This is a genomic window from Xanthomonas sp. NCPPB 3959 (assembly GCF_056675575.1).
This window is the reverse complement of sequence record NZ_JBWWVR010000010.1, coordinates 1-222,001: the sequence shown is the minus strand read 5'-3', so window position 1 is coordinate 222,001 and position 222,001 is coordinate 1. Positions and strand designations below refer to the sequence as shown.

167 protein-coding genes, 1 other RNA gene and 6 pseudogenes are annotated in these 222,001 nt (G+C 65.0%); 76 read left to right on the top strand and 98 right to left on the bottom strand.

All coding sequences use genetic code 11. The features are described 5' to 3' along the window. Positions 1 to 286 precede the first annotated feature (286 nt). Positions 287 to 1,462, top strand: a complete 1,176-nt coding sequence (locus AC1KVG_RS13770) for a benzoate/H(+) symporter BenE family transporter (protein ID WP_481094761.1) — start codon at positions 287 to 289, stop codon at positions 1,460 to 1,462. A 139-nt stretch (positions 1,463 to 1,601) separates the two neighbouring features. On the opposite strand, the gene bphP is transcribed toward AC1KVG_RS13770, so the two are convergent. The 6 genes from bphP to AC1KVG_RS13740 form a co-directional block, all read right to left on the bottom strand. After that, positions 1,602 to 3,506: a bacteriophytochrome BphP gene (bphP, locus tag AC1KVG_RS13765; protein WP_481094760.1), complete on the bottom strand. Its 1,905-nt coding sequence runs from the start codon at positions 3,504 to 3,506 to the stop codon at positions 1,602 to 1,604. After that, positions 3,503 to 4,096: a biliverdin-producing heme oxygenase gene (locus AC1KVG_RS13760; protein WP_481094759.1), complete on the bottom strand. Its 594-nt coding sequence runs from the start codon at positions 4,094 to 4,096 to the stop codon at positions 3,503 to 3,505. Before AC1KVG_RS13760 ends, bphP begins: the two co-directional genes overlap by 4 nt. 99 nt (positions 4,097 to 4,195) lie before the next feature. Then, a complete protein-coding gene (locus AC1KVG_RS13755; RefSeq protein WP_481094758.1) occupies positions 4,196 to 5,467 on the bottom strand; it encodes a TCR/Tet family MFS transporter in 1,272 nt (423 codons plus the stop codon). Positions 5,468 to 5,838: 371 nt separating this feature from the next. Continuing rightward, on the bottom strand, positions 5,839 to 8,001 hold the full coding sequence (locus AC1KVG_RS13750; protein WP_481094757.1) for a lytic murein transglycosylase: 2,163 nt from the start codon (positions 7,999 to 8,001) through the stop codon (positions 5,839 to 5,841). A gap of 312 nt (positions 8,002 to 8,313) precedes the next feature. After that, positions 8,314 to 8,520 carry a hypothetical protein gene (locus tag AC1KVG_RS13745; RefSeq protein ID WP_039518438.1) on the bottom strand — a complete coding sequence of 69 codons (207 nt, stop codon included), beginning with the start codon at positions 8,518 to 8,520 and terminating at the stop codon, positions 8,314 to 8,316. A gap of 264 nt (positions 8,521 to 8,784) precedes the next feature. Beyond that, positions 8,785 to 9,657: a LysR family transcriptional regulator gene (locus tag AC1KVG_RS13740; RefSeq protein ID WP_102585275.1), complete on the bottom strand. Its 873-nt coding sequence runs from the start codon at positions 9,655 to 9,657 to the stop codon at positions 8,785 to 8,787. Between the two features lie 96 nt (positions 9,658 to 9,753). On the opposite strand from AC1KVG_RS13740, the gene AC1KVG_RS13735 reads away from it, so the two are divergent. Next, positions 9,754 to 10,512 carry an SDR family NAD(P)-dependent oxidoreductase gene (locus AC1KVG_RS13735; protein WP_176340326.1) on the top strand — a complete coding sequence of 253 codons (759 nt, stop codon included), beginning with the start codon at positions 9,754 to 9,756 and terminating at the stop codon, positions 10,510 to 10,512. Positions 10,513 to 10,683: 171 nt separating this feature from the next. Here AC1KVG_RS13735 and AC1KVG_RS13730 read toward each other — a convergent pair whose 3' ends face one another. Further along, entirely contained in the window at positions 10,684 to 11,073 is a 390-nt protein-coding gene (locus tag AC1KVG_RS13730; protein ID WP_481094756.1) for a YchJ family protein, read from the bottom strand. A 112-nt stretch (positions 11,074 to 11,185) separates the two neighbouring features. On the opposite strand from AC1KVG_RS13730, the gene AC1KVG_RS13725 reads away from it, so the two are divergent. Then, entirely contained in the window at positions 11,186 to 11,974 is a 789-nt protein-coding gene (locus AC1KVG_RS13725; protein ID WP_481094755.1) for a sulfite exporter TauE/SafE family protein, read from the top strand. A 252-nt stretch (positions 11,975 to 12,226) separates the two neighbouring features. Here AC1KVG_RS13725 and AC1KVG_RS13720 read toward each other — a convergent pair whose 3' ends face one another. The 5 genes and pseudogenes from AC1KVG_RS13720 to folE all read right to left on the bottom strand — a co-directional run bounded on the left by AC1KVG_RS13720 (position 12,227) and on the right by folE (position 21,404). Then, positions 12,227 to 14,287: a TonB-dependent siderophore receptor gene (locus AC1KVG_RS13720; RefSeq protein ID WP_481094754.1), complete on the bottom strand. Its 2,061-nt coding sequence runs from the start codon at positions 14,285 to 14,287 to the stop codon at positions 12,227 to 12,229. A gap of 798 nt (positions 14,288 to 15,085) precedes the next feature. Beyond that, positions 15,086 to 18,485, bottom strand: a pseudogene (locus tag AC1KVG_RS13715) (ATP-binding protein); the annotation flags it as partial. Between the two features lie 139 nt (positions 18,486 to 18,624). Then, complete coding sequence (locus AC1KVG_RS13710) at positions 18,625 to 19,326, bottom strand: DUF4194 domain-containing protein (protein WP_481094753.1); 702 nt, start codon at positions 19,324 to 19,326, stop codon at positions 18,625 to 18,627. Next, entirely contained in the window at positions 19,313 to 20,782 is a 1,470-nt protein-coding gene (locus AC1KVG_RS13705) for a DUF3375 domain-containing protein (protein ID WP_481094752.1), read from the bottom strand. The genes AC1KVG_RS13710 and AC1KVG_RS13705 overlap by 14 nt, the downstream gene beginning before the upstream one ends. A 19-nt stretch (positions 20,783 to 20,801) precedes the next feature. Beyond that, the gene (folE, locus tag AC1KVG_RS13700; protein ID WP_043889569.1) at positions 20,802 to 21,404 is read right to left on the bottom strand and encodes a GTP cyclohydrolase I FolE; all 603 of its coding nucleotides are present in this window, start codon (positions 21,402 to 21,404) and stop codon (positions 20,802 to 20,804) included. Positions 21,405 to 21,534: 130 nt separating this feature from the next. Between folE and AC1KVG_RS13695 the strand changes: the two genes are divergently transcribed. From AC1KVG_RS13695 to AC1KVG_RS13675, 5 genes are all read left to right on the top strand, one after another. Continuing rightward, on the top strand, positions 21,535 to 21,990 hold the full coding sequence (locus AC1KVG_RS13695) for a MarR family winged helix-turn-helix transcriptional regulator (RefSeq protein WP_481094751.1): 456 nt from the start codon (positions 21,535 to 21,537) through the stop codon (positions 21,988 to 21,990). Between the two features lie 94 nt (positions 21,991 to 22,084). After that, positions 22,085 to 22,294 carry a DUF1656 domain-containing protein gene (locus AC1KVG_RS13690; RefSeq protein ID WP_005996740.1) on the top strand — a complete coding sequence of 70 codons (210 nt, stop codon included), beginning with the start codon at positions 22,085 to 22,087 and terminating at the stop codon, positions 22,292 to 22,294. After that, positions 22,291 to 23,214 (top strand): efflux RND transporter periplasmic adaptor subunit, encoded by a 924-nt coding sequence (locus AC1KVG_RS13685; protein WP_481094750.1) that lies wholly within the window; start codon positions 22,291 to 22,293, stop codon positions 23,212 to 23,214. The genes AC1KVG_RS13690 and AC1KVG_RS13685 overlap by 4 nt, the downstream gene beginning before the upstream one ends. Further along, positions 23,211 to 24,671, top strand: a complete 1,461-nt coding sequence (locus AC1KVG_RS13680; protein WP_481094749.1) for an efflux transporter outer membrane subunit — start codon at positions 23,211 to 23,213, stop codon at positions 24,669 to 24,671. The genes AC1KVG_RS13685 and AC1KVG_RS13680 overlap by 4 nt, the downstream gene beginning before the upstream one ends. Next, positions 24,668 to 27,088, top strand: coding sequence for an FUSC family protein (locus tag AC1KVG_RS13675; RefSeq protein WP_481094748.1), 2,421 nt, complete (start codon positions 24,668 to 24,670; stop codon positions 27,086 to 27,088). Before AC1KVG_RS13680 ends, AC1KVG_RS13675 begins: the two co-directional genes overlap by 4 nt. A gap of 190 nt (positions 27,089 to 27,278) precedes the next feature. Here AC1KVG_RS13675 and AC1KVG_RS13670 read toward each other — a convergent pair whose 3' ends face one another. Both AC1KVG_RS13670 and AC1KVG_RS13665 read right to left on the bottom strand, forming a co-directional pair. Next, positions 27,279 to 28,640 (bottom strand): MFS transporter, encoded by a 1,362-nt coding sequence (locus tag AC1KVG_RS13670; RefSeq protein ID WP_104551084.1) that lies wholly within the window; start codon positions 28,638 to 28,640, stop codon positions 27,279 to 27,281. A 253-nt stretch (positions 28,641 to 28,893) separates the two neighbouring features. Next, on the bottom strand, positions 28,894 to 29,787 hold the full coding sequence (locus AC1KVG_RS13665) for a LysR family transcriptional regulator (RefSeq protein WP_481094747.1): 894 nt from the start codon (positions 29,785 to 29,787) through the stop codon (positions 28,894 to 28,896). Between the two features lie 100 nt (positions 29,788 to 29,887). Here AC1KVG_RS13665 and AC1KVG_RS13660 point away from each other — a divergent pair, with 100 nt between their 5' ends. Continuing rightward, positions 29,888 to 30,727, top strand: coding sequence for an SDR family oxidoreductase (locus tag AC1KVG_RS13660; RefSeq protein WP_481094746.1), 840 nt, complete (start codon positions 29,888 to 29,890; stop codon positions 30,725 to 30,727). Between the two features lie 149 nt (positions 30,728 to 30,876). Continuing rightward, complete coding sequence (locus AC1KVG_RS13655) at positions 30,877 to 32,142, top strand: phospholipase D-like domain-containing protein (RefSeq protein WP_268213358.1); 1,266 nt, start codon at positions 30,877 to 30,879, stop codon at positions 32,140 to 32,142. 66 nt (positions 32,143 to 32,208) lie between these two features. Here AC1KVG_RS13655 and AC1KVG_RS13650 read toward each other — a convergent pair whose 3' ends face one another. Beyond that, positions 32,209 to 32,715, bottom strand: coding sequence for a CcdC protein domain-containing protein (locus AC1KVG_RS13650; RefSeq protein WP_268213359.1), 507 nt, complete (start codon positions 32,713 to 32,715; stop codon positions 32,209 to 32,211). 278 nt (positions 32,716 to 32,993) lie between these two features. Here AC1KVG_RS13650 and AC1KVG_RS13645 point away from each other — a divergent pair, with 278 nt between their 5' ends. Next, positions 32,994 to 33,200, top strand: coding sequence for a hypothetical protein (locus AC1KVG_RS13645; RefSeq protein ID WP_268213361.1), 207 nt, complete (start codon positions 32,994 to 32,996; stop codon positions 33,198 to 33,200). Continuing rightward, positions 33,187 to 34,299, top strand: a complete 1,113-nt coding sequence (locus tag AC1KVG_RS13640; RefSeq protein WP_481094745.1) for a type II toxin-antitoxin system RelE/ParE family toxin — start codon at positions 33,187 to 33,189, stop codon at positions 34,297 to 34,299. Before AC1KVG_RS13645 ends, AC1KVG_RS13640 begins: the two co-directional genes overlap by 14 nt. 177 nt (positions 34,300 to 34,476) lie before the next feature. Here the strand turns inward: AC1KVG_RS13640 and AC1KVG_RS13635 are convergent, their stop codons facing one another. After that, positions 34,477 to 35,037, bottom strand: a complete 561-nt coding sequence (locus AC1KVG_RS13635; protein ID WP_481094744.1) for a hypothetical protein — start codon at positions 35,035 to 35,037, stop codon at positions 34,477 to 34,479. Between the two features lie 390 nt (positions 35,038 to 35,427). On the opposite strand from AC1KVG_RS13635, the gene AC1KVG_RS13630 reads away from it, so the two are divergent. Then, positions 35,428 to 35,865, top strand: coding sequence for a DUF6393 family protein (locus tag AC1KVG_RS13630; RefSeq protein ID WP_481094743.1), 438 nt, complete (start codon positions 35,428 to 35,430; stop codon positions 35,863 to 35,865). A 427-nt stretch (positions 35,866 to 36,292) separates the two neighbouring features. Continuing rightward, on the top strand, positions 36,293 to 37,915 hold the full coding sequence (locus tag AC1KVG_RS13625) for an alpha/beta hydrolase (RefSeq protein ID WP_481094742.1): 1,623 nt from the start codon (positions 36,293 to 36,295) through the stop codon (positions 37,913 to 37,915). 82 nt (positions 37,916 to 37,997) lie between these two features. Here the strand turns inward: AC1KVG_RS13625 and AC1KVG_RS13620 are convergent, their stop codons facing one another. Further along, positions 37,998 to 38,399 (bottom strand): antitoxin Xre/MbcA/ParS toxin-binding domain-containing protein, encoded by a 402-nt coding sequence (locus tag AC1KVG_RS13620; protein ID WP_074058698.1) that lies wholly within the window; start codon positions 38,397 to 38,399, stop codon positions 37,998 to 38,000. A 303-nt stretch (positions 38,400 to 38,702) separates the two neighbouring features. On the opposite strand from AC1KVG_RS13620, the gene AC1KVG_RS13615 reads away from it, so the two are divergent. Both AC1KVG_RS13615 and AC1KVG_RS13610 read left to right on the top strand, forming a co-directional pair. Then, positions 38,703 to 39,158 (top strand): hypothetical protein, encoded by a 456-nt coding sequence (locus AC1KVG_RS13615; RefSeq protein ID WP_481094741.1) that lies wholly within the window; start codon positions 38,703 to 38,705, stop codon positions 39,156 to 39,158. Positions 39,159 to 39,363: 205 nt separating this feature from the next. Further along, on the top strand, positions 39,364 to 40,146 hold the full coding sequence (locus AC1KVG_RS13610; RefSeq protein ID WP_481094769.1) for a hypothetical protein: 783 nt from the start codon (positions 39,364 to 39,366) through the stop codon (positions 40,144 to 40,146). A gap of 32 nt (positions 40,147 to 40,178) precedes the next feature. On the opposite strand, the gene AC1KVG_RS13605 is transcribed toward AC1KVG_RS13610, so the two are convergent. The 3 genes from AC1KVG_RS13605 to AC1KVG_RS13595 form a co-directional block, all read right to left on the bottom strand. Then, positions 40,179 to 40,853 carry a DUF2306 domain-containing protein gene (locus tag AC1KVG_RS13605; protein WP_481094768.1) on the bottom strand — a complete coding sequence of 225 codons (675 nt, stop codon included), beginning with the start codon at positions 40,851 to 40,853 and terminating at the stop codon, positions 40,179 to 40,181. A gap of 115 nt (positions 40,854 to 40,968) precedes the next feature. Next, positions 40,969 to 41,298 (bottom strand): hypothetical protein, encoded by a 330-nt coding sequence (locus AC1KVG_RS13600; RefSeq protein WP_481094740.1) that lies wholly within the window; start codon positions 41,296 to 41,298, stop codon positions 40,969 to 40,971. 118 nt (positions 41,299 to 41,416) lie between these two features. Next, positions 41,417 to 42,313 (bottom strand): RluA family pseudouridine synthase, encoded by an 897-nt coding sequence (locus AC1KVG_RS13595; RefSeq protein WP_481094739.1) that lies wholly within the window; start codon positions 42,311 to 42,313, stop codon positions 41,417 to 41,419. 175 nt (positions 42,314 to 42,488) lie between these two features. Here AC1KVG_RS13595 and AC1KVG_RS13590 point away from each other — a divergent pair, with 175 nt between their 5' ends. The 4 genes and pseudogenes from AC1KVG_RS13590 (at position 42,489) to AC1KVG_RS13575 (ending at position 45,874) form a co-directional block, all read left to right on the top strand. Beyond that, the gene (locus AC1KVG_RS13590) at positions 42,489 to 43,880 is read left to right on the top strand and encodes an alpha/beta hydrolase (RefSeq protein ID WP_481094738.1); all 1,392 of its coding nucleotides are present in this window, start codon (positions 42,489 to 42,491) and stop codon (positions 43,878 to 43,880) included. A gap of 42 nt (positions 43,881 to 43,922) precedes the next feature. After that, positions 43,923 to 44,387 (top strand): annotated as a pseudogene (locus AC1KVG_RS13585) (transposase); the annotation flags it as partial. A 195-nt stretch (positions 44,388 to 44,582) separates the two neighbouring features. After that, a complete protein-coding gene (locus AC1KVG_RS13580) occupies positions 44,583 to 45,359 on the top strand; it encodes a hypothetical protein (RefSeq protein ID WP_481094737.1) in 777 nt (258 codons plus the stop codon). A gap of 182 nt (positions 45,360 to 45,541) precedes the next feature. Continuing rightward, the gene (locus AC1KVG_RS13575; protein WP_481094736.1) at positions 45,542 to 45,874 is read left to right on the top strand and encodes a hypothetical protein; all 333 of its coding nucleotides are present in this window, start codon (positions 45,542 to 45,544) and stop codon (positions 45,872 to 45,874) included. 114 nt (positions 45,875 to 45,988) lie between these two features. Here the strand turns inward: AC1KVG_RS13575 and AC1KVG_RS13570 are convergent, their stop codons facing one another. Together AC1KVG_RS13570 and AC1KVG_RS13565 are read right to left on the bottom strand one after the other, a co-directional pair. Beyond that, entirely contained in the window at positions 45,989 to 47,143 is a 1,155-nt protein-coding gene (locus AC1KVG_RS13570; protein WP_481094735.1) for an XVIPCD domain-containing protein, read from the bottom strand. Between the two features lie 36 nt (positions 47,144 to 47,179). Continuing rightward, positions 47,180 to 47,587, bottom strand: coding sequence for a hypothetical protein (locus AC1KVG_RS13565; protein ID WP_249046443.1), 408 nt, complete (start codon positions 47,585 to 47,587; stop codon positions 47,180 to 47,182). 557 nt (positions 47,588 to 48,144) lie between these two features. Between AC1KVG_RS13565 and AC1KVG_RS13560 the strand changes: the two genes are divergently transcribed. After that, the gene (locus tag AC1KVG_RS13560; RefSeq protein WP_006449991.1) at positions 48,145 to 48,477 is read left to right on the top strand and encodes a hypothetical protein; all 333 of its coding nucleotides are present in this window, start codon (positions 48,145 to 48,147) and stop codon (positions 48,475 to 48,477) included. A gap of 618 nt (positions 48,478 to 49,095) precedes the next feature. Here AC1KVG_RS13560 and AC1KVG_RS13555 read toward each other — a convergent pair. Next, positions 49,096 to 49,998: an AraC family transcriptional regulator gene (locus tag AC1KVG_RS13555; RefSeq protein ID WP_481094734.1), complete on the bottom strand. Its 903-nt coding sequence runs from the start codon at positions 49,996 to 49,998 to the stop codon at positions 49,096 to 49,098. 135 nt (positions 49,999 to 50,133) lie between these two features. Here AC1KVG_RS13555 and AC1KVG_RS13550 point away from each other — a divergent pair, with 135 nt between their 5' ends. After that, complete coding sequence (locus tag AC1KVG_RS13550; RefSeq protein WP_481094733.1) at positions 50,134 to 50,877, top strand: SDR family NAD(P)-dependent oxidoreductase; 744 nt, start codon at positions 50,134 to 50,136, stop codon at positions 50,875 to 50,877. A gap of 127 nt (positions 50,878 to 51,004) precedes the next feature. Here AC1KVG_RS13550 and AC1KVG_RS13545 read toward each other — a convergent pair whose 3' ends face one another. From AC1KVG_RS13545 to AC1KVG_RS13505, 9 genes and pseudogenes are all read right to left on the bottom strand, one after another. After that, positions 51,005 to 51,295, bottom strand: a complete 291-nt coding sequence (locus tag AC1KVG_RS13545) for a HigA family addiction module antitoxin (protein WP_168959042.1) — start codon at positions 51,293 to 51,295, stop codon at positions 51,005 to 51,007. Between the two features lie 17 nt (positions 51,296 to 51,312). Then, on the bottom strand, positions 51,313 to 51,594 hold the full coding sequence (locus tag AC1KVG_RS13540; protein ID WP_481094732.1) for a type II toxin-antitoxin system RelE/ParE family toxin: 282 nt from the start codon (positions 51,592 to 51,594) through the stop codon (positions 51,313 to 51,315). 213 nt (positions 51,595 to 51,807) lie between these two features. Continuing rightward, positions 51,808 to 52,857 carry a virulence RhuM family protein gene (locus AC1KVG_RS13535; RefSeq protein WP_481094731.1) on the bottom strand — a complete coding sequence of 350 codons (1,050 nt, stop codon included), beginning with the start codon at positions 52,855 to 52,857 and terminating at the stop codon, positions 51,808 to 51,810. Positions 52,858 to 52,995: 138 nt separating this feature from the next. Further along, positions 52,996 to 55,191, bottom strand: coding sequence for an exodeoxyribonuclease V subunit alpha (gene recD / locus AC1KVG_RS13530; RefSeq protein ID WP_481094730.1), 2,196 nt, complete (start codon positions 55,189 to 55,191; stop codon positions 52,996 to 52,998). After that, a pseudogene (locus tag AC1KVG_RS13525) lies at positions 55,188 to 55,361 on the bottom strand (PD-(D/E)XK nuclease family protein); the annotation flags it as partial. The pseudogene AC1KVG_RS13525 and the gene recD, both read right to left, overlap by 4 nt. A gap of 197 nt (positions 55,362 to 55,558) precedes the next feature. After that, positions 55,559 to 59,306: pseudogene (gene recB, locus AC1KVG_RS13520) on the bottom strand (exodeoxyribonuclease V subunit beta); the annotation flags it as partial. Next, positions 59,303 to 62,707, bottom strand: coding sequence for an exodeoxyribonuclease V subunit gamma (gene recC / locus AC1KVG_RS13515; RefSeq protein WP_481094729.1), 3,405 nt, complete (start codon positions 62,705 to 62,707; stop codon positions 59,303 to 59,305). The pseudogene recB and the gene recC, both read right to left, overlap by 4 nt. A 154-nt stretch (positions 62,708 to 62,861) precedes the next feature. Then, entirely contained in the window at positions 62,862 to 66,200 is a 3,339-nt protein-coding gene (locus tag AC1KVG_RS13510) for a putative Ig domain-containing protein (RefSeq protein WP_481094767.1), read from the bottom strand. Between the two features lie 69 nt (positions 66,201 to 66,269). Continuing rightward, a pseudogene (locus AC1KVG_RS13505) lies at positions 66,270 to 68,330 on the bottom strand (Calx-beta domain-containing protein); the annotation flags it as partial. 675 nt (positions 68,331 to 69,005) lie between these two features. Here AC1KVG_RS13505 and AC1KVG_RS13500 point away from each other — a divergent pair. The 4 genes from AC1KVG_RS13500 (at position 69,006) to AC1KVG_RS13485 (ending at position 71,323) form a co-directional block, all read left to right on the top strand. Then, positions 69,006 to 69,551 (top strand): phage tail protein, encoded by a 546-nt coding sequence (locus tag AC1KVG_RS13500; protein WP_481094728.1) that lies wholly within the window; start codon positions 69,006 to 69,008, stop codon positions 69,549 to 69,551. Between the two features lie 73 nt (positions 69,552 to 69,624). Further along, a complete protein-coding gene (locus AC1KVG_RS13495; RefSeq protein ID WP_115041053.1) occupies positions 69,625 to 70,152 on the top strand; it encodes a tail fiber protein in 528 nt (175 codons plus the stop codon). 60 nt (positions 70,153 to 70,212) lie between these two features. After that, positions 70,213 to 70,752 carry a phage tail protein gene (locus AC1KVG_RS13490; RefSeq protein ID WP_481094727.1) on the top strand — a complete coding sequence of 180 codons (540 nt, stop codon included), beginning with the start codon at positions 70,213 to 70,215 and terminating at the stop codon, positions 70,750 to 70,752. A gap of 4 nt (positions 70,753 to 70,756) precedes the next feature. After that, positions 70,757 to 71,323 (top strand): N-acetyltransferase family protein, encoded by a 567-nt coding sequence (locus tag AC1KVG_RS13485; protein WP_481094726.1) that lies wholly within the window; start codon positions 70,757 to 70,759, stop codon positions 71,321 to 71,323. Here AC1KVG_RS13485 and AC1KVG_RS13480 read toward each other — a convergent pair. After that, the gene (locus tag AC1KVG_RS13480) at positions 71,316 to 71,603 is read right to left on the bottom strand and encodes a DUF6916 family protein (RefSeq protein WP_115041099.1); all 288 of its coding nucleotides are present in this window, start codon (positions 71,601 to 71,603) and stop codon (positions 71,316 to 71,318) included. The two genes, AC1KVG_RS13485 and AC1KVG_RS13480, sit on opposite strands and share 8 nt — an antisense overlap. A 235-nt stretch (positions 71,604 to 71,838) precedes the next feature. On the opposite strand from AC1KVG_RS13480, the gene AC1KVG_RS13475 reads away from it, so the two are divergent. The 8 genes from AC1KVG_RS13475 to AC1KVG_RS13440 all read left to right on the top strand — a co-directional run bounded on the left by AC1KVG_RS13475 (position 71,839) and on the right by AC1KVG_RS13440 (position 79,083). Further along, positions 71,839 to 72,633, top strand: a complete 795-nt coding sequence (locus AC1KVG_RS13475) for an ABC transporter ATP-binding protein (RefSeq protein ID WP_333911341.1) — start codon at positions 71,839 to 71,841, stop codon at positions 72,631 to 72,633. Continuing rightward, complete coding sequence (locus AC1KVG_RS13470; protein WP_006451569.1) at positions 72,633 to 73,382, top strand: MlaE family lipid ABC transporter permease subunit; 750 nt, start codon at positions 72,633 to 72,635, stop codon at positions 73,380 to 73,382. The genes AC1KVG_RS13475 and AC1KVG_RS13470 overlap by 1 nt, the downstream gene beginning before the upstream one ends. A gap of 11 nt (positions 73,383 to 73,393) precedes the next feature. Then, positions 73,394 to 73,945 carry an outer membrane lipid asymmetry maintenance protein MlaD gene (gene mlaD / locus AC1KVG_RS13465; protein WP_023905821.1) on the top strand — a complete coding sequence of 184 codons (552 nt, stop codon included), beginning with the start codon at positions 73,394 to 73,396 and terminating at the stop codon, positions 73,943 to 73,945. Next, positions 73,942 to 74,604, top strand: a complete 663-nt coding sequence (locus tag AC1KVG_RS13460) for an MlaC/ttg2D family ABC transporter substrate-binding protein (RefSeq protein WP_255086503.1) — start codon at positions 73,942 to 73,944, stop codon at positions 74,602 to 74,604. Before mlaD ends, AC1KVG_RS13460 begins: the two co-directional genes overlap by 4 nt. Further along, positions 74,594 to 74,887 carry an STAS domain-containing protein gene (locus AC1KVG_RS13455; RefSeq protein ID WP_168959031.1) on the top strand — a complete coding sequence of 98 codons (294 nt, stop codon included), beginning with the start codon at positions 74,594 to 74,596 and terminating at the stop codon, positions 74,885 to 74,887. The genes AC1KVG_RS13460 and AC1KVG_RS13455 overlap by 11 nt, the downstream gene beginning before the upstream one ends. Before the next feature lie 10 nt (positions 74,888 to 74,897). Continuing rightward, positions 74,898 to 75,959, top strand: coding sequence for an MlaA family lipoprotein (locus AC1KVG_RS13450; RefSeq protein WP_481094725.1), 1,062 nt, complete (start codon positions 74,898 to 74,900; stop codon positions 75,957 to 75,959). A 302-nt stretch (positions 75,960 to 76,261) separates the two neighbouring features. Then, the gene (locus AC1KVG_RS13445; protein WP_481094724.1) at positions 76,262 to 77,215 is read left to right on the top strand and encodes an AraC family transcriptional regulator; all 954 of its coding nucleotides are present in this window, start codon (positions 76,262 to 76,264) and stop codon (positions 77,213 to 77,215) included. A 254-nt stretch (positions 77,216 to 77,469) separates the two neighbouring features. Further along, positions 77,470 to 79,083: a GMC family oxidoreductase gene (locus tag AC1KVG_RS13440; RefSeq protein ID WP_481094723.1), complete on the top strand. Its 1,614-nt coding sequence runs from the start codon at positions 77,470 to 77,472 to the stop codon at positions 79,081 to 79,083. 138 nt (positions 79,084 to 79,221) lie between these two features. Here AC1KVG_RS13440 and AC1KVG_RS13435 read toward each other — a convergent pair whose 3' ends face one another. The 4 genes from AC1KVG_RS13435 to AC1KVG_RS13420 form a co-directional block, all read right to left on the bottom strand. Beyond that, positions 79,222 to 79,641: a lysozyme inhibitor LprI family protein gene (locus tag AC1KVG_RS13435; protein WP_481094722.1), complete on the bottom strand. Its 420-nt coding sequence runs from the start codon at positions 79,639 to 79,641 to the stop codon at positions 79,222 to 79,224. A gap of 112 nt (positions 79,642 to 79,753) precedes the next feature. Further along, complete coding sequence (locus AC1KVG_RS13430) at positions 79,754 to 80,302, bottom strand: glutathione peroxidase (protein WP_481094721.1); 549 nt, start codon at positions 80,300 to 80,302, stop codon at positions 79,754 to 79,756. Positions 80,303 to 80,519: 217 nt separating this feature from the next. Next, positions 80,520 to 80,900 (bottom strand): hypothetical protein, encoded by a 381-nt coding sequence (locus AC1KVG_RS13425; RefSeq protein WP_481094720.1) that lies wholly within the window; start codon positions 80,898 to 80,900, stop codon positions 80,520 to 80,522. Between the two features lie 239 nt (positions 80,901 to 81,139). Beyond that, the gene (locus AC1KVG_RS13420) at positions 81,140 to 82,726 is read right to left on the bottom strand and encodes a DNA recombination protein RmuC (protein WP_481094719.1); all 1,587 of its coding nucleotides are present in this window, start codon (positions 82,724 to 82,726) and stop codon (positions 81,140 to 81,142) included. 354 nt (positions 82,727 to 83,080) lie between these two features. Here AC1KVG_RS13420 and AC1KVG_RS13415 point away from each other — a divergent pair, with 354 nt between their 5' ends. Both AC1KVG_RS13415 and AC1KVG_RS13410 read left to right on the top strand, forming a co-directional pair. After that, positions 83,081 to 83,704 (top strand): glutathione S-transferase family protein, encoded by a 624-nt coding sequence (locus AC1KVG_RS13415; RefSeq protein ID WP_481094718.1) that lies wholly within the window; start codon positions 83,081 to 83,083, stop codon positions 83,702 to 83,704. Between the two features lie 334 nt (positions 83,705 to 84,038). Next, a complete protein-coding gene (locus AC1KVG_RS13410; RefSeq protein WP_481094717.1) occupies positions 84,039 to 85,454 on the top strand; it encodes an amino acid permease in 1,416 nt (471 codons plus the stop codon). Positions 85,455 to 85,613: 159 nt separating this feature from the next. Here AC1KVG_RS13410 and AC1KVG_RS13405 read toward each other — a convergent pair whose 3' ends face one another. The 19 genes from AC1KVG_RS13405 to AC1KVG_RS13315 all read right to left on the bottom strand — a co-directional run bounded on the left by AC1KVG_RS13405 (position 85,614) and on the right by AC1KVG_RS13315 (position 112,324). Next, a complete protein-coding gene (locus tag AC1KVG_RS13405) occupies positions 85,614 to 88,091 on the bottom strand; it encodes a GH92 family glycosyl hydrolase (protein WP_481094716.1) in 2,478 nt (825 codons plus the stop codon). Between the two features lie 704 nt (positions 88,092 to 88,795). After that, positions 88,796 to 89,188, bottom strand: a complete 393-nt coding sequence (locus tag AC1KVG_RS13400) for a DUF2628 domain-containing protein (RefSeq protein ID WP_006453040.1) — start codon at positions 89,186 to 89,188, stop codon at positions 88,796 to 88,798. Between the two features lie 137 nt (positions 89,189 to 89,325). Then, the gene (locus AC1KVG_RS13395) at positions 89,326 to 91,074 is read right to left on the bottom strand and encodes a sensor domain-containing diguanylate cyclase (protein WP_481094715.1); all 1,749 of its coding nucleotides are present in this window, start codon (positions 91,072 to 91,074) and stop codon (positions 89,326 to 89,328) included. A gap of 139 nt (positions 91,075 to 91,213) precedes the next feature. Next, a complete protein-coding gene (locus AC1KVG_RS13390) occupies positions 91,214 to 92,404 on the bottom strand; it encodes a sugar diacid recognition domain-containing protein (protein ID WP_481094714.1) in 1,191 nt (396 codons plus the stop codon). A gap of 365 nt (positions 92,405 to 92,769) precedes the next feature. Then, positions 92,770 to 93,939 carry a glycerate kinase gene (locus tag AC1KVG_RS13385; RefSeq protein ID WP_481094713.1) on the bottom strand — a complete coding sequence of 390 codons (1,170 nt, stop codon included), beginning with the start codon at positions 93,937 to 93,939 and terminating at the stop codon, positions 92,770 to 92,772. A 25-nt stretch (positions 93,940 to 93,964) separates the two neighbouring features. Next, entirely contained in the window at positions 93,965 to 95,275 is a 1,311-nt protein-coding gene (locus AC1KVG_RS13380) for an MFS transporter (RefSeq protein WP_481094712.1), read from the bottom strand. Positions 95,276 to 95,746: 471 nt separating this feature from the next. After that, positions 95,747 to 97,003: a dipeptidase gene (locus AC1KVG_RS13375; RefSeq protein ID WP_481094711.1), complete on the bottom strand. Its 1,257-nt coding sequence runs from the start codon at positions 97,001 to 97,003 to the stop codon at positions 95,747 to 95,749. 133 nt (positions 97,004 to 97,136) lie between these two features. Beyond that, positions 97,137 to 97,613 carry a hypothetical protein gene (locus AC1KVG_RS13370; protein WP_023905845.1) on the bottom strand — a complete coding sequence of 159 codons (477 nt, stop codon included), beginning with the start codon at positions 97,611 to 97,613 and terminating at the stop codon, positions 97,137 to 97,139. A gap of 82 nt (positions 97,614 to 97,695) precedes the next feature. Beyond that, positions 97,696 to 99,831, bottom strand: coding sequence for a penicillin acylase family protein (locus AC1KVG_RS13365; RefSeq protein WP_481094710.1), 2,136 nt, complete (start codon positions 99,829 to 99,831; stop codon positions 97,696 to 97,698). 11 nt (positions 99,832 to 99,842) lie between these two features. Continuing rightward, positions 99,843 to 102,590: a TonB-dependent receptor domain-containing protein gene (locus AC1KVG_RS13360; RefSeq protein ID WP_481094709.1), complete on the bottom strand. Its 2,748-nt coding sequence runs from the start codon at positions 102,588 to 102,590 to the stop codon at positions 99,843 to 99,845. Positions 102,591 to 102,747: 157 nt separating this feature from the next. Beyond that, positions 102,748 to 103,749, bottom strand: a complete 1,002-nt coding sequence (locus AC1KVG_RS13355) for a FecR family protein (RefSeq protein WP_481094708.1) — start codon at positions 103,747 to 103,749, stop codon at positions 102,748 to 102,750. A 2-nt stretch (positions 103,750 to 103,751) separates the two neighbouring features. Continuing rightward, a complete protein-coding gene (locus AC1KVG_RS13350; protein WP_481094707.1) occupies positions 103,752 to 104,339 on the bottom strand; it encodes an RNA polymerase sigma factor in 588 nt (195 codons plus the stop codon). 380 nt (positions 104,340 to 104,719) lie between these two features. Continuing rightward, positions 104,720 to 105,691, bottom strand: a complete 972-nt coding sequence (locus AC1KVG_RS13345) for an ABC transporter substrate-binding protein (protein ID WP_481094706.1) — start codon at positions 105,689 to 105,691, stop codon at positions 104,720 to 104,722. A 145-nt stretch (positions 105,692 to 105,836) separates the two neighbouring features. Further along, complete coding sequence (locus tag AC1KVG_RS13340) at positions 105,837 to 107,588, bottom strand: amino acid ABC transporter permease/ATP-binding protein (RefSeq protein WP_481094705.1); 1,752 nt, start codon at positions 107,586 to 107,588, stop codon at positions 105,837 to 105,839. Then, complete coding sequence (locus tag AC1KVG_RS13335; RefSeq protein ID WP_481094766.1) at positions 107,585 to 108,136, bottom strand: GNAT family N-acetyltransferase; 552 nt, start codon at positions 108,134 to 108,136, stop codon at positions 107,585 to 107,587. Before AC1KVG_RS13335 ends, AC1KVG_RS13340 begins: the two co-directional genes overlap by 4 nt. Then, positions 108,127 to 109,344, bottom strand: coding sequence for a M20 aminoacylase family protein (locus AC1KVG_RS13330; protein ID WP_481094704.1), 1,218 nt, complete (start codon positions 109,342 to 109,344; stop codon positions 108,127 to 108,129). Before AC1KVG_RS13330 ends, AC1KVG_RS13335 begins: the two co-directional genes overlap by 10 nt. Positions 109,345 to 109,355: 11 nt before the next feature. Continuing rightward, positions 109,356 to 110,699 (bottom strand): LLM class flavin-dependent oxidoreductase, encoded by a 1,344-nt coding sequence (locus AC1KVG_RS13325; RefSeq protein ID WP_481094703.1) that lies wholly within the window; start codon positions 110,697 to 110,699, stop codon positions 109,356 to 109,358. 76 nt (positions 110,700 to 110,775) lie between these two features. Continuing rightward, entirely contained in the window at positions 110,776 to 111,834 is a 1,059-nt protein-coding gene (locus AC1KVG_RS13320) for an MsnO8 family LLM class oxidoreductase (protein ID WP_481094702.1), read from the bottom strand. Positions 111,835 to 111,946: 112 nt separating this feature from the next. After that, on the bottom strand, positions 111,947 to 112,324 hold the full coding sequence (locus tag AC1KVG_RS13315; protein WP_115041081.1) for a DUF3088 family protein: 378 nt from the start codon (positions 112,322 to 112,324) through the stop codon (positions 111,947 to 111,949). A gap of 372 nt (positions 112,325 to 112,696) precedes the next feature. Between AC1KVG_RS13315 and ftrA the strand changes: the two genes are divergently transcribed. Next, positions 112,697 to 113,686 carry a transcriptional regulator FtrA gene (gene ftrA / locus AC1KVG_RS13310; protein WP_481094701.1) on the top strand — a complete coding sequence of 330 codons (990 nt, stop codon included), beginning with the start codon at positions 112,697 to 112,699 and terminating at the stop codon, positions 113,684 to 113,686. A gap of 115 nt (positions 113,687 to 113,801) precedes the next feature. On the opposite strand, the gene AC1KVG_RS13305 is transcribed toward ftrA, so the two are convergent. After that, positions 113,802 to 114,119: a hypothetical protein gene (locus AC1KVG_RS13305; protein ID WP_115041082.1), complete on the bottom strand. Its 318-nt coding sequence runs from the start codon at positions 114,117 to 114,119 to the stop codon at positions 113,802 to 113,804. Between the two features lie 43 nt (positions 114,120 to 114,162). Beyond that, complete coding sequence (locus tag AC1KVG_RS13300) at positions 114,163 to 115,329, bottom strand: class I SAM-dependent rRNA methyltransferase (RefSeq protein ID WP_104551249.1); 1,167 nt, start codon at positions 115,327 to 115,329, stop codon at positions 114,163 to 114,165. 318 nt (positions 115,330 to 115,647) lie between these two features. Here AC1KVG_RS13300 and AC1KVG_RS13295 point away from each other — a divergent pair, with 318 nt between their 5' ends. Both AC1KVG_RS13295 and AC1KVG_RS13290 read left to right on the top strand, forming a co-directional pair. Further along, positions 115,648 to 116,604, top strand: a complete 957-nt coding sequence (locus AC1KVG_RS13295) for a TerC family protein (protein ID WP_006449013.1) — start codon at positions 115,648 to 115,650, stop codon at positions 116,602 to 116,604. A gap of 337 nt (positions 116,605 to 116,941) precedes the next feature. Next, positions 116,942 to 117,730: a rhomboid family intramembrane serine protease gene (locus tag AC1KVG_RS13290; protein ID WP_481094700.1), complete on the top strand. Its 789-nt coding sequence runs from the start codon at positions 116,942 to 116,944 to the stop codon at positions 117,728 to 117,730. Positions 117,731 to 117,819: 89 nt separating this feature from the next. On the opposite strand, the gene AC1KVG_RS13285 is transcribed toward AC1KVG_RS13290, so the two are convergent. Continuing rightward, positions 117,820 to 118,914: a glycerophosphodiester phosphodiesterase gene (locus AC1KVG_RS13285; protein ID WP_481094699.1), complete on the bottom strand. Its 1,095-nt coding sequence runs from the start codon at positions 118,912 to 118,914 to the stop codon at positions 117,820 to 117,822. A gap of 77 nt (positions 118,915 to 118,991) precedes the next feature. Between AC1KVG_RS13285 and AC1KVG_RS13280 the strand changes: the two genes are divergently transcribed. Then, positions 118,992 to 119,067, top strand: a non-coding RNA gene (locus AC1KVG_RS13280) — sX9 sRNA. A 97-nt stretch (positions 119,068 to 119,164) separates the two neighbouring features. Here AC1KVG_RS13280 and AC1KVG_RS13275 read toward each other — a convergent pair. After that, a complete protein-coding gene (locus AC1KVG_RS13275; protein WP_481094698.1) occupies positions 119,165 to 121,465 on the bottom strand; it encodes a TonB-dependent receptor in 2,301 nt (766 codons plus the stop codon). A 194-nt stretch (positions 121,466 to 121,659) separates the two neighbouring features. Here AC1KVG_RS13275 and AC1KVG_RS13270 point away from each other — a divergent pair, with 194 nt between their 5' ends. Next, positions 121,660 to 122,520 (top strand): acid phosphatase, encoded by an 861-nt coding sequence (locus AC1KVG_RS13270; protein ID WP_481094697.1) that lies wholly within the window; start codon positions 121,660 to 121,662, stop codon positions 122,518 to 122,520. Between the two features lie 169 nt (positions 122,521 to 122,689). Here the strand turns inward: AC1KVG_RS13270 and mnmE are convergent, their stop codons facing one another. The 4 genes from mnmE to rpmH form a co-directional block, all read right to left on the bottom strand. Beyond that, positions 122,690 to 124,039, bottom strand: coding sequence for a tRNA uridine-5-carboxymethylaminomethyl(34) synthesis GTPase MnmE (gene mnmE / locus AC1KVG_RS13265; RefSeq protein WP_481094696.1), 1,350 nt, complete (start codon positions 124,037 to 124,039; stop codon positions 122,690 to 122,692). Between the two features lie 84 nt (positions 124,040 to 124,123). After that, a complete protein-coding gene (gene yidC, locus AC1KVG_RS13260) occupies positions 124,124 to 125,845 on the bottom strand; it encodes a membrane protein insertase YidC (protein ID WP_481094695.1) in 1,722 nt (573 codons plus the stop codon). A 15-nt stretch (positions 125,846 to 125,860) separates the two neighbouring features. Further along, positions 125,861 to 126,307 (bottom strand): ribonuclease P protein component, encoded by a 447-nt coding sequence (rnpA, locus tag AC1KVG_RS13255; protein WP_039512801.1) that lies wholly within the window; start codon positions 126,305 to 126,307, stop codon positions 125,861 to 125,863. Between the two features lie 38 nt (positions 126,308 to 126,345). Beyond that, positions 126,346 to 126,486, bottom strand: coding sequence for a 50S ribosomal protein L34 (gene rpmH, locus AC1KVG_RS13250; protein ID WP_002805908.1), 141 nt, complete (start codon positions 126,484 to 126,486; stop codon positions 126,346 to 126,348). Positions 126,487 to 126,728: 242 nt separating this feature from the next. Between rpmH and dnaA the strand changes: the two genes are divergently transcribed. The 12 genes from dnaA (at position 126,729) to AC1KVG_RS13190 (ending at position 140,126) form a co-directional block, all read left to right on the top strand. Then, positions 126,729 to 128,057, top strand: coding sequence for a chromosomal replication initiator protein DnaA (gene dnaA, locus AC1KVG_RS13245; protein WP_006451790.1), 1,329 nt, complete (start codon positions 126,729 to 126,731; stop codon positions 128,055 to 128,057). 277 nt (positions 128,058 to 128,334) lie between these two features. Then, on the top strand, positions 128,335 to 129,435 hold the full coding sequence (gene dnaN, locus AC1KVG_RS13240; protein ID WP_006451791.1) for a DNA polymerase III subunit beta: 1,101 nt from the start codon (positions 128,335 to 128,337) through the stop codon (positions 129,433 to 129,435). A gap of 725 nt (positions 129,436 to 130,160) precedes the next feature. Further along, complete coding sequence (recF, locus tag AC1KVG_RS13235; RefSeq protein ID WP_481094694.1) at positions 130,161 to 131,267, top strand: DNA replication/repair protein RecF; 1,107 nt, start codon at positions 130,161 to 130,163, stop codon at positions 131,265 to 131,267. A gap of 114 nt (positions 131,268 to 131,381) precedes the next feature. Further along, entirely contained in the window at positions 131,382 to 133,826 is a 2,445-nt protein-coding gene (gene gyrB / locus AC1KVG_RS13230) for a DNA topoisomerase (ATP-hydrolyzing) subunit B (RefSeq protein ID WP_006451793.1), read from the top strand. 69 nt (positions 133,827 to 133,895) lie between these two features. Continuing rightward, a complete protein-coding gene (locus AC1KVG_RS13225) occupies positions 133,896 to 134,732 on the top strand; it encodes a CPBP family intramembrane glutamic endopeptidase (protein ID WP_481094693.1) in 837 nt (278 codons plus the stop codon). A gap of 62 nt (positions 134,733 to 134,794) precedes the next feature. Then, on the top strand, positions 134,795 to 135,601 hold the full coding sequence (locus tag AC1KVG_RS13220) for a M48 family metallopeptidase (protein ID WP_006451795.1): 807 nt from the start codon (positions 134,795 to 134,797) through the stop codon (positions 135,599 to 135,601). A 152-nt stretch (positions 135,602 to 135,753) separates the two neighbouring features. Further along, positions 135,754 to 136,950, top strand: a complete 1,197-nt coding sequence (locus AC1KVG_RS13215; protein ID WP_023901931.1) for a tetratricopeptide repeat protein — start codon at positions 135,754 to 135,756, stop codon at positions 136,948 to 136,950. Between the two features lie 153 nt (positions 136,951 to 137,103). Beyond that, the gene (locus AC1KVG_RS13210; protein ID WP_006451797.1) at positions 137,104 to 137,775 is read left to right on the top strand and encodes an energy transducer TonB; all 672 of its coding nucleotides are present in this window, start codon (positions 137,104 to 137,106) and stop codon (positions 137,773 to 137,775) included. 84 nt (positions 137,776 to 137,859) lie between these two features. Further along, on the top strand, positions 137,860 to 138,624 hold the full coding sequence (gene exbB, locus AC1KVG_RS13205; RefSeq protein ID WP_006451798.1) for a TonB-system energizer ExbB: 765 nt from the start codon (positions 137,860 to 137,862) through the stop codon (positions 138,622 to 138,624). A gap of 45 nt (positions 138,625 to 138,669) precedes the next feature. Then, a complete protein-coding gene (locus tag AC1KVG_RS13200) occupies positions 138,670 to 139,092 on the top strand; it encodes an ExbD/TolR family protein (protein WP_023901932.1) in 423 nt (140 codons plus the stop codon). A 3-nt stretch (positions 139,093 to 139,095) separates the two neighbouring features. Beyond that, complete coding sequence (locus AC1KVG_RS13195; RefSeq protein WP_023901933.1) at positions 139,096 to 139,506, top strand: ExbD/TolR family protein; 411 nt, start codon at positions 139,096 to 139,098, stop codon at positions 139,504 to 139,506. Positions 139,507 to 139,718: 212 nt separating this feature from the next. Next, positions 139,719 to 140,126, top strand: a complete 408-nt coding sequence (locus tag AC1KVG_RS13190) for an ExbD/TolR family protein (protein WP_481094692.1) — start codon at positions 139,719 to 139,721, stop codon at positions 140,124 to 140,126. 229 nt (positions 140,127 to 140,355) lie between these two features. Here the strand turns inward: AC1KVG_RS13190 and AC1KVG_RS13185 are convergent, their stop codons facing one another. The 3 genes from AC1KVG_RS13185 to cls all read right to left on the bottom strand — a co-directional run bounded on the left by AC1KVG_RS13185 (position 140,356) and on the right by cls (position 142,939). Then, on the bottom strand, positions 140,356 to 141,123 hold the full coding sequence (locus tag AC1KVG_RS13185; protein ID WP_481094691.1) for a pyridoxine 5'-phosphate synthase: 768 nt from the start codon (positions 141,121 to 141,123) through the stop codon (positions 140,356 to 140,358). Positions 141,124 to 141,133: 10 nt separating this feature from the next. After that, on the bottom strand, positions 141,134 to 141,403 hold the full coding sequence (locus AC1KVG_RS13180) for a hypothetical protein (protein WP_043888791.1): 270 nt from the start codon (positions 141,401 to 141,403) through the stop codon (positions 141,134 to 141,136). A 75-nt stretch (positions 141,404 to 141,478) separates the two neighbouring features. Then, positions 141,479 to 142,939: a cardiolipin synthase gene (gene cls, locus AC1KVG_RS13175; protein ID WP_481094690.1), complete on the bottom strand. Its 1,461-nt coding sequence runs from the start codon at positions 142,937 to 142,939 to the stop codon at positions 141,479 to 141,481. Positions 142,940 to 143,074: 135 nt separating this feature from the next. On the opposite strand from cls, the gene AC1KVG_RS13170 reads away from it, so the two are divergent. Beyond that, positions 143,075 to 144,169 (top strand): PA0069 family radical SAM protein, encoded by a 1,095-nt coding sequence (locus AC1KVG_RS13170; RefSeq protein ID WP_481094689.1) that lies wholly within the window; start codon positions 143,075 to 143,077, stop codon positions 144,167 to 144,169. 125 nt (positions 144,170 to 144,294) lie between these two features. Here AC1KVG_RS13170 and AC1KVG_RS13165 read toward each other — a convergent pair whose 3' ends face one another. Together AC1KVG_RS13165 and AC1KVG_RS13160 are read right to left on the bottom strand one after the other, a co-directional pair. After that, complete coding sequence (locus tag AC1KVG_RS13165) at positions 144,295 to 144,999, bottom strand: 2OG-Fe(II) oxygenase (protein ID WP_481094688.1); 705 nt, start codon at positions 144,997 to 144,999, stop codon at positions 144,295 to 144,297. Between the two features lie 305 nt (positions 145,000 to 145,304). Then, complete coding sequence (locus AC1KVG_RS13160; protein WP_481094687.1) at positions 145,305 to 146,645, bottom strand: outer membrane protein transport protein; 1,341 nt, start codon at positions 146,643 to 146,645, stop codon at positions 145,305 to 145,307. Positions 146,646 to 146,863: 218 nt separating this feature from the next. Here AC1KVG_RS13160 and AC1KVG_RS13155 point away from each other — a divergent pair, with 218 nt between their 5' ends. The 3 genes from AC1KVG_RS13155 (at position 146,864) to AC1KVG_RS13145 (ending at position 148,974) form a co-directional block, all read left to right on the top strand. Continuing rightward, positions 146,864 to 147,556, top strand: coding sequence for a rhomboid family intramembrane serine protease (locus AC1KVG_RS13155; protein WP_023901941.1), 693 nt, complete (start codon positions 146,864 to 146,866; stop codon positions 147,554 to 147,556). Between the two features lie 111 nt (positions 147,557 to 147,667). Next, entirely contained in the window at positions 147,668 to 147,988 is a 321-nt protein-coding gene (locus tag AC1KVG_RS13150; RefSeq protein WP_006452242.1) for a DUF1820 family protein, read from the top strand. Continuing rightward, positions 147,988 to 148,974 carry a D-2-hydroxyacid dehydrogenase family protein gene (locus AC1KVG_RS13145; protein WP_229011440.1) on the top strand — a complete coding sequence of 329 codons (987 nt, stop codon included), beginning with the start codon at positions 147,988 to 147,990 and terminating at the stop codon, positions 148,972 to 148,974. Before AC1KVG_RS13150 ends, AC1KVG_RS13145 begins: the two co-directional genes overlap by 1 nt. Positions 148,975 to 149,199: 225 nt before the next feature. On the opposite strand, the gene AC1KVG_RS13140 is transcribed toward AC1KVG_RS13145, so the two are convergent. Together AC1KVG_RS13140 and AC1KVG_RS13135 are read right to left on the bottom strand one after the other, a co-directional pair. Then, positions 149,200 to 150,717: a S41 family peptidase gene (locus AC1KVG_RS13140; protein ID WP_481094686.1), complete on the bottom strand. Its 1,518-nt coding sequence runs from the start codon at positions 150,715 to 150,717 to the stop codon at positions 149,200 to 149,202. 327 nt (positions 150,718 to 151,044) lie between these two features. Beyond that, positions 151,045 to 152,352 carry a murein hydrolase activator EnvC family protein gene (locus tag AC1KVG_RS13135; protein WP_255086478.1) on the bottom strand — a complete coding sequence of 436 codons (1,308 nt, stop codon included), beginning with the start codon at positions 152,350 to 152,352 and terminating at the stop codon, positions 151,045 to 151,047. Between the two features lie 97 nt (positions 152,353 to 152,449). Here AC1KVG_RS13135 and AC1KVG_RS13130 point away from each other — a divergent pair, with 97 nt between their 5' ends. Both AC1KVG_RS13130 and AC1KVG_RS13125 read left to right on the top strand, forming a co-directional pair. After that, complete coding sequence (locus AC1KVG_RS13130; protein ID WP_481094685.1) at positions 152,450 to 153,106, top strand: DUF4097 family beta strand repeat-containing protein; 657 nt, start codon at positions 152,450 to 152,452, stop codon at positions 153,104 to 153,106. 58 nt (positions 153,107 to 153,164) lie between these two features. Continuing rightward, positions 153,165 to 154,970 carry a M28 family metallopeptidase gene (locus AC1KVG_RS13125; protein WP_481094684.1) on the top strand — a complete coding sequence of 602 codons (1,806 nt, stop codon included), beginning with the start codon at positions 153,165 to 153,167 and terminating at the stop codon, positions 154,968 to 154,970. 207 nt (positions 154,971 to 155,177) lie between these two features. Here AC1KVG_RS13125 and AC1KVG_RS13120 read toward each other — a convergent pair whose 3' ends face one another. Beyond that, positions 155,178 to 155,627 (bottom strand): PepSY domain-containing protein, encoded by a 450-nt coding sequence (locus AC1KVG_RS13120; RefSeq protein WP_023901948.1) that lies wholly within the window; start codon positions 155,625 to 155,627, stop codon positions 155,178 to 155,180. A gap of 28 nt (positions 155,628 to 155,655) precedes the next feature. Here AC1KVG_RS13120 and AC1KVG_RS13115 point away from each other — a divergent pair, with 28 nt between their 5' ends. Next, entirely contained in the window at positions 155,656 to 155,814 is a 159-nt protein-coding gene (locus tag AC1KVG_RS13115; RefSeq protein ID WP_481094683.1) for a hypothetical protein, read from the top strand. 107 nt (positions 155,815 to 155,921) lie between these two features. Here the strand turns inward: AC1KVG_RS13115 and AC1KVG_RS13110 are convergent, their stop codons facing one another. From AC1KVG_RS13110 to AC1KVG_RS13095, 4 genes are all read right to left on the bottom strand, one after another. Continuing rightward, a complete protein-coding gene (locus AC1KVG_RS13110) occupies positions 155,922 to 156,980 on the bottom strand; it encodes a glycoside hydrolase family 5 protein (RefSeq protein WP_481094682.1) in 1,059 nt (352 codons plus the stop codon). A 701-nt stretch (positions 156,981 to 157,681) separates the two neighbouring features. Beyond that, complete coding sequence (locus AC1KVG_RS13105; RefSeq protein ID WP_481094681.1) at positions 157,682 to 158,743, bottom strand: glycoside hydrolase family 5 protein; 1,062 nt, start codon at positions 158,741 to 158,743, stop codon at positions 157,682 to 157,684. Positions 158,744 to 159,127: 384 nt separating this feature from the next. Then, the gene (locus AC1KVG_RS13100) at positions 159,128 to 160,123 is read right to left on the bottom strand and encodes a glycoside hydrolase family 5 protein (protein WP_481094765.1); all 996 of its coding nucleotides are present in this window, start codon (positions 160,121 to 160,123) and stop codon (positions 159,128 to 159,130) included. A gap of 700 nt (positions 160,124 to 160,823) precedes the next feature. Next, positions 160,824 to 161,897 (bottom strand): glycoside hydrolase family 5 protein, encoded by a 1,074-nt coding sequence (locus AC1KVG_RS13095; protein ID WP_168959261.1) that lies wholly within the window; start codon positions 161,895 to 161,897, stop codon positions 160,824 to 160,826. A 303-nt stretch (positions 161,898 to 162,200) separates the two neighbouring features. On the opposite strand from AC1KVG_RS13095, the gene AC1KVG_RS13090 reads away from it, so the two are divergent. Then, positions 162,201 to 163,256, top strand: coding sequence for an NAD(P)-dependent alcohol dehydrogenase (locus AC1KVG_RS13090; RefSeq protein WP_481094680.1), 1,056 nt, complete (start codon positions 162,201 to 162,203; stop codon positions 163,254 to 163,256). A gap of 167 nt (positions 163,257 to 163,423) precedes the next feature. On the opposite strand, the gene AC1KVG_RS13085 is transcribed toward AC1KVG_RS13090, so the two are convergent. The 4 genes from AC1KVG_RS13085 to AC1KVG_RS13070 form a co-directional block, all read right to left on the bottom strand. Then, complete coding sequence (locus AC1KVG_RS13085; RefSeq protein ID WP_481094679.1) at positions 163,424 to 164,521, bottom strand: acyltransferase family protein; 1,098 nt, start codon at positions 164,519 to 164,521, stop codon at positions 163,424 to 163,426. Positions 164,522 to 165,223: 702 nt separating this feature from the next. Beyond that, positions 165,224 to 166,705 (bottom strand): FAD-dependent oxidoreductase, encoded by a 1,482-nt coding sequence (locus tag AC1KVG_RS13080; protein ID WP_006452227.1) that lies wholly within the window; start codon positions 166,703 to 166,705, stop codon positions 165,224 to 165,226. Positions 166,706 to 166,913: 208 nt separating this feature from the next. Further along, on the bottom strand, positions 166,914 to 171,386 hold the full coding sequence (gene gltB, locus AC1KVG_RS13075; protein ID WP_481094678.1) for a glutamate synthase large subunit: 4,473 nt from the start codon (positions 171,384 to 171,386) through the stop codon (positions 166,914 to 166,916). 202 nt (positions 171,387 to 171,588) lie between these two features. After that, a complete protein-coding gene (locus AC1KVG_RS13070) occupies positions 171,589 to 171,969 on the bottom strand; it encodes an I78 family peptidase inhibitor (protein WP_043888794.1) in 381 nt (126 codons plus the stop codon). 58 nt (positions 171,970 to 172,027) lie between these two features. Between AC1KVG_RS13070 and AC1KVG_RS13065 the strand changes: the two genes are divergently transcribed. Beyond that, positions 172,028 to 173,347 carry a DNA topoisomerase IB gene (locus AC1KVG_RS13065; protein WP_481094764.1) on the top strand — a complete coding sequence of 440 codons (1,320 nt, stop codon included), beginning with the start codon at positions 172,028 to 172,030 and terminating at the stop codon, positions 173,345 to 173,347. A 140-nt stretch (positions 173,348 to 173,487) separates the two neighbouring features. Here AC1KVG_RS13065 and AC1KVG_RS13060 read toward each other — a convergent pair whose 3' ends face one another. The 3 genes from AC1KVG_RS13060 to AC1KVG_RS13050 form a co-directional block, all read right to left on the bottom strand. Next, complete coding sequence (locus AC1KVG_RS13060) at positions 173,488 to 174,411, bottom strand: MlaA family lipoprotein (protein WP_481094677.1); 924 nt, start codon at positions 174,409 to 174,411, stop codon at positions 173,488 to 173,490. A 72-nt stretch (positions 174,412 to 174,483) separates the two neighbouring features. Continuing rightward, positions 174,484 to 174,696, bottom strand: coding sequence for a hypothetical protein (locus AC1KVG_RS13055; protein ID WP_481094676.1), 213 nt, complete (start codon positions 174,694 to 174,696; stop codon positions 174,484 to 174,486). Between the two features lie 545 nt (positions 174,697 to 175,241). Then, positions 175,242 to 175,805 (bottom strand): class I SAM-dependent methyltransferase, encoded by a 564-nt coding sequence (locus tag AC1KVG_RS13050; RefSeq protein WP_481094675.1) that lies wholly within the window; start codon positions 175,803 to 175,805, stop codon positions 175,242 to 175,244. 404 nt (positions 175,806 to 176,209) lie between these two features. On the opposite strand from AC1KVG_RS13050, the gene AC1KVG_RS13045 reads away from it, so the two are divergent. The 4 genes from AC1KVG_RS13045 to AC1KVG_RS13030 all read left to right on the top strand — a co-directional run bounded on the left by AC1KVG_RS13045 (position 176,210) and on the right by AC1KVG_RS13030 (position 183,005). Further along, positions 176,210 to 176,875: a response regulator gene (locus tag AC1KVG_RS13045; protein ID WP_268213490.1), complete on the top strand. Its 666-nt coding sequence runs from the start codon at positions 176,210 to 176,212 to the stop codon at positions 176,873 to 176,875. Continuing rightward, positions 176,872 to 178,284 (top strand): sensor histidine kinase, encoded by a 1,413-nt coding sequence (locus AC1KVG_RS13040; RefSeq protein WP_481094674.1) that lies wholly within the window; start codon positions 176,872 to 176,874, stop codon positions 178,282 to 178,284. Before AC1KVG_RS13045 ends, AC1KVG_RS13040 begins: the two co-directional genes overlap by 4 nt. A gap of 372 nt (positions 178,285 to 178,656) precedes the next feature. After that, positions 178,657 to 179,904, top strand: a complete 1,248-nt coding sequence (locus AC1KVG_RS13035) for an efflux RND transporter periplasmic adaptor subunit (RefSeq protein ID WP_481094673.1) — start codon at positions 178,657 to 178,659, stop codon at positions 179,902 to 179,904. Beyond that, the gene (locus AC1KVG_RS13030; protein ID WP_481094672.1) at positions 179,901 to 183,005 is read left to right on the top strand and encodes an efflux RND transporter permease subunit; all 3,105 of its coding nucleotides are present in this window, start codon (positions 179,901 to 179,903) and stop codon (positions 183,003 to 183,005) included. The genes AC1KVG_RS13035 and AC1KVG_RS13030 overlap by 4 nt, the downstream gene beginning before the upstream one ends. A 272-nt stretch (positions 183,006 to 183,277) precedes the next feature. Here the strand turns inward: AC1KVG_RS13030 and AC1KVG_RS13025 are convergent, their stop codons facing one another. Next, complete coding sequence (locus tag AC1KVG_RS13025) at positions 183,278 to 183,622, bottom strand: hypothetical protein (protein WP_006452222.1); 345 nt, start codon at positions 183,620 to 183,622, stop codon at positions 183,278 to 183,280. A 285-nt stretch (positions 183,623 to 183,907) separates the two neighbouring features. On the opposite strand from AC1KVG_RS13025, the gene AC1KVG_RS13020 reads away from it, so the two are divergent. Then, positions 183,908 to 184,798 (top strand): pirin family protein, encoded by an 891-nt coding sequence (locus AC1KVG_RS13020; protein ID WP_481094671.1) that lies wholly within the window; start codon positions 183,908 to 183,910, stop codon positions 184,796 to 184,798. A gap of 250 nt (positions 184,799 to 185,048) precedes the next feature. Continuing rightward, positions 185,049 to 185,663 carry an FMN-dependent NADH-azoreductase gene (locus AC1KVG_RS13015; protein WP_481094670.1) on the top strand — a complete coding sequence of 205 codons (615 nt, stop codon included), beginning with the start codon at positions 185,049 to 185,051 and terminating at the stop codon, positions 185,661 to 185,663. A 129-nt stretch (positions 185,664 to 185,792) separates the two neighbouring features. Here the strand turns inward: AC1KVG_RS13015 and AC1KVG_RS13010 are convergent, their stop codons facing one another. The 3 genes from AC1KVG_RS13010 to AC1KVG_RS13000 form a co-directional block, all read right to left on the bottom strand. Next, positions 185,793 to 186,740, bottom strand: coding sequence for a LysR family transcriptional regulator (locus AC1KVG_RS13010; protein ID WP_481094669.1), 948 nt, complete (start codon positions 186,738 to 186,740; stop codon positions 185,793 to 185,795). Between the two features lie 465 nt (positions 186,741 to 187,205). After that, positions 187,206 to 187,427: a hypothetical protein gene (locus tag AC1KVG_RS13005; protein WP_006450685.1), complete on the bottom strand. Its 222-nt coding sequence runs from the start codon at positions 187,425 to 187,427 to the stop codon at positions 187,206 to 187,208. Next, positions 187,424 to 196,108 (bottom strand): glycoside hydrolase family 94 protein, encoded by an 8,685-nt coding sequence (locus tag AC1KVG_RS13000; RefSeq protein WP_481094668.1) that lies wholly within the window; start codon positions 196,106 to 196,108, stop codon positions 187,424 to 187,426. Before AC1KVG_RS13000 ends, AC1KVG_RS13005 begins: the two co-directional genes overlap by 4 nt. Positions 196,109 to 196,570: 462 nt before the next feature. On the opposite strand from AC1KVG_RS13000, the gene AC1KVG_RS12995 reads away from it, so the two are divergent. Continuing rightward, on the top strand, positions 196,571 to 198,946 hold the full coding sequence (locus AC1KVG_RS12995) for a penicillin acylase family protein (RefSeq protein ID WP_481094667.1): 2,376 nt from the start codon (positions 196,571 to 196,573) through the stop codon (positions 198,944 to 198,946). Positions 198,947 to 198,960: 14 nt separating this feature from the next. Here the strand turns inward: AC1KVG_RS12995 and AC1KVG_RS12990 are convergent, their stop codons facing one another. Continuing rightward, positions 198,961 to 199,404: an XdhC family protein gene (locus AC1KVG_RS12990; RefSeq protein WP_481094763.1), complete on the bottom strand. Its 444-nt coding sequence runs from the start codon at positions 199,402 to 199,404 to the stop codon at positions 198,961 to 198,963. 30 nt (positions 199,405 to 199,434) lie between these two features. Between AC1KVG_RS12990 and AC1KVG_RS12985 the strand changes: the two are divergent. Further along, positions 199,435 to 199,671, top strand: a pseudogene (locus AC1KVG_RS12985) (integrase core domain-containing protein); the annotation flags it as partial. 193 nt (positions 199,672 to 199,864) lie between these two features. Here the strand turns inward: AC1KVG_RS12985 and AC1KVG_RS12980 are convergent. The 4 genes from AC1KVG_RS12980 to AC1KVG_RS12965 form a co-directional block, all read right to left on the bottom strand. Further along, positions 199,865 to 201,832 carry an AAA family ATPase gene (locus AC1KVG_RS12980; protein ID WP_481094666.1) on the bottom strand — a complete coding sequence of 656 codons (1,968 nt, stop codon included), beginning with the start codon at positions 201,830 to 201,832 and terminating at the stop codon, positions 199,865 to 199,867. Next, the gene (locus AC1KVG_RS12975; protein ID WP_481094665.1) at positions 201,820 to 202,323 is read right to left on the bottom strand and encodes a hypothetical protein; all 504 of its coding nucleotides are present in this window, start codon (positions 202,321 to 202,323) and stop codon (positions 201,820 to 201,822) included. The genes AC1KVG_RS12980 and AC1KVG_RS12975 overlap by 13 nt, the downstream gene beginning before the upstream one ends. Before the next feature lie 10 nt (positions 202,324 to 202,333). After that, positions 202,334 to 203,581 carry a hypothetical protein gene (locus AC1KVG_RS12970; protein WP_481094664.1) on the bottom strand — a complete coding sequence of 416 codons (1,248 nt, stop codon included), beginning with the start codon at positions 203,579 to 203,581 and terminating at the stop codon, positions 202,334 to 202,336. A gap of 123 nt (positions 203,582 to 203,704) precedes the next feature. After that, the gene (locus AC1KVG_RS12965; RefSeq protein ID WP_481094663.1) at positions 203,705 to 204,109 is read right to left on the bottom strand and encodes a hypothetical protein; all 405 of its coding nucleotides are present in this window, start codon (positions 204,107 to 204,109) and stop codon (positions 203,705 to 203,707) included. Positions 204,110 to 204,662: 553 nt separating this feature from the next. Between AC1KVG_RS12965 and AC1KVG_RS12960 the strand changes: the two genes are divergently transcribed. The 3 genes from AC1KVG_RS12960 to AC1KVG_RS12950 all read left to right on the top strand — a co-directional run bounded on the left by AC1KVG_RS12960 (position 204,663) and on the right by AC1KVG_RS12950 (position 208,179). Then, a complete protein-coding gene (locus AC1KVG_RS12960; RefSeq protein WP_104550479.1) occupies positions 204,663 to 205,049 on the top strand; it encodes a BlaI/MecI/CopY family transcriptional regulator in 387 nt (128 codons plus the stop codon). 3 nt (positions 205,050 to 205,052) lie between these two features. After that, the gene (locus AC1KVG_RS12955) at positions 205,053 to 206,786 is read left to right on the top strand and encodes a M56 family metallopeptidase (RefSeq protein WP_481094662.1); all 1,734 of its coding nucleotides are present in this window, start codon (positions 205,053 to 205,055) and stop codon (positions 206,784 to 206,786) included. 886 nt (positions 206,787 to 207,672) lie between these two features. Further along, a complete protein-coding gene (locus tag AC1KVG_RS12950) occupies positions 207,673 to 208,179 on the top strand; it encodes a hypothetical protein (RefSeq protein ID WP_481094762.1) in 507 nt (168 codons plus the stop codon). A gap of 347 nt (positions 208,180 to 208,526) precedes the next feature. Here the strand turns inward: AC1KVG_RS12950 and AC1KVG_RS12945 are convergent, their stop codons facing one another. Both AC1KVG_RS12945 and AC1KVG_RS12940 read right to left on the bottom strand, forming a co-directional pair. Then, positions 208,527 to 209,315, bottom strand: coding sequence for a DUF1868 domain-containing protein (locus AC1KVG_RS12945; RefSeq protein ID WP_481094661.1), 789 nt, complete (start codon positions 209,313 to 209,315; stop codon positions 208,527 to 208,529). 10 nt (positions 209,316 to 209,325) lie between these two features. Continuing rightward, positions 209,326 to 211,989 (bottom strand): TonB-dependent receptor, encoded by a 2,664-nt coding sequence (locus AC1KVG_RS12940; protein ID WP_481094660.1) that lies wholly within the window; start codon positions 211,987 to 211,989, stop codon positions 209,326 to 209,328. Between the two features lie 104 nt (positions 211,990 to 212,093). Here AC1KVG_RS12940 and AC1KVG_RS12935 point away from each other — a divergent pair, with 104 nt between their 5' ends. After that, positions 212,094 to 213,251: an ROK family protein gene (locus AC1KVG_RS12935; protein ID WP_481094659.1), complete on the top strand. Its 1,158-nt coding sequence runs from the start codon at positions 212,094 to 212,096 to the stop codon at positions 213,249 to 213,251. A gap of 132 nt (positions 213,252 to 213,383) precedes the next feature. Then, positions 213,384 to 215,534 carry a type III secretion system effector avirulence protein AvrBs2 gene (gene avrBs2, locus AC1KVG_RS12930; RefSeq protein ID WP_481094658.1) on the top strand — a complete coding sequence of 717 codons (2,151 nt, stop codon included), beginning with the start codon at positions 213,384 to 213,386 and terminating at the stop codon, positions 215,532 to 215,534. Between the two features lie 84 nt (positions 215,535 to 215,618). Here avrBs2 and AC1KVG_RS12925 read toward each other — a convergent pair whose 3' ends face one another. The 4 genes from AC1KVG_RS12925 to AC1KVG_RS12910 form a co-directional block, all read right to left on the bottom strand. Next, positions 215,619 to 217,406, bottom strand: coding sequence for a ribonuclease H-like domain-containing protein (locus tag AC1KVG_RS12925; protein ID WP_481094657.1), 1,788 nt, complete (start codon positions 217,404 to 217,406; stop codon positions 215,619 to 215,621). Further along, the gene (locus AC1KVG_RS12920) at positions 217,403 to 219,898 is read right to left on the bottom strand and encodes a DEAD/DEAH box helicase (protein ID WP_481094656.1); all 2,496 of its coding nucleotides are present in this window, start codon (positions 219,896 to 219,898) and stop codon (positions 217,403 to 217,405) included. The genes AC1KVG_RS12925 and AC1KVG_RS12920 overlap by 4 nt, the downstream gene beginning before the upstream one ends. A gap of 368 nt (positions 219,899 to 220,266) precedes the next feature. Continuing rightward, positions 220,267 to 220,506 (bottom strand): hypothetical protein, encoded by a 240-nt coding sequence (locus AC1KVG_RS12915; protein WP_481094655.1) that lies wholly within the window; start codon positions 220,504 to 220,506, stop codon positions 220,267 to 220,269. A 96-nt stretch (positions 220,507 to 220,602) separates the two neighbouring features. After that, complete coding sequence (locus AC1KVG_RS12910) at positions 220,603 to 221,079, bottom strand: hypothetical protein (RefSeq protein ID WP_481094654.1); 477 nt, start codon at positions 221,077 to 221,079, stop codon at positions 220,603 to 220,605. Positions 221,080 to 221,665: 586 nt separating this feature from the next. Here AC1KVG_RS12910 and trhA point away from each other — a divergent pair. Next, the coding region (gene trhA / locus AC1KVG_RS12905) for a PAQR family membrane homeostasis protein TrhA (RefSeq protein WP_481094653.1) at positions 221,666 to 222,001 on the top strand (336 nt) is incomplete at its 3' end.

The following is a 222,001-nucleotide window of genomic DNA, read 5'->3' as shown; positions in this document are numbered from 1 at the left end:
TCTGGAGGCTTTCGAACCCGTTCGTTGTTGCGGTGCTTCGAGAAGCGCCGCCGTCCTGAGCGAGGTCGCGCAGTTTATCGAGACTGGGCAGAAGTGCAAGCACTTTTTGACACTGACATGACACGGCCGTCATTGCGCCAATGCGCGAGGCCTGATTCGACGACCACTCACCCTGAAGCGGCGCTGCCCACTCCATGTAGAACAAAGGGCTAGCTATAGGAAAGTGCTTGGGTATCGATCATCGGCATGCTCGGTAAGAATGCATGCACTAGATAGAGAGCTCTCGATGCTTACCTCCCGCAGCCTGCTCCGCGATCTGTCCCTGCCTGCGATTGCTGCAGGCTTTGTCACGGTGCTGGTGGGTTTTGCCAGCTCGGCGGTGATCGTGTTCGAGGCGGCACGCCATCTGGGGGCGGATCAGGCGCAGATCGCCTCGTGGATGTGGGCGCTCGGGATCGGCATGGGGGTGACCTGCATTGGATTGTCGCTGCGCTATCGCGTGCCAGTGGTGACGGCATGGTCCACGCCGGGTGCGGCGATGCTGATCGGCAGTGCGGCCGGTGTGCCGTTGCCTGAGGCGGTCGGTGCGTTTGTGGTGGCTGCAGTGCTTGGAATGGTGGCTGGTTTCTCGGGGTTGTTCGAGCGGGCGATCCGGCGCATTCCGATCTCGCTGGCCTCGGGCATGTTGGCCGGGGTGTTGTTGCGCTTTGGGCTGGATCTGTTCGTGGCGATGCAGAGTCAGGTGCTGCTGGCGCTGGCGATGCTGGCGACCTATCTGGTCGGGCGGCGCTGGTTTGCGCGTTATGCGGTGATTGCGACGTTGCTGGTCGGCATCGCGATTGCGGCCAGTGGCGGGCTATTGCACTGGACGGCGGTGCAGATGAAGTTGGCGCATCCGGTGCTGGTAATGCCGTCACTTTCGTGGGCGGCGCTGTTCGGGCTGGCGATTCCCTTGTTCGTGGTCACCATGGCCTCGCAGAACGTGCCGGGTGTGGCGGTGATCCGGGCCTCCGGCTATGCGGTGCCGATCTCGCCGACGATCGGCTGGATCGGTGCGGTCAATACGCTGCTGGCGCCATTCGGCGGCTTTGCCTTGAACCTGGCGGCGATCACCGCTGCGATCTGCATGGGACGCGAGGCGCATGAGGATCCGGCGCGGCGTTATGTGGCTGCGGTCAGTGCGGGCGTGTTCTATGTGGTGATCGGTTTGTTCGGCGCGACCGTGGCGGCGGTGTTTGCCGCCTTTCCGCGCGAGCTGGTGATGGCGATCGCCGGGATCGCGTTGTTGGGCACGATCGGCAACAGCCTGGCGGCGGCCTTGCGCGAAGACAGCGAGCGCGAGGCGGCGCTGATCACCTTTCTGGTCACGGCGTCCGGGCTGACGCTGGGCGGGATCGGTGCCTCGTTCTGGGGCCTGGTGGCCGGAACGATCACATTGTTGGTGTTGCGGCCGCGGGCCTAGCCGCGGCACACCATCCAGTGGATGGGCGTCTTATCGGATCGACTCACTGAGAAACCTTGCCCGACTGCGCCAAGCGATGCAGGCAACTGGACCGCAGCCAGCATGTTGCGAGCTTGCACTCGGCGCGGCACCGGCTCGCTTATTCGGGATCGCGTAGCTGCAGCAGCCAGTGCGCAGTGACGCCGCTGGGGCTGGGCAGCGGTTCGAGGTGGAATTGGCGGTAGACCGGTGAGCCACCGGGCGCGCGCAGCGGCAAGGTGACGTAGGCGGCGCGGCCTTGCCGCAGCGCCTCTTCGAGCAGTTCCACCTTGGACCGGGCGGCATCGCTGGCCAGCAGGGTCAGGATGTCGCAACCGATCAGGTCGGCCACTTCGGTCTGGATGAGCTCTGCGAACGCCGGGTTGACGAACATCAGCCGGTGCGCGGCCGTGGCTGCGCCACGTTCGATGATGGCCACGCCGTCGCGCAGACGCGACAGCGAGGCTTCGAGCAGGGTGAAATCCTGCTGGAAGCGTTTGCGTTCCATCAGTTCGATCAACACACGCAGGCTGCGGGCCGACTCCAGGTGCAGCGGCGACCAGCGACGCGCGCGGCCACGCACGGTTTCCTGCCAGAGATCGAAGCTCTTGCGTGGCGACAGCCGTGAGTTGGGGATGTCCGCCAGCTTCGCCAGCTGCGGATTGCCGGCCCAGTTGACCGTCTGCACCTGTTCGCGGCGGGTCCACAGCAAGGCGCTGCGCGACTGCGGCATCAGCGGCACGAAAATGAAACCGGCGGCCAGCGGTGCCAGATCGGCCAGCTCGGGAAACACCTCGCCGATCGCCTCCACATGCAGGGCACCGACGGCATCCTCGCGCAGGGCGGCGTGGTGTGCGGATTCGATATGGTCGCGGATGCGCCGCAGCGCGGCGGCATCGGGCGTGGTGCCATGGCGGCTGATCTCCTTGCCATGGAAGATCGCCACGCCGTCGGCATCCACCACGTCCATCAGGTCAGGCGCCATATCGGCGAGCATCTCCACCGTCATCTGAGCAGCGTCGTTAAAGTCGGTGATCAGCTTTTCGCGCACGGTAAGCAACACCGATTCCATGCGCGCACGCTCGACCGCCTGCAAGGCGCCGATGCGACCAGCCAGCGCGCGCGTGACCGCATCGGTGGCATCGCGCATGGCGTGGCTGGTGAAGTGCGGGCTGTAGTGGTGGCAGGCGATCAGCCCCCACAGCACGTCGTTGACCACGAGCGAGGAGACCAGGGTGGCACTCACGCCCATGTTGGCCAGATATTCCAGATGCACCGGCGAGACGCTCCGCAGGCTGACATCGCTCAGATCCACCGGCGTGCCCAGGCGCGGATGCAAGGTGGGCTCGATTGCGGCGGACTGGTAGCCGACATCGGCGATCTGGCGGACGCGGTTGCGCAGGTACAGCGCGCGCGCCTGCGCCGGGATGTCGGTGGACGGGTAACGCTGGCCGAGATAGGCCACCAATTCGGGGTTACGCGCCTCGGCAATGACTTCGCCATTCCACTCTTCGTCGAAGCGATAAATCATGACCCGATCGAAGCCGATCATGTTGCGCAGGCCCTTGACCGCACGCACCGCCGCTTCGTCGATGCCGGGATCACGCTCGATGCTGCGCAACAGCGGCAGCGCCTCGCGCAGGGTGACGTCCATCAGGCGGGCGTCGCGCGGTTCGATTTCGACCAGCCATTGCTCCGGATACAGATGCCAGGCGGCCACCCATGGGTGATCGGTGGGCGCGGCGCGCGTGGGGAAACGCACCTCGGCATGTAATAGGTGTTGCGCCTGGTCGTCGACCACGAACGGCTGCTCGCCGGGCAGTTCAAGCACTTGCGTGTAAGGCATGCCCAACAGTTCGGCCAGCGGCACGCCGAGCAACTCGGCGGCGGTGGTGCTAGCCTGCACGATGCGTCCATCGGCCGGCTCGATCACCAGCAGCACGCCGTAGGGCTGGATCAGGCCGGGAATGTGGATCGGCTCGCGAGCGCAGACATCCATATTCAGGGGTTCGGTTGGCTGGTTCACGGGCGCGGCTCCGCTGCGAGGCAGGTGTGGAAGTGGGCAAACATGGCCTGCGCACCGTCGATGGCGGCGGCGCGTGCGCAAGGCGTGTCGAGACGTTGGTTGAGCACGGTCTGGAAATGGCGCCAGCCGGCCGGATCGTCGTCGGCCAGTTCGAAGTAGCGCAGGGCATCGGCGAGACCGGGCTGCTGTTTGCGCAGGCTGCGCGCGATCATCCGGCCGCCCAGTTGCGAGCCTTCGATGACGTAGAGCATGCCCCAGCGCGCGGCATCGTTGCCGGCGGCGGGCGCTGCGATGGCAGTGCCTGGTTGCTGGCCGAGCGCGCGCAGGTCTTCGCGCAAGGCCGGCACGCGGCGGCGATACTGCCAGCCGGTTCCAGCCAGGGTACTGAGCCAATTGTACAGTTGCGCTTCGAAGCCGGCCAGCAGTGCATGGTGCCGGCGCAGGATCAGCGCATAGGCGTCGCGATCGACGCGTCCCTGCCCCAATGCCTGCATCAGCGGGATCGCTTCGACCAGGCAATGGACGCCCTGGGTGGCATCGCGCAGCACGAACGCGGCCGAGGGCGGAACTGCCAAGGCGTCGGAAGACATAGGGACTCGAGGCGGTGCCGCGGCACGAAGGACACCAGCCTAGCAGCGCCTGCGCAAATCAGATAAAGCGGGCGCGAGTGCAACGTGAATAGGTTGGCATTATCGCGGCGTTGCGTGCGCGATGCCGGGCCCACGCCCTGCCCGCTTCCAGGCCATGACCCAGCCTGCGGCAAGCAGGAGACCGGCCAGCAACCAGGGCGCGCCGGGCAGATGCAACGGGGCGCCGCTGCCGATAAACCAGGCAAACACGTTGGCGAACAACAACGGACCGGCGATGCCGGCCAGACTGATCAGGCTGGTCAACGCGCCCTGCACGCGGCCTTGCGCATCGGCGCCGACCTCGCGGGTGATCAAGGCCTGCGCGGACGGTGCGGCGATCGCCCAGAACGCGCTGATCGGCACGCCGATCAGGAACGCGGTGCCGCTGTCGGCCAGCCCATAGATGACGAAACCGATGACCCCACAGCCCAGGCCCAGCAACAGCGCGCGACGTTCGCCCAGCCAGCGCACCAGCCGGCCGACCAGCAACGCGTTGACGATGATGCTGCACACACCGACGCCGGCCAGCACCCAGCTCACTTCGCGCGGGCCCCAGTGATACTGGTAGCTGGCGAACAGCACGAAGATGCTGGGGTAGACGTAGTGCGCCAGGTTGGCCAGGAACACCACCGAGGCCAGGCCGAAGACCTGCGGGTAGCGACGCAGCAGCTTGAGCGCGCCAAGCGGGTTGGCATGCGACCAATCCAGCCGCGCGGTGCGGCGTTCGGCGGGCAGCGATTCGGGCAGCACGAACCAGCCGTACAACACGTTCAACAGCGCCAGCCCTGCGGCAAACCAGAACGGCCAGCGCAGGCCGATGCTGCCCAGCCAGCCGCCGATCAGCGGACCGGCGACAAAGCCAATGCCGAACGCGGCGCCGAGCATGCCGAACGCGCTGGCGCGTTTGTCGGCAGGGGTGACATCGGCGATATAGGCGTTGGCAGTGGAAAAGCTGGCCGAGCATACGCCGGAGATCACCCGCGCCAGCAGCAGCATCGGCAGGGAATGCGCGACCGCCATCAGGATGAAGTCCAGGCCCAGCCCCAGGCACGAGAGCAGGATCACCGGGCGGCGGCCGTAGCGGTCGGACAAGGCGCCCTGCAGCGGCGAGCAGACGAACTGGATGGCGGCAAACAGGAATCCGAACCAGCCGATCCAGCCGGCCGCCACGGCGTAGTCGCCACCGGTGAATTGGCGCACCAGATCCGGCAGCACCGGAATGATCACGCCGAAAGACAGCACGTCGATCAGCACGGTGATGAAGATGAAGATCAGCGCGGCGCGGCGCCGGCCCGGTGCAGGAGCGGATGCGGAATCGGGAGAGATGGACATCGCGCGGCACGCAGGGGCGAAGCGGCGAGTGTAGCGGTGGAGATGGGCTTACGTACCCTCATCCGCCCTTCGGGCACCTTCTCCCGAGGGGAGAAGGGAAGCGCTTGGCCTGTGCGTCAGAAGAGCCTGGTCTCTGTGTCCAGCGCAAGATCATTGGGATGTCATTTAAGCCCCTCTCCCGCCGGGAGAGGGGTTGGGGTGAGGGTATGGGGCGAAGCCACACGTGCACTCAAACTCCACCAGGCTTCGCGCGTACCCTCATCCGCCCCTTCGGGGCACCTTCTCCCGGTGGGAGAAGGGAGTCATCGCTGCCTCTTTATTTTCTTCGAAAGCAGCGCGGGTTCTGCGCGTGCCTTGGGCGATTCTTGCGGTTACTGGACGCTGATGGTCTGGGTCAGCGTGTGGCTGGCGCCGGGGGCGAGTTCGATCACGTCCGGGCCGGCATTGGCCGCTTCCAGGCAGACGTAGTCGCGCCAGCCGGCGCCCACGTCGGCCATCTTGGCGGCGGCCTCTTCGCCCGGGTTCCAGGCCACCAGCGAACGGCTGCCCTGGGTGGCGATGACGATGCGGCGGCCGAGCACCGGGTCGGTCAGGGTGTAGCGGCCACCGGCGTTGGTGTAGATGCGGTCGCTGCGGCCGGGATCGCGCGGATCGCGCAGGCTCCAGTCGCCTTGCTGACGGTGGGCGGTGGCATAGTTTTCGTACTTGTCGAGGTAGTCCAGCCCGTCCAGGCCTTGCACGCTGACCTTGAGCGCGTCGCCGACACGGAAATAGTTGTGCAATGCCTGGGTGAAACGCACCGGGGCCTGGCTGGTGTTCTCGGTGATCAGGCTTTGTTCGAGCGTGCGGCCGATACGCAGGGTCATGCGCAGACGCAGCGCCAGGTCGTCGAAGCTGGGCGGAGTCAGCGTGAGCACCAGGGTGCCGTCGTCTTCGCGGCGGCTGTCGGTCAGCTGCCACGGCACGGTGCGCACGAAGCCGTGCGCGGGCACATCGCCGGTCTGATCCTGGCGGCCGAAGTACGGCCAGCACACCGGCGCGCCGCCGCGGATCGGGGTGGGCGGCTGCTTGGCGGTGGGCGACAGCCACATCACGTCCTGCCCGCCCTTGGGCACGAACGACAGCAGCTGGCCGCCGAACAGGCTGATGGCCGCGCTGGAGAACGGGGTGTCGATCAACAGCGAGGGGAAACCGTGGAAATCGCCTGTGCGCAGGCCGGTGAGGTCGGACATGGGGGGTGCCTTCTGGACGATGGGGGATTGGACGAATGCGGGATAGGCGGCCGGCAGCTTGAACGCGGTGGCGCGGATGGCGGCGGCGCCAGTGACCGGCGGGGCGGCACGCAGGGCGGTGAGGATGCGCTGGCCGGGGCGGCCGTCGGCCGGTTGCAGGCCCAGGCGGGTCTGCTCGACCTGGATGGCGCGGCGGGTGGCGCTGCCGACCATGCCGTCGGCCTCGCCGATCAGGTGGCCGCGAGCCAGCAGCAATTGCTGCAGTTCGCGCCGTTCGGGGCGGCCCAGGCCGGGATCGTCGGTGGGCCAGGCCGCGACCAGGCCGGGGCCGCCGCGCAGGCGGTCGGCGAGCAACGCGATCGACAGCGCGTAGCTTTCGGCCGCGTTGTAGGCGTAGATCGCGTCGTAGTTGCGGAAGACCAGAAACGCCGGCCCGGTCGGGCCAGCCGGTAGCAGCAGCGCCGCCGGGGTATCGGCGGGCACACCGGTCGGCGCCAACGCCTTGCCATCGGTGCCGAGCAAGCCGGCGGTCTGCCAGGCCTGCAGCGGTTGGCGACGGGTGCGGCCGGCCTTGCTCGCATCGAAGCCGGCAGGCAGGCGCACTTCCATCCCCCAGGGGCGGGCGCGCTCCCAGCCGGCCTTGACCAGATAGTTGGCGGTGGAGGCCAGCGCGTCGGAAATGCTGGCGACCAGATCGCGGCGGCCGTCGCCGTCGCCATCCACCGCGATGCGGGCGTAGGTCGAGGGCATGAACTGGGTCTGCCCGAAGGCACCGGCCCAGGAGCCGGTCAACCCGTCCGGAGATAAGTCGCCTTGCTGCAGCAGGCTGAGCAAGGCGAGGAATTCGCCGCGAAAGAACGGCTGGCGGCGGCCCGCGCACGACAGCGTGGCTAATGAGACCAGCAACGGGCGCTTGCCGGTGACGCGGCCGTAGTCGCTCTCCACGCCCCACACCGCCACGATGGTGGCAGGATCCACGCCGGTCTGTTCGGACAGGCGGGTCAGCAACTCGCGGTGGGTGACCAACATGGCCTGCCCGTCGGTGACACGCTGGCTGTCGACCAGGCTGGCGAGGTAATCCCAGATCGGAGTGGTGAATTCGGGTTGGGCATCGAGCAGCGGCAAGACGCTGGGATCGGGCGCCAGGCCGGCGGTGAAACGCTGGAAGTTGGCGGCCTCCACGCCCCTGGCGGCGGCCTGGGTCTGCAGGCCCGCCAGGCAGCGGTCGAAGGCCGGATCGGCACAGGCGACTAATGGCAGCAGTGCCAGCAGCGTGGGCAGGACGCACCGGATCGGCATCATGGCGTGGTGGCCGGCGTAGAGACGGACGTCATGCGGTGGAGCGCTCCTGCGGCAAGTCGAGCCGCCGAGGATAGCCAACCTGGCTGGTTGCAGGCGTGCAGGTCGTGATGTTGCGACGGCATCGTGCGCTGCGCTGGTCGGTGGCGACACGCAGGGGTGACTGTGCGGTGCGCGCGCTTTTCAGAGGGGTGAGTGCGGCACAGAGGCCATGTGGCGCAAGTCAGAGGGTGATGTTGCGCGCCGATGGAGTGGCATTGGTCCGGCCCGCCTGGCGAAGACGCCGCAGCAACCCAGCGGCGTCGATCGCCGCGCCTAGCTGCCGTCGCCGGTGATGCCGGTCAGCAGCGACAGCGCCGGGCTAGAGGGGCTGGTGTCGGACATACGTCGGGCGCGCGCCCTCCGCGGGGCGTCGTGGCGGGGGCCGAACCAGATCAGTGCCGTGGCCAGGCACGCCGGCAGCACGATCGCGAACACCACGATGGCCACAAGCACCCACTGCCAGAGATTGAAGGTTGCCATCATCGTGTCCGCCCCGCGGCGAGCTCCGCCGAGGCGGCAAGCTTCCGGGATCGGCTGCGAACGTGGCGTCGAGAAAGCACGGCCGTGCCTGCCGTTCGTCGGAACGAACGGGGTGCCGGCTATAGCGTTAGATCACGCGGGCGATGGGAGACAACCCGCGTGATTGCAGCAGCAACGCGGCGCATTGATCGCCCCGCACGCTCGCCGCTCCAGCCAGGCTCCGGCAACGCGCGTTGCCACGGGTCCGTCTGACGCCCGGCGGCTTCAGGCAAACCGCTCCAGCAGGAAATCGACGAAGCTGCGTACCGTGACCGAGCGCCAGCGGGTTTGGGGATAGAGCACGCTTAGTGGACGGTGCAGCTCCCGGTCCTGAAACAGCCGCACCAGCCGGCCCGCTTCCACGTCGGCACGCAACAGGAACGCCGGCTGCAGCACGATGCCCAGGCCCTGCAAGGCCGCCAGATGCAAGGCCGGGCCACTGGTGAGATGCAACTGCGCGCGCGACAGCGGGCCGATTCGCTCGCCGGTGTAGTCCTGCCACTGGCCAAGCGCCTTGGCATCCATCCCCAGGCATTGGTGCCCGGCCAGCTCGGCAAGCCGTTGCGGGGTACCGTTGCGGTGCAGATAGGCCGGCGTCGCGCAGCACCACAGGCGATAAGGCTGCAGCGCGCGCGCCACCAGCGAGGACTCGCCCAGCGCCCCGATGCGGACGGCTACATCAATGCCCTCGTCGACCAGATCCTGCACCCGATCGCTGAGCTGCAGATCCAGGCTCACCTGGGGATGGCGCTGCAGATACTCGCCAAGCACCGGCGTGAGCCCATAGGTTCCGAACGACACCGGTGCGGCGACCCGCAGCGGCCCGGCCGGTTCCAGGCGCTGACCGTCGGCCTGCACCTGTGTATCGGCGACCAGCTCAAGAATCTCCCGGCAACGCCCGTAGTAGGCCTCGCCAAAAGCGGTCAATCGCTGCCGTCGCGTGGTCCGCACCAGCAACTGCAGACCGAGACGTTGCTCCAGGGCGCGCAGGTGGTTGCCAGCCATGGTTGGGGAAATGCCATGCGCTTGCGCCGCCGCGGCGAGGCTGCCGCCGTCCACCACGCGGACGAACACCTGCATGCTGTCCAGCAGATCCATTCAACACTCCTGGTTGCCAACCAATGCAGGATAACGGCGTTTATCGCGGCTCGATAACGGATCAGGCTGGGGCCCTCACTCAGACGGACGTTGTCGATGGATCTGCAATTGCGTGAACACAAGGCACTGGTGACCGGCGCCAGCACCGGCATCGGCGCAGGCATCGCCCGCGTGCTGGCGGCCGAGGGAGTACAGCTGGCAATCACTGCGCGCCGCGCCGACAGGCTGGAACAGCTGGCCAGCGACATCGCGGCACAGGGTCACCCGCGCCCGCTGGTGATCCCCGGCGACATCACCAGCGCGACCGAGATCACGCGCATCGCCCGGGATGCCAGCCAGGCGCTGGGCCGGATCGAGATCCTGGTCAATACCGCCGGTGGCGCACGCCCTTTTACGGTGGAGGCCAGCGATGCGGACTGGGACGAAGCCTTCGCGCTCAACTTCGGCAGTGCCCGGCGCATGACCCAGGCCCTGCTGCCCGGCATGCGCCACCGGCGCTGGGGCAGGATCATCAACTTCAGCGGCAGCATGGAGCCACGCGAGGTCAACGGCGCCGGCGCGGCGAAGGCAGCGCTGCAGTTCTGGGCCAAGGGAATGGCCTCGCAGCTGGCGGCCGAGGGCATCACGGTCAATACCATCGCACCGGGACGCATCAACTCCGAACAGGTGCTGGACAAGCTCCATCCCACGCCGGAAGCGCGCCAGGCCTTCATCACGCGCCATGTGCCGATCGGCTACTTCGGCGAACCCGACGACATCGCTCATCTGGTCGCCTACCTGGCCTCACCACTTGCACGCTATCTGACCGGTGAGGTGATCGCCGTGGACGGCGGCCTGCACGCCTTCGCCCACTAGCACGACCGGCTACCGGCGTTACCCAGGACCGGTGAGGCCAGGCAGGCCGATATCGGCCGTAGCGTCCAAGGCCGCTGGCGCAGCGGCGTGGTGCCGGCACGCCGCTGCCGACGAGCGTTAGACCCTGCCACGTCCCGGTGGTGTCCCGGCAGCGACAGTGCCGGGCCGTGCTCAGCGCGCGTCGAGGTAATACCAGCGGCCGTCTTCGCGCACGAAGCGGCTGTGTTCGGTCATGCGCACCGCGCTGCCGCCGCCGATGCGGTAGCGGGCCAGAAACTCCACTTCGTCGGTGTCGGTGCCGGTCTCGATGGCGCGTTGCACGGTCAGGCCGAGCCAGGTGGTGCGGCCGCCTTCGTCCAGCGACAGCTCGGGTGGGCGCGTGGACGGATGCCAGCTGGCGAGCAGGTATGCCACATCACGGCGGACGTAGGCGCTGTAGCGCGCACGCATGAGGGTTTCGGCGTCGGGTGCGGTGGCGCCGGCGTGGTATTGCCCGCAGCACTGCGCGTAGGTGGCGGCGCGGCCACAGGGACAGGGATCGGTGGGTGTGGAGGTCGGCATCGGGCGATTGTGCGGGATGGGATTGGGGATTGGGGATTGGGGATTGGGGAGCGGTAAGCGGTAAGCGGTAAGCGGTAAGCGGGTTTCTACGCGTTTATGCTGTTGCCCCGTTATGCGGAGCGCCGTCTTGCTGGAACTGATTCCCACCGAATTGCCTTGGCTGCTGTGCATTGCCTTCGTTGCCGGATTGGTGGATGCGGCGGTTGGTGGGGGTGGGTTGATCCAGTTGCCGGGGTTGTTTGCCACGCTGCCGCAGCAGGCGCCGTCGCTGATTTTGGGCACCAACAAGTTCAGCGCGATGTTCGGCACCGGGGCGTCGGCGTGGCGGTATGCGCGCAATGTGCGCTTTCCGTGGCGGCCGGTGCTGTATGCCACTGCGGCGGCGTTTACGTTTTCGTTTCTGGGCGCGACGGCGGTCAGCCTGCTGCCCAAGCAGGCGGTGCGGCCGCTGATTCTGGTGCTGCTGGTCGCGATGTTGATCTACACGCTGATCAAGAAGGATTTCGGTGCGCTGCATCGTCCGCGCGAGATCGGTCGACGCGAGTTGATCACTGCCTTGGCAATGGGCGCGGCAATCGGCTTCTACGATGGGTTCTTCGGCCCGGGCACTGGGAGCTTTTTGATCTTCCTGTTCATCCGCTTTTTCGGGCTGGATTTTCTGCGCGCTTCGGCCGCAGCCAAGGTGGTGAACCTGGCCACCAACCTGGCGGCGTTGTCGTTCTTTTTGCCCAGCGGCCAGGTGATGTTGGCGATCGGCATTCCGATGGCGGTGGCGAACGTGGCCGGTGCGGTCGCCGGCACGCGGATGGCGCTGCGCGGGGGCACGCCGTTGATCCGCAAGTTGTTCCTGGTGCTGGTGATCGTGCTGATCGGCAAGATGGGCTGGGATCTGCTGCGTTGACGACCGCGAGCCAGACCGCACCGCATCGAACAGCCACGCGGCGCGCACCCGCAACCACGCACACCGACCTTCTTGACTGGCCCTTGCTCGCCCACCGTCGCGGGACCTTACGCGGCATGGATGCCGCGTAAGAGCCTACACGGACGTACTTGCGGCGTGTCCCGCGTCGGTGGGCGGGCAAGCGCCCTGCAGCCAAGCTGCAGATCAGCCGGCTGCGCATACCTGGCAGTTCTGTCAGCCACCCTTAGTCGCTTAGAAATCCATACTCAACGTTGCCGACAAGGTGCGCGGTGCGCCCGGATAATTGGTGGTCTGCGTCACCGGTTGCTCGATGTAGAAACGGTTGGCGATATTGCGCAGCATCAACGCCAGTTGATAACGGCCGCCGAAGCGGTATGCCGCCGAGGCATCGAAGCGCGTGTAGCCGGGAATGCGGTAGCTGTTGGCGAGATCGCCTTCGCGCTCGCCCACATGCACCGCGCCTGCGCCCAAGGTCAGGCCATACAGCGGCCCGCTGGCAACGTGATAGGTGCTCCACAAACTGGCACTGACACGCGGCACACCGCGCAGGCGATTGCCCTCCGGAATGACGGTGTCGCGGGTGACCTGTGCGTCCAGATAGCCGGCGCCCAGAATCAGCCGCCAGTTCTGGGTGAGCTCGCCGGTGATATCCATTTCCAGCCCGCGCACGCGCTGCTGGCCGGTGACCAGCACGAAGCCATCGTTGTCCGGATCACTGGTGGCGACGTTGTCCTTGGTGATCTGAAATGCGGCAGCGGTGGCGAGCACGCGGTTGTCGAATAGCGCGCTTTTCAGGCCGATTTCGTACTGGCGGCCGGTCTCCGGTGGTGCGCTGCCGCCGGCAAACAGGGTGGCGCTGCGCGGTCGAAACGACGTCGAGGTGTTGGCGTACAGCGACAGCTGCGGCGCCGCCTTCCACACCACGCCGATGCGGGGCGAGGCACGCCGGCCGTCTTCGCGGGTGCGCGCGCCGTTGTCGATGGTGGTCTGTTTCACATCGTCCCAGCGCACGCCGGCCAGCACATCCCAGCGCTCGCCGATGCTGATCTGATCCTGCACGTACAACGCGGCGTAACGCGCATCGACCTCGATGGCGCGCGCCGGCACATACGTGCCCGGCAAGGCGCCCTGCACCGGATTGGTCACGCTGATGCGGGCCAGCGGCGCGCGGGCTTCATCTGTCTGGCGATGCGCATCGACGTATTCGGCGCCGGCCAGCACTTGATGGCGCAGTGGGCCGGTAGCGAAACGCGCCAGCGCTTCGGTCTGCGACGTCGTTGCGCGTACCTGCTGGTCCTGGCGCACCGCACGGCGCTGCAGAAACGCACGGTCGGCGCTGACGCCGGTGAAGTCGGCCACGTCGCGGCCGCTGTCGCCGTCCTGGTGATTGAGGATCTGGCGCAGCGTCAGCCAGTCATTGGCGTCGACTTCGATGCGCCCGCGTGCGGTGCGCGAGCTGCCGTGATTGCGCGACCACGGCTCGCCAAAACTGCGCTCGGCCGGGCCACGCACCACGCCGTCGATGGCGACCAGACCGCGATCGCCCGGGCTGGTCTGGCGGGTGTATTCCAGATCCAGATCGGCCCGCAGTTGATCGCTCGGCCGCCAGGCCAGCGAGGGCGAGACGAACACGCGATCGCCATCGGCCTGCGCAGCGCGAAAGCTGCCGGTCTGCTGCGCGGCGGCGCTGACGCGGGCAGACACGGTCGGACTCAGCGGGCCGGTGACGCTGGACTGCACGCGGCGCAGGCCGTGTTCGGCCACCTGCACCGAGGCATTGCCGCCGAACACCGCATCCGGGCGCAGCGTGACCAGGTTGATCACCCCGCCAGGTTCGCCGCGCCCGTACAACACTGCGGCCGGGCCCTTGAGCACTTCCACCTGGGCGACGTTGGCCAGATCGCGCACGGTCTCGGTGAAGTTCTGCGCCGGGTTGAGCAGGATGCCGTCGACCGCATACGAGGACGCCTCGAAGCCGCGGATGACGAAGGTTTCCGAGCGATTGCCCTGGGTACCGCCGGGCTGCACGTTGGAGACATTGGCCACCACATCCACCAGCCGGGTGAGTTGCTGTTCGTCGATCACCGAGCGCGGCACCACCTGGATCGCCTGCGGAATGCGCTCCACCGGCGTCTGCGTGCGCGTGGCGCCGGCGGCTTTTTCCGGCCGATACAGGGCGCGCTTTTCGCTGACCACGATGGCGTCGAGCAGGCTGGCCTCCTGGGCGGCGGCCGGCAATGCGGCAAACAGGGACACGAACAACAGGTGGCGAGGCGCAGGCAGTGGGGTCATCGGGATCTTCAGCGGGGGCGATGCGCGCACTGGCGGGCACATCTGGGTCGCTAATGATAACGATTCTTATCTAGGTGTGCCGGCTTGCTGTGTCCCTGACCTGCGCCGCCTGCAACCGCAGCGTGGTGACGCAGGCATCCAGGCGTTGCGCTCAGCGTTTTCCGCGCGGCTTGCCTGCAGATCCGCGCGTGGACGCAGGACGTGCCCTGGCCACTGTGGTTTTGGCTGGCGCGGGCCTGGCAGTGCTGCGCGCCGCGGTGGCCTTGGTTGCTTTGGTTGCGCCACCCAGCGATGTAGTGGCGCGCCTGGTCGCTACCGCCGACTTGGCAGCAGGTGTCTTCGGCGCTGCCGTGGCTTTGGTCGGCTTGGCAGTCGGCTTGGCGGACGCGGTCGTGCGCCTGGATGCCTTCCCGGTATCTGCCTGCGTCTTGGAGGGTTTGGTCGGCGTTGCCGGCTTGCGCGCTGTGCCCGCTGCAGGCGATGCACGCCTGGCTGGTGCAGGCTTGGCGGATGCAGCCTTACCCGCTGCGGTCTTCGCCGATGCCGACTTGCCTGATCCCGCACGTGCGCTGGAAGCGGCGGTTTTCGAGGTCTTCGGCGCGGCTTGAACAGCCGGCGCCGATACCGGCGTGACCTTGCCGGCGCGCTTGCTCGCGCCGGCTGCCACGCCGTCCTGTGCAGGGGCGTCCTGAAGTGCCGCACCCTCAGCGCCAGAGACAGGACCGGTGCTGTCCATACGCGTTTCACCCCGCGTCGAACGGGCTGCATCCTCGCGCTGCGTAACACTCGCAGGCTGCTCCGCAATTGCAGGACCAGCCTCGTCTGCACGCGAGCGCTCGGGCAACTTGAGTCGCTGCGCCTGCTCGTCGTATTCGATCAGCAGCACGCCGGAGTTGTGCCGGCCGCTGATTTCCACAAAGCAGGCGCCGCCGATGAACGGCTCCAGCGTCATCACCGATTTCAATGGTGTGGCCACCACCATCTGGAAACCGAAGTTCTCGAAGATGTTCATCGCCAGCGCGGTGAATTCGTTGTCGGCCTTGTCGAAGGCTTCGTCCAGCACCACCGCGCAGTAACGCGGCAACTCGCCGTCTTCGCCGCCGAGCTGGTAACGCAATGCAGCTGCCAGGCAGGTGGTGGCCAGCTTCTGGCGTTGACCGCCGGATTTGCCGGCGCCGCTGCGGTAGATCTCCACCTGCGCGCGGGTCTGCGCATCCAGTTCAACGCCGATGAATTCCACATGCAGGCGCACGTCCAGCACCTGCTCGCGCCAGCGGCGTGCCTCCGGTTCCTGCGCGCCAAGGCGCGCCACCAGCTCGCGCAAGGTGGAAAACTGCGCCTCGGCCAGTGCGCGGTCTTCGGTCTGTTGATGCGACAGCACCGCACGCAATTGTTGCTGGAATTCCTGCACTTCGCTCAGGCGACGGTCGCTGACCTCGATGGTCAGCAGCGTGCCGCGATTGAACGGCACCTGCTCCAGGCTGGCGTTGACCTCGTCCATGCGCTGCTTGATACCTTTATGGGCCTCGGCGGTGTGGCGTTGCAGGGCCAGCAGATTGTTCTTGCTCTGGGTCTGCAGCAGGTCGAAGAAGCGGTGCTCGTGGCGCGGCAGGCCATCGCTTTCCAGGCGATCCAGCCGCGCGAGGAAATCGTCGGCACTGGCCAGGCTCACGGTGAAATCGCCGCTGTCTTCCGGCCACTGCTGGCAGTACTTGCGGAAGCAATCGAGCAGCTGCGCGCTGAGCCGGCTGTCGCGGCCCTGGCTCTCGGCCAGTTGCTCGGCCAGGCCGCGCTCGACCACACGGAAATGCGCTTCCAGATTGTCCAGCGACAGCGGTGCCAACGCCGCCAGGCGTTCGCGCAGGCCCTGCAGCTGGGTGGGCGTGAGCGCGGCGGTGCCGGCACGGCTGGCGCAGGCGGCGTGCTGCTGTTCGAGCCGGACACGCTCGCGTGCCAGCTGCGCGCGCTCCAGCCGCACTTCCTCGTAGGTGCGCTTGGCCTGGTCGCGCAAGGTGCGCGCGGTCTCGATCGCCTGGCCGAGCGCGCGCAGGCCGCTGTTGCCTTCGCGCAGCTGCTGCAGCTGTTCGTCGATATCGCTCAGGCGCTGCAACTTGGGGCCGACATCGATCTCGTCCCAGTCGCGCTCCACCAGGGTGTGCGCGGCCAGCTGCCGTTCCTGGTCCTGCTCGCGCTGCTTGCGCAGCGCAGCCACGTCGGCATCGCAGCCGGCGATGCGCTGGGCAAGCGTCTGCGCCTCGCGCTCGAACACCTTGAGTTTGTCGCGATTGTCGTGACCCAGCAACCAGCGTTTGCGGTCGTTGACCGCATGGCGGTCGTCTTTTTCATAGCGATCGCCGGGATGCTTGACCTGACCTTCGCGAGTGATGGCGCGGTCGGCATTGCGTAGCGCAGCGGCGTTGTCGACGCATTCGTAATCGAAGCGACGCATCAACTCGTTGCGCAGCCACTCGGTGAAGGCATGCTCGCGCAGCTGCAGCTTGCCCGGCAATGCACGCGCATCCGGCGTGCGCGCATGCAGCGCGTCGTTGCGGCGTACCCGGAAATACACCAGCCGCGTGCCGAGCTGGGTGCGGTTGACCCACTCGCTGACCTGCGCGTAATGCCGGTCGTCCACCAGCAGCGACTGCGCAAAACCGCTCAGCACGCGCTCGATCGCGCCGCGCCAGGCCGCCTGATCCTCGCGCACCTGCACCAGTTCGCCGACAAACGGCAGCGCGGCTTCGGCAATGCCGGTGTCCTCGCACAGACGCGCACGCAAGGCCTGCATCGGTGCCGGCATGCTCGACGGCGCGCGCTTCAACGCATCCAGTTCGGCGCGGATCTCGGCAAATCGCCGCTCATCGTCGCGGCGCGCACCCATGCGCTCGGCGATCGCCTCATCCAGCGCGCTGGCGTCGTGCTTGCCGTTCTCGAGCACGGTCTGGGCGTGCGCGATCTGCTCGGCAAAGCCGCTGGCGCCTGCAGCCAGGGCCGTACCGAGCTGGCGGCAGGCCTGTTCGATCTGCACGCGACGCCGCAGACGCTCGTCGCGCTCGCGCTCGACCCGGGCGCGCTCGCGTTCGAGCTCCTCGATCTGCTCGCCACCGGCGGCGCGTTGTTCGCGTTCCAGCCCGGCGAGTTTCTGTTCGTGATTGTCCAACGACTCACGCCGCTGCCCTTCTTCGCCGGCCAGCCCGCGGTCCTGGCTGTCGAGCTCGTGCAGGCGCGTCTCCAGCAAGGCCAGACGCTGCTGTTCGCGATAGTTGTCCACGCCCAGTTGCAGCTCGCGCAACTCGCCGACGCTGTGGCGCAAGGCCATCAGCGCCGCATGGTGTTCACGTGCCGGGCTGAGCGTTTCCACCTGGCGGCGTGCGGTGACCACCGCATGATGCGCGCCGTCGAGTTCGGCGAAGTCTTCCACCAGCCGGTCGGCCGCTTCGAACGTGCGCGGCTCGTCCAGCATGAAGCCGCGCAGGAACACATTGAGATCGCCCAGATTCTTGGCCGACTGGGTCTTGTGCAACAACCGCAACGCCATCTCGTTGCCGATGCCCAGCACATGCCGGAAGCGCTCTGCGTAGCCGGCGAAGCCGTCGAAATGCGCAACCTCCTCGCCAAGACGCGCCTTGAGCTTGCGCAGATCCAGATCGAAGCCATCCAGCTCGCTGGCCACGTCGAAGCTGCGCGGCGCGACCATGTAATGGCGGCGCACATCGGCCGCGGCATTGCCGCTGCCGGCGATCCAGAACAGGCGAATCAGGCTGACCGTCTCGCCATGCGCGTTGCGGTATTCCAGCACCAGCGCAGACCAGGTGGCACCCTTGCGCAGGTATTGGGTGGCGATTTCGCCCGAGGCGCTGTCCTGCTGATCGGCCCAGGCCCCACGCACATACGACACCAGGCTGCGATCGCGCCCACTGCGCTCGGCCTCGCGTGCGGCGGCATTGAAGTCGACGATGCTGGGCGGGGTCAGCAGTGCCGACATCGCGTCCAGCAAGGTCGACTTGCCCGACCCGGAGCGCCCGACGAACAGGAAGCCCTTCTCCGCGATCGGCACCTCGGTCAAGCCGTTGAACGTGCCCCAGTTGTGCACCTGCAACCGCCGCATGCGGAACTGCTGCGCGCGCTGCTCGGCAAGCGAATCAGTGAACAAGGACGCGCCCGGCTGCGCCGGCGACAGGTTGGACTGGGAATTCATGGCTCACTCACCAAAACGGGATGACAGGTAACGCTGAAGACGAATCACATCACGCATGTTTGAAGCAGGAAGGGGCGTATTGCGATCGGCCGTCCCCTCATCCGCCCTTCGGGCACCTTCTCCAGATGGAAGAAGGAACTTAGTCGAGCGCGACATCTCCCTCGCGCAAGCCGCGATACGCCACCACCAGGGCCTGCACGTCCTCTGCCGAGAACAACAACTTCAGCACCGGCGAGACCTCGTAGCGCTCTTCGCTGCCGCGCAACCGCGACAGCAACTGGTTCTCGCGCATTTTGCCGATCGCCGTCAGCACCCGTCGCGCGAATCCGGCGCGGTCGGTGGACACGTTCTTCTCGTAGACCGACAAGGCCTCCACCAACTGCGCCTCGTCCACCACCGCACGCTCGCCGCGCGTATCGGCTTCGGCCAGTTGCTGACGCAGGAACAGCAGCAGCACCGACTCGATAAAGGTCAGCGGCGCGCTGCGCAGCAAGGTTGGCGATTCCAGCTCGGCGGTGTCGGCCTGACGGGTGAAGGCCACCCCGCCCTCGCGGTCCAGTACCAGCTCCAGGAACAGCTCGCACAACACCTGGCGGATCGGCGCTTCGTTGCGCAACAGCGCAGGCCACAACGCACCGTGGCGTTGCGCGTCGATGCTGGGGCCGGCCAGCAGCTGGCACAGCGCGCGCCGCGCGTCGAACGGCAGCGTGCCGGTGTCGCCGAGAAACAGTTCGCCGCGCGGTTGTGCAAGCGATGTCTCCGTCAGCGGCATGCGGCCGGCATCGGCCGACGCGCCGGTGTCCTCGTCCGCATCCAGGCGGGTGTCCTCAGACCAGTTCATTACGTTTCTCCCGGGTGAACCACACCAAGGGAATGCGTGCGCGGCGCAGGGCGCCGTCGCCGCCTTCCCATTGCACCGTTTCCATCTGTCCGTCGATCACCACGCCGTGGCGCGTGCCCAGCGACAGGTAGCCGATCACGCTGCCCAGCCCCTGCGCGGCCGGGCGCTGCTGCAGCGCATCGCCAATGGTCAGGCGCGGGCGCTGGCCGAGCAGTTCGTGCAGATCGCGGCGCAGGCTGCGCACGTCGATCTCCGATTGCGCGACCAGATCGCCCACGCTGTCGAGCGAGATGTCCGCCGCATCGGCGGCCTGCACGCGGCCATCGACCTGGGTCAGGCGTGGGTCGTGCAGACGCCATTGCGATAGCGAGCGCAGGCGGGCAGCGCTCAATGCCTGCGTGTAGCCGGTGGCGGCGGTGGCATGCAGGCTGTCGCGCAGCTGCAAGGCTTCGCCCTGCGCCTGCTTGAGCAATTGATTGAGCCGGCGCTGTTCCAGATAGCCGCGGCTCTGCACGAAACCGCGCAGGCTGCGCGCGAAGTGCTGCATTACCGTGTGCACTTCGCCGCCGCGCTCCAGCAGCGTGCCGGTCAACCCGCGCAGGAAGGCGCGTTCGCGGCGGTCGAGCTTGCGGGCGAAGCCGCGTGCCAGCAGCGCATCCAGTGCCTGATCGAGCTGGTTGCTTTGCTGGGTGTCGTTGAGCAGGCTCCAGAACGCCTCGAAGGTGCGCCCGGCCTCGCTGTCGGCGATCACGTCCACGCCGTTGAACAGCTGCTCCAGCACATCGCCGCGCGCGCCTTCGTCGTCGATGATGCGCTCGCGGAACTGGCGGTTGAGCTGTTCGAAATCATCGCGCACGCGATGGAAATCCTCGGCCAGCTCATCGGAGAGATGGATCAGGTCGCGGGCACGCTCCAGCGCGCGCTTGCCATCCAGCGCGGCCACGCGCCCGGAGGCCACGCGCTCGATCTCGGCATCGATGCGCGCGCGTTCTTCGCGCAGGGCGGCCAGACGCAGCTCCGGGTCGGCTTCGGTCTGGCCAGCCAATTGCACCAGCTGCTGGATCACCAGCGACAGCCGGCTTTCGGTGGCGCTGCTGCTGCTCTCGCGCAGGCCGACGATGAAGCGGATGGCCTGGGTGGCCGCACGCGACAGTTCGTACTCTTCTTCGGCCGCGCCTTCGGGCAGGCGGCGTTCCAGCCAGCCCTGCGCCAGCCAATGCGCCAGATAGGCCTGCGCGGTACGCGGCAACTCGCGCGAGAGTTCGTCGGCGCGCAACACATCGAGCTGACGCTGCAGGCGCTCATGCAGCACGGCCGAGGGCAGGCGGCGTTCGCCGTCCATCAACACCGTCTGCAGCAGGCCGATCAGCTCCGGCGCGTGGTCGGCGGCGAGCAGTTTCCACACCGGCTGCTCGCGCAATTGGCGATAGCCGGCGATGCGTGCCTGGTGCTTCATGGCGACGGCAAGGGCTGCCTCAACGCTTGCCGCCCACTTCGATGAACTGCAGGAATTCGGCGCGGGTGCGGGCGTCTTCGCGGAAGCTGCCGAGCATCTTGGAGGTCACCATGCTGACGCCGCGCTTGTGGATGCCGCGGGTGGTCATGCACTCGTGCGAGCCTTCCACCACCACGCCGACACCGCGCGGTTGCAGCACGTCCTGGATGCACTGGGCGATCTGCGCGGTCATCTTTTCCTGCACCTGGAAGCGCCGCGCATAGCTTTCCACCACGCGCGCCAGCTTGCTGATGCCCACCACCTTGCCGCGCGGCAGATAGCCCACGTGCACCTTGCCGATGATCGGCGCCATGTGGTGCTCGCAATGGCTTTCGTAGGAGATGTCGCGCAGCACGATCAGCTCGTCGTAGCCGGCCACCTCTTCGAAGGTGCGCTCCAGGTACGCGCGCGGTTCTTCGCGGTAGCCGCTGAACCAGTCGCCATAGGCCTCGGCGACCCGGCGCGGGGTGTCGAGCAGGCCCTCGCGGGCCGGGTCTTCGCCGGCCCAGCGCAACAAGGTGCGCACGGCTTCTTCGGCCTGGGCCTGGGTGACGGAGGAATCGGGCTGGTCGGACTGGCTCATGCGCAGGTGCACCCAAAGGGGGCGAGCATGGTACCCGAGGACAGGCCAGCCACCCCAGCGGCGGTTGCGCCGGCTTGCACGGGTTCAGCAGCTATTGATTCATTATTGAATTGATAGCATCCTATCTATTATGACGAATCCCCCTCTGTCCTCCCGTGCGCAGCTCAGTTCCGGGCTGCTGGTCGCCGCCCGCCAATGGCAGCGGCTAGCCGACCAGGCACTTGGCGAATTTGGCCTGTCCAGCGCCTGCACCGGGCCGTTGCTGATGATCGGTCGCTCCGGCGGCGGCATCCGCCAGGTGACGCTGGCGCAGCAACTGGGCATGGAAGGCCCCTCCCTGGTGCGGCTGCTGGACAAGCTGTGCGCGCAGGCGCTGGTGCGCCGCGAGGCCGACAGCAGCGACCGCCGCGCCAATCAGTTGTGGCTCACCGATGCAGGCCAGGCGCTGGTCGGGCGCATCGAGATCCGCCTGGATGCGCTGCGCGCGGAGGTGTTCGGCACGCTCAGCGAGGCGCAGGTGCAGGTGGTGCTGACCTTGTGGGAGCAGATCGCGCTGGCGCATGCGCGGCTGGGCCAGTCCGACTAAGCGCCATGCGCGGCCCTTGCGGCGCGCGATGACAGTGCAGATGGCCGGCGCACACCACGCCGCCGGGCGCCTTTTTCTCTTCAGGAAGTAAGCGATGTACGGCGAATTCAGTCTCTACGGTGTGTTCGTACCCACCCTGCTGGCGTTGATGACGCTGGCCTACCTGCTCAACAGCGCCATCGGCGCGCTGCTGACCCGCGCCGGTGCGTATCGCCATGTCTGGCACCCGGCGCTGTTCAACCTGGCGCTGTACATCGCGCTGCTGGGCGGCCTGTTTTTCCTTACACGTTGGATGCAATCGTGAAAAAGCTGATCAAGACCGCGGGGCCGGCGCTGCTGACCCTGGCGATGGTGGTGGTGGCCGCGTTGGTGCTGCAGCACCTGTGGCGTTATTACATGGAGGCGCCGTGGACGCGCGATGCGCACGTGGGCGCCGATGTGGTGCAGGTGGCGCCGGATGTGTCCGGGCTGGTGGAATCGGTGGCGGTGGCCGACAACCAGGCGGTCAAGCGCGGCCAGCTGCTGTTTGTGGTGGACCGCGCGCGCTATGCGATCGCGCTGGAACAGGCCCGCGCCTCGCTGGCCGAGCGCCAGGCCACGTTGAGCCAGTTGCGCCGCGAGATCGCGCGCGACCGCAGCCTGCAGGACCTGGTCGCCGCCGAGGATGCCGAGGTGCGCCGCTCGAATGTGCAAAAGGCGCAGGCCGCCGTGGCCACCGCGCAATCGGCGGTGGACCTGGCCCAGCTCAATCTGGACCGCACGCAGGTACGCAGCCCCGCCGATGGCCATGTCAGCGACCGCACCGTGCGGGTGGGCGATTACGTCAGCGCCGGGCGCCCGGTGGTGGCGGTGCTGGACACCGGCTCGTTCCGCGTCGATGGCTATTTCGAAGAGACCCGCCTGCACGGCGTGCATGCCGGCCAGCGCGTGGACGTGCACTTGATGGGCGAGCCGGTCACCCTGCACGGGCATGTGCAGAGCATCGCCGCCGGCATCGAAGATCGCTACCGCAGCGGCAGCGCCGGCGCGTTGCCCAACGTCACTCCGGCGTTCGACTGGGTGCGGCTGGCGCAGCGCATCCCGGTGCGCATCGTGCTGGATCAGGTGCCGGCGCAGGTGCAGCTGATCGCCGGGCGCACCGCGACCGTGACCATCCTGCCGGACGCCGTGCGTGGCACTAGCAGCACAGCGCCTACGCGCGTGCAGGCAAAGGCTGCGCCATGAGCCGCGTTGTATTTCGTCATTTCGGTTTGGCTGCGGCACTGACTGCATTAAGCGCGTGCAGCACGGTCGGCCCGAACTACGCCGTGCCGGACGATTCGGCCTACCAGCGGCCGGCCGCCAACGCCGCGTTTCTCGACACCGGCAACGACCAGGTGCACCCCGGCGCACCGCTGCCGGCACGCTGGTGGGCGCTGTATCAGGACCCGATGCTGGACGAACTGATCGAACAGGCGCTGCGCGACAACGTCGAGTTGAAGGTCGCAGGTGCCAACCTGCGCCGCGCCGCCGCGGTCTACGAACAGGCGCTGGACGCGGGCGGTTTCGATTACGAAGTGGAAGCGGGCGTCAGCCGCGCGCAGGTCTCGGCCGAGGCCTTCCTGCAGGAAGAAAAGCTGCCGGTGTTCAACCTGGCCGACGGCAAGTTCGGGGTGTCGTATCAGTTCGACCTGTTCGGCAAGCTGCAACGCGGCGCCGAGGCCGCGCAGGCCGATACGCAAGTCGCCCAGGCCGCGATCGATCTGGCCCGCGTCAACGTGGCCGCGCAGGTGGCCGGCAGTTATGTGGAGATCTGCCACGCCAATCACGAGCTGCATGTGGCCGAGCATTCGCTGCAATTGCAGCAGCGCAGCCGCGACATTACCCAACGCCTGATCGATGCCGGCCGTGGCACACCGCCCGATCTGGCCCGCGCCACCGCGCAGGTGGCGATGCTGGAAGCGGCGCTGCCGCCGCTGCGCGCGCGCCGCCAGGCGGCCGGTTACCAACTGGCCGCGCTGCTCGGCAAGACGCCCGGCGAGGTGCCGGCCGGTGTGGACCGCTGTGCGGACGCGCCGGCCTTGCAGCAACCCATTCCGATTGGCGATGGCCGTGCGCTGCTGGCGCGTCGCCCGGATGTGCGCCAGGCCGAGCGGCGGCTGGCGGCGGCCACTGCGCGTATCGGCGTGGCCACTGCCGAGCTGTATCCGGATATCCGTCTGGGCGGCTCGATTGGTGCCACCGGCCTGCTGGCCGACTTCGGTGAGCCGGCCACACATGCCTGGTCGTTTGGCCCGCTGATTTCCTGGACGCTGCCGTCCAGCGGTGCGCGAGCCCGCATCCGCGCCACCGAAGCCGGCGCGGACGTGGCGCTGGCGCAGTTCGACAACACCGTGCTGCAGGCGCTGCGCGAGGTGCAGACCACGCTGTCGCGCTACGCGCAGGATCTGGACCGCCTGCATCTGCTGGAACAGGCGCAGCAACAGGCCGAGCTGGCCTCGTCGCAGAACCGGCGCCTGTATCAGGGCGGGCGCACGCCGTATCTGTCCAGCCTGGATGCCGAGCGCACGCTGGCCACCGCCGACATGACGCTGGCCAATGCGCAGGCGCAGGTCTCGCAGGATCAGCTGCAGCTGTTCCTGGCGCTGGGCGGCGGTTGGGAAACCACCGCCGGCCACACCGATACGACGGCCGCACGATGAAGGCGCTGCTGCGCGATCGCCAGGCCTGGCTGTTTTCGGCCAAGACCTTCGCCGCCTCGATCGCGGCGTTGTATGTGGGGCTGGCCGGCAATCTGTCGCGGCCGTATTGGGCAATGGCCACGGTCTACATCGTCTCCCAACCGCTGCTCGGCCCCACCCGCGCCAAGGGCGTGTACCGCGTGCTCGGCACCTTGCTGGCCGGCGTGGCCACCCTGGTGATGTTGCCGAACCTGGTGGAGACGCCATTGTTGCTCAGTGCGGCGATGGCGTTGTGGCTGTCGGCCTGCCTGTTCCTGGCGCTGCTCAATCGCGGCCCGCGCGGCTATGCGTTCCTGCTGGCCGGCTACACCACCGCGTTCATCGGCTTCCCTGCGGTGACATCGCCGGAGGGCATCTTCGACACCGTGGTGGCACGCAGCGAAGAGATCATCCTGGGCACGGTGATGGCGGTGCTGTTCGCGTCGCTGGTGTTTCCCGCCTCGGTGCGACCGATGCTCACCGCGCGCATCGGCAACTGGATGCAGGACGCCGCGCAATGGTGCCGGCAGGTGCTGCAGCGCGGGCCATCACAGGCACCGCGCAATCGCCTGGCGGCAGACCTGGTGCAGTTCGAAGCCTTGATCGCCTTCGTGCGCCACGACGACCCACGCCATGCCGGTGCCGCGCCCACACTGGAACACCTGCGCGCACGCATGCTGCTGTTGCTGCCGGTGCTGTCGTCGATCGCCGACCGCCTGGATGCGGTGCAGCGCGACGGGTCTGCGTTGTCGCCCGATATCGCTGCGCTGCTGGACGACGTCGCTGCCTGGGTGGATCAGGGTGACAAAGCGCGCAACGAAGATGATGTTGCCGCATTACGCGCACGTATCGCCGCGCACCATCCGGTGGTGGATCAGGACATCGAACATTTACTGCTGGCCAGCTTGCTGCTGCGGCTGGAAGAACTGCTCGACCTGTGGCAGGACTGCCGCGCGCTGGAGCAGGCGTTGGTACAGGGCACCGCGACTCCTGTGTTGCGTGCACTGCCGGGTGCGGCGAGACAACCTGCAACGGCGGAATCATTCAACCGGGGTAACACTGCGCAAAGTGATCCCGCTGTGCGTTCTCGCACGCGGCCTTCGTTGCTGCAGATTCTGGGCTGGTCGCGACGCGATGCTGTAACGACTGAATCAACCGAACAGACTCAGGCTGCACAAAGCGAAACCGCCGCGCGTTCGCGCATGCCCTCGTTGCTGCAGCGCCTGGGCTGGTCGCGACGCGATGCTGCAACCGCAGTTCCTCCAGAGCAGGCTGAGGCCGCATTGCTTGGGCACACTGGGCAGCTACGTCAGCGCTCCTCGCTATTGCAGCGACTTACCGGCTCACCGCGCGACACAGCCGATGCACCGGCACCTGCCAGCACCGCACGCCATATCGATTTCGGCATGGCTGCGTTTTCCGCATTGAGCGCGGGCTTTGCATTGATGGCGTACTGCGTGCTGTGGATCGGCATCGGGTGGGAAGGCGGCGGCAACGGCGCGATGATGGCCGCGGTCACAGCCGCGTTCTTCGCCGCACAGGACGACCCTGCGCCGAGCATGCTGTCGTTCCTGACCTGGGCGGTGGTGGCCAGCGTGGTCGCCGGCATCTATCTGTTCGGCATCTTCCCGGCCATCCACGATTTCCCCATGCTGGTGCTGGTGCTGGCGGCGGTGTTCCTGCCGATCGGCGCGTTGCTGCATCGCCCCAAGAGCATGTTGATCGCACTGCCGCTGGTGGTGAATCTCACCGCGTTGCTGAGTTTGCAGAACACCTATAACGCCAACATCCAGAGCTTCGTCAACGCGGCGGTGGCGATGGTGTTGGGCATTGGATTTGCCGTGGTGCTGACGCGGTTGTTTCGCTCGGTGGGTGCGGAATGGAGCGCGCGCCGCCTGGTACGCCAGGGCTGGCGCACGCTGGCCGAGGCTGCGGAAGGCCACGGTGCACAAGACCGGCAACAGTTCGCCTCCCGCATGCTGGACTTGCTTGGCTTGCTCGCACCACGCTTGGCACTGACGCCGGAAGGCAGCGATCTGGCCTCGGTGGACATGCTCAACGAAGTGCGTGTGGGCTTGAACATCCTGCAGCTGCGCAGCGCGCGGCACGGGTTGCCGCAGCCAAGCAGGGAGGCGGTTGACGCGATTCTCGCCGAGGTTGCGGCGCACTACCGGCAGCAGATTGCACACAAGCGGCCATTGCCTGGGCCGGATGCGCTACGCGATCGCCTGGATGCGTCGCTGGCGCGCGTCGGCAAAGTACCGGTGGGTACGCATCGCGATGAAGCGCTGCTGGGTTTGATTGGGCTGCGTTACAGCGTGTTTGCAAAGACAGTACAGCAGCCCAAAGACATCACACAAAAGCCGTCTGCTTTAGCCCCTCTCCCCTCGGGGCGATAAGGCACTGCTTGCGCGCCACTGGCGCGCGTGCCTTGGAGCGCCCGCGCCGCAAGCGCGGGCCGGGGCGCGGAGCGGGGTTGGGGTGAGGGTACGGGGCGAAGCCACTGGCAGTAAATGACACAAGGCTTCGCTCGTACCCTCATCCGCCCCTTCGGGGCACCTTCTCCCGACGGGAGAAGGGCAAAGCACATCAGCGCTTGCGCTGATGCATCGCCGCTTCGTCATCCAGCCAATTGCTGCCCTTGTTGGTCAGGAAGAACATGTACACCACCAACGACACTGCGATCACCGCGGTTGCGTAGATCACGAACTCGCTCACGTGGCCGGTCTTCAACGAGGCCTGGTACAACAACGGCGCAGTGCCACCGAACGCGGAGTTCGCCAGCGCATAGCCCAGGCCAACGCCCAGCGCGCGCACATGGGTCGGGAACAATTCCGCCTTCACCACCGCATTGATCGAGGTGTAGCCGGTCAGGATCACAAAGCCCACCGTCAGGATCGCGAACGCGGTCAACCAGTCGGTCTGCTTGGGCAGCTCCATCACCAGGAACCAGGTGTAGAGCACCCCGCCGATGCCGAAGAACACCAGCAGGCTCTTGCGCCCGACGATGTCGGACAGCCAACCGCCAATGGGCTGCATCAGCATCAACACCGTCAGCGCGACCAGGTTGATGATGGTGCCGGCCATCACGTCGCCACCGGCAAACGCGGTCTGGATCATCTTCGGCCCGGTCACCGAGTAGGTATAGAACGCGATGGTGCCGCCGGCAGTGATCAGGAAGCACAGCAGCAGCGGACGCCACTGATTGACGAACAGCTCGCGCATCGAGCCGGAGGCCTTGGCCTTGCCGGTGCGCGAATCGGCGATGGATTCGGAGCTCAGCGACTCGTCCATGGTCTGGCGCAGCCAGAACACCACCAACGCACCGATGCCGCCCAGGCCGAACGCCACGCGCCAGCCCCACTCGGACACCTGCGGCGCATCGAAGAAATGCAGCATCACCAGCAACGTGGTCTGCGCCAATACATGCCCGCCAACCAGCGTCACGTAATGGAACGACGACAGAAACCCGCGCCGGCCCGGAATCGCTGCCTCGGACATGTAGGTCGCACTGGTGCCGTACTCGCCACCGGTGGCAAAGCCCTGCAGCAGACGCGCCAGCAACAGGATGATCGGCGCGGCGATGCCGATCGTGGACACCGTCGGGGTGATCGCGATGACGAACGAGCACAGCGCCATCATCGACACCGAAATCGTCAACGCCAGGCGCCGGCCATAACGGTCGGCAAAGCGGCCGAAGTACCACGCGCCGATCGGGCGCATCAGGAAGGTCATCGCAAAGATCGCCCACACGAACATCGTGGCGTTCTTGTCTTCCTTGGAGAAGAACTGCGATTCGAAATAGACCGCAAACACCGAGTAGACGTAGACGTCGTACCACTCGACCAGATTGCCGGCCGAGCCCTTGAGCGTGTTGGACACCGAACGGCGAAGGCTACCGGGGGCTGCGCCAGAACCGGCGGCGATCGGGGACGTTGGGGGTGCGCTCATGCAGTCAGAACCTTGTGGGTGGGACACCCGGCAGTATAGGTGCGCGCTTGTGTGACGCATGTAAGCATTTCGGCGCATAGGCAGGCGCCACGCAAGCAGCTAGTGCGTCCGGTTTGCGAGCGGGCGGCAGCCAACGCGGAGCGTGCGCTTGTGTCGTTGCATAACAACGTCCACTAGTTGCGCTTATAGCGCTTCAGCCCGCTTTCGGCGTCGGCGCAGCAAGCGATTTACCGCATTGGATACCGATCGATGACTAGGGCAACACCTGCTTGAGCGTATCGATAAACGCACGCAGGCCCGGTGGAATCTGGCGATGTCCCGGGTAATACAGCACCAGTCCCGGAATGGCCGGGCACCACTGCTCCAGCACGCGCACCAGCGTGCCACGCGCCAGTGCAGCCATCGCCGCATGCTCGGGCACATAGGCGATGCCAAGGCCCGCTTCGGCAGCCTCGCTCATCATCAGAATCTGATCCAGCGTCAGCCGCCCCGGCACATCGATCGCCACCTCCTGACCGCGCCGCTCGAACTCCCAGCGATACAGCCTGCCGCTGGGCATGCGATGCCGGATGCACGCGTGGCGATGCAGATCGTCCGGCGTGTCCGGGCTGCCGGCGCGCTGCAGATATGCAGGTGCGGCCACCGCGATGAAACGCGTCTGCCCGCCGAACGGCACCGCAATCATGTCCTGCGGCACCGACTCGCTCAGGCGAATGCCGGCATCGAAACCGGCCGCCACGATATCCACCAGGCGGCCTTCGCTCACCAGGTCCACCGACAGCGCCGGATAGCGCGCCAGCACCTCCGGCACCACCTGCTGCAACAACAGCCGCACCACCACTTCGGGCGCGTTGATGCGCACCGTGCCGGTGGGCCCGCTGCGGAAGGCATCCAGTTCGCTCAACGCATGTTCGACGTCCTGCAGCGCCGGCACCAGCTTTGCGTACAGGCGCTCGCCCGCTTCGGTCAGCGAGACGCTGCGCGTGGTCCGATGCAGCAGGCGCACGCCAAGGTTGCGTTCCAACGCGCTGATCAGGTGGCTGAGCGAGGACGGCGCCAGCCCCAGTTCGGTGGCTGCACGCCGGAAGCTGCGGTGCACGGCCACACTGGTGAACGCGGCCAGGTCATTGAAGGTGGGCTTGGGCATTAATGGTCAAAACGCATCAACACATTCGAATTCTATGGCATAGACCCATCAATTCCCCGCGCCTAGGGTGGTGTTCCTTCCCCACGCAAAGGCAATGCCCATGTCCAGGACCTGGCTTATCACAGGCGCATCTTCCGGCTTCGGCCGCGGCTTGGTCGAAACACTGCTGGCACGCGGCGAGCGCGTCGCGGCCACGGTGCGGCGCGCGGATGCGCTAGCCGATCTGCAGACACTGCACGGCGAGGCACTGCACGTGTTTCAGCTCGATCTGCGCGACAGCGCAGCAGTGCGCGAGGTCGTGGCCCAGGCCTTCCAGACCCTGGGCAGGATCGACGTATTGATCAGCAACGCCGGCTACGGCACGCTCGGTGCGGCCGAGGCCGCCACCGATGCGCAGGTGCGCGCTGTCATCGACACCAACCTCGTCGGCTCCATCACGCTGATCCAGGCCGCGCTGCCGCACTTGCGTCGTCAAGGTGGCGGGCACGTGGTGCAGGTGTCCTCCGAAGGCGGCCAGATCGCCTATCCCGGTTTCAGCCTGTATCACGCCAGCAAATGGGGCATCGAAGGCTTTGTCGAAGCCGTCGCGCAGGAAGTGGCCGGCTTCGGGATCCACTTCACACTGGCCGAACCCGGCCCGGCACGCACCAACTTCGGTGCTTCGCTGGTCAGAACCGCCATCCCGTCCGACTACGCCGGCACACCGGTCGATGCACTCAGCCGCGCACTGGACGACGGCAGCTGGGTCATCGTCGGCGACCCGGAGCGTATGGTCACGGCGATGATCGCCTGCACCGAACAATCGCCACCGCCGTTTCGCCTGGTCATGGGCGGCAGCGCGTACCACGCCATCCGCGATGCGTTGACCACGCGGCTGGCCGCGCTCGAAAACCAGCGCGACATTGCGTTTTCCACCGATAACCCGTCTGCCGCCGGATGATGGCAACAACGGTCCAGCGGGCGCGTTCTGCAGCATCACCAGCGCCAATCCGCAGCTAGCGCCCACCCTTCACAACCCCCATGCCGCCCGGCTTGCCAGAATGCCGGCCGCTTGGGGCCGTTGATGGCAGGGGAACGGGAGTTGGATGCATGACATGGATCATCGTGGCCGCAGTCGTCACCACCTTGCTGGTGGGGCTGCTGTTGCTCAACTTCGCCACGCCTGAGAAGAAGCTCGAGCACATCCCGAGCCATTGCTACGACGTGTCCGACCCGCAGTTCAAGCGCGAGATGTCGGTGTTGCTGGGCCCGGCGATCCTGCCCGGCAACAAGATCCAGGTGCTGCACAACGGCCACGAGATCTTCCCGGCGATGCTGGCAGCCATCCGCAGCGCGCAGCGCACCATCACCTTCGAAACCTATATCTACTGGTCGGGCGAGATCGGCCGCGAGTTCAGCCAGGCGCTGGCCGAGCGCGCCCGCGCCGGGGTCAAGGTGCGCGTCACCATCGACTGGGGCGGCAGCCTGAAGATGGACGCCGCGCTGGTCGATGACATGACCGACGCCGGGGTGGAGGTGCATCGCTACCGCCCGCTCACCTGGTACAACCTGCACCGCGTCAATAACCGCACCCATCGCAAGCTGCTGGTGATCGATGGCCGTATCGGCTTCACCGGTGGTGTGGGCGTGGCCGACCAGTGGATGGGCGATGCGCAGGACCCGGAGCACTGGCGCGATTCGCATTACCGCATCGAAGGTCCGGTGGTGGCGCAGGTGCAGGCCGCCTTCAACGACAACTGGATCAAGACCACCGGCCGCGTGCTCAATGGCGCCGAGTACTACCCCGAGTTGGCGCCGGCCGGCGACAGCGACGCGCAACTGTTCGTGGCCTCGCCAGCGGGCGGCAGCGAGAGCATGCACCTGATGTATCTGATCGCCATCGCTGCGGCGCGCAGCTCCATCGACTTGGCCGCCGCCTACTTCGTGCCGGATGCGCTGATCACCCGCTCGCTGCTAGAAGCGCGTGCGCGCGGCGTGCGTATCCGCGTGCTGCTGCCCGGCAAACATATCGATGCGGTCTCGGTGCGGCTGGCTTCCAAGGCCAGTTGGGAGCCGCTGCTGCAGGCCGGCATCGCCATCCACGAATTCCTGCCCACCATGCTGCATACCAAGCTGCTGATCATCGACAGCCTGCTGGTCTCGGTGGGCTCGACCAACTTCGACATCCGCTCGTTCCGCCTCAACGACGAGGCCAGCTTGAATGTCTACGACCGTGCGCTAGCTGCGCAGATGACCGAAGTGTTCGAGCGCGATCTGCAACGGGCCGAGCTGTACACGCTGGAACGCTGGCGCAAGCGGCCGCTGCGGCAGAAGCTGGGCGAGAAGTTGGTCATCCCGTTTCGCTCGCAGGTGTAGGCAACGGCCTTCCCCCGCCTGGTAGTGAGCGCACCCGTGGTCAGCTCCCCACACTAGCGCAGGCGGTCATGCCTGCAGCCGCAACTGGCGCAAGCGCCACCACAGCCCGCCAACATGGACCAGCGAATACAGCACCAGCGCCGCGGCAATGCCCAGCGTCAACGGGCTGGCCTGCGAGCCGGCCGCCGCCGCGCCCGCGCTGAAGGCGCCGTCGGCCCAGCGCCAGGCCAGCCGCCCGAGCAGCACCAGCGTGAGCCCGCCGCCGATCCACGGATTGGGCGTGTACCAGCCGCGGCCCTCTACCCATTCGGCATGCGTATAACGCAGCGACAGCGCGCCCAGCCCGATGCCCACCAGCGTTCCCAAGGCGATCCCTGGCCGCACCTGCGGCAAGCCATAGACCGCGTACGCCAGCGCCGCCGTCGCAATGACCAGCACCACGGTACGCACCGCCGTGCTCACCGGCTTCCATTGCTGGCGGCCGAAGCTGCGCCGGATGCGCCGGTAGTAGAGAAAGGCGATGGCCGCCATCGAGAGATACGGGGTCAGCGGTGCGATGGCAGCAGCGGGCATGGCGATTCCTTTCCAGGTGAGATGCAGGTGAGGTGACCGCCGCAGAATGAAACCAGCTGCCAACGCGAACAAGGTGCCAAGTGTCACTTTCTGCGCACAGGCGGGTTGCCCGGGCGGCCGCCGCCGCGCGCGGCAATGGCGACAGACAACCGACCTTTGCGCAGGACCGGCCTGCCTGCCACCGCCGGTGAACGCCCCAGCCGCGCGCCAGCCATTGCCACACGCGAACCAGAGCCGCACGGGTAGACTTGCCGGCAGAGCTCCCCCACCGCAGTGCCATGTCCGCCATCAAGCAAGAAGCCCTCACGCTGATCGACACGCTGCCCGAGACGGCAGGATGGGACGACGTGGTCCGCGTCGTGGACACCGCCAGCTTCGAGGCCGCGGTGCTGGACGGCATTGCCGCAGCGGATCAGGGCGCAGTTGCCGCCCCGGCACAGGTCACGGCACTGTTCGCCAAATGGGGCGTTGATGTTGCGGCGTGACTGGACCGTCCCGGCCGCCAAGCAACTTGCATACGCCCAGGATCACTACCACGCGCTCAACCCGACCGCCGCCGCCGCGATGGCGCGGCAGGTGCTGGAAGCCACCCGCACCCTAGCCGAGCAACCGGGCCGTGGCCGCGCCGGCCGCGTCGCCGGCACCCGCGAATGGGTGGTCAAGCAGACGCCGTACGTGCTGGTCTACCGCGTGCGCGACGACGCGCTGCAGTTGCTGCACGTTCAAGTCGACGCCAAAGACTGGCTGCCGCGCACCGAGCCGAAAGGCGAACGCCTGGACCCGTGGATCGCCTCGCTGATCAGCGCCCTGCTGCACGTGCTGATGCTGCTGATCCTGCTGTCGGCCTCCACACCCACCATGACCCCGCCGCAGGGCTCGGCCAGCGGTGGCCGCACCAAGGTGGATTTTGTCGGCGACACCTCCACGCCCGACCAGCCCGTTCCCTCGCCAGCGCCCACCCCGCCGTCGCCAACGCCGGCGCCGGTACAGCCGCCACCGGCCGCCTCGCCAGTGCAGTCCACCCTGGTCAAGACCGCCAAGAACCCGATCCCGCCCGCAGGCAACACCCGCCGCGGCGGCCTGGTCGAGCAACGCCAGGCACAACCGGTGCAGCGCCCCACCCCGCCGCAACCGCCGGCAGAACCGTCATCGCCGCCGCAGCGCCGCCCCCAGACCTGGACCGGCCGCCCACCCGGCATGCTCGAAGAAGAAGCCGATGCCGCCGAAGACGGCATGTCCAACACGCCCACCATCAGCGAAGGCCGCCGCCGCGACCGCAACAATGCCCAACCCAGCATGGATGTGGGTGGCTACCAGGTGTATTACGAAGTGCGCAGCGAAACCCAGCTGCGCAACTGGCGCGACCAAGGCATGAAGGAAGTGGCCATCATCCTGCCCGGCACCCAGTACCGCATGGTCTGCCCGCTGGAAGTCGCGCTCAAACGCGGCTCGAGCAAATGCCGCCTGCTGCCGCCGGATTCCCCCGAGCTGAAAGACATCGGCGATGCCCGCGAGGTCATCAACATGATGGAGGTCTACAAGCAGGGCGAGCCGGTATGGCGCGGGCCGGGGCCGTATCGGTGAGTGGTGGGTTTCTGTTTGCCAAAGCTGTCGGCCGGCAATACCGCTGCTTATCCACAAAACCACGTGCCGAAGACCGCCGTTTCGGCGCCTTTCGTTAGCGCAAAGTTCTGAGGGCGTCGGACGAACGAGCCGAAGAGGTCCTCAGCTCGTTCGACGACGACTCGGCCGTCGCAACCATTAGCCCCCTTGGTCTTGTCCCAGCTTCGTACTCAGTGCTCCGTTGAACGGCGCCGGATTGCTGGTCACCAGACAGTTGTAGTTTTTATCGCTGTTGAGAACGAGCACAGACGACGTCGGTTTCTTGAAATCAAGGTCGACAGAGAAAAGCACATAGGCACTGGGCAACGCGCTCGGTCGAAACGCGCCAAAGCCATACTCGCCAGACAAGCCCAACGGCGCCAGCGGCACCGTGAGTACCAGCGGCTGTGTCGCCACAGGAGAGGCCAGGGACGACGAGGCACTCATGATTTTGGATTGCACGTCGATCGAATACTTGGTCGTAACTGTCACTCCCAGATATTTGGAACTCGGTGCCGCAACCTGCTTGCGACATGCCGCGATGTCTTCCGGGTTCTGATCCTGCTGGCCAGTCTGCAGCGTGGCAAAGACATGGGTCAGTGTGACCTTGTCCGTCCCGGTGACCGGTGCTGCAACGGCAGCGTCCATGCACAACGCGGCCACGACGAGCGAGAGGCCACTGGCCGCAAGCGCACCGCGATAGCTGGTTTTACGTTTCATTTCGATCATTCCTTGGTGGGTGATGCAAGGTTTCGGCAGCGGCTGTTCGCGCGGCGGCGGCTTGCGCCTTGAATGGATAGTCGCAACGGCACCTGTGCATAACGCCAAGCGGCAGATGATCGATTGCGTTCGATGAGGACATGCGTCTGTGTAGCAGCACCACACCTACGCCACCCAGCTGGCCACGCCGCTGGTGTGTTCATCGTTGAAGACCAACGCCTTGCAAACCCGGCAAATCGTCTCAGCGTCTTCGTTGCGTGATGCAGTTTGGCTTTCGGAAGTGAACACGGCGCTCCGTTGCTCGCAACAGACATCCCTCAAGATAGAACGGTTACCTGGAATAGCTCGCAGACATCTGATCCATATGATCAGCTGCATCAGGAGATCGCCATGCCACGCATCACGCCAAGCCGTTGGGCTGCAACCTTCGCACTCATCGGAATCGCAGTGCTCTCGCTTTTGTCCTGTACCAATGCAGAGATGGCACTCACCGCTTCGACACAGGAAGACATCCTGAAATCAGAAGCAGTGCCCATGCTCGACGAGATTTATGCCTCCCAAAAGCCCTTCCGATTCCAACAGATCGATGTGAGCAGCATCGTCAGCAACTACATACCGCTGGGTACAGCAAAAGCAACGGTGCTGGAGATGGTCGGCAAGTCTCCAACGTCAAAGATCGTTGAAGACACCGCAGGCAAGCTGGTCATCAGGGACAACAAGGGGCAGGCGATGCTGGACCCCGATGCCCGTTCCATCGTGATGACTTTTTCTTTGAATTCCAGCGGCAAAGTGACGCACGTCTACGCTGTCTACATCAAAAACCAGTAAGCCAACGACGCACGTCATGGATGAGAAAATAGACGCACCGATAGCGGCCGTCTTCAACGCATCACACCCCGCTTTCAATGCATCCGTCACGGGACCAAACACACTCTGGCGCAGCAAGCGCGCCTCACCGGGAACAAGCGAAATCGAAAGCCGACATTAGATTGGCTGCCTATCGGGCACTTATCGGGTTGAAACTACCGCTGACTTTAGTTTTTAGTTACTTGGGGCTGGCGTAACTTCACGCTACCGCTCGCGATGCCGGCCGGAGCCGGTGTCGCGTCCGGTTGATGATGTGAGCCCTGGAGCAGTCAGATCGGATACGTTGACCAGACCTCGCGATGGCGGCGCACGTTCGGCCGGGAACTGGCTACAGTCTGCGCAGGGCCGTATGTGCCCGCCTCATCCACCTGCGCTCCAAAGGATCTGCATGTCTCTGCATCGTCTTGCCCCCCGCCTGGGTCTGGCCGTTGGCCTGTTGTGCGCCTGCTGCGCGCACGCCGCCGCACCGGCAGCCCATCGTCTGCTGCGCGTCACGCTGGACGGGGCGAGCGATCAGCCCGTGTCCGGGCGCCTGCTGGTCTTCGCCACCCTGGCCAAGGACGCCCAGGCCGCGGCCCAGGACGGAAAGGACGGCAAAGCCGGCAAGGTGGAAGAGGTGGACGTCAGCCCGTTCCGCCCGACGGCGGTGGCCGTGGCGGCGCAGGAGGTCACCGCGCTCGCGCCCGGTGCCAGCGTCGAGATCGACCTGGACAACATTGCCTTCCCTAGTGCGTTTTCCGCGCTGCCGGCCGGCGCGTATCTGTTCCAGGCCGTGCTGGATCCGGACCACAGTTACAGCTATGGCGGCCGCGATGGCGGTGATCTGTTGAGCGAGGTCACCGCGGTGACGCCGGGCAAGGGCAAGCCGTTGCCCACGCTGAGGCTCAGCAAGCAGGTGCCGGTGTCGGACGACCCCTGGCAGGTGTCGCCCCGGGTGCCACAGGCAATCCGCGACGCCATCCCGGAGGCCAGGCTGCATAGCGCGGATGCCTCGATGGTGAGCCCGTCGCTGAGCGCCTTCTGGGGCCGGCCGATCTCCATCCGCGCCCGCGTGCTCACCCCGCCCGGCTACGACGCCAAGGCCGCCGCCCGCTATCCCACGGTGTATGTCACCCACGGCTTCGGCGGCAACTACAACCGCTTTGCCGGCAGCATCGCGGCGACCTGGAGCGCGATGGCGGCCAAGCAGATGCCGCCGATGATCTGGGTGTTCCTGGACCAGGCCACGCCCACCGGCACCCACGAGTTCGCCGACTCGGTCAACAACGGCCCCTGGGGCACCGCACTGACCGAGGAGCTGATCCCCGCGCTGGAACGCCAGTACAAGATGGACGGCAAGGCCAGCGGCCGGTTCTTGAACGGGCATTCCTCCGGCGGCTGGGCCACGCTGTGGCTGCAGACGCGCTACCCCAAGCTGTTCGGCGGTACCTGGTCCACCTCGCCCGATTCCAGCGACTTCCGCGACTTCACCGGGCCGGATCTGTACGCGCCCAATGCCAACGTCTACCGGCGCCCGGACGGCAGCCAGTTCCCGTTGATCCGCGACCAGGGCAAGGTGGTTGCCGATCTGGAAACCTTCGCCAAGCTCGAGCGCGTACTGGGCCCTTATGGCGGCCAGATGACCTCGTTCGAGTGGGTGTTCTCCCCGCGCGGGCCCGACGGCCGCCCGGTGCCGATGTTCGACCGCGACACCGGCAAGGTGGACCCGGCCGTGGTGGCCTACTGGCGCACCCACTACGACATTTCTGCGCGCGTGGCCGCGCAATGGCCCACGCTCAAGCCGGATCTGGACGGCAAGATCCACCTGATCGTCGGCACCGCCGATACGTTCTACCTGGATGGGGCGGCGCGCAAGTTCCAGGCGGTGCTGGACGGCCTGGGCGCCAAAAGCGACTTCCGCTACCTGGAAGGCCGCACCCACTTCGACCTGTACAAAGAGGGCGAGGACAGCAACGCCCTGATGAAGAAGATTGCCTGGGAGATGTACGCCGTGGCGCGGCCGAAGCGGTAAGCGCGCCCATGCACGGCCGGCACCGTCGATCGGCGGGCCGGCCGTGCACACGCCAAGGCGCAGCGGCCGGCAGTGTCGGTACTCAGGCCGAGCGCTTGGGCAACTCCCACTCCAGCTGCTGCCTGAGCACCAGCAGCAGCACCTGCAGGCGGCCGCCGCGCACCAGGGCGGCGGGCGTCTGCCCGTCCAGCGCGTTCATGGGCTTGCGGAACCAGCCGATCAGCGCCTCGTTGTTGCCGCCGTTCAAGGCCCAGGCGTGGCAGACGATCTCGCCCAGGGCCTCGATGCCGGCGCTGCCCAGCAGCCTGAGGTGCTCCGGCGTGAAGGCGAACAGCGACAGCACCAGCTCGGCGTCGGCGGCCTTGCCGTGATCCACCTCCATCTGCTGGCTGTGCGCGGTGCTGTAGATCGACGCCTGCGCACGGAAATCTTCGGCACGCCGCATGCCGGTGAGCAGTGATGCAATGAGGTCGGCACGTTCCATAAAGCAGTCCAACGATGTGATAGCGCGCACGCTATCTGCCCCGCCCTCGCCGCTCAATCAGGAGTCTCCTGACAGCCGATGTGAGCGTCAGCAGCCGTTACATTCCGCACCGGCCGGCATGTGCGGCGTTGGTGACTTGGCGGCGGCTTCGGCAGCCGGTTGCTGGTGGGACGCGCCTGCCGATGAGCAGCGCCACTGTTCGCAGTGTTTAACGCCCGGATTGCTAGCATCCGGGCGCGTCACTGGCAGCAGCCCGCCCGCAGGGCTGCAGTATTGGAGTGTCACCTCATGAGGAGTTGTCAGATGCCCTGGAAATCCGCTCTCACCGTGCTTGCCCTGTCCACCGCCGCCCTGCCGGCGGTGGCCCAACCCGACCGCCAAGTGGTCGAAGACATGCTCACCCGCTCAGCCAATGTCTGCCCCGGCCATAGCACCGACCGCACCTCGCCCACCGTCAAGGCCGTGCCCGTTGGCGCGCTGCGGGTGATGCTGGAACGCGGCCTGGTCATGTGCCCCGACCGCCGCCTCGATGCCGCAGCGCCCGCAGTGTTCTACGGCCGCCTGGGCGTGTTCGCCTGGAACCCGGAAGTGCCCGCCAGCTCGGCGGTGATCGTCAAGCAGATCGGCAGCATGACTCGCGCCGAGGACTACCCCGTCGAGACCCTGGTGTGGGACGCCAAGGGCACCGCGCTCAAGCAGCAGACCGTGCCGATGTTCGAGCCCCGGCCGGGCGCGGCGGTGTTGTACAAGGTGCGTTGAGGCTGACGCGCGATAGCAGTGCCGATTCGCCCGGCTGCACGCAATGTAGTTGCGTCGCTTGCAGTCCGGGCTCTGCCCATACTCAACTCCAGCATGCTGCGCAGGAGGATGCATGAGACACCCACTGGCCTTGGCCGGGCTTGCATGCATGGCACTGGGCTTCTCCGTTCCGGGCTGCAGCGCAACGCAAACAGGCGCCAACACCATGACCAACGAACAAGGGTGCGTCCGGCAACGTGGCGGTCCGCAAGACCCCGGCACCAGCCCGCCACCGGTCATGGAGGCGTGCCTGGGTCCGTACAAGTTGCAGATTCCCGCCAACTATTTCGACGACCAGATGGGGCCGAACTTCGATGGCAGCTTCGGGCTGTATCTGGAATACCCGGAGTTGAACGCGTTCGCTCCTGGCGAGCGTGCCCACCTGAAGCTGGACGTGGCCACCCGCACCGTCAATATCGGCTATCGCTATCTTGACCGCGTGGACCCCGATGCATTTCTTCGGCGGCAGTACACACCGGACGGCGCAACGCAAGACACGCCAGAGGCGGATATCAACACGCGCATCAAGGGAGAAGAAAAAGACGGGCTCACGCCGTACTACGCCAACGTCGCTGCGTACCGCGAGCACTATCTGGCGCAAGGACTGAAACCATCCAATTCCATCGTGGAGGCAAGCTACTACAAGGATTGGTATGTCAGCCGCGACGCTCAAGGGAACATCGAGACCATCATCAAGTGCACCTCCCGCGAGGTCGAACAGTCCGGCGTGGAGTTCCGTGAGGGCAAGCTTGTCCGCAGCAAAGAGCGGGAACTTCCCACCTGCGCGCACGTGTTCGTCATTCCGGAGATGAAGGTCGCAGTGGAAATCAACTATGTGCGCGTTGCATTGAAGGACTGGAAGAAGATCCAGGACCGCGCGCGCGGCGCACTGAAAGACTTCATGCCGGCGCACGCTGGCGCGTTAGCCATCGACATGAAGGTGCTCTAAGCGCTGCCTGCGCTTCGCACTGGGACCGTTTTTCAGCCGGCGTCGATGCCGAGGCCGGACAGTCGCGCGTCCCGGCGCGCAGCATCGGCGATTGCGCTCCCCACCATGTGGATCAGCAACGGCACCGCCCAGCTGGCCCATAGCAGCGCCGCAATGGCGCCCGGCGAAGGCACCATGCCGGCCCCCACCGCCGCATAGAGCGCGATGCGAAATACCACCGGCGCCAGGGTCACCAGATACGCCCGCACCATCCAGCCTCGGTGCCGGCCAACCCGCCCGCGACGGATGGCCACCAGGCCCACGGACGCCATCACCAGCCAAGCCGCTTCCGTCGCTGCGAAGGCCACGCGGATCGCCATCGGGGCCGGCGAGGTGGCGATCAGCCCGGTGGCGCCAAGCATCGCCACCAACATGCCAACGAAATACGCACGCCCAACCCAACGGTGCACCCATGCGTGCCTGCGCCAGCCTTGCGTGGCGAACTGCAGCGTGCCCAGGGCGATGCAGGCGGCACCGCCACCCAGGTGGCACCACAGCCAGCCGCGCCGGGTCAGGAACATGGCGTATGCCGGCGACTCCAGCGCGGCGTACTTCAGGTACACGTGGCGCACAAACTCGGCCGCGAACGCCGCCAACGCAAGCCACAACAACGCCCACGCCACACGGGCAAACGGCCTGCTACCCGCTACCTCGACACCTTCGCGCATCGGATCGACTCGCATGCCCCGCTCCTTCGGCCAGCCGGCTCTCGGCAGCGGAACGCTAGCATGGGCACGCAGCAGGAGCGTGGGCGCAGATCGTAGGTGCGGCGGGGGGGAAGACTTACGCCTGGCGCTGCATTGCGTGCGACACCGGGGCAACACCGTCACCACCGAGCCGCTGCTCGTAAATCTGGTCGACCACACCGCGTACCGCGCGGGCGGCATTGAAGATGCTCTCGCCCAGAACCGACAGACTGGTGGCGTCCAGCGGCTTGCCGCTGCACACCGCCACCATGTCGCTCTGCGCAGTGATCGTGCGCAGCAGCTTATGGAACTGGTCGATCTGCTGCAGGGTGACGCCGAAGGTGAAGGGCTCTTCGTGCGTTTGCAGCTTGGCCGCTGGCGTGGCGCGTCTCCGAGCGGTAGTCGAAAGGGCTTTCGAAGCAGTCATGGCGTCCGTCCTCGACGTAAGCGGACGGGATGTCCGCAAGGCCAGCGTAATGCGCTCTTTCGGATATCTGAAAACCAGATATTTCGCCCGATTTTTTAGCGAAGCAGAGGCTAGCGCCTCAAGTCGATTTTGTCGGTTCGACCGTCGTGGTAAAGCGCCGAGGCTCACCAGTGATCGGGTCATCGAACGCCAGCGTATGCGCGAATAACTGCAGCGGCCGTTCCGGATCATCAGGCCGCTGATCTTCCAGATCGGGATAGAAGCGGTCATGCAGGATCGGCGCACCCAGCGCGGCCATGTGCACGCGCAACTGGTGCTTGCGCCCAGTGACCGGCTCCAGCCGGTACGTCCACGTGTCCGCACCGCGCGCAACCACATCGATCACCGTCTCGCTGTTCGGCTCACCCACGCTCTCGCGCATGCGGAAGAACGGCTCGCCCGGCTCCAGCCGGCTGCGATGCACATACGGAAACCTCAGCCCCGGCAGCGGCGGTGCCACTGCCAGATAGTGCTTGCGGATGCGTCGCTCGCGGAACAGCGCCTGGTAGATCCCGCGGGTTGCCGGGTTGGCCGAAAACATCACCAGCCCAGCGGTATCGCGATCGATGCGGTGCAGCGGCACCAATGCGGAATTATCGAAGCGGCGCACCAACCGCGTCAGCAGTGTCTCGCGCACATAGACGCCGGCTGGCACAACGGGCAGAAAGTGCGGCTTGCACGCCACCACTACGTGCGCGTCGGCATACACCACCGTTTCCGTCGCCGCGATGACGGGCTCATCCGCAACCTCGCGGAAGTAATAGATCTCCGCACCTAATCGATACGGCGCCGATACCTCCAGCACCTGCTCATTCGCATCCAGCACACGCCCACGCGCGAAGCGGTCACGCCACGTGGCGGCATCCACACTCGGGAAACACGCGCATAGCGCCTCCAGCACCGTCGCCCAGGTTCCCATCGGGAGCTGGAAGTGGCTGGCGGGAATACCATCAAGGATCGGGCGTGTTGAAACCATGGCGACAGCGATACGCGCTCGAACAGATAGGGCTGGATCGTACCTTGCCCGCGTTTGACTGTTGCTCGATCTGTGCAGAGGCATGCGCACCTCATCGGTGAAGAATGACTTTCGGGCGATACGCAGGACACCGCCTTAGGCAATGCTGCTGCTCTTTGCCAAGAGATGGAACTCGATGCGTCGTCCTACGATCTACGCAGCCGTTGCCTGCCTTGCTGCATTCCTTGCGCCGTTTGCCACCGCAGCGCAGACGCCACCGCCTTCATTTACCGCGTGTGCCGACGCTGCGGCACACACACCATTGGCCGGTAGCGAATGCCTGCTCGCCCAGGTGCCGCTGCGTCACGAATCGCCGGATGCCGGCACCATCAACCTGTTCGTCCGCCGTTTGCCGACACCGGACCAGACCAAGCGACGCGGCGAAGTGTGGTTGATCGCGGGCGGGCCGGGCGAAGCAGGTGCCTCGCTGTATCCAATGATCAGCACTTACCGGCGCGCCTTTCCTGGCTATGACCTGATCATTCCGGACCATCGCGGCACCGGGCGCTCCACCCGCCTGTGCCCTGTGCAGGAAGCGCCGCAAAGCGCAAACGGCGTGGGCCTGGCCGGCGCCGAATGGGGTCCGTGCATTGGCGCGCTCTACGCAGATTCTCAACGCACCAAGGCCTTCACCATCACCGAGGCGGCGCAAGATCTTGCCCTGCTGATTCGCCAGCAACGACGCAAGGGCAAGGTGCTGCTGTACGGCGTGTCCTATGGCACGCAGTTGGCACTGCGCACCCTGCAAGTGGCGCCCGTGCCGTTGGACGGCCTGGTGCTGGATGGACTGGTGCCGCCGGAGACTGCCGCGCAGTGGGACTTGAGCCACCGCACCACGGTGGTCGATGCGGTAGGCCGCGCGCTGCTGGATGACGCCCACACCGCGACTTATCGCGGCGTGCTCGATCGCAGCGACAGCGCCGCATGGCGCACCCAAATCCCCGGCAAAGACCTCAGGCGCTTTCTCGGCATGCTGCTCAACTTCCCCACCCTGCGCGACCGGACTCCCGCCATCATCGATGGCCTGGCCCGCGACGATGCCACGTTACTCACCGCCTCCATCGCCGATCTGCAGACCGCGCTAGCAGCCATGGGCCAAGGCGGCGAGAACCAACCCGCATTGCCGCTGGTCATGCTGATCGCCGCCTCCGAAAACAATGCACGGCCAACCCTCACCCACGAAACCGTCGCGGCCGAAGCCAAGGATGCCCTGTTCGTCAGCCCCATCCCCGGCCTGCTGGTGGACGCCGGCCTGCCCACCTACCCGCGCGACGCCTGGTTCGGCCGCAGCCCCACCACCCTGCCGCGCACGCTGATCATCCACGGCACGCTAGACCCCAATACCCCGTACGCAGGCGCGCAGGCGCATGCCGCATTGCTGAAAGCCGCAGGCCCGGTGACCTTCAGCACCGTTGAGCGTGGTGCGCATCTGCTCGCGTTTGCGGCGCCTGCGTGTTTTGCGAGTGCGGTTGCTGATTTTGTGGCGGACCGGAAAGTTGCTGGACGCTGTCGTGAGCCTGGCGAGTGATGATGGGAAAGGGGGGACAAATGACCCTGACCCAATTCTTTGGACGGCTACGCCGAGCGTGAAGCGGCCAAGGCCATGATCGCGGATGCACGCCAGGCCAACCCGGACGGTGCGCTCACGCTGGGCGCGGACAAGGGCTACGACGCAGCCGAGTTCGTCGAGGCGCTGCAGGAGATCCAGGTTGCCCCGCACATCGCGCAGAACACCAGCAATCGTCGCTCAGCGGTTCCTGATGAAGTGGCTGCAAGCGATGGCTACGCGATCTCGCAGACGAAGCGGAAGTTGATCGAACAAGGCTTTGGCTGGGCCAAGCTGATCGGCAACATCCGGCAGGTGATGGTGCGGGGCTTGGAGAAGGTGGGCCAGGTCTTCATGTTGAACATGACCGCCTACAACCTGGTACGCATTCGCACGTTGGGGCAACTGTGCCTGCACGGCGGGAAAGGAGATGAAAAAGGCGGAAGTCATCTCGAATCCGGCGTTGAAGGCCATGAATCAGTGTCCTGATGGACAATTTTTCGCCACTTCTGGCATGCGACGGAAAATTTACGGTGGTGCAGCATCGCTTGGCAGTTGGTATTTCAGCAGCCTGTTAGGCCCCTCCACCTCAATTGGAGGTAAAGTCATCCCATCCTCAGCGAACAGTTCGACATGCCCGCTAGCCTCGCACCCGCAGCCACCGAAACCACTGCAAGGGTTGACGTGCTCGAATTTATTACGTCTATGACCGAGGCGCTTGCATGGCCATTAGTTATAGGCCTTGTGATCTTTGCTTTCCACAAAGAGATCAAAGCATTGCTACCTAAGCTTGCTTCCCTAAAAGCGGGTGGAGTCGAGGCCTCTTTCACTTTCGGCGATCAAGTCAGCTCTCTCCCCCCCTTACCCACGCCTTCTGCGGATGTCCCGGTAAATGAAGTCCCTGCGGCGATACTTGAGGAGCCTAAACATCAAGGTTCAGCACAAGGCGACCCCCAGCTCGAGCAAGTACCGGGAAGCTCGGCACCCAAGATCGATATAAATCAGACCTCCGAATTCTTCGATTACTGTTATCTCCGCATGGAGCAGATGGACAACGATGATGGTGATCGCATCGAGTGGCTCAAGCTTCTACCTGACAGGACCATTAGTGTCCTTCATGAGGCGCGACTGATAGCCCACCACTCCCCCAGAAGCTCGGTAACTTTGGCTTGGCGAGGAGTTGAAATTACAGCGCGAGAATGTGCAAGAAAGTTTGGCCTCATCGTTTCGGAAACTCATTCGGCACGCACAATTATTAACTTGATTAAGAATGAAATAGCAATCGAAGATTCCACTCTAGAACGATATCTAGAATTGAACAAGCTTCGAAACGACGCTGTACACAGCGAGCATTTCTCGGGATCTCGCGATGACGCACTCCAATACATATATCGAGCAGAGGAGCTTGCAATAAACATCACGATTGAATTTCACCTCGGGCATGCTGGTATCAAAGCTTGACAGAGCGCCACGCGACGGTGGACTCGCCTGCATCCGCGTAGAGTTCGGCAGAGAAGTAACAGGGGTCAGGTTGACTTTTTCTATCTCGTCATCGCTTGTTCAAAACCTGGGCAAGCACATCTTGACCTCCCATACATCCCCCACCCGCCATCCTCGCCGCAGCCTCAACTGGAGAACACACGATGATGAAGTGGATGGGCACCGCGCTGGCCGCGGCACTGCTGGTGACCGGCTGCGCCAAGGTGGAGGGCGAGAAGTTCGTCGGCCACTGGGTCAACGTGCAGACGCAGGAAGAAACGATGGACATCGAGCGCAATGGCGAGACCTTCATGTTCCGCAGCACCACGCCGAAGTTCTTCAGCCGCCAGCCCAAGACCGAGAGCTACCCGGCGGTCTACAAGGACGGGGCGTTGCAGGTCAGCAACGATGGCGAGACGGTGAACTTCGCCATCGACGCGGCCAACGGCCACCTCAACACCGGCGGCGAGCAGTACCAGCGCGTGCCGGCCAAGTAAGGCCGCCGCTGTCACCGGCGCCCGCGTGCAGACCATCACTGCCGCACGCGGGCGTTTTGCATTTGTAGCCCTGCCGGTTTGTCAATATCTTTGCAAGCACGTCCGCGAACGCTCTCAACGCGTCATCGTTGGCCCAGGCGGAGTGACTGTCTGTTGCGATTGCTCAAGCGCTTGCTGCTGCTCTCGCACTTGCGATTGAGCTTGATTGATCGATTGCACGCGCTCAAACGATTGGTTTTCAGGTGTTTGCACCGCCTGCATCGTGGCCATGTCGGCACGAAGGTGCGCTGGGTCGCTCTGAATACCTTGAACCAGAAACACTTTTTCTCCGGCCGCAAGCTTGTCTGTTGGGCTATTGAGCAGCACATGGTCCACACGCGTCAGGCCTTCTTCCTTTGCTAGCACGAGCAGGCTGGCCGTCATGCGCTGACTTGATGCATCCCACTCCCGGCCATGTTGGGCATCGAGCTTTTCCACGCCACCTTTGATTTGTTGGTATAGCGCGTGATCTGCGTGATCTTGCTGCGTTGGCAGAGATGGCCTTGCCGACAATGGCGCTTGTGAATCACGGCTCGGCAAGTCCTGTTTCACATCGTTGACGAGGCTATCCGTACCAGACCCTGGCTCCGGCCTACCGTGTTTGCGCTGCAGTGGTGCAACGTGCTTGTCGTAATAGTCGCCGTAATACTGCTCGTACGTCTTACTCGGCCCAACAGAAGGCTGCTCAGTCTTGAATACCTGGGCAATCTGATTCAACGCTGCATCACGTGTGATTTGGCCTGCCATCTGCTGATCAGCAATTGCTTCGTACTGCTTTGGTCTCGTACCGCTACCAGCGATACCGATATCGGGACCTTGATGATTCAGAATCTCACGCCGGACCAACGCATTACTGAGTGTTGCGGCAGCTTCGCCGCGCAGCATGTTGGTGACATACGCATGCTTGGAGGAATAATCGGGTTCCTCGGTAAACCGATGATGTCCGATCTCATGTGAGAGTGATCCAGCAAGTCTTTCACCCTTGCCAATCGCGTTCTGGTCAATAACGATTTGCTTGTCAGGAATTATGTAGGTGCCCCCGCCGGCATTGCCCCACACAACACCTATGCCATCACGCTTGAGCTGAGACAGGCCTGCTTGAAGCGTGGGCGACTGACTGACAAGCGGCGTGAGCGCGGGGTCCGTCAGCGGAGAGGCAGGACGTACACCGGCGGAAGATGCAGCCGCTTGTTGCGGCTGTGGAAATCTTGAGTCTTCATTGGCTTCCATCATGCACTCCTTTGCTCGAGTAACTACGCTCTCAGCTTATAGCTTGTTAATCGAGATATAGCTCAAGTGCGACTGGTCTTGCGTCAGACCGAAAGTGACTTTTGCACCATCAACCTTCATCACCCAATAAGCTCTCGAATCGGGGGCGTCTGGCCGGGGCGGGTAAGGAACAGCGTCCACCCAAGGTGCATCTGCGAAGGCCGGACCAGGCGGAAAGAAATCGATCACTAATTTCCCTTGAGATGGATTGCCTGTTGTATTACTCAACTCAATACGCTGCAATTTTTCACCAGCCAGTGTCCCGCTCTCGCTGACTTGCAGTTCTCTTTCCCCGTCTGACTGGGTCGGTCGGAGTTGCGTGTGAAGCTGAGCACTAATGGCTGCGATGTCCCGGAAGTCAGTGCCGATCAAACGATCCACATCTTGCTTGAGGCGTTCCGTCACGTCTTTGCTCCTGGTTTCAATGGGGGGCTTGGTAGCTGCTACAGCTGAGTGACTGCGTGGAGTGCTAGAAACACATCCCGAATGGAGGGTGCACGCCAGTAGCCCAAGCGGCAACAAGATTGCTCGCGGGAAGGCGGCATGTCCCCAGCCAAATGGCAGACCATGTGATCCCCGAATGCGAAGGGCCATTTCTCTATCCCGCGCTAGAACTGTCGTGGAAATCTAGCACGGCAATATCCACCTGGATAATCAAAGCGCTGCCGCCAACGGCGACAGTATGTCGGGAGGTCCGAACTTTTTATGGTATGCAGACGTTGCACGGTATCGTTTGTATCGGCGGCTCCAACGCCCAACGGCGAAATGATCCTCGCTTGCGCGAATCGCGTTACCGGCCGTCGATGGCGCTTGCACCCGGGCTTCATGGGGTGGAATGCGCCGGATCAGGCTGAGCGTTCGTGCGGGATCAACTCCCTTTTTGATCCGTCACCGATACGCCTTAACCCTTTCTACATCCCCCACCCGCCATCCTCGCCGCAGCCTCAACTGGAGAACGCACGATGATGAAGTGGATGGGCACCGCGCTGGCCGCGGCACTGCTGGTGAGCGGTTGCGCCAAGGTGGAGGGCGAGAAGTTCGTCGGCCACTGGGTCAATGTGCAGACGCAGGAAGAGACGATGGACATCGAGCGCAATGGCGAGACCTTCATGGTCCGCAGCACCACGCCGAAGTTCTTCAGCCGCAAGCCCAAGACCGAGAGCTACCCGGCGGTCTACAAGGACGGGGCGCTGCAGGTCAGCAACGATGGCGAGACGGTGAACTTCGCCATCGACGAGACCAACGGCCACCTCAACACCGGCGGCGAGCAGTACCAGCGCGTGCCGGCCAAGTAAGGCCGCCGCTGTCGCCAGCGCCCGCGTGCCGACCTTCACCGTCGCACGCGGGCGTTTTGCGTTTGTGGCTCTGCCGGCGGCGCCGATCGGCCTGCGCCTGCCCCAAAGAAACGCCAAGCCTGAGGCACCGCCCGTCGCTCCGCCCGCTCTCCCCTGCCATCCAGCGCGCGCAAGCCTTACAGTGCGCAGGCACGCCAGGGTCATGGCGTTGCCCGACCGATCAATCCAGCAACTACGAGGGTGTCATGAGCAAGGGGATGGACCAGAAAAAGAGCCAGAAGAAAGAGCCGGCCAAGACGCTGAAGGAAAAGCGCGCGGCCAAGCAGGAAAAGAAGGCCAAGTAAGCCGCCCGGCCTGCCAGACGGCGAACGGGGTCAGGCGGATGCCTGACCTCGCGTTTTTAGGGCTAACACCAGGCGTTGAGCACGCGCGTTCCGCCTGTTCGTCATGAGCCGCTAGGCCATCGATCTGAGCGACCAATAGCACCAGCGCCTCACGGCACTGGCTGCTTTTTTGCAGGGCAAGGCGATCACACCGGCAGTTTGGTCGCCACGATCCGCATGGATAGGGTTCAACGACGACAGGCTTCCGCTACGGCGATGGCCCAGCTCGGACGCTTCATACCGCCACGCCACGAAACGTCTCCAGGATCCGCGCTGCGTCCTGGGAGGGCGGCAGGCCGAAGGTGCGTGCGTATTCCCGGCTGAACTGCGTTGCGCTTTCGTAGCCCACGTCCAGGGCGGCGGCGGTGACGCTCTTGCCGTGCGCGGTGAGCAACTGGCGCGCCTGCAGCAGCCGCAGTTGCTTTTGGTATTGCAACGGGCTGAGCGCAGTTGCCGCCTTGAAGTTGCGATGAAACGCCGACTCGCTCATGGCCGCCTGGCCGGCAAGCGTGGCGATGCGCAGGGGTTGGGCGTAGTTCGCGCGGATCCAGTGGATCGCCTTGCGCAGCCGTGCCAGCGTGGAATCGGGCGTTGCCACGGCCCGCAACACGCCGCCCTGCGGGCCCTGCAGTGCGCGGTACAGAATCTCGCGCTCGTAGGCAGGCGCCAGTGCCGGGATATCGGCGGGGCATTCCATGAGGCCCAGCAGGCGTACCCAGGCGTCCAGCATTTCCCCGGTCATGCTGGCGACGCAGAACGACAACGCATCGGCGCCTGCCGCGGAGGTGGCGGCCTGCGCGGGTAGATCGTGCAGCAGGGCGGCGATGGTTTCCGGGTCGAGCGTGAGGCTGACCGCAAGATAGGCAGCGCCGTCCGGTGCGGGGTGCACCTTGCCGATGGCGGGAAGGTCGACAGTCATGACGAAGTAGCTCGCCGGGTCGTAATGCAGCGTGCGGTCTCCCACCGTCATCGACTTACCGCCCTGCAGGATCAGGTTGATCATCGGGTCGTAGACCGCTGCCAGCGCGTGTTCCGGCACCTGGCCCTTCACCATCGCCACGCGCGGGATGCCGGTCTCGGTGCGGCGGTTTTGGGCATGCCGGGTGAGCCGCTTGAGCTCGATAAGTGCTGAATTCATTCGTTATCAGACTACGCCGCGGCCCGCCCGACAACCGCAAAAAGCAGGATCAGGCAGGCCCGTGCCGGCTTCGGGCAGGCACCCCGGCGCCCTGCCCTCTAGCCTGAGGACACCTTCAGACAAGAGCGCAACGCCATGAATATTGCAGTCATCACCGGCGGTAGCCGCGGTATCGGTGCCGCCACCGCCCTGGCCAGTGCCCGCCGTGGCATGGGCGTCATCCTGACCTATCACCAGAACCCGCTTGCGGCCGAATCGGTGGTGGCGCGCATTGCGGCCGATGGCGGCAAGGCCATCGCGTTACCGCTGGATGTAGGCGACACACGCAGCTTCGCCGGGTTCGCTTCGGCCGTGCAGGAGACGCTGCACACGGTCTGGCAGCAGGACACCCTGGCCGGGCTGGTGAACAACGCCGGCTACGGGGTGTTCAACCCGATCGAAACCGTCGATGAGGCGCAGTTCGACGGTCTGTTCAACGTGCATCTCAAGGGGCCCTTCTTCCTCACCCAGGCGTTGTTGCCGCTGCTGGGCCGCGGCGCGGCGATCGTCAACCTCACCAGTGCCACCACGCGCGTGGCGTTTGCCGGGGTTGCGCCGTATGCCGCGTTCAAGGGCGGGTTGGAGGTGCTCAGCCGCTACATGGCCAAGGAGTTCGGCGAGCGCGGCATCCGCGTCAATGCGGTCTCGCCGGGGCCCATTCGCACCGAACTCGGCGGCGGTCTGACGCCGGACTTCGAAGCCATGCTGGCGGCGCAGACAGCGCTGGGCCGCGTTGGAGAACCCGAAGAGATTGCCAACGTCATCGCCATGCTGTTGTCCGATGATGCGGCCTGGATCAACGCCCAATCCATTGAGGTTGCGGGTGGGTATCACGTGTAAGCCTTACCCGACCACAGTGCTCTTTTGCCGATAGCACGCGCGACATCCAACTTTCTCAAGATCGCGGCAGGAAGCGTTGCGCAGCAGAAGCACGGCGAGTGCCTGCGGGCTTCGGCTACGGTACGGATCAAGCTGCCAGCCGCTTGATCCGTGACGGCAGGTCGCCCAGCGCGCGGTGCGCCTGTTCCAGCTCATAATCGGCCTGCAGGCCCAGCCAGAAGCGCTCGGTCGTGCCCAGCGCGGCAGCCAGGCGCACGGCGGTGTCGGCAGTGATGCCGCGCTTGCCCAGCACGATCTCGTTGATGCGGCGCGGCGGCACGGCGGTGGCCCGCGCCAGTGCGTTCTGGCTGATGCCCATCGGCTCGAGAAACTCTTCGAGCAGGATTTCGCCGGGGTGGATGTTGGGTAGGACTGTCATGGACAGATGCCTCGTGCTCAGTGGTAATCGACGATTTCGACCTCGGCGACATCGCCCTCCATCCATCGGAAGCAGATGCGCCATTGGTCGTTGATCCGGATGCTGTACTGCCCGCGCCGCTCGCCCTTCAACGCTTCCAGCCGGTTGGCAGGTGGAATACGCAGATCGTCGAGGTGCGCGGCACCGTTGAGCATGCGCAACTTGCGGCGCGCGACCGGCTGGATGTCGGCCGGCAACCGGCGGGAGCGCTCACCCAACCAGATCTTTTCGGCTTCCTTGTCGATAAAGCTCCTGATCATGTGCTGACCATAACGTGATCCGTTATATGACGCAAGCCGTCATAGCTGCGAGATCGCCCCTGCCGCCTTGCCGCTTTGCCGAAGCTCTGGAGCGGCGCAACCTCCATCAAAACAATGCACCCTGCACCGGCTCGCTGGGAGTGGCTCCAGAACCGGCACTGGATGAGGAGCACGGCTTGCCCGACGTCTTGACGCTTCCTGCATCACCTCGATCTAGCGCAAGTCGTCGTCGGTGCCGTCCGCTCCTGCATCAAGCTGCTGCAACACGCGATCGAAATCGCTCACGAACAGCTGGTCCTGCACGATACGGTACTTTTCGAACTCGCTTTCCGCATGCGCTTTGGCGATCTCGGCGGTGACGCGCCCTGCGTCCTGCAACACCTGCCGGTCGGTGGCTTCGATGAAACGATTCAGACGCGTTTCCCAATCCTGCATGGTCATCGGGATCTGCCGCAGCGCCATGTCCTCGGCCAGGTCCAGATAGGCCGATACAAGGCGTTGCAACTGCGCCATCTCGCCGGTGGTCAGGTAGTTCTTGGCAACCGCCACATCGAACTTCTGGATCTTCCCGCGCGGTGCATCGGCCCAGGTGGTCAGGCCCATGTGCTGCTTGCCGGCATCGGCGCGGTGGTAGACGACTTCCGCCGCGGTTTGCCCGTGGATGGCCCAGTGCAGCTTGTTCTGCACCGTGGCGAAGAACCGTTGGGTTGCCTGCGCCGTGGCGTCGTAGTCCAGGGCGGTGGCGTAGATGTCGGTGATCTTCTGGTAGAACTTGCGCTCGGAGAGGCGGATCTCGCGGATGCGCTGCAGCTGCTCTTCGAAGTAGCGCTTGCCGAGCACCGTGCCGTCGTTCTTCAGGCGCTCGTCGTCCATCGCGAAGCCCTTGATCGTGAAGGACTCGATGATGGTGGTGGCCCACTTGCGGAACTGCACCGCGCGCTCGGAATTGACCTTGTAGCCCACGGCGATGATGGCCGCGAGGTTGTAGTGCTTGGTGTCGTAGCTCTTGCCGTCGGTGGCAGTTATTCGAAAATTTCGAATAACTGCATCTGCCTGCAACTCGTTGTCAGCGAACACCTTTTTCAGGTGGTAGTTGATGGTGTGGGTTTCTACATCGTAGAGCTGGGCCAGCATCTTCTGCGTCAGCCAGACGTTTTCGTCGGCATACGCCGCCTGTACGCCGCCCTCGCCTGCGGCGGCCACGAAGGTCAGGTATTCGGCCGCCGACGAGCGGACGAGAGAAATTTCATGCTTTTTCGCCATCGATGCCTCCCATGCTGGCGATACCGCACAACCAGGCGTTCTTCGGCCAAGAGGTTATCCGGGCACGCCCGATGACGGTGATAGGCGAACGTGCCGTTCTGCCGTAAGTGATGTTGCCATTGCGCCGGCTTGCGTCCATCAGAACAACGACCCCTGCACGGGCAACGCAGTGGGTGGTTCTGTTGCTGGCTTGGCGGGTGCCGCCTGCTGCTGCGCACCCAACCGCCACGCCAAACCTGAGATGCGTGCGGCGTGCCGGGCGAGCGCGCTGCGGATGACCGCTTCGCTGCCGGCCAGGTGCAAGGCGCGGCGGGCGCGGGTGATGCCGGTGTAGAGCAGTTCGCGGCTGAGCACGCGAGCGTCGCGGGTGGGCAGTTGCAGCCAGACGGTGTCGAATTCGCTGCCCTGGGCCTTGTGCACGGTCATGGCGAAGGCGCTTTCGTGCGCGGGCAGTGCGGCGGGGTGGAAGCCGCGCACCTGGCCGTCGCCGTCGCCTTCGAACCAGGCGACCAACGGGCCTTGGGCACGGCTGTCGGTGCTTGGGACGTGGCGGTTGGCGGTGGCGCCGGACTGGCCTGGTCCTGAAGACCGGCTTTCGTCGCTGCGCCCTGGAGAGGGACTCGCCTCGCTGCGCAGGCAGATGCCGACGTCGCCGTTGAACAGGCCGTGGCGGTAGCTGTTTTCGGTGATCAGCAGCAGGCGGCCTTGGAACCAGGGCGAGGCGCTGCCGAGGCGGCGGGCGCCGGAGCCGGCGTCGGCCAGCAGTTGTTCGATGCGGGCGTTGAGGCCGCGCGCGCCTTGCGGGCCGGCGCGTACGGCGGTGAGCAGGCGCAGGCGCGCGGCATCGCGCAGGGCGGCGGCCGGGTCTTGCGCGTCGGCCAGCGCGCGCCAGTGCGCGAGCAATGCGTCGCGGCCCAGGGCTAGCGGGTCTTCGCCGTCTTCGTGGAAGTGCACGCCGGCCAGCTCGCCGCTGCGCAGCAGGGCCAGGGCGGTGTCGGCGTCGCCGGCGCGGATGGCGTCGGCCAACGGGGCGAGTGCGAAGTCGTCTGCCTGGCGATAGCCGCGTAGCAGGTGCACGCGGTGGCCGGCGAGGCCGCCGGTGTGGGTGTGGCTGACGGTCTGGGTGCTGGCAGGCGTGCTTCCAGTGGGCGCGCTGCCGAGCAGGGGCTGCAGCGCCTGTGCGTCGTGCGGCTGCAGGGTATCGCCGGGGCCGGCGGCCTGCAGGATGGCGGCGAGCACATCGCCGGCTTCCACCGAGGGCAGCTGGTCGGCGTCGCCGAGCAGGATCAGCTGGGTGCCATCGGCCACGGCTTCGACCAGCTTGCACATCAGCGGCAGGTCGACCATGGAGGCTTCGTCGACCACGATCAGGTCGAACGGCAGCGGGTTGTCGGCGGTGTGGCGGAACTGCGGGGAATCCGGGATGACGCCGAGCAGGCGATGCAGGGTGCTGGCGCCGGTGGGCAGGGCGTCGGCCAGGTCCGGGTCGATGCCGTTGGCGATGGCGCGCGATACGGCGGCGCGCAGGCTCTCGGCCATGCGCTCGGCGGCGCGGCCGGTGGGCGCGGCCAGGGCGATGCGCGGGGCTGGGGTGTTGGCTGCCTGGGCTTGCGCGATGCGCAGCAGCAGCAGGCGGGCGATGGTGGTGGTCTTGCCGGTGCCGGGGCCGCCGGTGACCAGCAGCAGGGTGCGGCGCAGGGCGAGGGCTGCGGCCTGGGCTTGGCGGTCTTGGTGGTGGGATGGCTCGGGCAGGCCCTTACCCTCTTGGTGGACAGATGGCTCGGGCAGGCCCGTACCCTCACCCGCCCTTCGGGCACCCTCTCCCGGGGGGAGAGGGGTTGGGTCCACGGGGTGAGTGGTTGGGGTCGCGTCCGGGAATAGCTGGGCGAACAGCGGTGCCAGCGTGGCTGCGTCGAAGGGCGGCGGTGACTGGGCGGCGATGCGTTGCAGGCCTAACGCCAGGCGGCGTTCGTACTCGCGGTAGCGGCGCAGGTAGAGCAGGCCGTGTTCGAGGACTAGCGGGCAATCGGCGGCGGCGGGGTCTTCAGGATGCGGTTGGTCGACCCAGCGCGAGGCGGCCAGGGTGCGTTGCCAGTCGGTGGGATCTGGGAAGGTGGGTGATGGGCCGTCGCGTGGGTCCAGCAGCATGGCGGCGCGGGTGGGGTCCAGCCCTGCGTGGCCGCTGGTGACGGCCAGAGAGGCGAGTGCGGCGCCGGCCAGCACCTGGGGGTCGGTGTCCGGGGCCAGGCGTTGCAGGCTTTGGGCGAAGGCGAGATCCAGCGTGCGTAGGGCGCCGGCCTGGTTGAGGGCGGTTAGGAGGTTTGGGTGGTTCATGGGGTGGGCGTTCCCATGGTGGACGTACCCTCACCCCAACCCCTCTCCCGAGGGGAGAGGGGCTTTAAGGCGTCACTGGAAAGAGGCTCGGTGGGGTTGCCGGCGAACAGGGCGTCCAGAGCTTCCACCAGGGCTGGGTCGAAGCGCCAGGCGTGGATGCCGGGGACAGGCGTGATGGGTGCAGGCGTGTCGGACATGGCGTCGCTGGCGGGGTCGGAACCGGAGACGGAGCTGGCGCCGTTGACGGAGTCGGAGTCGGAGTCGGAGTCGGAGTCGGAGTCGGAGTCGGGGTTGGAGTTGGAGTTGGAGTTGGAGTTGGAGTTCGAGTTGGAGTCGAAACCGGAACCGAGGATGGAGCTGGAGTCGGCTGCGGGGTTACGGGTGGCATCCAGGCCGCGGCAGAACAGGTAGCGCACGCCGCCGAAGTCGCGGGCGTAATCGTAGGCATCGCCCAGGCGGAAGCGCAGCCAGCGGTGCAGGGCGACGGTGTAGATCAGCGCCTGCAGCTCGTACTCGCTGTGCGCCATGGCGCGGGCCAGGGCGTCGGCGTCGTAGCTGGGCAGGCGGTTGGATTTGTAGTCGAGCACGTACCAGCGGCCGTGCACGGTGTAGGTGAGGTCGATCAGGCCGGTCATCAGGCCTTCCAGCCGCTGGCGCACACCGAAAGCCTGGCGGTCGCTCACCACGCCGAAGCGATGCAGCAATGCGAGCAATGCCTCCACGCGAGTGGGCCGCATGGCGAAGTGGAATTCCATCTCGTTGCGGCGCTGCGGCTCGGGCACGGCGGCCAGGGTGGTGCCTTCGGGCAGGGCGACGGTGAGGGTGTGGCCGATCAGGGCGGTGAGCATGGCCAGGCCGTCGTCCAGTTCGTCCTGGGTGTAACCGCCGCGTTGCAGCGCCTCGAGGATGGCGGCGGCCTGGCCCTCGGGTGCGGGCTGGCCCGGGCGCCAACCCTGCCAGGCGGCGAAGTCGCAGCGCTCGAATACGTCGTGCATCACCACGCCGAAGCGGTTGCCGGCAAAGCGCGGGTCGAAGGCGTCGACCTCGGCGGCCACCGCGATCGCCTCATGGCCGGACGGCTCGTCGCTGCCGCCACTGCCGACCACGGTGGCGCTGGCCATCGGGTCGGTGGCGGCGCCGGCATCGGCGTTGGCCAGCTGGGTGAAGCTGTAGACCCACCACTCCGGGGCGATATGCCGCTGCGGGGTGCGCGCGGGCGGCACCTGCGCTTCGATCGGTGGCGGCAGGCGCGGCAGGTTGGCCGGTGGCGTGGATGTGTCGACCACCACTGCGTCCTCGCCTGCCGCGCCCTGCAGCGCGTCGAGCACGCGCAGCATGCCGGACAACGCCGTGCGCTCGTGCTGGTGGAACGGGCCGCTGGCGATCCACAGCGCGTGCTCGGCGCGGGTCAGGCCGACGTAGAGCAGGCGGGCGTCTTCGGCGCGTTGTTCCTGCTTCCAGGCGGCTTCGGCGGCGCTCCAGGTGGGGTCTTCCTTGTCTGTCTTCCAGTGCAGCTGGCGGCCGAGCTCCGGCGCATGCACCACGCAATGGCGGCCGGCGCCCTTGTCGCTGCGGCCGATGCCGATGTACGGCAGGAACACCAGCGGATATTCCAGGCCCTTGCTCTTGTGCAGGGTGACGATCTGCACGCGGCGCGCGTCCGATTCCAGCCGCAGCTGCTGGGCTTCGTCGTTGTCGTCGGCATTGGCGATGCGGCGCGACAGCCAGTCCACCAGACCGTGCGGGCCGAGCGCGCGGGCGTCGGCCTCCTGCAGCAGTTCGGCCAGCTGCAGGTAGTTGGTGAGGCGGCGTTCGCCATCGACCAGGGCGAGCAGGCGTTGCCCGTGCGCGGCGCCCAGGTCGCCGATCAGGGCGAGCGGGCCACCGCGTTGCCAGCGCTCGCGCCAGTCCAGCGCCTGCTGCTGCCAGCGGCGATGCCGCTCGCCATCGTGTGCGAGCGCGGCGATGGCGGCGGCGTCCGCGCCGATCAGCACGGTGGCCAGCGCGGCGCGCAGGCGGCTGTCGTCGCCAGGGTCGAGCAAGGCCTGCAACAGGGCCAGCAGCTCCAGCGCTTCGTCGGTAGCGAACAGGCTCTGCTTGCCGGCCGCCACGGCGGGGATGCCCACCGCGCCCAGCGCCTGTTGCATGCGCGTGGCCTCGCCGTGGCTGCGCACCAGCACGGCGATATCGCCGGCCTGCACCGGGTGACCAGTGATGGTGGCGGTGCCGTCGCGGCCACCGGCCAGCCAGCCGCGGATCGCTGCCACGCAGGCGGCGGTGGCCAGCTCGCGGGCGCGGCCGGCGCTCCAGGGTTTGGGCTTGCCTTTGATTGGCGGTGGCGGTTCCGGCGCGCGCCACAGCGTCAGCGCCGGAGCGGCGGCGCCATTGCGTTGCAGGTCGGCATCCACCCGCTTGGTACCGGGCTGCACCGGGTGGAAGGCGATGCCGTCGGTGAGGAAGGCCTCGGTGTAGCCGGCCTGCGCGTACAGCGCATCGATGGCCGCCAGCACGCCGGGGCGCGAGCGGAAGTTGTGGCTCAGCGGCGGGGCGAGTTCGGCAGTGACCGCGGCGGCCAGATAGGTGCGCACATCGCCGCCACGAAAGCCGTAGATGGCCTGCTTGGGATCGCCGATCAAAAACAGCGCCGGCTCCAGGCCGGCCGCGCGTGCGAGCGGGCCTTCGCCGAACACGTTGGAGAAGATCGCCCACTGGCGGTCGTCGGTGTCCTGGAATTCGTCCACCAGCGCGATGGCGTATTGCGCGCGCAGCCGTGTGACCAGGGCATCGGCTTGCGCGCCTTCCAGTGCGTGCGCAACGCCATCGACCAGGTCGTCGTAGGTCTGCACGCGGCGCTGGCGCTTGAGCAATGCTAATCGTGCGATGGCATCGTCGCGCAATGCGTGCAGCAGACGGATGCGGCGACGGGTGCGCCATTCTTCGACACGGGCCAGCGCGGTGAGATAGCCGTCGATCTCGTGGCTCAGCGGCGAGGCAGGTGTGCGCTCAACGAACTTCTTGTTGGTGCCGGCCGCCAGTTCCGCGGCGGTGAGTTTGATCAGCTTGGGGTGCGGCGCGGTGTGCATCGATGGCGCAGCGGCGAAGCTATCGAACCAATGCCACAGCGCTGTTAGCCACTCGGGCTTGTAGCTGACCTTGCTCAGGATGCCGCCGTCGATGGCGGCCATGATGGTTTCGAAAAATGCGGTGCCGTGGGACTGGAATGCGGCGGACAAGGCGGTGCTGGCATCTTGCACGGCCTGCAGCAGCGCGGCCGCATCGTCGGTGGTTGTGGCCACCGCCGGCAACAGCGTCGGATGGCGCACCAGCGCGCGCAGATCGCTGGCCAATGCATCGGGGCCGCCCGACCACAGCGCGATCAGGTCTTCGGCCATCGCTGCGTCGGCGGCGCGCTGGCGCCATAGATCGGCGGCGACTTCGCCGAGCAGTTCGCGGTCGTTGGCGAGCAGTTCCGGCGCGGCGAAGGCCTGGCCGCTTTCCAGCGCATGCTCACGCAGCACGCGCGCGCAGAAACCGTGGATGGTGAAGACCGCGGCCAGGTCGATTTCTTCCACCGCCTGTTGCAGGCGGCGGCGTAAGGCGGCGGGGGTTTCGGTGCCGGTGGCCAGGTGGGTGGTGAGGATGGCGCGGGTGAGGAGGACGTCGGGCGCTTCGTGTAGGAGCGGCCTTGGCCGCGACGGGTCGAGGTCGGTCGCGGCCGAGGCCGCTCCTACAAAAGCCGAGGGAGCGGCGGGTGCCTGCGTTGTGGATGGGTCGGTCGCGGCCGGGGCCGCTCCTACAGAGGCTGATAGGGCGTCGGGTGCCTGCGCTGCCGGCGGTTCGGGCGCGGACGCTCCTACGACGGTTGGCGAACCATCAGGCACCAACGACGCGGCCAGCACCAGGCGTTCGCGGATGCGGCGGCGCAGTTCCTGGGTGGCGGCTTCGGTGAAGGTCACTGCGAGGATCTGGCCGATACGCAGCCCGCGCTCGACCACCAGCCGGGTGAACAGCGTGGCCAGGGTGAAGGTTTTGCCGGTGCCGGCGCTGGCCTCGATCAGGCGTACGCCGTGCAACGGCAAATGCAGGTACGGGTCGGTGACGGGGCCGGCGCTCATTCGGCTTCTTCCTGCGCGCCGTGCCAGTGGCGCCAGCTCTCGATCAAACGCTCCGGATCCAGCGTGGCGTCGACGTTGCCGCGTTCGAGCAGGTCGTACACGCGATGGCTGGTGATGGCGAACTCGGCAAAGCGTTGCGCATCGGCGAACGGGTCGCGGCCGCGGTTGACCAGGCGCAGTTCCGGGCTATGCGATTCGCTCCAGCCGAAGCTGGATTGCCACTGCCCGGCGGCGTCCTTGATGGCCTTGTCCAGATCGTCGCTGCGCGCGGCTTGGTGATATTTCCAGCTGCTGTAGGGCGCGAACGCCAGCGGCGTCTGCAAGCCCTGCCGATACACCTGCAGCAGTGCAGCCAACGCGCTCTGCGCCTGCGTTTGCGACAGCGGTTCGGCGTCGATGGGATGCGGGCCTAAACCGTCTTCGTCTTCGAAGAAGCGCACATACGGCGCGTGCTCGCCGGCGGCGCGCAGCAGCAGCCATTCCAGGCCGTGGCGGATCGCGCTGCGGCCGCTGAGCGCGCCGACCTGCACCCGCCCCACGCCGCTCGCATACCAACCCGGCACCCGGCCGTGCACCTCGGTCTCGCCGATCTGCACCTGCAAGCGGCGCGACTCGGCCGGCGCCTCGCCACGCCACTGCCGGAATGCTTCGGCATACGGGCGCAGTTGCGTCACCCGCTCATCGAGCTGGCGACGCCCCAGCGGACCGGAGGGTAGCAGCGCACGGGCGCGCAAACGCTCGTAGAGCCGGTCGGTGTCGCCCGCCAGTGCGGCGTCGAACACATGCTGCTGCAGGCCGTATTGATCCAAGCCGCGCGTGGGGGCGAGCAGCGGTTCGAGGTCACTGTCTTCGCCGGCCGGATCGGGCAGACGCATGCCCAAACGATGACGCAGGAACTGCCCGGCCGGGTCGGCGAACAGGCGGCGCAAGTCGTCGATCGAGACGCTGGTCGGCAACACAATGTCATCGGCCGGCAACGCACCGGCCACCCACGGCGCGAGCGGCTGCCGCTGGCCGACCAAGCTGTCCACAGCCGGCCGCCATTGGCGGCGATAACTGAAGCGACGCGGGTCGGCGCCGTCTTCGCCCAGCGCACCGAACGCGGCGGCGGCGAAGGGCTGCAACGGGTGGTGCACGACCAGCCTATCGATTGCCTTGGGGTCAAGGTGATATTGCGCAGCGCTGGCCAACAATTCGCTGACCAGCACCGACGGCTCGCGTGCGCTGCCATCGCGCGCATCGGCGCCGAGGTAACTCAGATAAAACACTTCCTGCGCGGAGGCGAACAACTGCAGAAACAGAAAGCGGTCGTCCTCGCGGGTTGAACGATCACCGTGGCGACGACGCTCGGTGCCCAACTCTGCAGTGAGGCGATTGAGCCCGGCGGCCGGATCGCGGCGCGGGAAGTCGCCATCGTTCATGCCGAGCAGGCAGATCGCGCGGAACGGCAACAAGCGCATCGGCACCATGCGGCCGAAACTGATGCCGCCAGTGAGCAGCGGCGCGCGTGTGTCCGACTCGCCCAGCACCGCGGCAAAATGCGCGCGCACCACCTCGGCGGGCACTTTGCCGGCGTATTCGGCGCGCACTGCGTCACGGGCGAACTGGTCGATCAAGCTGCGCAAGCGATCGAGCGCGCGCTGTGCACGTGGTGCGGTGGGCGCTTTTGGAATCAGCGCCTCCAGCAGGCCGAGCAGACGCTCGCGCCACTCGACCGGCGTCATCGCTTCGGCCAATACGGACTGGTGACGTTCGAGCACGCGCAGCAGCTTCAACAAGATATCGAGCGCAGCCAATGCGCTGCCTTCCAGCTGCGGCCATGGCGCCACGCCCTCGATATCGTCGTCGGCGCCGCTGGCATGGCCGAGCAGCAGCCGGTCCAGCGCGAAGCGCCAGGTGTAGGCGTCGTCGCTCGGTGCCTGGTGCTGACGCCGATGCGCCGCATCCAGCCCCCAGCGCGCGCCGGCCGCGTGCAGCCAACCGCGCAGGCGTTCCAGCCCGGCTTCGTCCAGGCCGGCGGCCTCGGCGATCGGCGCACTGGCCAGCAGGTCGAGAATCTCGTGCAGGCCGAAGCGTGCGATCGGCAGGCCGAGCAAGGTGAGGAACACCTCGGCCAGCGGCTCGCTCGCCAACGGGCTGGCATCGGCCAGCGCGTACGGCAGCGCGTCGTCGTTGCCGTGACTGCCGAACACAGCGTCCAGATACGGCACGTACGGGTCGATGTCCGGCGACAGCACCGCGATCTCGCGCGGCTGCAGCGGCGGGTCGAAGCGCGGGTCGTCGAGCAGGGCGCGCAGTTGGTCGTGCAGCACCTGCAGCTCGCGCAGCCGCGTATGGCAGGCGTGCACCTGCAGGCTGGGGTCGTGCAGATTCACCGCCGGCAACACTGCAGGCACGCTCGGTGCACGGCGATGGAACAGGTCGCTTTGCATACGCCGCAGCAAACTATCGCCCAGGCCGCCATCGGCCAGTGCGCGGCGGCCGGACTCCAGCGGATCGGCGTAGGCGGCGATCTCGGCCAGCGGATGCACCACCTCGTAGTCGCCGACCAGCGCCATGAAATCGCGCCCGGCCGCGCCCCAGGCCTGCAGCAGCGGGTTTTCCTGCACCTGCTCGGCGAACAGCTGCACCGCGCCGTCTTCGCGACGGCGTTGCCACAACGTCTGCAGATCGCCCCAGTAACCTTGCGTCGGCGTGGGCAGATAGAAATGCAGCGTGCCCACGCGCGCCTGCGTGGCCAGCACGCGCAGCACGTCGGGCGAGATGTTGAGGATGGCGAAGGCAAACAGGCGCTTCGGCAAGCCTTGCGGCAGCGGACCATCCGGGCGCGCGTGGCGATCCAGATACTGGCCGATGCGGCGCGCACGGTATTGCCGGCCGGACGCGATGCTGCGCCACAAGCGCGCCTGCGGATCATCGGGGTCGGCGCCGCCTTCCCAGCGCAGCAACCAGTCGCGTCGCCAGGCCTGGTACTTCTCGAACACGTTGCCCAGCTCGCCGGCCAGCGCCCAGGGCTTGAGTGCATCGCCATCGGACAGATACCCGGCCAGAAGCGCCAACGCCGCGTCGCTGCCCAGATCGGCCTGCAGCGCGGTATAGAGGCGCCACTGAGTGGTCGCCATGTCCAGATCGTCGTCGGCCGGGCCGAGATTGCATTCCAGCGCGCGCGCGACGAATTCGCCGGGGGTGAGGAATTCCAGATTCGCCGCAACTCCATGCTCGGCCGCCAGCGTGGACTGCAGCCAGCGCCGCATCGCCACCTGCGGAATCAACACCACCTCCGGCTGCAGCAACGGCTGCTCCGGCACCGGCCGGCGCAGCTCCTGTGCGAGCAAGGCGGCCAGCGTATCCAGCGCGTTTGACGGATAGAGGCGAAAATCTGGCGCGGAAGTGGCGTGCATGCGTGCGTGCATTGTGCCGGATGCAGGCGCACTGCGTTGTTTGCGCATGCGCTCGGCGACCGCACGATGGCGATCGGCGCGGTAGACAAACGCGATGGGCCGAGCGTTTCCGCCCGGCCCATCGCATTGCCTCATTGCATGACGCTCGCCGCGATCAGTATTTCTTTTCCAGATTGATCATCCAGGTCTGATCGTCGTTGTTGTCGCCATCGGTAATGCCGCGGTATTCCAGCCGCGTCGACAGGCCCTGCTCGGTCAACAACGCCGCACCGATGCCCACCATCAAACGGTTGCGATCGAACGCGCTTTGCCCGGCGCGATAGAACGGCCCGCCGTTCAAATCGGCGTAACTCAGCGTCGCATCGCCACGGCCCTGGAAGTCGCGCTGATATTCCACGCGCAACTGCGGGGTCAGCCGGCCCCAGGCGACGTCGCGGCGCCATTCCAGCCGCAGGCCCAGGTTGCCGGTGGTGGTGGCCACGTCCATGTCGTCATAGCGCAGTGCGAACGGCGCCACGCCGTCTTCGACATAGCCATCCAGCGTTGCGCGTGCCACATCCACACGTGCGTACGGAGTGATCTGCAGATCGCCACGCTGCAGGTCCGCACCGGTGGACACCGACGCGATCCACTGCTTGCCGTCGCGGTTGCCCTCGGCCATCGAGCTATCGTCGGTGACGAAGCGACGCAGGTCGTAGGACAGCAGCTGGTAGCCCACCAAGGTGTCGAAGAAGAACGCCTTGCCCGGGTGGAAGCTGGCATACAACGCCATGGTGTAGGCGCTGGCCTTGGAGTGGCTGCCGTTCCTGCCCACATCGCTGTCGTCGCGTCCCCAGCCCAGGCCCGCACCGATCGCCAGCGACTGCGCCACCCGGTAATCGGCGCCCACGCTCAGGCCGTCGGTCTGGAAGTCCACCCCGGTGCTGTTGGACTGCTTGTCCAGGCTGCCCGAGCGGATCGCACCGCCCACCCACAGACCCAGGTCGCCCTGACCCTGCGCAGTGCTGTTGCCGCTGCTCGCCACTGCCGGCGCATCGCGGAAGTCGTTGTCGGCCTCCTGCGTGTCCGGGCTGCACGGCTGCGCACTGATGCCGCGATCGGCCTGGCGGCAATGCGAGGTCGGCTGGAAGCTCACCGCGTTGCTGAAGGTGCTGCCGCCGCGATGGGTGGCTTCCAGACGGCGCTGGAAGTTGTCGATCTGCGCCCGCGCAAAACGCCGCGTGGACTCGGACTGCGCATCGATCAGGCCACGCACTTCCGCATCCACGCTGGGGTCGCGGCGCGGCGCGATGGTGAACACCACGCTGGCCGGCACCGACGTGGCGAACGCATTGGACAAGGTGAACTGCACCGTGGCCTGGCCGACGAACGCCGGGTTCGGGGTGAAGGTCAGCATGAACGTGGGCGTCTCGGCCATCGCAGCCGCCGCCGGCGATGGGCCGGAGGCACGCGCCGCCGCCGCAGTGGCGGTACCGCCAGTCCGGGTGATGGTGGCGGTACCGGCAGAGGCCGGCAGCACCGCGACCACGGCCGCAGCCACAAACGGCCCGCCGGTGGCATTGCGGGTCAGATCGACCTGCTGCGCCTCGCCCGGCACTGCCGCGGCAGTCACCGACACCGCCACCGGCCGCGCGTTGACCGTAATGGTCAACGTGACCGGGGCCGAGGTGCCGCCGCTACCGGTGACCGTGTAGCTCACCACATCGGTGCCGACGAAACCGGCGGCCGGCGTGTAGACCAGCTCCAGCCCGTTGACCACGGCGGTGCCGTTGGTCGGCGCAGTGGCAATGGCGATCGAGGCGATGTTGCCGGTGTCGTTGGCGGTCACCGCCACCGTCACCGCGGTGTCGGACATGGTCGCCGCCACATCGGCCACGGCCACCGGCGCCGCATCGCTCACCGTGAAGCTATAGGCCTGCGTGGCGCTGGCATTGCCGGCATCGGCCACCGCGATGGTGAAGGACGAAATGCCCTGCGTGGTTGGCGTGCCCGACAGCGTGCCGTCGCTGGCCAGCGTCAGGCCAGCCGGCAAGGTGCCGCTGGCGATGCTGTAGCGATACGGCGCGACGCCACCGCTGGCAGTCAGCACCTGGTTGTACGCGCTGCCGCTCACCGCCGGTGGTAGCGTAGGCTGCGCCAGCACCAGCGTCGCCGCTGCAATGGTGACCGCATAGCTGCGGCTGGCCTGGGCGGCCGGGCTGGGCGTGCTGTCGGTCGCGGTCAGGGTGAAGTTGAACGTGCCCGACAAGGTTGGCGTCCCGCTGAGCCCGCCGGTCGCAGCGTCGAGCACAACGCCATTGGGCAATGCGCCTGCAGTCAGTGCATAGCTGTAGGGCGCAGTGCCGCCGGTGGCCGGAGCAATCGTCGCCGCATACGCCTGCCCGGCCGTGCCTGCCGGCAAGGTGCTTGCCGGCAACGCCAGGTTCGGGCTCGCCACCGTCAGCGCATAGGCCTGCGCAGCGGTGAAATTATTCGCGTCGGTTGCCGTCACGGTGAAGTTGAAGCTGCCTTCCACCGTGGCGGTACCGGACAGCGTGCCGTTGCTGGCCAGGGTCAAGCCAGCCGGCACGTTGCCCGCGCTGATTGCATACGTGTAAGGCGCGGTGCCGCCGCTGGCGCTCAAAGCCTGGCTGTAGGCCGTGCCACGCATGGCGGACGGCAACGCGGTGGGCGCGATCACGACCACAGGTGCCGCGATGGTCAGCGTGTAGCTGCGGCTGGCCTGCGCGGCCGGACTCGGCGTGCTGTCGGTCGCGGTCAGGGTGAAGTTGAACGTACCCGCCACGGTCGGCGTGCCGCTCAGTGCACCGGTCGCCACGTCCACGACAACACCCGTCGGCAACGCACCGGCGGTCAGTGCATAGCTGTAGGGCGCGGTGCCGCCGGTGGCCGGAGCAATCGTCGCCGCATACGCCTGCCCGGCCGTGCCTGCCGGCAAGGTGCTTGCCGGCAACGCCAGGTTCGGGCTCGCCACCGTCAGCGCGTAGGCCTGCGAAGCGGTGAAGGTGTTCGCATCTGTCGCCGTCACGGTGAAGTTGAAGCTGCCTTCCACCGTCGGGTTGCCGGACAGCGTGCCGTTACTGGCCAGGGTCAGGCCGGCCGGCACACTGCCCGCGCTCACCGCATAGGTGTACGGCGCGGTCCCGCCGCTGGCGGTCAGCACCTGGCTGTAGGCCGTGCCGCGGGTCGCAGCCGGTAGCGCGGTGGGTGCGACCACGATGACCGGTGCCGCGATGGTCAGCGTGTAGCTGCGGCTGGCCTGCGCGGCCGGACTTGGCGTGCTGTCGGACACGGTCAGGGTGAAGTTGAACGTGCCCGCCACGGTCGGCGTGCCGCTGAGTCCACCGGTCGCCACGTCGACGACCACACCCGTCGGCAACGCACCGGCGGTCAGTGCATAGCTGTAGGGTGCGGTGCCGCCGGTGGCAGGCGTGATTGCCGCGGAGTACGCCTGCCCGGCCGTACCTGCCGGCAAGCTGCTTGCCGGCAGCACCAGGTTCGGGCCGGCCACGGTCAGGCTGTAGGCCTGATTGCCGGTGAAGCTCCCCGCATCGGTGGCGGTCACGGTGAAGTTGAAGCTGCCTTCCACCGTTGCGGTACCCGACAGCGTGCCATTGCTGGCCAGGGTGAGACCGGCCGGCAACGTGCCGCTTGCTAGCGCGTAGGTGTACGGCGCGGTGCCGCCACTGGCGCTCAGCGTCTGGCTGTAGGCAGTGCCACGCGTGGCGGCCGGCAGCGTGGACGGCGCAACGACGATCGGCGGCGCGGCGATGTTCAAGGTGTAACCGCGTGTGCCCTGCGAGGGCGTGCCGCTGGTGCTGTCGGTGGCGGTCACGCTGAAGGCAAAGCTGCCCACGCTGCCGGGGGTGCCGGTCAGGGCGCCGCTGCTGCCATTGAGCGTGATGCCCGCCGGCAGGGCGCCGGCGGTGACGGCGTAGGTATACGGCGCAATGCCGCCCGTCGCCGGATTGAGCGCGCTCGAATAGGCCTGGCCTGCAGTGCCGGCCGGCAAGCTGGTCGCCGGCAAGGTCACCGTCGCGCCGGCCACGGTCAACGTGTAGGCACGGTTGCCGCTGGTGGGGCTGCCGCCGCTATCGGTGGCGGTCGCAGTGAAGTTGAAGCTGCCGGTGGCCGTGGGCGTGCCGGACAGCACGCCGGCAGCGCTCAGGGTCAGCCCGGCCGGCAACGCACCGGCGGTGACGGCGAAGCTGTACGGCGCGGTGCCGCCGCTGGCGCTCAGGTTCTGGCTGTAGGCGCTGCCCGCGGTCGCCGCCGGCAGCGATGCCGGCCCGACCGTCACCACCACGTCGTCGTTGAGGATGGTGCCGGCGCCGGTGGCGCGCGCGATGCTGGCGTTGCTGGCACCGGACAGGCCGACGCTGAAGGTCTCGTTGGGTTCGACCGCGGTGTCGCCATTGACGGTGATCGCCACGCCCTGCGCGGTGGTGCCCGGCGCGAACGTCAGCGTGCCCGAACGCGCGACATAGTCGCTACCTGCGGTGGCAGTGCCGTCGGCAGTGGCGTAATTGACCGACACGGTCTGGCCGCTGGCCGCGCTCAGGCTCACCGTGAAGGTCGCCGTGGTGGTGCCGCTGTTGCCTTCGTTGACGCTGACGTCGTCGATCGACAACGCCGGCTGCGCATCGTCGTTGACGATCGTGCCCTGGCCCTGAACATCGCCGGCGCTGGCGCCGCTGACATTGCTGACGTTGACGAAGAAGGTCTCGTTGGGTTCGCTGAGGGTGTCGCCGTTGACCAGCACGGTGAAGGTGGCGCTGCTGCTGCCGGCGGGAATGGTCTGCCCGGTCAGGCTGGAGGCAACGTAGTCCACACCCGCGGTAGCGGTGCCATCGGCGGTGGCGATATCGAAGCTGACGCCGCCGGTGCCGGCCGGCTGGCTCAGCGAGACGGTGAAGGTGGCATTGCTGGTGCCGGCATTGCCTTCGTTCACGGACACGTCGTTGATCGACAGCGTCGGTTGGTCGTCGTTGGCGATGGTGCCGATGGCGCTGTTGGGCGAGCCCACGCTGTAGCCGCTGCCCGCAGCGAGGCTGATCACCACGGTCTCGTCCGGTTCGATGGTGGCATCGGCGGTGGGATTGATGGTGATGGTGCCGCTGATCTGGCCGGCGGCGATCGTCAGCGGGGAACTCACGGCCGCGTAGTCGCTGCCCGAGGTCGCGCTGCCGCCGACATTGAAGGCGACCGACACCGCGCTCTGCGCGGCCTGGTCGAGCGTGACGGTATAGATCAGATTGCCTGCGCCGTCCTCGGGCACGCTGGCCGGAGACACCGTGATCGATGCGGTCGGAAAGTCGTCGTTGACGATGGTGGCGGTGGCGCCGGACGGGCTGCCGATGGCATAGCCGCTGCCGCTGACCACGCTGATCACCACCGTCTCGTTGGCCTCCACCGTGGTGTCGGCGACCGGGGTGACGGAGAAGGTGGCCGTGGTGGCGTTGGCGGGCACCACCACGCTGTTCGGCGCACCCGTGTAGTCGGTGCCGCTGGTGGCGGTGCCGCTGCGGCTGAGGTTCACCGTGGTCGCCGAACTGCTGCTCTGGCTCAGCGTCACCGTGTAGGTGAAGGCGGCGCCGCTGTCTTCGTTGCGGCTGGCCGGGCTCACCGCGATGCTGGCCGACAGCGACGGGGTGATGGTGATGTTGACGGTGATGGTGTCGCCCCGGCCATCTTCCAGGGGGAACGTGTCGCTGGTGGCGCCGTCACCGTTGTGGGTGTAGGTGACGATCTGCGTGCCCTGCGCGCCGCTCGGATTGGGCACCACGATCGTGCCGTGCGCGGGTTGCACACCGTTCCAGCCAACGCCGATATCGTCTGCTCCCGTGCCATCGCAGGTCGTCACGTCGATCTGTACCGAACCGCCCTGCACCACTGTGGCGTTCAGCGTCGGGCAGTAGGTCGAGGCTTGCGCCATCGCCCAGCCTGGCGCCAAGAGCATCATCGCGAACAGGACAAACATCACGGCCAGACGTGCGCGGCCGCCGGTGGCGTCCGCTAGAAACCTACGTTGCTTATTCACTGTCCACACCCCTGGAGCGCGCCATCCCCGGCGCCGGCAACGATCCTCGTGCCTGAAGACAACGTCGCCCTAGTGGGATTGCTCCCTTCGACATTGCGAGGGTATTTGAACAGGAACTGACTAACGAATAAAGAACAAAAACTTAATACTTCATTCCAATTCTGAATAGTTGAGACTTGCTCTATTCAAAAATGACATGTATCTGTGCAAATTATTCCGACACGCAGTCGGCGTTGCACTTACGGGAAGGAAGTCCGCATGAGTGAGTTCTTCTTGGGTCAGATCATGATGACCGGCTTTGCGTTTGCGCCCAAGTATTTTGCGCAGTGCAATGGCCAACTGCTGCCGGTCAATCAGAACCAGGCACTCTTCAGCTTGCTTGGTACACGTTTCGGCGGCAATGGCAGTACCACTTTCGCGCTGCCGGACATGCGCGGGCGCACGCCGCTCGGCTTTTCGCCTTCGGCCGATGCAAACTGGCAGCCCGCACCGCTGACGATCGGCCAAAGCTCCGGCGCTGAGAACGTGTCGCTGCTGCCCAGCAACCTCCCGGCGCACAATCATTTGCTGGAGTGTTCCAGCACTGCCGGCAACAACCGGGGTCCCAGCGGTCGCTCTTTCGGCACCAATGCCAGCACGAGCGGTCCGGCCACCGCGCTGTATGCGGCGCCGGGGACACTGGTGGCGATGAATCCGGCAACCGTGGCTCAGGCCGGTGGCAGCCAGCCGCATCCGAATCTGCAGCCGTACACCACGCTCAATTTCTGCATCGCGCTGTCCGGCATCTTTCCTTCGCGCAGCTAAGACGGCGCCTGCACCTCATAAGCAGCGCGCCACCGGCGGCGCGCAGCGCACCCATCGACCAGATAAGGACACCATGGCCACTCCATTCATCGGTGAGATCCGCATGTTCGGCTTCGGCCGTACTCCGCAAGGCTGGCAGGCCTGCGACGGCAGCCTGTTATCGATCTCCGAATACGAAGTGCTGTTCATGCTGATCGGCACCACCTACGGCGGCGATGGGCAGAGCACCTTCGCGGTACCGGATCTGCGCGGGCGCGTACCGCTGCATCAGGGCCAGGGCCCGGGCCTGAGCAACTACGTGATCGCCCAGAAGGCTGGCGCCGAGACGGTTACCCTGACCGGGCTGCAGTTGCCGGCGCACACGCACACGCTGGTCGCTACAACCACCACCGCGACGGCCACCGCGCCATCCGGACTGTTGCCTGGCACGGTCGTCGGCGACGTGTTCTACGCGACCGACACCACCGGCGCCACGGCGACGCCGATGGCCACCGAGTCCACCACGATCACCGGCGGTGGCCAGCCGCACGAGAACACCATGCCGACCTTGACGGTGCAGTACTGCATCTCCACTGCCGGTATTTTCCCGCAGCAGAGCTGAGCCCATTCGCCGCGCCGCGCTCGGTGCGGTGCCTGCACGTTCTACAGAAGGACCGCGTTCATGACCGAACCCTATATTGGCGAAATCCAGCTGTTCGGCTTTGATTTCAATCCCGTCGGCTGGGCGCTGTGCAACGGCGCCACGCTGCCGATGCAGCAGAACATCACGCTTTACTCGCTGCTCGGCATCGCCTATGGCGGTAACGGCTCGACCACGTTTCAACTGCCGAACTTCTGCGGACGCGCCGGCTGCGAGCAGGGGCCGGGCCCGGGATTGACCAGCCGGCAGTTGGGCAATAGCTTCGGCTCGGCCACAGTGAGCCTGTTGCCCACGCAGATCCCGCCGCACCAGCACGGCATCAACGCGTTCACGCAACCGGATTCGACCAAGAAAAGCGGCACGCCCGCCAACGGCGCAGCGCTTTCAGCGCTAGGCAGCAGCACGGCACGACCGTTCGTGACAGTGGCGCAACCCGACACCCAGTTCTCGCCCACGGCGCTGCTGCCGACCGGCAACGGCTTGGCGCACGATAACCAGCAACCGTATCTGGCGGTGAATTTCTGCATTGCGTTGTCCGGCACCTATCCACAGTTCGATTGACGCCATGCAACACGATGCCTGCGTTGCGCTGGCGAGCGAGCAGCCCGGCATAGTCCGTCCGCGTGCACTGATCGCACGCGGCATCTCGTTGCGACCTGAGCGTGACGACGATCTGCCCTGGCTGCGGGATCTCTATGCCGACACCCGCAGCGACGAACTGGTGCACGTGCCCTGGCCGGAGACGACCAAGCGCGCGTTTGTGGATCAGCAGTTCACCCTGCAGCGCACGCATTATCGGCAGCACTATCCGGACGCCGACTTTCTGATCGTACAGACGCCGGACGAACGCATCGGCCGGCTGTATCTTCAGCGCGCAGCGCTGCAGCACGTGCTGGTCGATATCAGTCTGTTACGGGGTTGGCGCGGCAAGGGCGTGGGCACCGCATTGATCGTGCATGCGCAAACCCTGGCGCAGGCCGCGAGCTGTGGCGTGGCGTTGCACGTCTTGCATGCCAACCCTGCGGCGCGCCGGCTTTATGCGCGACTGGGTTTTCTCGCGGGCGACGCCAGCAGTACCCACCTTGCGATGCACTGGCAGCCCGCCGAGATGGCGGCCACGCCGCTCAGTTGAAGATCGCCTGATACAGAAAGCCATCGCGCTCGCGTGCCACCGGCACCAGAAACACCCCGACCTCACCCAGCCGCGTGTGGCGCAACTGATAGATCTGCTGCGGAAACAGGAATGCCGAACTATTGCGGAACAGCAGCGAGAATGGCGCGCGATGGACTGCGTGCTTGGTGGGCAACGGCCGTGCCTCCACCAGCACGAATGGAACCTCGCCTTCGTTCAATGCGGCAGAGAACGTTTCGTTGACGCTGCCTGCGAAGTGCTCCAGGGTCAGTAAGTCCATTTTGTGCTCATGGTCGGCAGAGAGTTCGATCATCCACATCGGGCATACCTGCCACAACAGCTGTGCGCTCGAACGCTGCATTAGGTCATGCATGAGACGGCTTGTTGCATTCGCATCGGCCGCAATCCGTCTGCTGCGGTACAGGCGTCATGCGACAATACTGCACGCGCCGGTTCGGTTATGTTCAGCCGTGTGACGGTTACTCTATCGCGTTGGAATTCTGTTAAAGGCTTCGATGACGGCGTCCGCATCTCCTGTCGTGCAGTTGTCCGGTGTCCGCATCGATCGCGGCGGTCGCACGATCCTGCGCGACGTCTCGCTCGACGTGCCACGCGGCAGCATCACTGCCGTGCTCGGTCCATCCGGTAGCGGCAAGTCCACCTTGTTGGCCGCGCTGACCGGCGAGCTGCGTCCGGTCGCCGGCACCGTCACCCTGTTTGGTGAAGAGATTCCGCGCGGCAACCGTGCGCTGCGGGAGATGCGCCGCAATGTCGGCGTACTGCTGCAGGGCAATGGCTTGCTGACCGACCTGAGCGTGGCCGACAACGTCGCGCTGCCGCTACGCACGCATACCCGCCTGCCGGCACCGGTGCTGCAACGCCTGGTGCAGATGAAGCTGCATGCAGTGGGGCTGCTCGCCGCCGCCGATGCCTGGCCGCGCGAGTTGTCCGGTGGCATGGCGCGGCGGGTGGCGCTGGCGCGTGCGCTGGCACTGGACCCGCCACTGATGATCTACGACGAACCGCTGACCGGCCTGGACCCGATCGCCTCGGGCGTGATCATGAGCCTGATTCAGCGCCTCAACGACAGCCTGGGCCTGACCAGCATCATCGTCAGCCACCACGTGCACGAAACCTTGCCGATCAGCGATCAGGCCGTGGTCATCGCCAATGGCGGCATCGTGTTCGCCGGCACGCCCGCGCAATTGCAGGACAGCACCGACCCGCTGGTGCAGCAGTTCCTGCATGGCCAGCCGGACGGCCCGATCGCCTTCGATGCGGCGCCGCGGCGCGACCGGAGTGCTGCCTGATGGCCATGGTCGAATCGATCCGCGCCTTCGGTCGCGCCGGGCTGTTCTCGCTGACCGTGCTGCGCGGCTCGGTGCCCACGCGCGACTTCATCGCCGAGTTGGTGCGCGAGATCTACAAGGTCGGCGCGCGCTCGCTACCGATCATCGCCGTCGGCGGCGCCTTCGTCGGCCTGGTGCTGACGCTGCAGGGCTACCGCACGCTGACCACCTACGGTGCCTCCGATGCGCTGTCCACCCTGCTCGGCCTGTCGCTGTACCGCGAGCTGGCGCCGGTGCTGACCGCGCTGCTGTTCATCGGCCGCGCCGGCAGTTCGATCGCCGCCGAGCTCGGCCTGATGCGCGCTACCGACCAGATCAAGGCGCTGGAGCTGATGGCCATCGACCCGATCGCCAAGGCCGTGGCGCCGCGCTTCTGGGCGGCGGTGCTGACGGTGCCGTTGCTGACCGGCGTGTTCTGCTCGCTGGCGATCACCGGCGGCTACTTCGAGGCCGTACACGTGTTGGGCATCGACAACGGCACATTCTGGTCGGGGTTGAGCAACAGCGTGGACTTCTGGGACGACTTTGGCGTGGCAATGCTCAAATCGGCGATCTTCGGCGGCACTGCCGCACTGGTCGCCGCCTACGTGGGCTTCCACGCCGAGCCGACCATCGAAGGCACCTCGATCGCCACCACCCGCGCGGTGGTGAACGCCTCGCTGCTGGTGCTGATGTTCAACTTCGTCCTTTCTGCAATGTTGTTTAGGTGAGTGGAATAACTATGGCCATGCGTGGACCACGACTCGAATTCGCCGTCGGCGCCTTTTTGCTGCTGACCCTGGCCTCGCTGCTGGTGCTGGCGGTGGCCTCGACCAACCAGCGCTGGGGCTTCGGGTCCAGCCAGTACACGCTGACCGCGCGCTTCAGCCAGATCGGCCAGCTGCGTGCGCAGGCGCCGGTGAAGATCGGTGGCGTGACCATCGGCAAGGTCTCCGACATCAGCCTGGATCCGACCAAGTTCGATTCGGTGGTGACCTTGTCGCTGGACAACAAATACAAGGATCTGCCCGCCGACACCTCGGCCGGCATTTTCACCAGCGGCCTGCTGGGCGAGAGCTACATCGGGCTGCAGCCGGGCGGCGACCCGGAAACGCTCAAGCCGGGCGAAGAAATCGGCTTCACCCAGCCGGCGGTGGATCTGCTGCAGCTGGTCGGCAAGTACATGTTCAGTGGTGGCGGTAGTGGTGGCAGCAATGCCCCGGCCGCCACCGATGGCCAGGCCCCGCCGCCTGCCCCGCCCGCTTCTCCCTCTACGGAACCTCACCACCAATGAAAACCACCCTGCTCTCCGCCCTCCTGGCCTCGACCCTGCTGGTGTGCGCACCGGCCACCGTGCTGGCACAGCCGGCCGCCGCCAGTGCGCCTGCACAGGGCGCGGCGACCAAGACCGTCATCGATAGCAGCACGCGCATCCTGAGCACGCTGGACCAGCGCCGCGCCGAGTTCCGTGGCAACCCGGCCGCGCTGCGTCAGTACATCGATGGCGAATTGAACAAGGCCTTCGACCGCGACTACTCGGCTCGTCTGGTGCTGGGCGTGAACGGCCGTGGCGCCTCCGATGCGGACGTCAAGCTGTTTGCCGATGCGCTGGCCGACAACCTGATGCAGCGTTACGGCACCGCGTTGCTGAACTTCGAAGGCAAGCCGACCTTCCGCGCCAAGTCCGAGAGCGCGCTGCCGGGCAACCGCGGCGTCAAGGTCTCCACCGACCTGCTGCGCGCCGGCAACGACCCGACCCCGGTCGATTACATGATGCGTAACGTCGGCGGCCAGTGGAAAATCTTCGACGTGATGATCGAAGGCATCTCCTACGTGCAGACGTTCAAGACCCAGTTCGACGGCCCGTTGCGCGAGAAGGGCATCGCCAAGGTCGCTGCAGAGTTGCGCAGCGGCAATCTGCAGGTCGGTGCGGCACCGGCCAATGGCAAGTAACAGCTCCGTGCAACGCAACGGCGACACGCTGGCACTCACCGGCGTGCTCGACCGGGCGGCGGTCACTGCGGCCTGGCCGCAGGCGGTCGCGCAGCTGGACGGCATTCGCACGCTCGACCTGTCCGGTGTACAACGCCTGGACAGTGCCGGCGTAGCGATGCTGGCCGAACTGGCTGCACGCGTGCGCAGCACTGGTACCGTTACGGTGGTGGGTGAGGCGTCCGGTCTGGACGAATTGCGCGCCGCTTATCGCTTGTCCCCTACTTTCGATTTTCAGGCGTGAGCGCCACCCCATGACCCAGTTACGCCCCCTCTCTTTGTTGGCCGCCTGCCTGCTGCTTGGTGCATGCGCCAGCCAGACGCCGAAGTCCGCCCCGCCCGCAACTGCGACCAGCATCGCGCCAAGCGCTGAAACACCGGTCCGCGACGATGCTGGAGTGACCGCGCAGCCGGCCGCTGCCGGAGTCGCTGCACCGGACGCGTTGCCGGCCACTGCCGTCACTGCCGCTGCGCCTAGCGACCAGGCCAGCGCCGATGCTAGCGGCAGCAGCTCAGGGGCGCCGACCGCCGCTGAAGACGACTTCGCCGCGCTGTACGGCCCCACCACGCCGCAAGCCGGCGGCAACGGTGCACCAGCACAGCCCGGCGCGCCGGCCTACGACCCGTGGGAGCGCTACAACCGCGGCATGCACCGCTTCAACATGGCGGTGGACCGCGGTGTGGCGCGTCCGCTGGCGACCGCCTACACCAAGGTGGTGCCGAGTCCGGCGCGCCTGGGCGTGACCAACTTCTTCGACAACCTCGGCACGCCGCTGACTATGGTCAACCAGCTGCTGCAGGGCCACCCGGTGTATGCGGTGCAGTCGCTGGGCCGCTTCGTGATGAACTCCACGTTGGGCGTGGCCGGTCTGTTCGACCCGGCCTCCGCAGCCGGCATTCCGCGCCGCAGCGAAGACTTCGGTCAGACCCTGGGTGCCTGGGGCTGGCGTAACTCGCGTTACTTCGAGCTGCCGCTGTTTGGGCCACGCACCGTGCGCGACACCGTTGGCCTGGGTGGCGATATTCCACTGTCGTGGGTGCGCCAGGTCGACGATGGCGGTGCGCGCTTTGCCCTGCAGGGCTTGCAGCTGGTGGATACGCGTTCGCAGCTGATGTCGCTGGATTCGCTGCGCGACCAGGCACCGGACGAGTACGCCTTGACCCGCGATGCTTGGATGCAACGCCGCAACTACCAGATCGTGCGCGATCTGCGCAGCCATCGCGAAAAGAACACCGAGCTGCCCGACTATCTGCGCGAAGACAAGGACAGCACCGTGCCGGTGGACGCGATGCCGATCCCGCAATGGATTCGTTGATCGGTTGAGTTCGCGGTTTGAAGTAACTACGAAAGCCCGGGAGCGATCCCGGGCTTTTTGTTTTTAGAGCGGCTCTGAGTGCGACAGCTCTGGCGAAACTACCGAGCATTTCAAAAGCACCCTCTACCGGATTCGATACCGACCCCAACCTGGGCCATTACCAGAGCCGTAGCACGCACTCGGTAATTGATCGGGAAACAGCGTAGGGTGACGCGGCTTGAGCGCAGGAACCTTGTGGCCTCGCCTGGTCGGCTCACCTCCGGTATCTCGGCATGTCGAGGCCGTCACCGAGATACGTCTTCATGGCCGTCACCGCTTTGGACCAACAACTCATCCGCTTCGAACCGAGTGCCGATGCGCGAGCGGCCTGGTCCGAGGTCATGCTTGAGCGGCATGGTTTGTATTGTGCGTTCGACGCATCGAAGTCGCTACATTCCACGGCGCAGCACTGGAATCTTGGGAATGTGGTGTTGACCATGGCAGACCTGAGCGCCATGGCCCTGGCACCGGCCGACGAAAAGCAGGCCTCGTGGCAGGGGGAATGGCTGTATCTGAAACTCATGACCGGCGGTGAAGTCGATATTGAAATGGCCGGCGTGCAGCAGCGCTTTGCGGCCGGCAGCATGTTCATGCTCGATCCGAGTGGTGCGTTCAGCGAGTCCTTTGCTGTACGTAGCCAAATGACCGTATTGCGGATTCCAAAGTCGGGTTTACGCGATCGTGGCCTGCGCCACGCGTTGAACGGTTTGCTGGTGCCGGATATGGAGTCGGCGGACATGCGTGCCACGCGTGATCTGATTCATTGCATCGCCGCGCAGCACGTTTCGCCAGGCACGCACATGCGGTATCTGATGGAGCAGCAGTTGCTCAATCTGGTGGACGCGATACTTGCCACCCCCACCGAGACGGTGAAGCAGCGCAGTAGCGCGGCGGTGGTGTTTCGTGCAAAGCGCTACATCCATCAGCATCTGGGCGATCAGCAGCTCGATAGCGCCGCAGTTGCCGCAGCGGCGCACGTATCGGTCAAACATTTGCAGCGCCTGTTCCGGGCCGAAGACAGCGGTGTGATGCGGTATGTCTGGCAGGTGCGCCTGCAGCACGGCCACCGCCTGTTGAGCGAGGGGAATGGGCAGGCGGCAAGCGTCCAGGAAATCGCCTGGCGTTGCGGGTTTGCCACTGCCGCACATTTCAGCCGTGCGTTTCGGGCCTGCTATGCCATGTCTCCTTCGAATGCGCAGGTACAGCGCCTACGTTGAGCAGGCATGCTTTAAACAGACGCGTTTGCCTCGTTTCAGAAACGCGCCTTGCGGACATGTACCACGCGCCTTGCAGATAAAAGAATCCGACGGTACGCGGCATAGAATCGATCCGTTGTTGAACAACTGATTCATGCCCGGAGCGCGCAATCGGATTGCGCCCATTCCTTTTCTTTTCATCGCCGACTTATCGGCAAGTATCGTCGCGCCTGGCGCTTGGCGATGCTGCCCGCACACGTTTTTAGGATTTCTGCATGCAAGCGCACCGCACTGAACTCTATACCGCCGAGTTTGCTCGGCGGGTCGACGATAATCAACGTCACCTAAGAAACAATCTGGCCGCCGAGTACGATTACATTATCTGTGGCTCGGGCACGTCGGGCTCGGTTGTCGCACGCCGCCTGGCGCAAAACCCTGACATCACCGTATTGCTGCTGGAGGCGGGCGGCAGCGACGATGTGGCCAGCGTCAGCGACGCTTCGGCCTGGTTTACCAATTTGGGCAGCGAGCGTGACTGGCAATTTCAGGCGCAACCCAATCCGCATTTGAATGACCGTGCGATACCGCTCTCCATGGGCAAGGTGCTCGGCGGCGGTTCGTCGATCAACGTCATGGTCTGGGCACGCGGGCATCGCAGTGATTGGGATTACTTTGCCAGCGAGTCGGGTGATGCTGCCTGGAATTATGAGGCGACGCTGGCGACCTACCGGCGTATCGAAGACTGGCGCGGCGAGCCGGATGCAGAGCGCCGGGGTACCGGCGGCCTGGTGCTGGTACAACCGGCGCCCGACCCGAATCCGGTGGCGCCGGCCATGTTGTCTGCCGCAGCGCACTTGGGAATACCGACATTCGACGACCAGAACGGTGCCTTGATGGAAGCCGGCAGCGGTGCCGCCATCGCCAATCTTTGCATCGAAAACGGGCACCGCCGCTCGATCTTCAGACGCTACGTCTATCCACTCATGGCACAGCCGAACTTGACGGTGCTGACCCACGCCCATGTCTTGCGTGTGGTGCTGGAAGGCAAGCGGGCAGTCGGTGTTGAAGTGCTTCATGCAGGAAAGGTTGGTCGCTTCAAAGCCAGCCAGGAAGTCGTGCTTTCGGCTGGTGCGCTCCACACCCCGAAGATCCTGATGCATTCGGGTATTGGCGAGGCCGGTCATTTGCTCGAACACGGGATCGAGGTGGTGCAGGACTTGCCGGGCGTCGGCCAGAATTATCAGGACCACATGATGGTGTCGGGGTGCATCTGGGAATATGAGCAAGCGTATGCGCCGCGCAACAATGCCGGCGAATCGACCTTTTTCTGCAAGAGTCATCCAGACATGGACACGCCGGATCTGCAGACATTTCTTGCGGAAATCCCGATCGCCAGTGCCGAGGCGCAGGCGATGTTCAACCCGCCTGCTGCTGCATGGTCGTTGCTGCCGGGGCTGGTGCGCCCCAAGAGCCGTGGATCGATCACCTTGAGCGGATCCGACCCGATGGACCCGTTGAAGATCGATACCGGCGCATTGTCGGCACCGGAAGACGTGCAGGCGCTGGTTCGCGGTGTGGAGATCTGTCGCGAGATCGGCAACAGCGCATCCATGCGTCCCTTCGTGAAGCGTGAGGTCATGCCGGGTGCCTTGCACGGGAAGGGGCTCGAAAACTTCGTGCGCAATACCGCCTCCACCGTGTGGCATCAGTCGTGCACGGCGAAGATGGGCCGCGATGCGATGTCGGTGGTGGACGCGCAGCTGCGGGTCTATGGCATCGACGGGTTGCGAATCGCAGATGCCTCCATCATGCCGCGCGTGACGACCGGCAATACCATGGCGCCGTGCGTGATCATCGGCGAACGCCTGGGCAAGCTGTTGACCTGTTGATCGACGCATCGCGCCGTGTGTGCAACGCTTCGATCACTCGAGCAAGAACGGCGATCTATCAGGTCGCCGTTCTTTTGAGCGTGCAGCTGCGTGACCAGTCGATCAGCGTGGCAGATGCGCCATCGCGTAGCTGCAATGTCATTTGCCAGAACGCAACGCAGGTTTGGGCCTGATCGACGGCGTGCGGTCGACATAGGTGAGATAGTGTTTCCATAGATCGTGCGACCGCTGATCGTTGAGGTCGACGATGCAGCTTGCTGCCTTTGCCGGCCCAACCGTCGCATTGCCCCACTGTTTGCGTACGTTGCCGCATTGAAGATCTTTGTACCTTGTCCAAGCCGCTTGTGCGTTGTCGAACGCGTCGGCTGGAACATTCAAGACCGTCATCGCCCTTTCGCGTGCGGCGGTCAGATAGTCAGTCAGACGATCCTGCGATAGGCCGACTTCGTCATTCCAGCATGCGTTGCTTTCCGCTGTTGTGGCTGGGTTGAAGCATCGGGGTGCCGCCTGCAATGCCGGGCAGCCGAGGAGCGTCAGGATGACAAGGATGTAACGCATCGACATAGGCCATTGGAGTCTGTTCTTGCGCAATGATTGGGCTTGCGTGCTGCATCTGTGTTCCGCCTCCGCCGTACCCTCACCCCAACCCCTCTCCCGGGGGGAGAGGGGCTCAAGCAGTCGCTAATGCTGCATCGACTGCCTGCCGCAGGCGTGCGTCGTCTGCGGGGACGTCGGGGGCGAAGCGGGCGATGACCTGGCCATCGCGGGCGATCAGGAATTTTTCGAAGTTCCACAGCACGCCGGGTGCCGGGTTGGGCTGGATGCCATAGCCGGCCAGTTTTTCGCGCATCGGGCCGTCGCCGGTGGCCTGCGGGTGTGCGCTGGTCAGCTGCTGATACAGCGGATGCGTGTCGGTGCCGGTGACTGCAATCTTGGAGAACATCGGAAAGGTCACGTCATAGGTGAGCTGGCAGAACTGGGCGATCTCCGCCTCGCTGCCGGGCTCCTGGCCTTTGAAGTCGTTGGCTGGGAAACCGAGCACTTCCAGACCCGCTGCCTGCTTGTCGCGATACAGCGCTTCCAGGCCTTCGTACTGCTGGGTCAGGCCACACTTGGAGGCGACGTTGACCACCAGCAGCACCTTGCCGCGATAGTCGGCCAGCGTGGCGGGCTCACCGTCGATACGGGCCACGGGAATGTCGTAAAGCGTCTGGCTCATCGGTACGTCCTGGACGGGTGGAACCGAGAGCATAAACCGCTGAAGCCGAGCGAGCGATGCGGGTGTCTGACGGTGCTTGCGGTTGGCTGTTGCTTACAACTTTCTGTTGCTGCAGTTGGCTTTGCTGCGGCCGGCTATTGCGACAGCTGGCGACCACTGCGTGCACTGGCGGATCAGCTGATCCGCCAGTGCCAACGCTTACGCACATGCAATGCCATCAATCGATGCACAACGCGGCCTGGCCCATGCCGCCGACCACTTCCTGGCGGCAACCGAAGCGGTCGCTGTCGCGCTGGCAGGTACCCGAGGTGGCGGTGCCGGCGGGCACGATGCTGGTGGCCAGACAATCGCCACTGCAGTCGGAGTTGTCATTGCAGGTCTTGCCGGCATCGGCGTATGGCACCACGCAACGCACCGTCTGCATGCGACCGACCGGGCGTAGTTGCCCACCTTTTGCGGTGCATTCGGCAGCATCAGCAGAGACTGCGCGCGGTGGTTGTTGGGCGCTCGCTGCAGCGCCCGGCTTGGCAGCCGGAGTATTGCTGCATGCGGTCAGCAGCAGGGCGCAGACCACTGCATAGATCCATCGACTCGACATGGCACTCTCTTCTTGAACAAAGTGCGTGCAAGCATCGCGGTGGCGATGTCTGCGTGGTGTGCTTGGCGTTGGGCGCAGGAATGCCACGTTGCACGCCGGCCCTTGTAGGAGCGGCCCTGCCGCGATGAGGCGTTGTCGGTAACGCCTCGTCGCGCCCGGGTGCGCTCCTACGTTGTCCACTCCTGCGCTGCCGTTGGCAGGTTGGGAGTGGCTGTGCCGCATCGCGGTGCGCAGCCGGATTACTCCTGTTCGTCGTTGTTGTCGTCTTCGCTGCTGCTTCCGGCGTCGTCGTTGCCAGCATCGTCCAGCAGTGCCTGCGAGTGTTCGTTGGACAGCGTTTCCACGCCGCGCAGGCGCCGTTCGATGGTGCGGGTCTTGCGACCGGCATCGCCCAGGGTCTTGCCGACGGTGTTGATCTGGCGTTCGGCCTTTTCCAGGATGCCGGCGAACTTGCCGAACTCGCTCTTGACCGCACCGAGCAGGCCCCACACTTCGCTGGAGCGCTTTTCGATGGCCAGGGTGCGAAAGCCCATCTGCAGACTGTTGAGCAACGCGGTGAACGTGGTGGGGCCGGCGATCACCACGCGGTGTTCGCGCTGCAACACATCGACCAGGCCGGGGCGGCGGATGGTTTCGGCGTACAGGCCTTCGGTGGGCAGGAACATCACGGCGAAATCGGTGGTGTGCGGCGGGCAGATGTATTTGTCGCTGATCGATTTGGCCTGGATGCGGATCGCGCGTTCCAGCTGATTGCCGAGCAGGCGGATCTGCTCGATGTCGCCGGCTTCCTGCGCATCGAGCAGCCGCTCGTAATCTTCGCGCGGGAATTTGGAATCGATCGGCAGCCACACCGGGGTGTCTTCGTGCCCACGACCGGGCAGGCGCACGGCGAAATCCACTGCTTCGCTGGTATCCGGGCGCACGCGCACGCTGCGCGCATACTGCTCGGCGGTAAGCGTCTGTTCGAGGATGTTCTCCAGCTGTACTTCGCCCCAGCCGCCGCGGTTCTTGACGTTGGTGAGCACGCGTTTGAGATCGCCCACCCCGGTGGCCAGCTGCTGCATTTCGCCCAGGCCGCGCTGCACTTGTTCCAGCCGCTCGGAGACGATTTTGAAGGAGGCATCCAGGCGCGTGTTGAGCGTGGTCTGCAGTTTTTCGTCGACGGTGGCGCGCATCTGTTCGAGCTTGCTGGCGTTGTCGTTCTGCAGATTGGCCAGCTGCTGTTCCAGCGTGGCGCGCATCTCGCCGATGCGCAGCTCGTTGCGTTGGGTGAGCTCGTTCAAGCGCTGGCTCAGGGCCTCGGTGAAGCGCTGCTGCGACTCACCGGCTTCTTGCCGGCCCTTGCGTGCGTCTTCGGCTAGTGCCTCACGCAAGCTGGCCATATGCGTGTCGGTGCGTGCGATCAATTCGGTCAGTTGCTGGCCGAACACCTGGATGCGGGTTTCCTGCTGCTGGCCGAAGCCTTCCAGCTGGGTACGCAATTCGGTCAGCCGCAGGGTGAGCAGTTCGCCGGTGCGTTGCTGCGCAAGGCCGCTTTCTTCGCGCGCCTTGCGGGCGTCTTCGCCGAGTGCGTCGCGCAGCAGGTCCAGGCGCTGATCGGTGCGCGTGGACAGCTCGGTGAGATTGCGCGCGAAGGTTTCCAGGCGGCCGTCCTGCTGCCGCGCCAGGCCTTCGAGTTGCTCGCGCAATTCGCCGCGGCCGTCGCGTTGCTCGGCGCGCAGCGCCAGTTCCAGGCCGCTGGTGGAGGGACGCCGCAGCAGCGCGAGCAGCTGCAACACGAGGACTACGACGAGCAGTCCGAGAAGGATCAGGGATTCGGATGACATGTGCGCAGTGTAACGGGCACCGTCGCAGGGGCTGCGTCGGGAGTGGACGCAGTGCACAGGATGACGGGCGTGTCGGGTTGCGCCGTGGCGCAGTTCTCATCTTGATTGACGCCTGTGTTGCTTGGCATGCCAGCGCAGAGTGCGTTGAAGCGCCCATCACTGATGTGGTTCCAACCTGCATGCAGGGCACCACGCAGCTCCCCGTAGAGGCAACGCTACGGCAGGGGCGACTACTCGGGCGTGGTGGCATGTACGTTGGCAGGCATGGATGCAGAATTGCAGCGTCTGCTTCCACACGGTGCGCGCATTGCCCGCCGTCATCGCCCTATGTCGCCATTGGTTATTGAGGATCACATGCTCGAACTCTACGGAAAGCCGACCTCCATCAACGTACGCAAGGTGCTGTGGCTGTGCGAGGAATTGGCGCTGGACTACACGCTGCACGCGTATGGCAGCGGGTTTGCACCGGTGGACACGCCGGCGTTTCGTGCACTCAATCCCAACGCGCTGGTGCCGGTGATGCGCGATGGCACTGTGGTGCTGTGGGAATCGAACACCATCTGCCGGTATCTGGCTGCGCGCAGCCAACGCGACGATCTGCTGCCGAGTGCGCCCGCTGCACGTGCACTGGTCGAGCAATGGATGGATTGGCAGGCCACCGAGCTCAACAACGCCTGGCGTTACGCGTTCATGGCGACGGTGCGTGGCAGTGCGGCGCATACCGATGTGCAGGCGATTGCAGCCAGCGTGCGCGAATGGAATCGGCACATGACCATCCTCGACGCACAGCTGCAACGCGGCGGCCCGTTCGTGCTCGGAGCGGATTTCAGCCTGGCCGATATCGTGTTGGGCTTGTCGACGCAGCGCTGGTTTGCCAGCCCGATCGATCGGCCGGTATTGCCTGCGGTGGCGGCGTATTACACGCAGCTCGGAATGCGCGCCGGGTTTCAGCGGCATGGGTGTAATGGGGTGGCTTAGGGGTGCTGGACCTGGCCGGATCGCATCATGTTGTGGGTGGGGAATACGCATCGATCAGGCAGCGATCGAGCTGATGCTGCATCGCCTGTCCGTACCCTCATCCGGCGCTGCGCGCCACCTTCTCCCGATGGGAGAAGGAATCAAACGCCCCTCTTCCATCGGGAGAGGGGTTGGGGTGAGGGTACGGCTTCACGGAATCCTTTCAGAGGCCGTCAAACCCTGTCCATAAAGGTAGCAACCGCTCCGCGCCACTCCAAACAACATCACCACCGATAGCATTGCTGCAGCGCGTTGGGCGACACTCGCGCATTCTTTTGGTTCCTTCGAGGTCCGCATGTCGTCTTGGCTCAGGCGCAAATCCATCGATCAGGTCACCGTGCACGAGGCTGGCCGGCAACTGGTCCGCAGCCTGAGTTGGCCGCATCTGATCGCACTCGGCATCGGCGCGATCGTGGGCACCGGCATCTATACGTTGATCGGCGTGGGAGCGGACAAGGCCGGCCCGGCGGTGCTGTTGTCGTTCGTGGCCGCCGGCATCGTGTGCGCCTGCGCGGCGCTGGCATATGCGGAAATGGCCACGATGATGCCGGCCGCCGGCAGTGCCTACACCTACAGCTACACCGCGCTCGGCGAGAGCATCGCCTGGGTGGTGGGCTGGAGCCTGGTGCTGGAGTACTCGCTGGTAGTGAGCACGGTGGCGGTGGGCTGGTCGGGCTACTTTGTCGGCTTCCTGCAATGGCTGGGGGTGGAGCTGCCGCATGCGTTGGTGGCCGGGCCGCACGCCGGCGGCATCGTCAACCTGCCGGCGGTGGTGATCACCTTCCTGGTGGCCGGCATGCTGATGGCCGGCACCAAGGAAAGCGCCACGCTCAACGCAGTACTGGTGGTGTTGAAGATCATCGCGCTGGGCGTGTTCGTGGCGATCGCGCTGCCGGCCTTCAATAGCGCCAACCTGCAGCCGTTCATGCCCTACGGCTTCTCCAAGGCGATGGGGCCCGATGGCGTGGAGCGCGGGGTGATGGCAGCGGCGGCGATCATCTTCTTTGCGTTCTACGGGTTCGATGCGATCTCCACGGCGGCCGAAGAGACCAAGAACCCGGGGCGCGATCTGTCGATCGGCATCGTCGGTTCGATGATCGGCTGCACGCTGATCTACGTGCTGGTGGCGTTGTCGGCGGTGGGTGCGATGAGCTTCACCGTGTTCGGCAAGAGCCCGGAGCCGTTGGCGCTGATCCTGCGTGAGCTCGGCCATGGCAAGGCGGCGTTGGTGATCGGTGCGGTGGCGATCATCGCGCTGCCGACGGTGTTGCTGGCGTTTCTGTACGGACAGAGCCGCATCTTCTTTGTGATGTCGCGCGATGGCCTGCTGCCGCGTGGCTTGTCCAAGGTCAGCGCGCGCACCGGTACGCCGGTGGCGACGACGTTGTTTACGGCGGTGCTGGTGGCGGCGTTGGCGGGTGTGGCGCGGCTGGATGAAATTGCGGCATTGGCCAATGCCGGCACGCTGGCGGCGTTTACGGCGGTGGCGGCGTGTCTGCTGGTGTTGCGTGTGCGTGAGCCGACCCGTGCGCGTGCGTTCCGCACGCCGGTGGCGTGGGTGGTGGGGCCGGTGGCGATCCTGGGCTGTCTGTATCTGTTCTGGAGTCTGCCGAGCACGACGCAGCTGTGGTTCCTGGTCTGGAACGTGCTGGGTGTGGTGGTGTATGTGGCGTATGGGCGGCGGAATAGTCGCTTGGGGAAGGTTGGTTAGTCCCTTCTCCCACCGGGAGAAGGTGCCCGTAGGGCGGATGAGGGTACTGGCGAAGCCTTGTGCCATCCAACTTGGTAAGTGGCTTTGCCCCGTACCCTCACCCCAACCTCTCTCCCGCAGGGAGAGGGGCTTTTATCCGTCGGCCTGATGCTTGCGCGGTTACTGTGCGGCTGCAGGCGTGGCGCAGAACGAGGTTGGTAATGCGTCCGCTTGCGTGCCCCAGCCTTGGGTCGGCGCCTGCTTGGTGAGCGCAAACGACAGCGTGCCGCCTTGCTTCAACTGAGCCCAGTCCAGGAACACCTGGCGCTGCGGTGTGCCGTTGAAACGCACGCCCTCCACATATTGCAGCGCGCGGCCATCCGCACCGGGGGCGTCGATGCGCAGGCGCTTGCCGTTACCCAGGTCCAGCGTCGCGCGCTTGAAGCGCGGGGCGTGCAGCAGGAACTGCCCGCTGCCCGGCACCGCCGGATACAGGCCCAGGGCGCTGAACAGATACCAGGCCGACATGGTGCCCAGATCGTCGTTGCCGGTGACGCCGTTGGGGGCGTTGGTGAACAACTGCTGCGCGGCACGCACCACGGTGGCGGTCTTCCACGGCTGGCCGATCAACGTGTACATCCACGGGGCGTGCAGGTCGGGTTCGTTGTTGGGGTTGTAGCGGTACTGGTTGTAGTAGCTGTAGGGGCCGACCACCCAGTGCGTGCGCGCAGCAGTGAGTGGGTCTTTGAGCAAGTCGTCGTAGGCGAAGAAGGCATCCAGCCGCTTGCCGGCCTGTTCGCTGCCGTGCATGGCCTGCAGCATGCCGGGGATGTCCTGCTGCAACAGCCACTGGTATTGCCAGGCGGTGCCTTCGTGGAAGCCGTGCTGCGAGCGCGGGCTGTAGTGATCGTCCGAGGGCGCGTACCAGCTGCCGTCTTCCAGACGTGGGCGCGGAAACCCGCTGAAGCCGGTGTCGGCATCGCGCACGCTGGCGTCCCAGACGCGGTGCCAGTTGCCACCGCGTTGGCGTAGTTGCGCGCTGTCGTCGCCGTGGCCGAGCGCTTGTGCCATCTGCGCCAGCGCGCAGTCGGCCAGGGCGTATTCCAGCGTGGCCGAGCCGCCGTGGTGCGGGTCCACGTCCATGCCCTTGGACGGGAAGGCGCGGTCGTACTGCACGAAGCCGTTGGCCAGGTAACTGGCATTGCCGGAGCGGCCGGAGTGGCGCGAGTTGGTCGGCGGTTGTTCGAAGGCGTTCTGGCGCAGCGCTGCGTAGGCCTCGGCCTCGTTGCCCTGCAGCGCGCCGAAGCGCCACAGATCGACCAGGAACGGGGTGACCGGGTCGCCGGTCATGATGTTGGTGTCGTAATTGGCGTAGCCCCAGCGCGGTAACCAGCCGCCTTGCTGGTGGATGGCCAGCAGCGAGCGGCCGATATCGCGCGCACGCGCCGGTTGCAGCAGGGCCAGCAGCTGGTTCTGCGAGCGGTAGGTGTCCCACAGCGAGAAATATTCGTAGTAGGTCCAGCCGTCGGCGCGGTGGATGGCATCGTCATAACCACGATAACGGCCATCGGCGTCGCTGCCGGTCAGCGGCTGCAGCAGGGCGTGATACAGCGCGGTGTAGGCCACGGTGCGGTCGTCGGCGCTGGCGCCGTCCAGCTGCAGGCTGGCCAGTTCCTTGCGCCAGGCCTGTTGCGCGCGTTGGCGCATCTGCTCCAGGCCCAGCAGCTTGCCGCCCTGCCTGCCGTCGGCGCGCAGGTTGTTGCGTGCACCTTCGGCGTCCACGTGCGAGATGGCGCTGACCACGGTCACCGCACGTGCGTCCTTGCCCTTGCCCAGCGGGAAGCTGAGCCAGGCGCCGTTGGGCTTGAGTTCGCCGCCCATGCTGTGGCGCGCATCGGGCACGCCGCCGTCTTCGCCCCAGACCCCGTGGGCAGTAAACGGGCGGTCGAATTCCAGCCGGAACCAGGTGGTGTATTCGTGGCCGCCGCAGAAGCTTTGCGTGGTCAGTTTGCCTTCGACCACGCGGTCGCCGATCACTTGCACCTGGCTGCCGATCACCACATGGCGGTCGTTGGCCTGGCCCAGGTTGACCAGCACATGGCCGGTGTCGGCGCCGGGGGCGAAGGTGTAGCGCTCGGCGGCGGCGCGGGTGAGCGCAGTGGCTTCGGCGTCGATGCCGCCGTAGTCGGTCAGGCGCACCTTGTAGTAGCCGGCCTGGCCGATCTCGCCATCATGCGTGTAGCGGGCGGCGTAGCGGGTCTGGTCGAAGGCCTTGGCGTCGCCGGTATCGAAGTCGCCACCGGGGCCGATGCGGCCGGTGATCGGCAGCACCGAGACCTGCCCGCCCTGCTCCCAGCAACCGGCCCCGGACAGGAACGAATGGCCGAAGCCACGGATGCTGGGGTCGTCGTAGCGCCAGCCGGCATAGTGCGCGCCGATCGGGCTGACCTGGACCAGGCCGAACGGGGCCGAGGCGCCCGGGAAGGTGTTGCCGTCGTCCTTGCTGCCGATGAAGGTGTTGACCTGCGCCGGATCCTGCGCGGCCAGCGGTGTGGACACCACCATGCCGAGCAGACATAGGCCGGCGGCGGCGCGGCGCCAGAATGGCGCCGGAGCACCCTGCGAGACGGAACGATTGGACGGGACTGCGGAGAGCATGCAAGACACCTCGGGGGAGAGGGCGACCGGAGCCGCAGGTGGAGGATCCCTGCCGACCGCTGCACCACGCAGCGATCGACGCACAACGACTGCGTTCGAGCAACGACCTTCAGCGTAATCGCGATTTCGCGCCCGACTGGCTTACTTGGATCGATCTAAATTCGATTTGGTCACAGCCATGTGTTGGCAAAGATTAAGCATTCTCAACCATCTGCCGCACACGGCGGCGCAGCAAAGTGTGCGGGCTCTTGCAGTTTTGCGGGTGTTTTTAGACGTGTTGAAGCGGTCTGTTGCGCGCGCTCGGGGGATGCCGTTCTGAGGCGTGCGAGCTGTGCTGACGGGTAAGCCCGGCTTGGGGGTCCATTTGGCTGCGCTGTGAACGTGTGGTTGAGGCGTTCCCTGGGCGTGTTGCGCGTCGGGGGCCGGACCCTCACCCCAACCCCTCTCCCGGGGGGAGAGGGGCTTGGTTCCTGCAGGGTTCGGTTCCTGAGGAGGCCTGGTGCCTGGTGCCTGGTGCCTGGTGCCTGGTGCCTGGGGCTTGGTCGCTGGGAGGGCTATGCCTCTGGGAGCGGCTCGGTTTCTGGGTGAGCGCACGGCGTAGCCGCGTGCGCTCCAGCTTGCCCATAAAAAAGCCCGGTCAGTGACCGGGCTGGGCGACGCTGGCGTGGCGGCGGGAGGGGCCGACGCGCCGGTGACGCAGTTGCTCAGATCCAGCGCATGCCTTCGAACGGGTTCCAGCTGGTGCTGCCCTTGGCCTTGTCCAGGTAGTAGGCATAGTTGGCGATCATGCCGGTCAACAACGACAGCGGCAGCCACAGCACATTCTGAAACGCGGCCGGCAGGAACGAGGCCACGATGCTCAGCACGAGGCTGATGCCGATCAGGCTCAACGCCTTGCGCCACAGGCCGATGATGAAGAAATAGATGACGCCGAAGAAGAAGGCATAGAAGTTCATGCCGACCTTGACCTTTTCGCCAAACGGCAGGGTCTTCAGCGCCTCCTTGTAGGCCGGCTCCTTGGGGCCGCCGTGACGGTCGAAGAAATCGAAACGGAACTGCCACTTGGGACTGAGCTGGGTGCGATCGAAGGTGTCCATTCCAAACCATGTAGTTGAAAACGGTTACATGATAGGCGATCGCGTATTCATCGGCACGCGTTTCAGCCCACCAGGCCTTGGTCTGGTGGCGGATCAGTCAGCTTGGCAGCGCGGGCCAGCGCGGCCGCTGATCGACGCTAGCGCTGGTCGCTCAGGCCGCTGCCACGGCGTGACCGGCGCAGCGCATACAGCGAGCGGTCGGCGCGATCGACCACCGCCGCCAGCGCTTCGCCGTCATGCCGCAAGGCGGTGCCCAGGGTGAACTGGATCGGTGCGTCGGCGCTGGCAGCCACGTAGTCGCGCGCCAGTACCTCCAGCTGCGGCTGGGTGGGTTGGTGCAGCAGCACCAGAAATTCATCGCCGCCCAGCCGGACCAGACGGTCCTGGGTGCGTAACGGCTGGTTGAGGAACCACGCCATCTGCACCAGCACCTCGTCGCCGCGCTGGTGGCCATGGGTGTCGTTGACCAGTTTGAACTTGTCCAGATCCACCACGATGCAGCCCCAGCGCACGCTGGGGTCGCGCTTGTCCAGTTCGTCCAGGAAGCGGCGGTTGTAGCAGTTGGTGAGCGGGTCGGTGAACGACCATTCCAGCAGCTGTTTTTCCTGCTGGTACTGGTTGGTGATGTCCTGGGCATGCGCCAGCACGATGGTGGCCTCGGAGTCGATATCCAGCACGTTGCGGTACTGCCAGTGGCGCAGGCTGCCATCGCTGGCCACCAGCTCGATCACCCCGGCATCCTGGCCGTCGAGCACCATGCGCGACAGATAGCCCTGCAAGGCGGCATGCCGCTCGGGGCGCACGAACTCCTGCAACGCGCGGCCTTCCATGCCCTCCACCTGGCGACCGAGCGAGCGTGCCGCGGCCGGGTTGATGCTGATCAGGCGGCCGTCCATGTCGTGGGTGCAGATCAGGCCCAGGCTGTACTGGAACATGTTGCGGAACTTGCGCTCGCTGGCGGCCAGCGCATCCACTGCGCGATGGCGGTCGGTCACGTCCTGCACTGCGCCGATCAGGCGGGTGCGTCCGTCCACATGCTCCACCGAGCCGGTGCTGTGCACCCACAGGCGCCGGCCGGTGGCGCTGATCAGCGGCAGCTCCAGATCCCAGGGCGTGCCGTCGCGCACGCAGGCGTCGACCGCCTCGGTGATCACTGCGCGCGCTTCCAGCGGGTAGAAACCGATGCCCTCGTTCAAGGTCGGTTTGTAGCCCGGAGGCAGATCGTGCAGGCGGCAGGTCTGATCCGACCAGGTCAGGGTGCCGCTGGCCACATCCACTTCCCAGCCACCCACCCCGGCGACCCGGCCGGTACGTTCCAGAAACGCCTCGCTCTCGCGCACACGCTGTTGCAGTTGTTCGTTGGCGGCCTGGCGTTCCAGCATCACGCGGCGCTGCTCCAGGCCTTCGGCGGCGACCCTGGCCAGCTGCTGCAAGGCCTGCAGCTGCGCCGGCTCCAGCGCGCGCGGGCGCTGGTCGATCACGCACACGGTGCCCATGCGCAAGCCGTCGGGCAGCACGATCGGTGCGCCGGCGTAGTAGCGGATGGCGGGCGATTCGGTGACCAGGGCGTTGTCGCAGAAGCGCGGGTCGGCCGGCGCATCGCGCACTTCCATCACCGCATCGCCCTGGATGGTGTAGGCGCAGAACGCCAGTTCGCGTGGGGTTTCGGAGACGCCGGGCAGGCCGATATTGGCCTTCCACCATTGCCGGCGCTCGTCCACCAGCGACACCAGCGCGATCGGGGTGCCGGCGATCGCCTGCGCGGCTGCGGCCAGTGCATCGAAGAACGGTTCGGCGTCGGTGTCGACCACCTGCAACAACGCCAGACGCGCAAGGCGCTCGGCCTCGCTGGCGGTGGATGACACGGCGGTGTCGCACTGATTCAATGGAGAGCTCGCTCGTGCCCCGGGCAATGCGTTGAGTCTAGCGGAGTGGGCATACCTGTCAGGGACTGGCGATGCGGGGTTCCGTGCGCTATCGCACAGGTACGCGCGTGCACGCCGACGCTGCGGCCGTTGCGCCACCTCAGCCGGTGGCACTGGCGTCCGTCTTCGCCTCAGTGGCGGCGCGGTCGTCGCGCATCTGCAAGGCCAGATACAGGTGCATGCAATCGTCGGTATTGCTCAGGTCCACCGCGCACAGTTGCTGGATGCGCTGCATGCGGTAATCCAGGGTGTTGCGATGGATGCCCAGCACCTTGGCGGTGGGCGCCATACGCATGCCGGCGCCGAACCAGGCCGACAGGGTCTTCAACAACTGGCTGCGACGTTCCTGTGCCAGCAGGGCCTGCAGCGGCTTGCGCAGTTCATCGGCCTGCCAGGCCTGACGCAGGTCGTCCACCAGCACCGGCAGGCGATAGTCGTCGTAGAAAAACGCATCGGCCTGCGGCGCGCGCGCCTTGCCGATGCGCATGGTGGTGCGCGCGACCTGGTGCGACAACGCCAGCCCGTTGGGCTGTGGAAAATACTGGCCCAGGGCGAGACGGATCCGCAGCGGGCTGCTGGCGCGCATGCGCTCGAGCAAGGTGTGCGCGCGGCGGCGTTGTTCGCCCACGTCCCAGTGGCCGCGGCGGTCCAGCGCCGGTTTGAGCACCACCAGTTCGTTGAGCGCGGTGGCCGCGATCAGGTTGCCGCGTTCGGGCGTGGACAGCAGCGTGTGCAGGCGCTGCAGCTCCACCAGCATGGCGTCCAGATCCAGGGTGTCGCTTTCCACTTCGATCACGGCGGCCACGCGCGGCAGGTCGAGCGCGATGCCGAGCCGCTCGGCCCAGCCGGCCAATGCCGGGGTCGGGCCGTCGGCGCGGATCAGGCCAAGCGTGACTTCTTCGCGCAGGCGCGCATCGCGGGCCAGCAGGCGCAGCAGGCCGGCCTGTTCCAGCATGGCTTCGGCGGCCATGCGCACCAGTTCGGCCTGTTGCCCGATCCGCTGCGGGTCGCCGGTGAGCCCGACGCAGCCGGCGATGCGGCCATCCACGATCAGCGGCAGATTCACGCCTGGCCGCACTGCATCCAGTTGCTGCGCCAGCGCCGCATCGATCTCCACCCGGCCCTGTCTGGACAGCACCAGCAGCGCGCCCTCGTGCAGCTGGCCCAGACGCGCCGGCTCGCCGCTGGCGATGATGACGCCGGTGTGGTCCATCACATTGACGTTGCCGTCGATGATGGTCATCGCGCGGTCGACGATGGACTGCGCCAGGGTGCGGTCGAGCGTAAGCATGGGTTTGGAGGTCTGTGGACGCGAACGAGGGAGATCACGGTGCCATGGTCGGCACGTGCATGTTCGACACGGGTGTGACTGTGCAGGGTGCGGCGGCAGCGGGTGCTTCTACCGCCGTTGCTGGCAGCCGGCCGCACGGGGTTCGATTCGGATGCGTCAGGCGAAGATGCGGCGCGCTGCGACGCCTGCTGCCGGCGCGCTGCGCACCCGTCGTGAGTGAGCAGCCGACTTCCCGGAAGCGGTGGCAGTCACGCCGGCAACGCGTCGCGCCGTCACCCTGCAGGCGCCAGGCATGTCGCGCGCGCCGATGGGCTGCAGTGGGGCAGGCACGAGGAGGGCCGGCGTGAGGCATCCGTGCGCTGCCGTCAGCGGCCTTCTCCGACTGCAGGCACCTGCGCCAACGCGCTGCCCACCTGCAACGTCGCCGCCACATTGCGGGCGGCGATGCGCACGTTGCTGGCGGCTTCGGCCAGCGCCTGCTCCACCGTGCAGGCGCGATGCACCACTGCGAACATCGCATCGATGCCATGGCCATGCAGCAGCGCGGCGCCGTTGCCCAGGCAGCCGACGATGGCGATCACCGGTTTGCCGTGCCGCTGCGCCACCCGCGCCACCCCCACCGGGGTCTTGCCGTGCAGGCTCTGGCTGTCCAGACGGCCTTCGCCGGTGATGACCAGATCGGCATCGGCGACCAGCGCATCCAGCCCAAGCGCCTGCGCGACGATCTCCACGCCGGGCCGCAGCTGCGCGCCCAGATACGCCACCAACGCCGCGCCCAGGCCGCCGGCCGCACCGCCGCCGGGCAGGTCGTGCAACTGCACGCCGAGGTCGCGTTGCAGGAGGTTGGCGTAATGCTGCAGGTTGCTATCGAGCTGACGCACCATGCTGGGCGTGGCGCCTTTCTGCGGGCCGAAGACTGCCGAAGCGCCGGTGGGGCCGATCAGCGGGTTGTCCACATCGCAGGCCACTTCGAACTGGCAGTCCTGCAGGCGCACGTCCAGGCCTTCGGTCTCGATGCGCGCCAAGGCGGCCAGCGCGCCGCCGCCTGGGCCGATCGGCGCGCCTTGCGCATCCAGCAACCGCACGCCCAAGGCCTGCGCCAGGCCGGCGCCGCCGTCGTTGGTGGCACTGCCGCCGATGCCGATGATGAAGCGCCGCGCGCCGGCATCCAGCGCGGCCAGGATCAACTCGCCCACCCCCGCGGTGCTGGTACGCAGCGGCGCGCGTTCGGCCGGTGGCAGCAGCGCCAGGCCGCTGGCGGCGGCCATTTCGATCACCGCAGTGCGGCCGTCGCCGGTCAGGCCGAAGAATGCCGGCACCGGGGTGCCGAGCGGGCCGCTGACCGTGCAGGCGATCACCCGCCCGCCGGTGGCGGCCACCAGGGCATCGACCGTGCCTTCGCCGCCATCGGCGACCGGCACCTTGCGGTACTGCCAGTCGGGAAACACCTCGCGGAAGCCGGCCTCGATCTGGGTGGCCACCTGCAGCGCGGACAGGCTTTCCTTGTACGAATCGGGGGCGATGACGATCTTCATGGGGACACTCGCTTGAATGGGCGCATCACTGGTTCACCGCGCGCGCCGGCACCCGCAGCACCAGCGCGGCGCCCAGCAGCATGGCCCCGGCCAGCACGTACAGCGCCAGCTCGGTGCTGTGGGTGGTGTCCTTGATCCAGCCCACCAGATACGGGCTGACGAAGCCGGCAACCTGGCCGGTGGAATTGATCAGCGCCAGCCCGCCGGCCGCAGCGGCGGCAGTGAGAAAGCCATTGGTCAGCGGCCAGAACAGCGGCAAGCCGCTGACCGCGCCCATCGTGGCCAGGGTCATGCCGAACAGGGCCAGGCCCAGGTTGTCGGTGACGCTGGCGGCGATGCACAGGCCGGCTGCGCCCATCAGCAACGGGATCACCAGATGCCAGCGACGCTCGCCACGACGGTCGGCCGAGCGGCCCATCAACACCATGAACACCGCTGCGGCCAGATACGGGATGGCGCTCATCAGGCCGATCCGGGTCGGGTCGGTGACGCCGCTGCCCTGGATGATCGAGGGCAGCCAGAAGTTGATCGCATACACCCCGCTCTGGATGCAGAAGTACACCGTGCCCAGCATCCACACCGCCGGGTTGCGCAGCACCGCGCCCAGCGAGGTGGAGGCGCCGGCCGGTTTGCGTGCTTCGTCGTCTGCCAGCGCGCGGGTCAGTGCCTGTTTCTGGTGCGCATCCAGCCAGGTCGCCTGCTGCACGCCGTCGCTGAGCAGGAACCACACCCCGATGCCCAGCAGCACCGTGGGCAGGCCCTGCAGCAGAAACATCCATTGCCAGCCGGCCAAACCGCCCTGCCCGGCCGAAAAGTGGCTGAGGATCCAGCCCGACAACGGCCCGCCCAGCACGCCGGAGATCGGGATGGCCGACATGAAGACGGTCATGACCCGGCCATGCTGGGCGCGCGGAAACCAGCGCGTCAGATACAGCACGATGCCCGGGAAGAAGCCGGCCTCGGCAGCGCCTGTGAGCAGGCGCAACGTGTAAAAACCGGCCGGGGTGCGCACGAACATCAGGCAGGTGGAGAGCAGGCCCCAGCTGACCATCATGATCGCCACCCAGCGGCGCGCGCCGATGCGCTGCAGGATCAGATTGCTCGGCACCCCGCAAGCCAGGTAGCCGATGAAGAAGATGCCTGCGCCCAACCCATAGACCGTTTCGCTCATGCCCAGATCGCCGAGCATCTGCAACTTGGCGAAGCCGACGTTGACCCGGTCCAGATAATTGAACAGGTAGCAGACGAACAGGAAAGGGATCAGCCGCCACAGGATCTTGCGGTAGGTCGGGCGCATGCCATCGGGGGGCGGCAAGGGCCGGGTGGCTTGGGTCATCGCACGCTCCAGCAGTCGGTGGGCCAACCAGTGCGCGGCGCAGCGGTGCCGGCACCACACAGGGGGTCGGCGCATTCTAGTTGGAGCTTTTTCCCGGAAGCATCGTCAGGATGCTGCCTGTCTATGGGCAGCTGGGCGCTGATTTTTGTGCAAATGCCCAAATCCGCATCAAGCATCTCGGCATGTGCCGGGCTCGGAGTGCCACGGCGACCATGCTGCTGGTGCAGGGCTGGCCGCCCCGATGCAGCGCGGCCACCCGGCCACGTAACCGTCTGGCCGACAACTAGCGCTGACGCACGCCGCGCGCCCCGATCAACCAATCCGGCGAAGAAGCCCGCAGCGGCAGCGCGCCTCTACCCCAGCCCAGCGCCCCATCGCCAGGCCCGACGCAGCACCCAGCCCTCCGCACGATGGACCGCCTTGGCTCTGCGAATCCCGAATCCCGCCTGCCGAATCCCGGCACCAGGTGCCCTACCGATTCCCCACTCCCGATTCCCGGTTCCCCGCCGCATACGCCTGCGCCTGCCCCATCACCCGCAGCAGGTTGCCGCCCCAGATGCCGGCGATCTGCTGTTCGGTGTAGCCCCTGCGCAGCAGCCAGGCGGTGATGCGCGGGAGCTTGGAGACATCTTCCAGGCCGACCACGCCACCGCCGCCGTCCCAGTCCATGCCGATGCCCACGTGCTCGGGCCCGACCAGCTTGAGCACATGCTCCAGATGGGCGAAGAAATCCTCTTCGGTCGCCCGCTTGATCGGGTAACGCGCATCCAGCTCCTTGAGTGCGGCGCTCAGGGCGGTGCCGTCGGCGATCTTGACGTGTTCCCAACCGCCGTACTGGTCGGTCAACGCCTTTTCGGCGGCCTTGCGCTCGGGGCTGGCGCCGCTGTCGACCAGATAGCCGCCGTAGGAGTTCACCTGGATCACGCCGCCGTGCTGGGCCAGCACCTTCAGCCGTGCGTCGTCGATATTGCGCGGATGGTTGAAGACCGCACGCGCGCCGCTGTGCGAGAGCACGATCGGCACCGGCGATAGCGCGATCAACTGGTCGAACACCGCATCGGAGGCGTGCGATTGATCGATCACGATGCCCAGCGCCTGCGCCTGCTGCACCAGTTGCTTGCCGGCCGGGCTCAAGCCCTTCCACTCCGGGCCCTTGGGGTCGGTGGCCGAATCGGCGAACTCGTTGTTGAGAAAATGCACGGTGCTCATCAGGCGCAGGCCTTGCGCGTAATAGAAGCTCAGCAACGTGGGGTCGGCCACCAAGGGGCTGGCGTTTTCCATGCTGATGTACACCACGCGCTTGCCATCGGCCTTGATGCGCGCTGCGTCAGCTGGCGTGGTGGCGAAGGCAAAGTGCTGCGGTTGCGCGGCCAGCAGCGTGTGGATCTTCAACAGCCGCTGCAAGCCGGCATCGCGGTCGCGCAAATGCGCCGCCGCACTGCGATCGCCTTGCCCGGTGTAGACCGCCCAGAAGCCGCCATCCAGCGCGCCTGCGAGCATGCGCGGGTAGTCCACCTGCGACAAGCGATTGCCGGCATGCGCCTGCAACACGTCGAAGTCCGGGCGCTCCAGATTGGCCGGCGTGTCCAGATGCGAATCCAGCGTGACCAGCCGCTGTTGCAAGGCGGTGGCACGCGCCAGCTCGGCCTTGGAAAACTCCAGCGCGTGGCTGGGTGCGGCCACGGCCAGACTCAGGAAGATGGCGGTGCACAGGCGGTGCAGGGTCATGACAGCTCGCAGAAGGTGGGGGTGGATCGATCATAGCCGCGCAGGGATCGGCCGATCTCTGCGCAGAACGCGGGCACGGGCCGCCGCGATGCGCAGTCGCAGACACCAGCGCCTGCGACCACGCACCAACGCGTCACTTGCGCTCGAAGAACTCGTGATAGGCCTTGGATTTGCCTTCCGGCGACTTGCCCACGCCATTGCGGATCAGCGTCTTGCCGTCGGCAGAAAACGTCCAGAACTCGCCGACGATGACGTCGTCGTCCTTCATCTTGAGGATCTGGTAGGTATCGGCGCCGGTCTTGCTCACCGCGATCTGGTTGAAGCGCGCCTGCTCGTTGAGCGGGCTGGGTTTGCCATCGAGCGTGGTGACGTAATCCACCTTGTACGGGGTGGCCGGACGGGTGGTGTTGATGGAGTGGTATTCGATGCGGTTGTCGGAGAACTGCACGTTGATGGTCAGGCGCATGCCCTTGGGGAACTTGCCGTCGCTCCAGTTGGATTTGGATTCCACCAGCGTCCAGGCGCCATCGTGCGGATCGGCTGCGAATGCGGTGGAGGTGGCGGTCAGCGTCGCGATGGCGAACAAGGCGGTGGTCAGAAAAGTGCGCATGGGCGGTGTCCTTGGATGCTGGGATGTCAGGCGGTGATGTCGGGTAGCTGCTTCAGGTGTGGCCATCGTCGGAAGGCGATGGTCAGAAGTCGGTGCGCGATTCCAGGTGCTGTTCGACCTGCTCGCGGGTGGTCCACAAGGTGCGGAACTCGCCCTTGGAAAGCAGCTGTAGCTGGTCGCTGATGTGTGCCGAGCCGGGCTGGCTGGCATTGCCGTAACTCATCAAGCCTTTGGCCTTGATGGGCGTGGAAAACTCCACCAGCGAGACCCAGGTTTCGCCGTGTTGCGGCAGGCGTTGGCCATCGGCATTGGGTGGGTTCCAGGTGATCACATCGAACGCACCCAGGTTGCCGAAACCGCCACGGCCAGGCACATCGACCTCGCCCAGATGGAAGCGCGAGACCTCGCCGTACGGCCGATCAATCGCGCCATAGGTCTTCTTGGTGCTGGCGACGGCCTGCTTGAGTTGACGCAGCGCCAGCGCCGGGTCCTTCAAACCGCTGGGTGTGGTCAATGGCGCGGCCAATGACCAAGGCGTGGCGTAGCCGGCTTGCGAGAGGTAACGCGCATCGCCGGTGAACAAGCGCGCCCATTCCTCGAACAACAAAGCGCCACGACTGTCGGTTTCGAAGTGGCGGTCCCAGGCCTTGAGCACGGCGATCGCAGCGGCGATGTCCGGGTCGGTACTGTCTGCGGCCGCGGCATACAGCTGCGGCAACGTGCGATCGGCCGCCAGCGCCTGCGCGGTGCGCTTGAGCGCGACGAACTGGTCGAAGTCGATGTTGTCGTGTTCGGCCAGCATCTTTACCGAGTTCTGCGCACGCAACGACATCGGCCCGACCGGTGCGACATACGCGGGGAAGGCGCTCGGCTCCAGCACGCGCGGCCAGCTCGCCAGCCACGGCGGGTCGTTGGTGTTCTGCACGAAACCGCCGGCCGGGTTGATCACCTTGGGCAGCTCGTCGTAGCCGTGTACCTCACTCCACAACGTGGACGCAGTATCGCCCGGCACCAGCCCGCTCCAGTACTTCAGATCGCCTTGCGCATGCTTGGGCAGGATGCCGTTGTCCAGGAACAGCACGTTGCCGGCCTTGTCGGCATAGACGATGTTGAACATCGGCACCTGCAGCTGTTTCAGCGCGCGCTGGAACTGCGCAAAATCCTGCGCCTTGCCCATGTCCCAGTACTGCTTGAGCATGTCGGGCCGATCCAGGCCGGCCACACGCAGCGCCACGGTGCTGCCGTCGTAACGCTGAAAAACCGGGCCGTGCACGCTCTGGCGAACTTGCAGCGCCTCTTCCTTCAGCGCGCCATCGGCCTGACGGATCTTCAAGGTCCTGGTCTCACGCTTGAACGGCAGCACCTTGCCGTCCAGCAGATAGCCATCGCCCGACAAGCTGAGTTTGTAGGTGGTCTGGCCCAGCAGCGTGTTCACCGTATTGGTGAAACCCAGTTGCTTGTTGAAACCGAAACGCAGGATCGGCAGGCCCACCTGGGTGGCGCCGTACAGATCCACGCCGGGCCCGTTGAGATGCGCTTCGTAATAGGTAAAAAAGCCGCTGCCCCACGGCAGATGCGGGTTGGCCAGCAGCATGGCGTGGCCGTCGCGGGTCTTCTTGGGCATCACCGCCCAGGCGTTGGAGCCGTCGCGCGCCTGGGCGTCCTTGGGCGGCTCGCCCAGCACTTTTGCAGGCGAGGCGATGTAGACGTAATTCATCAACCGGTGCGCGTGCGCCACCACGTCCACGCCGGTGATCGGCAGCACCACTTTGACCTCTGCGTCCAAGGCATCCGGGTGTGCGGCGGCGTAGTCGTTGATGCCCTGCGCGAATGCATCCAGATCGGCGCGAAAGCCCGGATCCTGCTGCCGGTACCACTGCTGCGCGCGCGCGTAGACATCGTTGGTGGCCAGCCAGCGATCCTGTTCGGCGTATTTGTCGCCCCAGTATTCGGCGGCGCGGCCGCGCGCTTCGCCGTAGAGATGCAGCAGCAAATTGCCGTGGCTGTGCGTTTGCGCCCAACCGAAGCCGTAGAAGGTGCCGGCCTCGGTCTTGGCGTAGACATGCGGCACGCCGTAGCGATCCCACAGGATCTCGCCGGTATCTTTACCGCTGCTGGCGAGCACCGCCGGCGGCGCGCATGCCAGCGCGATCAACAGCAACCCTGCGTAGGTGAAAGCGCTGCGCGAACGCGCCCGCATCAAAGACAATTGCGGCACTGGATCACTCCTCAAAAGGTGTACGTCAACTTGGTGTAGTAGGACCCGCCGGTGAAGCCATACGGCACGCTGGTGACGTAGAAACCGCTGCCGGTGCTGGCGACCGCGCCGATGTTTTTCGGGTATTGGTTGAACAGGTTGTTGGCGCCGAGCGTCCAGGTGATGCGATCGGACAGTGCATAGGACGCCTCCAGATCGGTGATCCATTTGGCCGGCACGTGCTCGTCGTTGGCCGGGTTGTTTTCCAGCACGTCGAAACTGCCGAAGCGGTTCACGCGCACGTTGAGCGCGAAGTCGCCGATCACCCAATTTCCGCCCAGCAGCAACTTGCTGCGCGGGGTGCGCGACAGATAGCCGCGCGAGGCGCGGTCGAACAGCTCGTAGCCGGCGCCCAGCGAGTCCAGCGCGGCCGGGTTGTCGGCGATGCGGGTGATCTCGGTTTTGTTGTAGTTGTAGCCCAGGTTCCAGTTGACCCGGCCCCAGTCGCCGGCCTCCATGCGCCAGGTCGCCACCACGTCCACGCCTTCGATGCGGGTGTCGATGGCGTTGGTGAAGTACTGCGCGCTGTCGACCCCGGACACGCCGGCGCGGGTGAGCAGGTCGGTGATCGCCGCACCGGTGATGTAGCCGGTCATGCCGATGCGGTCGTCCAGATCGATGCGGTAGGCGTCCACGGTGAGGCTGAGCGCGCGGCTGGGGTTGTAGGTGAAGCCGATGCTGGCGTTGGTGGATTCTTCCGGCTTCAGCGGTTCGGCGCCGAGTGCGAGCGCGGCGGGGGAATCCACCGGCAGCGTCTTGGCCAGGAACAGTTCGCGATCGCCGTTATCCAGCGTGCGCCAGCTGCTGTTGGTGGCCGCGTACAAGGCCTGCGCCAAGGCCGGCGCGCGGAAGCCGGTGCTGGCCGCGCCTCGCAATGCGAAGGTAGGGGTGATGGCCCAGCGCGCGGTGAACTTGCCCACTGCGGTGTCGCCGGCCGAATCGTCGAAGCGTTCGTAGCGGCCGGCCAGACCCAGCGACACGCTGTCGGCCACGTCCCAGGTCAGGTCGACATAGGCTGCGCCGCTGTTGCGATGCAGGCTGCCGGCTTCGTCGGGCTGGAAGGTGATCGCGCCCTGCGCGCCAGGGGGCGGCGCCTGCCCGGCACGCGGATGGCCGGCCGGAAACACGTAGCTGCCGGCCGCATACGCCGCCTGCTCGCCGGCCTGGATCTCGTATTTTTCGTAGCGGTGCTGCACGCCCAGCGACACCTGCAACGGGCGCTCGGCCAGCTGCAGGCCGCGGGTGATGTCCAGGCTGGTGGTCCAGTCGGTGGAGGTCAGCTGGCCTAGATAGAACTCGGTGGGGCTGGTTGGCCCCAGACTGGCATTGAGCGTGTGCAGCCCGTCGCGTTCGGAGGCGTTGCTGCCGTAGCTGGTGGCCAGGTCCCAATCCCACTCGCCCCACAGCCCCTTGATGCCGGCGGTGAACTCGTAATCGGTCTCGTCGATGCGCAGGCGCGGGCTGTACCCGTCCGGGTAAATTTCCTGCAGCGTGTTGTTGGCGTTGGGATTGCGGAACGACCATTCCAGATCGCTCAGGCGGCGGCTGTAGGTGGCATAGGAATAACCGCGCAGGTCGCCGCCCAGGCCGAGTTCGGCGTTGTAGGACAGGTTGGCGCCCTTCTGCCAGGGCTGGCCGAAGTTGCGCGTGATCAACCGGTCGGCGCTGGCCTCACGCGGGTCTGGCTGGCCGTTGACCGGGTAGTACAGCCGGTAGTTGTCGGCCACCGGCACCGCGCGGTTGGAGGTCTGTTGATAGCGGGCGTCGGCGGCCAGATAGACGAAGCCGTCGCTGCCCAGCGCCAGGCCCTTGCCGATGCTGGCGCTGCTGCTGTCGCCATCGGCGCGGTCGATGTTCTGGCCCCACAGGATGTCGGCCTTGCCGCCGTCGGCATCGGATTTGAGAAGGATGTTGATGACACCGGCGATCGCATCCGAGCCGTATTGCGCAGCGGCGCCGTCGCGCAGCACTTCGATATGGTCCACCGCCGAGACCGGGATCAGGCTCATGTCCACCGGCACCGAACCACGGCCGACGATGCCGGCGATGTTGATGCTGGCGGTGCGGTGGCGGCGCTTGCCGTTGACCAGCACCAGGGTGTGATCCGGATTGAGCCCGCGCAGCCCGCCGGTGGCGATCACATACGAGGTGCCGTTGCCGGATTTGGCCGGCGCATTGAACGAAGGCACCAGGTCGTTGAGCGCCGCCAGCAGGCCCGGGCGCCCGGTCTTTTCCAGTTCCGCCGCGCCGATCACATCGATCGGGGTGGGACTTTCGGTGACGGTGCGCTGCACGCCGCGCGCGCCGGTGACCACCACCGCGTCCAGATTGCCGACTGCGGCGTCTGCGGGCGGCGCGGCGGCGGGTGCGTCCACTTGTGCATAGCCCACGCCGGGATGGCCGTGCAAGGCGGCGGTCATCGGCTGCGCCGAGGCCAGCGTGATGCGTTCGCCGTCGTCTTCGACCACGCTCAATCCGGTGCCGGTCAGTAATTGCCGTAGTGCCACGCGCGATTCCAGCGTGCCCTGCACGGCCGGCGTGCGCACCTGCTGCAGATACTCGCCCGGTGCCACGATCTGCACGCCGGCCTGCCGTGCGAACTCCGGCAACGCCACCACGGCATTGCTCTCCGGCAGCGAGAACGTGCGCCCCTGCGGTGAGGCGGCCAACGCATGGCCCGCTGCCATCATCGCCACGGCCGTGCCGATGGCCTTGCTCAAACGCCTTGTTGCTGCCTGCATCACTGTTCTCCGCGGGCGCGCGTGCGCCGCTGTTTGATCGCTGTCACCGTTGCTGTCTGGCTCCCCTGTGTGTTCGATGCGTCGCCGCCGCTTTTCCGCCATGGACATCGCATCAGGTGACGCACGGCCATGCACATCACTGCGCGATTGCCCCGCGCAGATGGATGCCGCCACGGGTGTGTTCGATCTGCAGGCCCATGCTCAGTGCGACAGAGCGCGCGAAGCCTTCCGGATCGTTGGCCGAGTACAGGCCGACCACGGTGCGTCGCGCCACGGCGGGGTCGTCGATCAGGATGCGCATGTCGTTGTAGCGGGCGAATTCGGCAGCGGCCTGCGCCAGCGTGTCGCCATCGAAGGCGATCATGCCGTCGCGCCAGACCAGCAACTGCTGCACGCGTTGCGCATCCAGCGGCTGCAGCTGCACTGCCCGCGTCGGGCTGACCATCGCCAACATGTTGGCTGCCACCCGTTGCGGTGCGCGCTGGTCGGCATCCACTTCGACGGTGCCTTCGCGCACGAGGACCTTGACTGCATCGTCCTGCCGGCGGCGCACGCTGAAGCTGGTGCCGACCGCGCGCACTTCCGAGCCGGCCGCCATCACCACGAACGGGCGGTGGCGATCCTTGGCCACATCGAACAAGGCCTCGCCACGCAGCAGCTGGATCTGACGCCGGTCGGCGCGGTACTCCACCACCACTTCCGAGCCGGAGTTGAGCGTCACTGCCGAGCCGTCTGCCAATGGCAGGCGCAGCACCTCGCCGATGCGGGTGAGGTGATGGCCGCTGCCGGGTGTGCCGCTGCCCGCCATGGCCTCACTGGGCGTGCGATTCATGCGCATGGGTTGCTGCAGCGCCAGCATGCCACTGGCTGCGGCGACCACGCTGGCCGCAAGCGCGGCCAACCAGGCACCGCGTCGGCGCGCACGCACGCGCCTGGCCTGGCTCTGTACTGCAAAGCCCTGCCCCAACGCACGCGCGCGATCAAAATGCAGATGCACCGCGTGCGCACGCGCATACGCCCCGCGATGGCGCACGTCTGCGGCCAGCCAACGGTCGCGCTGCGCGCACTCGGCCGGCGTGAGCCGGTCGCCGTCCTCGCGTCCCACCCAGGCGGCGGCAATGTCGTCGATGGTACGCATGCTCAGGTGCCACGCTGCGGGTCGGCCAGGCGTGTGGCCTGCGCGTCGTGGACGGCGGCCGGTGCGGAGACGCGGGTGCGGCCCATGCGGGCCATCAGCAAACGCAATCCCTTCACGATGTGTTTTTCCACGGTGTTCTCGCTGATTCCGAGCCGCGCGGCGATCTCGCGCTGCGACAGTCCATCGACCTTGCGCAGCAGAAATACCTGGCGGCATTTGTCCGGCAGTGCCGACAGCGCTTCGCCGATGCGGCGCAGCTCCTGACCGGCAATGGCGTGGCGCTCGGGTGAGCGCTCGTCCTGTGTGATGTCCAGGCGCTCGATTTCCGCCACGCTTTCGATCGAAACGATCCTGGCGCGCCGCACCTGCTGCAGCAGCACCGACTGCGCGGCGGTGAACAGATAGGCGCGCGGGTTGGCGATATGGCCGACCTCGCCCAGCCCGGCCAGGATGGCGTAGGTCTCCTGGATCACATCGTCGCAATCGACGTTGCCAGGGGCATGCTTGCGCAGCCAGCGCCGCAGCGCCGGCTCATGCGGCAGGATCTGCGTCGCCAGCCAGGCGGCGCGCTGGGAATCGATGGCCGGCATCTAGGGCGCGGCCTGTGCGGTGCCAGCACGCTGGGGTGAGGACGTCATTGCATTCTCCGAGTGTCGAGCCGATCCCCTGCTCCCATCTCAACGATGGATCAGCGGCGCGGATCCGCCATTGCGTCTGACGGGTGGGGTGGCGTTGTGGCGCTACCCGCGCAGCGATTGCGGCGTGTGCGGCTGTACGCGCTGTCTGCCAGGCCGGCCACGCTGCGTGCGTTCTCCGAGTGTCGAGGGAGCGCGATGCGCAGCGGCGGCCACGCGATCGCGCACGTGCCGGCATGCGCCACGTGCGAGGTGCGCAGCCACGCCGAACCTAGAACCTGAAACCGCAGCCTCTTGAAGCCGCCATGGGCCTGCCGCCAGGCATGCGGCGCGCGCTACAACTCGCCCAGCCCCGGCGGATTGGTCTGCGAACGCGGCACCGCTTCTTCGGCCAGGTTCCAGCGCGCCAGCGCCTTGGCATACAGGCCGCTGTCGATCTGCGCGTTGATTGCCTGGGTGATCGCCTCGGCCAGGCCGCTGCCCTTGCGCGTGGTCACCGAAATGGCCGCCGCCTGCGGCCACCCACCGGGGAACAGCCCTACCCGGCGCACCTTGCCGTCGCGCGCCGCATACGCGCCGGTGGCATTGGGCTCGAACGAGACATCGGCGCGGCCAGTGATCACCGCCAACCGCCCCACCACCGCATCGTCGAAATACTGAAACTCCACCGGTTTCAGTCCCGCCGCGACATTGCGCGCATCCCAGTGGCGCAGGATCTGGTCCTGGTTGGTGCTGGCGCCCACCACCACCTTCAAGCCGGCCACGTCGCTGGGTTGGGTGATCTGTTTGATCGGCCCATCGCTGCGGGTGTAGATGCCAAGCAGGTCGTAGCGGTAGCTGGAAAAATCGAACTTCTGCTTGCGCAATTCAGTGACGGTGACATTGGCGATCACCGCGTCGTACTTGCCCGATTCCAGCCCCAGCGGCCAGTCCGCCCACGCCACCGGCACCAAATTCAATTGCAGCCCCAGCGCGGTTGCGACCAGACGCGCGATGTCCGGCTCCACGCCGATCACCTGCTTGCCATCGGCGGCGTAGTCGCCCAGCGGCAACGCTGCCGCCACGGTGGCCACGGTCAGCGCGCCGGGTTTGACGAAGCGATGGCCGGCCGGCAGCAGGGCGATGGCGGCCTGGTCCGGCGGTGCCTGCAGCGGCGGCAGTTCGGTGGCGGCAGGTTTGCGCGTGGTGGCCTGCGCCTCATTGGCCGGCTTGCGCGTCAACAGGATCGCAGCGATGCCGATCGCCAGCACCACCACGATGGCGGCGATGTTGAACAGGCGGCGGCGGGACGCGGGGGGCTGGGTCATGCGGGCATCCTTGAGAAGGTGCTGCTTGGAAAAGTCGCGCTTGAACAGGTGGTGACCGCAAACGCGATGTGCGGAAAGGCGTTGCTTGAACGGCCCGTCATCAGCGCGCGATGGCCCGGCACGCAAGCTGCAGCGCTACGCGCGCTCACAGCACCTTGGCCAGGAACTCGGCGGTACGCGGATGCGCCGGCGCGCGGAACAAACGCTCCGGTGGCGCGGCTTCGACCACCCGGCCGTGTTCCATGAACACCACGCTGTCGGCCACGCGGCGCGCAAAGCCGATCTCGTGAGTGACGATCACCAGCGTGGTGCCCGAGCGCGCCAGCTCTTCGATGACCTCCAGCACTTCGTTGACCAGCTCCGGGTCCAAGGCGGAGGTGGGTTCGTCGAATAACAGCACCTTCGGCCGTAGCGCTAACGCACGCGCGATCGCCACGCGTTGCTGCTGCCCACCGGAGAGCTGACGCGGATACGCATCCAGCTTGTCGGCCAGGCCAACACGGGCCAGCAACGCCTGCGCCTGCAGGTGCGCCTGTTTGGGTGCGATGCCGCGCACCGCGATCGGCGCTTCCATCACGTTCTCCAGCGCGGTCAGATGCGGGAACAGGTTGAAGTTCTGGAACACCATGCCGATGTCGGCGCGGCGGCGGCGGATCTCCGCTTCGCGCAGTTCGTGCAGGCTGTCGCCGACGCGGCGATAGCCGATCAACTCGCCATCGACGGTGACATGCCCGGCATCCACGCGTTCCAGATGATTGATGGTGCGCAGCAAGGTGGACTTGCCCGCGCCGGATGGGCCGATGATGGCGGTGACGCTGCAGGCGGGAAGCTCCAGGTCCACCGCATCGAGCACGCGCTGCTCGCCGTAATGCTTGGTCACGCCCTGGATCCTGACCACCGCACCGCGGCCCACCGCCACCGCATCGGCAACGGCATCGACGGCTGCCACCGGCTGCGTGGCTGCAATGGCTGAACGCTGCCACCAGCCGCGGCGGCGCGAGGGCAATTCACGCAATGCACCGCGTGCAAAGCGACGTTCCACCTGCGCCTGCAACAACGACAGCAAGGTGAGAATCACCAGGTACCAGACCGTGGCCACCATCAGCAGCGGCACCACATCCAGGTTGCGCCGGTAGATCACCTGGATGGTGTAGAACAGCTCCGGCAACGCCAGGATGTAGACCACCGAGGTGCCCTTGGCGAGGTTGATCACATCGTTGAAGGCGCCCGGCAAGATGGTGCGCATCGCCTGCGGCAATACGATGCGGCGGATCTGCCGCACGCGCGGCAAGCCCAATGCCGCAGAGGCTTCGAACTGGCCCTGATCCACCGACAGAATGCCGCCGCGAATGATCTCCGCCGAGAACGCGGCCTGATTCAACGACAAGCCCAGCACGGCCGCAGCGAACTGGCTGATCAACGCGGTGGTGGGATACGAAAACAGCGTGATGCCGGTGAACGGCACATCCAGGCTGATGGTGGCGTAGAGATAGCCCAGGTTGTTGAGCAACAACAACAGCACCAGCAGCGGGATCGAGCGGAACAACCACACATAGCCCCACGACACGCCGGCCAGCAACGGCGACCCGGACACGCGCGCGAGGGCAAGCAAGGTGCCCAGCGCAAAGCCGAACAGCGTGCCAAGTACGGTCAGCAACAGCGTGCGGCCAAGCCCAGCCAGCACCGGCTCGGCGAAGAACCATTCGGCAAACACGTCCCAGCCCCAGCGCGGGTTGCCGAGCATCGATTGCAGCACCGCCAGGATCAACAGGATCGCCACCAGCGTGCCGCCGGTCTGCAGTGGATGCCGGGCCGGCACGATGCGCGGTGCGCTGCGTTGCTCGCGCGTGGCTGCGGCGGTGCGTCGGTCGAGTTCGGGGAGGGTCTGGCTGCTCATGGCGTCTGCGTCGAAAGGGAAGAAGGCCGCAGCGCGCGCACCGGCAGCGGCACCGGCAAGTGCTTTTCGAACGGCAGATGCAGCACGGTTTCCGGATCGGCCTGCTGGTCGTACAGCGCGGCATAGCCGTGGGTCAGATACAGGTGCACCGCCTCGGGTTGGCGGAAGCCGGTGGTGAGATAGACGCGCCGGTACCCTTGTCGTATCGCCTGGGCTTCCAGCTCTTCCAGCACCCGCCGCGCGATGCCCTGGCGGCGTAGATCATCGCGCGTCCAGATGCGTTTGAACTCGGCGGTATCGACGTCGTGGTGGCGCATGAACGCGCCGCCGCCGATGGTCTGACCATCGCGCAGCAACAGCACAAAGGCACCGTGCGGCGAGGCGAAGGCTTCGGCCGGATAACGCAGCAACTCATCGCGCGCACTGCCGCCGATGCGGCCGATCACATCGTGATAGCGGTTGCTGTATTCGCGCTCCAGGCCCTCGAACAGCGGCTGCGCGCGCGGGTCGTGCACGGAGGTGTAGAGGAACTGCTCGCTCATGCCGATGCCCGCTTTGCATCGATGTCGGAATCTGCACTGAGAAAGCGCTCGGTCAGCCGCGCCCAGTAGCTGGCAGCCGGTGCGATCACCGCATCGTTGAACACGTAGCGCGGGCTGTGCAGCGAGGCGCTGTCGCCATTGCCGACAAACAAAAAGCTGCCCGGACGCTGCTGCAGCAAGAACGCGAAATCCTCACTGGCGGTACGCGGCGCCAGCCCGGCTACCACGCCATCGGCGCCGAACAATTCCACGGCGATGTCGCGTGCGAATGCGGTCTCCGCTGCGTGGTTGATCACGCTGGGAAATCCCAACGGGAAGTCGATCTGCACCTGCGCCCCGAAACTGGCCGCGATCGCTTCGGCCAACGCCGGAATGCGTTGCCGCAGGGTCTCGCGCACCTGCGGCAGGAATGCGCGCACGGTGAGCTTCAAGTCCACGCTGTCGGGGATCACATTGGCGGCTTTGCCACCGTGGATCGAGCCGACCGTGATCACCGCCATCTCGCGCGGGTCGACATTGCGCGAGACGATGCTTTGCAGGGCGGTGATCAGATGCGCGGCCACCAACACCGAATCCACCCCGGTGTGCGGCTCGGCGCCATGTCCGCCCTTGCCGAGTACGCGGATCGACGCCCAATCCACTGACGCCATCGCCGGGCCGTCGACAAAGCCCAGCCGCCCGGCCGGCACGCCCGGCCAGTTGTGCAAGCCGAAGATCGCATCGACCGGAAAGCGCTCGAACAAGCCATCGGCCAGCATCCGCGTGGCGCCCGAGCCGGTCTCTTCGGCTGGCTGAAAGATCAGCTGCAAGGTGCCGTCGAAGCGGCCGTGTTTGGCGAGGTAATGCGCGGCCGCCAGCAGGATCGCAGTGTGGCCGTCATGCCCGCAGGCATGCATCAAACCGTGCGTGCCGCTGGCATAGTCCAGCCCGGAATCTTCGGTGATCGGCAAGGCATCGATGTCGGCGCGCAGTCCGAGCCGACGTGTACCGATGCCGCGCACCAGCGTGCCGACTACACCGGTGCCACCGACGCCGGTGGTGACGGTGTAGCCCCAATCCGACAACAGCCCGGCAATGCGCGCACTGGTGCGGTGTTCTTCGAACGCCAGCTCCGGATGACGATGGAAGTCACGCCGCAGCGCGATCGCTTCTTCGGCGAACGCGGCGATACGGATGGACGGATGCGGATGGGTGCTTGCCGACAACACGGACATGGCCTGCTCCCTCAACCGGCTTTGCGCGCGGCATCGGCCACTGGCGCGTAACGGCTGGCCTTGTATGGCAACCCAAGGTGATCGCGCAGCGTCACACCGGGCGGCGTGCGTTGGAAATAGCCGCGCGCTTCCAGCACCGGCAACACCTGCGCCACGAAATCGTCCAGGCCCTGCGTCTGCACCGGGAACCCAAGGATGAAACCGTCGCTGGCGCCGGCATCGAACCAGCGGATCAACGCGTCGGCCACCTGCTCGCCGGTGCCGATGAACTGCGGCCGCGGGCTCACCGCTTCCAGCGCCACCTGACGCAGCGTCAATCCCTGCGTGCGCGCATCGTGTTTGATCTTGTCGGTGGTGGAACGGAAGCTGTTGGCACCGATATCGCCCAGCTCCGGGAACGGCGCATCCAGGGCGTACTGGCTGAAATCGTGGTGGTCAAAAAAGCGCCCCAGATACGCCAGCGCCTCGTCGATATCGGCCAGTGCGGCGATCTGCTGGTACTTGGCTTCGGCCTCCTCGGCCGTGTTGCCGACGATGGGCCCGATGCCGGGGAAGATCTTCACGTCAGCCGCGCTACGGCCATGCGCGATCGCCGCATTCTTGACCCGCTGGGTGAACGCACGCGTGTCTTCCAGCGACGGCGCATGGGTAAACACCGCATCGGCATATTTGCCGGCCAAGCCAATCCCGTCATCGGAAGCGCCAGCCTGAAAGATCACCGGCTGCCCCTGCGGCGAGCGCTGGATGTTCAACGGCCCTTCGACCTGGAAGAAACGTCCCTTGTGGTCGAGGCGACGGAATTTGTCTGCATCGAAAAACGCACCGCCCACGCGGTCGCGCACGAACGCATCGTCGTCCCACGAATCCCACAAACCCTGCACCACCTCCAGGTATTCGTCGGCGATCTGATAGCGCAGCGCATGCTCGGGATGGGCGCGGCTGTAGTTGCGTGCCGAGCCTTCCAGCGGCGAGGTCACCACGTTCCAGCCGGCACGTCCGCCACTGATCAGATCCAGCGAAGCGAACTGGCGCGCCACCGTGAACGGATCACTGTAGGAGGTGGACAAGGTGCCGGCCAGACCAATCGTGGTGGTGGCGGTGGCCAGCGCCGACAGGATGGTGATCGGCTCGAAACGATTGAGAAAATGCGGAATCGATTTCTCGTTGATGTACAGCCCGTCGGCGACGAAGGCGAACGCGATCCCGCTGGCTTCGGCCTTGCGTGCGGTGGCGATGTAATACGCCAGATTGACGCTGGCATCGGCCGGCACCGACGGATGCTTCCAGGCATTCATATGGCCACCGGCGCCATGCAACATGATGCCGAACGGGATGGGACGTGGCGTAGTGCTCATCGCGGTAATCCTTGTGGAAAGAAGAACGTCGGTAGTGCGATAGATCGCGGTGCGGCACTGGCCGCAGGCTTCGGCATCACGACAACGCGTGTTCGGCAATGGGCTGCGCCACCGTGCGGGCCGGTGCATCGCGCCCGCTGCGTGCAGCCGCGTGTGGTGCGGTGCGTGCGAGCAATTCCAGCGAGGTGCGACGTGCCTGTGCATCGGCCACCGGTGCATCGATGACGAACTCGCCCACGCCGAAGCGGCGATGCAGCAGTTCCAGTTGCGCATGCACGCACTCCGCAGTGCCGGACAGCACGCTGGGGCGCAGTTCTTCCAGGCGGTAATCGCTCACCCCAACCTGGCGCGCATACTCGGCAGCGGCTTCCGCATTGGGCAGATTGACGCTCTGCCCGGCACCGAGCTGCACGCGATACAGCCGCAGCGCACCGACCTGCTGCGTAGCGGCTTCGGCGGTGTGTGCAGCAAAGGCGACCACCGCCAACAACGGCTGCAGACTGCTGCCACGCCGATACGCGTCGAACGCGCGCTCGATATGCGCGTGGTCGCCATCGAAGTGACCGGCATAGACGAACCGCCACCCCAACTGCGCTGCCAGTTGTGCGCTTTCCGGGCTGGCACCAAGCAGAAACCGCTGCGGCCCCTGTGCAGGTTGCGGTGTGGCGATGGCGCTCACATGTGGATGCTCGGCCGGCAGCGTGTTCGACAGAAACCCTTCCAGATCGGTCAATTGCCTCGCGAAATCGGCAGTGCCCAGACGGCCATCGGCCAACGCGCGGGTGGAGGCCGGCAAGCCTCCCGGTGCCTTGCCCACGCCCAGGTCCACACGGTCCGGCGCCAGCGTGGCCAGCAGGTTGAACAGTTCGGCCACCTTGTACGGCGCGTAGTGGCGCAGCATCACCCCACCGGTCCCGACACGGATGCGCGCGGTCTGTGCCAGCACATAGGCCGCCAGCACTTCCGGTGCGGGGCTGGCCAGTTGCGTGGTGGCGTGGTGCTCGGCAAACCAGTAACGGTGATAGCCCAGCGCTTCGGCCAGCTGCGCCAATGCCACGCTGTCGCGCAGCGCCTGCGCCGCCGTACCGCCGTCGGGGATGTAGCTCTTGTCGAGAATGCTGAGGAGATAGCTCATTGCCCTGCCACATTGGAAGAAGAGGACCGCCGCCAGCGCGACGTGTCGGTGATTGCGTGAGCGCGCGCGTTGCGATCGAGGCGATTGACGCGCCAGGTGTTGGCGCCGGTTGTCAGGGATGCAGCTGAGGAATGGCGTACAACTCCGCCAACGTGGCGAGGATCGGCTCGCTGCCGGAGACGTATTGCCGTGTGGCGTGCTCGCCGCTTGCGTGGCTGCTGTGCACACCCGAAGGCAACACCAGCTTGGGTAGCGATTGATCGCTCTCACCCACCAGCCCGATCACGTCGCGACGCGGCCGCGGGAAGCCGACCCGGCGCACTTCCAGCCGGTCGCGCAATCCATCGATGCCCGACAGCGCGCCTTCCAGCAACAAGCCGTGCCGACAGAAAAAACGCTGCCCGGCAAAACTGGGATCTTCGAACTCATGTTCCAGCAACAACAGAATCGGTTTGGAGGCGGACACAGGGGAGGCGGACAAATCGGACATGGGGGGTGGCGTCCTCGCTACGTGGAAGCATCGGCACCAAGGCGATGCGTGGTGTTTCCAGCCTAGTGACCGCCGCCGCGCAGATCGCGCCAGAAATCGACAATGTCCGGTCAGATGCGGCCAGCGAAATGGCCGTTGGCAATGACCTGACTGCTTTGGGTTATGCAGGCGCGCCACGCACAAAAGCGCACTGCCGCGCGAATGGCATCGCACGCTCACCGTCAACGCGCGCCGACTCAGCGCACGCACGCGCTTGCTGCCCTGCAATCGTGCCGGCCACATATCCATCGGCGATGTGGTCACAACCACTCGTCACCACCGCAGGCGCCTTGCAGCGTCGTCAGGCGCTGCAAACGCGGCTTAATGCGCACCATGAGCGAAATCAGCGAACGCGCGTCCCCCCACGTCACCGCCGCGCCCCTGGTCGCGATCCTGGCTTATCAGCAACTGGGCTTGTTCGAGTTCGGCTGTGCAGTCGGCCTGTTCGCACCGCAGCGCCCGGAGCTGGAGGTGGAGTGGTATCGCAGCCTGGTGTGCGCGTGCGAACCGGGTGCGCTGAAAACGCTGGGGGGCTGCCTGCTGCAACCACCAGCCACGCTGGACCAGCTCGACGATGCGGACGTGATCGTGATCCCCGGCTGGCGCAATCCCGACGAATGCCCGCCGGCTGCATTGCTGGACAAACTGCGCGCCGCCCATGCACGCGGCGCGCGTCTGGCCTCGATCTGCTCGGGCGCCTTCGTGCTCGCCTATGCCGGCCTGCTGGATGGCCGCAGCGCCACCACCCACTGGCGGCTCACCGATCTGCTCGCCAGCCGCTTCCCCGCCATCGAGGTGCGCGCCAACGTGCTGTATGTCGACACCGGCAGCATTCTCACCTCGGCCGGTTCGGCCACCGGCATGGACATGCTGCTGCACATGGTGCGCAAGGACTACGGCACGCATGTGGCCAACCTGGTCGCGCAGCGGCTGGTGCTGGCGCCGTGGCGCGATGGCGAGCGCAGCCAGCTGGTCAACCGCTCGATCCCGCTCGGCGAACCGAACCGGCTTGCGGTGCTCACCGAATGGATCCGCAGCCATCTCGATCAGCCGCACACGCTGGCCAGCCTGGCCGAGCGTGCCGCCCTCAGCCAACGCACGCTGCAACGGCAGTTTCTCGAAGCCACCGGGCTGTCGCCGATCGACTGGGTGATCCGCGAACGCGTGGCACTGGCGCGCGAGTTGCTGGAAACCACCGACCGGCCGCTGCACTGGATCGCCGAACGCGCCGGATTCGGCTCGCTGGAATCGTTCCGCCGGCATTTTCGCGTGCTGGCCCAGGCCAGCCCGGCCGCGTATCGGCGCCGGTTGCAGATCCGCTAGCGCGCTGGGCTGCACCAGTGCAACGCCAGCTCATCCGCCAGCCTGCGCGATGGCGCGCGGCGCTCCAGGCATCTGTCGCCTGGATGCGACGGTGCGCAGTCGGTCTGCCGGTCGCTTAGTCGCCCAGCTCGGCCAAACGCGCGCGCACGCTCTCGACATCGATGTGCTCGCGCACATGCGGCCACTGCCGCGCCCACACCGAACGGAACACGATCCACGCGCCGAACACGCCCAGACAGGTCGAGCCCAGCGCCAGCAGCAACGGATGCAACGGCGAGCCGCTGCCGGTCTGGAACAGATACATGAAGGCCCCGGAAAACAGCAGCCACACGCCGAATACCGGCCAGTTGCTGGCCAGCAGACTCGCGTTAGGCCGCTCGATCTCACGCAGCAACCGGGTCAGCGCCTTGCGTTCGTCATCGTCCGGTGTCATCGACTGGCCGCTCCACGGGTTGATCGCCGTCTTGATCGCCGCGCTAGATCACGCGGCAGAATACTGCCTTCAGATAGCGCGATTCCTGCACGTGCGCCATGAACGGATGGTCCGGGCCGGCACCGGCAACCTTCAGGATCTGGATGGTGCGCCCGGAGAAATACGAGGCGCGGCGCAGCATGTCCAGAAACTCCTGCTCGGCCACCAGCCCGGTGCACGAGAAGGTGGCGAACAGGCCACCGGGCTTGACCACGCCCAGCGCCAATTTGTTCATGTCCAGGTACTTCTTCAACGCGGGAATCACCTGCTCGCGGTCGCGCGTCATCTTGGCCGGGTCCAGGATCACCACATCGAACTGGTCGCCGCGATTGGACGCATCGCGCAGCCACGGAAAGATGTCGGCCTGCACGAACTTCGGGCGCACGTTGTTGAGCTTCGCATTGCCCTTGGCCAACGCGATCACGTCCTCGTCGATATCCACGCCCAGCACCTCCGAGGCGCCACGCGCGGCCGCATACACCGCAAAGCCGCCGGTGTTGCAGCACAGGTCCAGCACGCTCTTGCCTTCAACCTGCTCGCTCAGCCACTGACGGTTTTCGCGCTGGTCGGCGAAGAAGCCGGTCTTGTGCGCACCGGCCGGGTCGGCGCGGAACTTGATGCCGTACTCGGTGATCACCGCCGCTTCGGTGGTGGTGTTGCTGTGGAAATCGAAGCTTTCCTGCTTCTGCACATGTTCGTCGGCAAAGCTGTGGAAGCGGCAACCCGGGAACTGCTCGCGCAGCGCCTCGTAGATCCATTCGCGATGGCGGAACATGCCGGCGGCGAAGAACTCCACCACCACCAGGTCGCCGTAGCGGTCCACCACCAGCCCGGACAGGCCGTCGCCTTCGCTATGCACCACGCGCCAGGCATCGGACACGCCGTCGAGCTTGAGCCAGTCGCGGCGCAGGCTTACCGCGGCGGCAATCTTGCGCGAGAACCAGCCCGCGTCCACCGGCACTGATTGATCGGTTTCCAGGATGCGCACGGCAATGCGCGAGTGGCCGTTGTAGAAGCCGCGGCCGATCCATTCCCCATCCACGCCGACCACATCGACGATGGTGCCGGGTTTGGGCTTGGCGGCGGGCTTTTCCACCAGCTTCTGGAAGATCCACGGGTGGCTGGAGCGCCAGGCATTCTTGAGTCGGACGACGGGGACAGGAGTATTCATCCGCCCATTGTATCCGGCTGGATTGACGTGCCTGAGCCCGCAACGCAGAATCGGGCTCAGAAGGGGAGTAGCTCCCAGGAACGGCCAACAGAACGTCGCAGCGGTCATGCCATCGTTCGGGAAGTCGCTCCAGCGTTGTCGCCGTCATTACGAGCCCTGTCATCAGGCGCTCCGGTGCAACGGCAACCGGCCCACACCGGTTGCGAGCGAGACCTTCGCCGCGCAGGCGAAGGTCCGTCACCCGGAATCCACGATTTCCGTGTCACAAGGCCTCAGCCCACCGGCTGTCCAGGTCGTTTCACTTTTCGGGATTCTTTTATGCAAACCATTGGCAATGTCTGGTTATGGGGTGGCTTCGCGATCGTGGTGATCGTGGCGCTGATGGTCGATCTGGTGCTGATGCGCCACGGCGGCGCGCACAAGGTGACCTTCAAGGAAGCCACCTGGTGGAGCATCGGCTGGGTGCTGCTGGCGCTGGCCTTCAACGCCGGGCTGTGGTGGTACCTGCAGGGCAGCATGGGCGACGCGGCGGCCGACCGGATCGGGCTGGAGTTCCTGACCGGCTATCTGGTCGAGAAATCGCTGGCGGTCGACAACATCTTCGTGTTCCTGATGGTCATGACCTACTTCGGCGTGCCCGAAGAACAGCGCCAGCGCGTGCTGATCATCGGCGTGCTGGGGGCCATCGTGCTGCGCGCGATCATGATCTTTGCAGGCTCGGTACTGCTGACCAAGTTCCATTGGCTGCTGTACGTGTTCGGCGCGTTCCTGCTGCTGACCGGTATCAAGATGTGGTTCTCCGCCGGCAAGGAGCCGGATCTGGAAGCCAACCCGGTGTTGCGCTGGATGCGCGGCCATCTGCGGCTTAGCCCGCAGTACGACGGCAACCTGCTAAGCGTGATCAAGGACGGCAAGCGCTGGTTCACGCCGCTGTTCGTGGTGCTGATCCTGATTGCGGTGATCGATGTGATCTTCGCGGTGGACAGCATTCCGGCGATCTTCGCCATCACCACCGACCCGTTCATCGTGCTGACCTCCAACGTGTTCGCAGTGCTGGGCCTGCGCGCGATGTTCTTCCTGCTGGCCGGCATGGCCGACCGCTTCCACCTGTTGCCGTACGGCCTGGCAGTGATTTTGGTGTTCATCGGCACCAAGATGATGATCATCGATCTGTACAAGATCCCGGTGCTGGTCTCGCTGGCGGCTGTGGTGCTGATCCTGATCTTCACCATCGTGCTGAGCCTGCTGCGTCCGCCCAAGCCGGCGCGGCACTGACGGGCCGGGATTGGGGATTGGGGATTCGTGAATGGCAGCGCCGCGTGCGCTGCTCGCATCTAGCGCACCGACCGTCTCCACTGGTGCTTGCCCGCCCACCGTCGCGGGACCTTACGCGGCATGGATGCCGCGTAAGAGCCTACACGGACGTACTTGCGGCGTGTCCCGCGAGGGTGGGCGGGCAAGGGCCCTGCAGCCAAGCTGCGGGGCATCCGTGATGCGGCGCAGGCCGATGCACCAAGGACCGGCCCCAGGAGTGGATTATCCCGTCGCCGGGCCTGCTTATCCCGCGCCGGATAGGCTTGTAAAAAACCCGGGTGACGCCATCCGTGAAGGCATGACACAGCATCCTGTTGCCGCCGCCGACGCCACCACCCAAGACCGCCTGGATCGCTCCCGGGTCTTGCGTGCCTTCAACTTCAGCCTGGCCGCGGTGTTGCTGCTGGTGGCGGTATTCACCGCCCAGGGCATGTTCGATTGGCGCGCCTGGGCCGTGGCACCGCTACAGGCCGACGGCCTGCTCGGCATTCTCACCGCACCGCTGCTGCATGGCTCGCTCGCGCATCTGGGCGCCAACGCGGCCGCCCTGCTGATCCTGGGCACGCTGGCCGGTAGCGTGTATCCGCGCGCCACCGCCATGGCGCTGCCGTTGTTGTGGCTGGGCTCGGGCCTGGGCGCCTGGCTGCTGGGCGAACCCGGCAGCCGCCACCTGGGCGCCAGCGGCGTCACCCACGGGCTGATGTTTCTGGTGTTCGTGCTCGGCCTGCTGCGCCGCGACCGCCCGGCAATCGCCACCAGCATGATCGCCTTCCTGTTTTACGGCGGCATGCTGCTGACCATCCTGCCGCACGAGGCCGGCGTGTCCTGGCAGTCGCACCTGGGCGGCGCCGTGGCCGGCCTGATCGCCGCACTGCTGCTGCGCCTGCGCGACCCGCAACAAGCCAAGCCGCGCTATAGCTGGGACGACGAGGACGAAGACGCCGCCTGGGAAGTCAGCACCGCCGAGCGCGACGTGCTGGAACCGCCACCGCCGCGCCAGGTGCCGGTGCTATGGCAACGCCAGGAAGACGGCTCGCACAACGTGGTGCTGCATTTCCCCCCACGCGAGCGACCGCCGGGAGCGTAGGAGCGCGCTTGCGCGCGATGGGGCGTTATCGGTAACGCCTCATCGCGCGCAGGCACGCTCCTACAACGGCTGATTGCGAGGACGCGCCGTTACTGACGCTCGTTCAACGCACGCCGCGCCAGTCCCGGATCGTCGGCAAAGAACGCATCGATACCGGCATCCAGATACGCCTTCAGCTCGGCCAAAGCGCCCGCCTCGTTACGCTCGGTCACCGCGCCAGCACTGCGATTGTTGATCGCCAGAAAATAATTCTCCGGACGGAACGTATACGGCTGCACCTGCAATCCGGCCGCATGCGCATCGTGCACAAGGCTGGTCGGCGTACCCAGGCGTTGCTGCGCATCCAACGGAATGATGCTGCGGATATCCGGGCCGATCGCATCGGCATAGCTGGCGATCTGCTTCAGCCCTTCGGGCGTGATCATCTGCCCGTAGGTGCGCGGCGCACTGCCCACACCCGTATCGGGCAGCGCCATTTGCGCGCCACCCAGCAACTGCAGTAGACGGATGTTGCTGGTGCGTCCGATCTTGCCGCGCAGGTAGCGCAAATTGCCGGTCTCGAATGACTGGATCACCACCGGCGCCGTCTGCGTGTAGGCATGCGCACGCAAGCTCGCCAGCACCTTGTCTTCCATCGGCAACTTCAGCGCACTGAAATAGCTCGGGTGCTTGATCTCCGGAATCAGCCCGATGGTGCGCCCGGTCGCTGCCGATTCGGCTGCGACAAAATCGATGATCTCGTCGAAGGTGACGATCTGAAACTGCCCATCCCAACGCGTGCCACGCAGTTGCGGCAGCCGCTCGCGCGCGCGCAACGTCTTCAATTCGGCAAGACTGAAGTCTTCGGTGAACCAGCCTTCCATCGGCTGGCCATCGATGGTCTTGCGCGTCTTGCGCGCGGCGAACTCCGGATGGCTGGCCACATCGGTGGTGCCGCCGATCTCGTTCTCATGCCGCGCCACCAGCACACCGTCCTTGGTCGACACCAGATCCGGCTCGACGAAATCGGCGCCATCGATAATGGCCTTGGCGTAGGAGGCCAACGTGTGTTCCGGGCGCAACGCGCTGGCACCACGGTGCGCAAAGATCTGCACCGTTTTCGCCAACGGCGCTTCTGCCACTGCGGGGCCGCTCATGCCGACCATCATCGCTCCCAACACTAGAACACGGTGGAACTGCATCATGCATTTCTCCAACGAAAAAGCAGCCATCAAAACCAAGGCGTGATCGCCAGACGAACGCGGCAGATTGGCGGTGCGGGATATGCGACGCGTACATCCCGCTTTCTCCGCATCGTCCGCACCCGCCTGACAACCACGCGCTAAGTCTTGTCAGCCACTTTAAAACTATCTATGTCGATCAACATCGGGAATCCGTAAGCAGCAGCAAGACCCGCCGTTACGAATCCCCAATCCCGATTCCCCAATCCCTGACTCAGAACTTCGCATCCAACGTCAAAAACACCTGCCGCGGCGCACTGGCATGGAACGCCAGCTGACGCCCATTCGGATCGCTGTTGGCGAACGCGGTGAGGTTGGATGCGTAACGCTTGTCGGTGAGGTTGGTGACGTTGAGCGAGAGCTTGAGGCCCTGCAGCACGCCGGCCTGGCCGAAGTCGTACCCGGCGCCCGCGTCGAACGAGGTGTAACCACCAAAGCCCTGGTCGTTGGTGTAGGTGTAATAGCGCTGCCCGGTGTACTTGCCGCGCAGATTGACGTTCCAGTTGGCGTAGTTGAAGGCGATTTCGCTGGCGAACATGCGCTTGGGCGTATCCACCGTGGTCTTGCCGGCAGTGGCAATGGTCACACCGTTCTGCACGTAGTTGTCGTCGTAGGTCGAACGGTTGATCGAGGCCGAGTTGTACCACTGCAGGTAGCTGGTGGGCTTCCAGATCACGGTCAGTTCGCCGCCGCGGCTGCTCACCGAGCCTACGTTGAAGAACCGCGTGGTGCACGCCGGCGTGGTGCCCTGCTGGATGCTGGCGCAGGGATTGAGCGAGAGCAGACGGTTATCGAAGGTGACGTCATAACCGACCAGCGAGGCTTCGAAGTGGTCGCGCACGAAGCGATAACCGGCTTCCATGGTGCGCGACTTTTCCGGCTCCAGCGCACCAACGCTGGCATCGAACGAGGCCTGCGTCACCAGCAACGGACCGCCGGCGCCGCCGCCCTGGAAGGCGGCGATGTTTTCCGCGTACGAGGCGAACACTTCCTGCCCTTCGGCCAGGCGATAACCCAGACCGATCTGCGGCAGCACCGACTCGCTGGCCTTGATCGAGCCGGTCGCCACCGGCGCTTCCACTGCGATGCCCGGTGTCTCGCGTGCGGTCATTTCGGTACTCGGGCTCTTGATGCCCAGGTCCACGCTCAGGCGCTCATCGAAGAACTTGAAATTGCCCTGCACGTAGAACTGCCGGGTGGTGATGACGTAGTTCTGCGAGAACAACCGGCGATCCGGATCCTGCAGGAACTTGTCGTCGCTGACCGGCCCATCGATCCAGTAGAAATTGCGCTCCACATCGTGGTGGTTGCGCTCGTACCACAGCCCGGCTTCGAGGTGATGCGGGCCCAGATTCCAGCCGAGCGAGGCGATGCCGCCGGTGCGGTTGATCCAGTAATTGGTGCTACGAATCGAAATCGGCAATGCCTGCGGCGTGCCCGGGTTGGACGCCTGACCCGGTGACCACCAGTGGCCCTGACCCTTGTTTTCGTGGTGATAGACCTGGGTGTGCAGGCTGATCGCATCGTTGGGCTGGAAGTCGCCGGCCACGTAGAACAGATCGTCGTCGCGCAACGCGCGGCTCTGGTAATAGGCATCGTCGACGTTGTCCACGCCGCCACTGAAACCACAGCGTGCCGCATTCCGCGTGGCCGGTGCGCAATACGCCGCGGCCAGCGCACGGTTCCAGTCCGGCGCGTACAGATTCCAGTCCCAACCCAGGCCACGCGCCATGCCGCTCTTGGACAGATACGAATAATCCGCCTGCGAGGTGCGCGAAGTGTCAGCGAACGCAGTCAGCTTGCCGCCGTCGAACTGGTACACGCCCTTGGCATTGAACTGCCGCGTGGTGGTCGGCGAGTCCGGGCGCGCCCACATATCGGCTTCGGCGTTGATGCCCGATACATATGCCGAAAAGCCGTTGTAGTCGCCGGTATCCACACGCAGGAAGGTGCGGCGATTGGCATCCGACCCCAGCGTCTGCGACAGCTGCCCGCCGAACACGCTGGACGGATCCGCCGAGTAGTACTGGATGGTGCCGCCGAGGTTGCTGGTGGAGGCGGTGCCCAGCGCACCGATGCCCGAGGCCAGCTCCACGCCGCCGAAGTTCTCGGCGATCAGCGCGCGGCTGATGTTGAGGCCGTTGTAGTTGCCGTAGGCGTTGTCGCCCAGTGGCAGGCCGTCGAGCGTATAGCCCAGGCGCGTGCCGTTGAAGCCGCGCAGGCTGATCGTCTGCGACTCTTCATTGGCACCGAAGGCATCGTTGGATTGCACGTTGACGCCCGGCATGCGGTTGAGCAGCTTCTGGATGCTGGTGCCCGGCGGCAATACCGGAATGTCCTGCTGGGTGATGCGCTGCACCTGACGCGTTTCGCCCTGGCCGATCACCGAGACCGCATCGAGCTGCTGCACGGTCGTGCCGGTATCGGCAGTCACCTCGGGATCGGCGGCATGGGCAGCCGGCGACAACACGAGCGCGGTAAGAACGGCGGCACTTAAGAGATGGGTCTTGGGCATGAGCGGCATGGGGGACGAGTCAAAAGATGACGGCAAGCGTGCGACAGCTGTCTTGCGCCGATGCGACCGGGACATGACAGTGCTGCGACAGTCGCTGCGCATCCCGCGCCAGTGCTGCGTTGCGCTGGCATGCACATGTCATCTGCGCGTCGTAATCTGCGAGCTCTTCCATGCGCGTTGTTGAGGGTTGATCCATGTCGCATCGCATTGCTCGCTCTTATTCTCGGACGCTGACCGGCATCGCCATCGCTGCGCTGGTCGTCGGCAGCGGCATGCTGAGCGCGCGGGAGCAGGCAGCCCCGACAGGCTCGGTGATCGCCACCGATGCGCGTGGATATCTTGAAAAAGAACAGTTGCCCGACAGCCTGCGCCTGGTGCCGCCACCGCCGCAGGACGGCAGCGCCGCGCTGGCCAACGACGAAGCCATCGCCAAGGCCATGCTCGCGTTGCGCGGCACACCGCGTTGGAACCTGGCCACCCAGGACGCCGCACTGACTTTCCCCGCAGCCGCCAGTCACTTCAGCTGCGCGCTTGGCGTGCAGATCGACCAGACCAGCACCCCACACCTGCTGCGCCTGCTCGAACGCAGCATGCGCGACGCCAGCAGCAGCACCAGCGCGGCCAAGGCACGCTACCAACGCCCGCGACCGTTCATGCGCAACGACCAACCGATGTGCACGCCCGCCGACGACGCAGCGCTGCGCAAGAACGGTTCCTACCCCTCCGGCCACACCGCCATCGGCTGGAGCTGGGGACTGATCCTGGCCGAACTGGCCCCCGCACAACGCGACGCCCTACTCGCCCGCGGCCGCGCCTTCGGCGACAGCCGCCTGGTCTGCAACGTGCACTGGCAAAGCGATGTCATCCAGGGCCGCATGATGGCCGCCGCCACCGTCGCCGCCTTGCACGACAACCCAGCGTTCCAAAAAAACCTGGCTGCCGCACGCCGCGAGATTGCACAGGCAAGCGCAAAAAAACCCGCAACTACGGCCTTATCGCCAACGTGCGATGCGGAAAACGCCGCGCTACAGACGGTGTTGCCGGGTGTGATGTAAGTCGGCTTGCAGCGTTGCTGCAAGCGTTCGCCGATTATCGATGTCGACAACGGAGCGTGTGGCCGCGTAATGCGGGGCTCAAGGGTTGTTCCCGGAACCGATTGGTTATGCAGCGCACCAGTAGCGAGCGATGACATCGTCTGAACATCTGTCGCGCCGAGCAACCGTTCTACTTCCCAATACAAAAACTCGAAAAGATCTTGCCCAGCAACTCGTCGGCACTCAGCTTGCCGGTGATGTCGCCGAGCGCTTCGTGCGCCAGGCGCAGTTCTTCTGCGGCCAGTTCGAGTTGTTCGAAACCCAGTTCCAGATCCGCCGCGTCCGCGTGTTGTTCGGCGCGACGCAGTGCTTCGACATGCCGCGTGCGTGCGGAGAATTCGCCTTCCACGGTTTCTACGCCATCGCCCAGTGCGAGTTCGCGCAGACGCACGTGCAACTGCTCCAAACCCTGCCCGGTCACTGCAGAGACCGCGATTGCATCGCTATCGAGTTTCAGAGCATCTAGCAGCAGATCGCACTTATTGTGAATCCACAGCTGCCGCGGCACCGCATCGATGGCATCGCCGATAGCAACGCGTGCAGCTTGCGGGTCGCGTGCATCCAGCACGATCAGCGCCAGGTCGGCGCGCTGCAGTTCGGCGCGTGCGCGGCGCATGCCTTCGCGTTCGATCGCATCGCCGCCGTCGCGCAAGCCCGCAGTGTCGACCAGGGTCAGTTCGAAGCCATCGAGCTGGATGGTTTCCTGCAAGGTATCGCGCGTGGTACCGGCGACGTCGGTGACGATGGCGCGCTCGCTGCCGGCCAGTGCATTGAGCAAGGAACTCTTGCCTGCATTGGGCGGACCGATCAACACCGCATGCAGGCCGTCGCGCAGTTTGCGTCCACGTTCGGCATCGCGCAGTAACTGCGCGAGCAAGCTGCGTGCCTGCGTCAGCCCATCGCGCACCTGCGTGCCGCCCAACGTGTCCAGCGGCTCATCGGCAAAATCGATCGCCGCCTCCACGTGGATGCGCAGCCGCGTGAGGCTGTCGCTGACTGCATCGACGCGGCGCGAGAACACGCCATCCAGCGAGCGCCGCGCGGCACGCGCCGCGCGCAGATCGCCGGCGGCAATCAGGTCGGCGATGGCCTCTGCCTGCGCAAGATCGAGTTTGCCGTTGAGAAACGCACGCTCACTGAATTCGCCCGCGCGTGCCTGCCGCGCGCCCAGTGCGATACAGCGCGCCACCACCTGCCGCAGCACCACCGGGTTGCCATGGCCTTGCAACTCCACCACGTCTTCGCCGGTAAAACTGTGCGGCGCCGGAAACCACAGCGCGATACCGTCGTCGATCACCTCGCCCTGCGCATCGCGAAAGCGTGCATAGCGTGCATAGCGCGCGTGCCGTGGCTGCAACGTGGCAATGCCCAGCGCGGCGGCGATCTGCGCAGCCTGCGGGCCGGACAGCCGCACGATGCCGATGCCTCCGGTTCCGGCAGCACTGGCGATGGCAACAATGGTCGATGGCGAAGAAGACATAGGCTGTTGGTACGGCGTGTGGTCAGAGACGTGGCTTGCAGGCGCGCATGCAGAAAGCCCGCCTTGCGGCGGGCCTTCTTCATATCACTTGGCGTTGGCCTGGATGATCTTGCTCGGCTTCTCGCCGTGCTGGCGGATCATCCACCACTGGATCAGCAGACCCAGGCCACCGTTGACCACCCAGTACAGCACCAGGCCGGCCGGCATGAAGGCCATCATGACGCCGAACACCAGCGGCATGAACTGCATCATCTTGGCCTGCATCGGGTCCATGCCCGGTGTCGGGGTCAGCTTCTGCGTGGCCCACATGATGGCGATGTTGAGCACCGGCAGGATGAAGTACGGATCGCGCGCGGTCAGATCCTGGATCCAGCCCAGCCACGGCGCCTGACGCAGTTCCACCGATTCCACCAGCACCCAGTAGAGCGCGAAGAAGATCGGCATCTGGATCAGCAGCGGCAGGCAGCCGCCCATCGGGTTGATCTTTTCCTTCTTGAACAGCTCCATCGTCGCCTGCTGGTACTTGACGCGATCGTCGCCGTAACGCTCCTTCAACTGCGCCAGGCGCGGCTGGAAGCGGCGCATCTTGGCACCGGACTTGTACTGCGCGGCCGACAACGGATACAGCGCCAGGCGCAGCAGCACCACCAGGCCGATGATGGCCCAGCCCCAGTTATGCAGGAAGCTGTGCAGATGGCTCAGCACCCAGAACAGGCCCTGGCCGATGATGGCCATGATCGAGAAGCGGCTGTAATCGACCACACGGTCCAGGCCCTTCACGTCTTCCTTGGCGATCAGGCTGACCAGCTTCGGGCCCACCCACAGGCGCGCCTCGGTGCTGGCGGTCTGTCCCGGCGCCACGGTGAAGGCCGGGCCACGCAGCTCGGCCACGTCACGCGGGCCGTCCTGGTTCAGCACATACAACGAGGCCTGGTCCTTCTGCGGAATCCACGCGGTAAAGAAGTGGTGCTGCAGCAACGCCACCCAGCCACCGGTGATCTGGCGATTCAGACCGCCGTCGTCCATGTAGTCCTTGAACGCGCGACGCTCGTAGCCTTCCTGCGGGCTATACCAGGTCGCACCGTTGAAGCTGAAGGAATCCGGGTTGGTCATGCCGCGGCTGAGGATGGTCGGCACCCGGCTCAACTTGCGGAACACGTAGCCGTTCCACGGCGCGCCGCTCTTGTTGATCACCTCGTCCTTGATCGAGATCGCGTAGCGACCACGTTCCAGGGTGAAGGTGCGGCGGATCGACACGCCGTTGGGGCCATTCCATACGAACGGCACCACCAGGCTGTTCTGGCCCTTGGCCAGTTCGAACGCGGTGCCCGGCTGTTCGGCGCGGAAGCCGCCCACGCCCGGTACCGGCGAATGCTCGCTGGCCCAGCCGCTGGTGGCGTTGTATGGGTGCGCGGCGTCTTCGGTCAGCAGGCTGACCGGCGCGGTGCCGTCTTTGGTCTGCGGAAACTGCAGCAGCTCGGCATCCAGCACGCTGCGGCCGTCCAGCTTCAGACGCAGCACGTCCGAGGTCAGGGTGACCACCGGCGCAGCCCCGGCAGCGGCCGGAGTTGCCGCAGTAGTGCTGGTGGCTGAAACCGTGCCTGGCACGCCCGCCTGCGGGATGGCCTGGGCCGCCGGCACATTGGCCGCGGTCGCAGCTGCATCCAGATCGCGCGCAGCCGGCACCGACTGGGTCGTTGCCACAGCCGGCGCATTGGCAGCCGTCTTCTCCTTGCCCCACTCCATCCACAGCAACGCCGCGACCATCAGCCAGGCAAAAATCAGGAAAACACGGGTCTGGTTCATCGGGCAGCAACTCGCTCAGTCGGAACTGGGTTCCGGCTCTGTCGGGGAAAGGGAGGATGGGTGCATCGTCCTGGCGGGCGGCATTGTGCCGGGCGCAGCAGGCAGGGGCAATGCGCCGGCACGGCGCAGCAGACGCAGGAAGGCGTCGCGAATCTGTGGATTGGTCGCTTTTGCGGCGGCCGAGCGCGCCACGATGACGTAATCGCCACCGGCCAGCTCGGGCAACAGGTGCCGCATGGCATCACGCAACACGCGTTTGATGCGGTTACGTCCAACCGCACGCGTATCGACCTTGCGCGACACCGCCATACCCAGGCGCGGCGGCGTATCGCCGGTCCGCCAGTGCAGGCTGAGCAACGGGTCCGAGGTGCGACGTGCAGTATCGAAAACGACCGTATATTGCGCACGCGTACGAACCCGCGCAGAGCGAGGAAATCGCCTGCACGGGTTCGATGCGTTCACGGTAGGGACTGCCTCGGCCGCGGGGAGCGGCGCGGCAATCAAGCGCTCAGGCGCTTGCGGCCCTTGGCGCGGCGGCGTGCCAGGATTTTGCGGCCGTCGGCAGTTGCCATACGTGCGCGGAAGCCATGGTCGCGTGCTCGCTTGAGGTTGCTGGGTTGGAAAGTACGCTTGGTGGCCATGGGGCCCTCTGCATGGATGGAGACGAATAGAACCGGAAATTCTATAGGACCTCTACAGCGCCGGTCAACTCCCCAAACGCTTTACCGCAGGTGAGGATGGTAGCAGCCTGTGGATGGACCTGTGAATAAGTCTGGGAAAACCCTGCCCTCGGTGCTAGTCTGGCCCATCCTCTTTTCACTACCGGGCTGCGAGCACGGCGCTTTTCTGCGCGCCGCAGCCAGCAACAGATGATCATACTTTGATGGATGCTTGGCCCCGCTGTCTGGAACGTCTCGAAGCTGAATTCCCGCCCGAAGACGTCCACACCTGGTTGAAACCCCTGCAAGCCGAAGACCGCGGCGACAGCATCGTGCTGTACGCGCCGAATGCCTTCATCGTCGACCAGGTCCGTGAGCGCTATCTGCCGCGCATCCGTGAACTGGTGGCGTACTTCGTCGGCAATGGCGAAGTAGCGCTGGCGGTCGGCTCGCGTCCCCGTGCGCCAGACCCGTTGCCGGCGCCGATGGCCGCGCCCAGTGCACCGGCTGCCGCACCGATCGTGCCATTTGCCGGCAACCTGGATTCGCACTACACCTTCGCCAATTTCGTCGAAGGCCGCAGCAATCAGCTCGGTCTTGCCGCGGCCATCCAGGCCGCGCAGAAGCCAGGCGACCGTGCGCACAACCCGCTGTTGCTGTACGGCAGCACCGGCCTGGGCAAGACCCACCTGATGTTCGCTGCCGGCAATGCGCTGCGCCAGGCCAATCCGGCTGCCAAGGTGATGTATCTGCGCTCGGAACAGTTCTTCAGCGCGATGATCCGGGCGCTGCAGGACAAGGCGATGGACCAGTTCAAGCGCCAGTTCCAGCAGATCGATGCGCTGTTGATCGACGACATCCAGTTTTTCGCCGGCAAGGACCGCACGCAGGAGGAGTTTTTCCACACCTTCAACGCGCTGTTCGATGGTCGCCAGCAGATCATCCTCACCTGCGATCGCTATCCGCGCGAAGTCGAGGGCCTGGAGCCACGTCTGAAGTCGCGCCTGGCCTGGGGCCTGTCGGTGGCCATCGATCCGCCCGATTTCGAGACCCGCGCGGCGATCGTGCTGGCCAAGGCGCGCGAGCGCGGCGCCGACATCCCGGACGACGTGGCGTTTTTGATCGCCAAGAAGATGCGCTCCAACGTGCGCGACCTGGAAGGCGCGCTCAACACCCTGGTGGCGCGTGCCAACTTCACCGGGCGCTCGATCACCGTGGAATTCGCCCAGGAGACGCTTCGCGACCTGCTGCGCGCCCAGCAGCAGGCGATCGGCATCCCCAACATCCAGAAGACCGTGGCGGACTACTACGGCCTGCAGATGAAGGATCTGCTCTCCAAGCGGCGCACCCGCTCGCTGGCGCGTCCGCGCCAGGTGGCGATGGCGCTGGCCAAGGAGCTCACCGAACACAGCCTGCCGGAGATCGGCGACGCCTTTGCCGGCCGCGACCACACCACCGTGCTGCATGCCTGCCGGCAGATCCGCACGCTGATGGAAGCCGACGGCAAGCTGCGCGAGGACTGGGAAAAGCTGATTCGCAAGCTCAGCGAGTGAGCCGTTGCGTCCCTTGACGGCCCGCTTGGAGAAAAGCGTGGAAACGTTGGGGTCAAATGCGGGAGAATCTGTGGATAACGTTGCGTCGCGGTTCGAGCGAAAAACTATCCACAGGTTTTACCGCTAGACCAGGGGCACTAGTCCAACGACTTTCAAGCGCTGAAATGTCTTTGGAAACAAACAGTTATGGTGGTTATCCGCTGAAAACGGCCCTACCATCACCACCAAGCTTTTGATTTATTCCATTATCTTTTAAAGCATAGGGGCACGGAACCACATGCGTTTTACACTGCAGCGCGAAGCCTTCCTCAAACCGTTGGCCCAAGTGGTCAATGTGGTCGAACGCCGTCAAACCCTGCCTGTTCTGGCCAACCTGCTGGTGCAGGTCAAGGACGGGCAGGTCTCGTTGACCGGCACGGACCTGGAAGTGGAAATGATCTCGCGCACGATGGTGGAAGACGCGCAGGACGGCGAAACCACCATCCCGGCCCGCAAGTTGTTCGACATCCTGCGCGCCCTGCCCGACGGCAGCCGCGTCACCATCTCGCAGACTGGCGACAAGGTCACCGTGCAGGCTGGGCGTAGCCGCTTCACGCTAGCTACGCTGCCTGCCAATGACTTTCCGTCGGTGGATGAAGTCGAGGCTACCGAGCGTGTGGTGGTGCCGGAAGCTGGGTTGAAGGAGCTGATCGAGCGCACCGCGTTCGCCATGGCCCAGCAGGACGTGCGCTATTACCTAAACGGCCTGCTGTTCGATTTGCGCGACGGCCTGCTGCGTTGTGTGGCCACCGATGGCCACCGTCTGGCGCTGTGCGAAATGGAGCTGGAGAAGGCCGGCGGCGCCAAGCGCCAGATCATCGTGCCGCGCAAGGGCGTCACCGAATTGCTGCGCTTGCTGGAGGCGGCGGATCGCGAAGTCGAGCTGGAAGTTGGTCGCAGCCATATCCGGGTCAAGCGCGGCGATGTGACCTTCACCTCCAAGCTGATCGATGGCCGCTTTCCGGATTACGAGGCAGTGATTCCGATTGGCGCCGATCGTGAGGTCAAGGTTGACCGTGAAGCGCTGCGTGCCTCGCTGCAGCGTGCTGCAATTCTGTCGAACGAGAAGTACCGCGGCGTGCGTGTGGAAGTCTCTCCCGGTCAGCTCAAGATCAGCGCGCACAACCCCGAGCAGGAAGAAGCGCAGGAAGAGATCGAGGCCGATACCAAGGTCGACGACCTGGCGATTGGCTTCAACGTCAACTACCTGCTCGACGCCCTCTCCGCGTTGCGCGACGAGCATGTAGTGATCCAGCTGCGCGATGCGAACTCGTCTGCATTGGTGCGTGAAGCCAGCAGCGAGAAGTCGCGTCATGTGGTGATGCCGCTGCGTCTTTGACGTCGTTCCACGTGGAACACGAGAGGCCCGGCAATGCCGGGCTTTTTTTGTTTTGAGGACAGCACGCCTGAAGCCGGTGCTGTATCGGACTATCGAAAACAAAGGGATCCTGGTCTGCAGCGACTCTCGTTTCATTGCCGCGTCGCAGTTGGGTGCCTGTCCGATGTCGGTGGTGCACCGCATTCTGAAGCGAGGCTGCCAACGGTGAGGGTTAGGTCGTGCTTAAGGAGTTAGTGCTCGGCCTGTAACAGCGCGCCGTCGGCCAATCGCGGTTAAGAGCAAGATGACATCTGCGCCTTAAATCTGAACAAGTTCACTTTCGGGCTATCAGGAACATCGGCGGCTGAGGCGAACCGGTGTCTTCCATCGTCCGATCTTGTGGGCATTTCAAGTACGTTTTTGACTTATGCACATCTGGCTTTGCTTTTAAATCTAGAAATAACTTAAGAGCTCGGTGGTGATGGTAGGGCCAGATTTCGCCGAAAACTACCTTAAGTTATTGTTTCAATGAGATTTTTAGGTCTCGAAACCCTGTGTTTTCAGCCCTATTTACCGGTCTGTAACCTGTGGATAAGCTAAAGGGCGCTCCTGAGCCTCGAACTTATCCACACGTTATCCCCTGCCTGTCCTTGCCCGGCTTTCACAGGCGTTTGCACGGAATCGGCAGCGATCACGTATCCTGCGCCCCGACCGGGACGCCGGATTAGCTCAGAGCAAACCGATCGATGCACGTTGTGCGGTTGTCCATTCATCGACTTCGTCGTTTCCAGACCGTCGAGCTTCATCCCGCCAGTTCCTTGAACTTGTTTACCGGCGATAACGGCGCCGGCAAAACCAGTGTGCTCGAGGCGCTGCATTTGATGGCCTATGGCCGCAGTTTCCGTGGGCGGGTGCGCGATGGGCTGATCCAGCAAGGCGCCGAAGATCTGGAAGTGTTCGTGGAATGGCGCGAGCGCAGCGGCGAGACCAGCGAACGCTCGCGTCGCGCAGGTCTGCGCCATAGCGGCCAGGAATGGACCGGCCGGCTGGATGGGGAAGATGTCGCGCAGTTGGGCTCGTTATGTGCCGCTCTGGCGGTGGTGACGTTTGAGCCGGGCAGCCATGTCTTGATCAGCGGCGGTGGCGAACCACGCCGACGCTTCCTTGACTGGGGCTTGTTCCACGTGGAACCTGACTTCCTGGCGCTATGGCGGCGTTATGCACGTGCGCTCAAGCAGCGCAACGCCTTACTCAAGCAGGGCGCACCGCCGCGCATGCTCGATGCCTGGGATCACGAGCTCGCCGAATCCGGTGAAACCCTGACGTCGCGGCGCCTTCGCTACCTGGATCGCCTGCAGGAACGTCTGATTCCCGTTGCAACCGCGATCGCCCCCTCGCTAGGGCTGTCTGCGCTGACGTTCGCGCCGGGGTGGAAGCGCCATGAGGTCTCGCTCGCCGACGCGTTGCTGTTGGCACGGGAGCGCGACCGCCAGAATGGCTATACCTCGCAAGGGCCGCACCGCGCCGACTGGACGCCTGCATTCGACGCGCTGCCGGGAAAGGATGCACTTTCGCGTGGCCAGGCCAAGCTGACTGCCCTCGCCTGTCTGCTGGCGCAGGCGGAAGATTTCGCCCACGAACGGGGCGAATGGCCGGTGATTGCATTGGACGATCTGGGTTCTGAGCTGGATCGACACCACCAGGCGCGCGTCTTGCAGCGGCTCGCCTCGGCGCCTGCGCAGGTACTCATCACCGCGACCGAAATGCCGCCGGGGCTTGCAGACGCAGGCGAACTGCTCCATCGGTTCCACGTGGAACACGGGCAAATCGCCGTTCAAGCCGCGTCGGCGTAAGCAACCACGGCACACGTGGGCCGACTGGTATAATTTGTGCGCTATCCCCCTTTTCCCACGGCGCGAAGCGGCTCCTGCCGCCCTCGCCCGTGTTGTGGAGCTAACGGCACGCGCATGACCGAAGATCAAAACACCCCGACCACACCCAACAGCACCTACGATTCCAGCAAGATCACCGTGCTGCGTGGCCTGGAAGCCGTCCGCAAGCGCCCCGGCATGTACATCGGCGATGTCCATGACGGCACCGGCCTGCATCACATGGTGTTCGAGGTGGTCGACAACTCGGTCGACGAGGCCCTGGCCGGCCATGCCGACGACATCGTGGTCAAGATCCTGGTCGATGGCTCGGTCGCCGTGTCGGACAACGGCCGCGGCGTACCGGTCGATATCCACAAGGAAGAAGGCGTGTCGGCGGCCGAGGTCATCCTCACCGTGCTGCATGCCGGCGGCAAGTTCGACGACAACAGCTACAAGGTTTCCGGCGGCCTGCATGGCGTGGGCGTGTCGGTGGTCAATGCGCTGTCCGAGCACCTGTGGCTGGACATCTGGCGCGACGGCTTCCACTACCAGCAGGAATACGCGCTGGGTGAGCCGCAGTACCCGCTCAAGCAGTTGGAAGCCTCGACCAAGCGCGGCACCACGCTGCGCTTCAAGCCGGCCGTGGCGATCTTCAGCGATGTCGAGTTCCATTACGACATCCTGGCGCGGCGTCTGCGCGAGCTGTCGTTCCTCAATTCCGGCGTCAAGATCGCGCTGATCGACGAACGTGGCGAAGGCCGTCGCGACGATTTCCATTACGAAGGCGGCATTCGCAGCTTCGTCGAGCATCTGGCGCAGCTCAAGTCGCCGCTGCACCCGAATGTGATCTCGGTGACCGGCGAGCACAACGGCATCGTGGTAGACGTGGCCCTGCAGTGGACTGACGCCTACCAGGAAACCATGTACTGCTTCACCAACAACATCCCGCAGAAGGATGGCGGTACCCATCTGGCCGGTTTCCGCGCCGCGCTGACGCGCGTGCTCAGCAACTACATCGAGCAGAACGGCATCGCCAAGCAAGCCAAGGTCGCGCTGACCGGCGACGACATGCGCGAAGGCATGATCGCGGTGCTGTCGGTGAAGGTGCCCGACCCCAGCTTCTCCTCGCAAACCAAGGAAAAGCTGGTCAGCTCTGACGTGCGTCCGGCGGTGGAAAACGCCTTCGGTGCGCGTCTGCAGGAGTTCCTGCAGGAGAACCCGAACGAAGCCAAGGCCATCACCGGCAAGATCGTCGACGCCGCGCGTGCGCGCGAAGCCGCGCGCAAGGCGCGCGATCTGACCCGCCGCAAGGGCGCCCTGGACATCGCCGGTCTGCCGGGCAAGCTGGCCGACTGCCAGGAAAAGGACCCGGCGCTGTCAGAACTGTTCATCGTCGAGGGTGACTCGGCAGGTGGCTCGGCCAAGCAGGGCCGTAACCGCAAGAACCAGGCGGTGTTGCCGTTGCGCGGCAAGATCCTCAACGTCGAGCGCGCGCGTTTCGACCGCATGCTGGCCTCCGACCAGGTTGGCACGCTGATCACCGCGCTCGGCACCGGTATCGGTCGCGACGAGTACAACCCGGACAAGCTGCGCTACCACCGCATCATCCTGATGACCGACGCCGACGTCGACGGCTCGCACATCCGTACCCTGCTGCTCACGTTCTTCTACCGGCAGATGCCGGAGCTGATCGAGCGCGGCTATATCTACATCGGCCTGCCGCCGCTGTACAAACTCAAGCAGGGCAAGAGCGAGCTGTATCTCAAGGACGACGCGGCGCTCAACGCCTACCTGGCCAGCAACGCGGTCGAGGGCGCGGCGCTGATCCCCGCCACCGATGAGCCGCCGATCACCGGCGAGGCGCTGGAAAAATTGCTGATGTTGTTCACCGGTGCCAACGAAGCGATCGCGCGCAATGCGCACCGCTACGACCCGGCGCTGATGACCGCCTTGATCGACCTGCCGCCGCTGGATGTGGCAAAGCTGCAGGCCGAAGGCGACCAGCACCCCACCCTGGACAAGCTGCAGGCGGTGCTCAACCGCGGCACCCTAGGCACGGCGCGCTACCAGCTGCGCTTCGACCCGGCCACCGACAGCACCTCCGCCACGCTGGTGGCGGTGCGCAAGCACATGGGCGAGGAATTCACCCAGGTGCTGCCGATGGGCGCATTCGAAAGCGGCGAACTGCGTCCGTTGCGCGAGGTGGCGCTGGCGCTGGATGGTCTGGTGCGCGAAGGCGCGCAGATCGTGCGTGGCAACAAGACCCACCCGATCACCAGCTTCGCGCAGGCGCATGCCTGGTTGCTTGAAGAGGCCAAGAAGGGCCGCCAGGTGCAGCGCTTCAAGGGCCTGGGCGAAATGAACGCCGAGCAGCTGTGGGAAACCACGGTCAACCCGGATACGCGTCGCTTGCTGCAGGTACGCATCGAAGACGCGGTGGCCGCCGATCAGATCTTCAGCACCTTGATGGGCGATGTGGTCGAACCGCGCCGCGATTTCATCGAGGACAACGCGCTGAAGGTGTCCAACCTGGATATCTGAGCCTTCCGTCGTACGCGCGCGCGTCGCCTTGGCGATGCGCGCGCGGGCGCGGTTTTTCGCAGGACGACGATGAGCGCAGATTCTCCAACGACCCCGGTTCCGGCCTCCGCTGCCGGCAAGTCCCGATTGTTTCCCGCACTGCTCGGCTTCTGGATCGACGTGCTGATCGCCACCGGCCTGCTGCTGACGCTCAGCGTGGCCGGCTTTGCGCTGTGGGGGGCGGTACGCGGCTTCAGCCATGTGCAGGCGGCCAAAGCGCAGGGCCTGACGCCCTCCTCTGCGCAGATCATGGCCGCGATCGGTCAACCCGGCGTGCTGGTGCAGTTGCTCACTGCACTGGTCAGCACCGCCACGCCAGCGATGCTGCTGTACTACTGGCGTCGCCGGGCCACCGCCGGCGAACAGGCCGCCTCGCGTGCCGCCACGCGGCGTGCCTCGACCTGGGGCTGGACCGGCCTGATCGCCGTCTCCGTGTTCGTGCTGAGCAATCTGGTCAGCGTCGCGGCATCGGCGCTGGGCATCAAACCGGTGCCGACCAACCTGCCGCTGATGGAAGAAGCGATCAAGCAATGGCCGTTGGCGCTGGTGGTGTTCGCCGTGGTCATCGCCCCGGCGTATGAGGAATTGCTGTTCCGGCGCGTGCTGTTCGGCCGCCTGCTGGCCGCCGGGCGCCCGTGGCTGGGCATTGCGCTGAGCAGCGCGATCTTCGCGCTGGTGCATGAAGTGCCCGGCATCAGCGGCAACGGCCCGGCCGCCATCGCCCAGTTGTGGCTGATCTACGGCAGCATGGGTGCGGCATTCGCGTGGCTGTATTGGCGTACCGGCACCCTGTGGGCACCCATCGCCGCGCACGGCATCAACAACGCAACAGCCCTGGCCGCGCTGTACTTTTTCGGGGTCGGCTGACCCGTTTGACGAAAAGTTAAGACGAGCCTGCCAAAATGCCCCCAGGGTTCCAGGGGGATTGAATGAAAGCCAGGCTGTTGATCGTTGTTGCCGTCCTTACGTTGACGGCATGTGCCACCACAACTTCGCCGACCGGCCGCCGACAGGTGGTGGGAGGCGTCACGCAAGACCAACTCGACAAACTTGGCGCGGAGTCGTTTGCGCAGACCAAGGCCAAGGAAAAGGTCAGCACCGACGGCAAGCAGAACGCCTACGTGCAGTGCGTGGTCAATGCGCTGGTGGCGCAATTGCCGCCGCAATGGCGAGAAACCCGGTGGGAAACCGCGCTGTTCGTCGACGATGAAGCCAATGCGTTCGCGCTGCCCGGCGGCAAGGTCGGCGTGAACACCGGTATCTTCACCGTCGCCAAGACCCAGGATCAGCTGGCCGCCGTGCTCGGTCATGAAATCGGGCATGTGATCTCGCGCCACCATGAAGAGCGCATCACCCGCCAGCTCGGTGCGCAGACCGGCCTGGGCATCATCGGCGCGCTGGCGGGCGCGGCCTACGGCGATGGCGCAGCCAGCGCGGTGAACCAGGTCGGCGGGATGACCGCGCAGACGGTGTTCCTGCTGCCTGGCTCGCGCACCCAGGAGAGCGAGGCCGACGTGGTCGGACAACGCCTGATGGCGCAGGCCGGCTTCGACCCTGCCCAGGCGGTCACGCTGTGGCAGAACATGATGGCCGCCAGTGGCAACCGCCAGCCGCAATGGCTGTCCACTCACCCCGATCCGGCCAATCGCATCCGCGAACTGCAGGCCGACGTCAATCAGCTCGAGCCGGTCTACAAGCAGGCGCGACAAGACGGCCGAGCGCCACGCTGTGGCTGAAACCGCCCCTGATACGTACCGAATATCGCAACACAGCATGGAAACCGTTTTCGGGAACTGAGACTTTCTGCTAAGTTTGCCGGCTCAGATTTTTCGTACAGCTTCCATTCCGCTTTTCGTACCGCCCGACGGCGGCTCGTCCGAGGTGAATCATGAAACTGCTCAAGCGCAAGCAAGCCCTGTTGTCCCTGTTCATCGCCGCGTCGCTGGGCGGGGCTGTCGTCGCCGATGCGGTCGCGCAGTCGGACCGCTCGTCCGAGCGTGCCAGCCGCAAGTCCAAGAGCAGCGGCAAGGCCGAAGAGCTGTACCCGCAGTCCACCCGCGCCGCGCCGACGATCAAGCCCTCGTCCAAGCTGGGCAGCAAGCTGCAGAAGTTGATCGAAACCTTCAACAAGGGTGAGGACTACCCTGGCGTGCGCACCCAGGCCGATGAAATCCTGGCCAATTCCGCCGCCAATGAAGCCGACAAGGCGCTGGCCGCGCAGCTTGCTGCACAGGCCGCGTACAACACCGACGACACCGCCGCTGCCAAGAAATACCTGCAGCAGGCGATCGGTCTGAATGCGCTGGACAACAACGGCCAGTTCCAGTCGATGCTGATGCTGGCGCAGTTGCAGATGCAGGACGACCAGCAGGCCGAAGGTCTGGCCACGCTGGACAAGTACCTGGACGAGAGCAAGTCGCAGCGCCCGGAAGATCTGATCCTCAAGGGCCAGGCGCTGTATCAGGCCGAGCGGTACAAGGAGGCGATTCCGGTGCTGAAGCAGGCCATCGCCGCTTCGCCCGAGCCGAAGGACACGTGGAACCAGTTGTTGATGGCTGCCTACGCCGAGGCCGGCCAGACCGGTGAGGCCGTCGCGACCGCCGAGGCGATCGCCGCCAAGACGCCGAACGACAAAAAGGCCCAGCTCAATCTGGCCAGCATGTATATGCAGGCCGACCAGATGGACAAGGCCGCAGCCGTCATGGACAAGCTGCGCGCTGCCGGGCAGTTGACCGAGGAGAAGGAGTACAAGCAGCTGTACTCGATCTACGCCAACACCGAGAACAAGGAAAAGGACGTCATCGCTGTCATCAACGAAGGTATGCAAAAAGGCATCCTCAAGCCTGATTATCAGACATACCTCGCGTTGGCGCAGTCGTATTACTACAGCGAGGACGTGCCCAAAGCAGTCGAGAATTGGCAGAAAGCCGCACCACTTTCCAAGGACGGCGAGACCTATCTGAATCTGGCCAAGGTGCTGCATTCGGAAGGGCGTATCCCCGAAGCCAAGCAGGCTGCCCAGCAGGCGATCGCCAAAGGCGTCAAAAAACCTGAAGACGCAAAGAAGATCATCAACCTGAAGTAAAAAAGAAAATAAACCCCCGAAATCCCTGTGTTTTTAGTGGTTACAGGACTCGGGATTGGTATAAGCTTGGGAGTTCCTGCGGTGTCAAAGCCGTCCGAAAACCTGGGGATCATCACCGTGATCCGGGGCCCCCACTGAAAGAGCCATTGGCGCATGACGGAACAACTCGTTATCCACAGGCATGACTATGATGCCGGGAACCAGGGTCTGAGCTGGGCCCGCATTATCGGCATCGCGTTTGTAATTGCTTTGCACCTCACTGCACTGATGATGTTGCTGATCCCTGCAGTGGCGCCGAAGGCTCCGGCTGAGAAGGAGCGCACCACCATGGTCACCTTGGTGGATGCACCGCCTCCTCCCCCGCCGCCGCCGCCGCCGCCGCCGCCGGAAGACAAGCCGCCGCCGCCGGTCAAGAATCTGTCGCCGCCGAAGCCGTCACCGGTTCCGCCGCCGCCGGAAGCTCCGGTAGTCGACGTTCCCGAACCCCGTCCTAGCGATATCGTCACGCCGCCGAGCCCACCGTCTCCGCCGCAACCGCCGAATGACATCGGCGCCAGTGTCGATATCTCGTCCAAGAACATGAACCCGCCGAAGTATCCGCCGGCTGCATTCCGTGCCGGTGTACAAGGTGAGGTCATCCTGATCGTGGATGTGGATGCAAGCGGCAACGTGACCAATGTGTCGGTCGAAAAGTCCAGCCGCAACCGCGACCTTGACCGTGCCGCGATGGACGCAGCACGCAAGTGGAAGTTCAATGCTTCCACCGTCAACGGGCAGAAAGCCGCCGGACGTGTCCGCGTCCCGGTCAACTTTGCTCTGAACTGATCCACGGGCCGGCTACGGCCGGCCCAGGATCCTGTCTTCCTTTCGCTCCACCCTTCATCACCACACACAACAAAGGTAAGCGTCATGCTGCAGGAATTCTTTATCGCCGCCGCTGCAGGGGGCTCCAATCCGTCGGCCGCTCTTTCGCAGATGGGCTTCGAGCATCTGATCACCGAAATGACCTCTCAGCCCGGCGACTTCGCCGTGTCCTGGGTCGTTCTGATCACCCTGATCGCCATGTCCGCTGCCTCCTGGTACTGGACCGTCATCAACATTTTCCGCGCCACCCGTCTGAAGAGCGCGGCTGACCGCGTCACCACCGCGTTCTGGGATGCCCCGAATGCACAGGACGCCATCCGCGCCATGGAAGAGCAGCCCGCTTCCGAGCCGTTCTCCAAGATCGCGCTGGACGCAGCCCAGGCTGCCGCTCACCACCAGCGTGCCGAAGGCACCAGCGCCGGCGGTCTGGGCGAGAGCCTGAGCCGTTCCGAGTTCGTCGATCGCGCCCTGCGTCAGGCCGTGACCCGCGAAAGCACCCGTCTGCAGTCCGGCATGACCCTGCTCGCCACCGTCGGTGCGACTGCACCGTTCGTCGGTCTGCTCGGTACCGTGTGGGGCATCTACGGCGCGCTGATTAAGATCGGTGCAACCGGTTCGGCTTCCATCGACGCCGTTGCCGGCCCGGTGGGTGAAGCGCTGATCATGACCGCGATCGGTCTGTTCGTCGCCATCCCGGCGGTGTTCGCGTTCAACTTCTTCTCCAAGGTCAACAGCTCGGTGATCGCCAAGTTCGACACCTTCGCTCACGACCTGCACGACTTCTTCGCCACTGGTTCGCGCGTTCGCTAATCCGTAGTAAAGAACGACTTCGCAACGATTTAGACGGAGCCCGTTATGGCCTTCAGTAGTGGAAACAGCGGTGGCCCGATGGCCGACATCAATGTGACGCCCCTCGTGGACGTGATGTTGGTGCTGCTGATCATCTTCATCATTACGGCACCGCTGATGTCCCATAAGGTCAAGGTGGAGCTGCCCGAGGCCAACCTGGTCCAGAAGGAAGAGCCGGAGAAACGTGCCGCGCCGATCACCCTGGCCGTCAAGGAAGACGGGTCGCTGTACTGGAACGACGAGCCGGTCTCCAAGGAAGCCTTGGAGTCGCGCCTGTCCACCGCCGCACAGCAGACACCGCAACCGCCGCTCAACCTGCGTGGCGACCGCACGACCAAGATGCGTACGATCAACGAGATCACCAAGATCGCGCAGGGTCAGGGCATGTTGGACATCGGCTTCGTCGCGACCAAAGAGAAGGGGCAGTAAGCCATGGCATTCAGTACCGGTGGAAACCGTGGCCCGATGGCCGATATCAACGTCACGCCCCTGGTGGACGTGATGTTGGTGCTGCTGATCATCTTCATCGTGACCGCGCCGATCATGACCTACCCGATCGCCGTGGATCTGCCGCAGCGGGTACTCAACCCGCCACCGCAGACGACCGAACCGCCGCCGCCGATCGAGTTGCGGATCGACGCCAGCAACCAGGTGTTCTGGAACAACAGTCCAGTGCCGGTGGCTCAGTTGCAGCAGAAGATGGAAGAAGTGATCGCCAGCGATCCGACCAACCAGCCGGAACTGCGCATCGATGCGAACCAGGACGCGGAGTACGAGGTGATGGCCAAAGTCCTGGCTGCGGCAAAGAACTCGCAGATGAAGAAAATCGGCTTCATGCAGTAAGACATCGCAAGACGCAACACAACAGTCATGACGCGACTGCAAACGCCACCGGAAACGGTGGCGTTTTTTTATGCGTGATCGATTCGCAGCGCGACGCTTCGGCTCGGGGGTCGAGGAGCGTGTTGCCTGCCGCCGCCCTACCCTTCTGTCATATCCGGCCAGGTGTATGCTCGATCGTGCTGCACCCACGCTCACAGCACAGGAGGCATGCCATGGCTTTCAGTACAACAGGTAATCGGGGACCGCTTGCGGAGATCAATGTCACGCCGCTGGTGGATGTCATGTTGGTGTTGTTGATTATCTTCATCGTCACCGCGCCGATGCTGACGCGAACGATCACGGTGGATCTGCCACAGCGCAGCGATCAACCGCAGCGACAGTTGGAGCCGCCTGCGCCGATCGCATTGCGTGTGGATGCGGACGGCCAGGTATTCTGGAATGCCAGCCCGGTGACGCTGCAGGAGTTGCAGCCCCGGTTAATTGAACAGATGCGCGAAACAGCTGGAAATCAGCCGGAACTGCGGATTACCGTCAGTGCAGATGCGGAATATGCAGTGATGGCCAAGGTATTGGCTGCGGCAAAGAACGCGCAGGCCGATCGCATCAGCTTTATGCAGTAAATAATGGGGTGAATCGTGCATCGGGGCAGAGAAACTCTGCTCCGATGCAGATAATGGTCTTCATAATGTGCAGCAGCTTTAGAGCTACTGACAAAATGTAGCTAGCGGTCATCAGCCGTCAAGACGGCGCGCAGGAGTCGCGTGTGATCTGCAGCCTCAAGCACCGCTCGCGCCCAGTTTCGCGGTAAGCGCAGTCATTTCAACAGAAGCGCTTATTCGATTGAGTCTCTCAAGCGCCAATCGACGAATTGCGCAATATCTCCAGATACGCACGCACAGTCGCATCCAGACCTCGATACAAGGCTTCGCCGATCAGCGCATGGCCGATCGAGACTTCGAGCACGCCCGGGACAGCCTTGAGAAAATCGCCAAGGTTGTCCTGCGACAGATCATGCCCGGCATTGATGCCCAGCCCTGCGGCGCTGGCACGTTGTGCGGCGCCGGCAAACAGCGCGAATGCAGCGTCTGGCTGCCCGCTCAGATGCGCCTGCGCATACGGGCCGGTGTACAACTCGATGCGGTCTGCACCGAGCACCGCCGCCTGCGCGATCTCGGCATTACCGGCATCGACGAACAGACTGACGCGCGCACCAATCGCCTTGAACGAGGCAATCAGTGCGGCGAGCTGTGCGGTGTCCTGTGAAAAGTCGAAACCGTGGTCGGAGGTCAGTTGCCCGTCGCCATCGGGCACCAGGGTGACCTGCTCGGGACGCGTGAGGCGACACAGCTCTAGCAGCCCCGGATAACCATCGCGTGGTGGCGCGAACGGATTGCCTTCGATATTGAATTCGACCGCGTGCTCGCGCGTCAGCGCGCTCAGCGCCAGCACGTCGTCGGCGCGGATATGCCGCTGGTCCGGGCGCGGGTGCACGGTGATGCCGTGCGCGCCGGCCGCGATGCAGGTGCGTGCGGCCTGCACCACATCGGGGTCGTGCCCGCCGCGCGAATTGCGCAGCACCGCGATCTTGTTGACGTTGACGCTGAGCTGGGTGGTCACAACGTCGCTCTCAGGCCTGCGGCTCGCCGTCGCGCGTGGCTGCCAGTGCGGCGGCCTTGCGGGCCTCGGCGATCTCGCGCAGGCGGCGCAGTTCTGCCGGGTCGATCATGCTGCTGGTATCGCGCTGGGTATCGTCCATGCGCGATGCGAACCAGCCGCGCGTCCACAGCAGCAGCAGCAGCAATGCCACCAGCAGCGAGACCACCAGCAACCATACGTGCGGCGTGCTGAAAGCCAGCACCAGCGCACCCAGTGCCATAAGCAGAAACAGCCAGTGCATGACGAGCTCCCCAATCAGTGGCGGCAGTGTAGCGCCGCGCCCGGTGCGGTTCCACGTGGGCGCGGTGGGCAAGGTTCAGAGCAGCGGCGACAGCAGCCGTGCGAAGGCTTCGGGAAGGCGCGAGCGCCACAGGGGGCGGCGTCGCACGAAGCGCACTTCCTGGGCGTTTTCCAGGTCGCTGCCGATCAGCCCCGCCAGTTCTGCCGCCACCGCCTGGTCGCGGAACAGCATCGACAACTCGAAATTCAGCCGGAAGCTGCGGCTATCGAAATTGGCGCTGCCGACGATACTGATCTCATCGTCGACCAGTAGCGCCTTGGTGTGCAGCATGCGCGGACCGTATTCGTAGATGCGCACGCTGGCTTCGAGCAGTTCGTCGAAATACGAGCGTGCCGCGTAGGTGACCAGGCGCGAATCGCTGACGCGCGGCACCAGCAGGCGCACGTCCAGGCCGCCCAATGCGGCCGAGGTCAGCGCCATGCGCGCGGCCTCGCCTGGGACGAAGTACGGCGTGACCAGCCAGACCCTGTGCCTGGCTTCGTGGATCGCGGCGACCATCAGCCGATGGATCGCCTCCCACGAGGAGTCCGGCCCCGACACCAGCACTTGCGCATCGACATCGCCTTGCGCGCGGGTCGGCACGTCTTCGGGCCACAGCTGTTGACCGTGGAAGGCCGGGCGGCCCTGCCGGGTGGCGTAGAGCCAGTCTTCCAGGAATACGAGCTGCAGGCTGCGCACCACGTGGCCTTGCAGACGCACGTGCAGATCGCGGTAGGCGTCGCTGCGCACTTGCTCGTTCTCGTCGTCGGTGACGTTGATGCCGCCGGTGAAACCGATCCGCCCATCGATGACGATCACCTTGCGGTGGGTGCGCAGGTTCAACCACGGCCGCTTGAACGGCTTGAGCAACTGCGAGGGATGGAACCAGGCGGTCTCCACCCCGGCCTCGCGCAGGGTGCGCAGGCTGCGCCGTGTCATCGCCGAAGAGCCCACCGCATCCAGCAACAAGCGCACCTTGACGCCGGCGCGCGCGCGTTCCATCAGGGCCTCGCAGATCGCGGTGCCGCTGCGGTCCGGCTGGAAGATGTAGTACTCCAGATGGATGTGGTCGCGCGCGTGACCGATCGCCTCGATGATGGCGGCGTAGGTGGCCGCGCCGTCGACCAGCCAATGCACTTCGGTGGCGCTGCTGGGCGCCAGGCCGGTGGTGGACTGGGCGATCTTGGCCAGCTCGGTGCAGTCGGCATCGGGTGGGCAGACGCTGTCGTAGCTTTCCATGCCCGAGCGCGAACGGCCGCGACGCAGGCGCTGGCGTTTGACCTTCTGCGGGCCGAGCCAGTAATAGATCAGTAGGCCCAGGTATGGCAGCGCGGCCAGCGACAGCACCCAGCTCAGCGTGGCCACCGGCTCGCGCTTCTGCAGCACGATCCAGCTGGCGATCCACAGCAGGTACAGCACGTAGGCGGCGAGGAGAAGCGCTTCGAGGTGGGGAATGGTGGCCAGCCAGTCCCACGCGCCCTGTGCAGATGCGAGCATGCGCGGATTCTACGGCCCGCACGCTTTACTGCGATGACCACGCGGCCAACGCAATGGCGGAGCACGGGTCTGAACGCTGCATTGTGTCGGCGCGCGGTCGCGGCGTGTGAGATCTGCCGGACGTACGATGGCGCGATGGCAACTGCAATCAAGGGCCGGGGTGCAACCGGCCACCTGCCCGGACGCTTCGAAACCACCACCCAGCAGGCGGTGGACGATGGTTGGTACGCGGACGACAGCGAGGAGTTTGCCGCGCCGGCATTGCGTACGCAGGTCACCGAGGAAACCGCGCGCAGCATCATCAGCCGCAATCAATCGCCGGATATCGGGTTCTCGCAATCGGTGAATCCGTATCGTGGCTGCGAGCATGGCTGCAGCTACTGCTTTGCGCGGCCCTCGCATGCGTATCTCAATCTCTCGCCCGGACTGGATTTCGAGACAAAGTTGTTCGCCAAGACCAATGCGCCAGAGGTGTTGCGGCGCGAGTTGTCGCGGCCCAGCTATGTACCCAGCCCGATCGCATTGGGCATCAACACCGATGCGTATCAGCCGATCGAACGTAAGCACGCGCTGACGCGGCAATTGATCGAAGTGCTATGGGAGACGCGGCATCCGTTCACGCTGATCACCAAGAACGCGTTGGTGACGCGCGATCTGGATCTGCTTGCGCCGCTGGCGCGCGAGGGGCTGGTGAACGTGTATTTTTCGGTGACCACGCTCGACCCGCACGTTTCGGCCAAGCTCGAACCGCGCGCGTCCGCACCGCATGCACGCCTGCGCGCGATGCGTACATTGCACGAGGCCGGCGTGCCGGTCGGGGTGATGGCCGCGCCGGTGATTCCGTGGATCAACGATCACGAACTGGAAGCGATCCTGCAGGCCGCCGCCGATGCTGGCGCCGGCAGTGCCGGCTACGTATTGCTGCGGCTACCGCATGAAGTGGCGCCGCTGTTCCGCGACTGGTTGCAGACCCATCATCCACAACGCGCCGAGCATGTGATGAGCACGATCCAGCAGCTGCGCGGCGGCAAGGATTACGACAGCGCCTTCGGCACCCGCATGCGCGGACAAGGCGTGTATGCGGATATGCTGGCGAGACGCTTCGCGCTGGCCCACCGCCGCGCCGGTTTCGATGCACGCCAGATGCCGCCGTTGGACACGGGGAAGTTTCGGGGCCCTGCTCCGCCGGCCAAGCCGGTCAAGGAATCGCCGCAGGGGCAGTTGTTTTAGGGGCGGGGATTTGTGATTCGGGATTGGGGATTTGTAAGAACAGCCGTGATTCGGTAGTCGGGATTAGAGATGCGTAACAGCAGCAGCACTGCAGTACCCCGCTCTTGCGAATCCCGAATCCCGAATCACGCATCCCCGCCGTACAGCGCCTGCGCCGACTGAAACAAAATCCAGCTCGTCGCAATGAACTTGTCGCCTCCGACCGGGCGGTTGCCGCGGTGGGTGTGGGTAAACGCAGTGGGAGCGATCAGCAGGCTGCCGGTGCGTGGGCGGGCCTTGCGCTGCTGGAACAGGAATTCGGTTTCGCCTTGCTCGAACTCCTCGTTGAGGTAGAGCGTCCACAGCAGATGGCGGTGCAGCGTTTCGGCGCTGGCATCGCGTGGATACAGCTCGCAGTGCCAGTACGGATAACCGCCCTGGTCGGCGGCGTACCACTGCAGATTGATCGCTGCCGGGCGCAGGCAGGTGCGCGCCAGATCGCCCAACGCCTGATCGCTCATCTGCACGATGTCTTCGGCAACCAGGCGATGCGGGCTGCCGTCGTCGGTGGTGACCTGCAGCATCAGCGGCGAGATCAACGCTTGCGGATAGCGCCGCAGATAGCCGAGCAGGCCTTGGAAAATAGCTTGTTGCAGGCGGTTTTCCACCTCCGCCCACTCGGCCACACCGCTGATGCGCAGATCGCGGCTGTGTTTGAGTTCGGGAAACACGCCGCTGCCGACGCGCCCGGGTTGCAGCTGCTGGCTGTCGCGCATGCGTTGCACGATGGCGGCGCAATCCTGCCGCGACACCGCGTGGTCGGTGATCTGGATGAAGTCGGGTTGGTCCATGCCATGACGATAGCAACCTCGACATCGGCCTGCACAGTCGGTGCCTCGATCGCGCACGCATGTAGATCGCTTCGCCGCGCTACATCGCGCATTCAATGACGTTGGCTGGATGCAAGTCACTGGCCTTGCGTGTTCGCCCGTAAGCAGGACAAGTGGATGCAGAGTCGAACGCGAAGACGCTGTACCTATCGATGACGATGCTGCGCGCTGGCAAGGCGCTGTACACGGCTGCAGCCTGTGTACGACAGAAAAAGAAAAACCCCGCCGAAGCGGGGTTTTTCATCACGCGTACCGGGAAGCGTCGATCAGAACTTGTAGTTGATCGAAGCGGCCAGCACGTCGCCCTTCACCTTGTAGCTACCAACCAGACGGTCGCCGGTGGCGCTGCGGGTATCGCTGGTCGGGTCGCTGGTGAACAGGTGGGTGTAACCGAAGTTGTATTCGGCCTGCTGCGACGGACGCCAGCTCAGACCCAGCGAAACCCACTTGCGGCTCGCATCCGGCACGCGCACGTCACGATGCTCGGCGGTGGTCGGGGTCTGGTCGTAGGCCAGGCCGCCACGCAGGGTCAGCGTTTCGCTCACGCGGTAGTCGGCACCGATCGAGGCGAAGGTGGTGTCGCGGTAGGAGAAGTCCAGCACGCTGTCGGGCTGATTGGACGCGAAGTCCACCGTCACCTGGTCGAACTTGCTCCAGGCGGTGCGGGTGACGTCGGCCATGATCGACCACTGCTCGTTCACGTTGTGGGTGAAGCTGGCGGTGGCGCTGGCCGGCAGCTTGACGGTGGCGCGGCCCTTGGTGTCGACGAAGGTGCCCGGTGCGGCGACGCCCAGCACGGCAGCAGCATTAGGCGGGGTGGTGAAGTCGGCGTCGCCGTCGGTGATCTTGTGCTCCACTTCCGAGCGGTAGCTGAAGCCGATGTGGGTATTTTCGTCGATGCTGAACAAGCCGCCGAGGGTGAAGCCCACTTCGGTGCTGTCGCCCTTGATGCGCGAGTAACCGTCGGCGCTACCCGGGGCGAAGCCCGGCACGCGACGCGCAGCTAGCACGCTGCCGAAATCCACCGCGTTGGCCAGGTCGATATCCAGACGCTCCGCAAACACCGAGGCGCCGAAGGACACGTACGGGTTCACGTCGTAGGAGAAGGCGACGTTGAAGTCGATCGCCTGCAACTCGGTCTTGGTGCCGTGGTAACGGCCGACCCAGTCGCGGTCGTATTCGGTCTTGAAGCCGAACGGCACGGTCAGCGAGGTACCCAGGTGCATGTTGTCGTTCTCGCCGAACGGCACATGGAAGTACATCGCCGGGACCGGCGCGATCATGCCGGCGTCGCCGCCATTGCCGCCGGAGACCGGGGCGCCGTTGGCGTAGTTGCCGCTTTCAGGCTGGAACTTGGCCGAGAAGCTGATGGCGCTGACGTCGGCCTGGAACAGGCGACCGTCGAGCTGACGCATGCCGGCCGGGTTGTTGGCGATGATCGAGGCGTCATCGGGGGCGCTGCCGGAACCGGCGAAGGCGCGGCCAAGACCCTTGGCGCTGTTTTCCTTCAGCTGGAACGCGGCGCCGTGGGCCTGGCCAACGGCCAGCACACCGGCGATACCAACGGCCAACAGGGTGGCGCGGCTGAGAGTGGAAGCGGTAGACATAAGTTGTTGCTCTCCGGATAAAGACTGCAGTGGTCGGTACAGCGCCCGCGCCCAAGCGCCAAACAGCGGCTGGAGCGCGCCGGAGACCCCCCCCCGACATACGACGCCGTACGCAGTATAACCACGACGATTAACCGAACAATAACGAAGTGCGTTTTGGCTGGCTGGACAGGTTGGGGATGGGTTCAGGAGCGTGAACCCGCTAGAGTGCCACTCCGATGTTCGTCTCTCTCCCCTCCCGCAAGAAACCTACCCCCCGCTGGGCGGTGCCGTTGCTGTTCGCAACCGTCTGGCTGGCCTACCTGTGGTCGATCAGCCGGCCGGGCGAGGCACGCAACACGCTGTGGCTGGACTGGGGCGCGCTGTCCAGCGGCGTCTCCAACCTGGGCGATTGGTGGGCGACCCTGCGCGACGGCAGCGTGCTGCGGCTGTTCACGGCCTTGTTCCTGCACGCGGACTGGTCGCATCTGCTCGGCAACCTGGTGTTCCTGCTGATCTTCGGGCTGCCGGCCGAGCGCATTCTGGGGCCGTGGCGGTTGCTGCTGCTGTTTCTGGTCGGCGGCGCGGCCTCCAACCTGGCGGCGATCTTTGCGATCGGCACGCCGGACCGGGTGATCATCGGCGCCTCGGGCGCGGTGTCGGCATTGATCGGCACCTATCTGGCGCTGTTTCCCGGCGCCAAGCTGGGCGTGGTGCTGCCGCTGGGGGTGTTTCTGGAATTCATCCGGGTGCCGGCGCCGTTGCTGATCGGAGTGTGGGCGATGCTGCAGGTGGTGTTCGCCTACATCGGCCCGGCGTTCGGCATGGTGGCGTGGTCGGCGCATATCGCCGGTTTCGTGTTCGGGATCGTCTATGGCCTGTACGTGCGCGCGGCGATCGCGCGGCGGCTGCGCAAGCGCCACGGGTTTTAACGCGGCGAGCGACGCGTGGTGGACAGACCGACGGCGCTGATGCAGGCGTTACGTTCTGGCAGTGACCGGTTGCGCTGCCTCGGCCGTGCTGGCGCGCCTATAATCGCCGGCATGGTCAAGCCTTTGTACAAAGTCACCTTCCTCAATCATGGCAAGGTGTACGAGCTTTACGCGCGTGAGGTCACCAGCAGCCATCTGTGGGGCTTCAACCAGATCGGCGAGCTGGTGTTCGACGTGCACGACGGGTTGGTGGTGGATCCCACCGAAGAACGGTTGCGCGAAGAGTTCGGCAATACCAAGACGCTGCACCTGCCGATGCAGAGCATCGTGCGCATCGAAGAGGTCGAGAAGAAAGGCCAGTCGGTGATCCGCGATGCCACCACCGGCGACAAGGTGGTCACGCCGTTCCCGCTGCCGACCAAACCGCGCTGATGCGGATCCTGGTGCCCGACGATTACCAGGGCGCCGTCCGCCAGCTGCCCTGTTTGCAGCGGTTGCAAGGGCACGATGTACAGGTGCTGGGTGCGCTGGCTACCGATCCCAACGAATGGGCCGAGCGACTGGTGGAAGCCGATGCGCTGGTGCTGATTCGCGAGCGTACCCGCGTGGACGCCACGCTGCTGCGGCGTTTGCCGCGGCTCAAGCTGATCAGCCAGACCGGGCGGGTGGGCGCACATGTGGATGTGGCCGCGTGCACCGAGTTCGGGGTGGCAGTGGCCGAAGGCGTCGGCTCGCCGGTGGCGCCGGCCGAGCTGACCTGGGCCTTGATCCTGTCGGCCAGCCGGCGGCTGACCGAATACCAGCGCGCGCTGCATCAGGGCCGCTGGCAGGCGCTGGGTGATCCCGGGTTGGGACGCGTGCTGCACGGGCGCACCTTGGGCATCTGGAGTTATGGGCGGATCGGCCAGCGCGTGGCCGGCTTCGGGCGTGCGTTCGGCATGCAGGTGCTGGTGTGGGGCGGCGAAGCCTCCTGCGCGCAGGCCGCGCGCGATGGGTTCGAGATCGCCGCCAGCCGCCAGGCCTTGTTCGAACGCAGCGATGTGCTGTCGCTGCATCGGCGCCTGAGCGCGCAGACACGTCATCAGGTGACCGTGGACGATCTGGCGCGCATGCGCCGCGATGCCTTGCTGGTCAACACCAGCCGCGCCGAATTGATTGCGCCAGGTGCGCTGTTGGCCGCGTTGGACGCAGGCCGTCCGGCGCAGGCGGCGGTGGATGTGTTCGAACGTGAGCCGGTGCTGGATGCGCGCGATGCGTTGCTGCAGCACCCGCGCGTGTTGGCGACGCCGCATCTGGGCTATGTGGAACGCGACAGCTACGCGCTGTACTTCGAAGCGGCATTCGACAATGTGCTGGCGTTTGCTGCAGGCACGCCGCGCAATCTGGTCAATCCCGAGGCGTTGGCGATTGCGCGATAGTGGTTGTTTGAGTGGTGATCGCGTTCGGGAAGGCTTCTCGCGACCAAGGTCGCTCCTACAAAAGCATCAGCGCTGCGGCACGGCTCGTTGCGTGACGTTACATCCGGTCAGCGATACGGTTGCCGGGTGATCCAGGTGTGCGGGTAGATGGCGTTGCAGTGCCTGCGCACATCGATCGCGCCGAGTGCGCAGCGGGCATGATGCACCCGCCGCGCTGTAGCCGGATTACTTGACCGGTTCGGCCGGTTTGGGCTTGTCCGAAGGCGCAGCCGGTTGGGTTGGTTCGGCCGGCGTGGCCGGCTTGGCTTTCTCGGCCGGTTCTGCGGCCTTGGGCTTGTCACCGGTCGCCGGACGCGCTGCTGCCGGCTTGGGTTCGGCTGCTGTCTTGGCGGCCTTGGCCTTCTGTGCTGCCTGCGCCTTGGCTTTGAGCGCGGCTTGGGCCTTGGCGGCCGAGCCGGGCTGCTTGAGTTCGGCCAATGCGGCGGCGATCGGGCCATCGCCCGGCAGTACGTCGCCGGCGCTATAGCCCTCTTCGCCCTCGGCATCGCCACGTAGATGGCCGGGCAAGGTGGCTTCGCTGTAGTCGGTCAGGCTGGCCGGCAGGTCGGCGTCGCCCGGTTGCGGTTCCGGGGTGAGCAGCACTTCCGGCACGATGCCGCTGGCCTGGATCGACTTGCCGCTGGGCGTGTAATAGCGCGCGGTGGTGAGCTTGACCGAGTCGCCGTTATCCAGCGGTAGCACGGTCTGCACCGAGCCCTTGCCGAAGGTGCGGCTGCCGATGATGCGCGCGCGCTGGTTGTCGCGCAGCGCGCCGGCCAGCACCTCCGAGGCGCTGGCCGAGCCGGCGTCCACCAACACGATGACCGGCACGCCGCCGAGCAGGTCGCCCGGGGTGGCGTCGAACTTGGCATCGCTGATCGAAATACGTCCACGGGTGCTGACGATGTTGCCCTTGTCGAGCAGATCGTCGGCCACCTGCACTGCGGCCGTCAGCAGGCCGCCCGGATTGCTGCGCAGATCCAGCACCAGGCCGCGCAACTTGCCGCCGGCCTGCAGCTGCTTGAGGTTCTTCTGGAAATCGGCACCGGTGTCGGCCTGGAAGGTGCTGATGCGGATATAGCCGTAGCCCGGTTCCAGCAGCTTGCTGCGCACGCTGGCCACGCGGATGGTCTCGCGCTGCAGGGTGACGTCGAACGGCTTGGGCGTCTTGTCGCGCACGATGGTCAGCACGACCTTGCTGCCGGATTCGCCACGCAGCGGCTCCATCGCCTTGCTGGCGTCGATCGGCTTGCCGTCGATGGCCACAATCACATCGCCGGCGCGGATGCCGGCGCGCGCGGCCGGGGTGTCGTCGATCGGCGCGATCACCTTGAGCGTGTTGTCCTGCTGCTGCAGCAACTCCACGCCGATGCCGTCGTAGGCACCGGTGGCCTGTTCGTCGAAGGCCTCGGCGTCTTCCTTGTCGAAATAGGTGCTGTGCGGGTCCAGATCCGAGAGCAGGCCACGCACGGCGGCATGCATCAGCTTCTTGTCTTCGACCGGATCCACATACGCCTGCTTGACCGCGTTGTAGACCGCCACGAAACGGCGGATCTCTTCCAGCGGCACCTTGGACACGGCGGCTTCATTGGCTTCCGGATCGTCCGCAGTCGCCTGGGCGGCGGCGGTGCCGGCCTTCTGTGCCCAACCGGGCGACGCGAACAAGGCCAGCGACAGGGCAACGGACAGGACAGCTACGCGCATGAAGCACTCCGGAAGAGAGAAGACGCCCCACAACGTGGCGCCGCCTGGATTATGCGCGAAGCAGCGATAAATCCGCGTTGAATTGCCGTTGCCTGCTGCAACTGCGCAGATGCATGCGCGGTGGCGTCGCCGTGCGGTGCGCATCGTGCTGGCAATGACGCGGCCAGACGCGCTGCCGGGCATTGGCACACTACACCGGGAGCGCCCGCCCGATGGCTGCGCAAGCAGCTTGTCCCGGTTCCCTGAGTGGTCGCCTCAATGGTCGCTTCAACGCGATGCACGTCTGGTCACTGGGACGCGGCAGCGCGCGACTCACCGCACCTGCACTCAGCGCCGCTGCAACCAGCTCGACGGATCCACCGGCTGCCCATTGCGACGCAGTTCGAAGTACAACGCCGGCACGCCCTGCCCGCCCGAGCTGCCGACCTTGGCCACCGCCTCGCCGCGCTTGATCGAGGCGCCGGCATCGCGCAACAGCGTGTCGTTGTGCGCGTACAGGCTCATGTAGCCGTTGCCGTGGTCCACGATCAGGATCATGCCGTAGCCGGTCATCCAGTCGGAGAACACCACTGTGCCATCGGCCACGGCGCTGACGGTGCTGCCCTTGGGCGCGCCGATCAGCACGCCCTTGCTGGTGTGGCCATCCGGCAAGGTGGCGTTGAAGCGGGCCAGCAGGTTGCCCGACACCGGCCAGCTCAGCCCACCGACCTTGGGGGCCGGCGCGCTGGCGATGACCTTGGGCGGCGTCTTGCCCGGCCGGTCGGGGCGATCGGGACGATCGGTTTTAGCGCGCTTTGCCTGCGCGGCGGCCTCGGCTGCGGCGCGCTTGGCGGCCGCGCGGCGTTCGGCTTCGGCCTTGGCGGCGGCCGCGCGCAGATTGGCGAGCAACTGTTCCAGCGACTTGGCGTCCTGGCCCAGGGCTTTTTCGCGTTCGGCGCGCTGTTTGTAGCGGTCGTCCAGCTGGGCGACGGTGACCGCCTGCTGCGAGCGATCCTTCTGCAGCGAAGAGGCCTGCGCTTTTTGCTGCGCACGCGCGCTATCCAGTGCCTGGCGCCGGCTGGCGATGTCCTGTTCTACTTTCGCCAAGGCCTCCAGCTGCGTGGTCAGCGCCTGGATGCGCTGCGCGCGCGCGTTCTGCACGTAGCGATGGTCGGCCAGCCGGCGCGTGGCATCGCCCACCGTGTCTTGCGACAACAGCACCTTCAACGGCGCGTTGCGGCCGAGCTGATCGGCGGCGCGCAACAACCCGGCCAGCTGCGCGCGCTGGGTCTGCAGGCCACGCTGCAACTGCGCGCGATCCTGCTGCAGTTTGCTCAGATGCTGCTCCTGCTCGCGCATCGCCGATTCGGTTTCGCTCAATGCACGTGCGGTCTTGGCCACCTTTTCATCGGCCTGGCGCAGCTGCTGGGCGGCGGTGCCGCGCTTGCCCTCCAGTTCGCGCCGGTCGGCAGTGATGGTCTTCAATTCATCGCGCAACTGCTGCAGCTTGCGCTCGGCCTCGCGCTGGCTTTGCGCGCTTGCGCCGGCGCTGCCGAGCACTGTGCAAGCCAGCATGGCCGCCGCCAGCCACGCGCGTGAGCGGCCGGTGGCGGGGGCAAGCGGCAGGCGCGAGCGCGGTGCGGGCGAAGGGGGCAACGAACGGTCCAGTGACTTCAGGCAGGTGCGCGATTGTATCCAAGCATGGTGTGATCGCCGCCACGCCCCAGATAGCCGCCGCCGCGCGAGGTTCAGCATGAAGTCCCAGCATCTTCTCCTGATGGTGTCCCTGGTCTGCACGAGCGCCTGGGCCAACGAGGACATCAGCAAGGTCAACGGCCGCATCAGCGCCGAGGCCGGCCAATCCTATGGCGCCCTGGATACCGTCAACGGCTCCATCGAAATCGGTGCCGGTGCGCAAACCAAGAGCGTGGAAACCGTCAACGGCAGCATCCAGATCGGCGACCGCGCGCGCACCGGTGGCGTCTCCACCGTCAATGGCGCGATCACGCTGGGCCAGAAAGTGGTGGTGTCCGGCGGGCTGGAAACGGTCAACGGCAGCATTCTGGTGGAGCGCGGCAGCCAGATCAGCGGCGGCGTGGAAACCGTCAACGGCAGCATCGGTCTGGTGGAAACCGAGCTCGGCAAGGGCATCGAGACCGTCAATGGCGATATCACCGTGGGGGTGGGCTCGCATGTGCATGGCGGGATCGAGGTCACCAAGCCCAATTTCAGTCTTTCGTTCAAGCCGTCGCGCAAGCCGCGGGTGGTGATCGGCCCCAATGCGGTGGTGGATGGGCAGCTGCAGTTCGAGCGCGAGGTCAGCCTGTATGTGCATCGCACCGCCAGGATCGGCGCGGTTACCGGCGGCACTGCGCGCAGTTTCGACAGCGACGTGGCGCCCAAGGACTGACGCGCTCACCACAGTCAACGCCTAGAATCGGGGGACCTTCGCCGCACGAGGAGTCCCGATGCCCCGCAAGATCCTGTTGTGCCTGGCCGCGACGCTGGCCCTGGCCGGCTGCAAACGTGAGCCCGCCGACGCACCTGCCGCGCCCAGCGCGCAGACCCCGGCCGATACCGCACCCAGCGCACCGGTCAGCCGGCACGCGTTCTCACCAGAGATGACGACCGGCGACTTCGCCGAGTTGGTCAAGACACTGGCCTCGGACGACTTCGAAGGACGCGGCCCGGGCACAGCGGGCGAAGAGAAGACCGTTACCTATATCCGCGACCAGATGCAGCGCATCGGGCTGCAGCCGGGCAATGGCGATAGCTGGTTCCAGGACGTGCCGATGGTGGAAACCACCGCCGATGCAGCCACCGCACCCAGTCTGCGCAGCGGCGATCAGACCCGCGCACTGGCCTTCGGCACCGACATCGTGGTGGGCACGCGCACCGGCCAGGCCGAGGTCAAGCTGGACAACAGCGAGCTGGTGTTCGTCGGCTACGGCGTGGATGCGCCCGAGCAACAGTGGAACGATTACGCCGGCCAGGACTGGAAGGGCAAGACGGTGGTGATGTTCGTCAACGACCCCGGCTTCCACACCGGCGATGCCAAGCTGTTCGACGGCAAGCGCATGACGTACTACGGGCGTTGGACCTACAAGTTCGAAGAAGCCGCGCGCAAGGGCGCCGCCGCCGCGTTGATCGTGCACGACACGCCCGGCGCCAGCTACGGCTGGGATGTGGTGAAGAATTCCTGGGCCGGCCCGCAATACGACCTGCCGGCCAAGGACGACACCGACCCGCGCCTGCCGGTGCAGGGCTGGATCAGCGCCGAGACCGCCAAGCAGTTGTTCGCCAACGCCGGGCTGGACCTGGCGCAGGCCTACAAGGACGCCAGCAAGCGCGGCTTCAAGCCGGTGCCGTTGAAGGCCAACTGGTCGGTGGACCTGAAGAGCACCATCGCCGAAAAGACCTCACGCAATGTGGTCGGGGTGCTGCCGGGCAGCAGCCACGCCGATGAGGCGGTGCTGTACATGGCGCATTGGGATCATCTGGGCAAGCATCCGGGCGAGAGCGGCGACAACATCTACAACGGCGCGGTGGACAACGCGACCGGCGTGGCCGGCATTCTGGAAATCGCCGATGCCTTCGCGCATCAGGATCCCAAGCCGGCGCGCTCGGTGGTGTTTGTGGCGGTGACGCTGGAAGAATCCGGTTTGCTCGGGTCCAAGTATTATGTGGCCAACCCGAGTTTCCCGCTGGACAAGATCGCTGCGGTGATCAACCTGGATGCGATGTCGGTGGCCGGGCGCGCGCGCGATGTCACCGTGGTGGGCATGGGCAGCTCGGAGCTGGAAGACATTCTCAAGCCGATCGCCGCGATGCAGGGCCGCACGCTGCACGCCGAGGCGACGCCGCAGAGCGGCTCGTATTTCCGCTCGGATCATTTCAATTTCGCCAAGGCCGGTGTGCCGGCGCTGTACGCCGATGGCGGCGAAGACCTGCGCGAGGGCGGCACCGCTGCCGGACGTGCAGCCGCCGAAGACTATGGGCGCAATCGCTACCATGCCCCTGGCGATGAGTACGATGCAACCACGTGGAAACTCGATGGCACCCTCGAAGATCTGCAGGCCGTGTATGGCGTGGGCAAGGAAGTCGCCGCTGGCGAGCGTTGGCCCAACTGGTATGCCGGCAACCCGTTCAAGGCTGCGCGCGACCGCATGATGGTCGGCAAGCCGGGCGCGAGTGCAGTAGCGGATCCGCAGGCATCGAAATCTGCTGCGGATGGCAAACAGGCCGATGGCAAGCAGGTAACGCCGGCGCGTTGAGTACACCGAGTGCGTGCATTGCCTCAAGCACGCATGTGTGGAGTCGTGTTGCGATCGATCGAGTTGCGGCACTGCGGGTGACAACAAGGCCTGCGCGCAGCTTGCGGTCTCAATAAACAGGGCCTCCAGTTGGAGGCCCTGTTCAGTGCTGCAGTGCTGCCTGGCAAACATGCTCAAACACCACCACGCGATTGCGTCGGTGATGGATCAGTCGTTGTCCGCGCTGACCACGTGCCCATCTTCCGGATCGATGTGCAGGTCGACCTTCTGCCCGCCACGTTGCTCGGCGTCGGCCTTCCACAGACCGTCCTTGAACTTGAGGTCGTGCACATTGGAATAGCCGTTGGTCGACAACGCCGCGCGGATATCGGCCTCGCTCAACTTGGAGGTGGTCTGGTCGCCGTACACGCGCCCGGTCACCGGGTCGATACGCACATCCACATCCTTGCCATCGCCGCTGCGCGCATCGGCGGTCCACACTCCGTGCTCGAACTTGACGTCGTGCACCTTGGTGTAACCCTTGCTGGTGAGCATGCTGGTGATTTCGGCGGACGTCAGCGCCTTGGCCGGCTTATCGGCAGCGGCCTGCGCAAATGCGCCATGCGATGCCAGCGCGAGTGCGCCGATCAGCGCGGTCTTCATCAATCGATGTGCCATGAGACTGCTCCTGCAGTGAAGTGTGCCCATGCTGGACGCGCTGTCATCGCCATCGGGTGAAAAAACCGACGTCGAGGTGGTACGAGTTCAGGCAGCTGAAATGCTCGCACCGGTCTTCATTCGCCTTGCACGTGATGTTTACCTTCCGCAAGACGTGGCTGCAGTGGTAGCGCAAGGTCATCGATGACGCGATCGGGATGATTGCGCTGCGATACGCACCGGAGCCAGAACGATGCACAGCCCGGACGGACGCATAAAAATCGAGCCGCCTTGCGGCGGCTCGACCCGATTACATCAAGGTGTGACGCGTGTGATGCCCGCTGCCCACGGAGAAAGGATCGACATCTGCGGCCGGTCGGTGCCGTCCTTGTTCGGCTGTAAGGTATACGCGTAGGAGCCCCACCAAGCGCCTGCGGCCCACCACGTCCAGCCCAACCAGACATCGTCGTTTCTCTGCATATACTTGAGCATGCCATACAGCGCACTATTACAGGTCTTATTGCTGGCACTGCCGAATTCGCCAAGGAAACCGCGCTTGTGATTGGCGCGTAGCCACTCGGTGAAGCTGCGCAAACGATCGGCACCGATGCTGGAATTGACGCACACGTTGGTCGTGCCGCTGGAATCTGCGTCCAGATACTGATGCACCTCGAACGCGTAGTTGTTGAGGGGATCGTAGATGGACGCCAGCGCGGTGGCATTGGAATAGCCATCGCTTGTGAGCGAGGACCAACTGTGCGCACCGGTCCAGAGAACGCCTGGGACCAGGATCAAATTGTTTGCACCGTTGGCGCGGATGGCGTCGATCGCCGCCTGCGCGCTACCGGCCCATCCGCTGGCAGATACGCCATTGGGCTCGTTCATCAGGCCGAAGATCACGGCATTGTCGTTGCGGAACACCAGCGCAAGACGCCGCCATAAATCGGCGAACGTGGCGTTTTGCACCTCGCTGCTACCGATCTTGTAGCCGTTGTATTTGGCGTAGTTGTGGATGTCCAACACCAGATACATGCCCGATGCCTTGGCGCGTGCCACCGCCTGTTGCACCAATGCCAGTTGCGCCGGATCCAATTCGCCGCGCGCACTCGGTTGCAGGCGCTCCCACAGGATGGGAAGACGGATGGTATTCATGCCTACACCTGCGAAATAGGTGTAATCGCTGGTTGCCGGATACATATAGTCCTTGTTGAGGACTCCCGGCTTTTTGGAAGACGCGAATTCTGCGCCTGAGAGATTGACGCCGGCGTATTTCAGTACGCGCGTTCTTGCGTGGGCGAGCGGCAACGTGCCGATCAGGAGGAACAGCAGGGCGCAACGAACAAGGTTGCGAAGCGAGTGAGAAACGGCGGACATAAAGCAACTCCTTAGACGACGGGGAAGATGCGTCACAGCACCCTTTGTGCTTGCGATCTGCGCGAAATACGCCGCATCCGTCGTCTTTAATGCATCTGTCGTACCGAATTTCTGGTTGCATTAACTGCGAAGTAAATGTGTCGAATGGAGCGCAGTCACATATCGCACAGGTCACTTTTCGAATCAGCGCGTTATAACGTGGGCATGGAATATGCGGAAACGCAGGCTTTTCAAGCCGCGACAGATACATCGCTGTGTCGAAATACCATCGTATGGACGCGCTCGCTGTCAACGGTCCGGCGTCGGATCACTGACGTCACAATGCAGTAGCACGTGCAGCGAACGCATAAGCGTTTGCCGTCGTCGTCTATGTTTATCGCAGGCGTTTATTAACTAAGCGATGCGCTTTGCACGGCTTTGTGACTGACGCGCCGGGCAGGACCATCCGGATGCATGCATGCGAGCTTGGCAGCAAGCTGCTGGGGCAACCAGCGCCATAGCACCAGAGGATCACGCACCAACTGAAACACCGCCGTCCCCGGCGTCAGTCAGGTGGCGATAGCTTTTCAACTGCAATGAGGGTGTTGCACATGGATATCGAGTCCAAGCTATGTGACCGCACGTTGCGATGACGCACACAAAAGAGCCGCCTTGCGGCGGCTCGATCGGATCATGGCGAGATCACATCACATCACATCACATCAAGGGCTGAAGCGTGTCGCATGGGTCGCCTGTGGCGACAGGATCGACATCTGCGGCTTGTCGGTTCCGTCCTTGTTGGGATGTACGCTGTATTCGTAACTGATGTTCCACCATGAACCAGCGGCCCACCAGGTCCAGCCCAGCCAGACATCTGCATTGGTTTCCATATACCCGAGCATGCCCTGCAGCGCTGCATTGCAACCGGCGTTGTTGCCGGTGCCGAATTCGCCCAGGAAACCGCGTTTTTGATTGAGGCGCAACCACTCGGTGAAACTGCGTAGACGATCGGCGCCGACGGTGGCACTGACGCAGACATTGCTGGTGCCGCTGGAATCGGCATCCAGGTACTGATGCACTTCGAACGCGTAGTGGTTGAGTGGGTCGTAGATGGAGGTCAGCGCGGTGGCGTTGGAATACCCATCGCTGGTGGGCGAGTACCAACTATGCGCGCCGGTCCATAACACGCCGGGGACCAGAATCAAATTGTTTGCACCGGTGGCCCGAATGCTGTCGATGCCTGCCTGTGCAGCGGCAGCCCAGCCACCTGCCGATACCCCATTGGGCTCGTTCATCAGCCCGAAAATCACCGCGTTATCGTTTTTGAACACCAGCGCAAGACGGCGCCATAAATCACTGAAGGTCGCAATCGGCGCTTCAGGAGTGCCTATTTTATAACCGTAGTATTTGGCATAGTTATGGATATCCAGCACCAGATACATGCCCGATGCCTTGGCGCGAGCCACTGCCTGCTGCACCAATGCCAATTGCGCCGGATCCAGTTCGCCACGTGCGCTGGGTTGCAGACGCTCCCACAAAATGGGCAGGCGGATCGTATTCATGCCAACGCCGGCGAAATAGGTGTAATCGCTGGCAGGTGCGTACATGTAGTCTTTGTTGAGGACTCCCGGCTTTTTCGACGATGCAAACTCGGCACCGGAAAGATTGACTCCGGCGTAGGTGAGTGCGCGTGTCTGCGCATGAACCTGCGGCAAGACGCCAAGCAGGATGAGAAGCAGTGCACAGTGAACAACGCTGCGCAGCGAGCAGGAAACAGAAGACATAAAGCAACTCCTTGAACGACGGGGACGATGCGTCGCAGCCGGTTGCGTGCGATTTGCGCCAAGCGCGCTGCATCGGTAGGACTTAATGCACTGGTTGTGCCCGATCGCGCAGCACACTGAGCGTTAAGTAAATGTGCGAGCTCACTCCCAGTCACAATTCGCCGGGGTCACATTCCGCACCAGCACGCTGTAACGCGCGGCAGAAAAAAGCGGCCGCGCACGCTTCGGCACACGGTCAGCGCGGACGGTGTGCTGTCGAAAGAACGTCGTATGGATGCGTCTGCTGCCAACTGCATGACGCCGATTCATTGGCGCCGTGCACGGTTGCGCCTGCATGCTCAGCGCATGCGAGGCGTGGTTTGCAGACGAATGCGAGGTGTGCTGTTAGCGGGTGATACGCTGCGCGCGGGCGCTCAGGATCGTCATCTGTGGCTTGTCGCGTCCCTGCGCATCGGGCTGCACGTTGAATGGATAGGTCCGGTTCCACCATGCACCGGCCGCCCACCAGGTCCAGCCGATCCACACATCGCTGTTGGTCTCCATGTACCCCAACATGTTGTTGAGTGCGCTATTGCAGGTCGCGTTGTTGCCAGTGCCGAATTCGCCCAGAAATCCACGCTTGTGATTCAGGCGCAGCCACTGGGTAAAACTGCGCAAACGTTCGGCACCGACGGTGCTGCTGACGCAACCGGCGCTGGTACCGCTGGAGTCGGTATCCAGGTATTGATGCACTTCGATGGCGTAGCGATTGAGCGGGTCGCGAATGGATGCCAGTGCCACGGCATTGGATTGCCCGGCAACGGTGGAATACCAACTGTGCGCGCCGCTCCACAACGCACCGGGAACCAGAATCAGATTGTTGGCGCCGGTTTTGCGGATGGTGTCGATCGAGGCTTGTGCCGCGGTGGCCCAGGATTGCGGATTGATGTCGTAAGGCTCATTCATCAGCCCGAAGATCACCGCGTTGTCGTTCTTGAAGGCGATCGCCAGACGGCGCCACAAATCGGTAAAGGTGCTGATCGGCACGCGGCTGCTGCCGATCTTGTTGCCGTAATACTTGGCGTAGTTGTGCACATCCAGAATCAGATAGACCTTGGCGGCCTTTGCATTGGCGACGGCCTGGCGGATCAGTGCCAATTGCGCCGCATCCAGTTCACCGCCAGCCTTGGGTTGCAGGCGCTCCCACAGGATGGGTAGCCGAATGGTGTTCATGTGTTTGCCGGCGAAGTAGCGGTAATCGCTGGCGGCCGGATACAGGTAGTCGACGTTGAGCACGCCGGGTTTTTGCGAGGATTTGATTTCTGCGCCAGAGAGATTGACGCCGGCATACTTCAGGCGATTGCCGCTCTGTGCATGTGCAAGCGGCATGATGACAAGCAGCAGCAATGAGAACGCGCAGCTAAGCAGCCGGCGTGTCCGGGGGGGAGAGGGCAACATGGGTGACTCCTGAAGCATTCGCGGGGGGAGATGCATTGCACTGGCGTGGACCTGCCACGTGCATGACGACAATGCAACGCCTACACCCTAGGCGTATCCGTACATTCAAACTACGAATGCGAGATATCACTTAATTGGAGCTGTGAGCGACTTGGCACTTATTGCCAAACATACACGTGCTTTGATGTGGTAAAGCGCACATCGCGCATCGTCATCGCCGCACACAGGTCGCACTCTGCGCGGCAGCACTGCATCGACTGCTGCGCATTCGAGATGGAGTGACGTTGCAGGTTGTCTTGCGATTACAACACTGCACATCGATGCAGTGGCGTGCCTTGCATCAACGCAGATCGCAATTGCACGTATAAAACTCACCTGGTGCGCGAACGGGACGTCGGCACTTGCGATGTATTGCACGTGAGGTTTGTGTGCTGCGTTGTGATTGCGGCAACACTCCATCACTGCGGATCCTGCAAGACGCGTCGCGCGATTACGGGGCCACCGCGCATTTGCGCGTAGCGCTGTGCTGTCACCGCCCGCACACCCGATGCTTCGGCATAGCGCATGTCATATATGCATGACAAAAAAAACGGTGGCCGCAGCATCTTGCTGCGACCACCGCATTCGAACAGACCGGCGTGTGTTACTTGGTGGCGCGGCGTGCGTACTTGCTCAGGATCGAGATCTGCGGCTTGTCGCTGCCATCCTTGCCCGGCTGCACGGTGAAGAAGTACTCCGGCTTCCACCATGCACCGGCGGCCCACCAGGTCCAGCCCAGCCACACGTCACTGTTCTTTTCCATGTAGGTCAGCATGCCTTCCAGCGCCTGGTCGCAGACCGGATTGTTGGCAGTGCCGAATTCGCCCAGAAAGCCTTTCTGCTTGTTCTCGCGCAGCCATGCGGTGAAGCCGCGTAATTTCTCTTCGCCAACCGTGGCGCTGGTGCAGACCGGCTTGGTGCCGCTGTAGTCGCTGTCCAGATATTGATGCGCTTCGAAGGCCAGGTTGTTGCCCGGGTCCTTGACGATCTCCAGCGCCTTGGCATTGGAACCGCCATAGTTGGCGCTGCGCCAGCTGTGCGCGCCGCTGTAGGCGGTGCCCGGCACCAGGATCAGGTTCTTGGCGCCGGTCTTGCGGATCGCGTTGATTGCGCCTTGCGCCGCTGCAGCCCAGTCGGTTGCGGAAATCCCGTTGGGCTCATTCATCAGCCCGAAGATCACCGACGTGTCGTCCTTGAATTCCAGCGCCAGCCGGCGCCACAGATCTGCCACTGCGGCGGCGGGCACATCGCTGGTGCCGATGCGCTTGCCGTTGTACTTGGCGTAGTTGTGCACATCCAGGATCAGGTATTGCTTGTTGGCCTTGGCCGCCGCCACCGATTTCTTCAGTAGCGCCAATTGCGCCGGATCCAACTCGCCGCTGAGCTGTGGCTGCAGGCGTTCCCACAGGAACGGCAAGCGGATCGTATTCATGCCTTTGCCGGCGAAATAACTGAAATCCGACGCGGCCGGATAGGTGTAGTCCTTGTACAAGGTGCCCGGCTTCTTGCGCGAGTTGAACTCGGCGCCGGAGAGATTGACACCGACATATTTCAGGCCGGCAGATTCTTTTTTCGCAGCGGCGGGCTCTTTTGCCTGCGCCAACGGCATTGCGGCGAGCAAGGTCAGTGCGAGTGCGGCACTGCGTAACGAGGGGAAATGTGCGGGAGAGCGAAACATGAAGCCTCCTTCGGCATCGACGTGAGTGGCCGCAGGGGGAGGGCACGGCCAGCAGGGATGGTGCAGGGCAGGGTGGTGGTTGGTCAGCGTAGAAGCTTTGGCGTTAGTGCGCCATTCACGCCTACTGCAGCGATTTGATCGCGCAAACGCCTGCAAGGCGCACCACGCCGCTGCGGTGGCGTTCGCAGCCCGACAGGCAAGACGCACTGTCGCAGGAGTGCGACAGGCGCCTGTTTTAAGCTAGAGGCTGCTTACTTTTGTCTCCTGCACCATCGCGGGGGACGTGACGCCCGGAGCCCCCTCATGAGCAAAGCTCACGCTTACGCCGCCCAGACCGCCGATCAACCGCTTGCACCGTTCGTGTTCGAACGGCGCGCACCCGGCCCCGACGATGTACAGATCGAGATCGCCTATTGCGGCGTGTGTCACTCCGATCTGCATACCGCACGCAACGAATGGCACAACACCCTGTATCCGTCGGTGCCCGGCCACGAGATCGTCGGCCGTGTGACGGCGGTTGGCGATGCGGTCACCGGCTTCAAGGTCGGCGACCTGGCCGGTGTCGGCTGCATGGTCGACAGCTGTCGCAGCTGCGCGTCCTGCCAGGAAGGCGAAGAACAGTATTGCGAGCAGGGCTTTACCGGCACCTATAACGGGCCGATGTTTGGCGGCGAGAACACTTACGGCGGTTACTCGGACCACATCGTGGTCGATCAGAAATACGTGCTGCGCATCTCGCACAGCGACAACCTGGCCGCCGTGGCGCCGCTGCTGTGCGCCGGCATCACCACCTATTCTCCGCTGGCGCATTGGAAGGTCGGTCCCGGCCAGAAGGTGGGTGTGGTGGGCCTGGGTGGCCTGGGCCACATGGCAGTGAAGATCGCCAAGGCGATGGGCGCCACTGTGGTGTTGTTCACCACCTCCGAGAGCAAGCGCGCCGATGCGTTGCGTCTGGGTGCCAGCGAAGTGGTGATCTCCAAGGACGAGGCGCAGATGGCCGCGCAAGCCAACACACTGGACTTCATCCTCAACACCGTGGCCGCGCCGCACAACCTGGACCCGTTCCTGGCTGCGCTCAAGCGCGACGGGGCGATGGTGCTGGTGGGTGTGCCCGAGCATTCGCACCCTTCGCCGAGCGTGTTCAATCTGATCATGAAGCGCCGCACGCTGGCCGGTTCGTTGATCGGCGGCATCCGCCAGACCCAGGAGATGCTGGATTTCTGCGCCAAGCACAACATCGTCTCGGACATCGAAACGATTCGCGCCGACCAGATCAACGAGGCCTACGAGCGCATGCTCAAGAGTGACGTGAAGTATCGCTTCGTGATCGATATGGCCACGCTGGACAAGGCTGCCTGATCGCCCAGCGCGCCCGGCAATCGATGCAGCCCTGCAACAGGGCTGCACATCAGGTGCCTGCGCGAACGACTGCAGCGTGGACGCGGCAGTGACCGCGTCCACGCTGCTGCCGGATGATACCGGCCACCGGCTGCAGGCATCGCCGGACCGCGATTCGATCAACCAGGTCAGGCGCCCTGCGCAGCGGCCACTCTGCCGTCCTGCGCCGGATAGGGCGACACCAGCGGCGTCGCGGGGCGTGCCAGCATGGGTGCGGAGAACAGCAGGTTCAGCGCGGGCAGGCGTCCCGGTGTGCGCAGCAGGCACAGCAGGGTGGGCGCCAGCACGCCGGTGCCCAACAAGGCGAAGAACAGCAGCGATCCATCGTGGATCCAGCGCGGCAGCAGATAGGCCAGCACGATGAACGGCGGGAAGTGGGTCAGATAGAACACCACCGAGTTGCGGCCCACATAGCGGATCGCCTGCGCGGCCGGTTGCTGGTTTGCCCAGATTGCTGCAGCGATCACCAGCGGCAGCGCGATCACCACCAGCGGCAGGTAGCCGATCCAGATACCGTGCAACGCGGTGAGATTGGCGATCAGCACGATGGCGCACAGGCTCAGGCACGACAGTGGCCAGATCCAGCGCGGAGCCTGCTGTAGCAGTGCCGGCACGCGACCGGCCAGCAGCGTGCCGATGTAGAAGAACGCGAAGTAATAGAACGGGTCGGCCCCCTGGCGCAGCAATGGACCCAGGCACACCGAACCGAGCAGGGTGGCAGCCAGCACCAATGGGGCCGGCAGCCGACGCAGCAGTGGGATCACTGCAAGAAACACGAACAGGTAGAACAGAAACCAGGTCAGTGCCACGTTGCCGACCGCGATCCTGCCCAGGTCCAGCCAGGCAATGGGTTCGGACTTGGCCAGCACCGAGCCTGCCTCGCGCAACCCGAAGATCAGCAGCGACCAGATCAGATAGGGATACAACACGTGCCGCAGCTTGCCGCTGAAGTAGGTCGCGATCCCCTTGTCCAACCCACGCGCCACGAACAAGCCCGAGAGCAGGAACATCAGCTGCATGCGCAATGGGGCCAGCGAGCGGTTGATACGCTCGATCGACAGCATCAGCGTGCTGCTTTCTCCGGCTGCCCCGCTGCGTAGCTCGGGATAGGCATCGAAAGCGAAGCCATAGGCGTGCAGGACGATCACCATCAGTACGCTGGCACCGCGCAGCCAGTCCACCCAATCATCGCGTTTATGGTTGCCGGTAATGGTTTGGTACGTCATGAGGTTGCTCCTTTGGTGGGGCCCACGGCTTTGCCGCCGCGGTGTGCGACGACACGAATCAGGTCTGGATTCCACGGCGGTGTTGTCCACGCGTGGGAGGAGGCGGATACCGTCGTTGCCGAGGACATCCGGGTAAGCGCAGAGCGTTCCGCGTGTCAGTGAGGGTGGCTGGGCTGCGTGATGCGGGGACGGCTTATATGTGACTTAGATCACACTTGTTTGGCGCGTGCAATCGTCGAGGCTGCAGATAGATGCAGGCCTGTGTGTGCGCTGATGGCAAGGTCATGCGTGGGTGCGGGCGCCTTGCACAGTCGATGGCCGCTTGAGTCTGCAGTTGCCGAGATGCGGTGGAGCGCGTGCTCAGCGGCAGGCGGCGTTGCGGTGTTGCGTTGTGGGCCTACGTGCGCTGGCAGCGTCAGCCTGATCGGCGGCAGGACAAATCACCGCACGCAGCAGCAAACGCTGTACGAGCGTTGTGAGCGAAGTGCCGATCGCGAAAGACAGGGGATTGTTCGTGGAGCGTTCCGGGTCGGGCGAGACGCGACCTTGCGGAATGCGATGCCCGTTGCGTGTCGCCGTGGATGCATTGCATCGCGGTGCGTCGCGGGCGTAGCCGCTCACGCAGCGTGCGGGTTGCCCGCACGCGAGCCTGCACGCGAGCCCGCACCAATGGTGGGCGCATCGCCCACCGCTGGCAATCACTCAGGCCGCAGCGGGTTCCTTGACCTGCGCCTTGACGCCAAGCAGCTGCACGATGCTGCCAGCCGCATCGCGGCCTTCGGCCACGGCGGTCACCACCAGGTCGGCACCGCGCACGCAGTCGCCACCGGCGAACAGGCGTGGGTTGCTGGTCTGGTAGGGCAGGCGGCCGTTGTCGTCGGCAGGGGCGACGATGCGGCCGTTGCTGCCGGCTTCCACGCCTTGCGAGGCCAGCCAGTCCGGTACGGTCGGCGAGAAGCCGAAGGCGATGATCACCACGTCCGCTTCCAGCAGCGATTCGCTGCCTTCCACCGGTACTGCGTTGCGACGGCCGCTGGCATCGGGCTCACCGAGCCTGGTCTCCACCACGGTGACGCCAATGGCTTCGTCGTCGGCGCCGGATTCGATCGACAGCGGCTGACGGTTGAACAAAAAGCGCACGCCTTCTTCGCGCGCGTTGGCCACTTCGCGCGCCGAGCCCGGCATGCTGGCCTCGTCGCGGCGGTAGGCGCAGGTGACCTTGGCCGCACCCAGGCGGATGGCGCTGCGCACGCAGTCCATTCCGGTATCGCCGCCGCCCAGCACCACCACGCGCTTGCCGTTGAGATCGGGCAGCGCCATCTGGTCTTCCCAGCCAGCGATCGGCCGGCCGTGCGGGTCGTTGCCGCTGACGATGCGGCTGTTCTGCACCAGGAACGGCAGCGCCGGCAGCACGTTCTTCAGATCCTGGCCGGGCAGGCCGCCATCGGTGTAGCGGTAGGCACCGGTGCCCAGGAACACCGCGTCGAATTCGCCCAGCAACTGCTCGATGCTGACGTCGCGGCCGACTTCCACGCCCAGGCGGAACTGCACGCCCATGCCTTCGAGGATTTCGCGGCGTTTGCCGATCACCGACTTGTCTAGCTTGAAGCTGGGAATGCCGAACTGCAGCAGCCCGCCGATCTGCTCGTAGCGGTCGTAGACCACCGCTTCGATGCCGGCGCGCACCAGCCGGTCCGCACACGACAGGCCGGCCGGGCCGGCGCCGATCACCGCCACCCGCCAGCCGGTTGGCTGCACGTTGCCCAGGTCAGGGCGCCAGCCCATCTTGAAGGCGGTATCGACGATGTATTTTTCCACCGCACCGATGGTGACCGCGCCGAATTCCTCCAGCGTGCAGCTGCCTTCGCACAGGCGGTCCTGCGGACACACCCGCCCGCACACTTCCGGCAGCGGGTTGGTGGAATGGCACAGCGCGGCGGCTTCCTCGATGCGGTTTTCCTGCACCAGCTGCAGCCACTGCGGGATCGCGTTGTGCACCGGGCATTTCCAGCTGCAATACGGATTACCGCAGTCCAGGCAACGGCCGGACTGATACTGCGCATCGGCCTTGTCGAACTTGCCGTACAGCTCGCCCCAGTCGCCGGACGTACGCAGCTCCACCGGAATGCGCGTGGGCATGGTCCGGGGCAGGTCGAGGAATTGGAAGGCTTGCTTGCGGCTCATAGGGGCTGGGATTCGGGAGTTGGGATTGGGGATTCGCAACAGCGGGCGACGGGGTCTGACCCAGTGCGAATCTCGAACAAACAATCACGACGCTGGAGGACGAGATCAGGGATTGGAGTGTCGGGGCTCGCCACGATGGGCGACCGAACCAGGGCGCGAACCGATCCCCAATCCCGACTCCCCAATCCCCAATCCCCAATCCCGTCACTCAGGCGGCACGCCTGAGTGACTCTGTCAGCGACTCGATGCTGGCGGCCTTGGGTTTGACCAGCCAGAACTTGCCGATGTAGTCGCGGAACTCGTCCAGGATCTGCTGCGCCCAGATGCTGCCGGTCAGCTCGCGGTGGCGGCTGATCAGGGTGTGCAGGTGCTGGCGATGATTCTCGAAGCCTTCGGCAGAGACGCGGTGGATGTCGATCAGCTCGTGGTTGTAGCGGTCCACGAAGTCGCGTTCGATATCCAGCACGTAGGCCAGGCCACCGGTGAAGCCGGCGCCGAAGTTCAGGCCGACTTTGCCCAGCACCAGCACCACGCCGTCGGTCATGTATTCGCAGCAGTGGTCGCCTGCGCCTTCCACCACCGCCAGTGCGCCGGAATTGCGCACCGCAAAGCGTTCGCCCGCGCGGCCGGCCGCGAACAGCTCGCCACCGGTGGCGCCGTACAGGCAGGTGTTGCCCACGATCGGCGTGCTGCGCGCCTCGAAGCGCGCACCACGCGGCGGACGCACCACCAGCCGGCCGCCGGCCATGCCCTTGCCAACGTAGTCGTTGGCTTCGCCTTCCAGCTCCAATTGCAGACCACCGGCGTTGAACGCGCCGAAGCTCTGCCCGGCGGTGCCGCGGAAGCGCAGGTTCAACGGCGCATCGCTCATGCCGTGGTTGCCGTGCGCGCGCGCGATGGCACCGGACAGGCGCGCGCCGATCGAGCGGTCGGTGTTGTGGATCAAAAAGCGATGGTCGCCGCCGGTCTTGTTGGCGATCGCATTGGCCAGCAGGCCATCCATCTGCGTGGCCAGGCTGTCCGGCGACTCGTACAGGCGCTGGGCCGCGCAATGGCTGCCGTCGTACTGCGCATGCGTGAGCAGGCGCGAGAGATCGACCTTGACCCCGGCACGTGGCGAGACCTCCAGCTGTTCGAGCAGGTCGGTGCGGCCGACGATCTCGTCCAGCGAGCGCACGCCCAGGTACGACAGCCACTGGCGCACTTCTTCGGCCAGCAGGCGGAAGAAATGCTCCACGCGCTCCGGCAAGCCGGTGAAGTAGTTCGCACGCAGGCGCTCGTCCTGGGTGGCCACGCCGGTGGCGCAGTTGTTGAGGTGGCAGATGCGCAGGTACTTGCAGCCCAGCACGATCATCGGCGCGGTGCCGAAGCCGAAGCTGTCGGCGCCCAGCAGCGCGGCCTTGACCACGTCCAGGCCGGTCTTCAGGCCGCCATCGGTCTGCAGGATGGTGCGGTCGCGCAGGTCGTTGGCCACCAGGGCCTGATGCGATTCGGCCACGCCCAGTTCCCACGGCACGCCGGCGTAACGGATCGAGCTGATCGGGCTGGCGCCGGTACCGCCGTCGTGGCCAGACACGGTGATCAGATCGGCGCCGGCCTTGACCACGCCGGCGGCAATGGTGCCGACGCCGGCATGCGCGACCAGCTTCACCGACACCAGTGCAGTGGGGTTGACCTGCTTGAGGTCGTAGATCAGCTGGGCCAGATCTTCGATCGAATAGATATCGTGATGCGGCGGCGGGCTGATCAGGCCGATGCCGGGCTTGGCGTAACGCAGCCGGGCGATCAGTTCGTTGACCTTGTGGCCGGGCAGCTGGCCGCCTTCGCCGGGCTTGGCGCCCTGGGCGACCTTGATCTGCAGCACCTCGGCATTCACCAGGTACTCCGGGGTCACGCCGAAGCGGCCGGAGGCCACCTGCTTGATCTTGGAGCGCTTCTCGGTGCCGTAGCGGGCCGGGTCTTCGCCGCCTTCGCCGGAATTGCTGCGCCCGCCCAGGCGGTTCATCGCAATGGCCAGCGCTTCGTGCGCCTCGGGCGACAACGCGCCCAGGCTGATCGCGGCGGTGTCGAAGCGACGCAGCACATCGGCCGCCGGGGCGACCTCGTCCAGCGGGGTCGGGGTCTCGGCACGCTTGAGCTGGACCAGGTCGCGCAGCGTGGAGGCCGGGCGCGAATGCACCGCATCCACGTATTTCTGCCAATCGCCGGCATCGCCGGTGCGGGTGGCGCGCTGCAGCGTCATGACCACGTCGGGGTTGTACATGTGGTACTCGCCGCCGTGCACATACTTGAGCAGGCCGCCGACTTCCGGCTTGAGCTGGTCGTTCCAGGCGCGCGCGGTGAGCTCGCGCGCCTCGGTGTCCAGCCGCGCCAGATTGACGCCGCCGATGCGGGCAGGCGTCTCGGCAAAGCACAGTTCCACCACGTCCGGGTCCAGCCCCACGATCTCGAACAACTGCGCGCCGCGATAACTGGCGATGGTGCAGATGCCCATCTTGGAGATGATCTTGGACAGGCCCTTGTAGATGCCCTTGCGATAGCGGCGCCCGATCTGCGACTGCTCGCCGCCCTTGCTCAGCTGCAGGATGCCGCGCCGGCCCAGGTCGAACAGCGTCTGGTAAGCCAGATACGGATACACCGCAGTGGCGCCGAAGCCGAGCAGGCAGGCCATGTGGTGCGGGTCGCGCGCGGTGCCGGTTTCGATGATCAGGTTGGCGTCGCAGCGCAGGCCCACCTTGCACAGGTGGTGATGCACCGCGCCGGTGGCCAGCAGCGCATGCGCCATCGGCCGGTCCGGGACCGGGTAGCGATCGGACAGCAGCAACATCACCGCACCGGCGCGCGCGGCGGCTTCGGCTTCCTGGCAGATGCGTTCCAGCCCGGCCTTGAGGCCTTCTTCCACGCTATAGGACAGGTCGATCAGGCGATTGCGCTCGACGTACTGCTCCATCTTCAGCAGCTGGCGCAGCTTGCGCTGGCTGAGCACCGGCGAGTTGAGGATGACGTGGTTCACCGTCTCCGCGCCGGCGTGGAAGATGTTGGTCTCCTTGCCGAGCTGGGTGGTGAGCGACATCGCGATGCCTTCGCGCAGCGGGTCGATCGGCGGGTTGGTGACCTGCGCGAAGGCCTGGCGGAAGTAGTCGTACAGCGGCCGGGTCTGGCGGCTGAGCACCGCCATCGGGGTGTCGTCGCCCATCGAGCCGGTGGCTTCCTGCTCGGTCTCGGCCAGCGGGCGCAGGATCTGCTCCACTTCCTCGGTGCTGAGCTGGAACAGCTTGTGGTAGCTGCGCAGGGTCTGCTCGCTGAAGGGTTCTTCCACCAGCGAGGGGTCGATCAACTCGGTCTGCAGATAGGTCACGCCCTGCTGCAGCCATTGCTTGTACGGCGCGCGCGCACGGTTGATGCGGTCGATGGCATCCGAATCGAGCAGGTCGCCGCGCTTCAAATCGATCGCCATCATCTCGCCCGGGCCCAGCTTGCCCTTGCGGGTGATGCGCTCGGCCGGCAGTTCCCACACACCGGCCTCAGAGGCGACCAGGAAATGACGGTCGGAGGTCAGCATCCAGCGGGCGGGGCGCAGCCCGTTGCGATCGAGCATGCACGCCGCATAGCGGCTGTCGCAGGCCACGATGCCGGCCGGGCCGTCCCACGGCTCGGTGTTCAAACCGTAGAACTCGTAGAACGCGGCCAGGTCGGCGTCCTTGAATTCCAGCGACTGGGTCGCCGGCGGCACCAGGATGCGCAACGCCTGCAGCAGGTCCATGCCACCGGCGACCAGCAGCTCGAGCATGTTGTCCAGGCTCTGCGAATCGGAGCCGTGCATTGAGATCACCGGGTCGAACTCGGCGATATCGAAGCGCGGGGTCTGCCACACCTTGCTGCGCGCCTGCGCCCAGCGGCGGTTGCCCTCGATGGTGTTGATTTCGCCGTTATGCGCGAGCAGCCGGAACGGGTGCGCCAGCGGCCAGCGCGGCAGCGTGTTGGTCGAAAACCGCTGGTGAAAGACAATCGCGCTGGACGACAGATCGCTGCGCTGCAGGTCCGGATAGAACGTGCTCAGCTTGTCCGGCAGCACCATGCCCTTGTAGCTGATGCCATTGGGCGACAAGGTGGTGACGTAGAAGTTGTCCACCTCGCGCAGCGCCTGCTCGGCGCGCCGGCGCGCCAGGAACAGCGCCAGGGTGAAGCCGTCTTCGGTCTGCTCCGCGCCTGCATCGACGAATAACTGCTCGATACGCGGCAAGGTGTCGCGCGCCAGTTGCCCGCACACGCTGTCGTCGGTGGGCACCACGCGCCAACCGCGAAAGTGCACGCCGGCGGTGTGCAACTGGGTTTCCAGTTCGGCACGACATCGCGCGGCATCGCTCTCGTCCAGCGGCAGGAACACCACACCGGCCGCGTAACGCGTGCCCAGCGGAATGCCGGCGTCGCGCGCCAGCCCGCGCAGGAACGCATCGGGTTTGCGGATCAGCAAGCCGCAGCCATCGCCGGTGAGCCCGTCGGCGGCCACACCGCCACGGTGGGTCATGCGCGAGAGCGCCGCAATCGCGGTGTCCACCAGCGAACGGGAAGGTTGGTCGTCCAACTGGGCGACCATGCCAAAACCACAGGCGTCGCGTTCGTCGCGCGCGCTGTTGTAGAGACCGTAGTCGTTGAGCCCTTGGCGAGTGCGGGGGGCCATGTCTGCCTCTTTGCGATCTGGGAGAGCGGCGACGACGTTGCAGCGCTCGATCCGTGGAGCGTTTCGAAGAGGTCACCGGATGATCGACTAGACCACAGTTGATGCGGTGCCGCAATACACCGTTACAGCTGCAACGAGGGCGGCCGCAAGGCCCTGTGCCAGCTGGCTTGGCGCCCGTTCGCCAACAGGCGCCAGGCGGTGCTTAGCCGCAGCGCACTGAGGCGATCAGGTTCTTGGCATCCACTTCCAGATTGAGCCGTTCGCCGTTGAACTCCATGGTGACCATCTGCCCGGGTTTGAGCACGCGCACCGATTTGGCGCCGGCATCGCTACGGGCTTGTTCGCTCACTGCATCGGTCAGCGGCTGGCCGACCAGCGACTGCACCTGGGTGGCATCGCAGCTGCCGATCGGCGGGGCCTCGGGAGCGGCGGCCGGTGCGGGGGCTGCGGCTTGTTCGGCCGCTTGCTGCGCCTTGGCGGTGACGGCTTCCTGCTCGTCCGGTTGCGGCGAGCCGCAGGCACTCAAGGCCGCCAGCACGACCAAGGAACAGGCCAGGCGGGCGGTAGGCAGGACAGAGCGCATCGATGACTCCAGCACAGTGGGGGAGGCCCAAGCATAAGCAGAAAATCTGCTGACGGGCATCGCTTGCCCACATGGCGTTGTCGCAGCGTTGACGCCGCCTAGTCCTGCCCGGCTCAACAATCGGCGCCTGTCCTTCGATCCGTGCGCAATGAAAGCCAAACGTGTTCTTCGCAATGCCGCAGCCACCGCCAGCGCTGCCGGCAAGCTGGCCACCGTGGCCGCCAGTGCGGTGGCCGCCACTGCCGCGGCGGCGAGCGTGGCAGCGGTTGCGCAGGCCAAGGCCACCGCGCGTGCAGCCGGGCTCACCTATGTCAACGATCAACAGCCCGGCATCAGCCGCCGCAAGGCCGGCAAGAGCTTCAGTTACCGCAGTGCCGACGGGCAGCGCGTGGCCGATGCCGATACCTTGCAGCGCATCCGCGCACTGGCCATTCCGCCGGCGTATACCGAGGTGTGGATCTGCGCCAAGCCTAACGGCCATCTGCAGGCCACCGGCCGCGATGCGCGCCGGCGCAAGCAATACCGCTATCACGCCGAGTGGGCGCAGGTGCGTGGCGAAGGCAAGTTCGAACGGGTGATCGCCTTCGGCCAGGCCTTGCCCAAATTACGCCGCCGGCTGCGCCGCGATCTGGTATTGCCGGGATTTCCGCGCGAGAAGGTGCTGGCGATCGTGGTGGCGCTGTTGGCCGACACCCTGGTGCGTGTGGGCAACGCCGAATATGCACGCAGCAATCGTTCCTATGGCCTCACCACCTTGCGCAACCGGCATATGGAATTTCTGCGCGGCGGACGTGCGCGGCTGAAATTCCGCGGCAAGAGCGGCCAGGATCACGAGATCGAAGTGGACGACAAGCAACTGGTCAAGCTGATCCGGCAATGCCAGCAATTGCCGGGCCAATCGCTGTTTCAGTACCGCGACGACGATGGCCAGCTGCAGCCAGTGGATTCGGGTGAGGTCAACGACTATCTGCGCGAGGCGATGGGCGAGGATTTTACCGCCAAGGATTTCCGCACCTGGGGCGGCACGCTGGCCGCACTGCAGCGTCTGGCGCGGTTGCCGTTACCTGAGCGCATGAGCGAACGCGCGCTGACCCAGGTGCAGAACGATGTCATCCGCGAAGTGGCCGATGCGCTGGGCAACACGCCCTCGGTGTGTCGCAAGGCCTATATCGACCCGTGCGTGTTCGAAGGCTGGCGCGCCGGCGAACTGCAGGCCATGGCCACCGGCGTGCGCGGCGAGCGCCAATGGGAGGCGGCCACGCTGCGCTTTTTGACCGACTCGCGCAGCAAGCAAGGCAAGGCGGCCAAGACGACCAAAGCCACCAAGGCCACTAAGGCCACCAAGACGAAGCTCAGCCGCAGCAAGAAATCTGCGTGATGCTGTTGTTCGGCGAGATCTCGATGGTTCGCTGATTGATACCGCGGTCTGCGGGCCTGCGCCACGCCTACGGTGCTGTTTGGAGTCTTGATCATTGACCGAGCGCACTACGCGGTCGCGCACGCGTATGCGGGAAGCGATCACTCGTCTGCGATCTGCTTCTGGCGGCGTTGCGCCCAGGCATCGCGCACGAAGGTGTAATCGTCCACGGCATCGCGGCGTGCGGCATCCATCGGCAACATGCGCGCGCGGCCGTCGGCCAGTTGCAGGCCTATCAGCGAATTGGCGATGCGTGCGCTATCTATGTAATTGATGGGCGTCAGCTGTTGATCGCCAAAACGCCCAACCGTGTCACGCACGGTGCCGGGTCCCAGGATCGGCATCACCAAGTAGCGCGAGTTGTCCCAACCCCATGTGGCGAACACCTGTCCCACATCTTCGTTGTACCTGGGCATGCCGAAGCGAGTGGCCGGATCGAACAACCCGGCAACCCCGATGGTGCTGTTGACCACAAAGCGTCCAAGCGACTGCGCCGCTTTGACCGGGTGGCCCTGCATCACCTGACTGACTGCGGTTCCTGGCTGGCCGAGGTTTCCAAACAGGTTCCTGATACCGGTCTTGACCGGTTTGGGGGTGACCTTGTCGTAAGCCACTGCAACGGGGCGGAACAGCACCTTGTCGGCGCCGCGGTTGAATCCGTGAATCTTGCGGTTATAGGCCTCCCACGGATCGCGCACCGGTGTGCCGGTGTAGAGCGCCTGGGCATCCTGTTCGGCGCGTGCGCTGGCGTCCGCCGAAGCTTGCGTGGTCGCGGTGGACTGCCCTGATTGCGGTGCTGCCGGCAAGGCGATGCCAGCGTTTTCTTGCGCAGCAGGAGCGCCGGCAACCTGATGTTGCTGTGGCGGATCAAGCGTCGATTGCGATGACGGTGGCGCGACCAGCGTCGAGCCGATGGGCGGGCCGATCGTGGTGGGTGCCGATGCTTGTGTGGTGGCAGGTCGGCTTGCGCAGGCCGATAGCAACAGCAACGCACCAGCCGCAGCAAGGGAACGGGAAATCGTCATCGCAGGATCCTTCAGAGTGAGGTGAGGCATTGAGTGGGCAACCAATACAACTGCCACGACGTTCGCGGTTCCCTACGCGCTGAAGCGACTTAGCCACGACCACACCAGTGGGCAACTCCACAACGCCGCTACTCCCGCGCTGGCGATGCTCGCCATCCAGCGCAGCTGACTCAGCCGCTGGCGTCGGGAATGGTGCTGCTGCAGATCCGGCAAGTCGTGCCACGCCTGGCGATTGCTGGCGGTGGACGACTGACGTGGTGTCACGCAGGGGTGGCAGGAAGACATGGCGCGGTCCAGAAACCTAAGACGGGTGTGTTGATTCGCATCACCACAGGCTCGTTTGCGAGAGGGCGGGCAAACAGCGTGGCAAGGTGGCTGTCGTGCAGCCATTGGTTGCTGAAGGCGATGCTATGGAGGAAGCGCGCATTACGTTTTAAGAGTTTTTTGATTGCTCCCGGGTGGTAGGGATGCGTTCACGAAACGGCATCGGCGTGCGCTTGGCCGGATGCAGCAGCGGCAATCCCATCAAGCCTTCGACGCAGGTGTCGCTGTGATCGCCTCGCCCCGTCATGGGCTGCGGCGGGCTGCTGTATGCGTTGCATAGTGCAAGGCTGGTACACGGCGGTGGGCATCACGCCAGACCAGCCAAGCGTTTGCGTGGATAAGCGATACGCTGACGCCTCATACCGGCAGCAGCTTGGTCATGCCGACCATCAGCATCAGGTAGGACGGCACGATGGAATGAACTTTCCAGGCAGAACATGACCAGCACGCCCCGGATGGCCCCAGCTCACGACAAGCGTGAGCTGAGCACTGGTGTGCATCGTGTTCTACCTTGTGTAGCTGCGACGCTGGATGCGATAGGTCGTTGCAGGCGGAACGTTTCGATATGTGCGCCCGATCCTGACGGCCTCCAGATCGAGCGCATCGAGAATATGCGCCGGCACCGAGCATTTGAATCCATAGGTAAACAGATACAGCCGCCCGCCAGGCTTCAGCTGCAGGAAGGCGCCACGCAGAATCGCAGCCACCTGGTGTGCCGGCATGTTCAACAAGCCAAGACCGCAGACCACGGCATCGACGTACGCGCCATCGATGCGAGGCAGCGATTCAAGATCGCAGACATCCATCTGCAGCAAGCTTGCGCGCGGGAAGCGCTGCGTGAGCAAGGCAGAAAAGGTGGCGTTGTACTCGAGCAGAACGAGGTTCTTTTCCTGCACGCCTTTGTCGATCATCGCCTGGGTAAACACACCGGTCCCCGGCCCGAGTTCGAGAACCCGACCGGTACGCTCCGACAGCTCGGAGGTGATGATGGAGGCGAGGGCGCGTCCGGAGGGGAGTATCGCTGCAACGGAGCAGGGTGCGGTGATCCATTCGCGAAAAAACGACGTCATATACGAACGTGCCATCTATCCTCACAACGTTGAAAGAGTTCGGCCAAGCTGCATCGGCGCGCATCACTGCAGGATGCGCGATGGTGCAAAAACAAGGCTAAAGCAAGAGTCTGTCCTGAACCTCTTTTGGCTGCAGATCGGTGGTGATAGTTCAGGCTTTTATCAGCATTGGCGACGCAGTGACTCCAAGACATCGCTGCAATGCGGATGTCATGTGCAGAGCTTTTTTGAGTGATCGTTGAACCAGTGGATCCACTGAATGCAAGACGCGGCCGTTGTACAAACGGCGGCCGCAAACGGGTGAGATGATGGGCTGGACTGTCTCTTAATGCAGAATTAAACCGACTCGGGAATGCTATGCGCCCACTTTGCTCGCAGACCAGGACGATGCAGACCAGGACCCAATGAAGCTACTGCTTGTCGAGGATGACGTCATGCTGGGCGACACCATCTGCGATGGTGCGCGGCAGGGTGGTTGGGAGGTGGACCATGTGGTCGATGCACATGCGGCCAACGGGGTGCTGGTCGAGCATCCGTATTCTGCGGTGCTGCTGGATCTGGGGCTTCCTGGCGAATCCGGCCTATCGGTATTGCGCGGTATGCGTGCGCGCTGCGATGCCACGCCGGTGTTGATCCTCACCGCACGCGGCCAACTGAGCGAGCGCATTGTGGGTCTGGATGCAGGCGCCGACGACTATCTGGTCAAGCCGTTCCAGTTCGATGAGTTGTGGGCGCGGGTGCGCTCGGTGATCCGGCGCAGCCAGGGCAGTGTGGTGCCGATCTTCACCTACGGCGAGGTCAAGGTCGACCGTAGCCGCCGCGCGGTGAGCAAGGGCGGCGTAGATGTGGTGCTGAGTGCGCACGAGTACCGCACGTTGCTGGCACTGATCGAACGGCCCGGCCACGTGCTCACCCGCGACCGCTTGCAGGATCTGGTTTACGGGCCCTCCAGCGAGTTGGAAAGCAACACCATCGCGGTGTTCATCCATCAACTACGCCGCAAGCTGGGCGAAGACCTGATCAGAACCGTGCATGGCCTGGGCTATGTGGTGGGAAAGCCGGGCGCATGAGGCCCAGATCGATCACGGCGCAGCTGTTCCTGGTGATCGTCAGCGTGATCGCGGTGTGCTGGGTCGCGGTCATCGCCATCGTGCTCAGCCTGCTGTCGCTCAACCTGGAAAGCACCTGGGATGAAAAGCTCGAAGCCATCGCCACGCAGATGCTGATCACCATTCCGGCCAAGAGCAAATTCGACCGCAGGGCCGGCCCAGGTCTGCAATTGCCGGACAGCTTCACCAGTGCGCGCGAACAGTTGGTGTTTCAAGTCTGGATTGATCGCTCCAGGATGGTGGCGCGTACGCCCGGCGCGCCGGATTCGGCGCTGCAACCGTCCTTCACCGACGGGGCGGCAACCACCATCGTCAACGGCGCGCAGTGGCGCGTGTATGCCATTACCGACAAGACCGGCCGGGTGAGCGTGCAGGTCGGCAACCCGCAGAGTGTGGTAGATGCGGACATGCGGCACCAAGCCTGGCATGCGCTCGCACTGGCCACGTTTCTGGTGATCGTGGCGGGCGTGGTGATGTGGGTCGTGGTGCGGCGCTCGCTGCAGCCGGTCAGAGCGCTGGGCAGGGCCTTGTGGCACCGCAAGCAGTTCGACCTCACACCGTTGCCGCTGTCGAAACTTCCGCGCGAAATCCATGTGCTGGTCGCCTCGTTCAACCATATGCTTGAGCGGTTGGATGCGGCCATCGAAGGCGAGCGCCGGTTCATCGGCGATGCCGCGCATGAACTGCGTACGCCGCTGTCGGCCTTGCAGGCCCAGGCCGAGATCGCGCTGAGCGCCGAAGACGTGGACAGCAAGAATCGGGCGTTGGTGAAGTTGCTACGCGTGGCAAAGCGCAGCACGCGCCTGTCAGAGCAGTTGCTGGATCTGGCGCGATTGAATGCCGCCAGCAGCGCACCGATGCATGCGATCACCGAACTCAGCGTGCTGGTACAGCACGTGGCGCAGGAATTCGAGGTGCATGCCAGTCAGAACGCGCGCGCGCTGTATCTGGATATCCATAGCTGCAGCATCGCGTGCAATGTGGACGAAATCGGCATCCTGCTGCGCAATCTGGTCGACAACGCGATGCGCTACACGCCCGAAGGCGGCAACATCCTGGTCAGTTGCGGATACGTGGCCGATGCGGTGCGCGCAGACGGCAACCAGCACACCAACGACGACCGAAAGGTGTTTCTGCAGGTGGCCGACGACGGGCCGGGCGTGCCGGAGTCCGAGCGCGACACCATCTTTGTGCGCTTCTACCGCGTTGCCGGCACGCCTGTGCGCGGCAGCGGCATCGGGCTGTCATTGGTGGCCGGCATCGTGGATCTGCACCACGCAAGTATCGAGACCGGGCCGGGTTTGAGCGGGCGCGGCTTCAGCGTGCGGATCGTGTTTCCAGGGACGTCGAGTCGTGCGCCAAACGTTTGAGGCCGGCGCATCGGCAGCGTCATTGGCAGTGTCTGGGCGCTCGCTCTGGCGGCATAGACTGAACGGTGCGCTCCGCGCTGGGCACACGCTTAAACAATTCCGAAAATACCTAAAAATTCTTTAATGACCGCTTGAAACGATGGCGCTCAGCCACGGACCACTGGCGACCTGAGTTTCGATATCCATTTGCTCGCATCGTAAAAAGCGTACCCAACGCTGTCGGTGCATCGCGCCGGGCTGGCCTTGCGCAATGCCTCAGCAGAGCATGCAGCGTGTGCGCCGCAGGGCGAGACGTGCACCAGGCCATCGTGCAGGCCGATGTCATCTGCATGAACTTCCGCATCCTTCGAGTCGTGCGCTTGCACGCTTGCCATGTCGCTTATCTCAGGCCACCTGCCGTACACCGCGATGATCACTCAATCAACCAAGACACCATCCAACGCGCGCACTGCCGCCGACACGCAGAAAGGCGCACCGCGACGTCTGGCGCTTCCAGTGGCATGTTGCTTGCTGGCCGTTGCAGTCATCGCCGCCGGTTGGTGGTGGTCCGCGCGTGCGCAGCCCAAACGCGTGGATCTTCCGATCACAGCCTTGTCGGTGACGGCGGCGGTGCCGCGGCAGGTGGAATGGCCCAGCAGCCTGCAGGCGAGCGGCATCGTTGCGCCCTGGCAAGAGGCGGTGATCAGTTCGCAGAGCACTGGCTTGCGCATTGCCACGCTCAATGTGGCAGTCGGCGATGTGGTCAAAGCGGGCCAGCTGCTGGCCCGCTTCGATACCGCGACCTTGCTGGCCGCACGCGCAGAACTGAGTGCGGGCCTGGCCAAGGCGCAGGCGGCTGCCAGCCAGGCCGATACCAACCGCGGGCGTGCGTTGCGCGTGCAAATCGCAGGCGCGATGAGCGATCAGGAAGTGCAGCGTTACGTGACCGAGGCGGTGACAGCCAAGACCCAGATCGCGGTAGCGCGCGCGCAGCTGGATGCCAACCGCCTGCAGCTGCGGCAGGCCGAGATTCTGGCGCCCGACGATGGGCTCATCAGCGCGCAGAGCGCGACGCTGGGCGCAGTGGCCAATAGCGGGCAGGAGCTGTTCCGTCTGGTGCGCCAGGGCCGCCTGGAATGGCGCGGTGAATTCGGCCCCGAGCAGATTGCGCGGATCGCGGTGGGCCAGGAGGTCGGACTCAGGCTTCCCGATGGAAGCGCAGCGATGGCGCGCGTGCGCCAGATCGCGCCACTGCTGGATGCACGCTCGCGGCTCGGTCTGGTCTATGCGGACATCGACCCCGGTAGTCTGTTGCGCGGCGGCATGTACGTTGACGGTGCAGTTGCATTACCAGCCAGCCACGCCTTGGTAGTGCCGGCCTCGAGCGTGGTGGTGCGCGATGGCCGCAGCACCGTGTTCCGCCTGCTCGGCAGCGGCGGCCAATCCAAGGTGCGCGCGCAGCAGGTGGTGGTCGGGCGCCGGGTCGGTGCCGATGTCGAGATCCTCGAGCCGCTGGCGGTAGGCGAGCGCATCGTGGCGCAAGGCGCCGGGTTGCTGGCCGATGGCGACACCGTACTGGTCAAGTCGACACCGACCGGCGCGGTCGTCGGCCTGCAGCTGATTCCACGTGGGCCGCGATGAACTTTGCAACCTGGTCGCTGCGCAATCCGATCCCGGCGGTACTGTTGTTCCTGCTGCTGTCGCTGGCAGGGATGTATGGCTTCAAACAGTTGTCCATCCAGGCGTTGCCGGATCTGGAATTGCCCACCGTCAATGTCACGCTGACACAGCCGGGGGCTGCGCCTTCGCAGCTGGAAACCGAGGTGGCGCGCAAGGTCGAGGACTCGATCGCAACGGTCAGCGGCCTGCGTCATCTGCGCACCACCATCAGCGATGGACAGGTGCAGATCGTTGCCGAGTTCCATCTGGAAAAATCGCTGTCCGACGCCTTGATCGAAACCAAGGACGCGGTCGATCGGGTGCGTTCGACACTGCCGCCGGAACTGCTGCAACCGGCCGTCAGCGCGGTGACCGAGAACGCCACCCCGATCCTCACCTACGCGGTGACTTCGACAACGCTGGATGAAACCCAGCTGTCCTGGTATGTGGACGACAGCTTGACCAAGGCGCTGGCGAAAGTGCCAGGTGTGGGGCGCGTGCAACGCCTGGGCGGTGTGCAGCGCGAGATCCGGGTCGAAGTCGATCCGGTGCAGATGACCGCGCTCGGCGCCACTACCGCCGATGTGTCGCGTGCGCTGCAACAGATGCAGCAGGATTCTTCGGGCGGGCGCACGCAGGTGAGCGGCGCCGAGCAGTCGGTGCGCACCGTGGCGAGCGTGCGGCAAGCCGCGCAGTTGCCCGGGATGTGGATTGCGCTGAGCAACGGCGACAGCGTGCGCCTGGATCAGATCGCCACGGTGCGCGATACCTATGCCGAGCGCCGGCAGGCAGCGCTGCTGGATGGCGCGCCGGTGATCGGCTTCAGCATCTACCGCACCAAGGGCTTCGACGAAACCCGGATTGCCAAGGGTGTGACGCAGGCGCTGCAGCACCTGCAGCATACCGATCCGCATCTGCGCATCACCCCGGTCTCCGGCACGGTGGCCTATACGCAGGAACAGTTCGAAGGCTCGATGTCGATGCTCTACGAGGGCGCGCTGCTGGCGGTGCTGGTGGTGTGGCTGTTCCTGCGCGACTGGCGCGCCACCCTGATTGCCGCCTCGGCGCTGCCGCTGTCCATCCTGCCCGCGTTCGCGGTGATGTGGTGGCTGGACTACTCACTCAACACGCTCACCTTGCTGGCGTTGGCGGTGGTGGTCGGCATTCTGGTGGACGATGCCATTGTGGAGATCGAGAACATCGAACGCCACCGGCGCATGGGCAAGACCGCCTTTCAGGCCACCGCCGATGCGGTCAACGAAATCGCCTTGGTGGTGATGGCGACCACTGCGACGTTGGTGGTGGTGTTCGTGCCGACCACGTTGATGGGCGGCATCCCCGGATTGTTCTTCAAGCAGTTCGGTTGGACGGCGGTGATTGCGGTGGTGGCCTCGTTGATGGTGGCGCGCCTGATCACTCCGATCATGGCGGCCAAATTTCTGACCTCCCGTCCCACCGGTGATCCGGAACCGGCTACCGGCACACTGACCGCAGGCTACTTGCGGCTGGTGCAATGGAGCCTGCGCCATCGCGCGGCAACCCTGGGCGCGGCTGGCGTGTTTTTGCTGTGTTCGTTGGCATTGTTGCCACTGCTTGCCAAGGGACTGGTGCCACCGAGTGACCGCGGCTCTATCACCGTCATGGTGGAGCTCGGGCCGGAGAGCGACATCGATCAGACAAGGGTGATCACCGAGCGTGCGCGCAGGGCGGTGGGGCATATTGCCGGCGTCGGGGCGGTGTTCACCAGCATCGGCAGCAGCAGTGGCGGGCGTGATGCGCAGGTCTCGCAGGTGCGCAAGGCCGAGATGACGCTGGTGCTATCCGAGCGCAACGCGCGTGCGCCGCAAGCGGAGATCGAGCATGCGGTGCGGCGGGTATTGGTCAACGTCACCGGCGCACGCTTTACGGTGGGCGGCGTCGGGTCTGGCGAACGCTTGTCGATGATTCTGACCAGCGATTCGGAAGACGCACTCACCACCGCCGCGACTGCGTTCGCAGGCGAACTGCGTGCAGCGGGGTTAGCCGGCGTGCGCACCACCGCCAGCCTGGAACGGCCGGAAATCGTGGCACGTCCGATCGACAGCCAGGCCGCGCGCTACGGCGTGAGCAGCGCTGACATCAGCCAGACCTTGCGCACCGCCACCAGCGGCGATTTCGAACCGCAACTTGCCAAGCTCACGCTGGACAACCGGCAACTCAACATCCGCGTGCAGGTGCCCGATCGCATCCGTGCCGATCTCACGGCGCTGTCCAATCTGCGCGTGCAATCGCGCGATGGCCTGGTGCCGTTATCCAGTGTGGCGGTGCTGGCGATGGAAAGCGGCCCCAGCGAAATCAGTCGTTACGACCGGCAGCGCTATGTCACGGTGAGCGCCGATCTTGGCGAGCTGCCGTTGAGCGAGGCGCTGGCATTGGCCAATTCACGTGCGTCCATCCATCACTTGCCGGCGAACGTCTCGCTGATCCAGTCCGGCGATGCCGAAGTGGCGGCGGAGTTGTCGTCCGGCCTGGTGTTGGCGATCGTGATTGCGATCGCCTGCATGCTGTGCGTGCTGATCCTGCTGTTCAACGACTTCTTCCAGCCGCTGACAATTCTGTCGGCCATTCCGCTCTCGCTTGGCGGTGCCTTCGTCGCGCTGTTGCTGTTCGGCAGCGAGCTCGATGTGCCGTCGATGATCGGCCTGGTGATGTTGATGGGCATCGTCACCAAGAACTCGATCCTGTTGGTGGAATACGCGGTGATCGCATTACGCGACGGGACCAATGACGTGGACGCGGCCTTGATCGACGCCTGCCACAAGCGCGCCCGCCCGATCGTGATGACGACCGTGGCGATGATTGCCGGTATGTTGCCGATCGCACTTGGGTTCGGAGCCGATGCCAGTTTCCGCCAGCCGATGGCCATTGCGGTGATCGGCGGGTTGATCAGTTCGACGGTGTTGTGTCTGGTCGTGGTCCCGGCGGTGTTCAGCTGCATCTATGCGTTCGAGGCGTGGTTGCATCGCCGTTGGCGCGGTGTGTTTGGCGCGCGGGTCGATGCGGACGCCGTAGCTGATTCGGCGAATCCGCAAGGCCAGGGCTGATCTGCCTTGAACGTAGCGCAGCGCAGGCGGCGCACCGCAGATGTGGCGCTTATCGCGACAAACAACACCCCTTAATACAGCGACCGAACACCTCTTTGGTGCGGTGCCCTGATCGCTTGCGGGACCGTGTGGCGGCAGGGATGCCGCCACACGGTCCCGCAAGCGATGGATTCACGGCGTGTCCCGTGAGCGGTGAGGACACCGTGCCCTCGGCTGACCAGCTGACGGCGGCTTGCTACGGTTTGTCAGTCGCTCCAAGACAACGGAAACGCTCAGCCGCAATAAATCGCAGTGATGTTGTTGTTCGGGCCGGTCTCGACAGTGAGGTGATCGCCACCGCTTTCGCTGGCGCCCTGGGCCGGATCGGCCAGGCCGCTGGCGGTGGTGCCGCCGGTGGCACGTTCGCCACGACGCACGCTGACCTGCAGGCTGTCGCTGTCCACGCGCGCACGTTCGATGGTCTGTGCCGCCGCGGCCAGGCCCACCGCGCCACGCACCTTGTCGATATGGCACTGGCCGGAGATGACCCCGTCGATGGGCTGCACCTGCACGAGCTGGTTGGAGGCACAGGCCGAGAGCAGCAACACGGCAGCGAGCGGGGCGAGGGTGCGAATCATCGAGGAGCTCCAGCGGAAGAATGCCGCAAGCGTGAAGAAAGCGTTGTTGGCGTGGCATGAAGACTTCCGGCCGCACGCATCGCGATGCCAGGCGTGGCATGCCCTGCCGCGGTCCGGGACGCAGGGCTGAGGCCCTCTTGCGTGACGCAGATGGTTCAGTAGCTTGCGATTACTTCTAAATATGGACGACTCCACTACAAATCTTCCGGCTAGTCGATCAATGGGCGCGTCTCTACTCTTTGCATCACCGGGGCAGCTTGCTCCACCACCGCAAAGGGATCCGTCATGAACGCACAACTGGCCACCGTCTACGCCGACCAGCAGCCGCAGCGCGAGCCCGGCGCGCAGGCCATTGCCCCGCCGCGTCCGGTGGTGTTTCGCACCCACGGCACCACCCGCGGTCCGATCACCCGGTTGATGAGCCCGGGCGACCTGGGCCAGCTGGTCAAGCCGTTCGTGTTCCTGGACCTGTTCACCGTCAAGCCGTCGATCGGTGGCGCGCCGATGGGCATGCATCCGCATTCGGGCATCGCCACGCTGACCTATCTGATGGAAGGCGAAGTCGGCTACGAAGACAGCACCGGCAAGCAGGGCACCCTGCCCACCGGCGGTGTGGAATGGATGCGCGCCGGCAATGGCGTCTGGCACGACGGTGTGCCGGTGGGCCAGTCCTCGGCCAAGGGCTTTCAGCTGTGGGTTGCGCTGCCGGCGGCCGAAGAAAACGCCCCGGCGCAGAGCCTGTATCTGTCGCCCGACGATGTGCCGGTGGCCGGCCCGGTGCGGGTGCTGCTGGGCCGCTACGGTGCGCTGGAAAGCAGGATCCCGGCACCGGCCGACATGACCTACCTGAGCGTGCAGCTGCAAGATGGCGAGCGCTGGCGCTATGTGCCGCCGGCCGGACACACCGTGGCCTGGATCGCAGTGCATGGTGGCCAGCTGGAAGCGGCCGAGACCATCGGCAGTGGCCAGATGGCGGTGTTCAAGGATGCCGAGCAGGCGATCGAGGTGGTGTCGGTAGGTGCGAGCTCCTTTGTGCTGGGCTCGGCGGTCAAGCATCCGCATGAGCTGGTGATGGGCCACTACTCGGTGCACACCAGCAAGGCCGCACTGGCGCAAGGCGAGGCGGAGATCCGCCGCATCGGCGAGCAGTTGCGCGCTCAGGGCCGTCTGGCCTGAGTCTGCGGCGGGCGCTGCACACGCCCGCCCAGTGTTTTTCGCCTACGCCTTGTCTGCCTGCCTGCGCGATGCAGTACCGAGAAGCACTACAGCACCGACAAGCGCAACGCACACGCGCAGACCGGTAGCAGGGCAACCGGCAGCGCACCCTCATGTATTTCACCCGCCGACACGCACACGTGTGCGTGCTCGGTCGCATCTCCAACGTCGTGGCAGTGCCACGCACCCCCACACAATCAGAGGCTTCATCATGAAACTGCTCCATCTCGATTCCAGCATCCTCGGTGGTTATTCGGCCAGCCGTCAGCTGTCGGCGGCCACGGTCGCCAAGTTGCAGTCCGGCCACAGCGATGTCGCAGTGACTTACCGCGATCTGTCCGCCGAGCCGCTGGCGCATCTGTCCGGCGCGCATCTGGCGGCCCAGCAGAATCCCACCGGCGACCAGAGCCCGGAACTGGCGGCCGAACTGGCCACCAGTGCAACGGTGCTGCAGGAATTTCTGGACGCCGACACCGTGGTGATCGGTGTGGCGCTGTACAACTTCACCATCCCGACCCAGCTCAAGGCGTGGATCGATCGCGTGCTGGTGGCCGGCAAGACCTTCCGCTACAACGCGCAAGGCGTGCCCGAGGGGCTGGCCGGCAACAAGCGGGTGATTCTGCTGGTGGCGCGTGGCGGCTTCTATGGCGCCGGCTCGCCGATGGCGTCGCTGGAGCATGCCGAAACCTACATGCGCACCGCGCTGGGCTTTGTTGGCGTGCACGCGCCGGAAGTGATCGTGGCCGAAGGCCTGGCCACTGGCGCAGACGCCCGCCAGGCGGGTATCGCCAGCGCCCAGCAGCAGATCGATGCGCTTGCTGCCTGAGTGGCGTCGCGGCTGAGGCGTGTCCAGCGGCATGAACTGCGCTGGTTTGCCCGGTGCCGATCATTCAAACGTGGCGAGACTGCATCGAGCGGACAGCGTGCCGCTCGATGCAATGCGTTATCACGACAATCACCGCACGCCGGGCATCGCGGCGCTGTTTGCCAAGCCAGCCACTTCTTTGCATTCAGGCCCATTCAATCGCGTCGTCACGGCCCGAATAAACGCCGAGACCGCACGTGGCTGATGGTGTCGGCTCGGGTAGAGCGCGTACAGGCTCTGGCCCTTGCGTTGAAAATCCGGCAGCACCACGGTCAGGCGGCCTTCGTCGATATCCGGCCAGGTGAGTGCCTGCGGCAACAAGGCGATTCCGAGCCCGGCCACCGCCGCAAGCCGCAGCGCGCGGGCGGTGGTGGCGGCCATGCGCGCCTGCACCTGGACGTCTTCGGCAAGCCCGGACGGGCCGACCAGCGTCCAGGTGGCATAGCCGCTTGGATGCGGAAAACTGATGCAGTCGTGCTGCGGCAAGTCGTCCAGCCGCAACGGCCTGCCGCGCGCCTGCAGGTAGCCGGGGCTGGCCACCAGTACATCGTTGGTGTCGGCCAGGATCTGGCGGCCGACATAGCCCAGATCCGTCACCACACCGCCGCGGAAGGCCACATCGATACGCTCGGCGATCAGGTCGGCCTTGCCATCGCTGAGCACGAATTCCAGGCGCACGCGCGGATGCGCGGCGAGAAATTCGCCGACCCATTCGACGCGAAAAAAATCCAGAAAATCCGCTGGCGCCGCCACGCGCACCAAACCGGCTGCTTCGTCGCCACCGGCCACCAGGCTCTGCCCGGCCGAGGTCAGCCCGTCTACCGCATCGGCGCAACGTTCAAAGAATGCTTGCCCGGCGTCGGTGAGGGTGAGCTTGCGGGTGGAGCGCTGCATCAGGCGCGTGTCCAGTTGCGCCTCCAGCTGTTGCACGCGCCGGCTCACGCTGTTGGGTGCAGTGCCCAGCCTGCGCGCGGCTTCGGCAAAGCTGCCGCTACGCACGACCTGCACATACAACGCGATGTCATTGAGATCGATCACCGGCGGCCTTGGCGCGTGTAAACGCGGAGTCTAAGCGTGGCGACTGCGCGTCGTCGATCATGGCGGCGTCGAGTGCTGTCTGCGGTAATCAGGTGCACCGGCAGTAAAGCGCGTCATGCCTGCGGATTTGCTGCAGGGCCCTTGCCCGCCCACCGTCGCGGGACACGCCGCAAGTACGTCCGTGTAGGCTCTTACGCGGCATCCATGCCGCGTAAGGTCCCACGACGGTGGGCGGGCAAGGACCAGTGGAGATGGTCGGTGTGCATGTTTTCAAGCAGCCGACCAACTTTCTGGTGCGGTGTCCTCGCCGATTGCGGGCCCATGTGGCGGCATGGATGCCGCCACTGAGCCTCCAGGGACGGATTCACGGCGTGTCCCGCGAGCGGTGAGGGCACCGCGCCCTCGACTAGCTCAGCTTTTGACTGTATCCAGACGCCTCTACGACTCAAATCGGTGTCCGCGCGCTTATTGCGTGCGCGTCAGCCCGTGGCGGTGCAGCAGCTGCCGCAGGCGACGCTGCACGCGCTGCAGATCGGCGTCGGCCGCTTCATCGAGAATGTCTTTGGCCAAGGCATCGAATTGCGGCCAGAACTGGCTGGGGTCGCGTACCCGCTGCGGCCACACCGACAACATCTTGCCCAGGTCGGAGAGCTGGTGATTGGTGTGGGTGCGTGTGCGCATGCTCATGTCGCGTCTCCCGGCCAGTCCAGGGCGACAGCGTGGACCGCACCGTCGTCAATCAGAGTGAAAGCAAGCTCGGCTTGCATCACTCCATCGATCTCCAACCGGGCTTCGACACCGGGGCGCTGGGTGACGTCGATGACGTAGGTACTGCTGCCGAAGCGATAGCGCAGCTGGTACTCCGGCCAGCTGGCCGGGATGCACGGCACGATGCGCATGCGCTCGCCATGGCGTTGCAGGCCGAGTAGCGATTCGGTCAGCAGCCGGTACATCCAGCCGGCCGCGCCGGTGTACCAGCTCCAGCCGCCGCGGCCGGCGTGTGGCGCCACCGCATAGACATCGGCCGCCAGCACATAGGGTTCGGCCTTGTAGCGCTGCACGCCTGCCGCGGCGCGGGCGTGGTGGATCGGGTTGATCATGCCGGCCAGTTGCCAGGCCCGCGCGCTGTCGCCCAGATGCGCGAAGGCCATCGTCGCCCACACCGCGGCATGCGTGTACTGGCCGCCGTTTTCGCGCACGCCGGGCACATAACCACGGATATAGCCGGGATCGTGTTCGGTGTGATCGAACGGCGGCACCAGCAGCTTGACGATGCCGGTCTCGGCATCCACCAGTTGCTGACGCATCGCCTCCATCGCCTGTGCACTGCGCGCCGGGTCCATCGCGCCGGACAACACTGCCCAACTCTGCGATAGCGAATCGATGCGGCATTCGTCCGAATCGCTCGAGCCCAGCGGTGTGCCGTCGTCGAACCAGGCACGCCGGTACCAGCGTCCATCCCAGGCATGCTGTTCCAGCGCGGTGCGCAAGGCGTGTGCATGCGCACGGCAGGTCGCTGCGAATGCGCCATCGTCGCGCTGCACCGCCACGTCTGCGAACCGCAGCAGTGTGTCGTAAAGGAAAAAGCCCAGCCACACGCTCTCGCCCTTGCCGTCCTTGCCGACCCGGTTCATGCCGTCGTTCCAGTCGCCGCTGCCGATCAGTGGCAGGCCGCGTTCGCCCAGGCGTGCCATGCCGCGTTGCAGGGCGAGCACGCCGTGCGCGTACAGCGACTGCACGTTGCCAGTGATGTGGGGCAGGTCGTAATACGATTCTTCCTCGGGCTTGAGTGCGCGCCCGTCGATAAAGCTGACGCGCTCGTCGAGCACGCTGGCGTCGTTGGTGACGTCCAGATAGCGGCACAGCGCCTGCGGCAACCACAGAAAATCGTCCGAGCACTGCGTGCGCACGCCGCGGTCTTGCGGCGGGTGCCACCAATGCTGCACATCGCCCTGCACGAACTGATGCGCGGCGCAGCGCAGCAGGTGGGCGCGGGTGAGCGCCGGCTGCGCGTGCACCATCGCCATGCTGTCCTGCAGCTGGTCGCGGAAGCCATACGCGCCACCGGACTGGTAATAACCGCTGCGTGCCAGGAAGCGGCAGGCGATGGTCTGGTAGAGCAGCCAGCCATTGGCCAGCAGATCCACCGCCGGGTCGGGTGTGGTCACCTGCACGGTGCCCAGAATCTGCTGCCAGTGTGCGCGCACTGCCAGCAGTGCGGTGTGCGCTGCGGCAACGCCACGACTCTGGCGCGCCAGTGTCAGTGCGCTCTCGCGATCGACCGCGGCGCCCAGGCGGAATACCGTTTCGAAGCTTTGTTCGGCTGCCAGCGTCACAGGGATCTGGATCGCCGCGCATGGGTCCAGGCCGGCACCCACGCGCCCGGACAAACGCTGCCGCGTGAGCGCGGCAGGTGCGGCCAGGCTGCCATTGCGCCCGAGGAATTCATTGCGGTCGGCGGTGATGCTGCGGTTGGGTGCATCGGCATCGAAGAACGCCACGCGGCCGTCGAACTCGGTGTTGTACGGGTTGCGCGCGGTGAGCACGCTGCTGCCCAGGTCGACCTCGCTGACCACATGCAGTTGCGAGCGCGTGCGGATGTCGCCCAGCACCCATTCCACGTAGCCGGTGACGCTGAGCCGGCGTGGACGGCCGGAAAGATTCTTCAGCCGCAGATGGCTGAACTTGATCGGCCGCTCCACATCCACGAACACCCACAGCTCGGTGCCGATGCCGTGTTCGATATGGCTGTAGACGCTGTAGCCGAAGCCGTGGCGCACCGTGTAGCGGCCACTGCCGCGGCATGGCAGCGCCATCGGCGACCACACCTGCCCGGTGTCTTCGTCGCGCAGGTAGAACGCCTCGCTGGAGGCATCGCCGACCGGGTCGTTATGCCATGGCGTGAGCCGGAATTCGTGCGCGTTTTCGGCCCAGCTATAGCCGGGGCTGCTGTCGCTGACCACGCTGCCGAACTGCGCATTGGCCATCACGTTGCACCACGGCGCTGGTGTTGCGACGCCTTCGTCCAGGGTGATGCGGTATTCGCGGCCGTCGGCGGCGAAGGCCCCCAGGCCGTTGTCGAACAGCATCGGCTCTTCGGCGGCAGCCTGCAGGGTCTTGTCCAGGTAGGCGGCATGCGTGCTGGCCAATTCATCGGCGCTGTCCGGTTGCCGGATCGGCTCCAGCAACGGCGGGTGCGCACGCGCGCTGGGGTGGCGCTGCAGTTGCGCATCCAGCGTGCCGTTGGCATCGCTCAGAATCGCCCGTGCCACGGTCTGCAGCAGCACGCGGTCTTCCTGCGAGATGTGTTCGATGGCGCGCACGAAGATGCCGCCGGGGCGGTCGAGCACATTGGCCTCGGGGTCGGCGGCGATCAGGCCCAGGATGGCGTCCTGCAATTGCTGGCGATAGCCGGCCTGGCTTTCGTTCCAGATCACCAGATCCGCACGCAGGCCTTTCAGGCGCCAGTACGCGTGCGCCTGCACCAGCTGGCGCACCAGGTCCAGATTGTCCGGGTCGGTGATGCGCAACAGCACGATCGGCAGGTCGCCGGAGATGGCATGACTCCACAGTGCCGACTGACCACGATGGTTGTGCAGCAACACCTCGTTGTCGGCGCGCAGTTGCGGGTCGACGAACAGCACGCGTGCGGCCAGCCGCTCGTAGAGCATGGCGTCTTCCAGCGAGGCGTTGATCTGCCGGCGGATGACCTGGCTCTGGGTCAGCGCCAGATCGAACACGCGGTCGGCCAGACGGCGGTCGCGGTACTTGTCGATCAAGGCGGTGCAGGCCTCGCGTTGGGTGCCGACGCCGTAGACCATGTCCACCTGCGCCTGTTGATCCGGCGCCAGCGAAATGCGGCAGCGGATCGCCACGATCGGGTCCAGCACCGAGCCGGCCGCGCCGGACAGGCTGGCGTGCGCGTGTGCGTGCAAGGCCAGCGGATTGCGGGTGCTGCGCCCGCGCCCGACGAATGCGGCGCGGTCGGTCTCATAGGAGATCGTCGCCACATCGGCATCGTGTACTGCCACCAGATGCAGCATCCACGGCTGCGCTTCGTCGTGCCCGCGCGGGCGCCGCGTGCACAACAGCGCCTGTTTGTCGGCCAGGATTTCGGTCTGCACGAACAGATTGCTGAAAGCCGGATGCGCCTCGTCGGCCTGCGCCGGTGCCAGCACCACTTCGGCGTAGGTGGTGATTTCGATCACCCGCGTCTGCCGCGACCGGTTGCGGATGCGCAGCCGGCGCAGCTCCACATCGTCCTCGGCTGAAATGGCGATTTCCAGATGGCTGTCGTAGCGCTGGTGGCTGCCCTTGAACTCGGCCTTGGCGTCGGAAAAGATCGCTTCGTAACGCTCCACCGGCACGCAGGTCGGTTGATGCGCGGCCGACCACACCGCGCCGCTGTCCACATCGCGCAGATAGCAGAACGTGCCCCAGTGGTCGCGGGTGCCGTCTTCGCGCCAACGCGTCACCGCCATGTCGCGCGCGCGGCTGTAGCCGCCACCGGCCGAGGTCAGCATGCCGTGGTAACGCCCGTTGGAGAGCAGTTGCAACGCCGGCTGCGGCAGGTTGGGGTCGCGATGGATACGCAACGCCATACCCGCCTCGGTGGCCACCGGGCGCTCGGCTGCTTCGACCAGGCCTTTGACGTAGACGCCGGCACGCGGTGCGCGCTCCTGCAACAGCAATAACGTGGCCTGGAATTGCGGGTCGGCGACAAAGCGTTTTTGCATCGGCGCATCGCGCAACACGTGGTCCAGCGCCAGCAGCGCCATGCCCTGGTGATGCGACATGAACGAGCGCACCAGCGCGTGTTGTTCGCCACGCGGCACGCGCGAGGGCGTGTAGTCGATCGCTTCGTACAAGCCGAAACGCCCGTCGAATCCCAGCGTCTGCAGCTGCTGCAGATTGCGGCAGGCCGCATCCGGTTCGACCATCAATGCCATCGCGCTGGCATACGGGGCGATCACCAGATCCTGGCCCAGCCCGCGCTTGAGCCCGAGCCCGGGCACACCGAAGGCGCGGTACTGATAATTGCGCCGCGTATCGACCGTGTTGTAGCCCGATTCGGAGACGCCCCACGGCACCGCGCGCGCCGCGCCATAGCGGATCTGCGCCTGCACCGCGCCGCGCATCGAGCGGCTCAGCAGTGTCTGCGGGTAGCTGGGCATCACCAGATCCGGCATCAGGTATTCGAACATCGAGCCGCTCCACGACAGCAGCGTTGGCTCGGCGCCGGTATCGGTGAGCGTGCGCCCGAGCGCGAACCAGCTCTCCTGCGGCAGCTTGCCCTGGGCGATTGCCACGAAGATGCCTAAGCGTGCCTCGGAAGCGAGCAGATCGTAACGGCCGCTATCCAGACGATGGTCGTCGACGTTGTACCCAATCGAGAGCAACTGCTGGGCGGGGCTATAGAGGAAGTCGTAGTCCATCTGCGCCAGTTGCCCGGCGATATGCGCAAGCCGTTGCAGCTCCAGCACGCGCTTGGCGGCCCAGGTCTGCACGCTCGGTGCGTTGCTGCCGTTGGCGAGCTGGCGCAGCGTGACGACTGCATCGCCGGGATGTTCTGCCGGGTGTGGATCGGTGCTGGCAAGCGCCGGTGCGCAATGGCCCAATTCGGCCAACGCCGCCTCGCAACTGCTCACCAGGCGTTGCGGCCACGGTTCCTCGTCCTCGTCCTCGCCACCGCTCGGCATCGAGGCCAGGATGGTGTGGCTCTGCGCCAGCAGCAGGCGCAGCGCTTCATCGGCCTGCTGCTGGCTTGGCGTGGGTTGGTTGCGGATCGCCTGCACGCTGTGCGTCATGGCGCTCAGTGCGGCGGTGGCGGCGTCGCTGCGCGGCTGCGCCTGCAGGGTGAGCACGCTCAGGGTATCGGCCAGCCCATCGAACACCGCCATCGAGACGGCCGGCGCATCCACCAGCGCCAGCAGCCCTTGCCGCAGCGTCAACAGATGCCCGACCAGGTTGCCGCTGTCGACGGTGGAGACGTAACGCGGCACCAGCGGCACCAGCGTCTCGGTGTCGTACCAGTTGTAGAAATGGCCGCGATAACGCGGCAGCGCTTCCAGCGTGGTCAGCGTATTGGCCACGCGGCTCATCACGCCGGCCACCGTCAGGTAGCCCAGATCGTAGGCCGCCAGATTGGCCAGCAGGCCTAGCCCGATATTGGTCGGCGAGGTGCGGTTGGCCACCACCGTGACCGGGTATTCCTGCACGTTGTCCGGCGGCAGCCAGTGGTGTTGCGCAGTGCAATGGCTTTCGAAAAACGCCCAGGTGCGCCGCGACAATCCGCCAAGGAAATCGCGTTGTTCCTGCGACAGCTGCGCCACCGGCGCGGCGGGCTGCTCGCCCAGCCAGGCCATCAGCCACGGCGCGCCCATCCACGCCAGCCCCAGCGGCAGCGCCGTCCACAACGCCAACGGTGCCCACCATGTCACTGCGGCGACCACCAGCGCCGCACTGCAGGCGGCGCCGGCCATCAGCTGTTGTTCGGCATTGCCGCTGCGCGCGCTGCGCTCCACTTCGCTGGACGGTGCCCACTGCAGCAGGTGGCGCTGGGTGATCGACATCCGCACCAGCGTGCGCGCGATGGCCGCCAGCTGCAGCCCCGCCTCGAACGGCAGGCAGGCCAGCACCACGCCGGTGCGCAGCAGGTGCTGACGCAGCCCCATCCCGACCTGGCGCGCGTGATGACGCAACCCCAAACCCTCGGGCGGATGCGCCAGCGCATACACCGCCGAACACAGACCCGGCAATAGCCACAACACCAGCAGCCATAGCGTCCAGCGTAAGGGAGTGGGCGAGCACAGCCAGCCGATCAGCAACAATGCAAACGCCGCCGGGGCCACCAGGCTGCGGCGCAGGTTGTCCAGCAGCTTGCCGCGCGACAACCACGACAACGGATTGCGCGCGCGCCGGCCACCGCGGTCGGGCACCCACGGCAGCAGCCACGGCAACAACTGCCAGTCGCCACGCACCCAGCGCGCGCGGCGCTTGGCATCGGTGGCGTAGCGCTGCGGGTGGCGCTCGTACAGACGCACGTCGCTGAGCAACCCGGCGCGCACATAGCAGCCTTCCAGCAGGTCATGGCTGAGCACGCGGTTGTCGGGGAAGCGGCCGGCCAGCACCTGCTCGAAGGTGGCCACCGCATAGATGCCCTTGCCGATGAAGGAGCCTTCGCCGAACAGATCCTGATACACGTCCGACACCACGCGGGTGTACGGGTCGATGCCCGGCTCGATGCCGAACATGCGCGCAAAGCGCGATTCGCCGCCCTCGCTCATGCCGGTGCCCAGGCCGGGCTGCAGGATGCCGTAACCGGCCTCGACGATCTGCCCGGCCGCATCCATGCGCGGCACATTCAACGGATGCGACATCGCCCCGACCAGCGCGCGTGCCGCATCGCGCGGCAGGTGGGTGTCGCTATCGAGCGTGATCACATAGCGCACCTGCACCAGCGCGGCGACATCGCCTTGCACCTGCAGGAATTCGTGGGCTGCCTGCAGCGGCGCATCGCCCGCGCACAACAGGCGGTTGAGCGCTTCCAGCTTGCCGCGCTTGCGCTCTGCGCCCATCCAGCAGCCTTCGCCCGCGTTCCACTGGCGTGCGCGATGCAGCAGGAAGAAGCGATCGCCGTGCGCATCGGCATAGGCCGCGTTGAGCCGGTGGATGTGCTGCGCCGCATGCGCCACCAATGCCATGTCGCCAGGCAACAGCGCTTGCGCGGCATCGAGAAAATCGGTGAGCAGTGCGAAGTACAGCTGTTCGTCGCGGTTGGCCAGGTAATGCACCTCCAACGCGTCGACCAGCTCGTCGATGGCCTCGGGGCTGGCCAGCATGCTCGGCATCACCACCAGCGTGCGGCAATCGGGTGGAATGCCCAGGCTCAGGTCCATGCGTGGCAACGGATGCGGGCGCACCCATAGCGTGGCCACCCAGTTGACCAGGGCGATGCCCAACTCGCTGGCGGCCAGCAGCGCGATGCCGGCGGTGATCCACCACAGCGCCGGCGGCAATGCGCTCACGCCCTGCAGCAATACACCGCTCCACAGCACGGCGATCACGGCGATCGGCAGCAGGTACACCGGCAGCGCAACGCGTCGCGCGCGTGGGCGTGGTGGTTTCGGTGGTTTCGGTGTGCCGGGTGCGGCTGGGTCGCGCAGCGCGCTCCGCAGCAGCGGCAATCCGGTATCCACCAGGTAGTAGCCCACGTGGCTGGCTACCGGTGCATCGGAGCCCGGCTGCGCGGCCAGGCGCAGGACGCACTCGGCCACCGCAGGCTCGTCGCGGTCCAGGCGCTGCGCCAGATGCTCCACCACATGCCGGTAGCTATCGCGGGTGTGGAAATCCATGCGTGCGTAGACGTCGGCCGGATCCTTGCGCAGGATCTGCTCTACCACGCTCATGGCCTCGACGAAGTCGCGCCAATCCATCTGGTCCAGAAACCGCAGGCTGCCGATGCTGTTGCTGATCGCCACCTGTTCGGCGGCCTGGCGTTGGCTCTCGGCATGCACCAGGCCTTCCACACTGTGGCCTTCGCTTGCCAGCCATTGCTCCACCCAGGCGCTGGCCATCGACAACACCGGCCCGCGGCCCTGGATGCCGCGCGTCAACTCGGCCACGAACGCACCGGTGGCCGGCGGCTGCGAGCGCGCCATATCGGCCACCACCACCACCACGTCCTTGGGTTGCGCCGCCGCCGTGGCGTTGAGCAACGCGGCCCAATGCGCGGCCAGGCGGGTGTCGCGGCCATCGTGCATGATGTCTTCGGCAATGCGGCGCAGGTTGTCGATCAGCGCCAGCCGTAACATGATCGGAATCGCCCACAGCTCGCCGAGTTTGAGTGGCGCCACCTGTTGATAGGCTGCAATGAAACGGCTCAGCGTGATCGTATCCACGCGCCCGTCGCCATGCGCCACCACCTCCAGGCCCAGCTCGTAGACGCGCGGCAGGCCAACCGAGGTGGGCGTGCGCAGACGCGGCAATTGCCGGCTGTAACCGGGCGGAAGATGTTGACGCGCCAGGCGCATCTGTTCTTCGACCAGATAATAGTTGTCCAGCAACCACTCGCCGGCCGGATGCAGGCGCAAGCCATCGGCCGACATTTCGGTCAATCGCGCTGCGGCCGTGCCGAGTGCGCGTTCGTTGAACTTGAGTTGCGACAACAGCAGTTCGCGGGTTGGCCCGGTGTAGAGCACATGCGCCTGTGCCAGGCTGTGCCCCAGCGCCTCCATCTGCTCGTCGCCAAACAAGGCGGCGCCTTCAGGCACTGCATCCCGCACCGACGGATGCTGCAGGGTTGCTGCTGGTTGGGTAATCGACTGCCACCAGAGAGAAAACGCAGAAGCCTTCCGCTGTGGCGGCATGGAGACATAACCTGTGCAGCATAAGAGCCGCTAGAGGCGACGATCATGCGCGCTTGCCCTGCGTGGCATGTGAAGGCAGCAATGCGGACGCGTTGCAGTCGTTCGCTGATCGACGCACGCCTCACGCGCGCTGCGCGCCGAGATGGGTGATGGAAGACCGCACGCCTGCGTTCACCCAGGCGGCGCAAAAAGCTGTGTACTGGCGACGATGATCGCCGGTTGAAGATGCGGCCAGTGCTGCAGCTGCGATTCGTTTTTCGCGCCGGTGGTTCTGCGGCAACCGCACGCAACACGCCACAATGCCGCAGCCTGCGCGGCTGCCGATGGGATAACGAACATGTCGCTGAACACCGCCCTTTTCACCCGCAAGGTGTGCCACGCATGATGTCGACACGCAGGATCTCGATAAGCACGATCTCGATAAGCACAACAGTGCTGTGCTGCCTGTTGGTGTGCCAGCTGATGCTCGACAGCGCAGCGGCGGCCCAACCGACGCACGCCACGCTGACAGTTGCCGGATTGGAGCAGCCCGCGCAGATCCGCGTGGATCGCTGGGGCGTGGCGCACATCTATGCCAGGACCGACAACGATGCGTTTTTCGTGCAGGGCTTCAACGTCGCACGCGACCGCCTGTTTCAGCTGGATCTGCTGCGCCGCAAGGGGCTTGGTCACTTGTCGGCGGCGTTCGGGCCTGCCTATGTGCAGCAGGATCGCGCCGCGCGGCTGTTTCTGTATCGCGGCAGCATGGCCGAGGAGTGGAACAGTTACGGGCCCGACGCGCAGCGCGATGTGACGCGCTTCGTTGCCGGCATCAATGCCTACATCGATTGGTTGGGCGCCCATCCGCACGCGCTGCCGTATGAATTCCGCACGTTCGCGTATCGCCCGGAAAAATGGGCGCCGGACGATGTGCTGCGCATCCGCACCACCGGCTTGAGCCGTAACGTCAAAAGCGAAGTGGCGCGTGCAAAGGTCGCGTGCAAGGCCTCGCTTGCCGTCGATGCAGTGCGCCAGAAGTTGCAACCGGCCTGGACCACCCGCGTGCCCGAGGGGCTGGATCCTTGCCTTCCGGATGACGTCTTGAAGGTCTACGAACTGGCCACGCAAAGCCCCAGGCTCAGCGCCGACACGCACGTGGCCGACGCGCAGACAACGCCACTGCGTCCAGGCGAGGACGCCTTTGCCGAAGGCAGCAACAACTGGGTCATCGCACCGCAAAAATCGGCCACCGGCCACGCGGTGCTGGCTGACGACCCGCATCGTGCGTACAGCGTTCCCAGCCTGCGCTATTTCGTGCATCTCAACAGCCCGGGGCTGGACGTCATCGGTGCCGGTGAGCCGACTGCACCCGGTATCGCGATCGGCCACAACCAGCGCAGTGCGTTCGGGCTGACCATCTTCAACATCGATCAGGAGGACCTGTACGTCTACCGCCTGAATCCGGCCGACAACGCGTCGTATTGGTACAACGGCAAGTGGGAGCCGCTACATACCGAACCCGCCTCCATCGCGGTGCGCGATACCGCGGCGGTCACCGAGCAGCTGCAATTCACCCGCCACGGGCCGGTGATCTACATCGATGCAGACAAGCACATCGCCTATGCGATCCGCTCGGTGTGGAGCCAACCGGGCACGGCGCCCTACCTGGGGTCTTTGCGTTATCTCAGGGCGGACTCGTTTGAACAATTCAAGGACGCACTCGCACATTGGGGCGCGCCGTCGGTGAATCAGGTCTACGCAGACGTCAAGGGCAACATCGGTTGGGCCACTGCCGGCATGACGCCGCGCCGCGTGCAGTCCGACGGCTTGCTGCCGGTGCCTGGCGACGGCCGCGACGAGTGGAACGGTTTCTGGAACGCCGATGTCCTGCCGTCATCGAAGAATCCCGCAGCAGGCTTCATCACCACCTCCAACGAAATGAATCTGCCTGCCGGCTACCCATATGCGCAGCGCAAGATCGGTTTCGAATGGGCCAACGACGCGCGGCATGCGCGCATTACCCAGGTGCTGTCGCAGCTGCCAACGGTGAGCGTGCAGGATTCGGAAAAACTGCAGAACGATCAGGTGTCGTTGCTGGCGCAGCGGCTGGTCGCGCTGATCCAGCCGCTGCACGCGCAAGATGCCGCCACCACGGCGGCGCTTGAGTTGCTCAAACCCTGGGACGGCACGGTGAGCGCCACCTCCGCTGCCGCCGCGTTGGAAGAAGTGTGGTTCAGCCGCTATCTCGGTGATGCCTACAAGGCGCTGGTGCTGCGCCCCTCCGAGGCGGCCACCTTCGGCATGCCGGATGCGGCGGTGTTGATGCAGGCACTGGAACACCCCGGCGCCGCGTTCGGCCCCGCACCGGCCGCACGCCGCGATCAACTGCTGCTGGAGTCGCTACGCAGCGCCTATCAATCGCTGGTCGACCTGCACGGGCCGGATCCTGCGCAATGGCCGTGGGGCAAGCTGCATACCAACAAGGTCACACATGCCATGAGCACGGCGGTAGGCACCGATCACGCGCTGCTGGACGTGGGCCCGTTCGCCAAGGGCGGCAGCCCGTATACGCCCAATCAATCCAGCTACGACCCCAGCAATTTCCGCCAGACCATCGGCCCTTCCGCACGGCTGATCATCGACCTGGGCAACTGGGATAACTCGCGCGCCATGAACTACCCCGGCCAATCCGGCGACCCGGCCAGCCCGCACTACCGCGACCTCGCACCGATGTGGCTGCAGGGCCGCTATTTTCCGTTGCTGTACACGCGTGCGGCGGTCGACGCGGCGACCGAGCAGGTCGTGGATCTGGTGCCGGCCGCACCGCCAAGCACGACAGAAAGCCATCACGCCGATTGAAAACGCCCAGACCTCTATTGTTGCAACTCTGCGCAGACGCTCAGCGCAATTCCGGCTGGGCCGGAACTTCCCAAACGCAAACCCACAGGCGACCTCAAGCTTGGCATCAGCTGCGAGAGGCACGCCGGTTTGATCAACTTGAGCAGATCATCGCGACGGCGGGCGGGGCCAAGCAGGCCCACGAACTGGCCCAACAAGGAGGAAAAATAGCGTTCGCCTGACCGTTGTCTTCGCTGTCCGTGGTTCGCGAGCAACGGCGCGTGGCGACGGCACCGAGAGCGGCGTAGCACAGCTCTACCGAGGCAAGTGGCGCTAACCGACGTTCGGCAGCCACAAGCTGTCCTTGGTGATCGCGGGTGCCTTCGTGTCTGCTTTCGGCCAGAAGCGGACGTCCGGTGCCTACGAAGCCCTCCCGGCTTGCGTCGGGGCGGGGCTATGATTACCAAAGAAGTGAACATGGAACCGATATTTGCGAGCATCTAGCCTAGGCACAGCAGCGCGGCATTCGGATCGAGCACATCCAGCCGGGCAAGCCGAAGCAGAACGCCTATGCCGAACGCTACAACCGCACCATCCGTTGTGCCTGGCTGGCCAGAACCTTGTTCGACACCATCGAGAAGGTTCAGGATAAGGCCATCAGCTGGCTATGGACGTACAACCATGAGCGCCCCAACATGGCGCTCGGGGGCATCACGCCAGCGATGAAATTGGCGATGGCCGCGTAGTCCACTTCTGGCAACCGCTAAAAGCGGGGGATTACAGATCCACGTGGCAAGTCTGTATACCGACGATGAGTTGTTGGCCGAGGTTCTCTTGCGCTGACCGGGCCTGACCGTCGCGCATCGTCAGGCGGTCGCCAAGCCATTGGCGAATCCGACTCGCGCTATCACTCAACTTTACGCAAATACCCTGCAAGAGCTAAGTGACCTCCCCTGCAGGAAGCTCCGCCTGGTCCTCGTTGTGACGCTCGTGCAAGAGCCGAGCATCCTTCCGCAGCCGGACGACTACTCGATCCGAATATTCTGCCGGGTACTTCCCAACGCCGGTTGAGAGCAGTACCTGGTAGTCCGACCTACCAGCGGTCGCCACGTCGATTTGGCGAATCATGTTGATCAGGTTCTGAAGGTCGATGCCCGCCGTCTCCGGCGTATCAATAAGCAGAAGTCGGGGAAAAGGAATATCCTCATCTATCGACATCTTCAAAAGAGTCAAGTAGTAGAGAAAACGCTTAGAAACATCTGCACTGGCCTCGCGATACTCGCCGTTGTTGATAATCGGAAGATAGGTTTCCGGATCAATCTTGGCGGTACGGCAATCTGCCAGGACCGCTGACATGAGCGAGGTATAGATGCCGTTGAACCCGGTTAAACGGCTAGCAAGCTCAAATCTAGATGCACCATCTAGTTGATCCACTTCTGCCTTCGCGTTCTGCGCCTGCAAGAGCGCCCCGTCATACTTCCGCTGAAAAGAGGCCAACTTTTCCTCCAGCTTGATAGCTTGCTCAAGTTCGCTGATGATATTGCGAACCTCGAAAATCTTCTCCTCAATAAGCTCCACGTACTCGTCCTGAGGGCGCGCCGACTGATCAGCGACCTGCGCAAGCCGCACCCGCGCTGTTTTTGCAGCATCTGCCAAGCTTTCTCGTGTTTGAGCAAGGCGACTGATGTCACCACGCACTCCCTCCGCCGCTGATCGTAAGGTCTCGAGGGATTTCGCTTTCGACTTAAGTATGTCTATGTATTCGGCCGGACTGTAGAAGAACCGCTGATAACTCTTTTCGTCCACGGCACAGCCGCAGACACACCGATCCTTTGCTCGCGCGACTGTATTTAGACAGTACGGGCACGTGTCCGCTGAGAACAGACTCAACTGCTCATGGGTATACAGGATCTTCTGAATCCTACGGATGTCGTCGTTAAGCGCTCCCTGCACTTCATCGATCCTAGCCTTTTCGCGAAACAGGCTTCCAAGCTCCTCGTCTAGCGACGCTCGGCGAGCACCGATCACCTCATATTCCCGTCTCGCCATCTCGAACGAAGCGACGAGCTCGTCGCCACTAACATCCCCGGCTAGGCGAGCAGCGCGTTGCTTTCCTAACTTCTCAAGCTGTGCATTCAGCTCTTCGATTCTGCCAAATAGGTGGACGCGATTTGTTACTTCCTTGATGCCGTTCGACGCCAAAAGCTCCGTCACGATCTGTGTGTATTCAGCCAATATTGTTCTGGCAGCGTCCCTCTCTTTCTCGGCACGCTTCAACGAGCCAATGGCCTGATACAGAGCAAGCAGAGTTTTCCCAACCAGAACCTGGAATATGGCGCGACGAACTTCGAGCGAATCAGATATGAAGTTGCTCGCATCCGCGGGCTTAAAGATCCCGTGGGGATCAGGACTTTGATTATGGTAGATCAGCCTAGCCAAGTCGGAGAAATTCAACCTGAAGCTTCGGCCTCCCTGATATATCTCGACTACCGCAATTCCCAGTTGCTCTAGCAGCCAATCGGAAAAAATTCGATCACCGCCCTGACGGAAAACTGGTAAGACGAAGGCACCAGCCTCCGTGGCGCCATCAGCTCCAGCGTCTGCCACGTCTATCGCAATGAAATTATCGCCAATCTTTCTGCTGATTGAGTATCCAAGTCCGTTGACCACGATGTCGAGTCTGACGACATTGTTGGTATCGCCGGTAATTTCCTTGTGAGCATGACTGGAGCCACGATTAAACTCCTCCACCTTGCCCCCAAGGGCGAAATAGATGAGATTGAAGAAGGTGGTTTTACCACTGCCATTCGGTCCCTCGATGATTGAGAGCCCATCCGCCAAGTCCGGCGACTCGAACCAGTATTTGTCGCCAAAGTACTTTACCGTTCGAACCTTTAGACGACCCATACGCCCAATCCCTTCGATGTATAAACCCTATCCATGAATGTTTCATGAGTCATGGCGCCAAGTCTAGGAACGATTTTTCTTATGCGATTTGCATTAATCCGCTCGCTCTCAAATTCCGTTGAGCCAAGAAATCCTTCGGGAAGCTGGTCACGATTAAGCAGGACGTCTAGAGCCTCGGGCCTTTGACCCTTATTCAGCGCGACGTACCCTCTCTTCTCCAGGGCGAGCAGGAGTTTATACACTTCACGCTTATGCAGCTCACTGCGCGTGAACGTAGAAAACAGAAGTTCGCGATCGACGGGGTTGGTGATACGGCGCTCCGCATATCGAGAAAGCACCCCAACAAGTCGCTCATCCGAGATAAACTGCACAAGATGTGAAAGTTTACGATGATCTTTGAACGGCGCCCGGCCTTCAGACGTGAACGCAGCAAGGGCATTCAAAATCCCATAGGTCAGGAAGTAGAAATCCTCCCCAACGAGAAAGTTCAACCGCCTTATGTTATCCATTTTGGTCCGGCGCTTCGTCAAGCGCGAGGAAGCAGTCATCAAATAGCGTCAGTACGGCGCCCTTAATTGTCTCGCGATCTTTGATCCTATAAGTGTACGACGAAGAAAGAGTCGACATTCGCTCCTCGGCTCGATCAGTCAGCTTGGCCAATAGCGCATCCACTTCCTCTGGTGACATGCCTTTTGCAGAGCCCAATCGCTGCCTCTCCAGCTCCTCTTCGCAGGCATCGAGAACGCGATGGCGCAGCGAAACATACTCACGGTCAAAAGCCTGAGATTCGTGCTTTGCAACGCCAATACGGCGCTGCAGACTCAGCAGTTTCGACTGACCATAGTTCTCCGATACAGACAGGATTTTCTCGGCTATGTTTCGCTTATCACTTGATTCCTCTAAGCCATTTGCTTTATATGCCGGGTCGAGTGGCTTCTCGGATCGTCCGGCTGCAGCTTGCAGAAATAGCAGCTGGATATCGGCTGTCCCAACCATCTTATCGATCAGCTGCTTGCTTTGAGATCGCTCCTCAAGCAAGTCCATAATCATGGTGAAGATGAATACTTCTAGATTCTCGTGCCGATAGTTGAAAAACGGACATTTCTGGACTAGCTCCAGCGCCCTGGTCTTCAGAGACTCGTTCGTCTCGTCACTGACTGACCACTCTATTCGTTCAAGGAACTCGCGGAACTGGGTGTTCGTCCACGTTCTGAGCGAATCCAATCGACCCTTGTTCTGCCCTGAGTACTGGTTCTTGTACTCGTCGATGATAATCGCTTTAGCAATGGCGACCTCCTCGTCTGTAAGGCGCTCTCCTGCAACAAGCTTGCTAAGTATCTGGCACCTCCCTCTGAACCCCGGCACACCCGCGCGGTCCCGTATCTCCTTCGATATGATCTCCTCGCCAACTGGCGCGGACGCGTATACCGCAAGACCTAAGGATCCCTCGTGCATATAGACAGCATCTAGATCCAAGAAAGCAACCACCGTATTCCTAATCGCCTTGGAATTGAATGTTAGAGATGCTGTATAGAACTTGTTCTCTTCTGCCGCCACAGCATTAGGAGCGCTCTCATCTATGAGAACGCTGTCCTCCAAGAACTCCATAGCGCAATAGATCTGCCCATAAGAGCGCGCGGTGATTCGCTCTAGCAGGCGAATACATGCTCGTATTTTCTGAAAGCGAAAGCCCTTCGTCTTGTCGCCTGCGGCGCGACAAATGACTTCCGGCCGAGTCCTCTGCGTCATGCCCCCTCCTGACCCACCCACCTTCACTGGCGGTGCTGCAAAGTTTACAGGTTCCATCACCCCGCAGCTCGGCTGGCTGGATGGGGCAAGGAGACGCCAGTAACGACTCACCATCTCCGACTCTCAGAAACCACAGGTTTGAGACCTCAGGCTCCACTCATCGCCAGTCCGGTGCTCGGGACTGTCGATACTCACTCGCGAGTAAGCCGCCCAGGTGCGCTTCGGCCGGAGCTTCGCACGACGGTTGCGACACTTTGAAGGCATCCATAGCAGATCTTCCATCCGCTCACTGCTGAATGAGCCCTCATCCGGGTCCCAGCCATCCTCGGCACTCTTGTCACCTCCACGGACGAATCCACATATCTCCATAAACAACCAGGCTCGTAGCCAGTTGTTCACCTCAATGATCTTCAATCTGGATATTTCCTCTTCTTCGCTGGCTGCGTCCCGCTCATAGATCTGTTCGAGATAGCTAACGTAGGACTCCCGCAGAAGCTCTGTTTGACGAAACCCGAAGTTGTGTGACACGACTTCATGCGGAGACCGCACCATCGCTGCCCAATGATGCCCTTCAAGCTCGCAAAGCGCACCGTGGTCTAATCAGCTTGAAAACGCACTTTTCGCCAACCGCAACAGACGACTTTGGAACGCGAGCCTGGGCAGCTCGAAGAATTCTCTTACACACGCCTCTTCCACTTGCTCGATCACTGGGACAGCTCGCTGAAGGAACGGTTCCAGGTTGACTTATCCTCCCGCTAAGGAAGGGCAGCTTTGGGTGGATAGCGGACGCAGCCTTGATGCCCCCGGTTGGCTCCGTCAAATTCAAACTCTTTATCGATCAGAGCGGCGGCGACCGTGTGCACGGCGAAACCGGGCCACCAGCGAAAGAGTGATCTCATTAAAACCCAGATCCCATTTGTCTTGGCAATAGAAGCCGGCAGGACGCCATAGTTCGCCCGAACCCAACCAAACTATGGTGTTCTCCGACTATTGCGCCGCGCACAGCCCCCTGCCATCCGACCTATTGACTACACCTGTCGCCAGGCTTACGGTAGCGACAACTGTAGTCAGGGAGAGCGGCATGCGCGGCAAGACCATCGGGGACCAGGAGCTGGCCCTGCTGCAACACATCGAAGAACAGCGGCACGCCAGTGTCGGCGAAGTGGCGGCCGCGTTCGGTGAGCCGCGCGGGCTGGCGCGCTCCACCGTGCTGACCATGATGGAGCGCCTGCGCGCCAAGGGCTTTTTACGCCGCAAGCAGGTGGACGGCATGTACCGCTACAGCGCCACCACCGGCCAGGACGATGTGGTGCGCTCGGCTGTGGGGCAGTTCGTGGAAAAGACCTTGCAAGGCTCGGTGTCGCCGTTCGTGGCGTGGATGTCGCAGCGCGCCGAAGTCAGCGATACCGAGCTGGCCGAACTCGAAGCCCTGGTCGCCAAGCTGCAATCGCAGCGCAAGGAGGATTGAGCCATGTCGCCCCTGATCGAATCGCTGTTATGGAAACTCGGCGCTACCAGTGTGCAGACCGCGGTGCTGACCCTTGCGGTGTGGGCGCTGTGTCGCGGGGTGAAGCGCTTGCCGGCCACCACGCAAACCTGGCTGTGGTGGTTGGTAGGCGTGCAGGCCGTGGTTGGCCTGCTGTGGAACGCGCCGCTGCAGTTGCCGGTGTTGCCGGCGCACACGTTTGCATCTGCGCTTGGCAGCGCCGATGCGTTGGTGCCGATGGCCACGGCCACGGCCGCCGGATCGACAGCCGCCGCTGCCAGCGCGACGGCGCACGCCATGGATGTCACGGTCTGGTCGTCGTGGGCCACGTGGTTGTTTGCGGTGTGGGCGGCTGGCGTGCTGGTGATCGCGGCCGGCACGGTCCGCGCGTATTGGCGCAGCCGTGCGTTGGTGCGCGCCGCCCAGCCGTGCACCGACAAGGCGTTGGTGCAGGCACTGCAGATGGCGGCCGAGGCGCACGGCTTGTCGCACCCACCCGCGTTGCGGCTGTCTTCGCAGATCGATTCGCCGCAGTTGATCGGCCCGTGGCGGCCGGTGTTGTTGCTCCCGGCCAAGCGCCTGGCGCAGATGGCCGACGACGACCTGGACATGGCGCTGACCCACGAGTTGATCCACCTGCGCCGCCGCGATCTGTGGTGGGGGCTGCTGCCGTCGCTGGCCCAGCACCTGTTCTTCTTCCATCCGCTGGTGCACCTGGCCGCCCGTGAATACGCCATCGCCCGCGAAGCGGCCTGCGATGCGGCCGTGGTCGCCGGGCATCGCCATTGCCGTCATGACTATGGACGCCTGCTGCTGCAGTTCGGGGTATCGCCACGTCCGCTCGGTGGCGTGGCAAGTGCCTCGCCGTCGTTTATCAGCTTGAAGCGCAGGCTGGTGATGTTGCAGGACACCAGCGCCTTTCCGCGGCTGGCCGCAGCGGTGATCCTGGCGACGGTGGCCGTCGCCGGCGTGATGCCGCTGCGCCTGGTCGCAATGCCGGTGCCGGCAACGTCCACCAGCATGCGGCCCATCGTGGTGACCGCCCCGGCAGCGCAACGCATGCCTGGTACGCCCGGCAATGTGTCGTTGGTGGATGCCGCAGCGCCGATGAGCGCACTGCCTGCACCGGCGCTGCCCGCACTGCCTGCGGCACCGGCTGCCCCGGCGTCGCACGGTGTCATCGCCGATGTGCTGGGCGCCGAGCCACTGCCTGGTGCAGATGGGGATGCAACGCAAAGCCGCTGGGATGTGGAGCTGGACCGCGTCAGCCGCGAGGCCGCCGCCACGGCCCTGCGTGACGCGCAGAGCGCCATGCAGGATGTGCTGGGTGCCGACAACCGCGAGCTTGAACGTCGACAGGAACAGATGCAGGACGCGCAGGACGCGCTGCAGGAAGCGCGCGAACAGCTGGCGTCATTAGGCCCGGAACTGGCGCAGGCCAAACAGGACGCGCAACAGCAGGCGCGCGAAGCCGAGCAACAGATTCGCGAGGTGGCGCAGCAGCATCGCCAGGCGCAATACGCCTATGCCGCGGCGGTGCGGCAAGCGGCCGAGCTGACCCGGCATCAGGTCGAAATGGACAAGCAGGCCGCACGTCAGGCCCGCATCGAGGCCGCGCGCGGGCAACAGGAAGCGGCGCAGGCGCAACGGGAGGCAGCGCAAGCGCAGGCAGACGCCGACCAAGCGCAAGCAGACGCAGAACAGGCGCAGAACAACTAGGAGCCATGAACGACACGACTGCGCGCACCGTCAGGCGGGCGCGGTCGGTGCCCGGAGCCGGCATGGACCACGCGCAGGCCCCGGTTCTGGGCGAACCCTCTTCTTAGCGCGCCATCTACACCAGTTGACGCTCGCTCGCACCGTCTTGCCGGCCGTTGCAGCTACCGAACAGAGAGAGCCAACCGCAGCGGGTTCGCTGCAGACAGCACGTCGCGTCGGCAACCGTCTCTAGCGGCCACGCTTCGGCAACGCGTGGCGTGCAGTCACCGATCCGCTCCCGGCCGTGCACGGCCGGCAGACCTGCGGCAGCGGTAAGCACTGCCTGACGCCAAGCAGCTGCCGGCGTCGTGCGATGGCATCGTGCCAGGCAGCACCTGCATCGACACGGGCCCGCCACAGCCCGGCACCTCCTGCGTGACGACGCTGCGCAGCGTCGGCAACGCCGTGGCCGCGTGATCGCTGTTTCCTACCCCGCCCGTGTCTTACGCAGGCGGCACCTACCGAGCTGTGACTTTCGTGGAGATCTCTCATGATCCAGACCGCTTCCCCTTTGCTGTGCCTACGCACCGCGTTGCTGCTGGCCATCGCCGCGTTCGCTGGTCCTTCGCTGATCGCAACTGCATCTGCATCTGAAACCTCATCTGCATCGCATCCACTTGCGTTGGCTGTTGTGCCGGCAGCGCCTGCCATGCCGGCGCTGCCGGCACCTGCGGCTTCTCCTATCGCGCCAACAGCCAGCGCGCCAACAGCGCCTTTGGCACCCGTCGCACCCGTTGCGCCCAGTGCACCCAGTGCAGCAACAGTCCCGGCCACACCGCGTGCCAAATCAAACGCACCGTGCGGCAAAGCCACCGCAATCACCCAGGACGAAGGCGATGCCTATGTGTTGGTGCACGGCGACCATCAGGTCATGCATGGCTCGCGCAGCGATCTGCAGACCGCACGCGCGTATGCGGGCAATGGCCAGCGCGTGTTGTGGTTCCGTGCCGGTGGTGTGCAATACCTGGTGCGTAATCCGACGCTGATGCATCGGCTGAGCGCGGCGCATGTCCGCAGCCAGCAACTGGCCGACGCCCAGGCCACCTTGGCGGCACGTCAGCATGCGCTGAGCGAGCGCCAAGCCGCACTGGCCGCACAGCTCTCTGCACAGACCGAGCCGCGTGCGCTCCAGGCCTCGACACGAATGCCGTCAGCCGCTGCATCTGCATCCTCGCAACAGAGCGCGATGCCCGAGGCGCTGCAGGCATTGGCCAGGGAGCAACGTGCATTGGCCGACAGGCAGGCCGCGTTGGCGACCAAGCAGGCCGGTGCCTCCAAGCTGGCTACACGCGAAGCGCTGAAGGTGCTGCGCGAGGCGTTGGACCGTGGTCTGGTGACACGGGTCTCCGGTTAGTCGCATCGTGTCGCCATCGTGCGCGGGCAAGCTGGATGCGCTGGTGCCTGTCTGCTCGCCGATACTGTGCAACAGGCATCAACCACGCACACAGGTGTCGCCATCACACACAAAATTCAACGTGCTGCAAACGCCTGCTTAAACGAAATATTCGGTTTTTCGATAGGGCAAATACCCCGGCGATTGTGAGTTGGCGAGATTGCGTACCCTCACCCCAACCCCTGCTCCGCGCCCCGGCCCGCGCTTGCGGCGCGGGCGCTCCAAGGCACGCGCGCCAGTGGCACGCAAGCCGTGCCTTATCGCCCCGGAGGGAGAGGGGCTTCTGCATTCGCCATATAAGCCCAACTTCAAACCTCATACACCTCACGAAACGCGTCCATGTCCTTGAAGGTACAAAAATGGAAACGCGGCACCGTGATCGGGCCGGCCGCCGCAAGCCGCTTCAACCAATCGCCCACCGCAAGGCGATAGGCCAGCTGCTCGGCCGCATCGAGCGTCTCGCACAGATAAGCCAACGAGATGTGGAAACGGAAATTGGTGTAATCCGGGCGCTGCAGTTTGGTCAACGTCATCAATGCCTGACGCGCCGTCTCCAACCGCTGCGCGGTGGCCGCATCGGCAGGCAGCAACGGAATCAGCAGATTGTCGTGGCTGCCGGTCATGGCCGCGGTGGGGTCGACCAGAAACCGGCACGCGCCCAGCGGTGCAGCATCGCGCTGCTGCAACCGCGACAGGAAGCTGGCGTTGATGTCGGCCAACGCCACATCGCGCGCCAGATCGCTCGGCCATGGCCCGTGCGCGCGGTCGGTTTCATTGACTCCGCCCAGCAAGGTCACGTGATAGCTGCTCGGCGGCAACACGGCCAGCTTGTTGGCGAAGCGCTGCTCGGGCAATTCGCGGTAGATCTCCAGCACCCGGTCGAAACTGTCGTAGCCATCGCCCTGCTGTTCGAGATGGCCCACAAACGTATTGCCGGCAAACGGCATCGGCCGTTTCGAGCGCAGGAACTTGCGGCCCACATCCGGCGGCGGCGCTTTATCGGCGAGCACCGGCAACGCGGTGGACAGCAGCGAGGCGCCGGCAGCGGCGGCCAGCAGCCGGCGGCGGCTGAAGGTGGTATCCAGACATGGCGACATACACAGCTCCTCAAAGTTTGACATTGACGCCGACCATCACGGTGGGGGCCATCTTCCAGGCCGATTGCACATATTCCTGATCGCGGCCGATGCGGTACTGGTAGCCCTGGCCGGCCAGATTGAGCACGTCCAGGCTCAGCGATACCGCCGGCGACACATCCCAGCCCAGTTTCAGATCGATGCGGTCCAGCGGTTGCTGGTAACGGTTGCGATAGAACTCGGGCAGGCTGCTGTAATTGGGAAAGCGGTCATCCCACAGCTCGCCGGTGCGGCTCCAGGCCAGCGTGGTGCGCAGCGGCCCACGGGCGTAATTCAGGGTCAGATTCCACAACTGCCTGGGCTGCTGCGGCAGCACGTCCAGGGTGGTGCGGGTGCCATCGCCGAGCACCACCGGGTACTCCACGTCCAGGAACGTGACATTGGCCGACACCGACAAGCCGTCCAGCGCAGGCAGCAACGGCCCCAGCTCCTTGATGGCTCCCAGCTCGGCGCCACGCAGGCGCACCGGCCGGTCCACATTGCGTGGCTGGGTGACCAGCACCTGCTCGCCGTCGATGTTGTCCATCTGACCGTAGCGGAAGATTTCATCGTCGATGGTCTTGTGGAACAGCGCGATCGACAGCAGGCTGCCGCCGTCGTCGAAGCTCCAGTCGTGGCCAAGGTCCAGGTTCTGCGAGCGGCGCGGCTGCAGGTCCGGGTTGCCCTGGTTGAGCGTGGGCGGTGTGCTGCCCAGCTGCAGCACGCCGCCGTTCAATGCCATCTGGTCCAGGCGCGGGCGGCCGATCGAGCGCGAGGCACCAAAGCGCAGCGTGCCGTTGGCGCTGGTCTGCAGTTGCCCGCTGAGCGATGGCAACCAGTTGCGGTAGGTATGCACCGCGCTGACCGGCGTCCAGGTGGTTCCGCTCAGCTGCTGACCGGCGCTGGCAAAGCGGGTCTGTTCCAGACGGATGCCGCCAGCCAGCAGCCAGCGCTCGCCGCGCCATTGCGCCTGGGCAAAGCCGGCGCGCACCTGCTCGTCGACGCTGTAGCTGCCGCTGTTCTGCGCGGTGGTGTCCACCACCCCGCGCGCCTGGCCGGCGAGCGCATCCCAGCGCGCATCGGCCAATGCCGGGTCGATGGTCATCATCTGCCTGTTGCAACCTAGCGCGCAGGTGGGGCTGCCCAGCACGTCGGCTAAGGTGTCGGGCAAGCCGTTCCAGGTGGTGCGCTGCACATCGGTGCGCATGTGCGTGCGCACCTGCCGCGCGCCAACGGCCAGCCCCAGCCCACGGCTGTCCTCGTCCATGTTGCGACGTAGCTCCAGCTGCAGGTCGCCGACCCGTTCGGCGTAGCCGGTGCGTTCTTGCTGGTGATAGAGGTTTGCGTAGCGCCCCGGGTCGTCGGCCAGGGCCGGGGCCAGGGGCGTGAAGGCGGGCAGCGTGCCGCTCCAGTCGAAGCCGTAGGCCAGGCGATTTTGCTGGAAGCGGTCCCAGGTCTGCGGGTTGTCCACCGTGGCGCGCGAGGTGCTGGCGCGCAGCGCGGCGCGCCACTGCGCCGGCAACTCGGCCAGCAGTTCGCCGTTGATGCCCGACAGCGCGCGCTTCCAGCGCAACTGCCCTAACTCAACGTACTGATTCACGTTGTCGAGCGTGCCGCTCTGCGGGCCGGTGCGGCTCAGGCGCGCGCTGTTCTGCACCTGGGCGTTCTGGGTATAGCGGTCCGAGGCCTCGCGCTGGCGGAAGCTGTAACCGGACACATGGCCGCTGAGCGGGCCCTCCGGCTGCCAGTCCACACGCGCGGTGAGGCTGCGCCGTTCGCGAGTGTTGTCGTAGTTGTACCAGCGTCGCTCGCTGGGCACCGCATCGCCGGTGCCGCCATAGGCCACCGGATCGCGCGTGCCATTGGCGGCGTACCAGTTCAAGCCGCCGCCGTTTTCCTGCTGCGGCACCGAGATCTCGCGTCGCCATTGGCTGGCGGCGCCCAAAAAGGCGAACTGCCCGTCGCGACCGAAGCGCTTGCCCCACTTCAGGTCGCCCTCGCCAACCGGCGTCCTGCCGCCATAGCGGCTGCCCATCAGGTTGGCGCCGCCCTTGGCCGAGAAGGTGAGCAGGCCGTCCGGGCGGCCGAAGCCGGTGGCGGTGACCAGGTTGGTGACGCCGCCGATCGCGCCGCCGTCGTTTTCCGGCAGGAACGACTTCACCACATCGATGCGGTCGACAAAGTTGGCCGGCAGCACATCCATCATCGCCTGGCGGCTGCCGATGTCGTTGCTGGCGAACGCAAAGCCGTCGATCAGCATGCTGTTGTAGTTGCCGTTGAGGCCGCGCACCGTCACGTAGCGCGGCTCGCCCTGGTACTCCACGGTGCTGACGCCGGTGACCCGGCGCAGCGCATCGCCCACGTTGAAGTCCGCCAGTTGCCCGATGCTGTCGGCGGCGACCGAGTCCACGATGGTGGGCGCGGCCTGTTTGGTGGCGATGGCACGCGTGTTCTGCGACTGGAACGAGGTGCGCACCTGCACCGCATCCAGGGTCTGCGCCGCGGCATCGGCGGGCGCCTCGGCGGCCTGCGCCGGCGCGTGCATCCAGCCCACCACGGCCATGCCCAGCGCGAGCGACAATATGCGACGCTGCGGGCCGCAGGCCGGACCGGGCAGACACACAGGGCCAGAGGAAGAGGGATGAAACAGACGCATGGCACGATCCGCGATGTCGGGCGGCCCCAACGTGGTGCCGCAGGCGGATTAAATTAATCTGCTTAATTTAAGCTTATGTGACAACCACTGCCCTTTTGCTCCCTATGTCTTCCTTCTTCGCCCACGCGGCCATTCGTTCGCATTACCGCCGCCGTAGCGACGGGCAGGCCGCCGGTTCCAGCGAACGCGCGTTGCTGGATCTGATCCGCAGTGCCGGCCAGCTGGCACGTGCCGATCTGCCGCGCGCCAGCGGGCTCAGCGTTCCCGGCACCAAGGGCATCATCGACCCGCTGGTCGCACAGGGCCTGCTCCAGCTCGGCCCGTCGCTGCGGCGTGGTCGCGGCCAACCGAGCGTCCAGCTGAGTCTGGTGCCCGGCTACGCGTTCAGCGTGGGGGTCTCGGTGATGGTCGATGGCATCGCGGTGGTGCTGATCGACTTCGCCGGGCAGGTGCGCGGCATGCGCCAGCTCACGGCCTTCCCGCTGACGCTGGATCTGCTCGCGGCGCGCTTGCCGGAATTGCTGGAGCAGTTGTTGCAAGCGGCAGGTGTGAACCGGCAGCAGCTGTTCGGGGTGGGCGTCAGCATGACCGGCCCGCGCATCGGCGACGGCACCCGGGTCAATCCGCCGCTTTCGCTGGCCGCCGAATGGATGCAGGTGGAGCTGGACCGGTTCATCGCCGAACGCCTGCAGTTGCCGGTCTGGATGGACAACGACGCCCATTGCGCCGCCCTGGCCGAGGCCTTGTACGGGGTTGGCCGCCAATCGCCGGATCTGGTCTATCTGACGATCGCCGACGGCTTCGCCGCGGGCGTGATCGCCGCCGGCAGCGTGCACCGCGGCGCGCACGGCAACGTGGGCGAACTGGGGCGCATCTCGGCCATCACCGGCATGGCGCGGCCAACGCTGGAAAGCCTGCGCCAGGCGCTGGTCGCCGATGGCCATGCGCTGCCGGACCTGCACACCATGCTGCAGCACTACGACGCGGCTTGGCCTCAGATCGAGGCCTGGCTAGATGCGGTGCAACCCACCGTGACGCTGGCGGTGGCGGCGATCATCGCGTTGATCGACCCGCGCGTCATCGTCTTCGGCGCGCGCCTGCCGGCAGATCTTGCGCAACGGCTGATCGCCCGTATCGCCTTCGAATCCGCGCCACGGCGCGGCGTCGCATCGCCGTATCCGGCGTTGCTGGTCGGGCAGGTGCAGGCACACGCCACGGTGCTGGGTGCGGCCATGCTGCCGTTCAAGGAAACGCTGTTCTAAAGCAGGCGCGGGACCACGTGATGCGGTGCGCCGGGGGCATCGTTTCGCATTGCGGCGGCAGACTTCGCCTCGGTTGCGAATTGTCATATGCCACGCGCTTTACTGGCCGCCCGCAGTGCTCTTGAGGTCGTCATGCGTATTGGTCCTTTGCAACCAGCCGCCACGCACACCACCGCGCTGGCAACACCCACGCACACCAGTGCCATCACCCCGATGGAGGTGCCGCACGCGCCAGGCGGCAATCTGCCCTTGCGTGCACGGCCTCGTCGCCAGGCCCTCATGCAACCACCGCTGGTGCCATTGAACGACAGCGCCATGACCGGCAAGCAGGCGTTGGTGGCGCTGGACAGCGAGTTTTCGGAGCAGCGGCTGGCTGAAGTGCAGGCAAGGCAGATCACGGTGCAAGCGCTGCAAAGCAAGCTGGCCACCCACCTCGCGCAGGCCGGCATCGCGCCCGAGAAGGAGAGCATTGCAGCAAAGCTTGCAGCTGGAGCGCTGCAGCCGGTGTATCTGGATAGAGCCGCGTTCAAAGCCATGGCCAAAGCGCTACCCGATTGCGCCAGTACAGCGGCAGGCCCGGTGCTGGTCGATGCGCAGCAAGGCCGCATCATCTTCGATCTGCAGCGCGCGTTTGCGCCTGGCGACACCTTCAGCGACGCAGCCCACGCCGCATTGCGCAAGGCGCTGGATCTGCCCGGCCACGGGCTGACAACGCCACACTGGCTGCAGCCCGCCGCCTCCATGCAGCCGCGCCGCAAGTTGCAGCAAGCCGCGCGCTACCACGGCTACGAGGTGCCGGCGCGCGACGGCGGTGCAGCGTTCTTCAAGGCCAACGATCATCATCTGGTGGCCGGCAAGGACGCGCTGCTGCGCAAGCACCGCAAGGAGCTGGTTCATGACACGTATTTCCAGGCGCCGAGCACGCGCGCGCTGGGCAAGGACGTGATGGTGCACCGGGGCTTGTTCGACAACCACGCCGGCATTCCGGAAAACTCGCTTGCCGCCATCGATCGCGCCTACGCACAGGGGTATCGGAACCTGGAGCTGGATGTCGAAGTCAGTGCCGATGGCGTGCCGGTCTTGATGCACGACTTCAGCATTGGCCGCATGACCGACGACTCGCAGAACCGATTGGTCTCGCAGGTGCCGTTCGCCCAGTTGCGCGACATGCCGCTGGTGATCCGCAACCCGGTCGATGGCAACTTCATCAAGACCGATCAGACCATTGCCGCCGTGGAGCAGGCGCTGGAGCACGCGTTGCAAAAGCCGGAGGCGATGTCGGTGGCGCTGGATTGCAAGGAAGACACCGCCGAGGCGGTGGCGATGCTGCTGATGCGCCGGCCGGATCTGCGCCAGGGGGCGGCGATCAAGCTGTATGCCAAGTACTACACGGGCGGCTTCGATCAATTCGTGTCCAATCTATACAAGCACTACCAGATCAATCCGATGCACTCGCAGGATGCGCCCCGCCGTGCCGCGCTCGATCGCCTGCTGGCCAAGATCAATGTGGTGCCGGTCTTCAGCCAGGGCATGCTGGCCGACCCGCAGCTGCGCGATTTCTTCCCGGGCAAGGACGATGGCCCCGAGGGGCTGGCCGAGACCGCAGTGCAGTGGCTGGAAAGCTGGAACAAGATGCGCCCGGTCATCGTGGAGGCGGTGGCCACCGATCAGCAAAGCGCTGCGGGCAAGGCCATGGAACTGACACGCACACGCTTGCGTCAGCCGGACTCGGCTTACGCGCAGGCGGCATTTTCGTCCGGCTACCGGTATGAGGATTTCTCGCTGCCGCGCGCCAACCACGACAAGGACTATTACGTCTGGCGCAACTTCGGCGAGATGCAAAAGCTCAGCGGCGAAGCCTTTGGGATTCAGCGCACCACCGCCGGTGCCTTTCGCGACGCCGGTGAAAGCCTGTTGACCGACCAGCCCGAGGAAGAACTGCTCGCGCTGCTGGAAAACCGCACGCTGGCGCGTGGCCACACCGGCATGGAACTGGACCTGCCGCCGGAAACCCCCATCGACACCGCACGCGATGCGGCGATCGTGGAGCAGCGCACCAACGAGTTCCGCGCCGCGTCCAAGTCAGCCGACCCGGCCCATGTAGCGGCAGTGCGCGAAGGCCGCCGTCTGGATCGTGCGCCCCAAGGTCCGCACGACGCCGCCGCAAGGCAGGCGGCGGATGCACGCGCCGAATCGCTGGGGCGATTGACCGATCAGTACCGCGGCGCACCGGTGACCCATTACCTCAACGAGCAAGCCAAACAGATCGAGCCGGAGCAGTGACACCGGTGCAGTGATCCTGCGCTGGCATAGCGTGGCCCGGCGGCATGCGGGCCACGCCGTGCCAGCGCAGCGCCTGGTCCAGCGTTACGGCATCTCCAGCATCGGAATCACCTCGCGGTCCTGCGCGTCCACCGCCACCAGGCGTTGCAGCAACAGCGACAAGGTCACCACGTCCTGATGATTGTGCTCGGCCACGCGGCGCAGGTTGCGCGCGCTACCGCCGCGCAGGTAACTCAACCAGGCGGCGGGGGCTTCGGAGCCGGGCAGGTCGTCCTCGCGCACCACCCGCAGTAGTTGTCGTTCGATGGTGGCCAGCTTGCAGTTTTCCCAGGTGCCGCGATAGCGGCGACGCGTAGGAAAGAGCAGGTCCACATGATCCAGCGCGGAGATCGGGTCGCCGCGGCGTGCCAGCCGATAGCGCGTCTTCAACAACGGTGCGTCGTAGCAGCGGCCGTTGTAGCTGGACAGCACCGTCTGCGGCGACAGCCAGCTGCGGAACAGATCCAGCATCGCGCTCTCGGCCGCCATCGTGGACATCATCAACTGACGCACGCGCAGCCCGCTGCCGTGTGCGTCGTCCATGTACCAATCGGCCACCCCGATCATGAAGGCGCGCGTGCCGGTGCCGCCGGCCAGGCCGGTGGTTTCGGTGTCGAAGAACAGCAGATCCATCGGGTCTACCGCGTCCTCGCGTTTTGCGAACGCCAATGACAAGGCTTCGTGCGGAATCGGCTGCGGCAGAAAGTCCTCGATCAGATGCAGACCGGGTGCGATCTCGTTGCCGGGCAGATGGCGATCGGTGGACGCTACACGCACCGGCGTGTGCGCCGATACAGCACGTTCGCGCAGGCCGATCATCTTGCGCAGGCCGGCGATATCGGTGCGTCGCTGCGAAGGGGGTGCCGGTGCGATGGACGCTTCATGCGATGCAGGTAGACGCTTCGCAGCAGCGTCCGCGACATTTGTATCGGCATCGGCATGCGCAGTCGATTGCGACTGCGACTGCGATATCGACTGCAACGGAGATACCGGCCGGTGGCGCACGTCGTGCTCCACCCAGGCAAACACGGAGGCATCGCGCGCTGGCGTTGCAGCACCCGGTGCCTGCAAGGCGCGGCGCGTCATTGCCGGTGTCTGTGCCTGGGCACGCCGGTCACTGCCAGCGTCCACGTTGCCTGCCTGCGCGCTTGGCGCAGCAGCATCGCGTGGCGCAGCGCGCCACCCCTGCGAGGTGGCACCTGACGCAGGCTGACGCTGCGCGCGCGTGGGCATCACCGCATCGTCCTTGCGCGCTGCAGGCATCAGCCCGCCGACCTGACGGCGCAGCAAGCGCAGACGTTCTGCGCTGACACCAGGGCCGCTACCAGCCACCGGTGTTGCCGGGTCACGCGTCGGCTGTGCCGTTGCAGACATTTCACTTGCGGCACGCGTGCGCGCATCGCCCACAACAACATCTACAACAACTGCTTCACCAGATGTTCGTCCGACCACTGCGGAGTGCATCTGTTGTGCAGGCGAAAGCAGCATGCATTCGGTCGCGAACGCTGAGGTTTCATCGTCCACGCCGGTCTGCGCGATCGCCGGCGCATCGCAGGGCGAAGATGCACCACGACGCACCTCACGTGCGGCAACGTCGCCAGTAGGAGCAGGATCCACGACCGCGCGTGCCATCGCTGCATGCGGCGCAACACGCGCGCCTGCATTGGAATGCAGTTGGGGCACTCCAGCAACAGGTCCGGCATCCGCATCAACCGCAGGCGCCGCCTGCGCGCCGTGCGGTGCATCGCCGTCTGCAATCGTCACCGGCGCGCGCACATCGGCATGCCCGGCCTGACGCCGCAACAAGCGCAGCCGGTCCGCACTCACACTCATGCAAGCACATCCAGCGCCAGGTCGTCGTCCACCTGCGTGGCGTGGCGCAATGGCGCATCCGCATCGAACAACAGCGCCAGCACCGTCAATGCCAGCGATTTGGGCGACTCGCCCTTGCCTTCTTCGTGCGCGGCCAGCACCGGGCCCACGCAGGCCGGGCAGCCGGCGCTGCAATCGCAACGCCGTACCAACTCGTCCGCGCGCTGCAGCAACTCGGCCTGGCGCAGCCACAGCGGCTCGCTCAGGCCCACGCCGCCGGGGAAGTTGTCGTACAGATACACCGTGGGCACGAACGCCTGCTGCAATTCCACCGCGCCTTCTTCGCCTTCTTCCACACCGCGCAGTTGCCCGCGCCCGGTCTGGTCGGCCACCGCAAACCATGCGCCGTCGCCATTGCCCACGGCTTTTTGCAGGTCGCGTGCATCGGCCATCACTGCCACCGTGGCCACCACGTGCAGCGCGTAGGCCGCACCCAGAAATCCATCCAGCGCATCCTGTTTGGACGCAAACGCCTTGCCCAAGGTGGCCTGCGGCAGCTGCCACCACACCGCCGTGGTGTGCAACTCCTGATCAGGCAAATTGACCGGCCCGTAGCCGATGTTTTCATGCGTGTAATAGCGGATCTTCTTGTAGCCGGAGACGCGCCGCACCACATGCACCTCGCCGTGATGCGAGTCGCCGCGCCCGGCCACGCCACCGTCGAAGCGGTCCAGTACCTTCAACTTGGTGTAGTCGATGCTGTCGGTGTAGTAGTCCACGTGGGTGCGCGTGACATAGGCCTTGCGGCCTTCCCAGTCCAGCCGCTCCACCTGGTACGGCGTGCTCTGCACCATGTGGATGGCACCTTCGTAAAGCGTGAGCGCAGCGGCCGAATAATCCACCTCGGCGATGATCTGCTGCTTGCCGTCGGTCTTGTCCACCACCACGAAGTTGCCATCGGCCACCGAGCGCAGGCTCACTGCATTGGCCGGGTAGCTGTCGGCGATCCATTCCCAGCGGTCGCCTTCCTGGTGGATCACTTCGCTCTCGGCCAGCGCTTCCAGAAACACCAGCGGGTCGATCGGCCCGAACGGTTCGCTGGCAATGAACGGCAATTCGAAGGCGGCGCAGCGAATGTGATCGAACAGGATCAGCGGCTGGTCCGGCGCAATGCGCGCATGCTCGGGCGAGGCATCGGCGAAGAAATCCGGATGCCGCACCACGTATTGATCCAGCGGTTGCGAGCTGGCCACCAGCACGCCCAGCGCCGGTTGCTGGCGCCGCCCGGCGCGGCCGAAGCGCTGCCAGGTCGCCGCCACGCTGCCGGGGTAACCATTGAGGATCACCACATCCAGCGCGCCGATATCCACGCCCAGCTCCAGCGCCGAGGTGGAGACGATGCCGTCGATGTTGCCGGCCCGCATCGCACGCTCCACCTCGCGCCGCTCGGTGGGCAGATACCCACCGCGATACGCACGGATGCGCGGCGGCTTGCGCGGGTCGTTGTCGAAGATGTCCTTCAGGTATTTGGTCAGCACTTCCACCATCAGGCGTGTCTGCGCAAATACCAGCGTCTTCAGCCCGCTCTTGATCGCAATGCGCGCGATGCGGTTGCTCTGCGAGCGTGCCGACGCACGCAGCCCCAGGTCTGCATTGACCACCGGCGGGTTCCACAGCAGCACGTGCTTGTCGCCGGTGGGCGCGCCGGACTCGGTGATCGCATGCACCTGTTCTTCGATCAGGGCCTGTGCGTGCGCATGCGGGTTGCCGATGGTGGCCGAGCACAGGATGAACTGCGGGTTGGCGCCATAGAACGCGCAGATGCGCTTGAGCCGGCGCAGCACGTTGGTGACGTGGCTGCCGAACACCCCGCGATAGGTGTGGATCTCGTCGATCACCACATAGCGCAGGTTCTCGAAGAACTGCGCCCACTTGGTGTGATGCGGCAGGATCGCCTGATGCAGCATGTCCGGATTGCTCACCACGATGTCGCCATGCAGGCGGATCGCCTGGCGCGCATCGCCGGGCGTGTCGCCGTCGAAGGTGAAGGCCTTCACTCCCAGCTCGCCGGCGCGGTTCAATTCCAGCAGCTCGGCCACCTGATCCTGCGCCAGCGCCTTGGTGGGGAACAGGTACAGCGCCTTGGCGCCGGAGGTCATCGCCGCGCTCACCACCGGCAGCGTGTAGCACAGCGATTTGCCCGAGGCCGTGGGCGTCACGATCGCCACATGCTCGCCGCGCTGGCTTGCCGCCCACGCCTCGGCTTGATGGCTATACAGCTGAGTGATGCCGCGTGCGCGCAAGGCATCGGCCAGCGCGCTGGGCACATCGTCCGGGATCGGCGCATAGCGGCCCTCGCGCCCGGGCAGGGTGAAGCTGCCGGTGATGCGGTCGTGGTAGCGCCGTTCCAGGCGTTCGGTCAGCAGCGCGCCATCGCGGCTGGGCCGGCCATCGGTGGTGGCCAGCGCGCGTTCGGCGGTTTCGGTGCGGGGAGCGAGGGCAAACGGAGGCATACGGCAGCTCCCAAAGAGGGGCATGAGACAGGGGAGGTGTCTCAGGGTATGAGACCGGCGCCAAACCGGCGAGCCTGTGTCACTGAGCGGATTCAGCAAGCCGGGTATTGGTAAGCCATTGCGCGGCCGGAAATCAGCTTCGGTCTCTGCTGTAAAGGCGAAGCACCATGTCAAATTGATCGCTGCGGCACTAGGTTAGTGAACACTGAATATATCAAAGGCGCTATAAATTTTAATGCTCCAGTTCCTTCCTATTTAGAATTTCAGCGATATCGGTCAAGGGGCCTAGTTTTAGAAATAACGGGTCTAACTTCTGGGTAGGATGAGGAGGGAGAAATGTATAACGAATTTCTTCTTGATAAAGATATTTAAAGTGTTTGCAGGAAAAAACGCTCATGGTTTTTTTTCGAGGGATGATACGGATCAAAGTAGTGAATCGCACACGGCGTAAATTGCCATTCGTGCAAAGGTTCACGTAAGGCCTGCAAAAGTCTCTTTGAGAACTCACCAACATTGTGGATCACTAAGACAGAATCAGCATTGAAGTCATCAAACAGCCTAAGGCTTAGCCCAAAGCTGGCGCACCATGCATAATAGTTTGTTTCCATGCTAACTCGTTTGTGTTTAGGGGCCGGAGCACCGAATGCATCAACTAGGCGAGTTTTGAATGGATGGAGGTTTAGTATATCTTCTTCAAAATTTTCTCAATCTAAGTCATAGGAAAACTCGTCATCGGCGATCGCTGGGCCAAGCGATTCATCGTTATAGAGTGAAGCTGGCGCTATTCGAATCTCCCCTCTTTCTAGAAGGGCGCGCATCCATCTGATTTCCCCGAACTTAAAAAGATGTCTTTTTTTCTGGCTATTTTTAAGCATTTCTAAAACAGATTTAGATGCGGGGCTATTTGGTGCTGTTGGCTTCGGCGCCAAAACCCCGCCGATGCCACTTTTAATTAGTAAGCCGTGGTAGTTTCCAGTTCTGAGACGCGACTCCTCAAGAAAATGGGAAAATAGTCGCCAAAGAAAGTTACCGGTTCTTGAAGTTCCTTGAACACACCCAATTTTTCCGTTTGGTTCTAACGTCAAAATATTGGATATGAGGTCGCGTGCACGCTGTATGACTAAATCATCTGGAACTTCTTGCAAGTAGCGGCGCTCTCTATACTCTTCATACCACCGCATAAAAATTGCTTGATCTAGATAAATTGGCGATTTTATTATATCCTTTATGGGGTACTGGTTGGCGTTGCTAATATTTGACGTTCCGATTATTTATAATAAAACTAACGGCGGCATAGGTGATTCCAGCGCAAAGCTATCAAGGGAGATATAATGTTGGCTATCATCTTCACAGCTAAAGTTCGAAGATGTTTGTAAGATTAAGGTGGCGTGGTGCGTTTCGCAAACAAAAGCTATCGCGTTGATTTTTTATATCGGACAGAGATCTGCAATCTCTTTAAATAATTTGGCATGTAAGCATCCTTTAATAGCTACATGTGTTATTAAAGAATGCCTTAACAAGGTTGAGGATTGTCAAAAAATTCAACAACGTGCGACCGGGTGTTACACATACACATGCCGAAGGCACCATCTTGCGGTCGTAGCGGAAAGTGTCTGCCTAGGCTAGCTAGTAGTGCCGTAAGAGCAACCCCTGATTAGAAAAATGCTCTAGCTCACTGAGCGGATTCAGCAAGCCGGGTATCCTGTTGCCCCCGCCGCGTCACCGTTGTTCTGCACGCTGTGGGCTCCCCCACCTCGAAGAACCGCCGTGCCCGTGCCCCCCAGCGCCATTGCTCCGCATTACAAGACCGTTTCCGCCCGCCGCGCCGATGTCGCGGTGCATGCTGCGGGCCTGTTTCTGGCCATCGTCGGCGGCGCCTGGATGGTCTGGCGCGCGCACGCCAGCCAGACCATGCTGCTGGCCACCTGCGTGTACGCGCTGGGCCTGCTGGTGATGTTCGGCTGTTCGGCGGCCTACAACTTCGCCCCGCCGCAGCGCCAACCGATGCTGCGCAAGTTCGACCACGCCGGCATCTTCGTCATGATCGCCGGCTCCTACACCCCCTTCCTGCTGGTCGCCCTCGACGGCACCTGGCGCTGGGCG

What these genes read in the sequence shown, in the direction of transcription:
- AC1KVG_RS13440 (WP_481094723.1), top strand. Translation starts at nt 77,470, where the DNA reads ATGCAAGCGCACCGCACTGAACTCTATACCGCCGAGTTTGCTCGGCGG.
- avrBs2 (WP_481094658.1), top strand. Translation starts at nt 213,384, where the DNA reads ATGCGTATTGGTCCTTTGCAACCAGCCGCCACGCACACCACCGCGCTG.
- rpmH (WP_002805908.1), bottom strand. Translation starts at nt 126,486, where the DNA reads ATGGCCACCAAGCGTACTTTCCAACCCAGCAACCTCAAGCGAGCACGC.
- AC1KVG_RS13610 (WP_481094769.1), top strand. Translation starts at nt 39,364, where the DNA reads ATGACCAACGAACAAGGGTGCGTCCGGCAACGTGGCGGTCCGCAAGAC.
- AC1KVG_RS13665 (WP_481094747.1), bottom strand. Translation starts at nt 29,787, where the DNA reads ATGCCCAAGCCCACCTTCAATGACCTGGCCGCGTTCACCAGTGTGGCC.
- AC1KVG_RS13670 (WP_104551084.1), bottom strand. Translation starts at nt 28,640, where the DNA reads ATGAGCGCACCCCCAACGTCCCCGATCGCCGCCGGTTCTGGCGCAGCC.
- AC1KVG_RS13345 (WP_481094706.1), bottom strand. Translation starts at nt 105,691, where the DNA reads ATGACCCAGCCCCCCGCGTCCCGCCGCCGCCTGTTCAACATCGCCGCC.
- AC1KVG_RS13745 (WP_039518438.1), bottom strand. Translation starts at nt 8,520, where the DNA reads ATGGCAACCTTCAATCTCTGGCAGTGGGTGCTTGTGGCCATCGTGGTG.
- AC1KVG_RS13045 (WP_268213490.1), top strand. Translation starts at nt 176,210, where the DNA reads ATGAAGCTACTGCTTGTCGAGGATGACGTCATGCTGGGCGACACCATC.
- AC1KVG_RS13425 (WP_481094720.1), bottom strand. Translation starts at nt 80,900, where the DNA reads ATGTCGAGTCGATGGATCTATGCAGTGGTCTGCGCCCTGCTGCTGACC.
- AC1KVG_RS13145 (WP_229011440.1), top strand. Translation starts at nt 147,988, where the DNA reads ATGCGGATCCTGGTGCCCGACGATTACCAGGGCGCCGTCCGCCAGCTG.
- recD (WP_481094730.1), bottom strand. Translation starts at nt 55,191, where the DNA reads ATGAACCACCCAAACCTCCTAACCGCCCTCAACCAGGCCGGCGCCCTA.
- AC1KVG_RS13480 (WP_115041099.1), bottom strand. Translation starts at nt 71,603, where the DNA reads ATGGACTTACTGACCCTGGAGCACTTCGCAGGCAGCGTCAACGAAACG.
- AC1KVG_RS13080 (WP_006452227.1), bottom strand. Translation starts at nt 166,705, where the DNA reads ATGAGCCGCAAGCAAGCCTTCCAATTCCTCGACCTGCCCCGGACCATG.
- AC1KVG_RS12980 (WP_481094666.1), bottom strand. Translation starts at nt 201,832, where the DNA reads ATGGGTCGTCTAAAGGTTCGAACGGTAAAGTACTTTGGCGACAAATAC.
- AC1KVG_RS13315 (WP_115041081.1), bottom strand. Translation starts at nt 112,324, where the DNA reads ATGTCCGATTTGTCCGCCTCCCCTGTGTCCGCCTCCAAACCGATTCTG.
- AC1KVG_RS13600 (WP_481094740.1), bottom strand. Translation starts at nt 41,298, where the DNA reads ATGACTGCTTCGAAAGCCCTTTCGACTACCGCTCGGAGACGCGCCACG.
- AC1KVG_RS13000 (WP_481094668.1), bottom strand. Translation starts at nt 196,108, where the DNA reads ATGCCGCCACAGCGGAAGGCTTCTGCGTTTTCTCTCTGGTGGCAGTCG.
- AC1KVG_RS13110 (WP_481094682.1), bottom strand. Translation starts at nt 156,980, where the DNA reads ATGTCCGCCGTTTCTCACTCGCTTCGCAACCTTGTTCGTTGCGCCCTG.
- AC1KVG_RS13755 (WP_481094758.1), bottom strand. Translation starts at nt 5,467, where the DNA reads ATGTCCATCTCTCCCGATTCCGCATCCGCTCCTGCACCGGGCCGGCGC.
- AC1KVG_RS13095 (WP_168959261.1), bottom strand. Translation starts at nt 161,897, where the DNA reads ATGTTTCGCTCTCCCGCACATTTCCCCTCGTTACGCAGTGCCGCACTC.
- cls (WP_481094690.1), bottom strand. Translation starts at nt 142,939, where the DNA reads ATGCTCGCATCTGCACAGGGCGCGTGGGACTGGCTGGCCACCATTCCC.
- AC1KVG_RS12925 (WP_481094657.1), bottom strand. Translation starts at nt 217,406, where the DNA reads ATGAGTGTGAGTGCGGACCGGCTGCGCTTGTTGCGGCGTCAGGCCGGG.
- AC1KVG_RS13435 (WP_481094722.1), bottom strand. Translation starts at nt 79,641, where the DNA reads ATGCGTTACATCCTTGTCATCCTGACGCTCCTCGGCTGCCCGGCATTG.
- AC1KVG_RS13760 (WP_481094759.1), bottom strand. Translation starts at nt 4,096, where the DNA reads ATGTCTTCCGACGCCTTGGCAGTTCCGCCCTCGGCCGCGTTCGTGCTG.
- AC1KVG_RS13035 (WP_481094673.1), top strand. Translation starts at nt 178,657, where the DNA reads ATGTCGCTTATCTCAGGCCACCTGCCGTACACCGCGATGATCACTCAA.
- ftrA (WP_481094701.1), top strand. Translation starts at nt 112,697, where the DNA reads ATGAGCGAAATCAGCGAACGCGCGTCCCCCCACGTCACCGCCGCGCCC.
- dnaN (WP_006451791.1), top strand. Translation starts at nt 128,335, where the DNA reads ATGCGTTTTACACTGCAGCGCGAAGCCTTCCTCAAACCGTTGGCCCAA.
- AC1KVG_RS13770 (WP_481094761.1), top strand. Translation starts at nt 287, where the DNA reads ATGCTTACCTCCCGCAGCCTGCTCCGCGATCTGTCCCTGCCTGCGATT.
- AC1KVG_RS13290 (WP_481094700.1), top strand. Translation starts at nt 116,942, where the DNA reads ATGACACAGCATCCTGTTGCCGCCGCCGACGCCACCACCCAAGACCGC.
- AC1KVG_RS13305 (WP_115041082.1), bottom strand. Translation starts at nt 114,119, where the DNA reads ATGACACCGGACGATGACGAACGCAAGGCGCTGACCCGGTTGCTGCGT.
- AC1KVG_RS13560 (WP_006449991.1), top strand. Translation starts at nt 48,145, where the DNA reads ATGATGAAGTGGATGGGCACCGCGCTGGCCGCGGCACTGCTGGTGAGC.
- AC1KVG_RS13430 (WP_481094721.1), bottom strand. Translation starts at nt 80,302, where the DNA reads ATGAGCCAGACGCTTTACGACATTCCCGTGGCCCGTATCGACGGTGAG.
- AC1KVG_RS13400 (WP_006453040.1), bottom strand. Translation starts at nt 89,188, where the DNA reads ATGGACACCTTCGATCGCACCCAGCTCAGTCCCAAGTGGCAGTTCCGT.
- AC1KVG_RS13060 (WP_481094677.1), bottom strand. Translation starts at nt 174,411, where the DNA reads ATGACGATTTCCCGTTCCCTTGCTGCGGCTGGTGCGTTGCTGTTGCTA.
- AC1KVG_RS13675 (WP_481094748.1), top strand. Translation starts at nt 24,668, where the DNA reads ATGAAGGCGCTGCTGCGCGATCGCCAGGCCTGGCTGTTTTCGGCCAAG.
- AC1KVG_RS13155 (WP_023901941.1), top strand. Translation starts at nt 146,864, where the DNA reads ATGTTCGTCTCTCTCCCCTCCCGCAAGAAACCTACCCCCCGCTGGGCG.
- AC1KVG_RS13025 (WP_006452222.1), bottom strand. Translation starts at nt 183,622, where the DNA reads ATGATTCGCACCCTCGCCCCGCTCGCTGCCGTGTTGCTGCTCTCGGCC.
- AC1KVG_RS13390 (WP_481094714.1), bottom strand. Translation starts at nt 92,404, where the DNA reads ATGCTTACGCTCGACCGCACCCTGGCGCAGTCCATCGTCGACCGCGCG.
- AC1KVG_RS13450 (WP_481094725.1), top strand. Translation starts at nt 74,898, where the DNA reads ATGACCCAGTTACGCCCCCTCTCTTTGTTGGCCGCCTGCCTGCTGCTT.
- AC1KVG_RS13200 (WP_023901932.1), top strand. Translation starts at nt 138,670, where the DNA reads ATGGCCTTCAGTAGTGGAAACAGCGGTGGCCCGATGGCCGACATCAAT.
- AC1KVG_RS13150 (WP_006452242.1), top strand. Translation starts at nt 147,668, where the DNA reads ATGGTCAAGCCTTTGTACAAAGTCACCTTCCTCAATCATGGCAAGGTG.
- gltB (WP_481094678.1), bottom strand. Translation starts at nt 171,386, where the DNA reads ATGGCCCCCCGCACTCGCCAAGGGCTCAACGACTACGGTCTCTACAAC.
- AC1KVG_RS13090 (WP_481094680.1), top strand. Translation starts at nt 162,201, where the DNA reads ATGAGCAAAGCTCACGCTTACGCCGCCCAGACCGCCGATCAACCGCTT.
- AC1KVG_RS13695 (WP_481094751.1), top strand. Translation starts at nt 21,535, where the DNA reads ATGACGAATCCCCCTCTGTCCTCCCGTGCGCAGCTCAGTTCCGGGCTG.
- AC1KVG_RS13635 (WP_481094744.1), bottom strand. Translation starts at nt 35,037, where the DNA reads ATGAAACGTAAAACCAGCTATCGCGGTGCGCTTGCGGCCAGTGGCCTC.
- AC1KVG_RS13490 (WP_481094727.1), top strand. Translation starts at nt 70,213, where the DNA reads ATGACCGAACCCTATATTGGCGAAATCCAGCTGTTCGGCTTTGATTTC.
- AC1KVG_RS13455 (WP_168959031.1), top strand. Translation starts at nt 74,594, where the DNA reads ATGGCAAGTAACAGCTCCGTGCAACGCAACGGCGACACGCTGGCACTC.
- AC1KVG_RS13295 (WP_006449013.1), top strand. Translation starts at nt 115,648, where the DNA reads ATGCAAACCATTGGCAATGTCTGGTTATGGGGTGGCTTCGCGATCGTG.
- AC1KVG_RS13220 (WP_006451795.1), top strand. Translation starts at nt 134,795, where the DNA reads ATGAAAGCCAGGCTGTTGATCGTTGTTGCCGTCCTTACGTTGACGGCA.
- AC1KVG_RS13325 (WP_481094703.1), bottom strand. Translation starts at nt 110,699, where the DNA reads ATGAGCACTACGCCACGTCCCATCCCGTTCGGCATCATGTTGCATGGC.
- AC1KVG_RS12960 (WP_104550479.1), top strand. Translation starts at nt 204,663, where the DNA reads ATGCGCGGCAAGACCATCGGGGACCAGGAGCTGGCCCTGCTGCAACAC.
- AC1KVG_RS13130 (WP_481094685.1), top strand. Translation starts at nt 152,450, where the DNA reads ATGAAGTCCCAGCATCTTCTCCTGATGGTGTCCCTGGTCTGCACGAGC.
- AC1KVG_RS13030 (WP_481094672.1), top strand. Translation starts at nt 179,901, where the DNA reads ATGAACTTTGCAACCTGGTCGCTGCGCAATCCGATCCCGGCGGTACTG.
- AC1KVG_RS13270 (WP_481094697.1), top strand. Translation starts at nt 121,660, where the DNA reads ATGTCGCATCGCATTGCTCGCTCTTATTCTCGGACGCTGACCGGCATC.
- AC1KVG_RS13625 (WP_481094742.1), top strand. Translation starts at nt 36,293, where the DNA reads ATGTCTCTGCATCGTCTTGCCCCCCGCCTGGGTCTGGCCGTTGGCCTG.
- AC1KVG_RS12945 (WP_481094661.1), bottom strand. Translation starts at nt 209,315, where the DNA reads ATGTCGCCATGTCTGGATACCACCTTCAGCCGCCGCCGGCTGCTGGCC.
- AC1KVG_RS13630 (WP_481094743.1), top strand. Translation starts at nt 35,428, where the DNA reads ATGCCACGCATCACGCCAAGCCGTTGGGCTGCAACCTTCGCACTCATC.
- AC1KVG_RS13350 (WP_481094707.1), bottom strand. Translation starts at nt 104,339, where the DNA reads ATGCCGGCCATCGATTCCCAGCGCGCCGCCTGGCTGGCGACGCAGATC.
- AC1KVG_RS13545 (WP_168959042.1), bottom strand. Translation starts at nt 51,295, where the DNA reads ATGACAGTCCTACCCAACATCCACCCCGGCGAAATCCTGCTCGAAGAG.
- AC1KVG_RS13160 (WP_481094687.1), bottom strand. Translation starts at nt 146,645, where the DNA reads ATGTCTACCGCTTCCACTCTCAGCCGCGCCACCCTGTTGGCCGTTGGT.
- dnaA (WP_006451790.1), top strand. Translation starts at nt 126,729, where the DNA reads ATGGATGCTTGGCCCCGCTGTCTGGAACGTCTCGAAGCTGAATTCCCG.
- AC1KVG_RS13735 (WP_176340326.1), top strand. Translation starts at nt 9,754, where the DNA reads ATGGATCTGCAATTGCGTGAACACAAGGCACTGGTGACCGGCGCCAGC.
- AC1KVG_RS13570 (WP_481094735.1), bottom strand. Translation starts at nt 47,143, where the DNA reads ATGGAAGCCAATGAAGACTCAAGATTTCCACAGCCGCAACAAGCGGCT.
- AC1KVG_RS13180 (WP_043888791.1), bottom strand. Translation starts at nt 141,403, where the DNA reads ATGCACTGGCTGTTTCTGCTTATGGCACTGGGTGCGCTGGTGCTGGCT.
- AC1KVG_RS13125 (WP_481094684.1), top strand. Translation starts at nt 153,165, where the DNA reads ATGCCCCGCAAGATCCTGTTGTGCCTGGCCGCGACGCTGGCCCTGGCC.
- AC1KVG_RS13275 (WP_481094698.1), bottom strand. Translation starts at nt 121,465, where the DNA reads ATGCCCAAGACCCATCTCTTAAGTGCCGCCGTTCTTACCGCGCTCGTG.
- AC1KVG_RS13575 (WP_481094736.1), top strand. Translation starts at nt 45,542, where the DNA reads ATGATGAAGTGGATGGGCACCGCGCTGGCCGCGGCACTGCTGGTGACC.
- AC1KVG_RS13470 (WP_006451569.1), top strand. Translation starts at nt 72,633, where the DNA reads ATGGCCATGGTCGAATCGATCCGCGCCTTCGGTCGCGCCGGGCTGTTC.
- AC1KVG_RS13535 (WP_481094731.1), bottom strand. Translation starts at nt 52,857, where the DNA reads ATGGCGAAAAAGCATGAAATTTCTCTCGTCCGCTCGTCGGCGGCCGAA.
- AC1KVG_RS13405 (WP_481094716.1), bottom strand. Translation starts at nt 88,091, where the DNA reads ATGCTCTCCGCAGTCCCGTCCAATCGTTCCGTCTCGCAGGGTGCTCCG.
- AC1KVG_RS13085 (WP_481094679.1), bottom strand. Translation starts at nt 164,521, where the DNA reads ATGACGTACCAAACCATTACCGGCAACCATAAACGCGATGATTGGGTG.
- AC1KVG_RS13540 (WP_481094732.1), bottom strand. Translation starts at nt 51,594, where the DNA reads ATGATCAGGAGCTTTATCGACAAGGAAGCCGAAAAGATCTGGTTGGGT.
- AC1KVG_RS13165 (WP_481094688.1), bottom strand. Translation starts at nt 144,999, where the DNA reads ATGGACCAACCCGACTTCATCCAGATCACCGACCACGCGGTGTCGCGG.
- AC1KVG_RS13605 (WP_481094768.1), bottom strand. Translation starts at nt 40,853, where the DNA reads ATGCGCGAAGGTGTCGAGGTAGCGGGTAGCAGGCCGTTTGCCCGTGTG.
- yidC (WP_481094695.1), bottom strand. Translation starts at nt 125,845, where the DNA reads ATGAACCAGACCCGTGTTTTCCTGATTTTTGCCTGGCTGATGGTCGCG.
- AC1KVG_RS13370 (WP_023905845.1), bottom strand. Translation starts at nt 97,613, where the DNA reads ATGCGCACTTTTCTGACCACCGCCTTGTTCGCCATCGCGACGCTGACC.
- AC1KVG_RS13330 (WP_481094704.1), bottom strand. Translation starts at nt 109,344, where the DNA reads ATGTCCGTGTTGTCGGCAAGCACCCATCCGCATCCGTCCATCCGTATC.
- AC1KVG_RS13740 (WP_102585275.1), bottom strand. Translation starts at nt 9,657, where the DNA reads ATGGATCTGCTGGACAGCATGCAGGTGTTCGTCCGCGTGGTGGACGGC.
- mlaD (WP_023905821.1), top strand. Translation starts at nt 73,394, where the DNA reads ATGGCCATGCGTGGACCACGACTCGAATTCGCCGTCGGCGCCTTTTTG.
- AC1KVG_RS13210 (WP_006451797.1), top strand. Translation starts at nt 137,104, where the DNA reads ATGACGGAACAACTCGTTATCCACAGGCATGACTATGATGCCGGGAAC.
- AC1KVG_RS13115 (WP_481094683.1), top strand. Translation starts at nt 155,656, where the DNA reads ATGCTGGACGCGCTGTCATCGCCATCGGGTGAAAAAACCGACGTCGAG.
- AC1KVG_RS13485 (WP_481094726.1), top strand. Translation starts at nt 70,757, where the DNA reads ATGCAACACGATGCCTGCGTTGCGCTGGCGAGCGAGCAGCCCGGCATA.
- AC1KVG_RS12935 (WP_481094659.1), top strand. Translation starts at nt 212,094, where the DNA reads ATGTCTTCCTTCTTCGCCCACGCGGCCATTCGTTCGCATTACCGCCGC.
- AC1KVG_RS13355 (WP_481094708.1), bottom strand. Translation starts at nt 103,749, where the DNA reads ATGCGTACCATCGACGACATTGCCGCCGCCTGGGTGGGACGCGAGGAC.
- AC1KVG_RS13595 (WP_481094739.1), bottom strand. Translation starts at nt 42,313, where the DNA reads ATGGTTTCAACACGCCCGATCCTTGATGGTATTCCCGCCAGCCACTTC.
- AC1KVG_RS13500 (WP_481094728.1), top strand. Translation starts at nt 69,006, where the DNA reads ATGAGTGAGTTCTTCTTGGGTCAGATCATGATGACCGGCTTTGCGTTT.
- AC1KVG_RS13040 (WP_481094674.1), top strand. Translation starts at nt 176,872, where the DNA reads ATGAGGCCCAGATCGATCACGGCGCAGCTGTTCCTGGTGATCGTCAGC.
- AC1KVG_RS13300 (WP_104551249.1), bottom strand. Translation starts at nt 115,329, where the DNA reads ATGAATACTCCTGTCCCCGTCGTCCGACTCAAGAATGCCTGGCGCTCC.
- AC1KVG_RS13655 (WP_268213358.1), top strand. Translation starts at nt 30,877, where the DNA reads ATGACATGGATCATCGTGGCCGCAGTCGTCACCACCTTGCTGGTGGGG.
- AC1KVG_RS13170 (WP_481094689.1), top strand. Translation starts at nt 143,075, where the DNA reads ATGGCAACTGCAATCAAGGGCCGGGGTGCAACCGGCCACCTGCCCGGA.
- mnmE (WP_481094696.1), bottom strand. Translation starts at nt 124,039, where the DNA reads ATGTCTTCTTCGCCATCGACCATTGTTGCCATCGCCAGTGCTGCCGGA.
- AC1KVG_RS13590 (WP_481094738.1), top strand. Translation starts at nt 42,489, where the DNA reads ATGCGTCGTCCTACGATCTACGCAGCCGTTGCCTGCCTTGCTGCATTC.
- AC1KVG_RS13725 (WP_481094755.1), top strand. Translation starts at nt 11,186, where the DNA reads ATGCGGAGCGCCGTCTTGCTGGAACTGATTCCCACCGAATTGCCTTGG.
- AC1KVG_RS13410 (WP_481094717.1), top strand. Translation starts at nt 84,039, where the DNA reads ATGTCGTCTTGGCTCAGGCGCAAATCCATCGATCAGGTCACCGTGCAC.
- AC1KVG_RS13190 (WP_481094692.1), top strand. Translation starts at nt 139,719, where the DNA reads ATGGCTTTCAGTACAACAGGTAATCGGGGACCGCTTGCGGAGATCAAT.
- AC1KVG_RS13720 (WP_481094754.1), bottom strand. Translation starts at nt 14,287, where the DNA reads ATGACCCCACTGCCTGCGCCTCGCCACCTGTTGTTCGTGTCCCTGTTT.
- AC1KVG_RS12990 (WP_481094763.1), bottom strand. Translation starts at nt 199,404, where the DNA reads ATGTTCACTTCTTTGGTAATCATAGCCCCGCCCCGACGCAAGCCGGGA.
- folE (WP_043889569.1), bottom strand. Translation starts at nt 21,404, where the DNA reads ATGAGCCAGTCCGACCAGCCCGATTCCTCCGTCACCCAGGCCCAGGCC.
- recF (WP_481094694.1), top strand. Translation starts at nt 130,161, where the DNA reads ATGCACGTTGTGCGGTTGTCCATTCATCGACTTCGTCGTTTCCAGACC.
- AC1KVG_RS13380 (WP_481094712.1), bottom strand. Translation starts at nt 95,275, where the DNA reads ATGACCCAAGCCACCCGGCCCTTGCCGCCCCCCGATGGCATGCGCCCG.
- AC1KVG_RS13460 (WP_255086503.1), top strand. Translation starts at nt 73,942, where the DNA reads ATGAAAACCACCCTGCTCTCCGCCCTCCTGGCCTCGACCCTGCTGGTG.
- AC1KVG_RS13385 (WP_481094713.1), bottom strand. Translation starts at nt 93,939, where the DNA reads ATGAAGATCGTCATCGCCCCCGATTCGTACAAGGAAAGCCTGTCCGCG.
- AC1KVG_RS13680 (WP_481094749.1), top strand. Translation starts at nt 23,211, where the DNA reads ATGAGCCGCGTTGTATTTCGTCATTTCGGTTTGGCTGCGGCACTGACT.
- AC1KVG_RS13050 (WP_481094675.1), bottom strand. Translation starts at nt 175,805, where the DNA reads ATGACGTCGTTTTTTCGCGAATGGATCACCGCACCCTGCTCCGTTGCA.
- AC1KVG_RS13005 (WP_006450685.1), bottom strand. Translation starts at nt 187,427, where the DNA reads ATGAGCATGCGCACACGCACCCACACCAATCACCAGCTCTCCGACCTG.
- AC1KVG_RS13215 (WP_023901931.1), top strand. Translation starts at nt 135,754, where the DNA reads ATGAAACTGCTCAAGCGCAAGCAAGCCCTGTTGTCCCTGTTCATCGCC.
- AC1KVG_RS12915 (WP_481094655.1), bottom strand. Translation starts at nt 220,506, where the DNA reads ATGGAAACAAACTATTATGCATGGTGCGCCAGCTTTGGGCTAAGCCTT.
- AC1KVG_RS13340 (WP_481094705.1), bottom strand. Translation starts at nt 107,588, where the DNA reads ATGAGCAGCCAGACCCTCCCCGAACTCGACCGACGCACCGCCGCAGCC.
- AC1KVG_RS13225 (WP_481094693.1), top strand. Translation starts at nt 133,896, where the DNA reads ATGAGCGCAGATTCTCCAACGACCCCGGTTCCGGCCTCCGCTGCCGGC.
- recC (WP_481094729.1), bottom strand. Translation starts at nt 62,707, where the DNA reads ATGCACGCCACTTCCGCGCCAGATTTTCGCCTCTATCCGTCAAACGCG.
- AC1KVG_RS13620 (WP_074058698.1), bottom strand. Translation starts at nt 38,399, where the DNA reads ATGGAACGTGCCGACCTCATTGCATCACTGCTCACCGGCATGCGGCGT.
- AC1KVG_RS12920 (WP_481094656.1), bottom strand. Translation starts at nt 219,898, where the DNA reads ATGCCTCCGTTTGCCCTCGCTCCCCGCACCGAAACCGCCGAACGCGCG.
- AC1KVG_RS13750 (WP_481094757.1), bottom strand. Translation starts at nt 8,001, where the DNA reads ATGATGCCGATCCGGTGCGTCCTGCCCACGCTGCTGGCACTGCTGCCA.
- AC1KVG_RS13550 (WP_481094733.1), top strand. Translation starts at nt 50,134, where the DNA reads ATGAATATTGCAGTCATCACCGGCGGTAGCCGCGGTATCGGTGCCGCC.
- AC1KVG_RS13140 (WP_481094686.1), bottom strand. Translation starts at nt 150,717, where the DNA reads ATGCGCGTAGCTGTCCTGTCCGTTGCCCTGTCGCTGGCCTTGTTCGCG.
- AC1KVG_RS13285 (WP_481094699.1), bottom strand. Translation starts at nt 118,914, where the DNA reads ATGATGCAGTTCCACCGTGTTCTAGTGTTGGGAGCGATGATGGTCGGC.
- AC1KVG_RS13375 (WP_481094711.1), bottom strand. Translation starts at nt 97,003, where the DNA reads ATGACCCTGCACCGCCTGTGCACCGCCATCTTCCTGAGTCTGGCCGTG.
- AC1KVG_RS13650 (WP_268213359.1), bottom strand. Translation starts at nt 32,715, where the DNA reads ATGCCCGCTGCTGCCATCGCACCGCTGACCCCGTATCTCTCGATGGCG.
- AC1KVG_RS13070 (WP_043888794.1), bottom strand. Translation starts at nt 171,969, where the DNA reads ATGCGCTCTGTCCTGCCTACCGCCCGCCTGGCCTGTTCCTTGGTCGTG.
- exbB (WP_006451798.1), top strand. Translation starts at nt 137,860, where the DNA reads ATGCTGCAGGAATTCTTTATCGCCGCCGCTGCAGGGGGCTCCAATCCG.
- AC1KVG_RS13195 (WP_023901933.1), top strand. Translation starts at nt 139,096, where the DNA reads ATGGCATTCAGTACCGGTGGAAACCGTGGCCCGATGGCCGATATCAAC.
- AC1KVG_RS12910 (WP_481094654.1), bottom strand. Translation starts at nt 221,079, where the DNA reads ATGCGGTGGTATGAAGAGTATAGAGAGCGCCGCTACTTGCAAGAAGTT.
- AC1KVG_RS13645 (WP_268213361.1), top strand. Translation starts at nt 32,994, where the DNA reads ATGTCCGCCATCAAGCAAGAAGCCCTCACGCTGATCGACACGCTGCCC.
- AC1KVG_RS13705 (WP_481094752.1), bottom strand. Translation starts at nt 20,782, where the DNA reads ATGAAGCACCAGGCACGCATCGCCGGCTATCGCCAATTGCGCGAGCAG.
- AC1KVG_RS13320 (WP_481094702.1), bottom strand. Translation starts at nt 111,834, where the DNA reads ATGAGCTATCTCCTCAGCATTCTCGACAAGAGCTACATCCCCGACGGC.
- gyrB (WP_006451793.1), top strand. Translation starts at nt 131,382, where the DNA reads ATGACCGAAGATCAAAACACCCCGACCACACCCAACAGCACCTACGAT.
- AC1KVG_RS12995 (WP_481094667.1), top strand. Translation starts at nt 196,571, where the DNA reads ATGCTCGACAGCGCAGCGGCGGCCCAACCGACGCACGCCACGCTGACA.
- AC1KVG_RS12970 (WP_481094664.1), bottom strand. Translation starts at nt 203,581, where the DNA reads ATGACGCAGAGGACTCGGCCGGAAGTCATTTGTCGCGCCGCAGGCGAC.
- AC1KVG_RS13730 (WP_481094756.1), bottom strand. Translation starts at nt 11,073, where the DNA reads ATGCCGACCTCCACACCCACCGATCCCTGTCCCTGTGGCCGCGCCGCC.
- AC1KVG_RS13495 (WP_115041053.1), top strand. Translation starts at nt 69,625, where the DNA reads ATGGCCACTCCATTCATCGGTGAGATCCGCATGTTCGGCTTCGGCCGT.
- AC1KVG_RS13020 (WP_481094671.1), top strand. Translation starts at nt 183,908, where the DNA reads ATGAACGCACAACTGGCCACCGTCTACGCCGACCAGCAGCCGCAGCGC.
- AC1KVG_RS13555 (WP_481094734.1), bottom strand. Translation starts at nt 49,998, where the DNA reads ATGAATTCAGCACTTATCGAGCTCAAGCGGCTCACCCGGCATGCCCAA.
- AC1KVG_RS13415 (WP_481094718.1), top strand. Translation starts at nt 83,081, where the DNA reads ATGCTCGAACTCTACGGAAAGCCGACCTCCATCAACGTACGCAAGGTG.
- AC1KVG_RS12955 (WP_481094662.1), top strand. Translation starts at nt 205,053, where the DNA reads ATGTCGCCCCTGATCGAATCGCTGTTATGGAAACTCGGCGCTACCAGT.
- AC1KVG_RS13445 (WP_481094724.1), top strand. Translation starts at nt 76,262, where the DNA reads ATGGCCGTCACCGCTTTGGACCAACAACTCATCCGCTTCGAACCGAGT.
- AC1KVG_RS13710 (WP_481094753.1), bottom strand. Translation starts at nt 19,326, where the DNA reads ATGAACTGGTCTGAGGACACCCGCCTGGATGCGGACGAGGACACCGGC.
- AC1KVG_RS13120 (WP_023901948.1), bottom strand. Translation starts at nt 155,627, where the DNA reads ATGGCACATCGATTGATGAAGACCGCGCTGATCGGCGCACTCGCGCTG.
- AC1KVG_RS13660 (WP_481094746.1), top strand. Translation starts at nt 29,888, where the DNA reads ATGTCCAGGACCTGGCTTATCACAGGCGCATCTTCCGGCTTCGGCCGC.
- AC1KVG_RS13690 (WP_005996740.1), top strand. Translation starts at nt 22,085, where the DNA reads ATGTACGGCGAATTCAGTCTCTACGGTGTGTTCGTACCCACCCTGCTG.
- AC1KVG_RS13615 (WP_481094741.1), top strand. Translation starts at nt 38,703, where the DNA reads ATGCCCTGGAAATCCGCTCTCACCGTGCTTGCCCTGTCCACCGCCGCC.
- AC1KVG_RS13475 (WP_333911341.1), top strand. Translation starts at nt 71,839, where the DNA reads ATGACGGCGTCCGCATCTCCTGTCGTGCAGTTGTCCGGTGTCCGCATC.
- AC1KVG_RS13105 (WP_481094681.1), bottom strand. Translation starts at nt 158,743, where the DNA reads ATGTCTTCTGTTTCCTGCTCGCTGCGCAGCGTTGTTCACTGTGCACTG.
- AC1KVG_RS13015 (WP_481094670.1), top strand. Translation starts at nt 185,049, where the DNA reads ATGAAACTGCTCCATCTCGATTCCAGCATCCTCGGTGGTTATTCGGCC.
- AC1KVG_RS13640 (WP_481094745.1), top strand. Translation starts at nt 33,187, where the DNA reads ATGTTGCGGCGTGACTGGACCGTCCCGGCCGCCAAGCAACTTGCATAC.
- AC1KVG_RS12940 (WP_481094660.1), bottom strand. Translation starts at nt 211,989, where the DNA reads ATGCGTCTGTTTCATCCCTCTTCCTCTGGCCCTGTGTGTCTGCCCGGT.
- AC1KVG_RS13420 (WP_481094719.1), bottom strand. Translation starts at nt 82,726, where the DNA reads ATGTCATCCGAATCCCTGATCCTTCTCGGACTGCTCGTCGTAGTCCTC.
- AC1KVG_RS13055 (WP_481094676.1), bottom strand. Translation starts at nt 174,696, where the DNA reads ATGTCTTCCTGCCACCCCTGCGTGACACCACGTCAGTCGTCCACCGCC.